This window comes from Streptococcus sp. 27098_8_134, from assembly GCF_041431675.1.
GTDB classification, from domain to species: domain Bacteria; phylum Bacillota; class Bacilli; order Lactobacillales; family Streptococcaceae; genus Streptococcus; species Streptococcus sanguinis_R.
The window spans coordinates 115343-346028 of record NZ_JAPVYD010000001.1 but is presented as its reverse complement, the minus strand read 5'-3'; the positions used below and the strand labels follow the sequence as shown (position 1 = coordinate 346028).

General features: G+C 43.3%; 205 protein-coding genes, 1 tRNA gene, 1 other RNA gene, 4 pseudogenes and 1 riboswitch (2 of these 212 cut by a window edge). Of the genes and pseudogenes, 178 read left to right on the top strand and 33 right to left on the bottom strand.

From position 1 onward, the window contains the following. The 7 genes from O3620_RS01570 to O3620_RS01540 all read left to right on the top strand — a co-directional run. Positions 1 to 31 carry the 3' portion of a DUF1648 domain-containing protein gene (locus O3620_RS01570; RefSeq protein ID WP_371601351.1) on the top strand. It extends 467 nt beyond the left edge of the window, so 31 of the gene's 498 nt are visible here — the last part of the coding sequence; its start codon lies beyond the left edge, outside the window; its stop codon occupies positions 29 to 31. Positions 32 to 78: 47 nt separating this feature from the next. Beyond that, complete coding sequence (locus O3620_RS01565; protein WP_371601350.1) at positions 79 to 765, top strand: Crp/Fnr family transcriptional regulator; 687 nt, start codon at positions 79 to 81, stop codon at positions 763 to 765. 290 nt (positions 766 to 1055) lie between these two features. Then, positions 1056 to 2285: an arginine deiminase gene (arcA, locus tag O3620_RS01560; RefSeq protein WP_002919399.1), complete on the top strand. Its 1230-nt coding sequence runs from the start codon at positions 1056 to 1058 to the stop codon at positions 2283 to 2285. 50 nt (positions 2286 to 2335) lie between these two features. Beyond that, a complete protein-coding gene (argF, locus tag O3620_RS01555) occupies positions 2336 to 3352 on the top strand; it encodes an ornithine carbamoyltransferase (protein WP_002897953.1) in 1017 nt (338 codons plus the stop codon). A 166-nt stretch (positions 3353 to 3518) separates the two neighbouring features. Beyond that, positions 3519 to 4466, top strand: a complete 948-nt coding sequence (arcC, locus tag O3620_RS01550; RefSeq protein ID WP_371601349.1) for a carbamate kinase — start codon at positions 3519 to 3521, stop codon at positions 4464 to 4466. A gap of 204 nt (positions 4467 to 4670) precedes the next feature. Beyond that, complete coding sequence (locus O3620_RS01545) at positions 4671 to 6182, top strand: YfcC family protein (protein ID WP_223323362.1); 1512 nt, start codon at positions 4671 to 4673, stop codon at positions 6180 to 6182. A gap of 21 nt (positions 6183 to 6203) precedes the next feature. Further along, complete coding sequence (locus O3620_RS01540; protein WP_002919396.1) at positions 6204 to 7541, top strand: dipeptidase; 1338 nt, start codon at positions 6204 to 6206, stop codon at positions 7539 to 7541. Positions 7542 to 7679: 138 nt separating this feature from the next. Here the strand turns inward: O3620_RS01540 and O3620_RS01535 are convergent, their stop codons facing one another. The 3 genes from O3620_RS01535 to O3620_RS01525 are packed head-to-tail and all read right to left on the bottom strand — an operon-like array spanning position 7680 to position 9384. Beyond that, positions 7680 to 8150 carry an arginine repressor gene (locus O3620_RS01535; protein ID WP_002896068.1) on the bottom strand — a complete coding sequence of 157 codons (471 nt, stop codon included), beginning with the start codon at positions 8148 to 8150 and terminating at the stop codon, positions 7680 to 7682. Between the two features lie 16 nt (positions 8151 to 8166). Beyond that, on the bottom strand, positions 8167 to 9195 hold the full coding sequence (queA, locus tag O3620_RS01530; protein ID WP_002919395.1) for a tRNA preQ1(34) S-adenosylmethionine ribosyltransferase-isomerase QueA: 1029 nt from the start codon (positions 9193 to 9195) through the stop codon (positions 8167 to 8169). A 9-nt stretch (positions 9196 to 9204) separates the two neighbouring features. Further along, positions 9205 to 9384 (bottom strand): hypothetical protein, encoded by a 180-nt coding sequence (locus tag O3620_RS01525; RefSeq protein ID WP_002897949.1) that lies wholly within the window; start codon positions 9382 to 9384, stop codon positions 9205 to 9207. Positions 9385 to 9518: 134 nt separating this feature from the next. Between O3620_RS01525 and O3620_RS01520 the strand changes: the two genes are divergently transcribed. The 23 genes from O3620_RS01520 to O3620_RS01410 all read left to right on the top strand — a co-directional run bounded on the left by O3620_RS01520 (position 9519) and on the right by O3620_RS01410 (position 32776). Further along, on the top strand, positions 9519 to 10226 hold the full coding sequence (locus tag O3620_RS01520) for a glucosamine-6-phosphate deaminase (RefSeq protein WP_371601348.1): 708 nt from the start codon (positions 9519 to 9521) through the stop codon (positions 10224 to 10226). A gap of 150 nt (positions 10227 to 10376) precedes the next feature. Beyond that, positions 10377 to 11732: a DUF1958 domain-containing protein gene (locus tag O3620_RS01515; RefSeq protein ID WP_002919393.1), complete on the top strand. Its 1356-nt coding sequence runs from the start codon at positions 10377 to 10379 to the stop codon at positions 11730 to 11732. Between the two features lie 94 nt (positions 11733 to 11826). Continuing rightward, positions 11827 to 12996 carry an MFS transporter gene (locus O3620_RS01510; protein ID WP_002919392.1) on the top strand — a complete coding sequence of 390 codons (1170 nt, stop codon included), beginning with the start codon at positions 11827 to 11829 and terminating at the stop codon, positions 12994 to 12996. A 115-nt stretch (positions 12997 to 13111) separates the two neighbouring features. Further along, positions 13112 to 14062, top strand: a complete 951-nt coding sequence (locus tag O3620_RS01505; protein ID WP_125376569.1) for a competence protein CoiA — start codon at positions 13112 to 13114, stop codon at positions 14060 to 14062. Positions 14063 to 14232: 170 nt separating this feature from the next. Next, positions 14233 to 14619 (top strand): DUF1310 family protein, encoded by a 387-nt coding sequence (locus O3620_RS01500; protein ID WP_032912045.1) that lies wholly within the window; start codon positions 14233 to 14235, stop codon positions 14617 to 14619. A 190-nt stretch (positions 14620 to 14809) separates the two neighbouring features. Further along, positions 14810 to 16612 carry an oligoendopeptidase F gene (pepF, locus tag O3620_RS01495; protein ID WP_032912971.1) on the top strand — a complete coding sequence of 601 codons (1803 nt, stop codon included), beginning with the start codon at positions 14810 to 14812 and terminating at the stop codon, positions 16610 to 16612. 1 nt (position 16613) lies between these two features. Beyond that, positions 16614 to 17297 carry an O-methyltransferase gene (locus O3620_RS01490; RefSeq protein ID WP_002919388.1) on the top strand — a complete coding sequence of 228 codons (684 nt, stop codon included), beginning with the start codon at positions 16614 to 16616 and terminating at the stop codon, positions 17295 to 17297. A gap of 113 nt (positions 17298 to 17410) precedes the next feature. Then, positions 17411 to 18418, top strand: coding sequence for a peptidylprolyl isomerase PrsA (gene prsA, locus O3620_RS01485; protein ID WP_002919386.1), 1008 nt, complete (start codon positions 17411 to 17413; stop codon positions 18416 to 18418). 140 nt (positions 18419 to 18558) lie between these two features. Further along, the gene (locus O3620_RS01480; RefSeq protein ID WP_002919385.1) at positions 18559 to 19140 is read left to right on the top strand and encodes an LURP-one-related/scramblase family protein; all 582 of its coding nucleotides are present in this window, start codon (positions 18559 to 18561) and stop codon (positions 19138 to 19140) included. A 38-nt stretch (positions 19141 to 19178) separates the two neighbouring features. After that, positions 19179 to 21797 carry an alanine--tRNA ligase gene (gene alaS, locus O3620_RS01475; protein ID WP_002919384.1) on the top strand — a complete coding sequence of 873 codons (2619 nt, stop codon included), beginning with the start codon at positions 19179 to 19181 and terminating at the stop codon, positions 21795 to 21797. Between the two features lie 241 nt (positions 21798 to 22038). Then, the gene (gene argC, locus O3620_RS01470; RefSeq protein ID WP_002919383.1) at positions 22039 to 23061 is read left to right on the top strand and encodes an N-acetyl-gamma-glutamyl-phosphate reductase; all 1023 of its coding nucleotides are present in this window, start codon (positions 22039 to 22041) and stop codon (positions 23059 to 23061) included. Between the two features lie 17 nt (positions 23062 to 23078). Then, on the top strand, positions 23079 to 24272 hold the full coding sequence (gene argJ, locus O3620_RS01465) for a bifunctional glutamate N-acetyltransferase/amino-acid acetyltransferase ArgJ (protein ID WP_002919382.1): 1194 nt from the start codon (positions 23079 to 23081) through the stop codon (positions 24270 to 24272). Between the two features lie 11 nt (positions 24273 to 24283). Next, a complete protein-coding gene (gene argB / locus O3620_RS01460; protein ID WP_002919381.1) occupies positions 24284 to 25021 on the top strand; it encodes an acetylglutamate kinase in 738 nt (245 codons plus the stop codon). A gap of 2 nt (positions 25022 to 25023) precedes the next feature. Then, complete coding sequence (locus O3620_RS01455) at positions 25024 to 26166, top strand: acetylornithine transaminase (RefSeq protein WP_002919380.1); 1143 nt, start codon at positions 25024 to 25026, stop codon at positions 26164 to 26166. 156 nt (positions 26167 to 26322) lie between these two features. Next, positions 26323 to 26532 (top strand): helix-turn-helix transcriptional regulator, encoded by a 210-nt coding sequence (locus O3620_RS01450; RefSeq protein ID WP_009659847.1) that lies wholly within the window; start codon positions 26323 to 26325, stop codon positions 26530 to 26532. A gap of 97 nt (positions 26533 to 26629) precedes the next feature. Then, the gene (locus O3620_RS01445; RefSeq protein ID WP_002919378.1) at positions 26630 to 27394 is read left to right on the top strand and encodes a DUF3169 family protein; all 765 of its coding nucleotides are present in this window, start codon (positions 26630 to 26632) and stop codon (positions 27392 to 27394) included. Positions 27395 to 27422: 28 nt separating this feature from the next. Further along, positions 27423 to 27965: a DUF3267 domain-containing protein gene (locus O3620_RS01440; protein WP_002919377.1), complete on the top strand. Its 543-nt coding sequence runs from the start codon at positions 27423 to 27425 to the stop codon at positions 27963 to 27965. Beyond that, positions 27962 to 28663 carry a CPBP family intramembrane glutamic endopeptidase gene (locus tag O3620_RS01435; RefSeq protein ID WP_002919376.1) on the top strand — a complete coding sequence of 234 codons (702 nt, stop codon included), beginning with the start codon at positions 27962 to 27964 and terminating at the stop codon, positions 28661 to 28663. The genes O3620_RS01440 and O3620_RS01435 overlap by 4 nt, the downstream gene beginning before the upstream one ends. Before the next feature lie 21 nt (positions 28664 to 28684). Then, a complete protein-coding gene (locus tag O3620_RS01430; RefSeq protein ID WP_002919375.1) occupies positions 28685 to 29338 on the top strand; it encodes a CPBP family intramembrane glutamic endopeptidase in 654 nt (217 codons plus the stop codon). 161 nt (positions 29339 to 29499) lie between these two features. Then, entirely contained in the window at positions 29500 to 30417 is a 918-nt protein-coding gene (locus O3620_RS01425) for a diacylglycerol kinase family protein (RefSeq protein ID WP_002919374.1), read from the top strand. 354 nt (positions 30418 to 30771) lie between these two features. Continuing rightward, the gene (locus tag O3620_RS01420; RefSeq protein WP_002919373.1) at positions 30772 to 31707 is read left to right on the top strand and encodes an XRE family transcriptional regulator; all 936 of its coding nucleotides are present in this window, start codon (positions 30772 to 30774) and stop codon (positions 31705 to 31707) included. Positions 31708 to 31778: 71 nt separating this feature from the next. Continuing rightward, complete coding sequence (locus tag O3620_RS01415; protein WP_002904134.1) at positions 31779 to 32393, top strand: DUF6287 domain-containing protein; 615 nt, start codon at positions 31779 to 31781, stop codon at positions 32391 to 32393. A 77-nt stretch (positions 32394 to 32470) separates the two neighbouring features. Then, the gene (locus O3620_RS01410) at positions 32471 to 32776 is read left to right on the top strand and encodes a hypothetical protein (RefSeq protein WP_002900763.1); all 306 of its coding nucleotides are present in this window, start codon (positions 32471 to 32473) and stop codon (positions 32774 to 32776) included. Between the two features lie 58 nt (positions 32777 to 32834). On the opposite strand, the gene nrdF is transcribed toward O3620_RS01410, so the two are convergent. The 3 genes from nrdF to nrdH all read right to left on the bottom strand — a co-directional run bounded on the left by nrdF (position 32835) and on the right by nrdH (position 36488). After that, positions 32835 to 33794: a class 1b ribonucleoside-diphosphate reductase subunit beta gene (nrdF, locus tag O3620_RS01405; RefSeq protein ID WP_002919372.1), complete on the bottom strand. Its 960-nt coding sequence runs from the start codon at positions 33792 to 33794 to the stop codon at positions 32835 to 32837. Positions 33795 to 33950: 156 nt separating this feature from the next. Beyond that, positions 33951 to 36110 carry a class 1b ribonucleoside-diphosphate reductase subunit alpha gene (nrdE, locus tag O3620_RS01400; RefSeq protein WP_002919371.1) on the bottom strand — a complete coding sequence of 720 codons (2160 nt, stop codon included), beginning with the start codon at positions 36108 to 36110 and terminating at the stop codon, positions 33951 to 33953. 159 nt (positions 36111 to 36269) lie between these two features. Beyond that, entirely contained in the window at positions 36270 to 36488 is a 219-nt protein-coding gene (nrdH, locus tag O3620_RS01395; RefSeq protein ID WP_002897920.1) for a glutaredoxin-like protein NrdH, read from the bottom strand. 598 nt (positions 36489 to 37086) lie between these two features. Between nrdH and O3620_RS01390 the strand changes: the two genes are divergently transcribed. The 32 genes from O3620_RS01390 to O3620_RS01235 all read left to right on the top strand — a co-directional run bounded on the left by O3620_RS01390 (position 37087) and on the right by O3620_RS01235 (position 69885). Continuing rightward, a complete protein-coding gene (locus tag O3620_RS01390; RefSeq protein ID WP_002896017.1) occupies positions 37087 to 37350 on the top strand; it encodes a phosphocarrier protein HPr in 264 nt (87 codons plus the stop codon). A 1-nt stretch (position 37351) separates the two neighbouring features. Next, entirely contained in the window at positions 37352 to 39085 is a 1734-nt protein-coding gene (ptsP, locus tag O3620_RS01385; protein WP_002919368.1) for a phosphoenolpyruvate--protein phosphotransferase, read from the top strand. A gap of 230 nt (positions 39086 to 39315) precedes the next feature. Beyond that, positions 39316 to 40740 carry an NADP-dependent glyceraldehyde-3-phosphate dehydrogenase gene (locus tag O3620_RS01380; protein WP_002910196.1) on the top strand — a complete coding sequence of 475 codons (1425 nt, stop codon included), beginning with the start codon at positions 39316 to 39318 and terminating at the stop codon, positions 40738 to 40740. A gap of 385 nt (positions 40741 to 41125) precedes the next feature. Next, positions 41126 to 43036, top strand: a complete 1911-nt coding sequence (gene glgB, locus O3620_RS01375) for a 1,4-alpha-glucan branching protein GlgB (protein ID WP_002900750.1) — start codon at positions 41126 to 41128, stop codon at positions 43034 to 43036. Between the two features lie 6 nt (positions 43037 to 43042). Beyond that, positions 43043 to 44185 carry a glucose-1-phosphate adenylyltransferase gene (locus O3620_RS01370; RefSeq protein ID WP_268681769.1) on the top strand — a complete coding sequence of 381 codons (1143 nt, stop codon included), beginning with the start codon at positions 43043 to 43045 and terminating at the stop codon, positions 44183 to 44185. Then, a complete protein-coding gene (gene glgD, locus O3620_RS01365) occupies positions 44175 to 45314 on the top strand; it encodes a glucose-1-phosphate adenylyltransferase subunit GlgD (RefSeq protein ID WP_125401433.1) in 1140 nt (379 codons plus the stop codon). The genes O3620_RS01370 and glgD overlap by 11 nt, the downstream gene beginning before the upstream one ends. Continuing rightward, positions 45311 to 46741, top strand: a complete 1431-nt coding sequence (glgA, locus tag O3620_RS01360; RefSeq protein ID WP_002915590.1) for a glycogen synthase GlgA — start codon at positions 45311 to 45313, stop codon at positions 46739 to 46741. The genes glgD and glgA overlap by 4 nt, the downstream gene beginning before the upstream one ends. Before the next feature lie 213 nt (positions 46742 to 46954). Continuing rightward, entirely contained in the window at positions 46955 to 49351 is a 2397-nt protein-coding gene (locus O3620_RS01355; RefSeq protein WP_371601347.1) for a glycogen/starch/alpha-glucan phosphorylase, read from the top strand. 142 nt (positions 49352 to 49493) lie between these two features. Next, complete coding sequence (locus O3620_RS01350; protein ID WP_002902700.1) at positions 49494 to 49994, top strand: phosphatase PAP2 family protein; 501 nt, start codon at positions 49494 to 49496, stop codon at positions 49992 to 49994. A gap of 137 nt (positions 49995 to 50131) precedes the next feature. After that, positions 50132 to 51073: a mannose-6-phosphate isomerase, class I gene (gene manA, locus O3620_RS01345; protein WP_371601346.1), complete on the top strand. Its 942-nt coding sequence runs from the start codon at positions 50132 to 50134 to the stop codon at positions 51071 to 51073. A 264-nt stretch (positions 51074 to 51337) separates the two neighbouring features. Beyond that, complete coding sequence (locus O3620_RS01340; RefSeq protein ID WP_002896005.1) at positions 51338 to 51538, top strand: F0F1 ATP synthase subunit C; 201 nt, start codon at positions 51338 to 51340, stop codon at positions 51536 to 51538. Between the two features lie 35 nt (positions 51539 to 51573). Further along, a complete protein-coding gene (atpB, locus tag O3620_RS01335; RefSeq protein WP_002896002.1) occupies positions 51574 to 52290 on the top strand; it encodes a F0F1 ATP synthase subunit A in 717 nt (238 codons plus the stop codon). Between the two features lie 18 nt (positions 52291 to 52308). Further along, a complete protein-coding gene (atpF, locus tag O3620_RS01330) occupies positions 52309 to 52803 on the top strand; it encodes a F0F1 ATP synthase subunit B (RefSeq protein WP_002902705.1) in 495 nt (164 codons plus the stop codon). After that, positions 52803 to 53339 carry a F0F1 ATP synthase subunit delta gene (locus tag O3620_RS01325; protein ID WP_002902707.1) on the top strand — a complete coding sequence of 179 codons (537 nt, stop codon included), beginning with the start codon at positions 52803 to 52805 and terminating at the stop codon, positions 53337 to 53339. The genes atpF and O3620_RS01325 overlap by 1 nt, the downstream gene beginning before the upstream one ends. A 15-nt stretch (positions 53340 to 53354) precedes the next feature. Next, the gene (gene atpA, locus O3620_RS01320; RefSeq protein WP_125348472.1) at positions 53355 to 54860 is read left to right on the top strand and encodes a F0F1 ATP synthase subunit alpha; all 1506 of its coding nucleotides are present in this window, start codon (positions 53355 to 53357) and stop codon (positions 54858 to 54860) included. A gap of 15 nt (positions 54861 to 54875) precedes the next feature. Continuing rightward, on the top strand, positions 54876 to 55757 hold the full coding sequence (locus O3620_RS01315; RefSeq protein WP_002895995.1) for a F0F1 ATP synthase subunit gamma: 882 nt from the start codon (positions 54876 to 54878) through the stop codon (positions 55755 to 55757). 38 nt (positions 55758 to 55795) lie between these two features. Next, positions 55796 to 57202, top strand: a complete 1407-nt coding sequence (gene atpD / locus O3620_RS01310) for a F0F1 ATP synthase subunit beta (protein WP_002902710.1) — start codon at positions 55796 to 55798, stop codon at positions 57200 to 57202. A gap of 7 nt (positions 57203 to 57209) precedes the next feature. Further along, positions 57210 to 57632, top strand: a complete 423-nt coding sequence (locus O3620_RS01305; protein ID WP_002895991.1) for a F0F1 ATP synthase subunit epsilon — start codon at positions 57210 to 57212, stop codon at positions 57630 to 57632. A 175-nt stretch (positions 57633 to 57807) separates the two neighbouring features. Continuing rightward, positions 57808 to 58038, top strand: a complete 231-nt coding sequence (locus O3620_RS01300) for a DUF1146 family protein (protein ID WP_002895990.1) — start codon at positions 57808 to 57810, stop codon at positions 58036 to 58038. A 67-nt stretch (positions 58039 to 58105) separates the two neighbouring features. Then, positions 58106 to 59386, top strand: coding sequence for a UDP-N-acetylglucosamine 1-carboxyvinyltransferase (murA, locus tag O3620_RS01295; protein WP_002897900.1), 1281 nt, complete (start codon positions 58106 to 58108; stop codon positions 59384 to 59386). Continuing rightward, positions 59379 to 59561, top strand: coding sequence for a DNA-directed RNA polymerase subunit beta (locus O3620_RS01290; RefSeq protein WP_002910183.1), 183 nt, complete (start codon positions 59379 to 59381; stop codon positions 59559 to 59561). The genes murA and O3620_RS01290 overlap by 8 nt, the downstream gene beginning before the upstream one ends. A gap of 58 nt (positions 59562 to 59619) precedes the next feature. After that, entirely contained in the window at positions 59620 to 60480 is an 861-nt protein-coding gene (locus O3620_RS01285) for a DNA/RNA non-specific endonuclease (protein ID WP_002919358.1), read from the top strand. A 176-nt stretch (positions 60481 to 60656) separates the two neighbouring features. Then, positions 60657 to 61376, top strand: coding sequence for a matrixin family metalloprotease (locus O3620_RS01280; protein ID WP_032912968.1), 720 nt, complete (start codon positions 60657 to 60659; stop codon positions 61374 to 61376). 4 nt (positions 61377 to 61380) lie between these two features. Beyond that, positions 61381 to 61746: a hypothetical protein gene (locus O3620_RS01275; protein ID WP_002910181.1), complete on the top strand. Its 366-nt coding sequence runs from the start codon at positions 61381 to 61383 to the stop codon at positions 61744 to 61746. 252 nt (positions 61747 to 61998) lie between these two features. Next, positions 61999 to 63894, top strand: coding sequence for an ABC-F family ATP-binding cassette domain-containing protein (locus O3620_RS01270; RefSeq protein WP_371601345.1), 1896 nt, complete (start codon positions 61999 to 62001; stop codon positions 63892 to 63894). 173 nt (positions 63895 to 64067) lie between these two features. After that, positions 64068 to 64625: a hypothetical protein gene (locus tag O3620_RS01265; protein WP_002919352.1), complete on the top strand. Its 558-nt coding sequence runs from the start codon at positions 64068 to 64070 to the stop codon at positions 64623 to 64625. An 88-nt stretch (positions 64626 to 64713) separates the two neighbouring features. After that, a complete protein-coding gene (locus O3620_RS01260) occupies positions 64714 to 65445 on the top strand; it encodes a hypothetical protein (RefSeq protein WP_002919351.1) in 732 nt (243 codons plus the stop codon). Between the two features lie 90 nt (positions 65446 to 65535). After that, complete coding sequence (locus O3620_RS01255) at positions 65536 to 66207, top strand: hypothetical protein (protein ID WP_002919350.1); 672 nt, start codon at positions 65536 to 65538, stop codon at positions 66205 to 66207. A 168-nt stretch (positions 66208 to 66375) separates the two neighbouring features. Further along, positions 66376 to 67281, top strand: coding sequence for a hypothetical protein (locus O3620_RS01250; RefSeq protein WP_002919348.1), 906 nt, complete (start codon positions 66376 to 66378; stop codon positions 67279 to 67281). Positions 67282 to 67350: 69 nt separating this feature from the next. Then, a complete protein-coding gene (locus O3620_RS01245; RefSeq protein WP_371601344.1) occupies positions 67351 to 68055 on the top strand; it encodes a hypothetical protein in 705 nt (234 codons plus the stop codon). A gap of 215 nt (positions 68056 to 68270) precedes the next feature. Further along, on the top strand, positions 68271 to 69167 hold the full coding sequence (locus O3620_RS01240; RefSeq protein WP_002919346.1) for a hypothetical protein: 897 nt from the start codon (positions 68271 to 68273) through the stop codon (positions 69165 to 69167). 58 nt (positions 69168 to 69225) lie between these two features. Further along, positions 69226 to 69885 (top strand): hypothetical protein, encoded by a 660-nt coding sequence (locus O3620_RS01235; protein WP_002902718.1) that lies wholly within the window; start codon positions 69226 to 69228, stop codon positions 69883 to 69885. A gap of 40 nt (positions 69886 to 69925) precedes the next feature. Here the strand turns inward: O3620_RS01235 and O3620_RS01230 are convergent, their stop codons facing one another. Genes O3620_RS01230 through murT form a run of 3 tightly spaced genes read right to left on the bottom strand, consistent with a single transcriptional unit; the run spans position 69926 to position 72330 of the window. Beyond that, positions 69926 to 70183 (bottom strand): LapA family protein, encoded by a 258-nt coding sequence (locus O3620_RS01230; RefSeq protein ID WP_002902722.1) that lies wholly within the window; start codon positions 70181 to 70183, stop codon positions 69926 to 69928. 18 nt (positions 70184 to 70201) lie between these two features. Next, positions 70202 to 70987: a lipid II isoglutaminyl synthase subunit GatD gene (gatD, locus tag O3620_RS01225; protein WP_002902723.1), complete on the bottom strand. Its 786-nt coding sequence runs from the start codon at positions 70985 to 70987 to the stop codon at positions 70202 to 70204. Beyond that, positions 70987 to 72330, bottom strand: a complete 1344-nt coding sequence (gene murT, locus O3620_RS01220; RefSeq protein ID WP_002902724.1) for a lipid II isoglutaminyl synthase subunit MurT — start codon at positions 72328 to 72330, stop codon at positions 70987 to 70989. Before murT ends, gatD begins: the two co-directional genes overlap by 1 nt. 232 nt (positions 72331 to 72562) lie before the next feature. Between murT and cdaA the strand changes: the two genes are divergently transcribed. The 7 genes from cdaA (at position 72563) to O3620_RS01185 (ending at position 79195) form a co-directional block, all read left to right on the top strand. Further along, positions 72563 to 73411, top strand: a complete 849-nt coding sequence (gene cdaA, locus O3620_RS01215) for a diadenylate cyclase CdaA (RefSeq protein WP_002902726.1) — start codon at positions 72563 to 72565, stop codon at positions 73409 to 73411. Next, positions 73399 to 74163, top strand: a complete 765-nt coding sequence (locus O3620_RS01210; protein ID WP_002902728.1) for a YbbR-like domain-containing protein — start codon at positions 73399 to 73401, stop codon at positions 74161 to 74163. The genes cdaA and O3620_RS01210 overlap by 13 nt, the downstream gene beginning before the upstream one ends. A 94-nt stretch (positions 74164 to 74257) precedes the next feature. Further along, positions 74258 to 75610: a phosphoglucosamine mutase gene (gene glmM / locus O3620_RS01205; RefSeq protein ID WP_002902729.1), complete on the top strand. Its 1353-nt coding sequence runs from the start codon at positions 74258 to 74260 to the stop codon at positions 75608 to 75610. Positions 75611 to 75675: 65 nt separating this feature from the next. Then, a complete protein-coding gene (locus O3620_RS01200) occupies positions 75676 to 77415 on the top strand; it encodes an Ig-like domain-containing protein (RefSeq protein WP_371601343.1) in 1740 nt (579 codons plus the stop codon). Positions 77416 to 77532: 117 nt separating this feature from the next. Beyond that, complete coding sequence (locus O3620_RS01195) at positions 77533 to 77661, top strand: DUF4044 domain-containing protein (RefSeq protein WP_002895969.1); 129 nt, start codon at positions 77533 to 77535, stop codon at positions 77659 to 77661. A gap of 50 nt (positions 77662 to 77711) precedes the next feature. Continuing rightward, positions 77712 to 79022: a GTPase ObgE gene (gene obgE / locus O3620_RS01190; RefSeq protein WP_002906917.1), complete on the top strand. Its 1311-nt coding sequence runs from the start codon at positions 77712 to 77714 to the stop codon at positions 79020 to 79022. 11 nt (positions 79023 to 79033) lie between these two features. Beyond that, the gene (locus tag O3620_RS01185) at positions 79034 to 79195 is read left to right on the top strand and encodes a hypothetical protein (protein WP_002895966.1); all 162 of its coding nucleotides are present in this window, start codon (positions 79034 to 79036) and stop codon (positions 79193 to 79195) included. Between the two features lie 86 nt (positions 79196 to 79281). Here O3620_RS01185 and O3620_RS01180 read toward each other — a convergent pair whose 3' ends face one another. Beyond that, positions 79282 to 79833, bottom strand: a complete 552-nt coding sequence (locus O3620_RS01180; protein ID WP_004187607.1) for an ECF transporter S component — start codon at positions 79831 to 79833, stop codon at positions 79282 to 79284. A 13-nt stretch (positions 79834 to 79846) separates the two neighbouring features. Beyond that, positions 79847 to 80818 (bottom strand): nucleoside hydrolase, encoded by a 972-nt coding sequence (locus O3620_RS01175; RefSeq protein WP_371601342.1) that lies wholly within the window; start codon positions 80816 to 80818, stop codon positions 79847 to 79849. Positions 80819 to 80938: 120 nt separating this feature from the next. Next, a riboswitch (PreQ1 riboswitch) is annotated at positions 80939 to 80983 on the bottom strand. 132 nt (positions 80984 to 81115) lie between these two features. Here O3620_RS01175 and O3620_RS01170 point away from each other — a divergent pair. Genes O3620_RS01170 through whiA form a run of 4 tightly spaced genes read left to right on the top strand, consistent with a single transcriptional unit; the run spans position 81116 to position 84324 of the window. Next, on the top strand, positions 81116 to 81496 hold the full coding sequence (locus O3620_RS01170; RefSeq protein WP_002895964.1) for a RidA family protein: 381 nt from the start codon (positions 81116 to 81118) through the stop codon (positions 81494 to 81496). A 55-nt stretch (positions 81497 to 81551) separates the two neighbouring features. Next, positions 81552 to 82442 carry an RNase adapter RapZ gene (gene rapZ / locus O3620_RS01165; protein ID WP_060976261.1) on the top strand — a complete coding sequence of 297 codons (891 nt, stop codon included), beginning with the start codon at positions 81552 to 81554 and terminating at the stop codon, positions 82440 to 82442. Beyond that, positions 82439 to 83416 carry a YvcK family protein gene (locus O3620_RS01160; protein WP_060976260.1) on the top strand — a complete coding sequence of 326 codons (978 nt, stop codon included), beginning with the start codon at positions 82439 to 82441 and terminating at the stop codon, positions 83414 to 83416. Before rapZ ends, O3620_RS01160 begins: the two co-directional genes overlap by 4 nt. After that, a complete protein-coding gene (gene whiA, locus O3620_RS01155) occupies positions 83413 to 84324 on the top strand; it encodes a DNA-binding protein WhiA (RefSeq protein ID WP_060976259.1) in 912 nt (303 codons plus the stop codon). The genes O3620_RS01160 and whiA overlap by 4 nt, the downstream gene beginning before the upstream one ends. A gap of 33 nt (positions 84325 to 84357) precedes the next feature. Here the strand turns inward: whiA and O3620_RS01150 are convergent, their stop codons facing one another. Both O3620_RS01150 and O3620_RS01145 read right to left on the bottom strand, forming a co-directional pair. Further along, positions 84358 to 85326 (bottom strand): NAD(P)/FAD-dependent oxidoreductase, encoded by a 969-nt coding sequence (locus tag O3620_RS01150; RefSeq protein WP_060976258.1) that lies wholly within the window; start codon positions 85324 to 85326, stop codon positions 84358 to 84360. 111 nt (positions 85327 to 85437) lie between these two features. Beyond that, the gene (locus O3620_RS01145) at positions 85438 to 86754 is read right to left on the bottom strand and encodes an FAD-containing oxidoreductase (protein WP_371601341.1); all 1317 of its coding nucleotides are present in this window, start codon (positions 86752 to 86754) and stop codon (positions 85438 to 85440) included. 189 nt (positions 86755 to 86943) lie between these two features. On the opposite strand from O3620_RS01145, the pseudogene O3620_RS01140 reads away from it, so the two are divergent. The 6 genes and pseudogenes from O3620_RS01140 to rpsU all read left to right on the top strand — a co-directional run bounded on the left by O3620_RS01140 (position 86944) and on the right by rpsU (position 91405). Then, positions 86944 to 87300, top strand: a pseudogene (locus O3620_RS01140) (DUF1304 domain-containing protein). Between the two features lie 114 nt (positions 87301 to 87414). Continuing rightward, positions 87415 to 87792 (top strand): BlaI/MecI/CopY family transcriptional regulator, encoded by a 378-nt coding sequence (locus O3620_RS01135; RefSeq protein WP_002895954.1) that lies wholly within the window; start codon positions 87415 to 87417, stop codon positions 87790 to 87792. 15 nt (positions 87793 to 87807) lie between these two features. Beyond that, on the top strand, positions 87808 to 89277 hold the full coding sequence (locus O3620_RS01130; RefSeq protein WP_371601340.1) for a M56 family metallopeptidase: 1470 nt from the start codon (positions 87808 to 87810) through the stop codon (positions 89275 to 89277). A gap of 377 nt (positions 89278 to 89654) precedes the next feature. After that, on the top strand, positions 89655 to 90386 hold the full coding sequence (locus O3620_RS01125) for a polyphosphate polymerase domain-containing protein (RefSeq protein WP_371601339.1): 732 nt from the start codon (positions 89655 to 89657) through the stop codon (positions 90384 to 90386). A gap of 11 nt (positions 90387 to 90397) precedes the next feature. After that, positions 90398 to 91081 carry a DUF4956 domain-containing protein gene (locus tag O3620_RS01120; RefSeq protein WP_371601338.1) on the top strand — a complete coding sequence of 228 codons (684 nt, stop codon included), beginning with the start codon at positions 90398 to 90400 and terminating at the stop codon, positions 91079 to 91081. Between the two features lie 147 nt (positions 91082 to 91228). Then, on the top strand, positions 91229 to 91405 hold the full coding sequence (rpsU, locus tag O3620_RS01115) for a 30S ribosomal protein S21 (RefSeq protein ID WP_000048054.1): 177 nt from the start codon (positions 91229 to 91231) through the stop codon (positions 91403 to 91405). Between the two features lie 113 nt (positions 91406 to 91518). Here the strand turns inward: rpsU and mscL are convergent, their stop codons facing one another. Further along, positions 91519 to 91902 carry a large conductance mechanosensitive channel protein MscL gene (gene mscL / locus O3620_RS01110; RefSeq protein ID WP_002913711.1) on the bottom strand — a complete coding sequence of 128 codons (384 nt, stop codon included), beginning with the start codon at positions 91900 to 91902 and terminating at the stop codon, positions 91519 to 91521. Between the two features lie 154 nt (positions 91903 to 92056). On the opposite strand from mscL, the gene dnaG reads away from it, so the two are divergent. The 49 genes from dnaG to O3620_RS00865 all read left to right on the top strand — a co-directional run bounded on the left by dnaG (position 92057) and on the right by O3620_RS00865 (position 144589). Continuing rightward, positions 92057 to 93841: a DNA primase gene (dnaG, locus tag O3620_RS01105; RefSeq protein ID WP_371601337.1), complete on the top strand. Its 1785-nt coding sequence runs from the start codon at positions 92057 to 92059 to the stop codon at positions 93839 to 93841. Positions 93842 to 93843: 2 nt separating this feature from the next. Next, positions 93844 to 94956 carry an RNA polymerase sigma factor RpoD gene (rpoD, locus tag O3620_RS01100; protein ID WP_371601336.1) on the top strand — a complete coding sequence of 371 codons (1113 nt, stop codon included), beginning with the start codon at positions 93844 to 93846 and terminating at the stop codon, positions 94954 to 94956. Positions 94957 to 95082: 126 nt separating this feature from the next. Beyond that, positions 95083 to 95421, top strand: a complete 339-nt coding sequence (locus O3620_RS01095) for a metal-sulfur cluster assembly factor (protein ID WP_002895943.1) — start codon at positions 95083 to 95085, stop codon at positions 95419 to 95421. Between the two features lie 142 nt (positions 95422 to 95563). After that, positions 95564 to 95725 carry a hypothetical protein gene (locus O3620_RS01090; protein ID WP_004192262.1) on the top strand — a complete coding sequence of 54 codons (162 nt, stop codon included), beginning with the start codon at positions 95564 to 95566 and terminating at the stop codon, positions 95723 to 95725. Positions 95726 to 95728: 3 nt separating this feature from the next. Further along, positions 95729 to 96589, top strand: a complete 861-nt coding sequence (locus tag O3620_RS01085) for a replication initiator protein A (RefSeq protein WP_371601335.1) — start codon at positions 95729 to 95731, stop codon at positions 96587 to 96589. A 68-nt stretch (positions 96590 to 96657) separates the two neighbouring features. Continuing rightward, on the top strand, positions 96658 to 96867 hold the full coding sequence (locus tag O3620_RS01080; RefSeq protein WP_371601334.1) for a hypothetical protein: 210 nt from the start codon (positions 96658 to 96660) through the stop codon (positions 96865 to 96867). A gap of 257 nt (positions 96868 to 97124) precedes the next feature. After that, positions 97125 to 97460, top strand: coding sequence for a hypothetical protein (locus O3620_RS01075; RefSeq protein WP_004192253.1), 336 nt, complete (start codon positions 97125 to 97127; stop codon positions 97458 to 97460). Then, positions 97457 to 97786, top strand: coding sequence for a YdbC family protein (locus tag O3620_RS01070; RefSeq protein ID WP_371601333.1), 330 nt, complete (start codon positions 97457 to 97459; stop codon positions 97784 to 97786). Before O3620_RS01075 ends, O3620_RS01070 begins: the two co-directional genes overlap by 4 nt. A 5-nt stretch (positions 97787 to 97791) precedes the next feature. After that, positions 97792 to 98019, top strand: coding sequence for a hypothetical protein (locus O3620_RS01065; protein WP_125336601.1), 228 nt, complete (start codon positions 97792 to 97794; stop codon positions 98017 to 98019). 22 nt (positions 98020 to 98041) lie between these two features. Beyond that, on the top strand, positions 98042 to 98773 hold the full coding sequence (locus O3620_RS01060) for a type IV secretion system protein (RefSeq protein ID WP_371601332.1): 732 nt from the start codon (positions 98042 to 98044) through the stop codon (positions 98771 to 98773). A 51-nt stretch (positions 98774 to 98824) separates the two neighbouring features. Continuing rightward, positions 98825 to 99235 (top strand): lactose transporter, encoded by a 411-nt coding sequence (locus tag O3620_RS01055; protein WP_371601331.1) that lies wholly within the window; start codon positions 98825 to 98827, stop codon positions 99233 to 99235. Between the two features lie 71 nt (positions 99236 to 99306). Next, positions 99307 to 99666 (top strand): PrgI family protein, encoded by a 360-nt coding sequence (locus O3620_RS01050; RefSeq protein ID WP_232011378.1) that lies wholly within the window; start codon positions 99307 to 99309, stop codon positions 99664 to 99666. Beyond that, positions 99620 to 101986: a VirB4-like conjugal transfer ATPase, CD1110 family gene (locus O3620_RS01045; protein ID WP_371601330.1), complete on the top strand. Its 2367-nt coding sequence runs from the start codon at positions 99620 to 99622 to the stop codon at positions 101984 to 101986. The genes O3620_RS01050 and O3620_RS01045 overlap by 47 nt, the downstream gene beginning before the upstream one ends. A gap of 14 nt (positions 101987 to 102000) precedes the next feature. After that, the gene (locus O3620_RS01040) at positions 102001 to 104664 is read left to right on the top strand and encodes a phage tail tip lysozyme (RefSeq protein ID WP_371601329.1); all 2664 of its coding nucleotides are present in this window, start codon (positions 102001 to 102003) and stop codon (positions 104662 to 104664) included. Between the two features lie 11 nt (positions 104665 to 104675). Further along, positions 104676 to 105266: a hypothetical protein gene (locus tag O3620_RS01035; protein WP_371601328.1), complete on the top strand. Its 591-nt coding sequence runs from the start codon at positions 104676 to 104678 to the stop codon at positions 105264 to 105266. Next, positions 105263 to 105904 (top strand): hypothetical protein, encoded by a 642-nt coding sequence (locus O3620_RS01030; protein WP_371601327.1) that lies wholly within the window; start codon positions 105263 to 105265, stop codon positions 105902 to 105904. The genes O3620_RS01035 and O3620_RS01030 overlap by 4 nt, the downstream gene beginning before the upstream one ends. 21 nt (positions 105905 to 105925) lie before the next feature. Further along, on the top strand, positions 105926 to 106183 hold the full coding sequence (locus O3620_RS01025) for a hypothetical protein (RefSeq protein ID WP_126435552.1): 258 nt from the start codon (positions 105926 to 105928) through the stop codon (positions 106181 to 106183). Continuing rightward, positions 106167 to 107123 (top strand): hypothetical protein, encoded by a 957-nt coding sequence (locus O3620_RS01020; protein WP_371601326.1) that lies wholly within the window; start codon positions 106167 to 106169, stop codon positions 107121 to 107123. The genes O3620_RS01025 and O3620_RS01020 overlap by 17 nt, the downstream gene beginning before the upstream one ends. 47 nt (positions 107124 to 107170) lie before the next feature. After that, positions 107171 to 108076, top strand: coding sequence for an LPXTG cell wall anchor domain-containing protein (locus tag O3620_RS01015; RefSeq protein ID WP_371601325.1), 906 nt, complete (start codon positions 107171 to 107173; stop codon positions 108074 to 108076). A gap of 58 nt (positions 108077 to 108134) precedes the next feature. Next, the gene (locus O3620_RS01010; RefSeq protein ID WP_371601324.1) at positions 108135 to 108674 is read left to right on the top strand and encodes a DUF3801 domain-containing protein; all 540 of its coding nucleotides are present in this window, start codon (positions 108135 to 108137) and stop codon (positions 108672 to 108674) included. Then, positions 108675 to 110516, top strand: a complete 1842-nt coding sequence (locus O3620_RS01005) for a VirD4-like conjugal transfer protein, CD1115 family (protein WP_371601323.1) — start codon at positions 108675 to 108677, stop codon at positions 110514 to 110516. A gap of 57 nt (positions 110517 to 110573) precedes the next feature. Further along, entirely contained in the window at positions 110574 to 110930 is a 357-nt protein-coding gene (locus tag O3620_RS01000; protein WP_371601322.1) for a hypothetical protein, read from the top strand. Beyond that, positions 110923 to 114126 (top strand): PBECR4 domain-containing protein, encoded by a 3204-nt coding sequence (locus O3620_RS00995; RefSeq protein ID WP_371601321.1) that lies wholly within the window; start codon positions 110923 to 110925, stop codon positions 114124 to 114126. Before O3620_RS01000 ends, O3620_RS00995 begins: the two co-directional genes overlap by 8 nt. Before the next feature lie 66 nt (positions 114127 to 114192). Continuing rightward, positions 114193 to 114453: a transcriptional regulator gene (locus O3620_RS00990; RefSeq protein ID WP_223311447.1), complete on the top strand. Its 261-nt coding sequence runs from the start codon at positions 114193 to 114195 to the stop codon at positions 114451 to 114453. A 203-nt stretch (positions 114454 to 114656) separates the two neighbouring features. Then, positions 114657 to 115031, top strand: a complete 375-nt coding sequence (gene mobC / locus O3620_RS00985) for a plasmid mobilization relaxosome protein MobC (protein WP_149565525.1) — start codon at positions 114657 to 114659, stop codon at positions 115029 to 115031. Positions 115032 to 115038: 7 nt separating this feature from the next. Continuing rightward, positions 115039 to 116679, top strand: a complete 1641-nt coding sequence (locus O3620_RS00980) for a helical hairpin domain-containing protein (protein WP_371601320.1) — start codon at positions 115039 to 115041, stop codon at positions 116677 to 116679. A gap of 473 nt (positions 116680 to 117152) precedes the next feature. Next, complete coding sequence (locus O3620_RS00975) at positions 117153 to 117740, top strand: recombinase family protein (protein WP_126435564.1); 588 nt, start codon at positions 117153 to 117155, stop codon at positions 117738 to 117740. 169 nt (positions 117741 to 117909) lie between these two features. After that, positions 117910 to 118701 carry a DNA adenine methylase gene (locus O3620_RS00970; RefSeq protein ID WP_371601319.1) on the top strand — a complete coding sequence of 264 codons (792 nt, stop codon included), beginning with the start codon at positions 117910 to 117912 and terminating at the stop codon, positions 118699 to 118701. Between the two features lie 125 nt (positions 118702 to 118826). Beyond that, complete coding sequence (locus O3620_RS00965; RefSeq protein ID WP_371601318.1) at positions 118827 to 119648, top strand: ParA family protein; 822 nt, start codon at positions 118827 to 118829, stop codon at positions 119646 to 119648. Between the two features lie 80 nt (positions 119649 to 119728). Continuing rightward, positions 119729 to 119962 carry a hypothetical protein gene (locus O3620_RS00960; protein WP_371601317.1) on the top strand — a complete coding sequence of 78 codons (234 nt, stop codon included), beginning with the start codon at positions 119729 to 119731 and terminating at the stop codon, positions 119960 to 119962. 100 nt (positions 119963 to 120062) lie between these two features. Next, complete coding sequence (locus tag O3620_RS00955) at positions 120063 to 120260, top strand: hypothetical protein (RefSeq protein WP_371601316.1); 198 nt, start codon at positions 120063 to 120065, stop codon at positions 120258 to 120260. Between the two features lie 146 nt (positions 120261 to 120406). Then, positions 120407 to 121762 carry an ISLre2 family transposase gene (locus O3620_RS00950; RefSeq protein WP_371601315.1) on the top strand — a complete coding sequence of 452 codons (1356 nt, stop codon included), beginning with the start codon at positions 120407 to 120409 and terminating at the stop codon, positions 121760 to 121762. A 396-nt stretch (positions 121763 to 122158) separates the two neighbouring features. Beyond that, positions 122159 to 122507, top strand: a transfer-messenger RNA (tmRNA) gene (gene ssrA / locus O3620_RS00945). 166 nt (positions 122508 to 122673) lie between these two features. After that, on the top strand, positions 122674 to 123522 hold the full coding sequence (locus O3620_RS00940; RefSeq protein WP_371601314.1) for a DUF695 domain-containing protein: 849 nt from the start codon (positions 122674 to 122676) through the stop codon (positions 123520 to 123522). Positions 123523 to 123560: 38 nt separating this feature from the next. Then, a tRNA-Ser gene (locus O3620_RS00935) sits at positions 123561 to 123648 on the top strand. Positions 123649 to 123846: 198 nt separating this feature from the next. After that, on the top strand, positions 123847 to 128277 hold the full coding sequence (locus tag O3620_RS00930) for an accessory Sec-dependent serine-rich glycoprotein adhesin (protein ID WP_371601475.1): 4431 nt from the start codon (positions 123847 to 123849) through the stop codon (positions 128275 to 128277). A 344-nt stretch (positions 128278 to 128621) separates the two neighbouring features. Further along, positions 128622 to 131846 carry an SP_1767 family glycosyltransferase gene (locus O3620_RS00925; protein WP_002919327.1) on the top strand — a complete coding sequence of 1075 codons (3225 nt, stop codon included), beginning with the start codon at positions 128622 to 128624 and terminating at the stop codon, positions 131844 to 131846. A gap of 16 nt (positions 131847 to 131862) precedes the next feature. Further along, positions 131863 to 132867, top strand: coding sequence for a sugar transferase (locus tag O3620_RS00920; RefSeq protein WP_002919326.1), 1005 nt, complete (start codon positions 131863 to 131865; stop codon positions 132865 to 132867). A 32-nt stretch (positions 132868 to 132899) separates the two neighbouring features. Continuing rightward, positions 132900 to 134123 (top strand): accessory Sec system protein translocase subunit SecY2, encoded by a 1224-nt coding sequence (gene secY2 / locus O3620_RS00915; RefSeq protein ID WP_371601313.1) that lies wholly within the window; start codon positions 132900 to 132902, stop codon positions 134121 to 134123. Positions 134124 to 134131: 8 nt separating this feature from the next. Next, the gene (gene asp1 / locus O3620_RS00910; RefSeq protein WP_371601312.1) at positions 134132 to 135712 is read left to right on the top strand and encodes an accessory Sec system protein Asp1; all 1581 of its coding nucleotides are present in this window, start codon (positions 134132 to 134134) and stop codon (positions 135710 to 135712) included. Beyond that, complete coding sequence (gene asp2 / locus O3620_RS00905) at positions 135702 to 137231, top strand: accessory Sec system protein Asp2 (protein ID WP_268688422.1); 1530 nt, start codon at positions 135702 to 135704, stop codon at positions 137229 to 137231. Before asp1 ends, asp2 begins: the two co-directional genes overlap by 11 nt. Further along, positions 137228 to 137707, top strand: a complete 480-nt coding sequence (gene asp3 / locus O3620_RS00900; protein WP_268688421.1) for an accessory Sec system protein Asp3 — start codon at positions 137228 to 137230, stop codon at positions 137705 to 137707. The genes asp2 and asp3 overlap by 4 nt, the downstream gene beginning before the upstream one ends. Beyond that, a complete protein-coding gene (gene secA2 / locus O3620_RS00895) occupies positions 137700 to 140081 on the top strand; it encodes an accessory Sec system translocase SecA2 (protein WP_371601311.1) in 2382 nt (793 codons plus the stop codon). The genes asp3 and secA2 overlap by 8 nt, the downstream gene beginning before the upstream one ends. Before the next feature lie 12 nt (positions 140082 to 140093). Then, positions 140094 to 141614, top strand: coding sequence for an accessory Sec system glycosyltransferase GtfA (gene gtfA, locus O3620_RS00890; protein ID WP_002921691.1), 1521 nt, complete (start codon positions 140094 to 140096; stop codon positions 141612 to 141614). Next, positions 141598 to 142950 (top strand): accessory Sec system glycosylation chaperone GtfB, encoded by a 1353-nt coding sequence (gene gtfB / locus O3620_RS00885; protein ID WP_002919319.1) that lies wholly within the window; start codon positions 141598 to 141600, stop codon positions 142948 to 142950. The genes gtfA and gtfB overlap by 17 nt, the downstream gene beginning before the upstream one ends. Further along, positions 142943 to 143125: an accessory secretory system protein Asp4 gene (gene asp4 / locus O3620_RS00880; RefSeq protein WP_002910118.1), complete on the top strand. Its 183-nt coding sequence runs from the start codon at positions 142943 to 142945 to the stop codon at positions 143123 to 143125. The genes gtfB and asp4 overlap by 8 nt, the downstream gene beginning before the upstream one ends. Position 143126: 1 nt before the next feature. After that, a complete protein-coding gene (locus tag O3620_RS00875; protein ID WP_002919318.1) occupies positions 143127 to 143348 on the top strand; it encodes an accessory secretory protein Asp5 in 222 nt (73 codons plus the stop codon). 172 nt (positions 143349 to 143520) lie between these two features. After that, positions 143521 to 143901, top strand: a complete 381-nt coding sequence (locus O3620_RS00870) for a CidA/LrgA family protein (RefSeq protein ID WP_371601310.1) — start codon at positions 143521 to 143523, stop codon at positions 143899 to 143901. Then, the gene (locus tag O3620_RS00865; RefSeq protein ID WP_002919316.1) at positions 143894 to 144589 is read left to right on the top strand and encodes an LrgB family protein; all 696 of its coding nucleotides are present in this window, start codon (positions 143894 to 143896) and stop codon (positions 144587 to 144589) included. Before O3620_RS00870 ends, O3620_RS00865 begins: the two co-directional genes overlap by 8 nt. 42 nt (positions 144590 to 144631) lie before the next feature. Here the strand turns inward: O3620_RS00865 and O3620_RS00860 are convergent, their stop codons facing one another. Then, positions 144632 to 145465, bottom strand: coding sequence for a hypothetical protein (locus O3620_RS00860; protein ID WP_002919315.1), 834 nt, complete (start codon positions 145463 to 145465; stop codon positions 144632 to 144634). A 14-nt stretch (positions 145466 to 145479) separates the two neighbouring features. Next, complete coding sequence (locus O3620_RS00855) at positions 145480 to 146187, bottom strand: ABC transporter ATP-binding protein (protein ID WP_002919314.1); 708 nt, start codon at positions 146185 to 146187, stop codon at positions 145480 to 145482. 180 nt (positions 146188 to 146367) lie between these two features. Between O3620_RS00855 and O3620_RS00850 the strand changes: the two genes are divergently transcribed. From O3620_RS00850 to pyk, 3 genes are all read left to right on the top strand, one after another. Continuing rightward, entirely contained in the window at positions 146368 to 149478 is a 3111-nt protein-coding gene (locus O3620_RS00850) for a DNA polymerase III subunit alpha (RefSeq protein WP_371601309.1), read from the top strand. An 84-nt stretch (positions 149479 to 149562) separates the two neighbouring features. Continuing rightward, positions 149563 to 150573, top strand: coding sequence for a 6-phosphofructokinase (gene pfkA / locus O3620_RS00845; RefSeq protein ID WP_002906871.1), 1011 nt, complete (start codon positions 149563 to 149565; stop codon positions 150571 to 150573). A 56-nt stretch (positions 150574 to 150629) separates the two neighbouring features. Next, a complete protein-coding gene (gene pyk, locus O3620_RS00840; protein ID WP_002919310.1) occupies positions 150630 to 152135 on the top strand; it encodes a pyruvate kinase in 1506 nt (501 codons plus the stop codon). 88 nt (positions 152136 to 152223) lie between these two features. On the opposite strand, the pseudogene O3620_RS00835 reads toward pyk, so the two are convergent. The 4 genes and pseudogenes from O3620_RS00835 to O3620_RS00820 form a co-directional block, all read right to left on the bottom strand. Further along, positions 152224 to 153375: pseudogene (locus O3620_RS00835) on the bottom strand (tyrosine-type recombinase/integrase). Between the two features lie 121 nt (positions 153376 to 153496). Continuing rightward, positions 153497 to 153865 carry an ImmA/IrrE family metallo-endopeptidase gene (locus O3620_RS00830; protein WP_080558660.1) on the bottom strand — a complete coding sequence of 123 codons (369 nt, stop codon included), beginning with the start codon at positions 153863 to 153865 and terminating at the stop codon, positions 153497 to 153499. A gap of 168 nt (positions 153866 to 154033) precedes the next feature. After that, positions 154034 to 154924, bottom strand: a complete 891-nt coding sequence (locus tag O3620_RS00825) for an Abi family protein (RefSeq protein WP_002919306.1) — start codon at positions 154922 to 154924, stop codon at positions 154034 to 154036. Next, the gene (locus O3620_RS00820) at positions 154924 to 155280 is read right to left on the bottom strand and encodes a helix-turn-helix domain-containing protein (RefSeq protein ID WP_002919305.1); all 357 of its coding nucleotides are present in this window, start codon (positions 155278 to 155280) and stop codon (positions 154924 to 154926) included. Before O3620_RS00820 ends, O3620_RS00825 begins: the two co-directional genes overlap by 1 nt. Before the next feature lie 303 nt (positions 155281 to 155583). Here O3620_RS00820 and O3620_RS00815 point away from each other — a divergent pair, with 303 nt between their 5' ends. Genes O3620_RS00815 through O3620_RS00800 form a run of 4 tightly spaced genes read left to right on the top strand, consistent with a single transcriptional unit; the run spans position 155584 to position 156643 of the window. Beyond that, positions 155584 to 155844, top strand: a complete 261-nt coding sequence (locus O3620_RS00815) for a hypothetical protein (RefSeq protein ID WP_004187508.1) — start codon at positions 155584 to 155586, stop codon at positions 155842 to 155844. Between the two features lie 16 nt (positions 155845 to 155860). Further along, positions 155861 to 156073, top strand: a complete 213-nt coding sequence (locus O3620_RS00810; RefSeq protein WP_032912960.1) for a helix-turn-helix transcriptional regulator — start codon at positions 155861 to 155863, stop codon at positions 156071 to 156073. An 8-nt stretch (positions 156074 to 156081) separates the two neighbouring features. Further along, positions 156082 to 156402 (top strand): hypothetical protein, encoded by a 321-nt coding sequence (locus O3620_RS00805; protein WP_002919302.1) that lies wholly within the window; start codon positions 156082 to 156084, stop codon positions 156400 to 156402. Between the two features lie 58 nt (positions 156403 to 156460). Continuing rightward, the gene (locus O3620_RS00800) at positions 156461 to 156643 is read left to right on the top strand and encodes a hypothetical protein (RefSeq protein ID WP_002919301.1); all 183 of its coding nucleotides are present in this window, start codon (positions 156461 to 156463) and stop codon (positions 156641 to 156643) included. Here O3620_RS00800 and O3620_RS00795 read toward each other — a convergent pair. Continuing rightward, on the bottom strand, positions 156603 to 157370 hold the full coding sequence (locus tag O3620_RS00795) for a DUF4393 domain-containing protein (protein WP_002919300.1): 768 nt from the start codon (positions 157368 to 157370) through the stop codon (positions 156603 to 156605). The two genes, O3620_RS00800 and O3620_RS00795, sit on opposite strands and share 41 nt — an antisense overlap. Positions 157371 to 157534: 164 nt before the next feature. On the opposite strand from O3620_RS00795, the gene O3620_RS00790 reads away from it, so the two are divergent. After that, positions 157535 to 157723 carry a helix-turn-helix transcriptional regulator gene (locus O3620_RS00790; protein WP_004187503.1) on the top strand — a complete coding sequence of 63 codons (189 nt, stop codon included), beginning with the start codon at positions 157535 to 157537 and terminating at the stop codon, positions 157721 to 157723. A 170-nt stretch (positions 157724 to 157893) separates the two neighbouring features. Here the strand turns inward: O3620_RS00790 and O3620_RS00785 are convergent, their stop codons facing one another. Next, positions 157894 to 158577, bottom strand: a complete 684-nt coding sequence (locus O3620_RS00785) for a DUF4145 domain-containing protein (RefSeq protein ID WP_032912023.1) — start codon at positions 158575 to 158577, stop codon at positions 157894 to 157896. A gap of 56 nt (positions 158578 to 158633) precedes the next feature. Here O3620_RS00785 and O3620_RS00780 point away from each other — a divergent pair. From O3620_RS00780 to O3620_RS00770, 3 genes and pseudogenes are all read left to right on the top strand, one after another. Then, positions 158634 to 159140 (top strand): annotated as a pseudogene (locus O3620_RS00780) (DUF3102 domain-containing protein); the annotation flags it as partial. Positions 159141 to 159498: 358 nt separating this feature from the next. Beyond that, positions 159499 to 160056 carry a signal peptidase I gene (gene lepB, locus O3620_RS00775; protein ID WP_002902761.1) on the top strand — a complete coding sequence of 186 codons (558 nt, stop codon included), beginning with the start codon at positions 159499 to 159501 and terminating at the stop codon, positions 160054 to 160056. A gap of 140 nt (positions 160057 to 160196) precedes the next feature. After that, positions 160197 to 160934, top strand: a complete 738-nt coding sequence (locus O3620_RS00770; protein ID WP_371601308.1) for a hydrolase — start codon at positions 160197 to 160199, stop codon at positions 160932 to 160934. 32 nt (positions 160935 to 160966) lie between these two features. Here O3620_RS00770 and O3620_RS00765 read toward each other — a convergent pair whose 3' ends face one another. Beyond that, positions 160967 to 162163 carry a cation diffusion facilitator family transporter gene (locus O3620_RS00765; protein ID WP_371601307.1) on the bottom strand — a complete coding sequence of 399 codons (1197 nt, stop codon included), beginning with the start codon at positions 162161 to 162163 and terminating at the stop codon, positions 160967 to 160969. A gap of 260 nt (positions 162164 to 162423) precedes the next feature. On the opposite strand from O3620_RS00765, the gene pcrA reads away from it, so the two are divergent. The 8 genes from pcrA (at position 162424) to O3620_RS00725 (ending at position 175457) form a co-directional block, all read left to right on the top strand. Further along, entirely contained in the window at positions 162424 to 164712 is a 2289-nt protein-coding gene (pcrA, locus tag O3620_RS00760; RefSeq protein WP_002919294.1) for a DNA helicase PcrA, read from the top strand. After that, the gene (locus tag O3620_RS00755) at positions 164709 to 165107 is read left to right on the top strand and encodes an NUDIX pyrophosphatase (protein ID WP_002919293.1); all 399 of its coding nucleotides are present in this window, start codon (positions 164709 to 164711) and stop codon (positions 165105 to 165107) included. Before pcrA ends, O3620_RS00755 begins: the two co-directional genes overlap by 4 nt. A gap of 98 nt (positions 165108 to 165205) precedes the next feature. After that, positions 165206 to 166486, top strand: coding sequence for an O-acetylhomoserine aminocarboxypropyltransferase/cysteine synthase family protein (locus tag O3620_RS00750; protein WP_002919292.1), 1281 nt, complete (start codon positions 165206 to 165208; stop codon positions 166484 to 166486). 162 nt (positions 166487 to 166648) lie between these two features. Next, positions 166649 to 167575, top strand: a complete 927-nt coding sequence (locus tag O3620_RS00745; RefSeq protein ID WP_002919291.1) for a glycosyltransferase family 2 protein — start codon at positions 166649 to 166651, stop codon at positions 167573 to 167575. Then, the gene (locus O3620_RS00740) at positions 167572 to 169056 is read left to right on the top strand and encodes a glucosyltransferase domain-containing protein (RefSeq protein ID WP_002917442.1); all 1485 of its coding nucleotides are present in this window, start codon (positions 167572 to 167574) and stop codon (positions 169054 to 169056) included. Before O3620_RS00745 ends, O3620_RS00740 begins: the two co-directional genes overlap by 4 nt. Before the next feature lie 261 nt (positions 169057 to 169317). Then, the gene (gene rfbD / locus O3620_RS00735; RefSeq protein WP_002919290.1) at positions 169318 to 170172 is read left to right on the top strand and encodes a dTDP-4-dehydrorhamnose reductase; all 855 of its coding nucleotides are present in this window, start codon (positions 169318 to 169320) and stop codon (positions 170170 to 170172) included. A 280-nt stretch (positions 170173 to 170452) separates the two neighbouring features. Then, positions 170453 to 171211: a triose-phosphate isomerase gene (tpiA, locus tag O3620_RS00730; RefSeq protein ID WP_002917440.1), complete on the top strand. Its 759-nt coding sequence runs from the start codon at positions 170453 to 170455 to the stop codon at positions 171209 to 171211. 64 nt (positions 171212 to 171275) lie between these two features. Then, positions 171276 to 175457 carry a GBS Bsp-like repeat-containing protein gene (locus O3620_RS00725; protein WP_002919289.1) on the top strand — a complete coding sequence of 1394 codons (4182 nt, stop codon included), beginning with the start codon at positions 171276 to 171278 and terminating at the stop codon, positions 175455 to 175457. A gap of 33 nt (positions 175458 to 175490) precedes the next feature. On the opposite strand, the gene O3620_RS00720 is transcribed toward O3620_RS00725, so the two are convergent. Genes O3620_RS00720 through O3620_RS00705 form a run of 4 tightly spaced genes read right to left on the bottom strand, consistent with a single transcriptional unit; the run spans position 175491 to position 180067 of the window. Further along, on the bottom strand, positions 175491 to 176726 hold the full coding sequence (locus O3620_RS00720; protein WP_002919288.1) for an aminoacyltransferase: 1236 nt from the start codon (positions 176724 to 176726) through the stop codon (positions 175491 to 175493). A gap of 14 nt (positions 176727 to 176740) precedes the next feature. After that, positions 176741 to 177955 (bottom strand): aminoacyltransferase, encoded by a 1215-nt coding sequence (locus O3620_RS00715; RefSeq protein ID WP_002919287.1) that lies wholly within the window; start codon positions 177953 to 177955, stop codon positions 176741 to 176743. Beyond that, complete coding sequence (yidA, locus tag O3620_RS00710; protein ID WP_002919285.1) at positions 177955 to 178764, bottom strand: sugar-phosphatase; 810 nt, start codon at positions 178762 to 178764, stop codon at positions 177955 to 177957. Before yidA ends, O3620_RS00715 begins: the two co-directional genes overlap by 1 nt. A 1-nt stretch (position 178765) precedes the next feature. Beyond that, a complete protein-coding gene (locus tag O3620_RS00705) occupies positions 178766 to 180067 on the bottom strand; it encodes an HD domain-containing protein (protein WP_002919284.1) in 1302 nt (433 codons plus the stop codon). A 115-nt stretch (positions 180068 to 180182) separates the two neighbouring features. Here O3620_RS00705 and O3620_RS00700 point away from each other — a divergent pair, with 115 nt between their 5' ends. From O3620_RS00700 to O3620_RS00690, 3 genes are all read left to right on the top strand, one after another. Next, complete coding sequence (locus O3620_RS00700) at positions 180183 to 180569, top strand: DUF1934 domain-containing protein (RefSeq protein WP_032913111.1); 387 nt, start codon at positions 180183 to 180185, stop codon at positions 180567 to 180569. 284 nt (positions 180570 to 180853) lie between these two features. Continuing rightward, positions 180854 to 183550: a cation-translocating P-type ATPase gene (locus tag O3620_RS00695; protein WP_032912955.1), complete on the top strand. Its 2697-nt coding sequence runs from the start codon at positions 180854 to 180856 to the stop codon at positions 183548 to 183550. Positions 183551 to 183638: 88 nt separating this feature from the next. After that, positions 183639 to 184430 carry a DUF2785 domain-containing protein gene (locus tag O3620_RS00690; RefSeq protein ID WP_002919282.1) on the top strand — a complete coding sequence of 264 codons (792 nt, stop codon included), beginning with the start codon at positions 183639 to 183641 and terminating at the stop codon, positions 184428 to 184430. Here O3620_RS00690 and O3620_RS00685 read toward each other — a convergent pair. After that, entirely contained in the window at positions 184424 to 185284 is an 861-nt protein-coding gene (locus tag O3620_RS00685; protein WP_002919281.1) for a metallophosphoesterase, read from the bottom strand. The genes O3620_RS00690 and O3620_RS00685 overlap by 7 nt on opposite strands. 310 nt (positions 185285 to 185594) lie before the next feature. Between O3620_RS00685 and prfB the strand changes: the two genes are divergently transcribed. The 3 genes from prfB (at position 185595) to ftsX (ending at position 188346) form a co-directional block, all read left to right on the top strand. Further along, a protein-coding gene (gene prfB / locus O3620_RS00680) for a peptide chain release factor 2 (protein WP_125409201.1) occupies positions 185595 to 186690 on the top strand; the annotation gives its coding sequence in 2 pieces (ribosomal slippage) (positions 185595 to 185666 and positions 185668 to 186690; 1095 coding nt in all). A 44-nt stretch (positions 186691 to 186734) separates the two neighbouring features. After that, positions 186735 to 187427 (top strand): cell division ATP-binding protein FtsE, encoded by a 693-nt coding sequence (ftsE, locus tag O3620_RS00675; protein ID WP_002895890.1) that lies wholly within the window; start codon positions 186735 to 186737, stop codon positions 187425 to 187427. Further along, positions 187420 to 188346, top strand: a complete 927-nt coding sequence (gene ftsX, locus O3620_RS00670; RefSeq protein ID WP_125377527.1) for a permease-like cell division protein FtsX — start codon at positions 187420 to 187422, stop codon at positions 188344 to 188346. The genes ftsE and ftsX overlap by 8 nt, the downstream gene beginning before the upstream one ends. Before the next feature lie 68 nt (positions 188347 to 188414). On the opposite strand, the gene O3620_RS00665 is transcribed toward ftsX, so the two are convergent. Continuing rightward, a complete protein-coding gene (locus tag O3620_RS00665; RefSeq protein WP_002919276.1) occupies positions 188415 to 189053 on the bottom strand; it encodes an MBL fold metallo-hydrolase in 639 nt (212 codons plus the stop codon). 135 nt (positions 189054 to 189188) lie between these two features. Between O3620_RS00665 and O3620_RS00660 the strand changes: the two genes are divergently transcribed. The 9 genes from O3620_RS00660 (at position 189189) to O3620_RS00620 (ending at position 201080) form a co-directional block, all read left to right on the top strand. Next, entirely contained in the window at positions 189189 to 191633 is a 2445-nt protein-coding gene (locus O3620_RS00660; RefSeq protein ID WP_125337832.1) for a bifunctional DnaQ family exonuclease/ATP-dependent helicase, read from the top strand. Between the two features lie 99 nt (positions 191634 to 191732). Next, complete coding sequence (locus tag O3620_RS00655; RefSeq protein WP_125337831.1) at positions 191733 to 192713, top strand: YeiH family protein; 981 nt, start codon at positions 191733 to 191735, stop codon at positions 192711 to 192713. Between the two features lie 12 nt (positions 192714 to 192725). Beyond that, positions 192726 to 193958 carry an FtsW/RodA/SpoVE family cell cycle protein gene (locus O3620_RS00650; protein WP_371601306.1) on the top strand — a complete coding sequence of 411 codons (1233 nt, stop codon included), beginning with the start codon at positions 192726 to 192728 and terminating at the stop codon, positions 193956 to 193958. Between the two features lie 72 nt (positions 193959 to 194030). Then, a complete protein-coding gene (locus O3620_RS00645; RefSeq protein ID WP_371601305.1) occupies positions 194031 to 194579 on the top strand; it encodes a DJ-1 family glyoxalase III in 549 nt (182 codons plus the stop codon). Positions 194580 to 194814: 235 nt separating this feature from the next. Continuing rightward, positions 194815 to 195381 carry an HAD-IA family hydrolase gene (locus O3620_RS00640; protein WP_326845556.1) on the top strand — a complete coding sequence of 189 codons (567 nt, stop codon included), beginning with the start codon at positions 194815 to 194817 and terminating at the stop codon, positions 195379 to 195381. Between the two features lie 12 nt (positions 195382 to 195393). Next, the gene (gyrB, locus tag O3620_RS00635) at positions 195394 to 197343 is read left to right on the top strand and encodes a DNA topoisomerase (ATP-hydrolyzing) subunit B (protein ID WP_002895870.1); all 1950 of its coding nucleotides are present in this window, start codon (positions 195394 to 195396) and stop codon (positions 197341 to 197343) included. Between the two features lie 86 nt (positions 197344 to 197429). Then, positions 197430 to 199154 carry a septation ring formation regulator EzrA gene (gene ezrA, locus O3620_RS00630; RefSeq protein WP_002917428.1) on the top strand — a complete coding sequence of 575 codons (1725 nt, stop codon included), beginning with the start codon at positions 197430 to 197432 and terminating at the stop codon, positions 199152 to 199154. 150 nt (positions 199155 to 199304) lie between these two features. Further along, complete coding sequence (gene serB, locus O3620_RS00625; RefSeq protein WP_032908843.1) at positions 199305 to 199952, top strand: phosphoserine phosphatase SerB; 648 nt, start codon at positions 199305 to 199307, stop codon at positions 199950 to 199952. A gap of 9 nt (positions 199953 to 199961) precedes the next feature. Continuing rightward, positions 199962 to 201080, top strand: a complete 1119-nt coding sequence (locus O3620_RS00620) for a glycerate kinase (RefSeq protein WP_002919268.1) — start codon at positions 199962 to 199964, stop codon at positions 201078 to 201080. Here the strand turns inward: O3620_RS00620 and O3620_RS00615 are convergent. Next, positions 201077 to 201415 carry a nuclear transport factor 2 family protein gene (locus O3620_RS00615; RefSeq protein ID WP_002919267.1) on the bottom strand — a complete coding sequence of 113 codons (339 nt, stop codon included), beginning with the start codon at positions 201413 to 201415 and terminating at the stop codon, positions 201077 to 201079. The genes O3620_RS00620 and O3620_RS00615 overlap by 4 nt on opposite strands. Position 201416: 1 nt before the next feature. Beyond that, positions 201417 to 201866 carry a YueI family protein gene (locus tag O3620_RS00610; RefSeq protein WP_002915485.1) on the bottom strand — a complete coding sequence of 150 codons (450 nt, stop codon included), beginning with the start codon at positions 201864 to 201866 and terminating at the stop codon, positions 201417 to 201419. Positions 201867 to 202074: 208 nt separating this feature from the next. Between O3620_RS00610 and eno the strand changes: the two genes are divergently transcribed. Next, the gene (gene eno, locus O3620_RS00605) at positions 202075 to 203379 is read left to right on the top strand and encodes a surface-displayed alpha-enolase (protein ID WP_002897814.1); all 1305 of its coding nucleotides are present in this window, start codon (positions 202075 to 202077) and stop codon (positions 203377 to 203379) included. A 351-nt stretch (positions 203380 to 203730) separates the two neighbouring features. Then, positions 203731 to 205071 carry a magnesium transporter gene (gene mgtE / locus O3620_RS00600; RefSeq protein ID WP_002904249.1) on the top strand — a complete coding sequence of 447 codons (1341 nt, stop codon included), beginning with the start codon at positions 203731 to 203733 and terminating at the stop codon, positions 205069 to 205071. A gap of 48 nt (positions 205072 to 205119) precedes the next feature. Here the strand turns inward: mgtE and O3620_RS00595 are convergent, their stop codons facing one another. Next, positions 205120 to 205305: a hypothetical protein gene (locus O3620_RS00595; protein ID WP_002895857.1), complete on the bottom strand. Its 186-nt coding sequence runs from the start codon at positions 205303 to 205305 to the stop codon at positions 205120 to 205122. A 68-nt stretch (positions 205306 to 205373) separates the two neighbouring features. Beyond that, entirely contained in the window at positions 205374 to 206384 is a 1011-nt protein-coding gene (locus tag O3620_RS00590) for a lactonase family protein (protein ID WP_002919266.1), read from the bottom strand. Between the two features lie 78 nt (positions 206385 to 206462). Here O3620_RS00590 and O3620_RS00585 point away from each other — a divergent pair. From O3620_RS00585 to O3620_RS00520, 14 genes and pseudogenes are all read left to right on the top strand, one after another. Continuing rightward, positions 206463 to 206631: pseudogene (locus O3620_RS00585) on the top strand (preprotein translocase). Continuing rightward, positions 206628 to 206900, top strand: a complete 273-nt coding sequence (locus O3620_RS00580) for a hypothetical protein (RefSeq protein ID WP_002895853.1) — start codon at positions 206628 to 206630, stop codon at positions 206898 to 206900. The pseudogene O3620_RS00585 and the gene O3620_RS00580 overlap by 4 nt, the downstream one beginning before the upstream one ends. A 28-nt stretch (positions 206901 to 206928) precedes the next feature. After that, the gene (locus O3620_RS00575; protein WP_002919264.1) at positions 206929 to 208194 is read left to right on the top strand and encodes an efflux RND transporter periplasmic adaptor subunit; all 1266 of its coding nucleotides are present in this window, start codon (positions 206929 to 206931) and stop codon (positions 208192 to 208194) included. Next, on the top strand, positions 208181 to 208855 hold the full coding sequence (locus tag O3620_RS00570) for an ABC transporter ATP-binding protein (protein WP_002895848.1): 675 nt from the start codon (positions 208181 to 208183) through the stop codon (positions 208853 to 208855). Before O3620_RS00575 ends, O3620_RS00570 begins: the two co-directional genes overlap by 14 nt. 12 nt (positions 208856 to 208867) lie before the next feature. Continuing rightward, the gene (locus tag O3620_RS00565; RefSeq protein ID WP_002897806.1) at positions 208868 to 210085 is read left to right on the top strand and encodes an ABC transporter permease; all 1218 of its coding nucleotides are present in this window, start codon (positions 208868 to 208870) and stop codon (positions 210083 to 210085) included. A gap of 21 nt (positions 210086 to 210106) precedes the next feature. Beyond that, positions 210107 to 210763, top strand: a complete 657-nt coding sequence (locus O3620_RS00560) for a response regulator transcription factor (protein WP_002897805.1) — start codon at positions 210107 to 210109, stop codon at positions 210761 to 210763. After that, positions 210760 to 212133, top strand: a complete 1374-nt coding sequence (locus tag O3620_RS00555; protein ID WP_002919263.1) for a cell wall metabolism sensor histidine kinase WalK — start codon at positions 210760 to 210762, stop codon at positions 212131 to 212133. The genes O3620_RS00560 and O3620_RS00555 overlap by 4 nt, the downstream gene beginning before the upstream one ends. Positions 212134 to 212303: 170 nt before the next feature. Then, positions 212304 to 213482, top strand: coding sequence for an AI-2E family transporter (locus O3620_RS00550; RefSeq protein ID WP_002906828.1), 1179 nt, complete (start codon positions 212304 to 212306; stop codon positions 213480 to 213482). Beyond that, a complete protein-coding gene (locus O3620_RS00545) occupies positions 213469 to 214698 on the top strand; it encodes a tetratricopeptide repeat protein (RefSeq protein ID WP_080558656.1) in 1230 nt (409 codons plus the stop codon). The genes O3620_RS00550 and O3620_RS00545 overlap by 14 nt, the downstream gene beginning before the upstream one ends. Before the next feature lie 141 nt (positions 214699 to 214839). Next, positions 214840 to 215559, top strand: a complete 720-nt coding sequence (gene budA, locus O3620_RS00540; RefSeq protein WP_002919260.1) for an acetolactate decarboxylase — start codon at positions 214840 to 214842, stop codon at positions 215557 to 215559. Between the two features lie 74 nt (positions 215560 to 215633). Next, complete coding sequence (locus O3620_RS00535; protein ID WP_002919258.1) at positions 215634 to 216125, top strand: flavodoxin family protein; 492 nt, start codon at positions 215634 to 215636, stop codon at positions 216123 to 216125. A 170-nt stretch (positions 216126 to 216295) separates the two neighbouring features. Continuing rightward, complete coding sequence (locus O3620_RS00530; RefSeq protein ID WP_371601304.1) at positions 216296 to 217429, top strand: CshA/CshB family fibrillar adhesin-related protein; 1134 nt, start codon at positions 216296 to 216298, stop codon at positions 217427 to 217429. Next, positions 217414 to 226767, top strand: a complete 9354-nt coding sequence (locus O3620_RS00525) for a GEVED domain-containing protein (protein ID WP_371601303.1) — start codon at positions 217414 to 217416, stop codon at positions 226765 to 226767. Before O3620_RS00530 ends, O3620_RS00525 begins: the two co-directional genes overlap by 16 nt. Before the next feature lie 209 nt (positions 226768 to 226976). Then, positions 226977 to 230686: the 5' portion of a CshA/CshB family fibrillar adhesin-related protein gene (locus O3620_RS00520; RefSeq protein ID WP_371601302.1), read on the top strand. 2191 nt of this gene lie beyond the right edge of the window; only the first 3710 of its 5901 coding nucleotides appear in the window; it begins with the start codon at positions 226977 to 226979; its stop codon lies off the right edge, out of view.

Below are 230686 nucleotides of genomic sequence, written 5' to 3'. Positions count from 1 at the left end.
TACTTTTACAGCCAGCATTTTCTATTTGTAAGCGGATTTATGCTATAATGGTATCAAGTATCAAATAAAAGGGTTATCATGATTACCAAGGAGCATTATCAATTTATCCGGCAGCACCCTGCCTTTGTCAATCTGCCAGTGGAGCTTTTCGATAAATTGGCTGTAGAGATTCAGTATCGTAAGATTCCTAAAGGACAAATTATCTTTTTTGCGGGGGATCGTCGTGAGCGTCTTTTCCTCTTGTCTCAAGGCTATGTGCGGATTGAGCAGTATGATTCGACAGACACATTTTCTTATATGGATTATGTCAAGAAAAACAGTGTTTTCCCATATGGAGGAATGTTTTTTGATGAACGCTATCATTACTCTGCCAGCGCTGTCACCAATGTCGAATATTTCTCTATTCCTATCGATTTGTTTGAAGAATATTCTAAGAAGAGTGTGGACCAGCTGTTGTTCATTACCAAGCGGCTATCGCAAATCTTGGAATTTCAGGAATTGAGATTGCGAAATGTCGTAGCGGCCAGTGCCAGTGAGCGTGTTATCCAGTCTCTATCACTGCTCTGCATGGATTTGTGCAAGGAGAGAGACGGCCTGCCATTTCCTATCAGTATGAAAGAGTTGGCAAAGCTAGGAGCCACGACCCGGGAAACGGTCAATCAAGTTCTGAAAAAGCTCTTGGATGAAGGTCGGATTGAATATGAGCATAAAAAATTAACTTTTAAGGATAAAGAATATTTCATGAAATACCTTGCTGGAAGCTGATCTATTTTGATTGGCTTCTTTTTTGGACAGATAAGTTCAAAATATTCTAATATTAACCATTTACTGATTTTCTTTGAAAAAATAAATATTCACAAAAGTAATATAACCCATAAAATACCCAAAGAAAACGCTTTAAAAAAGAATATTATAAACATATCTACGAAAAAAAGCAAAGGATTTGGCATTTGCAATGTAAGTTTTTTATTGAAAGCGGTAACATTAAATGCTAGAATAGTACATGTAAACGGGCTTAGGAAAACCTAAACCGCAAAGAAAAAGGAGGATAGTAGATGTCTACACATCCAATTCATGTTTTCTCAGAAATTGGAAAACTGAAAAAAGTTATGTTGCACCGTCCTGGCAAGGAGTTGGAAAACTTGCAGCCGGACTATTTGGAACGTCTTCTTTTTGACGACATTCCTTTCTTGGAAGATGCACAAAAAGAACATGACAACTTTGCTCAAGCGCTTCGCAATGAAGGAGTTGAGGTTCTCTATCTTGAGCAGTTGGCTGCTGAGTCACTGACTTCTCCAGAAATTCGTGAGCAATTCATCGAAGAATATCTGGAAGAAGCGAATATTCGCGGCCGTGAAACCAAGAAGGCTATTCGCGAACTGCTCCATGGTATCAAAGACAACCAAGAGTTGGTTGAAAAAACAATGGCAGGGGTTCAAAAAGTTGAATTACCAGAAATTCCTGAAGAAGCAAAAGGCTTGACGGACTTGGTAGAATCTGATTATCCATTCGCTATTGATCCAATGCCAAACCTTTACTTCACACGTGACCCGTTTGCTACGATTGGTAATGCAGTATCGCTTAACCACATGTATGCGGATACTCGTAATCGTGAAACTCTCTACGGTAAATACATCTTCAAATACCACCCAGTATATGGTGGAAAAGTAGATTTGGTATACAATCGTGAAGAAGATACACGTATCGAAGGTGGGGACGAACTGGTTCTTTCAAAAGATGTGCTGGCGGTTGGTATTTCACAACGTACAGACGCAGCTTCTATCGAAAAACTCTTGGTCAATATCTTCAAGAAAAATGTTGGCTTCAAGAAAGTTTTGGCCTTTGAATTTGCCAACAACCGTAAGTTCATGCACTTAGACACTGTCTTCACTATGGTTGACTACGACAAATTTACGATTCACCCAGAAATCGAAGGCGATCTTCGCGTTTACTCTGTAACTTATGTTGATGACAAACTTAAGATTGTTGAAGAAAAAGGTGAGTTGGCAGAAATCTTGGCAGAAAACCTTGGTGTAGAAAAAGTTCACCTGATTCGCTGTGGCGGTGGCAATATCGTAGCTGCTGCGCGTGAGCAGTGGAATGACGGTTCTAACACCTTGACCATCGCACCTGGTGTGGTAGTGGTTTATGACCGCAATACAGTTACTAACAAGATTTTGGAAGAATACGGCTTGCGTTTGATTAAGATCCGCGGAAGTGAATTGGTTCGCGGTCGTGGTGGACCACGCTGTATGTCTATGCCATTTGAACGTGAAGAAATTTAGGAATCCAGTATTTTACTGATACTCAAAGAATAGAAAGAGGAAATAATAGAATGACACATTCAGTATTCCAAGGACGTAGCTTCTTAGCAGAAAAAGATTTTAGCCGTGCTGAGTTAGAATACCTTATCGGTCTTTCAGCTCACTTGAAAGATTTGAAAAAACGCAATATTCAACACCACTATCTTGCTGGCAAGAATATCGCTCTCTTGTTTGAAAAAACATCTACTCGTACTCGTGCAGCGTTTACAACAGCAGCTATTGACCTAGGAGCACATCCAGAATACCTTGGTGCTAACGATATCCAGCTTGGCAAGAAAGAATCTACAGAAGATACTGCTAAAGTTTTGGGCCGTATGTTTGACGGGATTGAATTCCGTGGCTTCAGCCAACGCATGGTAGAAGAATTAGCAGAATTCTCAGGTGTTCCAGTTTGGAATGGTCTGACTGACGAATGGCATCCAACTCAAATGTTGGCTGACTACTTGACAGTTCAAGAAAATTTTGGCCGCCTGGAAGGTTTGACATTGGTATACTGTGGTGATGGACGTAACAATGTTGCCAACAGCTTGCTGGTAACAGGAGCTATACTTGGCGTCAACGTTCACATCTTCTCACCAAAAGAACTCTTCCCAGAAAAAGAAATCGTTGAATTGGCAGAAGGCTTTGCGAAAGAAAGCGGCGCACATATCCTCATCACAGAAGATGCTGACGAAGCAGTTAAAGGTGCAGACGTACTTTACACAGACGTTTGGGTATCTATGGGTGAAGAAGATAAGTTTGCAGAACGCGTTGCCCTCCTCAAACCTTACCAAGTTAATATGGATTTGGTGAAGAAAGCTGATAATGAAAACTTGATTTTCTTGCACTGCTTACCAGCATTCCACGATACAAATACTGTTTACGGTAAAGATGTCGCTGAAAAATTCGGCGTAGAGGAAATGGAAGTAACAGACGAAGTCTTCCGCAGCAAATATGCTCGTCATTTTGACCAAGCAGAAAACCGTATGCACACAATCAAAGCGGTTATGGCTGCAACTCTTGGGAACCTCTACATTCCAAAAGTATAATCTTACCTAAGAAACCGTCTACCAACAGCTATGAGGGCTGCGACTAATAGCTTTAGTCTGGCCCTCTTTTATATGATAAGGAAAGCTCATTTTCTTATTGAAAATTAAAAAATCTACTAAAATAAATTGGAAGCGCATTCATTAGAGCGCATTTAAGGAGAATTTAATGTCAAATCGTAAAATCGTTGTAGCCTTGGGAGGAAATGCCATCCTTTCATCTGACCCATCAGCGAAAGCACAGCAGGAAGCCTTGATGGAAACTGCTAAACATTTGGTAAAATTGATAAAAAACGGGGATGATCTTATCATTACCCATGGAAATGGTCCACAGGTAGGGAATTTGCTGCTGCAACAGTTGGCAGCGAACTCTGAGAAGAATCCTGCTTTCCCACTAGACTCTCTTGTGGCTATGACAGAAGGCAGTATCGGCTTCTGGCTGCAAAATGCCTTGCAAAATGCTCTCTTGGATGAAGGTATCGAAAAGAATGTTGTTTCTGTTGTGACGCAAGTAGTGGTGGATAAGAACGATCCAGCCTTTGTCAACCTCAGCAAGCCAATCGGTCCTTTCTACTCAGAGGAAGAAGCAAAAGCGGAAGCTGAAAAGAGCGGAGCGACTTTCAAAGAGGATGCTGGCCGTGGTTGGCGCAAGGTTGTTGCTTCACCAAAACCAGTGGATATCAAGGAAATTGAAACGATCCGTACGCTTTTGAATCAAGGTCAAGTAGTAGTGGCTGCGGGCGGCGGCGGGATTCCTGTCGTCAAGGAAGACAATGGCCATCTTACTGGTATTGAAGCTGTTATTGACAAGGACTTTGCTTCTCAACGCTTAGCGGAGTTGGTTGATGCAGACCTCTTCATCGTCTTGACTGGTGTGGACTATGTCTTTGTTAACTACAACAAACCAGACCAAGCAAAATTGGAGCATGTGAATGTTGCTCAATTGGAAGAATACATCAAGCAAGAACAATTTGCACCAGGCAGCATGCTTCCAAAAGTAGAAGCAGCTATTGCCTTTGTCAATGGCCGTCCAGAAGGTAAAGCAGTTATCACATCTCTGGAAAATCTTGGTGCTCTGATTGAGTCTGAGAGCGGCACGATTATTGAAAAAGGCTAGGCATAGAATTGACTGAAAAGCGATAGTAAGTAATCTCTATTGCCGATGGAAATCTTTTCTTGAAAATCTTTGATTATTTTCAAAAATACTGGCTTTTTCAATGTTAATATGGTAAAATAAAAACAAAGTAAGCGTTTTCTTGTTTACTCATGCAGGGAAATGCAGGTTTGTAACCTCGTAAAAAACGTTTAGGAGGAAAAACAAATGAGTGAAAAAACAAAAAAAGGGTTTAAGATGCCTTCATCTTACACCGTATTGTTGATAATCATTGCCATTATGGCAGTGCTGACTTGGATTATCCCAGCTGGGGCTTTTGTAAAAGGTGTTTATCAGCCTCAGCCACAAAATCCACAAGGAATTTGGGATGTCCTGATGGCACCGATTCGTGCTATGCTGGGCACGCATCCTGAGGAAGGATCCTTGATTAAGGAGACAAGCGCAGCCATTGATGTTGCCTTCTTCATCCTCATGGTGGGTGGTTTCCTTGGTGTTGTTAACGAAACTGGTGCTTTGGATGTGGGAATTGCCTCTATCGTTAAGAAGTATAAGGGCCGCGAAAAGATGCTGATTGTTGTCTTGATGCCTCTCTTTGCCCTTGGTGGTACTACCTATGGTATGGGTGAGGAAACCATGGCCTTCTATCCGCTTTTGGTACCAGTGATGATGGCGGTTGGTTTTGACAGTCTGACTGGGGTGGCTATCATATTGCTTGGTTCGCAAATCGGATGTTTGGCTTCTACGCTAAATCCATTTGCAACTGTTATCGCTTCAGAGACTGCTGGTGTTGGAACTGGTGAAGGGATTGTCCTTCGTCTCATCTTCTTGGTTATTCTGACTGCTCTCAGCACTTGGTTTGTTTACCGCTATGCAGATAAGATTCAAAAGGATCCGACCAAGTCATTGGTTTACAGCACTCGCGAAGAAGATCTGAAACACTTTAACGTTGAAACTTCTTCATCTGTTGAGTCAACTCTGAGCAAAAAACAAAGAACAGTTCTATTCCTGTTCATCATGACATTTGTCATTATGGTATTGAGTTTCATTCCTTGGACAGATCTCGGTATTACTATCTTTAAGGATGTCAATACCTGGCTGACAGGTCTTCCAGTACTCGGTAAGATTATTGGTTCATCTACTTCTGCACTGGGTACTTGGTACTTCCCAGAAGGAGCGATGCTCTTTGCCTTCATGGGAATCCTGATTGGTGTTGTGTACGGTCTCAAGGAAGACAAGATTATCTCTGCCTTTATGAACGGTGCAGCTGATCTGCTTAGCGTAGCTCTAATCGTAGCAATCGCCCGTGGTATCCAAGTTATCATGAATGATGGTATGATTACAGACACTATCCTCAATTGGGGTAAACAAGGACTCAGCGGTCTATCATCACAAGTATTTATCGTCTTGACTTACATTTTCTACCTGCCGATGTCCTTCCTTATCCCATCATCATCAGGTCTGGCCAGTGCGACTATGGGAATCATGGCTCCTTTGGGAGAATTTGTCAATGTCAAGGCTAGCTTGATCATCACAGCTTATCAATCTGCTTCAGGTGTGCTGAATCTGGTTGCACCAACTTCTGGTATCGTTATGGGAGCTTTGGCACTCGGACGTATCAATATCGGTACTTGGTGGAAATTTATCGGCAAGCTGATTGTAGCTATCATTGCTATCAGTATTGGTCTCTTACTCCTAGGAACTTTCTTACCGTTCCTATAAGCTAGAAGCTGAGGTGATTCCATGAAAAATTTTATAACGGAAGAGATTAAAGAAGATTTTCTTGAATCTTTGAAAACAATCGTTTCTTATCCTTCAGTGCTAAATGAAGGTCAAAATGGAACACCTTTTGGACAAGCTATCCAAGATGTCCTAGAAAAAACTTTAGAAATCTGTCGAGGGCTAGGTTTTACAACCTACCTCGACCCTAAAGGTTATTACGGATATGCAGAAATCGGTCATGGAGCTCAGCTCCTGGCCGTTCTCTGTCATTTGGATGTTGTTCCATCAGGTGATGAGTCGGACTGGCAGACGCCTCCCTTTGAAGCCACTATCAAGAATGGCTGGATTTTTGGTCGTGGGGTGCAGGATGACAAGGGACCTTCTATGGCTGCTCTTTATGCTGTAAAGGCATTGCTAGACAGCGGAGTGGAATTTAAAAAGCGGGTTCGCTTTATCTTTGGTACAGATGAGGAGACGCTTTGGCGCTGTATAGGCAGGTATAACCAACTAGAAGAGCAGGCTACACTTGGCTTTGCGCCAGACTCTTCCTTCCCTTTGACCTATGCTGAGAAGGGGCTTCTGCAGCTCAAGCTGGAAGGGCCGGGCTCTGATACTATAGAGCTCGAAGCTGGTCAAGCTTTTAATGTCGTTCCTGCCAAGGCTTCCTATTCGGGCAGCCTACTGGAATCGGTCGTCACTGGACTGGAAGATTTAGGCTATGAATATGAGCGAACGTCAGAAGAAGTGACGGTTATCGGCTTGCCCAAGCACGCCAAGGATGCCGCCCAAGGAGTCAATGCCATTATTCGCCTAGCCAAGGTCTTGCAGCCCTTGGATTCTCATCCAGCTCTTGCCTTTCTGGCTCAGGCGGTTGGTGAAGATGCGACAGGCAGCCATCTCTTCGGGCCTGTGTCTGATGAACCGACAGGCTTTCTTTCCTTTAATGTTGCCGGTCTGACGTTAACCTCTGACCGCTCTGAGATTCGGATTGACATGCGAATTCCGGTCTTGGCAGACAAGGACAAGTTGGTTGAAAAGCTGGCAGAAATAGCCAGTCAATACGGGCTGACCTATCAGGAGTTTGATTACTTGGCTCCGCTATACGTACCTTTGGACAGCGAGTTGGTCAGCACTCTGATGGCAATTTATCAGGAAAAAACAGGAGACGACAGTCCAGCTATGTCTTCGGGTGGAGCGACCTTTGCTCGTACTATGCCTAACTGTGTTGCTTTCGGCGCTCTCTTTCCGGGAGCTGATCAGACAGAGCATCAGGTCAATGAACGATTGCGCTTAGATGATCTGTATCGGGCAATGGATATTTACGCGGAAGCCGTTTATCGTTTGGCTACAACACCTTAAATGCTGACTTTTTGAAAAAACTTTAAAATCTTATCGGTCTTGCTCTACTCTAGTCAAGTATGGCTTTCTGATTTGCTAATGGGTTTCATTGAGGAAAAATGGTAAATAGAAAAAGCTGAGGCAATGTTGTCTCAGCTTTTATTTACTAAAGAAGAATGGTGGGGTGAATTCTTTGAGCTTCTCAAAGCAGTCAAGGGCCCCTTGATCATCCTCGCAGATAATCAGACAGACGTCATCACCACAGACAGTAGCAACAATCTGCGGCAGCTCTAAGGCGTCTAAGATTGCACCGAAAGACTGGGCCAACCCAGGCAGGGTTTTCATGACGACTTGATTTTGAACTGGTCGCAGCATGACTAAAGCATCCTCCATATAGAAACGGAGGCGTTTTTCCCAACGGGATGGTGCAATGCTGTTGATGATATAGTAGGAAGTATCGTTTTCACTAACCTTGACCAGATTGAGTGCTTTCATATCTCGTGAAAGAGTGGACTGGGTTACAATGACGCCGTTGGCTTCCAGATGCTCCTGGAGTTCTTGCTGGGTATGGATTTTCTTTTCCATGATTAAGGAGCGGATGAGACGATGTCTGCTTTCAATTTTATTCATAAATTTTCACCTATAGTTATTTGATAAACATGGCATCACCAAAGCTGAAGAAGCGATAGCGCTCAGCAATGGCATGCTCATAAGCTTCAAGTGTTAAGGAACGTCCGGCAAAGGCAGAGACTAACATGACCAGAGTTGACTTGGGCAGGTGGAAGTTGGTTGAAAAAGCATCAACGACCTTCCAATCGTATCCCGGCTTGATAAAAATATTGGTCCAGCCAGAGTCAGCCTGAATCTGACCCTGAAATTTACTGCCAATTGTCTCCAAGGTGCGGATAGATGTCGTTCCGACTGCAATGACACGTCCGCCATTAGCCTTAACCTGACGAAGTGTCTGGGCAGCTTCCTCGGACAGACTGTAAAACTCGGAGTGCATCTCGTGATCATCTAAACTGTCCACTGAAACCGGTCGGAAAGTTCCCAGTCCGACATGAAGGGTGAGATAGACCAGCTTGACTCCCTTGGCTGCAATCTGCTCCAGCAGCTCTTCTGTGAAATGAAGTCCAGCAGTTGGCGCAGCAGCAGAGCCGTTTTCTTTAGCATAGACAGTCTGGTAGCGTTCGCGGTCTGCCAGTTTTTCGTGGATATAAGGCGGAAGCGGCATTTCTCCCAAACTTTCCAAGACTTCTAAGAAAATCCCTTCGTAGGCAAAGCGCACAATTCGGCCGCCATGGTCAAGCTCCTCTACCACAGTAGCAGTTAAGCGTCCATCACCAAAGGAAATCTGAGCACCTACTCTGAGGCGCTTGGCTGGCTTGGCTAGCACTTCCCAGTCATCTCCTTGAGTATTTTTCAGCAGCAGCAGCTCGACATGGCCCCCTGTCTCAGGCTTGATACCATAAAGGCGGGCAGGCAGGACACGCGTATTATTCATCACTAGGGCATCGCCGGGCTGGAGCTGATCAATAATCTGGTCAAAGTGCTGGTCGGAGAAGGCTCCCGTTTCTTTATCAACCACTAGCAAGCGGGAAGCATCCCTTTTCTCTAAAGGCGTCTGTGCAATCAGCTCTTCGGGCAAGTCAAAATCAAAATCAGCGGTATTCATCGTATCTCCTTATATTGTTTTCATCAGCCAGAGTAGATAGGCAGCGAGTAGGAAGGGACTAGCTGTAAGCAAGCCGCCCAAAATCAAACTTACAATCTGCCAGCCTGGTTGTTTTTTCATGAGGAAACTCAAGCTGCAGAGTAAGACTCCGACTAAAAATAAAATCAATAAAACAATCAGTAAAAACATGTTTCTATTATAACACGATTTGCTGCAAAAGGAAGCGAGCATGACTAAAAAGTATGTCTATTTTGCATACTTTTTCTTGACAAAAATTGGTCTATACCATATAATAAAATTAAGAACAGAAGTGGAGGTAGAAAATGAAAATTATTCAAGTGGAAAACCAAGTAGAGGGTGGCAAAGTGGCTTTCGAACTGCTCAAAGAAAAGCTAGCTCAGGGGGCGAAAACTTTAGGCTTAGCTACAGGTAGCAGCCCAGAAGGATTTTACAAGCAGATTGTTGAGAGCGACCTTGATTTCTCAGAGATGTTCAGTGTTAATCTGGATGAATATGTCGGTTTGCAGGAGGACGATCCTCAGTCTTATCGCTATTTCATGAACCAGCACCTCTTTAAACAAAAGCCTTTTAAGGAAAGCTTCCTGCCTAATGGCGCAGCGAAAGATTTAGAAGCAGAAGTGGCGCGGTACAATCAGCTTCTTACAGAGCATCCAGCTGATTTGCAGATTTTGGGAATTGGTACGAATGGCCATATCGGCTTTAATGAGCCGGGAACTAGTTTTGACAGCCAGACTCACTTAGTGGATTTGACACCGTCCACCATTCAGTCCAATGCTCGATTCTTCGACAAGATGGAAGATGTTCCGACTCAGGCCATTTCCATGGGGATTGGCAACATTCTCAATGCTAAGTCCATCATTCTCTTTGCTTACGGTTCAGCTAAGGCCAAGGCTATAGCAGGGACTGTTGAGGGTGAGGTGACGGAGGAGCTGCCTGGCAGTGCTCTCCAGAAGCATCCAGATGTTGTGATTATTGCTGATAAGGAAGCGCTTAGCTTGTTAAATCACTAAGATTTTAATGCTATTGCTATAAAACTGGTTTTGCCAGATAAAAGTCTCTTAATTTCCTATCTATTTTTTAGGTAGGATTTTTAGATTTATGGTTAACTTTGCGTAAAATATGATATACTAGATAGGTATAATTGTTCTTTGGAGGATCCTGTGAAGAAAAAGCTTTTGTTATTGGGAATTGCGTTCCTGACCTCTTTAGCGCCACTAGCTGCTAGGGCTGATGAATTGGTGGATATGGCTAAAAAGATGTATCCGCATGATAATGTTCAGGCGATTAATCGTCCCAAGTCTTCTCTCGTTATTGATGGCAGTACAGGTGATGTTGTCTGGGAGGATAATGTTGATGAGGTGCGTGACCCAGCCAGCATGAGTAAGCTCATGACGCTTTACTTGGTCTTTGAAGCGATTAAAGAAGGAAAAATCAGCGAAAAGACGGTCATTACAGCTACACCTCAGGATCAGGCTACCGCTAATATTTATGAAATTTCTAATAATAAAATTGTTGCTGGTGTGGACTATACCGTATCTGAGCTGATTACCATGACAATCGTGCCGTCATCCAATGCGACAACCGTCATGCTGGCCAATTATTTATCGGATAATGATCCAGATGCTTTCTTGGATCGGATGAATGCCAAGGCTCAAGAGCTGGGCATGACGAATACCAAGTGGTTCAATGCCAGCGGTGCAGCAGCGGTTTCTTTTAAGGGCTATTATAACCCCCAAAACTACGATAATTATGCCAGCAATCAGACAACAGCCCGTGATTTGGCGATTCTGGCTTACAATTTTGTCAATCACCATCCTGAGATTCTAAACTATACTAATAAAGCCAAGGTTACGGTTAAAGCTGGAACTCCTTACGAGGAGACCTTTGAAACCTATAATTACTCCCTGCCGGGTGCTAAATACGCACTCAAGGGCGTAGATGGTATGAAGACAGGCTCTAGTCCTAACGGTGCTTTCAACTATATCGCGACCATTAAGCGTGGCGATCAGCGCATGATTGCTGTGATTATGGGAGTCGGTGACTGGTCTGACCAAGACGGTGAGTATTATCGCCATCCTTTTGGTAATGCTTTGATTGAGAAGGCTTATGCGGATTATGAGTACAAAAAACTCTTATCCAAGGGTGAGCAGGAGATTGATGGACAGAAGTATAAGCTGCCTGAGGATTTCTACGCTACTGTTAAAAAGGGAACCGAGCCTAAAGTCAAGGTTGAAAACAATGTTCTCAAGGCTGAAAATGGCTTGAAGACCTTGTCTAGCAAGATCTCTGATGAAATGAAAGTCGAGAAAGTTGAGAATCCAGTTGCTCAGGCTATTGAAAATGTGACTGGCAGCAAGTCGGAAAGCAAGCCTTGGTATGGTGTGTTCTTCAGCGATAAGATGTTAATTCTGTTGCCTGTTGGCATCCTGTTGATTATTCTGTACTTTGAATACCACAGTCGCCAAAAACGCAAGGCTGCAAAGCAGGAACGTCGTAGAAATACAGATGTTGAATAAAGGGAATGTCCTCTGTCACATACGAACGGAATGACTTTCCAAGCTAAAACTCAGTTCTTTTGCTGAGTTTTCTTTCTGTTTTAAGGAGATTTTCATGCTAAAAAAGTTTCACAACAGCTATCTAGCTCATTTTTTACTCTTTAATTTTTTCTTTCTAGCCTATTCTCTTTTTTCGACTCTGATATCAGTCTATATGCAGGACTTAGGCTATTCTAATGCCCAAGTATCTATGGTAGTGTCAGCTTCCTTCTTTGCTTCCATGTTGGCTCAGCCGCTGTTTGGGATTCTCAGCGATGCTTTGGGGATTAAAAAGATCTTCCTTTTTAGCTTTCTAGTTATGATGGTTGGGGCTGTATTTTTCATGAAAGCGACTCAGCTTTGGCAGTTACTGGTCTGGTATAGTCTGGTCCTCATGCTGGTTAACGGGGTCAATCCAGTCATGGATGTTCTGGCAGCTCAAAGTCCTTATACTTATGGTAAGATTCGGATTTGGGGAACCATTGGCTATGCTTTAGGCTCTCAGCTGGCAGGATTGATCTATCAAAGAGTCGCACCGCAGGCTATTTTCCCAGTCTTTATTGGCATGATGCTTATCAGCAGCATAGGACTTTTGGGAATCCAGCCCAAGCACGACCGAGCAGCCCTAGAAAGCAGGAATACCCGCAAGCAGACAGGTCTGGGGAAGCTCTTGACCAACAAAACCTATCTCTTTTACCTGCTTTTGGTCGCCCTTTACTCTGGAGTGGGGAATACTGGTCATACCTATATCCCTGCCATGCTACAGCATAGTGGCTTAGAGGTGGATATGGCTTCGACTGTTGTTGCCCTATCAGTTCTGGTTGAAGCGCCTTTTATCTTTTATTCCTATCTCTTTATGGACAAGATTTCGATGAAGAAGCTTCTTTATATCTGTTTGGGAATCATCTTTCTCCAGTACAGCGTTTATGCCTTGGATCTAGGTTTGATTTCGAAAATCGGGATGACTCTTTTTTCCAAGCACGTGACGGGCATGGTTTTGATTATGGTGACCTTGAAAATCGTAGCCAGTCTGGTTGATGAAAAATATCTGGTAACTGCCATTGCTCTGGTCCAGACAGCCCGCAGTCTGGGCACTATTCTCATTCAAAATCTGGCCGGCCATTTTCTGGACAGTTGGGGTTACGAAGGAATGAACCTATTTCTAGCAGCAGTTATCTGTCTAGTCTGCCTGCTGGCCCTCTTTCTAAAATTGCCAGAACGAAAAGGAAATCAATTATTTGGATAATGAAAAACGAGTCGGAGAGATGTTCTCTCGACTCGTTTTTTGATGATGTAGATCTTTTCTCTTTTCTTTTTGCGAATATTTTAGTAAATGAGAGAAATTTTAGAGGGGGCTGGATATGTTTGTGGCGCGAAATCATAAGGGGCTTTTGTGTAATGCTCTGGAGGAGAAGATTGAGAAGGGGGCCGATTTCGTCTGCCCCGCTTGTTCAGGGGCAGTTCGTTTTAAAAAAGGGAAGGTTATGCAGCCGCATTTTGCGCATATTTCGCTAGAAGAGTGTCGTTTTTACAGGGAAAATGAGAGCGCTGAGCACCTGAACCTTAAGGCGGAGCTTTTTCGCTGGGCTGTCCAGACAGAAGAAGTTGAGGTGGAGGCTTTTTTGCCTGCTCTGCAGCAGATTGCTGATCTACTGGTTGATGAAAAACTGGCGCTTGAAGTCCAGTGCAGTCCCCTAAGTATAGAACGGCTGCAGGAACGGACGCTTTCTTACCGCCAGCATGGTTATCAGGTTCTCTGGCTTTTGGGGCGAAAACTTTGGCTCAAGGATTCCCTAACCCGCCTGCAGAAGGATTTTCTCTATTTTAGTAAAAATATGGGCTTTCATCTTTGGGAGCTGGATCAAGAAAAGCAAGTTCTGCGTCTCCAATACCTGATTCACGAAGATCTGCATGGAAAAGTCCAGCACAAGACTAAGAACTTTCCCTTTGGTCACGGCCAGCTTTTGGACATTTTGCGTTTGCCCTTTCAAAAGCAGGAGATGAACAGCTTTCTGGCCCAGCAAGATCCGCAGATCTGCAACTATATCCGCCGTCAGCTTTATTACCAGCAACCTAGATGGATGCGGCTGCAGGCCAAGCTCTATCAAGCTGGAGATAATCTCCTGACTAAGACTGCAGAGGATTTCTATCCGCAGGTTCGGCCAATACAAGCTACCTCCTTCAGTCAGATAACTACTGACCTGACTGGCTATTACCAGCAGTTTGAGAACTATTATGCCAATCTCCAGCAAAAAAATCTGCAAATTGTTTATTCACCGGCTTTTTATGAGATGATAAGAGAAAAATGCTAAGTATCGTTAGTTTCTCATTGATGAAGCCATAAATTTTTAGCTATCCTTTCAGTTTTAGAATATTTGAGAATCCTGTATAATATAATAAAGTAATAAGTTAGATAGTTAAAAATTCTAAATCGTGCTAATTCAGCTAGCTTTAGAAAATATGAGAAGTGAAAGGTGGTATCATGAAGAAAATAGTTATTATTTTTCTGAGTATCATTATGCTCAGTTCAGCTATGTTTTTAGGAGGATGCAGCATGCTAAATAGTCGGTCAGAAAAAGAAGAAATGATTCAGATTGCGGAGAGTCAGAAATCTAAAAAGTTAATTGAGGAAATGTTAAGGAAGAAAGATCCTGAAGCACTGACAGAAAAGGGGATAATAAAAAAATATACAATAAATGAAAAAAATCTTAAATATAATCCAATGGGTGGCTTAATAGTTGAGCTTATAATAAACGATGACCCGGAATTAACAATTACCACAACATTGATGGAAGAGTCTGATGGGAAGCTAGAACATACTGGCTATGTAATTTCTGGTGAGCTTGCAAAGAAGTTGAGGGGAGAATGACATATGATAAAGCAGTAAGTGATAAGAAAAAACGAACTCTTTGGAATCTAATTTTTCTTTGGTCAGGAATTAGGTCCAAAGATTTTTTTATTAATTAAGTCTGTCTGCCTAGCTACTATGTGATTTTGGTACTTGAGTTTTATAAAAAGTGGAATTTTGTGATAGAATAGGGGAGTCGGAGGATTTTTTTATGGCAAAACAAAGAAATGAAATTGAAGAAAAATATACTTGGGATTTGAGTACCATTTTCCCAACAGATGAAGCTTTTGAAGCGGAGTTGGCGCAGGTTTCAGAAGAAGTGAAGAAAGCAGCTGGTCTGGCTGGGCATTTGCTGGATTCAGCGGACAGTCTCTTAACAACGACTGAAGTGCAACTGGACTTGATGCGTCGTATTGAAAAGCTTTATTCTTATGCTCATATGAAGAATGACCAGGATACACGTGTGGCTAAGTACCAAGAGTATCAGGCTAGAGGCATGACTCTTTACAGCGATTTTGGTCAAAGCTTTGCCTTCTACGAGCCCGAATTTATGGCGATTACAGAAGTGCAGTACCAAGCTTTCTTGTCTGAGCAGCCAGCCTTGCAACTTTACCAGCATTATTTTGACAAGCTTTTGAAAAAGAAAGCCCACATCCTGACACAGCGCGAAGAGGAGCTACTGGCTGGTGCTGGTGAAATTTTTGGTGCAGCGGGCGAAACCTTTGCTATCTTGGATAATGCAGATATCGTCTTTCCCATGGTGCATGACGAAGATGGAAATGAAGTTCAGCTTAGCCACGGTAACTATATCACCTTAGTCGAGTCTAAAAATCGAGAAGTCCGTAAGGAAGCTTACGAGGCTCTCTACAGCGTATACGAGCAGTATCAGCATACCTATGCTAAGACTTTGCAGACCAATGTCAAGGTTCACAATTACAATGCGAAAGTCCGTAAGTTCTCATCTGCCCGTGAAGCGGCTTTGTCAGCTGACTTTATTCCAGAAAGTGTTTATGACAGCCTAGTTTCAGCTGTCAATAAGCATTTGCCTCTTTTGCAGCGTTATATTGCTTTGCGAGCGAAGATTTTAGGCATTTCTGACTTGAAGATGTATGATATGTACACACCTTTGTCAGAGACAGACTACAAGTTCACTTATGAGGAAGCCTTGGCTAAGTCTGAGGAAGTTTTGGCTATTCTGGGTGAGGATTATTTGAGCCGAGTGAAGACAGCTTTTTCAGAGCGCTGGATTGATGTTCATGAAAATCAAGGCAAGCGCTCAGGAGCATACTCAGGCGGTTCTTATGATACCAATGCTTTTATGTTGCTCAACTGGCAGGACACGCTGGATAATCTCTTTACCTTGGTGCATGAGACAGGCCACAGTATGCACTCCAGCTATACTCGTGAGACCCAGCCTTATGTCTATGGAGACTACTCTATCTTCCTAGCTGAGATTGCTTCAACGACTAATGAAAATATCCTGACAGAGAAGCTCTTGGAGGAAGTAGAGGACGATGCTACCCGCTTTGCTATTCTCAATCACTTCTTAGATGGCTTCCGAGGAACCGTCTTCCGTCAAACCCAGTTTGCTGAGTTTGAGCATGCTATCCACAAGGCTGACCAAGAAGGTCAAGTTTTGACCAGCGAGTTTCTCAATGAGCTCTACGCTGACTTGAACGAGAAATACTATGGACTGAAAAAAGAAGATAATCCACAGATTCAGTACGAGTGGGCTCGGATTCCGCATTTCTACTATGATTACTATGTTTTCCAATATTCGACAGGATTTTCAGCGGCTTCTGCCTTGGCTGAAAAGATTGTCCATGGCAGTCAGGAAGACAAGGATAAGTATCTGGACTATCTCAAAGCTGGGAACTCTGACTACCCACTCAATGTCATCAAAAAAGCAGGTGTGGATATGGAGAAAGAAGACTACCTAAATGCTGCTTTTGCTGTTTTTGAGCGTCGCTTGGACGAATTCGAAGTCTTGGTCAAGAAGTTGGGACTGGCATAAGATGGTTGAGACTTATAATCAAAACTCTAATCCCAATATGCGTCGGCCAGTGGTCAAAGAAGAGATTGTGGACTTTATGAGACAGCGTCTCCAGCCGGTCACTGGTGGCCTCAAGGAATTGGAGGATTTTGCCAGAGCTGAAAATGTGCCCGTGATTCCCCATGAGACAGTGGCTTACTTCCGCCTGCTACTCGAAAGCCTGCAGCCTGAGAAGATTTTAGAAATCGGGACGGCTATTGGATTTTCGGCCCTTTTGATGGCAGAACATGCTCCTCAGGCCCAGATTACGACTATTGATCGCAATCCAGAGATGATTGAGCTTGCCAAGGCTAATTTTGCCAAGTATGACAGCCGTCAGCAGATTACCCTGCTGGAAGGCGATGCGGTGGATTTACTTGAGACGTTAGAGGATTCTTACGACTTTGTCTTTATGGACTCTGCCAAGTCCAAGTATGTAGTCTTTCTGCCCCAAGTCCTCAAGCGCCTCAATCCTGGTGGGCTGATTCTCATTGATGATGTTTTTCAAGGCGGCGATGTTGCCAAGCCTTTTGAGGACATTAAGCGTGGCCAACGGGCTATTTACCGAGGACTGCATAGCCTTTTTGACGCAACTCTGGACAATCCAGATTTGACTGCGAGTCTGCTTCCCTTAGGAGATGGGCTGCTTATGATTAGAAAAAAATGACATCTCTGATTTTTTCCTAATTTCCAAAAATTTTTAGTAAAATTTAAGATATCAATTCAAATTTGTGCTACAATAGAAAAAGTGAACTTTTAAGAATAAGGAGTCAATATAAAATGAAGAAAAAAATATTTGCAGGAGCTGTGACACTCTTGTCAGTCGCTGTATTAGCAGCATGTTCTAACTCAGAAGGCAAGGATATCGTGACCATGAAAGGAAACACGATTACTGTCAATGAATTCTACGATCAAGTGAAAAACAATGGTGCTGCTCAGCAGGTCTTGCTGCAGATGGCTATCAAAGACATCTTTGAAGAAAAATACGGCAAAGATGTCAAAGACAAGGATGTTAAGGATGCTTTTGAAAAGTCTAAAACTGCTTACGGTACAGCTTTTGCCCAAGTCTTGGCTCAAAACGGATTGACCGAAGATGCCTACAAGGAGCAAATCCGCACCAATATGCTGGTAGAGCATGCTGTTAAGAAGGCTGCTGAAAAAGAGCTGACTGACGAAAACTACAAGGCCGCCTTTGAAAACTACACGCCAGAAGTAACGGCTCAAATCATCAAGGTTGACAGCGAAGACAAAGGTAAGGAAGTTCTCGAAAAAGCTAAAGCAGAAGGAGCAGACTTCAGTCAAATCGCTAAGGAAAACTCTACCGATGCTACCACTAAGGAAAAAGGCGGAGAAATCAAGTTTGACTCTGGCTCTACTGATGTTCCAGATGCTGTCAAAAAAGCTGCCTTTGCTTTGGAAGAAAATGGCGTTTCAGACCTTGTGACAGTGCCAGATTCACAGTACTCAGCAAGCTACTATATTGTTAAGCTGGTCAAGAAGTCTGAGAAATCTTCTAACTGGAAAGACTACAAAGACAAGCTGAAAAAGATTATCATTGCGCAAAAAGAAAAAGATACTAGCTTTATCCAAAGCGTTGTGGCGAAAGAGCTGAAAGATGCCAACATCAAGGTTAAGGATAGTGCATTCCAATCTGTCTTTGCTCAGTATATCGAAACGACAGGCTCTTCAACTTCTTCATCAAGTGCTGCCAGCAGCTCAAAGACATCTGAGTCTAGCTCAGCAGCTGAAAGCAGTTCAGCAGAAGCTTCATCCTCAGCCGCAGAATAAGGTTGACGAAAAGAGAATAAGCAAGTATAATAAGACTGGTGAGAATTGATTTTTCAAGTTCTTAGTTCAGAGAATTGGCGGTGCTGCGAGCCATCTGAGACGGAGAATCATGCTACTCATCTTGAAAAATAGAATACGAAATGAGAATGACAAGTTCATTGAATGAAGGTGGTACCGCGGTTTTTCGCCCTTCAGACAAGGAGCTTGTCTTTTATGTTGACTGTGGAGGTAATATAATGAAAACCTATCTTGTCAAACAGAAATTTCGCTTAGGCGGCGAACGCTTTGATATCAAGGACGATCGAGGAAATGTGGATTACCAAGTGGAAGGCTCTTTCTTCCAGATTCCTAAGACCTTTACTATCTATGATAGTCAGGGTCAAATCGTCAGTCAGATTACCAAGACCCTTATAACCCTCCTGCCCCAGTTTGAAATCAAACTCAGCAGCGGGCATAGCTTTTATATCCGTAAGAAATTCTCTTTTTTGCGTGATAAGTATAAATTTGATAATTTGGGTCTTCGAGTTGAAGGGAATATCTGGGATTTAAACTTTCGTCTGCTGGATGACAGCAATCAAGTCGTTGCAGAGATTACCAAGGAACTCTTCCATCTAACCTCTACTTATCAGGTGAGTGTCTATGAGGAGACTTATTCAGATTTGGTGATTTCCCTCTGTGTCGCTATTGATTATGTCGAAATGCTGGAAAGTTCGTCGTCATAATGCAATTATTTTTAGAAAAAAATTAAGGAGAAAAATAAATGAAACAAATGTCAAGTGCTCAGGTTCGTCAAATGTGGCTAGATTTTTGGGCAACTAAAGGTCATGCAGTAGAACCATCTGTCAGCTTGGTGCCGGTCAACGATCCAACCTTGCTCTGGATTAACTCTGGTGTAGCAACCCTCAAGAAATACTTTGACGGAACCATTATTCCAGAGAATCCTCGGATTACCAATGCTCAAAAGGCCATTCGGACCAACGATATTGAAAATGTTGGAAAGACTGCCCGCCACCATACCATGTTTGAAATGCTGGGCAACTTCTCTATCGGTGATTACTTCCGTGATGAAGCGATTGAGTGGGCTTACGAGCTTTTGACTAGCCCTGAGTGGTTTGATTTCCCTAAAGATAAGCTCTACATGACCTACTATCCAGATGACAAGGACTCTTACAACCGCTGGATTGCTATGGGCGTTGAGCCTAGTCATTTGATTCCGATTGAAGATAATTTCTGGGAAATCGGTGCGGGACCTTCTGGGCCGGATACAGAGATTTTCTTTGACCGGGGTGAGGCTTTTGATCCAGAAAATATTGGGGTCCGTCTCTTAGAAGAAGATATTGAAAACGATCGCTATATCGAAATCTGGAATATCGTTTTGTCACAATTTAACGCAGACCCTGCTATACCTCGTAGCGAGTACAAGGAATTGCCACATAAGAACATTGATACGGGCGCTGGTTTGGAGCGTTTGGTCGCTGTTATCCAAGGAGCTAAGACCAACTTTGAGACCGACCTCTTTATGCCAATCATTCGCGAAGTAGAAAAACTGTCTGGCAAGGTCTATGACCAAGATGGCGACAATATGAGTTTCAAGGTTATCGCAGACCATATCCGCTCGCTCTCCTTTGCCATTGGTGATGGGGCTCTTCCTGGAAATGAAGGCCGTGGCTATGTCCTTCGTCGTCTACTCCGTCGTGCTTCAATGCATGGTCAAAAGCTGGGGATCAATGAGCCTTTCCTTTACAAACTGGTTCCAACAGTGGGCAAGATTATGGAAAGCTACTACCCAGAAGTTCTTGAAAAGCAAGACTTTATCGAAAAGATTATCAAGAGTGAGGAAGAATCTTTTGCTCGTACTCTGCACTCTGGTCAACACTTTGCAGAAACAATTGTGGCAGATTTGAAAGCTAAGGGACAAACTGTTATTGCTGGTCAAGATGCCTTCAAACTCTACGATACTTACGGTTTCCCGCTGGAGTTGACTGAAGAAATTGCTGAAGAAGCAGGCATGACTGTGGACCGTGCTGGCTTTGAAGCGGCTATGAAAGAGCAGCAGGATCGGGCGCGTGCTTCTGTCATCAAGGGCGGCTCAATGGGCATGCAAAATGAAACCCTGCAGGCCATCACCGTAGAGAGTGCCTTTAACTACGAAAAAGAAGAGTTGACAGCTGAACTCCTTGCTATCGTGGCGGATGATGCGGCAGTAGAGTCTGTTGAGACAGGAACAGCTGCCCTCATCTTTGCTGAAACGCCATTCTATGCAGAAATGGGTGGTCAGGTAGCCGACCACGGTCAAATCTTTGATGGAGCAGGCAATTTGGTAGCGCAAGTTACGGATGTGCAAAAGGCACCAAATGGTCAGCCACTGCATACTGTAGAAGTCTTGGATCCTCTGGCTCTGGGTCAAAGCTATAAACTGGAAATTGACCACAGCCGTCGCCACCGTGTTATGAAGAACCATACGGCGACTCACCTCTTACATGCAGCCCTGCATAATGTTCTTGGTAACCATGCAACCCAAGCAGGCTCTCTGAACGAAGTAGAATTCCTGCGCTTTGACTTTACGCATTTCCAAGCAGTGACAGCAGAAGAGCTGCGTGCTATTGAGCAAGAAGTCAATGAGAAAATCTGGGAAGCCCTTGCCATTGAGACAGTAGAGACAGATATTGACACAGCTAAGAAAATGGGTGCCATGGCGCTCTTTGGCGAAAAGTATGGTAAAGAAGTTCGCGTCGTAACCATCGGTGACTACTCTGTCGAGCTTTGCGGAGGAACGCACGTAGGCAACACTTCTGAAATCGGTATTTTCAAGATTGTCAAAGAAGAGGGGATCGGATCCGGAACTCGTCGTATCTTGGCGGTCACCAGCAAGGAAGCTTTCACAGCCTATCGTGAGGAAGAGGAGGCGCTCAAGGCTATCGCAGCAACCCTTAAGGCACCGCAAATCAAGGAAGTGCCTCACAAGGTAGAAGCGTTGCAAGAGCAGCTACGTCAACTCCAAAAAGAGAATGCAGAGCTCAAGGAAAAGGCAGCAGCAGCGGCCTCTGGTGAAGTCTTCAAGAATGTTCAAGAAGCAAATGGACATAGCTTTATTGCTAGTCAGGTCTCTGTTTCTGATGCAGGTGCCCTGCGTACCTTTGCGGACACTTGGAAGCAGAAGGACTATTCAGATGTTCTTATACTGGTCGCAGCAATTGGTGACAAGGTCAATGTTCTTGCAGCCAGCAAGACCAAGGACATCCATGCTGGTAATCTGATTAAGGAATTGGCACCGATTGTAGATGGTCGAGGCGGCGGTAAGCCAGACATGGCTATGGCCGGCGGCAGCAAGCAATCAGCTATTCCAGACCTGCTAGCAGCAGTTGCTGAGAAGTTGTAATATTAGATAACAGATAGATGAAAAGGTCTGCTCTTTGGGCAGATCTTTTTTTGTACTCTTAGCTCTCTTACTTCTCTATATGAGAAGCAAATAGGCTACTTTTCGGCAAGAAATTATGAATTGTTTTAGAATAAATAATGATATTTTCAAAAATATTGCATAAAAATACAGAAAATACTTGACAAAGGGAAAATATACGAGTAAAATAAAACGCATATTTATACGGAGGTGTTTTAAAAATATGCGAATTTCGATTGTAGGAATTACTGGTTACTCAGGAATGGAACTCCTCCGTATTTTACTGCAACATCCGAAGGCAGAAGTCGTTTCCCTTCATGCCAGCCAAGATATGGAGGCTCCTGTGTCAGAGTTTTATCCTCATTTGAAGGGGATTTGCGACCTGAAAATAGAAGCTTTTGACAGTCAAGAAATTATGCGACGAGCAGATCTTGTTTTCTTTGCAACGTCAAGCGGAGTGGCTAAAGATTTGTCAAAAGACTTTGTAGAAGCAGGATTTCCAGTCATTGACCTATCTGGCGATCATCGTTTGCCAGGGAATATTTATAAAAAATGGTATCAGAAAGAGCCAACTGAAGACCATGTTCAAAAAGAGTTTATTTATGGACTGTCTGAGTTTACAGATGTCAGAGGGAAGCGATTTATTGCCAATCCTGGTTGTTATGCGACGGCTACAGAGTTGGCCTTGATTCCCTTGCTGCAGGCTCAGGCTATTGAGCTGGACTCTATTATTGTCGATGCTAAAAGTGGCTTGACAGGGGCGGGGAAAAATCCAGCTGCATCCAGTCATTTTGTTCATGTGCACGATAACTATGTGACTTACAAGCTGAATCAGCATCAGCATATTCCGGAGATTGTGCAGCAGTTACAGCGTTTTGATGAGGGATTGCAGCAGATTCAGTTTTCAACTTCCCTTATTCCACTCAATCGTGGCATCGTAGCGACGGTTTACAGCAAGTTAAAAGAGCCTCTGACTCGGGAAGAACTGACTGCTATTTACCAAGAATGCTATCAGGAAAAGCCTTTTGTCCGTATCCAAGCTGCTCTGCCGAATCTGCACCAGATTGTCGGTACTAATTATACAGATATTGGTTTCGACTATAATCCTGTGACAAATATTTTAACTGTAGTAGCTGTGCTGGATAACCTGATCAAAGGGGCTGCTGGTCAGGCGGTTCAAAATATGAATCTGATGCTGGGCTTTCCTGAAACAGATGGTCTGCTCAGTCAACCGTCCTATGTCTAGATGAGAAAGGGTTAGATATGAAAACTATTGATGGAACGATTGCCAGTCCGCTAGGCTTTTCGGCTGACGGTTTACACGCTGGCTTTAAGAAAAAGAAGTTGGATTTTGGCTGGATTGTATCAGAAGTGCCGGCCAGTGTGGCAGGAGTCTATACAACTAATAAGGTCATTGCTGCTCCGCTTCTAGTGACTAAAGCATCAATCCAAAAGAGCCAGAAATTGCAGGCAATAGTTGTAAATTCTGGTGTTGCCAATTCCTGTACAGGCCAGCAGGGACTGGACGCCGCCTGTGAGATGCAGCGATTGACTGCTCAAAAGCTGAAGATTGAGCCCGACTTGGTAGGTCTGGCTTCTACAGGAGTCATCGGCGAGCAGCTTCCAATGGATGCTCTGAAAAATGGTCTGTCACAAATTCTGGTGAGTGGCAAGTCAGAAGATTTTGCTGAGGCTATCTTGACGACAGATACTTGCACCAAGACCTGTGTAGTCACAGAAGAGTTTGGAACAGACCTGGTGACGATGGCAGGGGTGGCTAAGGGATCGGGCATGATTCATCCGAATATGGCGACCATGCTGGCCTTTATCACCTGTGACGCTAATATTTCTAGTGATACTCTACAAGCGGCTCTCAGCCAGCATGTGGAGACAACTTTCAACCAAATCACGGTGGATGGAGATACATCAACCAATGACATGGTGCTAGTCATGGCAAACGGCTGCCGACAAAACGAAGAAATTCTGCCGGATACGGAAGAATTTGAAAAGTTTTCCAAAATGCTCCGCTATCTTATGGCTGACTTGGCTAAGAAAATTGCCAAGGATGGCGAGGGAGCGACCAAGCTGATTGAAGTCAATGTTCGGCATGCCAAGGATGAACAGAGTGGCCGTATGATTGCCAAGAGTGTTGTTGGCTCTAGCTTGGTTAAAACCGCCATTTTTGGTCAAGATCCCAATTGGGGTCGTATCTTAGCAGCTATCGGCTATGCGAGAGCAGATGTCTCAGTGGACAATATTGATATTTGGATTGAGGGGATTCCAGTCATGCAGGCTTCTAGCCCTGTGGCTTTTGACCCCGAGGAGACAAGTGATGCCATGGCTGGGGAACTGCTGACCTTGACCATTGACCTGCACGATGGGGCCGCTGAAGCTCAGGCCTGGGGCTGCGATTTGTCCTATGATTATGTGAAAATCAATGCCCTCTATAGAACCTAAGGAGAAATGCAATGAAAGATGTGATTGTTATAAAAATTGGCGGTGTTGCTGCGCAAAAGCTGTCTACTAAGTTTATCAAGCAAATGCAAGCGTGGGTAGCAGCTGGTAAGAAAATCGTGGTCGTTCACGGGGGCGGTCTGGTCATAAACCAACTCATGAAAGAGCGCCAGCTGCCTACTCGTAAGGTTAAGGGGTTACGGGTGACAGCTAAGTCTGACTTACCCATTATTGAGCAGGCCTTGCTTGATCAAGTTGGCCGAACGCTGACACAAGAACTGAACGACTCAGATATTGAAAGCCTTCAGCTGGTTTCACATTTGGGGAAGACAGTTTCGGCAGATTTTATCGATAAAGACCTCTATGGCTATGTCGGTCAGGTGAAGGAGATTCAAACTGCCTATCTAGAGCAGCTGCTGGCTGCGGACATAGTCCCGGTGCTGGCTTCGCTGGGGGAAAATGCAACTGGCGATCTCTTAAATATCAATGCAGACTATCTAGCTGCGGCAGTTGCTAGCAGCTTGCAGGCAGAGAAGCTAATCCTAATGACAGATATAGAAGGGGTTCTGGAGGACAAAAAGGTCCTGCCTCAACTTCTGACCAGTCAGGTTTCCAAGAAGATTCAGACAGGTGTCATCAAGGGTGGCATGATTCCCAAGATTGAGAGTGCTGTTCAGACTGTGCTTTCCGGTGTCGGGCAGGTTTTGATTGGCGATAATCTTTTGACGGGCACCTTGATAGCAGAGGGATAACGATGACTTATTTATTTGAAAACTACAAGCGGGCGCCTATTGAGTTTGTTAAAGCAGAGGGCTCCTATCTGATTGACAGTGAGGGAAAGGCTTATTTGGACTTTTCATCGGGTATTGGTGTAACCAATCTTGGCTTTCACCCGCAGGTCCAGCAGGCTTTGATCCAGCAAGCAGGGCGCATCTGGCACAGTCCTAATCTCTATCTTAGCTCTCTGCAAGAGCAGGTGGCACAAGAGTTGGCAGGTTCTTATGATTATTTGGCTTTTTTCTGTAATAGCGGAGCAGAAGCCAATGAAGCAGCTATTAAGCTAGCCCGCAAAGCTACTGGCAAGCAAGGCATTATAACTTTTCAGCAATCCTTTCATGGTCGGACCTTTGGCGCTATGGCCGCAACAGGACAGGATAAGATTAAGGAAGGATTTGGTGATGGGGTTCCCCATTTCAGCTATGCGGTTTACAATGATTTGGCCAGCGTAGAAGACTTGGTCAATCAGGATACGGCAGCTGTCATGCTGGAATTGGTCCAAGGAGAATCAGGAGTTCGTCCAGCAGAAGCAGCTTTTGTCAAAGACTTGGCTGATTTTTGCCAACAAGAGGGGCTTTTGCTAATTGTTGATGAGGTACAGACAGGTATGGGGCGCACGGGTCAGCTTTATTCCTTTGAGCATTATGGGATTATACCGGATATTGTGACTCTAGCTAAGGGCCTGGCCAATGGCCTGCCCGCAGGAGCTCTATTAGGAAAATCCAGCTTGGCTCCCGCTTTTGGACCTGGCAGTCATGGTTCTACCTTTGGTGGCAATAAATTATCCATGGCAACTGCCTTGGAGACCTTGAATATCATGAAAGAGACGGGATTTATGGAAGAAGTCAGGTCTAAGAGTGCCATCTTACTGGAGCAGCTGCAGCTTGCTTTTAAGGACCATCCAAAGATTTCTGCTGTTCGCGGTCTGGGCATGATGATTGGGATTGAAACAAGCGCCAGTCTGTCAAGGATTGTTGAAGCCGCTCGTCAAAAGGGCTTGATTATCCTGACAGCCGGAGAAAATGTTATCCGTCTCCTGCCGCCTTTGACTATCAGCAGGGAAGAAATTCAGCAGGGTATTGCTATTTTAAAAGAAGTATTTTCAGAATTAGATGAATAAAGGAAAAGGATTCAGTTTGAGCTGGATTCTTTTTTGTCTATGATAATAGCAAATTTGACAACTATTATTATTTTTTTGACAAATATACTTGTCAAAAAGAAAAAAATCTGTTACAATAATTTTATCCAAGGGAGAATAATAAATAAGGAGTTTATGATGCAGCTTAGAAATCGACTCAAGGAGTTGAGGGCGCGTGACGGTCTCAACCAGACAGAACTGGCTAAGCTGGCCGGTGTTTCCAGGCAGACAATCAGCCTTATAGAGAGAGGCGAATATACCCCGTCGATTGTGATTGCCCTTAAGATTGCCCATATTTTCAATGAAAACGTTGAGAATGTCTTTCGGCTGGTGGAGGAAGCAGAATGAAGAACCAATTAAGATTCATTTCAACAGGAGCTAAAACAGTCCTTCAGCCTCAGCATTCTTGTATCATCTATTGTAAAAAAATAAAGGAGAAGAAGTCGTGAAAGAGCAAAAACGTATATCTACACAGAAAAGAGTTTTATATAATGTCCTTATATTTCTAGCTGGAGCTTTAATAGGTGGTCTGTCTATTTTGTTTTCTGAAACTGGTCTGCTAAAAAACATCAGTTGGTCGACTATTTTTTCTGTTCAACTGCTGCGCCAGCTAGGTAGGGCCAGCCTTATCATCCTCTATCCCTTGGTCTTTTTCTTGATTTATCGGACTCGTAAATACAATGAAGCCTATGAAAAAGAAGCAGATGAGGATAAGAATTATGAATGGTACCGGCTAACCTTTAAAAATCTGGAATATGCGACTATTGTCTTTAATATCAGCAGTGCTATCGTTCTTTTTACGATTTTAGTTGGAGTTGTTTTTATTGGAAATATTACTAATCATAAGAGCCCTCTTCAGTGGAGTTTTATAGATTATGCGATTGCCTTTCTTTATATTATTTTGCAAGTTGTCTTTTTAAAGACAGTTCAGAAGGTGCGGCACTATAAGCTATCAGCCTTTCCGACTACTGAGGAAATAAAAGAATTTGTGCTCTCTTATGATGAGTCAGAGCTGCAAGCCAATTATGAACAGTGCTATCTTATTCTCTTCAATGTAAATCAGAGACTTCTGCCAATCCTCTATATTGTTTTAGGGATAGTGGGAACTTTCACCCCCTTCAATGTCGTTTCCGGTTTTGTCATCCTAGTGGTAATCCATATCTATATCAATCTTATGTATTATCCAATGGTAAGAAAATATTTCAAATAAGCTTATTTCCCGATGAAAGGCGGAAATTATGAAACTATTGAAAGAACTTGATTTTATCCATAATAAAAAGGTCAATCTGGCTCTGAATATAACGGCAGTGTTGCTGATCTTCCCTTTTCTAGCTCTCTTTACCTGGATTGCCATTCTGATGTATGGCAAGGGCAGCGAAGTTTTTCATTTTTTTGACTTACTCTACCTCCTTGTTCTAATGGTCATCCATGAGCTGATCCATGGCTTTTTCTTCAAGGTCTTGGGAGATGAAAATACCAAGGTCAAGTTTGGTTTTAAGAGCGGCATGGCCTATGCGACCAGCCCAGGCAGTCGTTACAGTCGGAAAAGGATGCTCGTCATTATCCTGGCACCTTTCTTTCTGATTAGCCTAGCCCTGACTTTGATCTATGGCTTGCATATTCTGACTGCGGCTTCTTATATCGTCCTTGCTAGCTTCCATGCAGCCGGCTGTGCAGGAGATTTTTTCCTCGCTGTCGCTATTCTTCGGCAGAAGGGAGATATTGCTGTTGAGGATACGGAAGTCGGTATCAATATTTATCAAAAGGAGAATACAAAATGAACAACTTCAAATCAACTGCTTTAGGACTTGTAAAATGGATAGGCTTAATTGCTCTTAGCCTCCTTATAAATGTTGCTCCGATGCTATTCTTAAGGCTCGGGAAGAGTTTACCTATATATGCAGAAATCTTATTGGTAGCCTTGTATCTGATTTTAGTTTTCCTGATTTTTCGTAGCTTATGGCAGCGTTATCAGAAGCGTGTGCCTGAAGAAAAGAAGAAATTCAAACTGTCTGGCAAGGACATCGGTTTTGCTTTTCTATTCTTTTTCCTTGCCAGAGTGGCTGCTATTGTCGGTGTTTATCTCAATCTCATCCTGAGCGGCAATTCCCAGACCAGTAATGACAGTGCCATACAAGGGCTAGGGGGAATGATGTCTTCGCAGCATATCTTTTTTGCCTTGCTCTTTGTTGCAACGATTGCCTTTATCGCTCCTATCATGGAAGAATTAATTTTCCGTGGTTTTGGTACTGCCTTCTTTTTCAAAAATAATCAAAAGGTTTTGCCTGCTATTGTGACTTCTGTGGTCTTCACTCTGCCTCATATCACCCAATTGACAGAGTTCCCAATTTATTTTGCACTTGGACTGGTTCTTTATTTATCCTATGCTCGTCGGGGGAATATAAAAGATTCCATGTTGGTTCATATCCTGAACAATCTCCCCATGGCTATAATACTGCTGCTAGCCATGTTTAAGTAAATCAATCTATAAGGAATCACTATGAAATTAAAAACTTTCTTTACTAATTTTGGTCTTTATATACTTGTTCTCTTGGCCTATTTCTATATTTTTTCGACTATAGTTGTTTTCACTATAGGTTCTCTGACAGGGGGATCTTCTCAACTATTGATTTTGCCGATTTTTGTCATACTTGCAAGTCTCTATTCTTTTGCCATGTGGAAATGGTACCAGCAAGATTTGAAACTGGAAATCAAAAGCACCAAGCTGACTAGTTCTATCTGGCTTCCCACTGTCCTCTTGCTTGCTTTTATCATCTTCCAGCAGCTCGTTCCTATTGAATCTTCTGCCAATCAGAACACTGCTGTACAGTTGATTCAGCAGCAGCCAGCTTTTGCCTTCCTATACATGGTAATCTTTGCTCCTATTCTTGAAGAGTTGCTAACACGAGGATTTTTGGCTAAGTTTCTCTTTCCCGACCAAAATAGCTTGGCGAAAATCCTGCTCTATTTAACTGTATCTGCCAGCTTTTTCTCTCTGCTGCACATGCCGGGCAATCTAGTCCAGTTTCTGGTCTACTTCATCTTGGGAGCTATCTTTGGCCTAGGCTATCTAGCTAAGAAGGACCTACGTTACTCAATGGGGCTACATTTGGCCAATAACCTCATTGCCTTTGTTCTCATTGTCTTCTTTTAATAGAAAAACTAAATATAAGACAGCACTTCTAAAGTTAGACAGAAAAATCTAACGCAAGAAGTGTTTTTCTGTGGAATCAATTCGAAATACCAAGTTGATTTTCTTCTGCATAGAAAAGTCATAGTTTCAAATATTTGTGAAAGTGTTTTCCAGATGGTATAATGAGCTATCAAATGAAAAGAGGTTTCCTTATGTCTAAAGTCCTATTAATTGTCAATCCTAGCTCGGGAGGCGAAAAAGCCAAGTCCTATGAAGACTTGGCAAGGGAAAAGCTGGCTGAATGTTTCGATGAGGTAGTAGTCAAGCATACTGAAAAAGGCGGAGACGCAACAGCTTTTGCTAAGCAAGCCGCAGAAGACCATTATGATAGCGTCTTTGTCATGGGCGGCGATGGAACAGTCAATGAAGGGATCAGTGGTCTGGCTGAACTAGACTATCGTCCGACCTTTGGTTTCTTTCCACTTGGTACGGTCAATGACTTGGCGCGTGCTCTCGGCATTCCTCTAGACGCTGAAGAAGCCATCCAAAATCTGGATATCAACAAAGTCAAGCCACTTGATATCGGCAAGATTAATGACCAGTACTTTATGAATGTGGTTGCTATTGGAACCATTCCAGAGTCGATCAATAATGTAGATTCTGAAGACAAGACCAAGTGGGGTAAGTTTGCCTACTTTATCTCTGGCTTCAAGCAGTTGATGGATACTAGTTTTTACGAATTTCACTTGAACATTGATGGAGAAGAGCGTACAATAAAGAGCAGCACACTCTTGATTGGCTCTACCAACTCAATCGGAGGTTTCGAGAGCATTCTCCCTGAAGCCACTGTCAATGACGGCTTGCTGCATCTCTTGTACCTTAAGGATAAAAATCTCTTGGACACCTTGGTTTCTGTGCCGGATTTGATTTCTGGCAATGGAGAAGAAAGTGATAATATCGAGTACTTGACCTTTAAGGAAATCACAGTTGAGTTGGCTGATGCTGATGCTGAGCTTAGTGTCAACGTTGACGGAGATGAGGGCGACCAATTGCCAGTGACGATTCGTGTCCTGCCATCTCATTTGAATGTGTATTGCTAGTTTTTTGTGTTTAGGTTTAAAAAAAAGAATATGGTAGAAGGACTCCAAACTTTTAAGTTTGGGGTCCTTTAATACTTGTAATATACTAATTTTTAGATTTACATCCTTTTCTCAAGTGATGGCGGACGTCAGCGACCTCCTGCAGAGTTCCATGACTAGCTATTGAGCCTAAGGTCTCAATAGCTCCGCTCTACCTAACTGTTGCATCAGTTAGGTAGATTTCATCACTGAGAAAAGGAAGTAATCTTTTTGGAATTTTATTAGTAAAATCTCTCCAGTTATGCTATAATAAATCTAGAATAACATGATAACATAATCAAAAGTTTCCTGATTTATTTGGGAGGGGAATTGGCGATGCAAGGAAAAGAATTTGGACAGCATTTGAAACAGCTTCGATTAAATAAGGGCTGGACTAAGGAACATCTGTGTGGTGATGAGTCAAAGCTTTCTATACGGCAGTTAACGCGTTTGGAGTCAGGCATTTCCCAGCCGACTCTCTCTACTTTAGAATATCTGGCTTCCTGTCTAGAGGTCGATTTGGCAACCTTGATAGGAAACAAAAAAGAAGATGTAGCTCTACCTGCTGATTACCAGCGTTTGAAGTATAAGCTGATTCGGACGACCACTTATGGCAATCCCGAAGTCTTATCTGAATTGGAGCATATCATAGATGAGATCTTTGAAGTTTATTATGATGATTTGCCAGAAGCTGAGCAGAATATAATGGTTATTTTGCAGTCAAAGATTTATACCTATACTTCTGAGAATTTCCAGAAATATGGAATGACTCTCTTTGCCCAACATTTGGATGATTTACAGAGTAAAAAGCATTATGATGTAAATGATTTGCTCTATATTCAGCTCTATCAGATCTATGTGGGAGATGAAGAGGAGATTAGGTCAGCTAAGTTTGATAAGGAATTATATGCAAGAATCGCTCAGCGATTACTGCAGTCAGTTGACTATATTCCAAATGAATATCTCTTTCTCATGCGGGATGCTTTACTGACAATCCCAGGTATTGAGTGCGAGCGAAAAGAGTTCATTTATACAAAAGATACACTCAACAAACTTAATGTAATTATGGAATTGACAGAGGATTATCAAAAGAAACCGCTGATAAGAATGTTAGAGGGAGAATATGAGCTTTTTGTACACAAGGACGAGAAAAAGGCACAACAATACTATGAAGAGGGACTGACGCTGGCAAAATTGTTAGGTCATACTTTCCTATCTAAAAAAATGGCTGAGGAATGGAATAAAGAACTTCGGCTCTATCATCAAGGCTAGCAGGACATGGATGTCCTGTATTGGCAAAATCTTTCGTGTTATAATTAGGCAAACCTAAAGGAGGTCCTTTTATGAAAAACGCAAAATTAATGTTTCTTGCGACTGCACTCACTTCTTCCATTATCTTGCTTGGTGCTTGCAGTAAACAGCAGGACAAGCAAACATCTCAAAGTAGTAGCTCTAGCCAAACAGTTCAAACTTCTAAATCAGATTCTAAGTCTGAAGCGAAAGCTGTTCCATCAGCTAGCCCAGATGAAACTGATGCAGCGTCAGTATCTTCTGAAGCTCAGCCTAAAAATGAAACAAAGTCTGACACGAAAGACCCAGCCACTCCAGCAGCGGGTATCGATGTCAATGCTTTGGCAGCAGGAGATTTTTCGACTGTAGCCGGTACTTGGCAAAATGATTTGGGGGATGCGATAGTATTGAATAATCAAGGGGTCGTTTCTCATACTCTGAATGGAAAAGAATCCAGCGATTATACTTTACTAAAAGGTCAAGTAAGCGATGGTAGTTATGTATCTACTCTTGCTTATACTGCTGGTAGCAGTAGCGCAACCTTTTTAGTAATTCCAGAAGGAGCTGTTTTGCCTGATACTGGAAACGAGAATCCTAAAGCACAGATTCGAGTTGGACAAGATGCTATCACTGCTTCCCAGCATCCGTATTATCGCGTATCTAATTAGTGACTGCATAAGTGGAGTTAGGGATGATGTTCCTAGCTCCACCTTTATTTGGATAAAAAACATGAAGGGAGGAAAAGATGGCTACTTTAATGATGAAAAAAATAGCTGAGGATTTAAATAAGACTAGAGTATTGGATGAAAATGGAGCTTTGGTAGCTTATTATGCCCTTCTGCCAGCTGACTTTTCTGGTGGTGACAGCAAGCTTTATCTTGAAAATCCAACGAGTCAAAGGCGGATGTATAGAATTTATCAAAATATGAAGCCCTTTTTATTTCCTATTGTCCCAGCTCATGACTGTACCGTGATTTATCTAACATCTGATGTTGGAGTTGAGATTACAGTCGCAGAACATCTGGAAGAATATATCTATGATAGTCAATAGATTAATAGTCAGTCAAAGACCCCCTCTTTCCGTATTTTGGAAAGAGGGGGTCTTTGTCTTATAAACCGTAATTATAGTCGTCATCCTGCATGGCTTCAACTTCGCCTAGCAGGTAGCCGTTACCTACTTGGGAGAAGAAATCATGGTTGGAAGTGCCGGTTGAGATACCGTTCATGACGATAGGGTTGACATCGTCCGCTGAGTCTGGGAAGAGGGGATCCTGTCCCAGATTCATCAGAGCCTTGTTGGCATTGTAGCGCAGGAAGGTCTTGACTTCTTCGGTCCAGCCGACTGTGTCATACAGGCTTTCAGTATAGCCTTCTTCATTTTCATAGAGGGTGTAGAGCAGGTCGTACATCCATTCTTTGAGTTTTTCTTGCTCGTCTTCTGGCAATTCGTTAAAACCTAGCTGGAACTTGTAGCCGATATAGGTTCCATGGACAGACTCGTCACGGATAATTAGCTTGATAATTTCAGCAACGTTGGCCAGTTTGTTATTACCCAGATAGTAGAGCGGAGTGAAGAAACCAGAGTAGAAGAGGAAGGTTTCCAAGAAAACGCTGGCTATTTTCTTTTCCAGAGCTGTACCGTTCAGGTAAATCTCATTGATAATCTCAGCTTTCTTTTGCAGGTATGGATTGGTGTTGGTCCAGTCAAAGATTTCATCGATTTCTGACTTGGTGTTGAGCGTAGAAAAGATAGAAGAGTAGGACTTGGCGTGAACGGACTCCATAAATTGGATGTTGTTGAAGACAGCTTCTTCGTGGGCTGTGCGGACATCCTTGCGCAGGGCATCCACACCAGACTCAGACTGGAGGGTATCCAGCAGGGTCAGGCCACCGAAGACCTTGCCGACTAGGTCTTTTTCCTTGTGGGACAGCTTTCTCCAGTCATCCAGGTCATTGGATAAGGGAATCCGCGTATCCAGCCAAAATTGCTCAGTCAGTTTTTCCCAGGTGGACTTATCGATGACATCTTCGATAGCGTTCCAGTTAATGGCTTTGTAGTAAGTTTGCATTCTTTCTCCTTTAGTAGATGGTACGACCTGATGGGGTATCAGCTATCACTTCTTGGATACTACCCCAATACTCCACGATTTTACCTTCCTGTCAATGATGGGGAAGGTAAAATTGTGACATGGTCGAATTTCCTTTTCTTTTTCTAAAATCTCTTGTTAGATCACACAGCTTTCACAATGGTTGGCACCTACTTCGCCACCATCATCGGTGAAGGTGCGGACGTAGTAGATGGACTTGATACCCTTGTTGAAGGCGTAGTTACGTAGGATAGAAAGGTCGCGGGTTGTTTGCTTGCTTTCTTTTTTCCATTCGTAGAGACCTTTAGGGATATCGCTGCGCATAAAGAGAGTCAGGGAAAGTCCTTGGTCCACGTGCTCAGTTGCGGCTGCATAGACATCGATAACCTTGCGCATGTCCATGTCATAAGCACTGGTGTAGTAAGGGATAGTCTCAGTTGACAGACCAGCAGCGGGATAGTAGATCTTACCGATTTTCTTTTCTTGACGTTCTTCGATCCGTTGAGTAATTGGATGGATTGAAGCAGAAACGTCATTGATGTAGCTGATAGAGCCATTTGGTGCAACAGCCAGGCGGTTTTGGTGGTAGAGACCATCAGCCTTGATCTTGTCACGCAACTCTGCCCAATCCTCTGCAGATGGGACAAAGATGCCTGCGAAGAGTTCTTTGACACGGTCAGACTTAGGTACAAATTCACCTGTCAGGTACTTGTCAAAGTAAGTGCCGTTAGCATAGTCAGATTTTTCAAAGTTATGGAAGGTCACGCCACGCTCGCGAGCGATATTGTTAGACTCAACCAAGGTCCAGTAGTTCATAAGCATGAAGTAGATGCTGGTGAACTCTACAGCTTCCGCAGATCCATAATCGATCAACTGCTGAGCTAAGTAGCTGTGCAGTCCCATAGCTCCCAGACCAAAGGTGTGCGCCAGACTGTTACCATTGTCGATAGAAGGCACAGCTGTGATGTGCGAGCTGTCTGTGACAAAGGTCAGGGCGCGTGTCATGGTCCGGATGGATTTTCCAAAGTCAGGCGATGTCATCATGTTGACAACGTTGGTAGAGCCTAAGTTACATGACACATCTGTTCCCAAGTGGAGATACTCTTGCGCATCATTCAAAAGGCTAGGCTCTTGTACCTGCAGGATTTCAGAGCAGAGGTTGCTCATGATGATTTTACCGTCGATTGGATTTGAACGGTTGGCTGTATCAATGTTTACAACATAAGGATAGCCAGATTCTTGTTGGAGTTTGGAAATTTCTGTTTCCAAATCACGGGCCTTGATCTTGGTCTTAGTGATATTTGGATTAGCGACCAACTCATCATACTTTTCAGTAATGTCAAGGTAGGCAAATGGCACGCCGTACTCGCGTTCAACAGAATATGGGCTGAAGAGGTACATTTCTTCATTCTTGCGCGCCAACTCGTAGAACTTATCCGGAATCACGACACCAAGTGAGAGGGTCTTAACCCGAACTTTTTCGTCAGCATTTTCTTTCTTGGTAGAAAGGAAGGCGATGATATCTGGGTGGAAGACATTGAGGTAAACAACCCCAGCTCCCTGACGTTGGCCCAGCTGGTTAGAATAGGAGAAGCTGTCCTCAAAGAGTTTCATAACAGGTACAACGCCAGACGCAGCTCCTTCATAACCCTTGATAGGTGCTCCAGCTTCCCGCAGATTGCTGAGGGAAATACCGACCCCGCCTCCGATACGAGACAACTGCAGGGCAGAGTTAATGGAGCGGCCGATTGAGTTCATATCATCTGTTACTTGGATGAGGAAGCAGGAAACCAATTCGCCGCGACGAGCCCGACCAGCGTTGAGGAAGCTTGGTGTAGCCGGTTGGTAGCGCTGGTGGATGATTTCATTAGCAATATCCTTGGCAATAGCTTCATCTCCGTTGGCAAAGTAGAGGGCGTTGAAGAGCACCCGGTCTTCCATACTTTCCAGATAGTATTCACCATCATTGGTCTTCAATGCATACTGGTTGTAGAACTTATAAGCAGCCATGAAAGATTTAAACTTGAAATCTTGAGCATGGATAAAAGCAGTCAGCTCCTCGATGTATTCAGGAGAGTAGAGCTGGATAAATTCCTTCTCCAAATAGTTTTCTTCTATTAAATATTCAATCTTTTCTGTAATAGAAGAAAATTGCTTGGTGTTTGGCTCAACGTTTTCTTTAAAGAAAGCTTCCAGGGCTTCTTTGTCCTTATGGAGCATAATCTGTCCGTTAATCGGACGGTTGATTTCGTTGTTGAGTCGGAAGTATGTCACATCCTCTAAATGTTTGAGTCCCATGTTTTCCCTTTTCTATATAAATAAGATAATTAGCTAGCGGAAAAAGTTCCGCCTTACAAAAGAAACGGCTCCTATGAGCATAGGAGCTGCAGTTTGCCCTGATAATATGTCCTTAGTTTATCTCCCAATCAAGGCACGCCGCCCTCAAAATAAACTACATTAAGACAGTTTTTTCAATTTACCAGGTTGGAAACCAGAAAATGCCTCAGTTGCTGTCTGAATCACAGGAGCAGCATTGAAACCAAGATCTTTGACATGGTCAATAAATTCTGGCTGTTCATCCAAGTTGATTTCGCGGTATTCTACATGATTAGTATCTAAGAAGCGCTTGGTCATTTTGCACTGAACGCAGTTGTTTTTTGAGTAAATAGTTACCATTAAAAATTCCTCTAAACTTTCGTTTTTTCTTTTAAATAATACGAAACTAGTATATCTAAAAGAAAATAGAATGTCAATAGTTTTGAACTAAATATTGTGTGATATTTTGTTATAGGATAGATTGCAATACAATATATAGTGTTTATATAAGCGGTGAAAAGAAGTGAAAAATTGCAGAAAAGGAGCAAAATGCTGTTGCGGCAATGCTTAAACAAGTCTTAAAATGTTAGATAAATGACTGGTAGCTTTTCCTCCCAAAAACCAAAATCCAATATCTTGTGTTACAGAATTTAGGGAATCACTAGGAGGAGTGGAGGGAGGAGTTTATATTCTTATTTTATAACAATTAGTTTCTATAAAATAAGAAATTTATGATTAAAAACTTAGTGGCAGTCATTTTTGAATAAAGCTTGGGAAATGTGGGATTTAGCTCGAAAATTCTCTCTTCAATATAATAAGAAGAGTTTTCATTTCCCAAGAAATATTTTGTAAGCGGGCCATAAAATTCTTGAAAAAGATTTCAAAAGGTGATATAATATCAACTTGTAAGGGTTATCACAATAACTCAAAAAGAATTATTTAAAAGGAGAGTCTAACTATGGCTTCTAAAGATTTCCACATTGTAGCAGAAACAGGTATTCACGCACGTCCAGCAACTTTGTTGGTTCAAACTGCTAGCAAATTCGCTTCAGACATTACGCTTGAATACAAAGGTAAATCAGTAAACTTGAAATCTATCATGGGTGTTATGAGTCTCGGTGTTGGCCAAGGAGCTGATGTTAAGATCTCAGCTGAAGGTGCAGATGCAGACGATGCCATCGCTGCAATCTCTGAAACAATGGAAAAAGAAGGATTGGCTTAATATGACAGAAATGCTTAAAGGAATTGCAGCATCTGACGGTGTTGCCGTTGCTAAGGCATATCTATTAGTTCAACCGGATTTATCATTTGAGACTGTTTCAGTCGAAGATACGAATGCAGAAGAGGCTCGTTTGGATGCAGCTCTTGAAGCTTCACAGAACGAGCTTTCTGTTATCCGTGAGAAAGCAGTAGATAGCCTTGGTGAGGAAGCCGCTCAGGTATTTGACGCTCACTTAATGGTACTTGCTGACCCTGAAATGGTTGGGCAAATCAAAGAAACAATCCGTGCGAAAAAGACCAATGCAGAAGCTGGTCTGAAAGAAGTAACGGACATGTTTATCACTCTCTTTGAAAACATGGACGACAATCCATACATGCAGGAACGTGCGGCAGATATCCGCGACGTGACAAAACGTGTTCTTGCTAACCTTTTGGGCAAGAAATTGCCAAACCCAGCGTCTATCAATGAAGAATCAGTTGTGATTGCTCATGACTTGACTCCATCTGATACAGCACAGCTGGATAAGAAATTTGTTAAAGCTTTTGTAACCAATATCGGCGGCCGGACAAGCCACTCTGCTATCATGGCGCGTACGCTTGAAATCGCAGCAGTATTGGGAACTAATAACATTACTGAGCTTGTAAAAGATGGCGATGTGATTGCAGCTAACGGTATCACTGGTGAAGTGATTATCAACCCAACTGAAGATCAAATCGCAGCATTCAAAGCAGCTGGTGAGGCTTATGCTAAGCAAAAAGCTGAATGGGAATTGCTTAAGGATGCTCAGACTGTGACTGCAGATGGCAAGCACTTCGAATTGGCTGCCAATATCGGTACGCCAAAAGACGTTGAAGGTGTCAATGCCAATGGTGCAGAGGCAGTTGGTCTTTACCGGACTGAGTTCCTTTACATGGATTCTCAAGACTTCCCGACAGAAGATGAGCAGTATGAAGCATACAAGGCTGTGCTTGAAGGCATGAATGGAAAACCAGTGGTTGTTCGGACCATGGACATCGGTGGAGATAAGGAGCTTCCTTACTTTGATATGCCGCATGAAATGAACCCATTCCTTGGTTTCCGTGCTTTGCGTATCTCTATCTCTGAAACTGGCGATGCTATGTTCCGTACACAAATCCGCGCTCTCTTGCGTGCTTCTGTACATGGACAATTGCGCATCATGTTCCCAATGGTAGCCCTTCTGACAGAATTCCGCAAAGCTAAAGCGGTTTATGACGAAGAGAAAGCTAAGCTGCAAGCTGAAGGCGTTGCAGTAGCAGACAATATCCAAGTGGGTATCATGATTGAAATCCCAGCAGCAGCTATGCTGGCGGATCAATTTGCCAAGGAAGTAGACTTCTTCTCAATTGGTACCAACGACTTGATCCAATACACTATGGCAGCTGACCGGATGAATGAGCAAGTCTCTTACCTCTATCAACCTTACAACCCATCTATCCTTCGCTTGATCAACAATGTTATCAAGGCAGCTCATGCTGAAGGCAAGTGGGCAGGTATGTGTGGAGAAATGGCCGGCGACCAAACAGCGGTGCCATTGCTCGTAGGTATGGGCTTGGATGAATTCTCTATGAGTGCGACTTCTGTCCTTCGGACTCGTAGCCTCATGAAGAAGCTGGATACGAAGAAGATGCAAGAATTGGCTCAGCGTGCATTGACTGAATGTGCAACGATGGAAGAAGTTCTTGAGCTTGAAAAAGAATATCTGGACTTCAATTAATCTGAAAAATTAAGATCAGGAAAATTTTCCTGGTCTTTTTTTGTTGCAGCCTCATAGTAAGAGGGAGCAAAAAGTGGAAATCAAAGAAAACAGAAAATAAGCAGTTCTAATATGAACAAAATTTAATAATCTATCTTAATTGTGAAAAAATTCTTTAAATTTATAACTTTTGGTTGAAATTTTCAGAAAATTTGGTAAAATAATATTTAATAACATTTTGGAGGGGACAAGTGACACAATATAAAAATTATATAAATGGAGAGTGGAAAGTTTCTGAAAATGAAATTACCATCTCATCTCCTATCAACAATGAGATTTTAGGAACTGTGCCTGCCATGACTCAGGCAGAGGTTGACTATGCGATGGCGAGCGCTCGTGCGGCTTTGCCAGCTTGGCGAGCTCTTTCAGCAGTTGAACGTGCAGCTTATTTGCATAAGGTTGCGGATATTTTGGAGCGCGATCAGGAGAAGATTGGTGAAATCCTTGCAAAGGAAGTTGCCAAGGGTATCAAAGCGGCAGTAGGAGAGGTAGTCCGGACAGCAGACTTGATTCGCTATGCGGCTGAAGAAGGGATTCGTATTCACGGACAGGTTATGGAAGGTGGCGGCTTTGAAGCTGCCAGCAAGAAAAAACTGGCTGTGGTCCGTCGTGAACCTGTAGGAGTTGTATTGGCTATTGCGCCATTTAACTACCCAGTCAACCTGTCTGGTTCTAAGATTGCTCCTGCCCTTATCGGCGGAAATGTCGTGATGTTTAAGCCACCTACTCAAGGTTCAATCTCTGGTTTGCTCTTGGCTCAGGCTTTTGCTGAGGCTGGTCTGCCTGCTGGTGTTTTCAATACCATCACAGGACGTGGTTCAGAAATCGGGGATTACATCATTGAGCATAAGGAAGTAAACTACATTAACTTTACTGGCTCCACTCCAATTGGTGAACGCATCGGTAAGTTGGCTGGTATGCGTCCAATTATGCTTGAATTGGGTGGTAAGGATGCTGCAGTTGTACTGGAAGATGCTGACTTGGAGCATGCAGCTAAGCAGATTGTTGGTGGAGCATACAGTTATTCTGGCCAGCGCTGTACGGCTATTAAACGTGTCATTGTTATGGAGAGCGTAGCAGATAAATTAGCGGCGCTGATTAAGGCAGAGGTAGAGAAACTGACGGTTGGTGATCCCTTTGATAATGCGGATATCACACCAGTCATTGATAATGCATCAGCAGATTTCATCTGGGGCTTGATTGAAGATGCTCAAGAAAAAGGAGCGTCAGCCTTGACAGAAATCAAACGTGAAGCAAATCTCATCTGGCCTGCCTTGTTTGACCATGTGACACTGGATATGAAATTAGCTTGGGAAGAGCCATTTGGTCCTGTTCTTCCGATTATTCGTGTGACTTCCGTTGAAGAGGCTATTCAGATCTGTAACCAGTCAGAGTTTGGTCTTCAATCTTCAGTCTTTACAAATGATTTCCCGAAAGCATTTGAAATTGCTGAGAAACTGGAAGTGGGTACTGTACACATCAATAATAAGACCCAACGTGGTCCAGATAACTTCCCATTCCTTGGAGTTAAGGGATCTGGAGCCGGAGTGCAAGGGATTCGTTACAGTATCGAAGCGATGACACAAGTGAAATCCATCGTGTTTGATGTGAAATAATGAGAAAGGCGGCTTTGTGCGGCCTTTTTTCTTACATTGATGAACTTGTAAATCTAATATGATTACCTCATGATTTGAAAAGAATCAAGCATTTATATGTTTAATTGCTTATTATTTTAAAATGTAAATTTACATATTGGTCTATATCTTTATGAAAATTTTCATCTTTTTCTTGTTTTGGATAGCTCCTATATTTAGTGAAAAAGGAATTAAAACATATTGAGAGACACAAAATGCAGTGCTTTCTCTCTCATTTATTACTAATTTCAGCTAATGTTCGGTTTTAGTAATTTTCCGTAAGGATATTTGAAATTTACTTGAAAAAGAGATAAAAATAATGTAGAATAGTATTATAGAAAACGCTTACAAATAGAAAGGTGATTGCATGGATAAGAACGAAGCATTAAGAACCTTTACAACAGGTGAAAACTTTCATTTGCAGCATTATCTAGGGGCGCATCAGGATGAAGTAGACGGCAAGTCTGGCTACTCTTTCCGTGTTTGGGCGCCTAATGCTCAGAGTGTCCATTTGATTGGAGATTTCACCAATTGGTATGAAGAGCAGATTCCTATGGTCCGAAATGAAGCGGGCGTTTGGGAAGTCTTCACGGAGCTGCCTAAGGAAGGAGATATTTACAAGTACAATATCAAGCGCAGCAGTGGTCAGGAAATTTTGAAAATTGATCCGCTGGCTATCTATCTGGAAGAGCGTCCGGGCACGGGAGCAGTCATTCGCACTATTCCTGAGAAGAAGTGGAAGGACGGTCTTTGGCTGGCACGCCGGAAGCGCTGGGGCTTCTTCTCTCGGCCAGTCAATATCTATGAAGTGCATGCTGGATCTTGGAAACGCAATGAAGACGGCAGCCCTTATAGCTTTGCCCAGTTAAAAGAAGACTTGATTCCTTATCTGGTGGAGATGAACTACACACATGTGGAATTCATGCCGCTTATGGCTCATCCGCTGGGACTTAGCTGGGGCTATCAACTCATGGGCTACTTTGCCTTTGAGCACACCTATGGCACGCCTGAGGAGTTTCAGGACTTCGTAGAAGAATGCCACTTGAACAATATCGGGGTCATTGTGGACTGGGTACCAGGTCACTTCACTATTAATGATGATGCTTTGGCCTACTATGATGGGACACCGACTTTCGAGTATCAGGACCACGATCGCGCCCATAACTATGGCTGGGGTGCTCTCAACTTTGATTTGGGTAAGAATCAGGTTCAGTCTTTCTTGATTTCCAGTATAAAATTTTGGATTGATTTTTATCATCTGGACGGAATTCGGGTTGATGCTGTCAGCAATATGCTCTATCTGGACTATGACAGCGGTCCTTGGCAGCCAAATAAAGATGGCGGCAATCGCAACTATGAAGGTTATTACTTCCTGCAACGCCTCAATACGGTTATCAAATTAGCTCATCCTGATGTCATGATGATTGCAGAGGAAAGTTCCTCAGAGACCAAGATTACTGGTATGAGAGAGCTGGGTGGTCTTGGATTTGACTACAAGTGGAATATGGGCTGGATGAATGATATCCTTCGTTTCTACGAAGAAGATCCGATTTATCGTAAGTACGATTTTAATCTAGTGACATTCAGCTTTATGTACGTTTTCTCTGAAAACTTCCTCCTGCCATTCTCGCATGATGAAGTGGTTCACGGCAAGAAGAGTCTCATGCACAAGATGTGGGGTGACCGTTACAATCAATTCGCAGGGCTCCGCAACTTGCTGACCTACCAAATCTGCCATCCGGGCAAGAAACTGCTCTTTATGGGCTCAGAATTTGGTCAGTTCCTAGAATGGAAGTCAGAAGAGCAGCTAGAATGGTCTAATCTGGACGATCAGATGAACAAGAAGATGCAGGGCTTCACTGCTGCACTCAATGCCTTCTATAAAGACAATCGTCCGCTTTGGGAAATTGATCTGAGCTATGATGGTATCGAAATCATAGATGCAGATAATACTGATCAAAGTGTCCTCTCCTTCATCCGTAAGACAGAAAAAGGAGATATGTTAGTTTGTGTATTCAATATGGCGCCGGTAGAGCGGAAGAACTTTACCATTGGTGTTCCAGTGGAAGCAATTTATGAAGAAGTATGGAACACTGAATTAGAAGAATGGGGAGGTGTTTGGAAGGAACATAACGAAACAGTTCAGTCTCAAGAAGGACTTTGGAAAGATTATCCACAGACCTTGACCTTTACGCTGCCGGCTCTTGGAGCCAGCATCTGGAAGATCAAGCGTCGGATTGCTCGTAAAAATGTTAAAAAAGATTCCACAAAGGAGTAATAGTCTATGAAGAATGAAATGCTAGCTTTGATTCTTGCCGGCGGGCAAGGAACTCGTCTTGGAAAGCTCACACAGAGTATCGCAAAACCTGCGGTACAGTTTGGCGGCCGCTATCGTATTATTGACTTCGCCTTGTCTAACTGTGCCAACTCCGGTATTCACAATGTCGGTGTCATTACTCAATACCAACCACTAGCTCTGAACAGTCATATCGGAAATGGTTCTAGCTGGGGTCTCGATGGTATTAACTCAGGCGTGTCCATTCTTCAGCCTTATTCTGCGAGCGAAGGAAATCGTTGGTTTGAAGGTACCAGCCATGCGATTTATCAAAATATCGACTATATCGACAGCATCAATCCTGAGTATGTCCTGATTTTGTCTGGGGACCATATCTATAAGATGGACTATGATGACATGCTTCAGTCTCACAAGGACAACAATGCCAGCCTGACAGTTGCCGTTCTGGATGTGCCTCTCAAAGAAGCCAGCCGTTTTGGTATCATGAATACAGATGCTAATAATCGGATTGTTGAATTTGAAGAAAAACCAGAACATCCTAAGTCAACCAAGGCTTCTATGGGGATTTACATCTTTGACTGGCAGCGTTTGCGCAATATGCTGGTAGCTGCTGAAAAGAGTAATGTGGATATGTCTGACTTTGGTAAGAATGTTATCCCTAACTACCTTGAATCTGGCGAAAGCGTTTATGCTTATGATTTTGAAGGCTATTGGAAAGACGTTGGTACAGTAGAGTCTCTCTGGGAAGCCAACATGGAATACATCAGCCCAGAAAATGCTCTGGATAGCCGCAATCGTCGCTGGAAGATTTATTCTCGCAACTTGATTTCTCCGCCAAACTTCATCAGTGAAAATTCCCATGTAGAAGATTCGCTGGTCGTTGATGGATGTTTCGTTGACGGTACAGTAAAACACTCTATCCTTTCTACTGGTGCTCGGGTCAAGAAGGGCGCAGTCATTGAAGACTCTGTTATCATGAGTGGAGCTGTTATTGGCAAAGACGCTAAGATTAAGCGGGCCATTATCGGCGAAGGTGCGATCATCTCTGATGGTGTAGAGATTGATGGTACAGAGGAAGTATATGTTGTCGGATACAACGAGAAAGTGGGGGTACCAAAAGATGAAGATTGATAAATACTCAGCAATTTTAGGAAACACAGTCGGCTTCCATGATATGTCAACTCTGACAAATCATCGTCCAGTAGCCAGCTTGCCATTTGGTGGGAAATATCGCTTGATTGACTTCCCGCTTTCAAGTCTTGCCAATGCTGGTATCCGCAGTGTCTTTGGTATCTTCCAGCAGGACAATATCAGCTCTGTTTTTGACCATATTCGCTCAGGCCGCGAGTGGGGATTGTCTACTTTGCTTAGCCACTATTACCTGGGAATCTACAATACCCGTGTAGAAAGCTCTACAGTCGGTGAGGAATACTATGATCAGCTTTTGACCTACCTGAAACGTTCCGGTTCCAACCAAACTGTTGCACTTAACTGTGATATCTTGGTTAATATTGACCTCAATCAAGTTTTCCACTTGCACAATACAACAGAGCAGCCGATTACAGTTGTCTATAAGAAATTGCACAAGGAAAATATCTCAGATGTGAATGCTGTCCTGGATATTGACGAAACGGACCATGTCAGAGGGCATAAACTCTTTGATGGCCGAGAAGATGCTGAGCTCTTTAATATGTCTACAGACATCTTTGTGGTGGATACTCCATGGCTGATTGAAAAGTTGGAAGAAGAAGCTAAGAAAGAGCATCCGCAAAAGCTGCGCTATGTCCTGCGTGATTTAGCAACTCAGGAAGGGGCATTTGCCTACGAATATACAGGCTATCTGGCGAATATCTATTCTGTAGAGACCTACTACCGTTCCAACATCGATATGCTTGAAAGTAAGAAATTCTACTCTCTCTTCAGTCCGAACCAAAAGATTTACACCAAGGTTAAGAATGAAGAGCCAACTTACTATGCTGAGTCTTCAAAAGTATCTCGCTCCCAGTTTGCGTCAGGAAGCATTGTGGAAGGTGAGGTCATCAATTCTGTGATTTCACGGAATACCAAGATTAAGACTGGAAGCAGTGTTAAATCCAGTGTTCTCTTCCCTCGAGTGAAAGTTGGAGAAAATGCAACTGTCGAGTACGCGATTGTGGATAAGGGTGTTGAAATTGGCGAAGGAGTGGTGATTCGCGGAACAGCAGAAGACCCAATCGTAGTCAAGAAGAGCCAAAAAGTTACAGAGGACATAATTCGATGAAGATTTTATTTGCAGCAGCAGAAGGAGCCCCATTTTCTAAGACAGGTGGTTTGGGAGACGTTATCGGCGCTCTCCCCAAATCACTGGTCAAGGCTGGCCATGAAGTTGGTGTCATTCTGCCTTACTATGACATGACCCATGCCAAATTTGGCGACCAGGTGGAAGACCTTTTCTACTTTGAAGTCAGTGTTGGCTGGCGCCGCCAGTATGTTGGGGTCAAGCGACTGGTCTTGAACGGTGTGTCCTTCTATTTTATTGACAATCAGCATTATTTCTTCCGCGGTCATGTTTATGGAGACTTTGATGATGGTGAGCGCTTTGCTTACTTCCAGTTAGCAGCCGTAGAGTTGATGGAGCGGATTGATTTCATTCCGGATGTTCTGCATGTTCACGATTATCATACAGCTATGATTCCTTTCTTGGTTAAGGAAAAATACCATTGGATTCAAGCATATCAGAATATCAAAACTGTCTTGACCATCCATAATCTGGAGTTCCAAGGTCAATTCCCTGACAGTATGCTTTGGGAACTATTTGGAGTGGGCTATGAGCGCTATGCAGACGGTACCCTGCGTTGGAATGACTGTCTCAACTGGATGAAAGCTGGCATTCTCTATGCGGACCGAGTGACAACTGTATCACCAAGCTATGCAGGTGAAATCCGTACACCAGAATTTGGCTGTAATTTGGATCAAATCCTGCGGATGGAGTCTGGTAAGCTGGTCGGAATTGTCAACGGTATAGATACAGATATCTATAACCCAGAAACGGATCCGCTCTTAGCTCATCACTTTGACAAATCTGACTTATCTGGTAAACTAGAAAACAAGCGAGCTTTGCAAGAGCGAGTTGGTCTGCCTGTGCGTGACGATGTGCCGGTGGTTGGGATTGTTTCCCGTCTGACCCGTCAGAAAGGCTTTGACTTGGTAGTGGAAGAGCTGCATAATCTCCTCCAGGAAGATGTGCAGATTATCCTCTTGGGAACAGGCGATCCAGCTTTTGAGCAGGCTTTCGCTTGGTTTGGTCATGCCTATCCTGATAAGCTTTCAGCTAATATTCTCTTTGATGTAACCTTGGCTCAGGAAATCTACGCTGCCAGCGATATTTTCCTCATGCCAAGCCGCTTCGAACCTTGTGGCCTGTCACAAATGATGGCTATGCGCTATGGAACCTTGCCTTTGGTGCATGAAGTGGGCGGTCTGCGTGATACTGTAGAGCCTTACAATGTCTATACAGGACAGGGAACTGGCTTTAGCTTTAATAACTTTTCTGGCTACTGGCTGACTTGGACCTTTAAGGAAGCGCTCAAGCTCTATACCGATGACAAGGAAGCTTGGAAATCTCTGCAAGAGCAGGCGATGGAGAGAGACTTCTCTTGGGATACAGCCAGCAAGGCATATAGTGATTTATATCAATCACTTCTATAACATTTACTTTGGAATCAGTATAAGCAAATCCTCTCTTGCCCATTGGACAAGGGAGGATTTCCGTGAGAATTACATTTTTATATATTATCATGCTGTATTGGAGTCCTATTTTTAGCTTGTGGCTGAAGTGAGCGATTCCCATCTTGATTGAAAAAAGTATTTCTACGTTTAAATCTGTTTCCCGCTATTAAGAAAGGGAGATAACCACCCACCATGGAACTGACAAAAGAACGTTTTATTAGAGATTTTAAGGACATTCTACATGAAAGACAGCTGATTAAGGTTGCCGATGCGACTTCAGTGGAGCTTTTTCAGGCTTTGGCCAGCACTGTCCGCAAGTATATCACGCCCCTGTGGCTAGAGCGCCGCAATCAGTTGATTGAGCAGCAGCAAAAGACAGCTTATTACTTTTCTATCGAGTTTCTTCCAGGACGCATGCTGGAAACAAATCTGCTCAACTTAGGTATCCTTGATACGGTTAAGGAAGGCTTTGCCGATTTGGGCGTTGACTTTGAAGATGTCAAGAATGCTGAGTATGATATGGCCTTGGGCAATGGCGGTCTGGGCCGCTTGGCGGCTGCCTTCATGGACTCGCTGGCAACCACTGGCTATCCAGGATTTGGAAATGGAATTCGCTATCGCTATGGACTCTTTAAGCAACGCATCGTTGATGGCTATCAGGTAGAAATTCCTGATGCTTGGTTTGGCAGTCTGGGCAATGTCTGGGAAACCCGTAAGGATCATGATATTGTTGATGTTAAAATCTTCGGAAATGTTTCCCTCCATGCCAATGAAAAGGGCCGGATTGTGCCTCTTTATGAGAATTCCAAAATCTTGCAGGCCGTTCCTTACGATGTGCCGCAGATTGGCTTTGGCAATGACAATGTCAACAATCTCCGGCTTTGGGATGTTGAAATTCCAGAGGAGTATGAACTGGACTATCCGACCATTGAAGCTCGTCGCCGGGTGCAAGACATCACTGCTATTCTCTATCCAGACGACTCTAGCTACGAAGGAAAAGAGCTGCGCTTGATCCAGGAATACTTTATGACCAGCGCAGGTCTGCAGACCATTATCAAATCCTACCTCAAGCAAGGTCGTCCGCTCAAGGATATTCATGAGAAGGTCTCTGTCCATATCAACGATACTCACCCAGCCGTCGCACCGGCTGAGTTTATGCGTCTCTTGGTGGATGAGTACGACCTGGAATGGGCAGATGCTTGGAATGCTACGGTTAAAACCATGAGCTATACCAACCATACCATTTTGTCAGAAGCCTTGGAAAAATGGGATGCGGAGCTCTTTAAGAATGTCCTGCCGCGGGTTTATCAGATTATCCTAGAAATCGACAACCGCTATGTGGCTGGAATGGCTGGACGCAGCCTTGATCCGCAAGTCATCGAAAACACTCGGATCGTCAAGGACAATCAAATCCACATGGCCCACTTGGCTATCATTGGCGGTCATTCAATCAATGGTGTTGCCAAACTCCACACAGAATTGCTCAAAGAAGACACTTTGCGTGATTTCTACAGTATTTACCCAGAGAAGTTTAACAACAAGACCAATGGCATTATCCAGCGCCGCTGGCTGCAGATTGCGGATGAACCTTTATCGGCTGAGATTGATAAGCTGATTGGTAAGGGCTGGAGAAGTGATATCCATGAGTTGCGTAAGCTTCTGGAATTCAAGGATGACAAGCAAGTGCTGGGCGATTTCTATCGGGTTAAGCAAGAAGCCAAGGCTCGTCTGGCTGACTTCATCAAGGAATCAACAGGAGTAAAAGTTTCTACAGAAGCCATCTTTGATGTGCAGGTGAAACGCCTCCACGCCTACAAGCGTCAGCTGCTCAACCTGCTTCATATCATCAAGCTTTACTGGGACCTCAAGGACAATCCTGATAAGGACATGGTACCGCGCGTCTTTATCTTTGGTGCCAAGGCTGCTCCGGGCTATCACTTTGCCAAGTCGGTCATCAAGCTGATCAATGAAGTAGCCAATCTAGTCAACAAGGATGAAAGCCTGCAAGGCAAACTCAAGGTTGTTTTCCTAGAAAACTACCGGGTCAGCCTGGCTGAGCTCATCATTCCAGCGGCAGATGTATCCGAGCAGATTTCTCTGGCTTCCAAGGAGGCTTCTGGCACTTCCAACATGAAGTTCATGATGACAGGTGCCATTACCTTGGCTACTCTGGACGGAGCCAATATCGAAATCAAGGATGAAGTCGGTGACGACAACATTGTTATCTTCGGGATGGACAAGGACGAGGTTTACGAGCACTATGCCCGCCACGATTACTACTCACGCGGTGTCTATGAGAGCAATCCAGACATTCGCCGGGTGGTCGATACCTTTGTCAACGGTACTATTCCAAACGTTCGTGAAGAAGGCTCTGAGATCTACGAAGCCCTCATCACCCACAATGATGAATACTTCCTCTTGGAAGACTTCCATGCCTATGTAGAAGCTCAAGAGAAGATTGATGCTCTCTATCGTGACAAAGAAAAATGGGCCCGTATGAGCTTGATCAACATCGCTACATCTGACAAGTTTACCTCAGATGATACCATTGAGCAATATGCCAAGGAAATCTGGAACTTGGAGAAATAATACTCTTCAGAAAACATGAATACTGAGAGATTGGGGCCTGGGTCTCAGTCTCTTTTGCTATCTATCTACCATCTTGTCGAGAAATATGCTATAGTATAGAAAGTATGAGAGTCCAACTTTTAGAAAAGCAGGGTAAGCAAGCATGAGAGACTACACGATTTTTTATCAACAATTAACAGCTCCCTTTCGCAGTCGCCCTCAGTGGCTGAAAGGGTTGGCTTACTTCAATCGGGGAATGACCCTCTTCATACCTATTGTTTATGGTCTCGTTCTAAGCAGTGCCTTTCTGACGGAAGGTTGGAAAGGGCTGCTTGCTTCTTTCTTCCTGCCAGCTATTGGATTTGGTTTGTTGTCAGCGATTCGTAAACGGCTGAATCAAGCACGCCCTTACGAGAAATGGGCTATTCAACCCTTGCTGGCTAAGGATACATCAGGCAAGTCCATGCCCAGCCGCCATGTCTTTTCGGCTACAGTGATTTCCATGTGCCTGCTCTACTTTTTCTGGCTGCCGGGGCTTATCTGCCTCTTGCTTTCAGCAGGGCTGGCCGTAGTGCGTGTGATTGGCGGTGTGCACTATCCAAAGGATGTGCTGGTCGGCTATCTTTGCGGCATTTTCTGGGGAGCTTTACTCTTTTTATTATAAAGGATCTGTTTTCAGCAGAGAGTAGACAAAGGACTTCCAGCTATATTATAATAGAAGCAGTAACAACCGTTTCGACACCAAGGATTATTCCTTGGATTATTCCTTGGTGGATCTAAAAAATATTTAAGGAGAAAACTATGTCAGAACCATTATTTCTACAGTCTGTGATGCAGGAGAAGATCTGGGGCGGAACCAAGCTGCGCGATGTCTTTGGCTATGAGATTCCCAGCAACCATGTAGGGGAGTACTGGGCTATCTCGGCTCATCCCAATGGTGTGTCAACCGTCAAGAACGGACGATTTGCCGGCCAGAAGTTAGATGTTCTCTATGCCGAGCACCGTGAGCTTTTTGGCAATCGTCCGGAACCAGTCTTTCCACTTTTGACGAAGATTTTAGATGCCAATGACTGGCTTAGTGTTCAGGTCCATCCTGATGATGCCTATGGACTAGAGCACGAAGGGGAGCTTGGTAAGACTGAATGCTGGTATGTCATTGCTGCAGACGAAGGAGCAGAGATTATTTATGGTCACAATGCCAGGAGCAAGGAAGAGCTGCGCCAGCAGATTGAGAGCAAGGACTGGGACCATCTCCTGACCAAAATCCCAGTCAAGGCTGGCGATTTCTTCTATGTACCAAGCGGTACCATGCATGCCATTGGCTCAGGTATTCTGATTTTGGAAACTCAGCAGTCCAGTGACACGACCTACCGTGTCTATGACTTTGATCGCAAGGACGATGCTGGCAATCTTCGTGAGCTGCATTTGGAGCAGTCGATTGATGTTTTAACTATCGGTGAGCCAGCCAATAGCCGTCCTGTTACCATTCAGGCAGATAGTTTGACTTCTACTCTTTTTGTGGCCAATGACTTCTTTGCTGTTTACAAGTGGGATATTGCCGGTTCAGTCAATTTTAAAAAGACAGCAGACTATAGTTTGGTCAGTGTCTTGGAAGGTGTCGGTGAGCTAGAAGTTGGTGGGGCAGTTTATCCTCTTGAAAAAGGGGAGCATTTCATCCTGCCAAGCGACGTCACTGAATGGACCTTGTCTGGGGATTTGCAGCTGATTGTCAGCCATCCATAATCGTAGAAAAATCAAGAGCAAATAACCATTTTGCTCTTTTTTCTTTTAAAAATATAGGAAATAAGTGAAATTTTAATCACTTTCTTCTTATTTATATAGCAGAATAGTTTGTATATCAATAATAATTCAATTGTTTTGACAGGAAAATTTATAAATCAAAAGAATGAAACAAAAAACGCTTACAATGGTGGCAAAAGATTGACTATTTGATATTTTAGGAGTAAACTAAGGAAGTAAATTTTAAAATATAAAGGAGAAGTCATCATGAATTTAACATATTTAGGACTTTGTTTGGCCTGCTTGGGCGTATCAATTGCTGAAGGTATGATTATGAGTAATCTATTTAAGGCGGCAGCTCGTCAGCCAGAAATTATCGGTCAATTACGAAGCCTCCTAATCTTGGGAGTAGCCTTTGTTGAAGGTACTTTCTTTGTAACGCTGGCTATGTCCTTTGTTATCAAATAAGAAAGGATTCTCTTTAGAAAAGGGGGTGTCATCTGTTGGAAGAAAGTATTAATCCAACTATCAATATAGGTCCTGTGACCTTTGATTTGACCCTGCTGGCCATGACTCTGCTGACGGTGTTTGTAACTTTTGGACTTGTTTATTGGGCAAGTCGAAAGATGACGATTAAGCCGTCAAGAAAGCAGAATGCTTTGGAATATATCTATGACTTTGTCATAGATTTTACCAAGGGAAACGTTGGCGAGCATTATATGAAGAATTACTCGCTTTTTCTATTCTCCCTCTTTCTTTTCGTTGCTGTGGCGAATAACTTGGGATTAATGGCTAAGGTCCAGACAACCAATGGTTTTAATCTTTGGACATCGCCGACAGCCAATCTCGCTTTTGACTTGGGCTTCTCTCTTTTAGTGACGGTATTCTGTCATGTAGAAGGAATCCGTCGTCAAGGTATAAAAGGATATCTAAAAGGTTTTGTGACTCCAGGTATCATGACACCCATGAATATCTTGGAAGAATTTACCAATTTTGCTTCGCTAGCCTTGCGGATTTATGGGAATATTTTTGCAGGTGAAGTATTGGCTGGTTTGCTCTTGACTTGGGCACATCAAGCAGCGTATTGGTATCCGATTGCCTTTATTATGAACATGGTTTGGACTGGTTTTTCCATCTTTATTTCCTGTATCCAAGCCTATGTTTTTACCATGCTAACATCTATGTATCTTGGTAAAAAGATTAATGGTGAGGTAGAATAAAAAGAAAGGATAGATAAAATGAATATAACCGTAGGTGAAATTATTGGCAACTTTATCTTTATTGCCGGCTCCTTTCTTCTTTTAGTATTTCTCATTAAGAAGTTTGCTTGGGGCAATATTATTGGGATTTTAGATCAGCGTGCTCAAAAGATTTCAGACGATATTGACGGTGCAGAAGCGGCCCGCCAGAAAGCTGAAGACTTGGCGCAAAAGCGTGAGGAAGCTCTGGCAGGCAGTCGGGTCGAAGCAGTTTCTATCGTTGAGACTGCTAAGGAGACAGCTGAGAAGAATAAGGCTGGAATCCTAGCTAATGCAGCAGAAGAAGCAGGGCGCTTGAAGGCTAAAGCCAATCAGGAAATTGCCCAAAACAAGGCAGAGGCTATGAGCAGCATCAAAGGAGAAGTAGCCGACTTGACAGTAACTCTGGCTAGTAAGATTTTGAGTCAGGAGCTGGATAAGGAAGCTCAGAGCGAGCTCATTGACCGCTATATCAAACAGTTAGGAGATGCCTGATGGATAAGAAGCAATATGCAATCATTGAGAAATATGCTTTGCCTTTTGTTCAGACGGTCTTTGAAAAAGGTCAGCAAGAAGATGTTTTTGAAAAACTGAGTCAGATTAAGGCTGTTTTCGCGGAGACCGGCCTTGCTGACTTTTTGTCACATATCGGCATCAGTGACCACGAGAAAGAAAAGAGTCTGCGGCTCTTTCAAAACTCAGGCTCCCAGCTGCTTGATAATCTGATTGAAATCGTCATTCTCAATCATCGCGAGAACCTCTTTTATGAGATTGTGCTGGAGAGTCAGCACCAGCTCGAAAAGATTAGCAATGAGTTTGAGGTGACGCTGCGCTCTGTTCAGCCTTTGACAGCCAGTCAGAAGGAGAAGATTCGACCGATTATTGAGCAGAAGATGGGCCTAAAAGTCCGCTCGCTCAAGGAAGAATTGGACAGCAGCTTGATTGGCGGCTTTGTCATCTCTGCTAATAACAAAACAATTGATGCAAGCATAAAACGTCAATTGCAAGTCGTAAAAGAAAAATTGAAATAGAAAGTGGTGTGAATTTTGGCGATTAACGCACAAGAAATCAGCGCTTTAATTAAGCAACAAATTGAAAATTTCCAGCCAAATTTTGACGTCACAGAAACAGGGGTCGTCACTTATATTGGTGATGGAATCGCGCGTGCTCATGGTCTGGATAAGGCTATGAGCGGAGAGCTCTTAATCTTTGAAAATGGCTCTTATGGTATGGCGCAAAATCTAGAGTCGACCGATGTTGGGATTATCATCTTGGGAGACTTTACAGACATTCGTGAGGGAGATACCATTCGCCGGACTGGTAAAATCATGGAAGTTCCTGTGGGAGATGCCTTGATTGGGCGGGTTGTTGATCCGCTGGGTCGTCCTGTTGATGGACTTGGTGACATTGTCACGGACAAGACACGTCCGGTTGAAACACCGGCTCCGGGTGTCATGCAGCGTAAGTCAGTATCTGAGCCTTTGCAGACAGGTCTCAAGGCTATTGATGCCTTGGTTCCGATTGGCCGCGGCCAGCGGGAGCTGATTATCGGGGACCGTCAGACTGGGAAGACAACCATTGCCATTGATGCCATCCTGAACCAGAAAGGTCAGGATATGATTTGTATCTATGTGGCGATTGGTCAGAAAGAATCCACAGTCCGTACGCAGGTAGAAACGCTGCGTCAGTATGGTGCTTTGGACTATACGATTGTCGTGACAGCCTCTGCTTCACAGCCGTCGCCCTTGCTTTTCCTAGCGCCTTATGCTGGTGTAGCGATGGCAGAAGAGTTCATGTATAATGGCAAGCATGTTTTGATTGTCTATGATGACTTGTCTAAGCAGGCGGTGGCCTATCGTGAACTGTCCCTCTTGCTCCGTCGTCCGCCAGGCCGTGAGGCCTTTCCAGGAGATGTTTTCTATCTACATAGCCGTCTCTTGGAACGTTCAGCCAAGGTTTCTGATGAGCTGGGCGGTGGTTCAATTACAGCTCTGCCATTTATTGAAACGCAGGCAGGAGATATTTCGGCCTATATCGCGACCAACGTGATTTCAATCACTGACGGACAAATTTTCCTCAGCGACAGCTTGTTCAATGCTGGGGTACGTCCGGCCATTGACGCAGGTTCTTCTGTATCACGGGTTGGGGGTTCTGCCCAAATCAAGGCTATGAAGAAAGTAGCTGGAACCCTGCGTATCGACCTGGCTTCTTATCGGGAGCTGGAGGCCTTTACTAAGTTTGGTAGTGATTTGGATGCAGCAACGCAGGCCAAGCTCAATCGTGGCCGCAGGACTGTAGAAGTCTTGAAACAGCCAATTCATGAGCCGCTGCCGGTTGAAAAGCAGGTCGTGATTCTCTATGCTTTGACCCATGGTTTCTTAGACAGTGTGCCAGTAGATGATATTCTGCGCTTTGAGTCAGAATTATTCGCCTACTTTGATGCACATCAAGAAAGCATTTATGAAACCATTCGGACAACGAAAGACCTTCCAAGTGAGGAAGTCTTGGATGCTGCCATTACTGAGTTTATTGACCAGTCTAGCTTCAAATAAGGATCGAGGTGTCAGATGGCAGTTTCATTAAATGATATTAAAAATAAAATTGCATCCACGAAAAACACCAGTCAAATCACCAATGCCATGCAGATGGTTTCTGCAGCTAAGCTGGGAAAGTCTGAGGAAGCAGCTAAGAACTTTCAGGTCTATGCCCAGAAAGTGCGTAAGTTAGTTACGGATATGCTGCATGGCCACGAGGCAGAAAATGCCCGTCATCACTCAATGTTAATCAGTCGGCCAGTCAAGAAATCAGCCTATATTGTCATTACTTCTGACCGCGGTCTGGTAGGAGGTTATAACGCAACCATTCTCAAGGCTTTGATGGAGCTGAAAGCTGAGTACCATCCGACAGGAGAGGACTTTGAAGTCATCTGTATCGGAAGTGTCGGTGCTGATTTCTTCCGAGCTCGGGGGATTCAGCCAGTTTATGAGCTGCGTGGTCTAGCCGATCAACCTAGCTTTGATGAAGTCCGTAAAATCATTAGCAAGACCATTGAGATGTATCAGAATGAGCTCTTTGATGAGCTCTATGTCTGCTATAACCACCATGTCAACAGTCTGACCAGTCAGATGCGGGTGGAGCAGATGCTGCCAATCATTGACTTGGATCCTAATGAAGCTGATGAAGATTATACGCTGAATCTGGAACTGGAGTCCAGTCGGGATTCTATCTTGGATCAACTGCTGCCTCAGTTTGCAGAGAGCATGATTTACGGTGCCATTATTGATGCCAAGACGGCTGAAAATGCTGCCGGTATGACTGCTATGCAGACAGCGACAGACAATGCTAAAAAGGTCATCAGTGATTTGACTATTCAGTACAACCGCGCTCGGCAGGCTGCCATTACGCAGGAAATTACTGAAATCGTGGCGGGTGCAAGTGCCCTAGAATAAGGCCACAAATGAATTAGAAATTAAACGAGGGAAAAAACATGAGCTCAGGCAAAATTGCTCAGGTTATCGGGCCGGTCGTAGACGTTGCGTTTGCTGCCGGAGACAAACTACCTGAGATAAATAATGCACTTGTAGTCTATAAAAATGATGAGAAAAAATCAAAAATCGTCCTTGAAGTAGCTCTTGAGCTTGGTGACGGTGTGGTGCGGACCATTGCCATGGAGTCGACCGATGGTTTGACACGTGGTTTGGAGGTCTTGGATACTGGTCGTCCGATTTCTGTGCCGGTCGGCAAGGAAACTCTGGGCCGGGTCTTCAATGTCCTAGGAGACACTATCGACTTGGATACGCCATTTCCTGCTGATGCAGAGCGCCAGCCGATTCATAAGAAGGCACCAACCTTTGATGAACTATCAACTTCATCAGAAATCCTGGAAACAGGGATCAAGGTTATCGACCTCCTAGCTCCTTATCTGAAAGGTGGGAAAGTTGGTCTCTTTGGTGGTGCCGGAGTTGGGAAGACTGTCCTGATTCAGGAATTGATCCACAACATTGCCCAAGAGCACGGTGGGATTTCTGTCTTTACAGGTGTTGGTGAACGGACGCGTGAAGGGAATGACCTCTACTGGGAAATGAAAGAGTCTGGCGTTATCGAAAAGACGGCTATGGTCTTTGGTCAGATGAATGAACCGCCAGGAGCTCGGATGCGGGTTGCTCTTACCGGACTGACCATCGCGGAATATTTCCGTGATGTGGAGGGTCAGGACGTGTTGCTCTTTATTGATAACATCTTCCGCTTTACGCAGGCTGGTTCGGAAGTGTCTGCCCTTTTGGGACGCATGCCATCAGCCGTTGGTTACCAACCAACACTTGCTACAGAAATGGGACAGTTACAAGAACGTATTACCTCAACCAAGAAAGGTTCCGTTACTTCCATCCAAGCTATCTATGTTCCAGCCGATGACTATACTGACCCAGCACCAGCGACAGCTTTTGCTCACTTGGACTCTACAACTAACCTAGAACGGAAATTGGTTCAGCTAGGGATTTATCCAGCCGTGGATCCACTCGCTTCCAGCTCTCGTGCCCTTTCACCAGAGATTGTCGGAGAAGAGCACTATGCAGTGGCAGCAGAGGTTAAGCGGGTCTTGCAACGTTATCATGAATTGCAGGACATCATTGCTATCCTTGGTATGGACGAGTTGTCAGATGATGAGAAGACTTTGGTTGCACGTGCGCGGCGGATTCAGTTCTTCCTGTCACAGAACTTCAACGTGGCGGAGCAATTTACCGGCCAGCCAGGTTCCTATGTGCCAGTAGCTGAAACGGTTCGTGGCTTCAAGGAAATCCTAGAAGGTAAACACGATAAGTTGCCAGAAGATGCCTTCCGTGGTGTGGGCTCCATCGAGGATGTATTGGCCAAGGCTGAGAAAATGGGATTCTAAGAGGTGAATGATGGCTCAAATGACAGTACAAATCGTGACACCGGATGGTCTTATTTATGATCACCATGCTGCATTTGTTTCCGTAAAGACCATTGAGGGTGAGCTGGGGATTTTGCCCCGCCACATCAATACCATCGCTGTTTTAGAAGTGGATCAGGTTAAGGTGCGCCGGGTTGATGATGACAAGCATATCGACTGGATTGCGGTTAATGGCGGAATCATTGAAATTGCAGATAATGTCATTACCATTGTGGCAGACTCAGCTGAGCGTGAGCGAGATATCGACATTAGTCGGGCTGAGCGAGCTAAGCTCCGAGCTGAGCAAGAAATCGAAGAAGCACATGATAAGCATTTGATTGATCAAGAACGCCGGGCTAAGATCGCCCTGCAGCGGGCAATCAACCGGATCAATGTCGGAACAAGATTATAAGAAGCTATTTTGTCTAGATTGATGGAAGTCATCTTTCATCTGACGAGATTTGGTTTCTTGAATACAAACTGAATACGAAAAACTGAGGCAGATCTGTCTCAGTTTTCTTTTCCAAAGAAAAAGGGGGGACTATTTAGTTCGTCCCTGACTGGAGTCTTGTGGTATAATAAAAGTTATGGTAGAAGTTGTTTTTAAATTATGCAGTCATTTGCTCTTTATTTTCTTTGCCTTTCATCTGCTGTCAACGGTTGTTGAGTGGGAGAGATTTTTCAAGGTTAATGCCGATAATGCGATGAAAATTCGCTTTTTGATTCTCTTGTTTAGCATTGCCTTGGGCTATTTAGTCAGCCTTTTCTTCATTGGTATTTACGATATGAGCCGGGCGATTTTTAATGGTACTTTATAAGGTCATATTTTTGATTTTATGGTATGATAGTATGGATGATTTTAAAAATTTAGAGTAAGGAATCGGTATGGAAAAAATTATTATTCAAGGTGGAGATAATCGCTTGGTCGGAAAGGTCAAGATTGAAGGAGCAAAAAATGCGGTCCTGCCTCTCTTAGCAGCGACAGTCTTGGCTAGCGAGGGTCAGTCTGTTTTGAAAAATGTTCCGGTCTTGTCTGATGTCTTTACCATGAACAATGTGGTCCGCGGTTTAAACACTCAGGTGGATTTTAATCAGGAAGAAAATACAGTTGTTGTGGATGCCACTCAGCCTTTGTCTGAGGAAGCGCCTTACAAATACGTCAGCAAAATGCGAGCGTCTATCGTTGTTTTGGGGCCAGTTCTAGCTCGTAATGGTCATGCTAAGGTTTCCATGCCAGGCGGCTGTACGATTGGCAGTCGGCCCATTGACTTGCACCTGAAGGGCTTAGAAGCCATGGGCGCTCAGATTACCCAAACAGCGGGTTATATCGAAGCGAAGGCAGAGAGACTCAAGGGTGCCCACATTTACATGGACTTTCCTAGTGTGGGAGCAACGCAAAACATCATGATGGCTGCTACGCTGGCTCAAGGCACCACAGTGATTGAAAATGCTGCTCGGGAGCCTGAAATCGTTGATCTAGCCCTATTTTTGAATGAAATGGGAGCCAAAGTCAGAGGAGCGGGTACAGAGACTCTGACGATTGTCGGAGTGGACCAGCTGCGAGGTGCCAAGCATAATGTGGTTCAAGACCGTATCGAAGCAGGAACTTTTATGGTTGCTGCAGCTATGACCAGCGGTGACTTGCTGATTGAGGATGCCATTTGGGAGCACAATCGTCCCCTGCTTTCCAAAATGCAGGAAATGGGAGTGGAAGTGACAGAGGAAGATGAAGGGATTCGGATTCGTTCCGATGTTTCGAAACTTAGACCGGTTGCGGTCAAGACCCTTCCTTATCCAGGCTTCCCAACGGACATGCAGGCTCAGTTTACGGCGCTGATGGCCATGGCAAAGGGCGAGTCTACGATGATTGAGACCGTCTTTGAGAACCGCTTCCAGCATCTGGAGGAAATGCGTCGGATGGGGCTGCACTCTGATATCATGCGTGACACAGCTCGTATCTGGGGCGGAGGCAGCTTGCAGGGTGCTGAAGTCATGTCAACAGACCTTCGGGCCAGTGCGACTTTGATTCTGATGGGCTTGATTGCTGAAGGCGAGACTAAGGTCAGCAAGCTGGTACACTTAGACCGAGGCTACTATAAATTCCATGAGAAATTGGCAGCCTTGGGAGCCAAAGTGAAGCGTGTAAAGGAAGAAGACGATGAGTGAAAATCTTAAATATTTAGGCCGGCAGATTGGCCTTGTTCTACTGGTTCTCCTGGTAGCCGTGATTCTCTTTCTCGTGTCTCTGATGATTGGCTATAACATTATCGGAAACGGTAAGGGCTCAGTTTTTTCACCAGAAACCTGGCAAGAATTAATCGGGAAGTTTACTGGAAACTAGCTCCTAGTCGAAAAGACTGGCTGAAATGAATCCAGTTTGCTAAGTTGAAAGAAAGAAGATGAAAAGAAAGACTAGTCAGAAAAGGAATTCTAAGAGCCTGCAAGGCTGGGCTGGGCTGACTCTGGCCTTTATTTTGGCTCTGGCTGGCTATTTCTGGGGACAGGATGGTCAGCAGCCACTTCAGAGTCCAAATTCAGAAATCAGAGTTGGGCAAGTTCAAGATCAGGGCACCCCTAGTCGGAAACTGGCTGAGAGCGTTCTGACGGATGCTGTCCGAGCTCAACTCAAAGGCAGCATTGAATGGAATGGAGCTGGTGCCTTTATCGTGAATGGGAATAAGACAGACTTGGATGCGGGGATTTCTAGCAAACCCTACGCTGACAATAAGACCAAGCTTGTACAAGGGCAAACCCTTCCGACAGTGGCGAATGCCTTTTTATCCAAGTCTACCCGTCAGTACAAAAAACGGGAAGAAACTGGAAATGCCAACACTTCATGGGTACCGGCAGGCTGGCATCAACTCAAGAACCTCCCTGGTGAGTACAACCACGCTGTGGACCGAGGACATCTCTTGGCCTATTCGCTGATAGGTGGTTTGAAGGGCTTTGATGCCTCCACCAGCAATCCTGCTAATATCGCTGTGCAGACGGCCTGGTCCAACCAAGCCAATGAAGCAGACTCGACAGGGCAGAATTACTACGAGACAAAGATCCGTAAGGCCCTTGATAAGAACAAGCGGGTGCGCTACCGGGTAACCTTGATTTATGCCACGGAGACTGATTTAGTGCCAGTTGGTTCTCATCTAGAGGCCAAGTCCAGCGATGGCAGTCTGGAATTCAATGTCTTTATCCCGAATGTGCAAAAAGGGATTCGTTTGGACTATAATAGTGGCAAGGTCAGTCAGGAGACGGGTTCTTAATTTTATACTCAAAAATGGATTTGCAAAGAGTATTCAATAGTATGAAAAGAAATGGTTGCAGATTTGTAGTCATTTTCTTTTATACTAATAGATGAAAGAAGGCGAATTTTTCAGTCTTCTTTAAGAAAGCGGTGGTAAAATCAACGTTCTCTTACAATCTAGTAAAGGAGGTTGCGATGAGACTTATTTTTAAAAGCATCCGGTTCCTCATGCGTCTGATTGGGCGCGTGGTTTGGGGACTTGCCTGGTCCTTTGTCCTGAGCTTTATGGTTATTGTCGGAATTTTCTATTTTACCACTTCGACAAAACCGGGTACAGAGGGACTGACGCAGGCTGTTCAGACAGCTGTTGGCAGAGTGGATCAATTTTTAAATCACCAAGGCATTTCCACGGGACTTCACAGCAGTGAGGAGACGCAGACGGATCAGCTGACAGATGAGCATGCAACAACAGGGGCTCGTTGGGATCAGCCAAGCGCCACGATTTATATCGATACAAATAATGATACCTTCCGTTCAGCCTATAAGGAGGCCATTGATTCTTGGAATCAAACAGGTGCCTTCACCTTTCAAATCATCAATGACAAAGACAAGGCGGACATTGTTGCGACGGAGATGAACGATGGTAACGTCAGTGCAGCTGGTGAAGCTGAGTCGCAGACCAATCTCCTAACCAAGCGGTTTACCCATGTCACGGTTCGCCTTAATAGTTACTACCTGCTGGACAGTCGCTATGCTTATTCTCATGATCGGATTGTCAATACAGCAGCGCACGAATTGGGCCATGCTATCGGATTAGACCATAATGAGGAGGAATCAGTGATGCAGTCAGCGGGCTCATTTTACAGTATCCAGCCGACAGATATCCAGGCTGTAAAAGACTTGTATCAATCGTAAGCCTATGTTAAAATCTATTTTTTACTTGATTCGACACTTTCCAGAGCAAGTTTTTCTCTTTGTTTTTAACTCAGGAATCTTTGTCTGGCTATGGAAAAGCGGCAATGAGATTGCCAACCAGCTAGGAGTGACAGCGGCTTGGGAAAATCATGTTCCGGCGCCCATTCAGGTCTTCTTCGGCCAGAATATTGAGGCAGTTCAGGGATTTTTTCACAATTCCGCCTTTATGTGGCTAGTCGGGTCCATGATTATCCTTCTGGTTATTCGTCTAATCAAGGGAATGATTAAATTTGTTGTCTTTGCGCTTCTGATTTTGCTGGGAATTTATCTGATTTTGCAGAATCAATCTATTCTCAATAGTTTTATGTAGAGGCTGGGACATAAGTCCTAGCCTCTCAATTGTCTTTGGATTGTCGAGCAAGACGCAGTGGTTGAGTGGGCTCTACTACGCTGATTTCATCAGCTTTTACAGCCCTACTCAACTGTGCGGAGGTGGGACGACGAAATCGAATTCTAACGAATTACCGATTTCTGTCCCACTCTCTTTTTCTTTTGGGGAGCTGAGTTCGCTTTCTCTTGAATTCTGATAGCTGTGCTTCTGGAAATCTGCTATAATGGTCTTATGATTATTTTACAAGCAAGCAAGATTGAGCGCTCTTTTGCAGGGGAGCTTCTTTTTGACAATATTAACCTGCAGGTGGATGAGGGTGATCGGATTGCTCTCGTCGGTAAAAATGGAGCTGGGAAGTCAACCCTACTCAAGATTTTGGTGGGCGAGGAAGAGCCTACTTCTGGTCAGATCAATAAAAAACGAGACCTTTCCCTGTCCTATCTGGCTCAGGATAGCCGCTTTGAGTCGGAGAATACTATCTACGACGAGATGCTGCTGGTCTTTGATAGTCTGCGTCAGCAGGAGAAGCGCTTGCGGCAGATGGAGCTGCAAATGGGAGAATTGTCAGGGGAAGACCTGACTGCTCTCATGACCCAGTACGATCAGCTGTCAGAGGACTTTCGCCAGAAAGGTGGTTTTACCTACGAGGCCGATATTCGAGCGATTTTGAATGGCTTCAAGTTTGACCAGTCCATGTGGCAGATGAAGATTTCTGAACTGTCAGGCGGGCAGAATACCCGTCTGGCGCTGGCTAAGATGCTGTTGGAAAAACCAGAGTTGCTGGTACTGGACGAGCCGACCAACCACTTGGATATCGAGACCATTGCCTGGCTGGAGACTTACTTAATCAACTACAGCGGTGCCCTGATCATCGTCAGCCACGACCGCTATTTCCTAGACAAGGTTGCGACCATCACGCTGGATTTGACCAAGCATTCCTTGGATCGCTATGTGGGTAATTACTCTAGCTTTGTGGTCCAAAAGGAGCAGAAGCTAGCCACTGAAGCCAAGAACTATGAAAAGCAACAGAAAGAAATCGCTGCGCTGGAGGACTTTGTCAATCGCAATCTAGTTCGAGCCTCCACTACCAAGCGAGCTCAGTCCCGTCGCAAGCAGCTGGAAAAGATGGAGCGTTTGGACAGGCCGGAGACCGGCAGTCGCTCGGCTAATATGACCTTCCAATCCGATAAAGTTTCAGGCAATGTTGTGCTGACCTTGGAAGATGCAGCTATTGGCTATGGCGAGGAAGTCCTGTCGGAGCCAATTAACCTTGATATTCGCAAGTTTAATGCGGTAGCTATTGTCGGGCCAAATGGGATTGGAAAGACGACCTTGATTAAATCACTAATCGGTCAAGTGCCCTTCATCAGAGGCAAGGAGCAGCTGGGAGCTAATGTGGAAGTGGGCTACTATGACCAGACCCAGAGCAAGCTGACTCCCAGCAATACGGTTCTTGATGAGCTATGGAATGACTTCAAGCTGACGCCAGAGGTCGAGATTCGCAATCGCTTAGGCGCTTTCCTCTTCTCGGGAGACGATGTCAAGAAGTCTGTCGGCATGCTATCAGGTGGAGAGCGGGCGCGTCTGCTCCTAGCCAAGCTGTCTATGGAAAACAACAACTTCCTCATCCTCGACGAGCCGACCAACCACCTGGACATTGACAGCAAGGAAGTGCTGGAAAATGCCCTGATTGACTTTGACGGTACCCTGCTCTTTGTCAGCCATGACCGTTACTTTATCAATCGCGTGGCCACCCAGATTATCGAGCTCTCTGAGACAGGCTCTACCCTTTATCTGGGTGATTATGACTACTATCTGGAGAAAAAGGCAGAGCAGGAAGCCTTGCGTGAGGAGACGGAGCAGGTCGATTCTGATAAGCCTGCCCCAGCCAATGACTATCAGCTTCAAAAGGAAAACCAGAAAGAACAGCGCCGACTGGCCCGCCGCTTAGAACAACTGGAAGCGCAAATTGAGGATTTGGATAGTCAGATCAGTCAGCTTCAGGAAGCCATGCAGGCTACCAACGACGCCAGTGAACTCATGGAGAGCCAGCAGCAAATCGACCAGCTGACTGCCGCCCAAGAAGAAGCCATGCAAGAGTGGGAAGAACTTGCGGAGAAGGTGTAGGAAAAGAATAGAATCAGACGAGCAACCTGCAGGAGTGAGCAGTTTCCATGAGGAATGAGCTTTATAGAGTCTGTAGTAAACATCAGGAAAAGATCGTACTCAGTGTGCTTCAGTTATTATGCTCGTTAGGATTTTGATAACTGAAGCACTTTATTAAGGAAAAAAAGGAGATAATGATGGATTTTCTAGTAATATTTATGATTGCAATGCTAGCAATTTTTGCTTTTGTCGGTTGGATAGTTTATTGGGCGATTAGTCGTTCTGCTAAAAAGAACAAAGAATATCAAGCCTTTGCTTCCGAGCACGGCTATCAATTTGACAAAGCACAAGGTAATGACTATTACAGAGATTATTCCAAGCAAAAAACAAGTAATGATCTCACACTAAAACTTTCCCAGAATCCGTATGTAGAAAAATATGCTCATTTTAGTCATTATCCATTTGGTCGTGGAAATATGGTAAAAGTTGCCTATGTAATTTCAGGTAGCTACAATGGTTCTCAATTTCGGGCTTTCACCTATCATTTTGAGGGGAATTCAATTGAGAATTCTGGTCCCGGTGGTGTATTCAGTATTGTTATGATTCAGTGCCCCGATGCACCAAAAGGTCAGCTTTTAGAGCAAATGTTTTATGAAAATGGAGTGCTCTGTGAATACCTTCGAGAAAACTTGAATGTAGAAACGATTCATGAGAGAATTGAGAAATTGGCTTATATTGCAAACGCAAAATGAGTCTTCCCGGTTTTCAATTCAGAGATTTGGTAATAGGAAGTATATAGTTAATTAGAAAGAGCTTAGAATGTTTTTTAGAAGACGGCGTATGTATTTAAATCAATATTATGACAAAGCTATTTATTTTGATCGTAAGACCCACGAAGTATTAGAAGCGCCAAAAAGCAAATTATTAGACACAGAGAAATCAAGTAAAATGAACAGGCATATTCCTTTATTAGTTGTTCTCTTTATAGCTAGTGGAAGTGGCATTTCTTCCTTCTTTAGTCTATTTTTACAAGGAACTTATAGCATGACTACTTTTTGGAGTGTTATTCTTATTTGGCTAGGAGAGTTTACTTTTATCACTATCCTCGTAGAACGGGCCTTGTATCGAAATGTCAATAGAGCGCAAGTGACTACTCAAACGGTCAGCCTTTTTACTATTTGTGATTCAGAGGATTTAAAAGAAAAGAACTTGAGCGAAAAAGAGAAGCGCAATAATACTTATTTATTTAACGCTTTGTTGTTCACTATTCCTGCAGTAGGTTTCTACTATGTCTATGATTTTATTTTTCATTTCAAAGATTTTTTGGGGCAACCAATTGGAGGTGAGATTTTTAAGATTATATTTGCAGGGCTTTTGTTAGGAATTGCTTTTGTTATATATAATCAGAATAATATTTCTGGTATTTTAGACATAACAGAAAAATTTGAGTCTGGAAAATTAAGAGTAGTATGTAGAGACGATGAAAACTCTGATGTATATTTAGAAGTGAGCGTTGGAACAGATGGAGCTATTTTGACAAAAGAGCTACATGATTATAAAGCTGGGGCTTAGCTGATTTGAAATTAAATAAAAGTGAGTGAAGCAGTAGAGATTATAAAGTTTAGTAACAGAACTTCAATAAGTAATTAGAAAGAGGTTAGTATGTTTTTTCTTAGACGTCGTCGAGTATTTATTGGCGAATGTGATGGTCAGGCGGTCTACTATGACCAGCAGACTAGAGAGGCTTTAGCAGCTCCCAAAAGTTTTCTGCTCAATACGGAAGGTGCTTATAAGACCAATGCCTACATTCCTGAAATGGTTATTTTTCTGATGGCAGGTGGGTCAGGGGTTTTTGGATTCTTTTCAGCCTTGTCCATTGGTGTCTATAATTGGACCAGTTTGACCTATATCCTGCTATTTTGGTTGGCTGAGTTTCTGTTAATGGTCGCTATTCTTGAGCGAGGGCTTTATAAAAATGTTCGCAAGGCTCAGCCGACAACAGAGAAGGTGTTTTATTATGCGGCTTCCCATAATTTGATGGTGGGTGACGAGAATTTTGACCCAGCTAAATCATCTTCAACAATCTATCGAATTGCTCGCTACATAATAATTGCTGCTGTTATATATTTAGTATGTGTTTTTTACGGCTATACTCAAAAGTTTGGTCAGCCTATTGAGACCAATTACGATTTTTGGATAGCTGGATTTATGTTCTATATACCCTTTTTGTTTTATAACCAAAACAACCCTGTTCGTTTTGTAAAGATTATGAAGCTGTACAGTCAAGGGAAAATCTTGTTCAAGAAAGAACCGGAGAGCGAAACTTGTAACTAAGTGTTAGATAAAACAGTCGATCGCAGAAGGTAAGTGTTATATCTTTAACAAAGCGAGGAGTAGCTGCTGCGACAGTTGCTGTTTTGTGACACAATTTGTTGCCTATCCTCAAATGGAAGATTCTCAAGGATATGAGCCTTTCTGCCAGATGAAATTTGGAGATTAAAAATGAAAAAAATCAGTATTTTCGGTGCAGACTTTGAACGAAGTAAGAAAATCGTAACGAACGGAAAGTTTGCCTTAACCGCCGGTATGCCAAATCCTATTCATATGGGGATGATCAATCGGCTGTTTACGGTCGTGTTTTGCATATTTATCTTTTTTGGAATTATGGTTTACTTTCTATTAATTGCTTTGCCAAGTAGTGTAGGTCAAAGTGGAGAAGTACACTATCTTTCTCATCAATCGGTTTCTTTGTTTCACACAATTGGGCAAATAATGCGACCAATCAGTATAGTTTTCTATCTAACTTTCCTTTTTGGATCTATCCCTGTTTTTTGGCCCAAGAAACGCTTGAACAGTCAGCTTTGGACTTACTTTCCTTTTTATTTTTCAATGTCAGTTTGTGCTTTTATATCAGGGTTTTATTTTGCCAGTGCGGTAGCTTACGATGCTTATACAGTGGTGGGATTCTGGTTTCAGTTCTTCTTAGGAATCGTTCTCTTTTTCTGGATTATTACTAATAGTATCCAGAATCTGAAAAGGAGACTGAACGATGAAGAAGAAAAGTCAATCCTTAAGAACGTGATGATGATTACAGTCGGAACGATGGTAGTTCTCTTTCCGGTATCACTGGTCTATCATCTAATGAATCAACTACCGGTCCTTTGGTATTTTTATATTTTTGGATTATTTTTGGTGGTTTGGTTTGTCATTGGCGCCTATTTTATAGCTTTTATGATGAATGTGCATATTTTTCAAGCCTACTATATCTACAAGTACCCGGAAGAGTATAAAACCTATTTAAAAATTTCAGATAGAGAATGGTATAGCAAAGGATATTATAAAAAGCTGGTCAAAAGCGGCAAGCTAGAAGAAGAAACAACACAAGAGAATGGAGAAGAAAATGAGTAAAAAATTATTAGCTTTAGGAAGTGCTATAAATAAAGAACTAGATCGGAATATTAAACCTAAAAAGCAAGGATGGAGCTGGCCATGGTAAAAAAAATAAGATTGTTATTTGCTGTGGATAATGGTATGGGCACTAATTTAAAAGGAACAGGTTTAGCTGCAGAGTACTATCCTTTTTCAAGAGATATTGTTTGGAGAAAGCTAGATAAGGAAAGCATACGGAATCACCAAAACATAGCTAAGAAAATAAGCAGATTAACTTGGATGTCTTCGCCATTTTTGATTGTCCCGATTATGGCTTTTATCGCTGGTTATTCTGATAATTACATTGTTCCTCAAAAAGAGTTCGGCCTTTTTTCTTTTCTATTACCAATGATCTTAGGAATTTGGTTTTTTATACTTTTTGAACTATGGATGGTTTCAATTAGAAATACTTATCCTTTGATTGAAGCTCCTAGTAGTACTGTCCAGAAAGAATATTTTGAAGTTATACACGATATAACTTTAAAACATAATGATGTTTTGAAACAGATAAAAACACCTTATCTTGCAAACATTTTAGTAGTTTTGTTTATTGTCTTTGCAGTTATTCCTTTTGTTTATTGGTTTTATTTTATGCCAAGTACAATCATAGAGTTTATAATAAAATTAGTTGTGCTTGCTATATTACTTTCTTTGGTTCCAAATATTATATGGAATGGCATAGTTAAAACTGTTATAAATAATAAAATTTTAGATAAATTAAATTATGAATTGGAGAATGAAAATGGAAAATAATAACCCTATTTTACCAATTGGTTCGGTTGTCATAAACCAGTTGAGATCAAACCATGTAATGTCTGTATGTCTAGCAGAATTAAAAAAATGCTTTTAGAGATACAAAGGCCAAATTTTTTGAGGTAGAAAATGAGTGAAAAAATATAGTTTTAGGACCAGAAGAATTAAACAAGAACTACTTTCAATCACTAGGTGCGACACGAGCTTCTGTTGGGATGCTTGGTTTGGCCTGGTCCGGTATATTTGCCTTAAGTATTGCCTTGTCGCATGTGTATTATTTTATAAAAGATCAACTCAAATTGAATCCCTTTTCTAATCTTATATTCCTATTTTTTTGCGTATACCTTCTTTTTATGCTGATATGTCAAGTTATTTCTTTCAATCAAAAATTGATTTATAGACATCAATTTTTTGGTACAGCCATGCTTTTTGCAATGATTAATGGATTACTTCTGTCATTAGTTTTGACCGATTATGTTATTGTTGTACTCACTAATAATTTATTGAGAAATTCTTTTATATATACCATTATTTTTGGGCTTAGTTCTCTGATTCTATTTTGGGGTTTAATCCTTTATAATGTAAGATGGCTAAAGAAACAATTAGAAACAGGCTTTTCCGAGCAACGGACTAATGCCAACTATGTTGCTGCTTCGAGTGTCTATAGTAAACCCTCTATTTGGATAATTCTAGGAGCTACCTTGCTTGGGGGAATGATGGTTGGTTTGATAACCGGCTATTATAAGCAAATATTAGGTATTTTTGGTAATCTAGTGTTTATATCAGCTTTCTCGAGACTCATTGTTGAAGTCGGATATTTACTTAAATTGAGAGCGAAAGATAAGACTTACTGGGAAGAAGTACCAGAAGAATTATATAATCAGAGTTTTTTAAAAACTTTAGATTTCAAAAAGACTAAGCCTCGTTTGATTACAGAGGTAATTCTATTTCTTGGTATTATTGTTTGTTTGCAATTATTGCATATAGATGCTGAAAATAGTCCGATTTGGCTAATATGGTTTATAAGAATTTTTGGCTATACGATTGTCTTGGATGCTACGGGGAGTTTTATTTATTATCAGTTTAAAAAGAGGAAGAAAAGAAAGTGCTGAGAACTATATCAACCTGACTTGTTTTAATTGTTGGTATATAGAGAGGAAAGGATGAAGGATGTTTTTTAGGAAAGTTATTTATATAGGGGAAAGTGATGGTCAGGCTATTTATGTAAATGTAGAAAAGCCAAGAGACCCCTTAGCAGCTCCTAAAAGTAAACTATTGAATACAGAGGCATCGCGTGGCAATCGGAAACAAATCATTTTAATTACATCATTTCTGATTGCTTTTAGTGGTGTGATGCAGCTTTTTCCTGAGACACGATTGTTTGGTGGTGTCTATGGCTATGGTACTTTGGTTTATTTTCTAATTGTTTGGTTTCTGGAAGGTACTCTTTTGCTGGTCATAGTAGAGCGAGCCCTTTATAAGAATGTTAAGTTGGCACAGCCAACCAGTAAAGAAAATTTTAGACGGGCAGTTGATACTAATCTTATTTGGGGTAATTTTGGCGATAAGAAGGTTACTCTTGGCAAGAAGATATTCGCTTGGATTTTCACAGTATTTATGGCTTTAATGGGACTGATTGGTCCAATTTTAGTCATATCTATTCTAGTTTTTAATATGATAGGGACACCTATCGGCAGTGAGATTATCACTTTAAGCTTTATGGGTATTTTACCAGCTGCAGCAGTTCTGTTATTATGGCAAAACAATATGGTTAGATGGTTTATGGCTGTTGAAAGATATAGAAAGAATAGATACAATAAAATTTCATAAAAAGAAAATACAAAAAAACTAGGCTGGAATAATTTCCAACCTAGTTTTCTGTATGGGAATTTTTAAGTGCTTCTTTGGTTTTCTTAAGCTCTTTTTTCAGCGAGAAGTTTTTTAGCATGCTGATGAGAAAGGTCGTGACAGAGCCTAGGAGCACTGAGACTAAAATCAATATGATTAAGGGAAGTTTGAAGCTGAACAGGATAAAGCTGACGTTGACACTCTGCATATTGGCCAAGGAAATACCAGCAACCAATAGAATGGTAATTAAAAGCAGAATATAATGCAATTTTTCTTTCATAGTGATTCTCCTGTTTATCTATTCAAACTCAGCCTTGCTCTTGATATCTCCATATTCTTCTGGGATTTCTTGGGCAAGGATATCTTCATAAGCGGCTAGTTGAATATCTGAGCCATATTTGTTTTTCAGAGCGGTGGTCACCAGACGGTAGGCCAAGTTCGCATTGCGGGACAAGATAGGGCCATGGAAGTAGGAGCCAAAGACATTTTTATAATGAACACCCTCGCAACCATCCTCTTGGTTGTTGCCATTTCCATAGACGACTTTGCCCAGAGGTTTTTCATCGTCCGAGAGGAAAGTCCGTCCTTGGTGATTTTCAAAGCCGTAGTAGGTCTCATTGAATTCTTCGTTATGAATCTTGATGTCACCGATATAGCGATTATTGGTTTGATTAAGGGTGTAATGTCCCATAATACCTAGGCCTTCGATACGTCGGCCAGAAGCTTCGATATAGTATTGGCCTAAGAGTTGGAAACCACCGCAGATAGCTAGCACTACGCCGTTTTCATTGATAAAGCTTTCCAAAGCTTCTTTTTTAGCTGGCATGTCACGAGCCACGATCGTTTGCTCATAGTCTTGACCTCCGCCAAAGAAGACGATGTCGTAGCTGTCCTTGTCAAAGTCATCTTCTAGAGAGACGATATCGACTTCAACTCTAGCGCCTAGCTTTTCAGCCACATACTTGAGCATGAGGACATTGCCGTTGTCACCGTAGGTATTCATGAGATTGCCATAGAGGTGGGCAATCTTTACATTGTAGCGATAGTCCTGGTTTTCGGGAGAAGTGAGGGATCTGTATACCATTAGTTCATCTCCTTTCTGACCACTTGCCGTTCTGCTAGTAACTCGCGGAATTCCAGCATGGCAGTATAAGTTGCTAAGATATAGGCATGCTTGGTTTCTTGCTGTTCAATGGTCTTGAACACTGCTTCCAAGTCCTTAACTTCGGTAATCTGATCTGCTGGATAGCCCGTTACCCGCAGTCGACGAGCAATCTCGGAGTGGCGCACACCGCCTGCAATGACATGAGGAATCTCCATCTCTAGAATTTTCTCAAAGTCAGCATCCCAGATCCAGCTGGTATCAATGCCGTCCGCATAGTTAGCATTGAGCAGGATAGACAAGCTAAAGTCAAAGGGCGCCAGTCCAATCATATCCAAAGCTTGGGTGGCACCGACTGGATTTTTAATCAAGACTAAGGTACATTCCTTATCGCCGATTTTGAAAGTTTCCTGACGGCCAAAGACAGCTCGGCTCTTGTCAAAGCCAGCCTTAATAGTAGCCGGCTCAACACCAAAGAACTGAGCCACTGATACAGCGGCCAAGGCATTGTAGATATTATAAAGACCGCCGATATTGATTTGATAGTCTTGACCATCAATGGTAAAGGCCGAGCGGTTATGCTCAAGTGTTTTGAGAGCGGTCAGGCTGTAGTCAAGCTTAGGACGCTTGAAGCCGCAGTCCTCACAGATATAAGCCCCCAGATTGGCATAAGTGTTGAGCTCGTATTTGAGGATATGCTCGCACTTGGGACAGAGAATGCCCTCTGTATTGTAGTGAGCCAGCTGAGCTTGGCCTTTCTCGGTATCAAATCCATAGTAGCGTACAGGATTCTTCAGGCTTACGGAGTTAAAGAGGGGGCTGTCACCATTCATCAGTACAGTTGCTTCAGGCACTTTAGCTGCAGCATCCAGAATCATCTGGTAGGTCGTGTAGATTTCCCCATAGCGGTCCATCTGGTCACGGAAAATATTGGTAAAGACGAAGAGGCTAGGCTTGATATAATCACAAATCCGAGATAGGCTGGCTTCATCTATTTCCAGCACAGCGATATTTTTGCCAGATTTGCCTTTTTTAGCAGTCAGGAAGGTTGTCGTGATTCCGGTAATCATATTGGCACCGCTGGGATTGGTCACCACTTCTCCAAAGGCTTCCTTGAGAATGCCTACTGTCAGAGCTGTAGTCAGTGTTTTACCATTGGTTCCGGTAATAACCACGACCTCATAGTTTTTTGCTAGGTTTTGCAAAATATTTTTATCAAATGTCAGGGCAACTTTCCCTGGCAGAGTCGATCCACGCCCCATTTTGTTGAGAACAAAGTGGGAGGACTTGCCCGCCAAGAGGCCCAAGGCTGTATTTATCTTCATAAGAAATATTTTATCATAAAAAAGTAAAGAAGGTTACAGAAAAATATTGACAAACGTGATATAATGGGTTGGTAAGTCTTTAAGCGTTAAGACCCACTGTAAAATAAAAAGAGAGAAGTTAATTGAGTAAACTCTGACTACAAGACAAAATCAGGCTGTTACTAGATTTAATAAGTTCGATTTGTTGCTACAGCTGTTTGATTTTGCTTGTAGAGGAGTAGGAAGTCTAAGTATGAATTTTCAACAACTAACCAATCTCCAATATTGGGCCAGTTTGTTTTCTGACCCTTGGAGGATTGTAATTAATATTATTGACGTCGCTATCGTCGCATGGATTCTATATTATCTAATCAAGGCCATTGCCGGTACCAAGATTATGATTCTGGTCCGCGGGGTGCTCTTCTTTATCTTGGCACAGTTTTTTGCCAATATCATCGGCTTGACCACCATTTCTTGGTTGATCAATCAGGTCATCACATACGGGGTCATTGCGACCGTGGTGATTTTCTCGCCAGAGATTCGGGCAGGATTGGAAAAGCTCGGCCGAGCAACAGATATTTTTTCTACAACGCCCATCAGTAACGAAGAAAAAATGGTTCAGGCCTTTGTCAAGTCTGTTGCCTATATGAGTCCGCGGAAAATCGGGGCTTTGGTGGCCATTCAGGGAACCCGCACCTTGCAGGAGTACATTGCAACAGGGATTCCTTTGGATGCAGATGTGTCTGGAGAGCTGCTAATCAACATTTTTATCCCCAATACGCCATTGCATGATGGAGCTGTCATCATAAAAAACAATAAGATTGCGGCTTCCTGTGCCTACCTGCCTCTGACAGAAAGCAGCGGCATCTCTAAGGAGTTTGGAACCCGGCACCGCGCAGCTATTGGCCTGTCTGAAGTATCCGATGCGTTTACTTTTGTTGTTTCAGAAGAAACAGGTGGGATTTCCACTACGCACAATGGAATTTTCAAGCATGATCTGACTTTGGATGAGTTTGAGATAGAGCTGAGAAAGGTCTTCTTATCAGAGCAGGACAAGCCAGCAGGTTTGAAAAAACGCTTCATGGGAGGATGGAAGAAATGAAAAAACGTAAAAAAATTCTTTATATCATCTCTTCGTTTTTCTTTGCCCTAGTGCTGTTTGTCTATGCAACCTCTAGCAGTTATCAAAACAATACTGGAGTTCGACAGGTCACATCCGAAACTTATACCAATACGGTTTCCAATGTGCCAATTGACATCAAATATGACAGCGAGAATTACTTTATCAGCGGCTTCACTTCTGAAGTCTCCGTCGCCCTGACAGGCTCCAACCGAGTCAATCTAGCCAGTGAAATGCAGGAAAGTACTCGGAAGTTTCGAGTCGTTGCTGATCTTTCCAAGGCTACAGAAGGCACAGTAGAAATTCCGCTAAAGGTTGAAAACCTGCCAAGCGGTCTGACTGCTACAGTGACTCCGCAGAAGATTTCGGTTAAGATTGGTAAAAAGGCTAGCAAGAAGGTTGAAGTCCGCTACCTCATCACAGACAGCCAGGTGGCTGAAAATGTGTCTATCAGTGGTGTGACCTTGGAAAATAAGGAAGCTACTGTAACCAGTGACGAGGAGACCCTGTCTAAGATAGAGTCTGTCGTAGCTATTCTTCCGACCAATGTCATTATCACTGGCAACTACAGCGGAACAGCACCGCTGCAGGCTGTTGATGGGCAGGGAAATGTCATGCCAAGCGTGGTGACACCATTTGAAACGACTATGCGTGTCAACACTAAAACAGCAGACAGTTCAGGCTCGTCCTCCTCTAACAGTAGCTCAAATACGAGCTCATCAAATAAAAACTAAATAAAATTTTGAAAATAAACTTGGATTAAAGCGGTCTGCCTTGCTTGCAGCCTAAATCTTTACATCCAGGTCTTATGAAAGGAAACTATTTATAATGGGTAAATACTTTGGAACCGATGGTGTTCGCGGAGAAGCAAATGTGGAATTAACGCCGGAATTGGCCTTTAAACTCGGTCGCTTTGGTGGTTATGTTCTGAGCCAGCACGAAAGTGAAGTTCCTCGGGTCTTTGTTGGCCGGGATACTCGAATTTCAGGAGAAATGCTGGAAAGCGCCTTGGTTGCAGGACTTTTGTCCGTTGGGATTCATGTCTATAAATTGGGTGTCATTGCAACGCCTGGTGTGGCTTATCTGGTCAAGTCAGAGAAAGCCAGCGCCGGAGTCATGATTTCTGCCAGCCACAATCCAGCTTTGGATAATGGTATCAAATTCTTTGGTGGTGACGGTTATAAACTGGATGATGAGCGTGAATTGGAAATCGAAGCTTTGCTGGACGCAGCAGAAGATACCTTGCCACGTCCAAGTGCCGAAGGTTTAGGTGACTTGGTGGATTATCCAGAAGGACTGCGCAAGTACCAACAATACTTGGTTTCAACTGGCTTAGAACTAGAAGGAATGCATGTGGCCTTAGATACGGCTAACGGTGCGGCTTCTACCAGCGCTCGTCAGATTTTTGCAGACCTCGGCGCTCAGTTGACGATTATTGGAGAAAATCCAGACGGCCTCAATATCAATCTGAATGTCGGCTCTACACATCCAGAAGCTTTGCAGGAAGTTGTCCGTGAGTCTGGTGCAGCAATTGGTCTGGCCTTTGATGGAGATAGCGACCGCTTGATTGCTGTGGATGAAAATGGTGAGCTGGTAGATGGTGACAAGATTATGTACATTATCGGTAAATACCTGTCTGAAAAAGGCGAGCTGGCGCAGAATACCATTGTTACGACCGTCATGTCCAATCTTGGCTTCCATAAGGCTTTGGATCGCGAAGGTATCCAAAAGGCTGTGACAGCAGTTGGTGACCGCTATGTAGTAGAGGAAATGCGCAAGAATGGCTATAATCTAGGTGGCGAGCAGTCTGGACATGTTATCATCATGGACTACAATACGACAGGTGACGGTCAGCTTTCAGCTGTGCAATTGACCAAGGTCATGCAGGAAACAGGTAAAAAACTATCCGAATTGGCTGCTGAAGTAACCATCTATCCGCAGAAACTGGTCAATATCCGTGTGGAAAACAGCATGAAGGATAAGGCGATGGAAGTTCCAGCTATCAAGACAGTGATTGAGAGAATGGAAGCTGAAATGGCTGGCAATGGCCGGATTTTGGTTCGTCCGAGCGGAACTGAGCCTCTGCTGAGGGTCATGGCTGAAGCACCAACTGACGAAGAAGTAAATTATTATGTAGATACCATTGCTAATGTTGTTCGAGATGAAATTGGGATAGACTAATAAATGTAAAGAAACTGAGACATAATGTCTTGGTTTTTTTATATTCGTATGAATTTTTAAACACTTTGAATAAAAATGTTGATAAATTGCAATACTCTTGGTATAATAAGCTACGAAAGGAGTATAAGATGAAAAATAAGAAAACACTTATTCTTAAAATTTTAATCTTGTTAACGGCTATTGTTACAGGTCTTGGTTTGGCTGCTAGGACACAGGCTGCTGAGGTAACAGATTATACCCAGCAAACAAGCATTACCAAAGATGGTGTGCCATTAACAAGTGACTCAACAGTTATGACCAATGAAACCTTGTCTGTAACAACTAGTTTCACATTCCCGTCATCTCAAACTATCGCTGAAGGCGACACCCTTACTTTCTCACTGCCGCAGGAATTAACCCTGATTACTCCCTTAAACTTCCAAGTATCTGATGTTGTCAATCACAAGGGAGAAGTAGTCGGAAAAGCTCAAGCGAATCCAGCAAGTCAGACTGTTACGGTAACCTTTAGTAATTACTTTACTAACTACACCGAACAAAAAGAAATGTCCCTGACTTTTAATGTACGAGTTAATAACGACAAGGTACAAAATTCAGAGCCGGTTTCCTTCAAATTTGGCCAGACAGATTTTTCTTTCCAATACGAAAAGGTAGAAGGAACTGCTGGTGAATATGAAATGAAATATGGTTACCAAGACAGTAGCGATCCAAAGATTGTCAAGTGGCGCATTATCCTGAATGCAAGACAGGACATGCTTCGTAACATGGTGATTTCAGACAACTTTGGCGATGGTCTGACATTGGTACCAGGTACACTGCGCGCAGTTCGTTATGCTCCTGTAGAAGGTGGCATCCGCAATGAAGCGCACTTGCTGACTCTGCCTGTTTTGGATAACTTCACTAACAAGGCAGTTCTTACGCAAAATGCTAATGGTGATGCCAATGGATTTACCATTAACTTTGGTGATAACTACAACTGGCCAATGTACATCGAGTACTCTACTCGTGTACCAGATGGTGTTCAAGTAGGCGATGTGGTTAACAACACCTTGTCTTGGACAGCTAAAGGCTTCCCAGAGCGTACTATTACTAAGTCAGTCCGCTTAGAAGATGGTTCTGGTAAAGGAAGCGCTCTGCTAGCAAAAGACGTAATGATTAAGGCTCAGAAGAAGCTTGTTAATAAAGAGTTAGAAAAAGGTCAATTTACCTTTGGTCTCTTTGACGAAAGTGGTAACTTGCTTCAAACAGTTACCAATGAAGCAGACGGCTCTATCAACTTCAAGGCTTTAAACTACAGTGCTGCTGGTACTTACCGCTACAGCATCAAGGAAATCCCAGGAAATGATCCTAACTACGTCTATGATGACAAGGAAGCACAGCTGACAGTTACTGTAACAGACGTTAATGGTGAGCTTTTAGGCTCTGTCAAGTATGACTTGGATCCAGTCTTTACAAATACTTATAGAGGTAATGATCCAGGCAAGTCAGTTCAGCCGCCAACTCCTGGCAATAACAACAATCCAAACAACAACCCAAATAATAATCCAAACAATAATCCAAATAATACCCCAGGCAATGGTAACAATACCCCTGGTAACAGTTCCGACAATCCAAAGGGTGGAACAGACAATCCAGGGAATGGAAATAACAATTCAAACAACGGTACCAATGATCCAGGTGCTGCAGGAGGCAACAAAAAGGTTCTGCCTAAGACTGGTCAAGAAACGACACTTTGGCTGTCACTTGCAGGTTTGGCAATCTTAGTTGGCTTTGGAAGCTATGTCTTTCTTCAAAAAAAGACTAGATAATATTCAAAGGTTTTAAGAGTTTTCTCTTAAAGCCTTTTTACATACTTTTCCATTTGAAAAAACGGAGTAATCATGTTAGAATAGACCTAGTAATTTTTAAAGGATAGAGGTGTTATCGTGGCTTTTGGAGATAACGGACAACGTAAAAAAACAGGATTTGAAAAATTGACGATGCTGGTCGTGATTATCATGCTCATCGTGACAGTTGGAGCTATCTTTGCTTCCGCTCTCAGCGCAATCTTTTAATCCAAACGCTTCAGGGCGTTTTTTTAGACTAGAAAAAGAGAATAGAAAAAATGAGTATGTTTTTAGATACGGCCAAGATTCAAGTTAAGGCTGGCAATGGTGGCGATGGCATGGTGGCCTTTCGCCGTGAAAAATATGTTCCTAATGGCGGTCCTTGGGGCGGTGATGGCGGTCGTGGCGGCAATGTTGTTTTTGTTGTAGACGAGGGCCTGCGCACCCTGATGGATTTTCGCTACAATCGCCACTTCAAGGCTCAGTCTGGTGAAAAGGGTATGACCAAGGGTATGCATGGCCGTGGAGCTGAGGACTTGATTGTTCGTGTACCGCAGGGGACGACGGTTCGTGATGCTGAGACGGGCAAGGTGCTGACGGACTTGGTAGAAAATGGCCAAGAATTTATCGTAGCGCGTGGTGGCCGAGGTGGTCGTGGAAATATCCGCTTTGCAACGCCTAAAAATCCTGCTCCAGAGATTTCTGAGAACGGAGAACCAGGTCAAGAACGGGAGCTTCTGCTTGAGCTTAAGGTCCTAGCAGATGTTGGTCTGGTTGGCTTCCCATCTGTCGGAAAATCAACTCTGCTTAGTGTTATCACAGCAGCTAAGCCTAAGATTGGTGCCTATCATTTTACGACAATCGTGCCCAATCTAGGAATGGTTCGTACTCACTCTGGAGAGTCCTTTGCAGTAGCAGATCTACCAGGTTTGATTGAGGGAGCCAGCCAAGGGGTCGGACTGGGAACTCAGTTTCTCCGTCATATTGAGCGGACACGGGTCATCCTGCATGTCATCGATATGTCAGCTAGTGAGGGGCGTGATCCTTATGAGGACTATCTAGCTATCAATAAAGAGTTGGAATCCTATAATCTTCGTCTTATGGAGCGCCCGCAGATTATTGTTGCTAACAAGATGGATATGCCAGATAGTGCTGAAAATCTCAAGGTATTCAAAGAGAAATTAGCGGCTAATTATGATGAGTTTGCGGAGCTGCCACAAATCTTCCCAATTTCCAGTCTGACTAAGCAAGGACTTGCGACTCTCTTGGATGCGACTGCAGAGTTACTGGATAAGACACCAGAGTTCTTGCTTTATGATGAGTCTGAAATGGAAGAAGAAGCTTACTATGGCTTTGACGAAGAAGCACCAGCCTTTGAAATTTCTCGTGATGATGATGCGACTTGGGTGCTGTCTGGTGATAAACTTGAGAAACTTTTTAATATGACTAACTTTGACCGCGATGAGGCAGTCATGAAATTTGCCCGTCAGCTGCGTGGTATGGGCGTTGATGAAGCCCTTCGTGATCGCGGAGCCAAGGATGGGGATTTGGTTCGCATCGGCAAGTTTGAGTTTGAATTCGTTGACTAAGGAGGCTTGCAATGGGTGATAAACCAATATCCTTCCGCGATGAAAATGGAAATTTTGTCTCTGCAGCCGACGTCTGGAATGCAGAAAAACTAGAAGAGCTCTTTAATAAACTCAACCCCAAACGCAAGCTGCGTCTGGAAAGAGAAGCATTAGCGAAAGCAGAAGAGGAATAAGATAAAAAGCAGCTGAGCAGGAAATAATCCTACTCAGCTGCTTTTTTGCGCCAAAGATGTATTCGTTAAGGTAATTAACCTTTGTTTTAAGCAAAGATTTTAGGGCTGACTGCTTTTATTCGAGGGAGAGCAGCTAGGCAGACACCTAGAACGATAAGCTTGTCTGCATAGTCAGTTAGTATTTGTACGAGGACGATACTAAGGACGGGGTTGACTCCCATTCCCCGCAGGGCTTGGACGATGAGGCTGGATCCGCTGGATGTTATGCCCCCGAAGAGCAGGACAGTGATTGCAGAGGCTACTAGGGTACCCGGAAGGGCTACCAATAGGGTTTTCCAGAGAAGACTGAGCTTTAAGCTTCCTTTTTCTTTAAAAAACCAAGCTGCTGAAAGAGCAATGATGATAGCGGCTGGCGAGTAGTAGAGAGAAAAGATATCGGTTGTCATCCAGCCAATGAGGGCGCTGAGAAAGGCAACGCCAGCCCCAGCAAGAGGCCCTAAGGTCAAGCTAGCTAGAATCGTTCCAAAGGTATCTAGATAGATAGGTAATTTCAGAAATAGTGCAATATTAGCTCCCACGTAGTTGAGAGCGATACAGATAGACAAGAAGCTTAGGATAAGGGGTGTCGATTTTTTCATGATAAAATTTTCCTCATAAAAGTGATGATAGGTCTCGAGCAATCGTTTCCTTAGGCTGATTCAGGAGGATAGCTAAGAAGTCTTGGAAGAAGAGTGAGGGACTGACTTGAGTTGCAATATAGGCATTGGCTGGTTTATGATAGAAGTTATAAGCATCAACCACGGTCTGTCCAAGAGCAATGCCTTCGGTCACGATTTCAACATAGGAGTCGAAGCCCATACAAAGATCTTCATGCAGAAAATGAGCAATAGCCAGCGGATCGTTGATGACACAGCCGGTGATGTGTTCATATTCCCAGTGAAAGTCCCAGTAGAAACGCGTGATACGACCGACAAACTCAGCTACTTCTGGCTGTAGAAAACGCATGTACTCTAATAGATTGGGGGTGAGGACGATGGCGCGTGTGACATCTAGTCCAACCATCTCGATTTTTCGGCCTAACTTTTGATAGACAAATTGAGCGGCGTGTGGGTCACACCAGTAGTTATACTCGGCTACAGGTGAGCAGTTGCCATGAGATTTGTAGCTGCCGCCCATACTGACAAAGCGTTTGATATGTTTTCCAATTTGGGGATTTTGCTTTATTGCCATTGCTAGATTAGTCAATGGTCCCAAGGCGATTAGTGAAGTGTCCTGAGCCTTCTGGAAATAGGTAGCCAGAAATTCAGATGCTTTCTGAGGCTGGGGCTGACAATTGCTTGTTCGATTGATTCTGCTCTCGCCTAAACCATCCATACCGTGGGTATCTTGAGCTGAAACAAAATCGCGGACTAGAGGTTTTTCTGCCCCTGCATAGACTGGTATATCTAGCCGGTTCAGTTTTTCTAATATTTTAAAGGCATTTTCAACACCAAGGTCTACTGGGACATTTCCAGCGACGATGGTCAGTGCTACTACTTCTAGATTGGGATGTTGAATTGCATAGATTAGGGCTAGACTATCATCTATACCAGGGTCGCAGTCGATAATGACTTTTCTTTTCATGAGTTCTCCTTTGCTTATATAAAAATGAGGTTGAGACAATCGGTCCCAACCTCTTAACTGTCTGACTAATCGAGGAGACAGCAAAAAAACTATGCGCAAGACATTTTATATACAATATAAAGGCACTTAGTTTTTTATTCTGGGAAGTTTTCGAACCAGTCCAAAACCGAGGTTTTGATTTCTCTATTTTTCTATCATAAATAAAAATAAGGAAAAAGTCAATGGGAGTAAGCCTAACATGGTCACCCCCATCTTTTTATGGTATAATGAAAAAAATAAGTAGGAGAAGTGATAATTATGGCAAAAACGATTCATACAGATAAAGCACCAGCAGCGATTGGACCTTATGTTCAAGGAAAAATTGTCGGCAATCTTTTGTTCGCGAGCGGGCAAATTCCCCTGTCTCCTGAAACTGGAGAAATCATTGGGACGACTATTGAAGAGCAGACCCAGCAGGTGCTGAAAAATGTTTCAGCCATTTTGGAAGCCGCTGGAACAGATTTTGACCATGTAGTCAAGGCTACTTGCTTCTTGAGTGATATCAATGATTTTGTGGCCTTTAATGAAGTTTACAAAACGGCCTTTACAGAAGCATTTCCAGCTCGTTCAGCAGTCGAAGTGGCTCGCCTGCCTAAGGATGTGAAGATTGAGATTGAGGTTATTGCCGAGATTCTCTAAAAAAGAGCGGGGGAAAACCACTCTTTGACAGATTCTATCTGATGAAAGGATTATTATGTCTGAGAAGAAAATTCAGCTTGTCATTGTGACTGGAATGAGCGGGGCGGGGAAAACCGTAGCCATCCAGTCCTTTGAAGACTTAGGTTATTTTACCATCGACAATATGCCGCCAACTCTGGTGCCGAAGTTCTTGCAGCTGGTCGAAGGGACTACTGACAATGATAAATTGGCTCTGGTTGTCGATATGCGCAGCCGTTCCTTCTTTTTGCAAATCCAGAACGTTTTGGATGATTTAGAGCAAAATGAGAATATAGATTTCAAGATTCTTTTTCTAGATGCGGCGGATAAGGAGTTAGTGGCTCGTTACAAGGAAACGCGTCGCAGCCATCCGTTGGCAGCTGATGGACGGATTTTAGATGGGATTAAACTGGAGCGTGAACTCTTAGCCCCTCTGAAGAATCTCAGCCAAAATGTTGTGGACACAACAGATTTGACACCACGGGAGCTCAGAAAGACCATCTCTGAGCAATTTTCAAATCAGGCTGACATGCATAGTTTCCGCATTGAGGTTATGAGTTTTGGTTTCAAATACGGTCTGCCCTTGGATGCTGACTTGGTTTTTGATGTGCGCTTTCTGCCTAATCCCTACTATAAGCCTGAGCTACGCAATCAGACAGGCTTGGACAAGGATGTCTTTGACTATGTCATGAACCATGCCGAGTCAGAAGAATTTTACCAGCATCTGCTGGGCTTGATCGAGCCCATTTTGCCAGGCTATCAGAAGGAAGGAAAGTCTATCCTGACGATTGCTGTTGGCTGTACAGGTGGTCAGCACCGCAGTGTAGCCTTTGCTCAGCGCTTAGCAGATGATTTGGCTAAAAATTGGCCGGTCAATGCCAGTCACCGCGACAAAAACCGTCGGAAAGAAACGGTGAACCGCTCATGAGAAAGCCACGAATTACAGTCATTGGCGGTGGAACAGGAATTTCAGTTATTTTAGACAGCCTGCGTAAAAAGGACGTAGAGATTACAGCCATTGTTACAGTAGCAGATGATGGCGGCAGTTCTGGTGAGCTGCGGAAAAACATCCAGCAGTTAACTCCGCCAGGTGACTTGCGAAATGTCCTGGTAGCTATGTCCGACATGCCAAAGTTTTATGAGAAGGTCTTCCAGTATCGCTTTGCGGAAGGAGACGGTGTTCTAGCGGGGCATCCCTTGGGCAATCTGATTATTGCCGGCATTTCCGAAATGCAGGGCTCAACTTATAATGCCATGCAGCTTCTGACCAAATTTTTCCATACGACAGGAAAAATTTACCCTTCTAGCGACAATCCACTAACTCTGCATGCTGTGTTTGCAGATGGGACGGAAGTTGTAGGTGAGAGCAATCTGACCAGCAAGAGCGGGATGATTGAGCGGGTCTATGTTACCAATACCTATGATGACAAGAAGCCTGCTGCTAGCAAAAAGGTGGTTGAAAGTATCCTGGAAAGCGATATGGTGGTTCTGGGACCAGGTTCGCTATTTACCTCAATCTTGCCTAATCTCGTTATCGAGGAAATTGGTCAAGCTCTTTTGGATACCAAGGCAGAAGTGGCCTATGTCTGCAATATCATGACCCAGCGCGGCGAAACAGAGCATTTTTCAGACAGCGATCACGTCCAAGTCCTGCACCGTCATTTAGGCAGGAAGTTTGTAGATACAGTCTTGGTTAATATCGAACCTGTCCCTCATGAGTACATGGACAGCAACCAGTTTGACGAATATCTGGTACAGGTGGAGCATGATTTTCAAGGATTACAAGAGCAGGTTCCGCGCGTTATTTCTTCGAACTTTCTTCGTTTGGAAAATGGCGGAGCGTTCCATGATGGTGAGTTGGTCGTTGACGAATTGATGCAGATTATACAGGTACGCAAATGAGCTTTACAGTAAAAGTAAAAGAAGAACTGTTGAGTCTGGCAAGCAGAGATAAAAATGAGCTGTCAGCCATGATCAAGATGTCTGGCAGTTTGGGCTTGGCCAGCAGTGGTTTGACCCTGTCTGTCACAACAGAAAATGCTAAGATTGCCCGCCATCTCTATGAGTTACTGTCGGACCTTTATCAGGTCAAGTCAGAAATCCGCCATCATCAGAAGACCAACTTGCGCAAGAATCGAGTTTATACAGTATTTCTAGATCAGAAAGTAGAAGAAATCCTTTCTGATCTGCACTTGGCTGACTCCTTTTTTGGTATCGAGGCCGGGATTGACCAGGCCATTTTGTCAGATGACGAAGCTAGCAGATCCTACCTCCGGGGAGCCTTTCTCTCAAATGGCAGTATGAGGGAGCCAGATTCAGGTAAGTACCAGCTGGAAATCCTGTCCGTTTATCTGGATCATGCTGAGGATTTGGCTGCCTTGATGCGCCGTTTTCTGCTGGATGCCAAGACCATTGAGCGCAAGAAGGGGGCTGTCACTTATCTGCAGCGGGCTGAAGACATCATGGATTTTCTCATTGTCATCGGTGCTATGGAAGCCATGGCTGAGTTTGAGTCTCTTAAGCTCATGCGGGAAGCGCGCAATGACCTCAACCGCGCTAATAATGCGGAGACAGCGAACATCGCTCGTACGGTCACAGCCAGTATGAAAACCATCAACAATATTGCTAAAATCAGCGATAATATCGGCATTGAGAGTTTACCTGTAGACCTGCAGGAGGTAGCCCAGCTTCGTATCCAACATCCAGACTACTCCATCCAGCAGCTAGCTGATAGTCTGAGACAGCCACTGACTAAGAGCGGTGTCAATCATCGCTTGAGAAAGATTAATAAAATCGCAGATGAATTATAAAAGCTGCTGAGCTCGAGCTCAGCAGCTGTTTTTTTATAGGCTTGTAGAATGTTTGGGTTGGACTTTTTGCTCAGGATAGATATGGTTAATGGCATTGTTGACAGCAGTAGGTGCCTCACCCAGCCCAGTCGCAATCAGGTCAATCTTCCCCTCGTAGCTACAGCAGTCTCCAGCCGCATAGATACCTGGCATGGAAGTTTCTTGCTTGCTGTTGACTAAAATCTTGTGACGGTTAAGTTCCAAGCCCCAATCTTTGAGATTGCCGACAGAGGATTTAAAACCGTAGTTGACAAAGAGGTGATCCAGAGGCAGAAGCTGACTTTCCTCTCCTTTGACTTGGCTGATTTCCAAGTGGGTTATCTTGCCATTTTCACCAACCAATCGACTGGGTACAAATGGTGTCTTAATCTCAACACTAGAAGCCTTGAGTTCTTCCACACTATGCTCTAAAGCCCGGAAGTTATCCCGACGGTGAACCAGGCTGGTTTTTGCGATTTTTTCAAAAGCTAGTGCCCAGTCAACAGCCGAGTCACCACCTCCCAGAATAACAACCTTTTTGCCAGCATACTGACTGATGTTTGAAACGTGATAGTGGAGGTTGCTGAAAGATTCAGCATCGTCTAACTCCAAAGCCCTCGGTTTGAAGGCGCCGCCTCCCATGGCAATGATGATGGTTTTGGTTTGATGCTGGGCTTGAGAAGTCGTGATGGTGAAGCCATCATCAGATTTAACGATATCCAGCACCGTTTCATTGAGGCAAATCTCAGTCTGGAAAGTTTCCAACTGCTCAATCAGACGCTGTGTCAGTTCTTCGCCACTTAGATTGGTAAAGCCCGGTACATCCAGAATCTTCTTCTCTGGATAGAGAATGGCCGGCTGACCGCCCAGCTGAGGCAGGGAATCAATGATTTTAACCTTGGCTTGGCGCAGATGAGCGTAAAAAGCTGCGAATAGGCCAACTGGACCGCCACCGACAATCGTAATATCATACAGTTCAGACATAATTTTCCTCAATCTTTTTAAAATAAACTAGCATTATTGTACCACAAAAAGGGGTTGAGATGTAAGCAAATGTTTTGAAGCCATCTTAAAAGCCCCATCTGGGGCTTAAAATTAGATAACAAATAAATCATTGAGGTTTTCAGCCAACGTTGGGTGGGTGAAGATTTGCTTGCTCAAGTAGGTGTAAGGAATCTTATTATCCATGGCTACAGTCAGGATATTGATAATTTCCTGAGCCCCAGCTGAGAAGATAGTCGCTCCGACGATTTCCTTGGTTTCAGTGTTGACAACAGCCTTGAAGGCACCGCGTAAGTCAGCATTGACATGTCCACGAGGCATTGCTGCGACTGGAATCTCCTTAACTGCAATCGGCAGGCCTTGCTCTTTGGCTTCCTTTTCAGTCAATCCGATTTGAGCCAAAGGTGGTGTGATGAACATGCTGGTAGGGACGTTTTTACGGTCTTCCAGTGTGTAGCTGCCATCGCCAGCCAGATAGCTATAAAGGATACGGAAGTCATCCAATGAGATATAAGTAAACTGCAGACCGCCATTGACATCGCCCGCTGCAAATACACCAGGTACAGATGTTTCCAAGTGCTTATCGACCTTAATCGCTCCGCGCTCTGTCAGCTCGATATCTGTATTTTCCAACTGTAGTGGTTCAACATTCGGCTTACGACCGGTAGCATAGAGTAGGGCATCAAAGCGGAATTCTCCAGATTCTGTCACAACTACAACTTCGTCACCATCATTTTTGACCTGTGTGGTACGTACATTTTGTAAGAGTTGGATTCCGTCTTCTTCCATGTATTGCTTAGCTAGAGCAGCGATAGAAGGCTCTACTCGAGGGAGAAAGACAGGTGCAGCATCCAGCACAGTCACCTGACTGCCCAATTTGTTGTAGAGTCCAGCGAATTCTAGTCCGATGTTACCGCCGCCCAGAACTCCCAAGCGTTTAGGAAGTTCCTTCAGATTTTGAATGCCAGTTGAGTCATAGACATGCTCGGTTTCAGTCAGTCCAGGAATTGGCAGGACATTGGAAACGGCACCGGTATTGATAACAATAGTTTCAGCCGTCAGTTCCTCTTTTTCATCGCCAACTGTGATTTCGATGACCTTATTTGAAAGAAAATGAGCTTCCGCATCAATGATGTCGACACCAGCGCCACTGATTGCTGCGTAGTTCTTCCCGTTGAGACGGCTGGTAACAGCATTCTTTTCAGCCATGACTTGGTCGAAAGCCAGGCCTTTTTCAGCTGCGACAAGCAGGGTCTTGGTTGGGATGCAGGCGATATTGATACAGGTTCCCCCGTACATAGCCTTGCTTCGCTCAATCAAAGCAACTTTTTTTCCTTGAGCCGCCATTTTGGCTGCCAATGTTTTACCGGCCTTCCCAAAGCCGATGACAATTAAATCATAGGTTAACATAATTTACCTCCATTTTTCAAAAAAGATTGTATCATATCTAGTCAGAAATTGCTGATTTCTGCTACGCTTTTTTTCTTCAGTATTTTTAGTGTTTATTTTTATACAGAATGTCCATTTTTGAGCAATGTTTTCGCAGTTCCAGTCAGTCTGTGTTATACTAAGTTTCGTTATTTATTTTAGGAGGTCAAAATGTCTATTGTTACACTTATTTTGGCAAGCTTGGTTGCCTTGGAATTTTTCTATATCCTGTACTTGGAGACCATCGCGACGACTTCGGTAGCGACAGCTCGGGTTTTCGGCATGTTACAAGAGGAGTTGGAGCAGCAGTCGGTCAATACTCTTTTCAAAAACCAATGAGTATACAACGGTCTGATAGCTGTTTTGGTCTTGATTGCGGCCTTTGTACAGCCTAGTCCGGTTTGGCTGGGAATTTTTATGGTTTATATCATCTTGGTGGCAGCATACGGTGCAGTGACCAGTGACCCCAAAATCCTGTTCAAGCAGGGAGGGCTGGTTATGCTGACCCTACTTAGTTTATTTTTCTAAATAGAGTGAGGAAAATTGATTTCTCGCTCTTTTTTATATAATGATTGACTTTTTTGTTAGACAAGTGTAGAATAAAATTAGAAATAGCATTAATTTAGAAAGCGCGTGGGAACGATGAAAAGATCTATTAAACGTTTGCCAGACGGGGAATTTACTATTTTAAAGGTAATTTGGCAGCTGCCTACACCGACGACCTCTGCCCGTATCATGGAAAAGCTGGGACCAGACAATCACTGGAAGCCTCAGACTTTGCTGACAGTCTTGGCTCGCTTGACAGAAAAGGGCTTTTTAGAAAGTGTCCGCAAGGGGCGTGAAAGGCAGTATACAGCCTTAATCTCAGAAGATGAGTATCTGGAAGTTGAGGCTTCGGATTTCTTGAAGCGTCATAGTGGTCGTTCTATGGGCGGTTTTGTCAAAACACTCTTTTCTTCTAACTCCTTTTCAGAAAATGAATTGGATGAGCTGCGTAGTTTGCTCAACCAAGGAAAGTAGGATGGAGGGATAAGCATGAAACAGTTCCTTCTTTCTTTTCTGCTGACCAGTTTGTCGACATCCATTTTGGTGCTTTTGCTTAGTCTGCTTTTTACGGCCTTTAAGACTAAGATTTCGGTCAGAGTGAAGTATTTTATTTGGTTTCTGATATTGCTAAGTTTTCTGTTTCCGTTCCGTCCTCAGTTCGGCTCAGGCCTGATTCGGCTGAATACAGGATCGGTAGTTCAGACAGCAGTGACTGCTACCCAGACAGGTGGAGCTCAGGGCGCTTCTCCAGCAGTTGAAAAAGCTGCCCAGCCAAATCTGTGGGAGGCTTTTCTAAACCTGCCTTGGTTTGAAATTCTCTTTGCCATCTGGCTGATTGGCTTTTTCTTTAGTGTAGGAAGATACGCTTATTCTTATATTCGCTTCAGAAAGATGCTGAAGCGCTGGGGCACGGAGTTTCAGGACGAAGAAGCGATGGCTCAGTTGCGGGCTGTTCAGCAGGAGATGGGAGTTAAGGGCCAGATTCGTCTGCTCCACTATCCTATGTCCCAAAGTCCTATGCTGCTAGGTTTCAGAGATATTTTAATCGTGCTTCCAGAACTTGACTACACGGAAGAAGAGCTGCAGCTGATTTTCAAGCATGAGCTGACTCACTATAAGCATCGCGATGTTTTAATCAATCTCTTAGGGATTTTTGCCAAGAGTCTGCACTGGTTTAATCCGGTTGTCCGCTTTGCCTGCCGTGAAACCCAAGAAGCAGGAGAAATGTACTGTGACTACGATGTTCTGAGCTGTAGAGATACAGAGTATCGGACGTTCTACGGTGAAACGATTTTGACCATGATAGACCGCAGTAAGAAGACCCCAATTGCTCTGACGACCTGCTTTTACTCTGACAAGTTTAATCTCAAGCGTCGGATTGTCGGTATTATGGATAACCGGCTGCCTAAGAGGTTTCTGTCTGCTGCCTTTGTAGTGGCAGTTCCTCTCCTTTTGCTCTTGACTAGCTCGGTCTTTGCTCTAGAAAGCCCAGCTGCTCAACAAAGCCAACCTGTAGCGGGTCAAAAACAGCCCCAGGGACTCAGTCAGCGTCAGGCACTAGCATCCGTCTTAAAAGAGCTGTCTCTTTCTGAAAAAGATATTAAAGATTTACAAATTTCGCGTGAGAAAGACACTTATAAGATTCTTTTCTCTCACGAGCAAACAGCCCATGAAACCATTGTCAATGCTAGGGATGGAAAACTGATCCAATCCAAGCAGCATACCATTGTCGAAAAGACGGTAACGGTCGAAAAAGAAGTCAGCCCATCCTCGTCAGCTGCATCAACTCCAGCTGACAACAGCGCTACTGCAGGCGCAGGGAATACGGGAGCAGCGGGCTCGACCGGAGCAAATACTGGAGCTAGTACAGCGACAGTTCAAACTCCGTCTCAGAACAGTTCCTCTCATACGACAGACACTGATGATCCAGATGATGATGATGACCATGATGATGATTAAATAGAGGATTCTGCCAGTTTAAGTTTCTTAAAAGCTTAGACTGGTAGAATTTTATTATCTTCTCAAAGGGGGATTTGGCAATCCTCCAAGAGCAGTTAGTCATCAGTTTATCTTTTATTTTAGGTCGATTTTGCTTACAGTTTGCATTTCGTTTCCTAATGCTAAAAAAACTGAAAGATTATTTATCTTTTTTCTTGACATTTATAAACGACAAGTGTAGAATATACTCATAAACTACATTTGTAGAATGATTTCAAAAAATACTCTTGGAAAGGAGAAGAAAGCAAAGCTTATCCATACGCTTGTAGGATGCAGAGCGGAAGCTCTATTTCTTTTAAAAGCACAAACTACATTTGTAGAATCAAAGGAGAATTCAAATGAAACAAAAGCAAATCCAAACAAACTTCCAACGAATCGAAACGAAGTATATTCTTGACCGAGCAATGCTAGCTCGTCTTGAAGCTGATATGAGACCTTACCTCACCGCAGATGATTATGCGACATCCACCATTTCTAATGTGTATTTTGATAATGATGAGTTCCAGATGATTCAAGATTCCATTGCCAGAAAAGGCGGTTGTGAAAAGATGCGGATGCGGACTTATGCTGAGCAGCCGAATGATGATAGTCAAGTTTTCTTGGAAATCAAGAAGAAACGCGATGAAGTAGGTTTCAAATACCGTTTGGTTTCGAATCCTCTCTCTGTGACCAACTATATTGTGAACGGTGTGGCAGACCATACTATTTTTGATGATCGGGTCAAGGCAGAAGTGGAGCAGTTGCAGGAGCGCTATATAGATTTGAAGCCAAAAATGGTGATTAGCTATGACCGCTACTCTATGAGAGGATTGGAAGATAAAAAGGTACGTGTGACAGTTGATTCCAACATCCGCTACCGAGATTATGATGTAGACTTGGCTTTAGGCCGCTATGGACTGCCCTTGCTGGAAGACGACAAGGTGATTATGGAAATCAAGGTTCCTGGTCAATATCCTCAGTGGCTGGCTGATATTCTGAATAAATACGGTCTTGAAGACCAGTCCTTTTCAAAATACGGCAATGCCTACCTGAAAACTAAAGAAAGGCTGACTCAAACAGTCAAGGCCTAAGGAGGTAGTTTATGCTCAATCAGTTATTTAACAGTATCTACTCCTCTACGGAAATCAAGATAAATCCTTTAGCATTGATTTTTTCACTAGCAACTAGTGTGGTTTTAGGAATTATCTTGGCCAAGGTCTATAAGCGCCAAACCATTTATACCAAGGAATTTGTCGTCACCCTCTCCCTTTTGCCAGCCATTATTTCCATTATCATCTTCTTGGTTAATGGAAATCTGGGTACCAGTGTCGCCGTAGCAGGGACTTTCAGCTTGATTCGCTTCCGGTCGGCCGCAGGTGGCTCCAAGGAGCTTCTAGCCATCTTTATGGCGACAGCTATCGGGATTACAACGGGGATGGGCTTTGTAGCATTGGGAATTGTCTTTACTCTAGCTATTTCAGGCATCTGGATGCTCTTTGAAAAGATGAGCTTTACTTCAGTCAGTCCGACCAGACGTTATGTCCAGGTTCAGGTTCCAGCTGATTTTGACTACGAAGTACTCTTTGATGCTATCTTTGAAACGACTTGTAAATCAGCCGAACTGACATCTCTCAAGTCGGCTGAAAAGAAGTCTATCAAGCTGGACTATGTTGTTGACTTGAATCCTGACATGAGCGACAGAGAGCTCATTCAGCAGTTCCTGTTCTATGATAAGGTGCAGGACATTTCCCTTTCCAAAGCTGCTAAGAAGCGTAAAACCCTCTAAGCAAAAGAAGACCAGCTGCAGCAGAGCAGTTGGTCTTCTTGTTTGTATCATAAAAAGGGGATACATCATACTTACAGAAAATACTTGACACTCTTTTCTATATGTGGTATGATTATATAGATTTTGGACTTGAAGGGAGTGAAAAAAATGTCAAAAACAGTAGTACGCAAGAATGAATCACTTGATGATGCACTTCGTCGTTTCAAACGTGCGGTTACTAAAGCTGGTACTCTTCAAGAAACACGCAAACGTGAATTCTATGAAAAACCTTCTGTAAAACGCAAACGCAAATCAGAAGCAGCTCGTAAACGTAAAAAATTCTAATTGAACAAAAAAGCAGACTCCGGTCTGTTTTTTGTTTTCACTCTTTGGAGAGAAGGGGATGATTGTGAGCAATAGGCAAGAAAAAAACACTGATTTTCATCAGTGAATTCTCTTTATTTTTTCTCAGCCAACAAAGCTTTGATTTCTTGCAGGACTTCCAATTCAGTTGGTCCAGCTGGCGCTTCTTCAGCTTCTTCCTTCTTCTTAGCAAGGCTTTGTGCTTTTTCAGCAGACTTAACGATGAAGAAGAGAACAGTACCGATTACCAAGAAGTTAATTACAGCGCTCAAGAAGTTACCATAGGCAATCCCGTTCCATTTCAGATCAGCAATTTGATTCAAGTGTGCAGCATCCAAAATTGGTTTGAGGAAGAGAGGAGTGATTACGTCAGTAATCAATGAAGTGACGATTGCTCCAAAAGCGTTGGCGATGATCACACCGACTGCCAAATCAATCACGTTCCCGCGCAGCAAGAATTCTTTAAGATCCTTTAACATTCTTTCTTTCCTTTCAAGAATTTATTAATGAGATTATATTATAGCTTATTTATATGACATCTACAAGATATTTGTTTGTCAAATATTTTACATTTGCTTCATTTTAGTATAAAATATAGAATGATATTCTATGATAAATTGGAGGTATTGTCTCTTGATTGATAAAGAAATCATTTCTGAAATTAAAAACAGCGTCAATATCGTCGATGTCATAGGAGAAACGGTGGCCTTGACCAAGGCTGGGCGGAATTTCCTGGGACTCTGTCCCTTTCATGGCGAAAAGACGCCCTCTTTTAACGTTGTAGAGGACAAGCAGTTTTATCACTGTTTTGGCTGCGGCAAGTCGGGCGATGTCTTCAAATTCATTGAGGATTATCGAGGCGTTTCCTTTATGGATGCTGTGCAGATTGTAGCAGATCGGGCAGGGATTCCCTTGGCTGTAGAGACAGCGGGCAATGACCGACTGAGACAAAGCCATCCGCACCAGGCTCTCTACGATATCCATACCGAGGCAGCGAAATTTTATCATGCGGTTCTGATGACGACCAAGATGGGAGAGGAAGCGCGGGCTTATCTCTACCAGCGGGGTCTGACAGATGATGTTCTTAAGCATTTTCAAATCGGCCTGGCTCCAAATGAAGGCAATTATCTTCATAAGAGTATGGCTGGAAAGTTTGATGAGAATACCATCATGAACTCGGGCCTCTTCAATCTGGCGGAGAATAATCTGGTCTATGATGCTTTTCAGAACCGGATTATGTTTCCCCTGACCAATGACAGCGGGCAGGTTGTGGCCTTTTCCGGACGGATTTGGCAAGCGGCGGCTTCAGACGGCCATCAGGCCAAGTACAAAAACAGTCGCAGCACCGCTATTTTCAATAAAAGCTACGAGCTCTATCATCTGGATAAGGCCAAGCCGGTTATCAAGAAGAGCCATGAGGTCTATCTGATGGAAGGTTTCATGGATGTGATTGCGGCTTATCGGGCCGGGATTGAAAATGCGGTTGCCTCGATGGGAACAGCTCTGACGCCTGAGCATGTCCAGCATCTGAGCAAGTATTGCAAGAAGATTATCCTATCCTATGATGGAGATAGGGCAGGGCAGGCAGCGACTGCAAAGGCTTTGGATGAGCTGAAAGATATGACGGTGGAAATTGTTCGGATTCCGGATAATTTGGATCCGGATGAGTTTCTCGCTAAAAATTCTGAGGAAGATTTGCAGCATTTACTGAGCAAAACGCGAATAAGTAATGTGGAGTTTCTGCTGCATCATCTGAAACCAGATAATATTGAAAATCTACAGGCTCAGATTGAGTTTGTAGAGAAGATGGCACCGATTATTGCGAAGACCAAGTCCATCACAGCGCAGAACTCCTATATTTACATGCTGGCTGAGTTGCTGCCGGACTTTGACTATCAGCAGGTGGAGCAGACGGTGAATAACAGCCGGCTGGCTGAGCGCTCTAGTCGCAGTCAGGAGGCGCCCACTCAGCAGTCTCAACCAGTCGTCATGCAGTTTTCGCCTTCGAACCGGCTGAGTCGTCTCATGAGGGCGGAAAATCATATCTTCCACCGCATGATACATCATCCTTTGATATTGAACCAATATCGGCTGAGAGAAGATTTTGTCTTTGACTCGGAAGAATTGCAGATCTTGTATGAGATTTTACTGGCAAATGGCGAGGTGACACCGCAGGATTTGTCCCAGCTGCCGGATCATGTCCAGCAGGCTTGGTACCGCGTCTTGGAAGAAGACTTGCCGGATGAGGTTTTGGAAGATGAGTTGAAAGAAGTGGAAGAAACCAGAGAGCGGGAGATTTTGCGCAAGCATAATCAGTTTATTAGTAAGAAGATTCGAGAAGCCTCTCACAGCGGAGATACGGATACAGCCTTATCCGAGCTGGAGCGCTTGATTGAGCAAAAAAGAAGAATGGAGTAGGAATGGCTACAAAACAAAGAGAAGTAACAACATTAGACGTTCAAATTGCAGAATTTATCCGCAACCACAAGCAGACAGGGGTTGCGACAGATGATGAAATCAATGACCAGCTGGTTATTCCTTTCACTTTGGATGCTGATGGGATTGAGGATTTGCTGCAGCGTATCCAGGATGCTGGCATCTCAATTACAGATAAGGAAGGAAATCCCAGCGCGCGCGTCTTGAATAACGAAGAGGAAGAAGCAGAGCTGACGGATGAAGAGCTCCTAGGCAGCAATTCAGCCAAGGTCAATGACCCAGTCCGCATGTATCTGAAAGAAATCGGGGTTGTGCCCCTTCTCAGCAATGAAGAAGAGCAGGAGCTGGCTATCTTGGTAGAACAGGGAGACTTGGAAGCCAAGCAGCGTCTGGCTGAGGCCAATCTTCGTCTGGTTGTTTCCATTGCTAAGCGCTATGTCGGCCGTGGCATGCAGTTCCTTGACTTGATTCAAGAAGGGAATATGGGGCTGATGAAGGCTGTTGATAAGTTTGACTACACCAAAGGATTTAAGTTTTCAACGTATGCGACTTGGTGGATTCGTCAGGCCATTACCCGTGCGATTGCTGACCAAGCTCGGACTATTCGGATTCCGGTCCACATGGTGGAAACCATTAACAAGCTAGTCCGCGAGCAACGTAATCTCTTGCAGGAATTAGGTCAAGATCCTACGCCTGAGCAAATCGCTGAGCGGATGGATATGACACCTGACAAGGTTCGTGAGATTCTCAAGATTGCTCAAGAGCCGGTGTCGCTGGAGACGCCTATCGGTGAGGAAGATGACAGCCATCTTGGGGACTTTATCGAAGATGAAGTGATCGAAAATCCAGTCGACTATACTACTCGTGTTGTCCTTCGTGAGCAGCTGGATGAGGTCTTGGATACGCTGACAGACCGCGAGGAAAACGTCTTGCGTCTGCGCTTTGGTCTGGACGATGGAAAAATGCGGACGCTGGAAGATGTCGGTAAGGTCTTCAATGTCACCCGCGAGCGGATTCGCCAGATTGAAGCCAAGGCTCTGCGTAAACTTCGCCATCCAAGCCGCAGCAAACCACTCAGAGACTTTATCGAAGATTAAGAAGTGAAGAGTAAGAAGGGGCAGAAATTTTTCAGCAGGAAGCATAAAGTCGGCAACCTTAGCTGAAAGCAAAAGCCCCCTCGAGCTAACTTGAAATTTCTGCTATATCTATAAGGAGGATATTGCATGTCAGAAAAAAAATACAGCCCTGAAGAAGTTGAAAAGATTAAAACACGTATTTTGGAGAGCTTGGAGCAGGTCATTGACCCAGAGCTGGGGATTGATATTGTTAATCTAGGTCTAATCTATGAAATCCGTTTTGATGAGACCAATGGAGAGACGGAAATCGATATGACCCTAACAACCATGGGATGCCCTCTGGCGGATCTTCTGACTGACCAGATCTATGATGCCATGTCTGATGTTCCAGAGGTTACCAAGACGGATGTTAAGTTGGTTTGGTACCCAGCTTGGACAGTGGAAAAGATGAGCCGCTATGCTCGGATTGCTTTGGGGATTCGCTAAGAACTGATAGTGAGTGCTGGCCTGCTGTGTGGTAAGTGTCTAGAGTTTTGAGAAAGTGAAAAATTGAATAAGAAATTGACGAGGAAATGAGAAATCATTTCCTCGTTTTTTGTTTGTTTAAGATAACTAAGGAGGGGCTAATATGTCACCTAAAGAAAAAGAATCCAGAGAGGCTATTATTTCATTCTTGATGAAAGAGACTGGTGCTACTCGAAAAGAAACGCTAGAAAATTTGAAAGAGCTAGAAGCTTTTGGATTGATTAGATTTAACTCAAAAGGTGCTTTTAGACTGAGGGAGGTTTAATCAATGCGAGATATAAAATTTATTAGTGCAAGTCATTATCAAACATCAGAACGATTTTATGCATTACCCAAAATTCTGTTTGAAAGCCCTTTGTACGAGAACATGAGATTAGACTCCAAAGTAGCTTATTCTATGCTGAAAGACAGATTGGATTTATCTTTCAAGAACAATTGGATTGATGAAGATGGAAATATCTATTTGGTATATTCTAACTCTAATCTAATGAAGATCCTAAATTGTTCAAAATCTACTCTTTTAAGAATTAAGAAGCAGCTTACAGAATATGGTTTAATTCGTGAAATTCAACAATCTACTAGTAAATCAGGAAACCTTGCTAACCGGATTTACCTTGGTCTACTACAAGATGATACACCTGCTAGAAATGCTGATAAACCAGGTGATTTCAAATCTGACACTAGGGGGGTGTCAAATTTAGACCAGGGGGGTGTCAAAAAAACACCAGGGGGGTGTCAATTTGATACTACCCCGGTATCAAATTTATCCCCTAACGATACTGATATTAGTGATACTGATATTAGTGATACTGAATTAATTCTTTCTGAGGAGGATGAGGAAAAGGCTACTCAAAATTCAAAAAATAAAAATCCAAATTCTCTTTTCCGGAAAGTTGATAAAGCTACCAAGTATGATAAAGATTATATCTGTGATTTGGTCTATGCTCAGCTTTTGGAAGATAGCTATTCAGAAACAGTAATTAGTGTTATCATGCTGCCATTTGAGGATCGTTACAAGTATGCTCTAGAGAACATGCGCTTTGCTCGTTCGTCTGAAATGGTTGCTGAGTACATCTACAATGGGCTACTAGCCACTTACAACAGCAATGCCAGAAAGCAGTTGGAATAAGATTTTGTTCTCTAGGAACAATGAAATAGATTTTACTAGAAAGAAATGTTTGAACGGAGAGGAAATTGATGACACTTTTTGCATATATTTTTATATTTATCACTGTAGTTTTTCTTATAAATCAACTGTATGAATGGTTCTGTATTTCTTGGCAGTTGATTATTGATGAAGGTGCTAAGATAGTTGTTTGGTTTTTAGTTGCTGCTATTTTAACTTTCTTTTTGGGAATAGCTTTTGGATTGCCTCATTTTGAGATTAAATTGATTCCACATTTTTAAAAACTTGACCTCAGTAAGTCGCTAAACTGCTGAAGCACTTTGACAACTGCATATAGCCTCTGCCCTGATACAGCGTGACTATGAGATACAGAATGGGGGGCGGAGTGTACAGCTGAAAACAGCCTCAGTCACATATTGCATTGTTGCAGGTTTGCCGTTATGACCATAAACGGTGCGTAGGAAGTACGGATATAACCTTGATGGTTATACAGCATGGGTGTAAATTAACCTAAATTTATTCGAGAAGGAGAAAAAGAATGAATAAATTTAAAGACCTTGCAGACAATGAAGTCTGCATCAGAGATTTAAAACAGTTAGGACGTGAAGGTGGAGCCTCTGCCTATCTGGAAACTGGTGAGATTTTGGTTTTAAAGCCAAAGTATGGAACCATTTCAAGACGTGGCTACGTTGCCGGAAAGTCTACAGTCGTTGAGTTGAAAGTCGAGTATAAAGACATTTTTTCTGCAATTCGCACAATTACCAGAAATAATATTTTAATTGCAAGAAGATGTCGATTTGGAACGACCAGCGTATTGAGACTGACCGGAACAGGTTATCACCGAACTAGAAGAAAAACAGGAGGAACTACATGACGGATTGGAAAGACGGAAATGATTGGAGTTTTGAAAAACCTCAGGAACAGAACCAGTCCAACCGTCACCCCAGAAAAGATAATAATGAGCCAGTTCATTTTAAAGTGGTTGAGCATATAGCAACGCTATCAACTACTGAAAAAGGCTGGCGAAAAGAACTAAATAAAGTATCTTGGAACGATACAGTTCCAAGATATGATATTCGATCTTGGAAGGACGATTATTCACGAGTTGGCAAAGGAGTCACACTTTTTGAGGATGAAATGATTGTCCTGGGGAAAGTGTTACAACAATTAAATCTAACAGAAGATAGAAAAGAGGAATGAAATAAATGGAAACGGCAGTTAAAGTATTTCAAATGTTACAGATCATTGTAGGTATTACAGGTTTGGTCTGGGTGTTAGTTGGTGTTATTGAATTTTTCGGAGGACGAAACAATAATGACTCTATGCGTCAGGAAAAAGGCGCAAATTCAATGATCAATGGTGGTGCTGTTGGTGTAATTGCAGTTTCAGTCTGCCAAGCAATCATTACAGCGCTCAATTCAATTCCAAAATAAGTAGTGAAAGGAGCTAGAGGGAATGGATAGCATTAGTAAATCTCTAGCTAGCTATAGTTCAACCGTTAATCAGTATGCGGACAAAATCAATAATGCCTTGTTGCCTATTGCAGCAGTCATTATTTTAACTTTCTTTCTTTTTGACATGATGTCCTGGAATAGAAGATTAGGTCAAGAGGGAGGGAGTTTAACCATACAGCTTTGGATGGAGGTAGCCTTGGGCTATATTCTAGCCTTTATGTTGGTTTATTACAGTTCAGAAATTTTCGATGTTATAGTCTACTTTTTCAATAAAGGCATTACCTTAGTCAACAGTGTCCTGCCAAAGACAGGTTTCAAATCTGATGTAGATACTTCAGGAGTGAGCGGCTGGATCATGAAACAAATAGTTGGCTTAGTTGGTTCAGCAACCGATTTTGTTGGGAACGTTTGTGCTGGAATTATTGCCTTTCTAAGATTTTTCCAGATGTATATTCTCAAGGCTGTGGCACCAATTTTGACAGCTTTATTCATGTCAGAAAAGACAAGAAATATCACTATTAATTTTCTAAAGCTCTTTGCAGCTTATGCTTTTCAAGGATTGTTGTTGGTCATTGTTATTAAACTTTATCCAGCTTTAGTTTCAGATGATATGTTTAAGGCAGGTAAGGGCGATTGGGTAACTGCTTTTGCTTCTATTGGTAAAAGCGTTGTTTACATCATGTGTCTCTTTGGTAGTCAAAAACAAGCGAAAACACTCTTAAATGCTATGTAAAAATCATAAAAAATATGGTAAAATAATTCTAATATATTAGGAGGTGAGGTCATGGCAGAAATGAAGTATCAAATCAGGCGAGAAGGCAGTCATTTCAAATTATCTTTTCCCAAAGAAGAGCCAGCTACTGTACCATTCCAACCATCAAAGACGAAGAAGTATAAGCCATCCATTTGGTCTAAGATTGGTACTTTTTTTGATATTGCATTCAACATCATTGTCATGGTGTTTGGATTTCTGATTGCGACCCCATTCTTTATCCTAAATGTTCTGTTGAATTGGGTAGTTATGTTTCTTGGATTGTCTCTCTTCTGGATATTTGCTTATTTTGCTTATAGAGTCTTTATCTTGAATGTCGTTGAAGGAGGAAATCCATTTGAGACTGGTTGGTCAGTATTAGCTATTTTACTTATTTCTTTTATCGGAGCTATTATGGCTACCATTAGCAAAATCAGAGAATAAAACTGAATTGAATAGGTTGAACTAACACTTTGCAAGGCAAGGTGTTTTTTAATTGGCTAGAAGGAGGCAGAATGAACAATAAACTAGGGAGTGAATTTATAAAAACGTTTGATGATTATGAACGCCCGATAGCGTTTGGAATGACCAAACGAATTCTAATCTTGGTGTTGGGGATTGTGCTAGTTTCGGCTATTACAATCACCATTTCACTGATGGGACTCTCGGATATTTTAATGTACCTAACGGCTTTTATCGTTGCCCCGCCTTTTGTAATTTATGGGCTAGGCTTTGATGAACTCGTTAAGGATAGAGTGATGTTTAATTTAAAAGTCCAAAAAAGGGGCTATTTAACAGAATTTGAGGAAGGAGAGGAGTTTACAAAAGATGATTTTAAACTTTGGAGGAAAGTCAAAGAATTTGACGAAAGCTGAAAAGGAACGTCGCAATCGTCTAAGACGGACACTGAAGGCATCTACACAGAATACTATCAAGTACAATAGCCTGTATGAAAACGGACTATTGCACGTCGCTAAAGATAAATGGTCTAGAACCTATCGCCTGGGTGACGTAGCCTATTTATCGGCTAATCAGGAAGAGAAAATCGATGTGATAGATACTCATGCCGAAGCGCTCAATTCTTTGGACTCAGGAACAACCTTTCAGCTTCTGGTTATCAATAGAAAAATTGAAGATAACACAGTCGAACGGATCAAGTATGAAGAGGTTGGAGATGGTTTCGACAAGTTCCGAAAAGAATACAATGATATGATTGAAAGCCGTTTTTCTAGTGATTCAAAGAATTTTCAGGTTGAGAAATATGTCACGATTGGAACAGAAGCCTATAATCGGGAGCAGGCGGATGCCAATTTGAAAGAAATTGGCAGTTCGCTTGAAAATCAGTATGCTCAGATGGATATTGGTTTTCAAGAACTAGACGGGAAAGAGCGCTTGGATGTCTTTGCGGAGTTGCTGCTGGGTAAACACAGACTACCTTACACTTACCGGGATATTGCTCTCTCTGAATTGCATAGTAAGGACTTTATCGCTCCTAACCAACTGCATTTCCTAGAAAATCGCTTCCGGATCAATGATGAAGTGGCTAAAGTTATGTATGCTCGAAACTTTCCAACCTTTCTAACTGACCGGATGATTAAAAATCTGACGGATATTGGAGAGGAGTTGGCAATTACGGTTCAGGCTGTACCTTATGAACCAGCAGAGTTCTTGAAGAAGATTAACAATGCTGACACCACTATCAAGACTGAAATGATTAAGGCTCAACGTTCTGGTGCGCAAGAAGGAGTAGACCAGGAGCTGGCAGTCAGTGGTCGAGCAAAGGAAATTTCTGAGTCTACCAAACGCTGGAAAGAAGAAATTGACGACAACGATCAAAAAGCTTTTTCAGGGCTGATTGCTCTTTACTTTAAGGCTAAAGATGAAGACGAATTAGCCAATATTACTGACAAGGTTTTGACGGCTGCTCGTAAGGTTGGGGTGAACTTTCAAGAGTGTTTCTACTACCAAGAAGAGGGGCTAAATACCATTCTTCCTATCGGTCACACATTCTTAAATGTGAAGCGTCGTTTTATCCGTGATATGACAACAGCAAATTTAGCGACACAAATTCCATTTACTAATGTTGACTTGAAATCTGAAAGCGACCGTGCTTTATATTATGGTCAAAATCAGCTTTCAAACAATGTTATTACAGTTGATCGGAAAGCAGATTTGAATACCGGTTCAGGAGTTGTACTTGGTTCTTCTGGCTCCGGAAAATCAGTAACAGTAAAAAGTATGGAAATTATTCCAACTTATTTGAAAAATCCAGAAGACAGAATTATCATTGTTGACCCGGAAGATGAATACTCTGATATTGGTCGAGAATTTGGGGCGCAGTTGGTGGATATTTTCATCGGCTCCAAGTCTCACCTTAATTTACTTGATTTACCGGATGTGAGCCAACTCAAGGATGAAGATAATGATCCAATCGGTGACAAGTCAAATCTGCTTATGGGGCTATTTGAGTCTATTCTGGACGAGGTTGGGGATGTTGAGTACACGATCATTGATCGTGTTACCAGGGAGACTTACCGTCGATTTGAAAAGAGTGATCAGACTCCAACCCTGAAAGATTGGCATGATGTCTTGGAAGAGCAGGAAGAACCAGAGGCTCAGGAGCTGGCTCTTAAATCTGAAATCTATGCGAAAGGATCACAGAATATCTTTGCTCATGAAACCAATGTCGATATTACAGACCGCTTTGTTATCTTTAATCTGAAGCGGTTGACTGGTAAGTTGAAGCCTTTTGCGATGATGGTTATTCAGGACTATATCTGGAACCAGGTTGTCGCCTCTCAAGGACAACTGACTACTCGCATTTACTTTGACGAAGTACAGCTGTACTTCAAGGAAGAAGCTCAAGCTATCTTCTTTACTGAGTTGTATTCTCGGGTGCGGAAATATGGGGCAATCGCAACAGCCATTACCCAAAATATTGAAACCCTGATGAACAAAGAAGAAGGACGGAAGTTGGTTTCCAACAGTGAATTTATGATTTTACTAAAGCATAAGAAATCAGATTTGCTGGCTTTATCAAGAGCTATAACCCTTACCCCAACCTTAACTCGATATATTGAAAAGCCAAAAGCCAAGGGAACAGGCTTAATTGTGGCTGGTCAAGTGGTAGTACCATTTGAAAACCCAATACCAAAACACACTCGATTATTTGAATTGATTGCGACAGATGCTTAATAGGAGGTGAAACGTTGTCAAGAAAATCAAGACGAGAAGTGAGAGAAGCCAAAGCGGAGTATAGAGAAATCAATTCTCAGATTAAGACAACGAAAGCCTCTTATCAGGCAGCCAATAAAAGAGAAAGAGAGCTTCTCAATCCGCAAACCGCTGCAGAAAAGCATTACGTCACTAGAAAGGCGGAAGCTAGGAATGCGGTGGCAAAAGGCGAACTCAAAGTCTTAAAAGAAAAGAAACAAGTTGCTAAAGATAAGAAGAAGGGAGCAATAGAAAGAAATGGTGGCAGCAATTTTCAAAAAGCTGGCCATTTAGTGCATCAACAGGCTTCTCAATTTATAGATGATGTATTTTCGGATAACAATATTTTGGAAGATGTAGCTTCTGCACGTCGCACAATCCGTCGTACACATGCAGAAGTAAGACAAGCTAAGAAAGCTGGCCGATATACTTTGAAAATTGGGAAAAGGACGACTAGAGCAGTTTATGGAGCTAGCAATCGGACTTATAACCTAGTCCGTGGTCGTAGTTTCACTCGCACCCCAGTTGCTAATCGCTGGGAAACCAAGTTTAGAAATAAATACCAGCGCTTACGTGCAAGGCTCAGAACATCAAAATTCGGAAAAGCAGCCAAAGCAACTCGGAAGGTATTTGCTAAATTTAGTAAGCCAATTCTTGCGGTTCTCAAAAATCCCTTATCGGCTAAAGCCTATCTGATTATATTTTTAGCCTTGCTAGCTATTGTCCTTTTAGGAGCATTATTTGGAGGTGGAAGCTCTACGGTCTCACAGAATGAGTTTGACCTGACGGATGCCTGGACGCACCTCAGCAAACTCGATAGGGAAAAGTCAACTGATGAAGTTGATTACTGGAGCGATATAGACTCAGTCATGATGTTTATGGGCTATAAATACAGTGATTATAAACTGGATAAGCCCTATAACAAAAAGAAAGGGATGCTGGAGTTCGATAAACCTTATCGAGACTTGCTGACGGATATTTGGAATGAAATGAATGGAGATAAGGACAATCTCCAAACAATGGAAGAATTGACTAAATCCAGCAAGCATGACTATATCAAACTTTCTAAAAAGGATCAGGAAGAATTTGGGGAAGTAGTTGAGCAAGCTAAACAAGTTGGCTTTTACATTAACTATAATGACTTAGAGCATCCGTTCTCGAAGGAAACATCTGACGAAACTGTCGAAGGAGTCACTATCACAAAGCGCTTTGGTTACGAAAGTAAGGATAAACTTTATGAGGGTTCTGTCTTACAGGCTTCTAAAGGTTCTCCAATATACGCAACCATGCCAGGTACAGTAGAAATCAAAGACGGAGACTTTATCATCAAGGATAAAAAGCGGGAATTCACCTACAAAAAAGTAGATAAAGCCCGCTTTAAATCCGGTGATAAAATTCTGCCTGGGGATGAAATCGGAGCGGTTGGTTCGGAAGATGGCCAAGAGGTCTTTTATAAGAAACTAAAGGATCGGAAGAAAAAAGAATGGGTCTATGTCAATCCAGGCTTTTATCTTCCAAATGCCAGCTATACACAAACAACGTCGGTTCTAACGAACATTGAATTTTCAGGGGATGTTGCTCAACGAGTGCAACAAACCTACAAACTCCTGAAGAAATACAAGCCTAATATTACAAAAAAAGCTGCATCCGCTATTATGGGTAACTTTCTGACAGAAAGTAACATTACAGCCAAAAGAGCTGAGGGAGATTATCTAAATCCCCCTATTGGAGCTTCTGCAAATTCTTGGGATGATCCTAATTGGCTTTCTTTAAACGGGCCAGCTATCTATAATGGCCGATATAGAAATATCGTTCATCGAGGGCTTGGACTTGGCCAGTGGACGGACACTGAAGACGGTTCTCTCCGTCATACCATGTTACTTGATTATGCAAAGAGTAAAAACAAAAAATGGTATGACTTAGAGCTGCAAATCGAATTTATGTTCAAGGGTGATAGCCCTTATTACATTGAGATAGTCAATCGTATCAGCGAGAGTAACGATGACATCTCCCAATTGACAAAAGAATTTCTTGTCAATTGGGAGGGAAATCCTGGAGATAAACTACTCCAACGACAGGATAGCGCTAAGCAAGTTCTTTCTTATTTGGAAAATGGCGGTGGTAGCGGAGGAGCTTCCTTTATTAAGCCAAACGGCAAATATGCCCCTATCTTCAACCAGGACTATTGGGTCATGCAGCCTTACGGCTACACTCCTTGGTCTTCTGGGGCCGGTGGTGGCCTTTATGGCCCGTCCGGTGGGAAGCATACCGGAGTAGACCTGGCACCAGTAAACGTCCAATACGGAACTGCTGCATTGCCTGCAGATGTGCCAGTTTATTCAATTACCAATGGTAAAGTATATAATACTGGTTTCTCTGCTGTCGGTGGATATCAAATCACCATTATTCCAGAAGGAACTGATCAGTATTTATATTACGGTCATTTGAAGGAGCAGCCAAATCTTGCTCCTGGTACCGAGGTCAAAGCTGGCCAACAAATAGCTCTATTGGGAAATTCAGGTGCTACAACAATCTATCACGTTCATCTAGAAATTAGCCCGACTCCAGCGATTGGTACAGCGGCTAGTCCGGATCCATCTTTCCTCATTACAGGTGGCCCCGCACTAGTACAAAGCCAACAAATCAAAGTTAAACAATAAAAGGAGTACACATGATTGATGAAAGAAAGGTCAAAATCTTCAAACTCATAGGATTAGGAGGCGGCATCATTCTGATTCTCCTCCTGATGTTCTTCTGGCAAGGCGGCCAGAATAAAAGCTCAACAGATAGCAGCACCCAGGTTGCCAGCCGTCAGATCACGGATTTTCTAAAAACCTACTTTACCAAAGACAAAGTAGGGTCAAACCGTAAGGACTACCGGCCTTACCTGACAGAACAAGCCTATCAGGAAGAGATGGCTAATGAAGAGGAGCCAGGCTTTAAAGTACGAACATCTCTCATGCAAAATTTCCGCTACAAGTCAGCTAAAATCTATGTAGGTACGGAGGAACCGGTTGTCTTTGCGACTGTGACCTATGATTATGATAGTGTGAGCCAGAAGAAACGGGAGGAAGACCAACAAAAGACAGTCCGAACAACCAATAGCTACAGCCTGAAACTGACTTATAAGGATGTAAACGGAAAGCAGTTGATTGATAAAATTGAGATTGTCAATCTCAATCCGGTTGGGGAAGCTGGCCAGCAAACAGATGAATATGCGCCAGGAGTCATCAACCTAGAAGATATGAATAAGGAGGAGTGAAATCATTGCTAGACCTTAAAAAAATTAAGATTTTGAAAATCGTTGGTTGGATTTTACTAGTCATTCTGGCAGCCTTAATCGGTTTTTCAGCCGGTCAAGGTTCCACTAAGACCAAGACACAAGAAAAGCCAAAGCAAAAAACAACCGTTGCCAGCAGTTCTTTTAATGTGAAACAGAAAGATGTTGAGGAATTTCTGCTCAACTATTACACAAAAAAGGATCTAGGGGAAAACCGCAAGCGCTACAAGGAATACATGACAGAAGGCATGTATTCCCAGGAGGTCGCTAAAGAAAATGAACCTCAAAATCAGACTTATAAAGGCTTTGTCGTAGATTTTGAATATCAAGGTTCAGAAATCTATATCGATGAAAAAAATCATCAGGTGCTTGCTCAAGTACGTTACACTAACACGTTACTAGACGAGAAGAAGAACTATGACTCAGCTGTTAAAGACGTTCAAAACGAAACTGTCTTAAAATTGAGCTACTCTGAAGATAATGAAAAATTCAAAATCAATAAAATTGAAACAATGGCTCTAATGGAGTTGCCTTCTTCTACTGGGATAGCCTCCCAGTCAGAAACAAGCCATCCAGAAGAAGAAACTACAACGACTGCATCAAGCAGCTCAAGCAACTAGAAACCGAAAAGGAGAGAAAGAATGGTCACTAGAAAATCACAACAACTGAAAGCAAAATTGGAGAAGCTAGAAAAGGATTTAGCAAAAATCAAGAGTCAAAAGGCTCAACTTGCTGAAAAAGAGAAAGATTTGCTGAAGCAGCAAAAGGCTGCAGATGCTGAGTATATTCTCGCTTTGATGGCCGAGTCCAATAGAACAAGAGAAGAGTTTGAACAATTTGCACAAGTCAAGGCTGCTAATGCTGAGAATGGCGGTGATGCTCATGTTCCGACTCACTAATATTCAGACTAGACAACAAGAAACATACACCAATCGGGATGAACTCCTGGCCAATGTCAATGAAAAGTCTGTCTGGGCAGAAGACAGAAGAGAGTCCTTCATGTTATTTCTGGAGCAGGTCGCTGAAGATGGCTCTATCCTAGACACGATGAATTTGATGCTTCCTTTGCATGCGATAGTAGAAGAAGCTCTAGCCGGCTTTGGACTGAAGCGAGAGAAAAAAGGCTTTTCTTTGCTTCAACGGAACAAGTCGCAGACGGCATCGTTCCAGGAAGAACCCAAGAAAGAGTTGAAACAAGAGCCTACAAAGCCAATCTCAGCACCTCCATCTAGCAATAACCCTTTTCAGGTTCCTCAGGAACCGGCTAAAACAATTCAGCCGACTATTCCTGTTGAACCCCAGAAAGTTGAGCAGCAACCAAAAGTGAATAATAAAAAAATTTCCCCTCAATCAAAAGAAAAACAAAAATCTATTGGCTTAATTTGGAAAATTGTTGCTATTGGAGCGCTGGGCTTATCTATTGGCGCTCTCGTTATATCACCGGCTCAAATAGCAATCAGTAATCAAAAGCTGACAAGGCAGATAAATCAACTGGAGAAGCGGCTAGCCGATGAAGAAGCCCAGGGGCAGGTGGAAGCGGTAGGACGCTTCTTCATTGCGAACTACTACTCAGGAAATCAAGAAAACATAACAAATTTTCTGAGTAAGAAGATGAAATCGGAAGGAGTAGAAGTCAAGTCAGAACAGCTACAGTCAACCATCTATGAAAAGCAGAAAGTCACAAAAGATATTATTTCAGTAACTTTTGTAGTGACTACCAAGGGAGCAGATGACAGCATAAAAACAAGTCGCTTAACTCTCCCTTTCAAAATCGATAAAAAATCCGTTTATGGCTATGTCCTAGACGGTCAGCCAAAATCATCAAAATTTGGCAGATAACGGAATATCACTATAAATATAATTATAAACATAATGAGGTATAAAAAATGAAAAAATGGACTAAACTTATCACACTATCATCTGTTGCAGTATTGACTTCAGCAAGCTCTCTGACTGCTTTTGCGAATGACAGCTCTGGAACTGTTCCAGCTTCTACTGACGTGCCAGCAGTTGTAACAGTTCCATCAACTGGAGAGACTACACCAACAACCCCTCCAGTTTCTGACACAACAGCACCATCTGTTCCAAGTCAACCCACTCAACCAACTACTGGAAATTCAAGTACACCAAGTACGGATGTTCCTGTACCTTCCAATCCGACTCCAGACACAAGCGTACCAGCAACAAGCAATGACAATGTAAAACCTACTCAGCCGGCAACAAATAACGACAATGCAAAACCCACTCAACCAACAACCAGCAATCCAACTGATAGCACGACCACTCAACCTGCTTCAACAGACACTGCCGCTGGTTCTGGTGTCACTGTTCCAACAGTTGACGGGGGATCTGCGGTCTTGAACCCAAATATTAGCGTTCCAACTAACAATCCCAACGTTTCAGCTCAAACAGCTGTAGACGCTGGAGCAAGTCAGGTCGGAACTACTTCTCAAGTAACTGGTCAGGTTGTGGCGAATGTCAATTCTGCATCACCAATCCAAACAAACACGGGCTATCAGGTAATCTCTACAAAGGATAGTCAAGTTGTGGTTGCTTATGCAGACGGAACAACTGATACAGTATCAGCTGAAGTCATTGGGGCTACAGTCAATGCCGATAAGACAATCAGTCTTACTAACCAAACAGGAGAAAAGACAACCTTGCCAAGTACCTCTCTGCAGCTACCATACACTGGCGAAAAAGAAGAAGCGATGATGTCTTGGGCTGGAGCTGGTCTTCTAGCTGTAGTTGGTGCCTATTTTCTCAAGAAGAAATCAGTCAAAATCAAATAATCAGATGGAGCGGTCAATTAAGAAATAATGGCCGCTCTTTTTAGAAAGGAGCGTAGGAATGGATCAGGAAAGAGTTGCAACAAAGGTAGTTGATGTCTATAAATTGACTGGTGAGTTGTTTTTAAAGACTATGTACCAAATGCTTGAGGGAAGCTACCAAAAAGTAAAGGATCGAGCTGAGAGCAAGGTTTTCACTGATAAGGCTAACTGGAATAAATTCATGGCTACCAGTGAGACGAAGCACTTTCAAACATTCATGGTTAGTGAGGTTAATTCTGATCGGCTAGAGGAGTATCTGAAAGGCTATGAGGTTGGTTTTGCTGTCAAGGACAACAAAGACGGCACATGTACCATTGCTATCGATGCCAAAAACGTGAAGGCACTAGAGGCCAGTTTCAAGGGTGTTATAAATGACTTAACCGATCCTGGAAAAGCTGAAAAGGTCACAAATAACCTGGTTAAGAACTCCAAAAATATGAACCTTCAGGAGAAATTGGCTTATCACAAGCAACAAGTAAAAGTCGAAATTCAAGCTAAGTCTGTTGAAAAAGCAGTTATACCTAAGAAGACTCTAGCTAAAGATGATAGGGGGTTATAAATGATTACAGAGCAAAAGAAGCGGAAATTTTTACCTTATCTGATAGCTGGACTAATCTTTTCTTATTTGGCTCATTGGCTGGTCAAGCTATATGATCTTGCACCAGCAACAGAAGGAGCTATTATCTTTGATAATGCTCGCTTAGACTGGATGTTGGAAAACTGGAGTAATAAATCTTTAATCGATTTTAGCTTCACTGCCGTTAGTTTGTACGGAGCAGGAATTGCTTTATTTATCGTTCTAATGTTCTATCTACGGATAGGTGACAGAGGACGCTATCGATACGGTGAAGAATATGGTTCAGCTCGTTATGCAACGGTCAAGGAGCTGGCCAGCTTTCGGGATAAAGAACCGGAAAATGATATGATTTTCACTCAAAATGCCAGAATGGGGCTATTTAACAAACGGCTGCCTTTCAATCGTCAGCTTAACAAGAATACACTCACAGTAGGCTTGCCTGGGGATGGTAAGACCTATACTTTTGTAAAACCTAATTTGATGCAGATGAACGGCTCTTTTGTGGTTACAGATCCCAAAGGGCTTTTAGTTCGAGAGTGCGGAAAAATGCTGGAAGATAATGGCTATACAATCAAGATTTTTGACCTGGTAAACTTCATCAATTCCAACCAATTCAACGTGTTCCACTATATGCATGATGAAATGGATATTGACCGAGTTGCAACGGCTCTAAAAGAAGGTACAAAGGTTTCAAATAACCTGGGAGAAGATTTTTGGAATAAAGCAGAAATGCTCCTTACCAGGGCATTGATTGGCTTTCTTTATTTTGACGGTAAGGTTTTAGGAAAGTATGAACCTAATCTCCCTCAGGTGACCGATCTTCTGAGAAATATTCAACGAGAGCATGAGGACGTTCCTAGCCCGGTTGAGCGAATGTTTGAAGAGCTAGAAGAAGAACTACCTGGAAACTATGCTTGTAGACAATGGCAGCTCTTCATAGATAATGCAAAAGGTCGGACAGCTACATCTGTGCGTATCATGGCGACAACTGTTTTTGCAGCCTTTGACCATGATGTCGTTAGAAATTTAATCTCTCGTGACTCAATGGAAATGGAAAAATGGCAAACAGAGAAAACAGCAGTCTTTATTGCCATTCCTGAAACAGATAAGTCTTTCAACTTCATTGCAACGGTTATGTTTACCATGATGTTTAGAGAGTTACCAAAAACAGCAGACAAAATTCTCCAGGGGCTACATCCGACTTGCCAGCCAGAGGACTTACTTCATATTCGCTTAATTTTAGATGAATTTGTCAATTTTGGCCGCTTTCCATTTTTTACGGAAGTTCAGTCTTCTGTACGTTCCCGTGAAATATCGATAGATATTATTATTCAAGCGATTAGCCAGCTAAAAACAGTGTATAAAGACCAGTGGGAAACAATTTTCAATAATTGTGCTACACTGCTTTATCTGGGAACGAATGACGAGGCTACCATGAAATACTTCTCAATGAGGAGTGGGAAACAAACGATCAATGTAAAAAGTCAGTCGATCACTCGAGGAGCGCAAGGCTCAAGCAGTCAATCCATTCAAACCATCCAACGGGATTTATTAACTCCAGACGAGGTGGCCAGAATAGGAGTAGATGAGGCTTTAGTCTTTATCTCTAAGCAGCATGTATTCAAGGATAAAAAGACCAACGTGCAGCAGCATCCACGTGCTAAAGAACTAGCTAATAGCCCTAGTGATAAAAATTGGTATCGCTACATTCGGTCAATGTCAGATATGGATGATTGGGATGTTAACGTCAATCATACTTTCGTGACCGAAAAAACCGAAAAAGAAGTATTAGAAACAGAATTACCGCTAGAGGTAGAATTTTAGAACAATAAAACCTGTTGTAGATTTTCAGCAGGTTTTTATTAGTGGAGGAAAATCAATATGCTCGAAACAACAAAATACACAAGGGGGATTGGTTATTTTGAAACGATTTTTTCAGCCGTTGAATTGTCAACGATGGCAGAAGCATTAAAACAATTTGCATTAAAAGGGGATATTACACCTACTGATGAACCTGGGGAAGTTTTAAATGCTTTTGTTTCAACTCTGGTTCAAACAGTAGATTTTGAAGATTTTCAGACGGTTGCAACTCAATTATTCAGCTACCCTCTAAAATATCAAGGAAATCTGGAGGTTGAGCAAGTTCAACCATCTAAAAAAGAATGGGAATACCTGCAGGAAAACATCAATCTACTCCTCCAGGTTCAGCCAGAGAAAGAAGGTGGCTTGAATGGCTAGTGTCGAAGAATTAAAAAGACTTTCAATCCTTGATGTTGCTGCAAGTCTTGGAATACAACTCAAAAGAACTGGTTCTCATACTTACTCTTGGGATGAACACGACTCTTTTACCATCAATACCCAAGAAAACTATTTCAACTGGTTTGCTCGGTCTAAAGGCGGCGATGTATTTGATATGGTGAGAGTCGTCCAGGAAGAATTGACTGGCCAGCAAGTTTCTTTCAAAGAGGCTAAACATTTTTTAGAAGAGGGGAATTTTGAGGTATTTGATAGCAGCAAGATACCAGAAAAGGAACCTTTTAAATATTACTTAGAACCCTATGAAACAGAATTTACTGAAGCAAGAAGCTATCTAAAGGATGTTCGGGGCTTGAGTGATGAAACGATTGATTATTTCGGTGAAAAAGGAGTCTTAGCTCAAGCTACAAAAAAGACAGGCAATTACTATGAGCCTATCATTGTCTTTAAGAGTTTAAATAGCCAAAATGAGGTCATAGGAGCCTCTTTACAGGGGATAAGGGAAAATCATGACCTCTACGAAAGAGGGCGCTTAAAACAGATTATGAGAGCTTCTGACGGCCTAACAGGAATGCACATCGACATTGGCCAGCCAAAGCGGCTTGTATTTGCGGAAGCTCCTATTGATTTAATGAGTTACTACGAGCTGCACAAAGGCGAATTATCTGACGTGCGTCTGGTAGCAATGGATGGCTTGAAAGAGTCAACCATCAGCCGGCACGTTGCTGAACTCTTGTATGAACTAGGAGAAATCAAAGCTCAAGTCAAACCTGAGAACTATTCAACTTTTCTATCTCAAACGGCAGAGGTCACAGATTTTTTCAAAGATGGTAAACACCAGGAACTAATCACTCTAGCAGTAGATAATGATACAGCAGGTCATACTTTCATAGACCGCTTGGCCGATAAAGGAATTTCTTTCAGTTCAGATTTGCCATCAATGCCAGCTGATAGGGATAAAATGGACTGGAACGATGCCTTGAAGGAGAGCAAAGTAAAAGCTCTTGACCGAAGCCAAGAGCCAAATAATAACATTGGGGGCGAACTAATCAATCGCAATTCCGGTTATTTAGAAGGCGAACCTTCAAGGACAGCACCACAGCCTGAAGAGCCAAAGGCCCAACCTGATTTTCCTGCCAATGTTCAATTATATTTTAACATTGAACGGCCTAAAAAGTCAAGTGTGCGCCTTAGAAAAGGCTATCACTATGCGACGAATAAAGATATTCGTTTTCTAAATCGTTATGCGGATGATATTCAAAAATCAGCTTCCTGGTATCTGCAGGAATTAGCAAATAGTAAGGTGACTTATTTCTACCAGGACAAGGAAGATGTTCAGATGCTTCAGGTGAATTTTGAAAAACATCACTGGATGCACTTGACGGGAATTGCTCCGGTGTATTCTAATTGGGTGGATAATCTTTCTGAGCAATTTATAGAAGACGTAGCAGCAGGAAAAGGGAACTTCGCAAACTTGAGCTTGGGGCTAGGGTTTAGAGATAAAGTGAAATTGATGCCATTGTTGCCTGAAATTTTTGAGACAGACTCCTTTGTCTTCGATGATTTGTCTTCCGTTGAGAAGATGGGGCGCTTGGATGTAGCTAATGCCATCCGATCAGATGATCGGGATGTGATGCTGGCTTTCAGGACGGATGATAGCTCTTCTTTTCCAGCAACTTTACTGAAGCCTAATCAAACACTTAATGTTGAGTTAGACGCTTTAAATCAAGAAAAAACGATTTTGGGAGTCTTTGTTGAGAAGAACAACGAAATCAAAACTCTATCAGTAAATAAAGAGTTTGTTGTTGATGGTGGCCAGCAAATGCTTGAAACCTTGAAGCAACATCAAGGAATAGAAATTTTAAAGGAGAATTTATCAATGCCAGAAAATCAAGCCCAAAGTTTAAGAGAGCGTGTTGAACAAATTCAGCGAGAAGACCAGGAAAGAAAACAAGCTCTAGCCAAGAAAGAAGAGCTAGAGCGTGATACTGACGGTGATGGAATTCCAGACGCTGTAGAGCGCAACATGGGAACCAATCCTTATAGTCCAGATACTGACGGAGACGGAAAGTCTGATCAGGAAGAAATTTCTTACGGCTCAAATCCTTTGGCAGCTGATAACTCTAAAAATGAAAATCTTTCTTCTTCCGGTCAGCAAAAAACAGTTGCTGAATTGATTGCTGCAAAAGATAGTAAAGGTCTTGCCCAAGTTCTAAAAGAAGGAGTAAAAGATTATTTCAAGTCTGACACGTACAAGCAATATTTATTAGCTATGAGTAAGTTTCACAATTACTCACCGCTGAATATTCAAATGATTTTGAGACAAAATCCAAACGCTTCTTATGTGGCATCTTTCAAAAAATGGAAGGATGAATTTAGCAGAAGTGTTAATAAGGGAGAAAAAGCTTTGCGAATTTTTGCTCCTATAACAGTGAAAAAAAGAGATCCAAAAACGAATGAACCACTGCTCGATAAAGATGGAAAAGAAATTACTTATACCTCTTTTAAGCTCGTTCCAGTTTTCGATGTTTCGCAGACAGACGGTAAAGAATTGCCTAAACCAATCTATGAACTGAAAGGCTCTTATCAAGATTATGGCAATCTTTATAAGTCCGCTAAAGAGGTATCAGAAGCTAACGGAGTTCCAATTTCTTTTAGCGAAGATACAAAGGGAGCCAAGGGATATTACTCACCTGTTAGCAACAAAATTGTTATCAAAAAGGGCTTGTCTGAGCAGCATACGTTAAAAACAATCTTCCACGAAATGGCACATTCGGATTTACACAATTTGGAAAAAAGAGCGGAGACTCCATTTAATTTAAGCACTGCAGAATTGCAAGCGGAGTCAGTAGCCTTTGTTGTATCTAGTCATTATGGACTTGATACAAGCGAATATAGTTTTGGATATTTGGCTAATTGGACGCAAGATCCAAAAGGTCTTAGTGACTTAGAAGGACAAATCAAAATTGTTCAAAAAGAAGCTGATAGTTTGATTTCTAGAATTGACCAAGCTCTTGAAAAGTATCAGAGCAAAGAATTGACTAAGGACGCTTTTCAACAAAAACTAGACCGATTGAAAGAGCAATCCAAAGAACAAACTTTAGAGTCAAAAGAGAAAGAGACGGCGAAAGATGAAATAAAAAAAGCCGAGAAGAGCAACAATCAGCTGAACCTGTAAAGGATATTGTTGCTCAATTATCTGACGGCTTTATGCAACGAAGAAAAACAACGGAGGAAACATGAAATGACAGAAAATGTTGAAACAACTCTACTGCTAAATCTATTCTATTTTGAGAATGGACGTTACAGCAGAAATGAAGATTTTATCGCTGCGAAACGCAGAAAGGCTATTGCTTTACTGGACGAGGACGCAGAAGATTTGAAAGAGATTGATCCAGAATTGGCTCTAGAATATACAGAGACGATTGACTATCTGGACTCTATTTCAGATGAAGCCTATCAGGCTGTTAAGGTCGATTTGCTTTCAAGAATTGAAAGCAACTAACGTCCAAAGGACGGACAAGGGGCTTGGGGATTTCCCCAAAACTTTGAAAGGTTTTCCTGCTCCTAAATTGGCAAAATGCCAGTTTTTGGAGTTTGGAAAATCTTTTAAAATGCGTAAGGTGGTACCACCTTGCTATGCTTGCCAGTTTGAAAAGTATAATCGGCAGGGGTGAAGATGTCAAGAAAAACTGAAGAGGTATTTTTATGAGTGATGAAAATAAATTATATCGGAAACACCAACTGAAAATGCGGGTGACTCCAGAAGAAAGAGATTTAATTAAGCGCCGAATGGAAAATCATAATTTCACTAACTTTAACACCTACGCTCGCTATATGCTGCTGACTGGTGAGGTAGTGACTGTAGATTATTCAGAACTAATTAAACTGAGAACAGAAATAAATAGGATTGGTACGAACATCAACCAGCTAGCAAGATATGTCAACACGAACGAGGAAATCAGCTTAGAAAATTATCAAAACTTGCAGCACTCACTCGCTGAAGTAAAGCGCTTGATGGAAGAAAATTTCAATCATGAAATTTCTCAGATTGATAAGCTGCTAAAAGAAAGACGGGGGTAAAAATGTCTTGGTCGTAACAAAAGTAAAACAAATAAAATCGGTCAATAAATTAGCTGAAGGTCTGAAATATATCAAAGATGGAGCTAAAACGATTGGAACAGAATTGCTAGACCCTGACTTGAATTTTCCTATCAAAATTGTTAATGGTCAGCCCGTTTCTCAACTGGTTTCTGGAAATTTACTGGTTGATGTGGACTCGGCCTTTTCTGAAATTATGCAGCTAAAGCAACTGGCCAATATTGAAAAAGGTCGGCCTATCAACAATGAAGAACTTTCAAAAAATGATGTTTTAGCTCACCATGTTATCCAGTCCTTTTCTCCAGAAGATAATCTGACACCAGAGCAAGTCCATGAAATTGGACGGAAGACAGCACTTGAGCTGACAGGTGGAAGTCATCAGTTTGTCATTGCTACTCATTTAGATAAAGGCCATCTGCACAATCACATTTATATCAATTCGACTAATTCGATTACACTTAATAAATTTCGTTGGCAGAAAAAAACCAAGAGTGCCTTAGAGAAAATTTCTGATAAACATGCGGACGTTGCTGGTGCTAGTATTATAGCTGTAAAAAATCCTTTTGGTCATAAAGAATACGCAGCTTATCGCAGAGAAAATTCATTCAAGTTAGAAATTAAATCTAGGCTTGAGTTCTTGCTCAAACACTCAACCAGCTTGGATGATTTTCAGGATAAAGCAAAAGCCTTAAATTTAGCGGTTGACTTTTCTGGGAAGTATGCAAAATACAAATTGCTAGATCAAGAGCAGAAGAGGAATACTAGAGACAGTACCTTATCCAAAAAAGGGCGGTACTCTCAAGAACAAATTAGGGAGCGCCTGGCAAAGAATGAAATTGTTCATCCATTAGAGAAAATCAAAACTGAATATGATAAGCAGCAAGCGGAAAAAGCTGAGGACTTTGAAAAGAGGGTCAAGATTGAACCGTGGCAAGTCGAGTACGAGACAGACTCAGGTATCTATCTACAAATTCAATACGGGATAGCAAACCAGGGAACTGTAAAAATTCCTAACCGGCTTATTGATAAACAAGAAGATGGCAGCTTTGATATTTTTATCAAAAAATCTGACTTTTTCTATTTCATCAATCCTGATAATTCTACTAGCAATAAGTTTATGAAAGGTTCAACTTTAATCAATCAACTAGCTTATGAGAGCGGCGAATATGTGCTGACTAAAAATCCTAATATTTCAAAATTGGAACAGCTAGTCAAGGAATATAATTATCTTGTCAGTCACAATGTCTCTGACTCAGACCAGTTTCATGATTTAAGAGATCGTTTCATTGAACAGATTGAAGAAACGCAACAATCTCTCAAACGTTTAGATGATAAGATTGAACGACTTAATAAGATAGCCTCTGCCCTGGAAGATATTCACTTGGAAAACCCTATCGATGCAAAAGCTGCTTATCAGGTTTTAGAGCAGTACTCAATATCTTCTGAAGTAGAACCAAAAGATATTGAAAAACAAGTGATTGAGTTCTCCGTCGAACGTAAAGGTCTGAAAGATAAGTTTGATAGTATTGTCAAAGACTTTACTCAGTATGAGAGACTTGAAAAAAATGCTCAAGCAAGAAGAAGTACGCAGACACTTGAGCAAACTCAAAAGGATGAAATTGAAAAATAGGGAAAAACCTTTATATTTGTTTGAAGTATAAACCAAAAAATAGTATAATGATTCTACTAATATAGACCTTAGTAGAAGATTTATTTTCTGTTGAGGTGTGTATTAGTATATAGCATTTTAAGGGTAAACTTGGACATCTCACTTCTATGTGATTTAATTCAGACAAGCATTGCAATTCTTAGCTTGGAAAGAGGTACATCTATGAAGTTGTCTATTTCAAATTTGGTGGTTAACGGTGTTGTTGGAGTGACCGTTTATGAAATGTTTTCCTGGCTATAGAAAGTACCAAACAGCACCTAGAGGGTTCGAGTCCCTCACACTCCATAATGAACCACTTAAAAAGTGGTTTTTTGTTTTTACTAATGTTAAATAAACTGGCCAATTAGGTATGCCCTATTGGCCTTGCACGTGCAACTTGATTTTACTGGCCTGAAGAAACGGCCAATAGAGTTAGGCAAAAAGGAGGTAAGAAAATGTCGAAAATCGGTTATGCCAGAATCAGCTCGGCCGATCAAAATCTATCTCGGCAACTGGAGCAGCTGAAGGGATGTGAGAAGATTTTTCAAGAAGCGGCCAGCGGAGCCAGCAAGGAGCGGCCCCAGCTGCAGGCTCTCCTGGGGTATGTCCGAGAGGGTGATGTAGTCACCGTAACAGAGCTAGAGCGTCTGGGTCGAAACAATCAGGAGCTGACAGAGATAATGGCTGCCTTACAAACAAAGGGAGCAACTTTGGAGGTGCTAAATCTTCCAACCCTGAGAGGAATTGAGGATGACAATCTCAGGCGGCTTCTGAATAGTCTAATTTTAGAAATATATAAGTATCAAGCGCAGGCTGAACGAGAGCGCATCAAGGAGCGCCAACGTCAGGGGATTGTTCTTGCCAAGGCTCAGGGTAAGTACCAGGGCAGGAAGGCTCTCTATACTGAAGATGATGAGCGTCTGCAGCATGCCTTTGATTTGTATCTTCAGGGATATACAGATAGAGACGTTAGTAAGCTGACTGGAATATCAGAAAGGACTTTTAGGCGGTATCGAGATAAATTTCATATCAAGCGAAAATAAAAAAATATTATTTTTATAATATTTTTTTATTTACTTTTAATTATTTTTGTAGTATAATTATATTATAAAAATAATATTAAAATAATTGATAGAAAGCTGATGCGAAATAAATCCTAGAAATTCTCTCGCAGAAACAGCAATCTTGGGAATATAAAATGAGGTTAGTAAAATGAAAAGTATTTTGAGGTACCCAGGGAGTAAATGGAATCTGGCCAGTAAAATTGTTGACTTGATGCCAGATCATAAGAGTTATCTAGAGCCATTCTTTGGCAGCGGAGCTGTTCTCTTTACAAAAACTTTAAGTAGCATTGAGACGGTTAATGATTTAAATGATGATGTTGTTAATCTCTTTCAAGTTATCCAACAAGACCCAGAGACTTTAATAGACAAATTATTTTTGACTCCTTATAGCCGGAAAATCTATGACAATGCTTGGGAAATACAGCCAAAGAATGAGGTAGACAAAGCCCTCAATTTCATTATTCGGTCACTGATGTCTCACGGTTTTAGGAATTTTGAAAAGTCTGGTTGGAAACGTGATGTGAACGGACGTGAAAGAGCCTATGCAGTCAAGCATTGGAACGAGCTGCCAGAACTTATTCAAGAAATTTCTCTGCGGCTAAAGCAGGTTCAGATTGAATGTCGTCCAGCATTTGATTTGATTTCTGAGTATGACCGTGAAAATGTATGCATGTATGTAGATCCGCCTTATGTCCTTAGTACAAGGACAAGGAAACAGTATACTGTTGAGATGGAAGACCAGGAACACGAGGAATTGCTGGATATCCTGAACCAATCTAAGGCAAAAATTCTCTTAAGCGGTTATGACAGTGAGCTTTATAACAAGCAACTGAGAAACTGGGAAAGAGTTGAGTTTGCGGCTACTGCAGAGCATGGTTTACCTAGAACAGAAGTTCTTTGGATGAATTTTCAGTCAAAGAAACAGCTTGAATTGTTTTAAAACTAAGTTACTTTGCTAGAAAATTCTAGGTGAGTTTTTCTGAATATGAGTTATTGATAAATCATAAAATCAAGGCTTCTAGCGACCAATTAAGGTATAATAGACTATAGAAAAGAGGATTTAAAATGAAGATTATCACATTTGCAGCTATAAAAGGTGGGGTTGGTAAAACAACCCTAGCATTCAATTTCAGTGAGTGGTTAGCTCGACAAGGAAAAAAGGTTTTAGTGATAGACTTGGATCATCAGTGTAATCTTACACAGACCTATGATATTTACGATGACACTGACACAGTTGCTAATGTCTTCCAGGGTGAGGGCGAGGTGAAACTTATTCCTGTTAAGTCCAATATAACTCTCATTCCTGGTTATATGCAGCTAGACACAATCGAAAAGCACCTTGAAAACAAGGTCAATAAAGATATGTTGCTGTATATGTGGTTGGAAGATCATTACGATGAAAAAAATCTTGAACAGTTTGATTATGTGATTATTGACTGCCATCCAGACTTTTCAACGGCTACTAGGAATGCTATAGCCGTCAGTCACTCAATTATCAGTCCGATTATCCCAAGCGAACATGGTTACAATGCCAAGTTTAACCTGGAGGATAGGTTGGAGAATTTCAGAAACGAAGTTATCAATTATCGAACCAGAGAGAGCTATATCACCGCTCAGCTCTACTTCGTACCAAACATGATTAAGCATAATACTAACTCTTCTAGAAGCCTATTAGATACTTTAAATAAGGCTGAGGATGACAATACTATCTTTTTACCGGGAACGCAGGAAGTTGTCTATATTCCTCAAAAAGAATTGTTTAACAAATCAACGATGGATAAGCAGTCTATTTTTGAAATGGCTGAGGATGCTGCTGTTCTTCAAAGAAATCGAAAATTCTTTGAAGAAATGGATCAGACTTTTCAAGTTATTTGTGATATAATATAAAAATAATAGTTTCATCATATTATAAAATGATTAAACTAATTGATAAATATTATAAAAATAATTTAAAAAGGAGAAACAAGATGGCATTTGAAGCAAAGAGAGATAAAATCAAAAAGGCTCTTGGAGAGCCAATAGATAAAAAAACAATTCCTGGTGTTAGTTTACCGAGCAGAGAGGAGCCTGATTTAGTTCCCTCTACCTATACACTGGAGAGAAGGAATAAGGAAAAGCTGGCTCGTTTAGCAAAAGCTAACGGCTATGAGAAATCTACTGCAGCATTCCTTAATGATTTAATCGCTGGTATTCAGGAATAGAATTGCAATATTATTGTATTTTAAAAATCATATAAAGATATTATAAAAATATGACCTTTCTATTTGAGAGGTCTTTTTTTGGTCGTTTCCGGGATAAAAAATGACATTTCAGAAGAGAGCTACTGCAAATTATTTAATACATGTTAAATTTTTTTTATCACTTGAAGGAGGAAAGGAAATGCTAAGAAAATTGAAAAGCTGGCATAAAAAATATTTTGGAGTTGGTAGTACCTTTTATCGTAAAATAGCCCACTTTGAAAGCTGGCTATATGATGCGATTGTTTCCAAACTATTCTAAAGTTTGTGTTATACTGGTTGTGAGGTGGTAACCCTAACAACTATCTCTTGCCTGGCCTGTTGGTCAGGCTCTTTTTTTATCATGGACTTGAAAATTTTACCAAAAAACAATAATATAATACCTAAGTTTTAGAAAGGGGTTAGCTTATGGGTGTGACTGTCCTGGATGAAAGAAAATTTTTAGCAGATTTGAGAAAGCAGAATGAAGAAGCCTTCCTGAAGGCTGTAACTCGATATGATGATCAGGTTGCCCCGTCTATGCGTGCCAGGGGCTACAAATTGAAAAATAGATCAGCCCGTACAGTTGCTTTTATCTTTGGGGAAATTTGCTTTGAAAGAAACCGCTGGTACAAAAAGGGAACGTGCAAGGTGCCAGTAGATGAATGGCTTGGCTTGGAGAAACACAGCCGTTTCAGCATGGAGCTGATTTATCAAATTAACCAGATTTCAACGTGTACCACTTACCGCAAAACAGCGGATTTGATAGAGTTCATGACTGGTATCAATCTAACAAAAGATACTGTCCTGAAAGCTGTTAAGCGAGCTGCAGCGCTCAAGAAGGAGCAAGAAGAATATGACCTCTTATCTCTTCCTGAAGCGAAAGAGAAAAACAAAAAAAGCCCTGAGAGGCTTTACATCGAGGGAGATGGAGTCTGGATCAAAACAAGATCTAAACAAGGAGAGGAAGCCAAATTTAGCAATATCTCTCATTATGTCATCCATACAGGAAGCGAGCAAGTAGGCCAGTCCAAACGCAGGCAGTTAAAAAATAAGAAGAATGTGCTATCTCTCAAGGTATCCAAGGCTAAAGAGCAAGTTCTAGATTATGTCTATCAGACATTTAAAACTGACCAGAAAACCATTCTAATCACGAACTCAGATGGTGGTTCTGGCTATGGGGATAGTGTTTTCAAAGAGTTTGCGGCCGCCTTACAGGTTCAACAGCATGAGCATTTCTGGGATCCCTACCACATCAAGCAGGAGATTGAAAGAAATTACAGACAGAGGCCAAGGGAATTGAGGGAACTCTTATGGCAAGCCATCAAAAAGCATGACAAACCGCTTCTTCATACAGCTCTTGATACAACAGAGAGCCTCATTGAGGACGAGGAGGAGACAGTCACTTTCCAAGATTTTGCCAAACGACTAATCAGGGACTTTCAATATACAAAACCTTCCTCACTTCGCAATCTCCCAAAGAAAGGAATTGGTGTGATGGAGTCACAGCACCGGCGACTTACTTACAGAATGAAAAATCAAGGAATGATCTGGAGCATAGAGGGTGCTGAGATTATGGCTAATATGATATTGGCGGTAGAAGAAGGCAGTCTTAGAGATCTGTTTTTTGGTGATTGGCGCCAGGCAGCCAAGAAGTTGAAAGAGCTAGACAAACTTTCAGGTGGAAAAATTAAAAAGAAAGTGAATCGCCTGAAACGTCTTAAACGAAATGTCAAAATTGAAGCAGGAAGAAAAGTACATAGAGGACGCCGCCAAAAATCATAATATAGATGTTACTATCCTAAGATAATCAAACAGTCCTGTGTAGTTCTTCTGGGGTTGAAAACTCTAGGGTTTATTTGACATGCCGTCATCATTTTTCTGTTGACATCGCTTGAAATTAGTTGTATAATTATAGCAATAAGAAACAAAAAAAGAGGCAAGGTGTTAGCGCACCCGCCTCCACCGAGTAAACAAGTACAGTTGTGTTACTCAGTCTTTAATCTAGTTTACAGCATAAAGTAGAGAATGTCAAGGCTGAAGTGAACGATTGTATACGTTTGCATCTCATTTCCTTGAATTTCTGCTATTTTTTTATCTTCTCAAAAATTGAGACACATACTGCTGTGTGCAGGCTTTTGCTTTTTTTAGCAGATTCTGTTATAATGTTCCTATTGTCTTGGGGTCGTTACGGATTCGACAGGCATTATGCGGCACATTTTGCAACCCATCTAGCGGATGTAAAACGCCAGTTAAATATAACTGCAAAAAATAACAATTCTTACGCTTTAGCTGCCTAAAAACCAGCCAGCGTGACCTGATTCGGATTGCTTGTGTCTGATGACAGGTCTTATTATGAGCAAGCTACGGCAAAGTCTGGTCTAGGGATTTTGCAAGAGATTGATAGACTCGCTTGACTTGGGCTTGAGCTATGTGTCAAAGTGAAGTTAAACCAATACATAGCCTATGGTTGTAGACAAATGTGTTAGCAGGTGTTTGGACGTGGGTTCGACTCCCACCGGCTCCATTATTTTAAAATCTTTCTAAAGCGTTGAGAAATCAGCGTTTTTTGCTTTTACAATGTCCAGGAAATCTTGATTTCTGTTTGAAAAAGTAATACAATGATGTTAGTGATGACAAAGGAAATATTTGTATTTCTATTGGGTTGATTTCATAAGTATTAAGGGAAGTTGGATATGAGTTTTTTTAAGAATCTGTTTGGTAAGAAACAAGAGCAAGAGGAAGAGAAAGTAGAAAAGGTGGAAGAATCAGCAGTGCTTGATATGCCTGCTGAGGATCCTTTTCCGAGTGAGTGGGGATCTTTCTCAACCTATATTGATGACAAGTTGGCTAGTATCCGTCTGAATTTAGCTCTTGCTGATGAGGCACCCTATCCTCTCTATGCCTATGCTATGAGGCTTAAGATATCGCTCCTCCAGTATGATGGAGAGACAGGTTTTCCATCTAGTGATGAGTTTAAAGAGCTGAATGTGATTGAGGATAGGCTTTCTGAGGCTTTAGGCCAGGTCGGTGGCATTCATGTTGGTGTGATTACGACAGATGGAAATATTGAGTTTTACTACTATCTGCAAGATAAGAAAAGCCATCTGGAGCCAATTACAAACGTGATGCGCGACTTTCCAGACCGCCGCTATGACTCGGCGACCTTAGAAGATGAGGAGTGGAATCAGTACTTTGACTTTCTCTATCCCAATGAATACGAGTATCAGACCATTCTCAACCAGCGGGTCTGGTACCAGCTGGAGCAGGACGGCGATGACCATAGTCAGGAGCGCGAGATTGACCATTGGGTCTATTTTGCGTCTGAGGAAGACCGAGATGGTTTCCTAAAGGAAGTTGAAGAGTTGGGCTATAGCCTCGTATCTGCTGAAAAGATAGAAGATGCGGACAAACCATATCAGCTGCATGTGATTCGTATGGATACGACGGAAATTTTTGATTTGAACCAGAACGTTTGGACCTTGGTCGAATTTGTTAAAAAATTTAACGGAAAGTATGGCGGTTGGGGCTGTAATGTGGTATAATGGTTAAAGTTTTGAGAAAGCTGGACTTTCTCTTTTGTGGAAGATTACTCAAGAGGCTTAAGAGGCTGTGTTGGAAACGCAGTAGGCGTGTAAAAGCGTGCGTGGGTTCGAATCCCATGTCTTCCGTCATCATATGCAAGAAACGCTGTTTAGCGTTTTTTTATTTGTTAAAAGAGATGAAAGTTGCTTTAATATGAATATTTTTGGAAATGCTTGAAAACAATTTCAACAAAAAAATGAGTAAATTATTGTTCACTTTATCAAATAGTGTGGTAAAATGGGATTAATGGATTTTTAAAAAGGATATAAATTAAAGGGAGAATTATGTTTTTTAAACGTCAAAAAGGTAAGTACCACGAAGTAGAGCGTGTGACTCGTTTTAAGCTGATTAAATCGGGTAAGCATTGGCTGCGTGCTGCGACATCACAGTTCGGCCTTTTTAGATCAATGAGAGGGGGAGGCCTTTCATCGATCGAGCTCAAGGTAACGGAAGAACAAGTTACCGATAAGAAGAGCGGCATAGACTTTTTGAGGGGCATTGTCGCCACGGGAGCCGTGCTGGGCGGAGCTCTTGTGACAAACACAATCGTCCATGCGGAAGAAGAGCAGGCTCTGGAAAAAGTCATTGACACGACAGACGTTTTAGCGACACGTGGTGAAACAGTTTTAGGAGAAGAAAGCAGTGCTGCTGAAGCAGCGACCGCAACGGCAAGCTCACATACTGAGTCAGAGTCTGTATCAGATACATCCTCAGCCAGTGCCAGTGCTTCTGTCAGTGCATCTATCTCTACCAGCGTCTCAGCTTCAGAGTCAGTGTCACAGTCTAGCTCTGCTTCTATCAGTGCCAGCACATCTCAGTCAGTCTCAGATTCCTTAAGTGTATCTGAGTCTCTTTCGGTGTCTTCAAGTGCATCTGATTCAGTGAGTGCATCTCAGCCAGCATCGACCTCAGCTAGCTCCAAGTCAGAATCCACTGTAAACAGTCAAAACGCATCATCTGAAACCAATAGGTCTTCGACTAATAATGGCTCAGCCAGTACCTCAAGAGAAACTGCTCGTGTTCGGAAACGTCGTGATGTAGCAAATGCTGTTGATACAGAGAGACCTGTCGTTGATTTTCCAGGGGAAATAACTGTTTATCGTGGTGAAAGTTTCGAATTTATTGCGACAGCGACAGATAATTCTAATGCTTTCGATATCGATAAGACGTATGTTCGTTGGTATAACGGTACTGATTCTGGTAGGGGAACTGAGTGGATTCAAAAAACTGTTACTCAAGAAGGTAATTTACTAAAGATTAAGGTTCATGGGAATGTGCCAGTTGATACAGTAATTGGTGACTATACTCGTTATGTTATGGTTACTGATGCAGCGGGAAATCAGAATGTATCTAATGAGGAATTTTCAGCTGCTCTTGCAAACAAGCAAAAAATCCTTAATGGTCAGTTTAGAATTGTCATTCGATACAGACCAAATCTTCCGGAGAATACTGTATTAGTCAACAATCCAAATCAATTATCAGAAACTGAAAAAAATCAGGTCAGAGAAGCGATTAAGCAGAGTAATCCAAACTTAAGACCACAAGATGTTGCAGGTAATAATTTAAATACTGCTATTTCAGTTTCTAATAATGGTATGACTACTATAACATTCAGAGATAACAGGAAGGCTACTGTTGAGGGTAGCAAGTTAGTAGATACAAGGGAAGGAAGTACTTCTAAATCTGCAAGCACCTCCGCATCCGTCAGTGCCTCTACCTCAACAATCGAATCTATTGCGGAAAGTAAGTCAGCCTCTGCTAGTGCCTCAACTTCAGCAAGCAGTTCCGCGTCTACAAGTGCTTCTGTGTCAATTAAGAGCTCAGCGTCCACAAGTGCGTCCACAAGTGCAAGTACGTCCGCGTCGACGAGTGCATCCGTAAGTGCAAGTACCTCTGCGTCCACTAGCGCATCAGTTTCAGCAAGCACCTCAGCGTCCACTAGCGCGTCAGTAAGTGCAAGCACCTCAGCGTCAACGAGTGCGTCTGTAAGCGCAAGTACATCAGCGTCCACAAGTGCATCAGTTTCAGCAAGTACGTCTGCTTCAACCAGTGCATCTGTGTCTGCCAGCACCTCAGCATCAACAAGTGCATCTGTGTCAGCAAGTACGTCCGCGTCAACGAGCGCATCAGTGTCAGCAAGTACCTCAGCATCGACCAGCGCGTCAGTAAGCGCAAGCACGTCCGCTTCCACGAGTGCCTCTGTAAGCGCAAGTACCTCAGCATCAACAAGTGCCTCCGTGAGTGCAAGTACGTCCGCGTCAACGAGCGCTTCAGTATCAGCAAGTACGTCGGCCTCCACGAGTGCCTCAGTTTCTGCCAGTGCGTCAGCATCGACGAGTGCGTCCGTATCAGCAAGTACGTCTGCTTCAACGAGTGCATCAGTCAGCGCAAGTACCTCAGCATCGACGAGTGCCTCAGTGTCAGCAAGTACGTCAGCGTCCACGAGTTCCTCAGTTTCTGCCAGCACGTCAGCATCGACGAGTGCGTCAGTGAGTGCAAGCACGTCAGCGTCGACTAGCGCGTCAGTATCTGCAAGTGAATCTGCGTCAACCAGTGCGTCAGTATCTGCAAGTGAATCTGCGTCAACCAGTGCGTCGGTAAGTGCAAGTACGTCAGCGTCCACGAGTGCGTCAGTGAGCGCAAGTACGTCTGCTTCAACGAGCGCGTCAGTAAGTGCAAGTACGTCAGCGTCCACGAGTGCCTCCGTATCAGCAAGTACATCAGCGTCAACCAGCGCATCGGTGAGCGCAAGTACGTCTGCATCGACTAGCGCATCTGTATCTGCAAGTACGTCCGCGTCCACAAGTGCGTCCGTAAGTGCAAGCACGTCTGCGTCGACTAGCGCGTCAGTATCTGCAAGTACGTCCGCATCGACTAGCGCATCTGTATCTGCAAGTACGTCCGCGTCCACGAGCGCGTCAGTGAGCGCAAGCACGTCCGCATCGACTAGCGCATCTGTATCTGCAAGTACATCTGCCTCAACGAGTGCGTCAGTATCTGCAAGCACATCTGCGTCGACTAGCGCGTCAGTATCTGCAAGTGAATCTGCGTCAACCAGTGCGTCAGTATCTGCAAGTACGTCAGCTTCAACGAGCGCGTCTACAAGTGCAAGCACATCAGCGTCTACCAGCGCATCTGTATCTGCAAGTACATCTGCCTCAACGAGCGCTTCCGTAAGTGCAAGTACGTCAGCTTCAACGAGCGCGTCTACAAGTGCAAGCACGTCAGCTTCAACGAGTGCATCCGTTTCAGCAAGTACATCAGCTTCAACGAGCGCGTCTACAAGTGCAAGCACGTCTGCGTCGACTAGCGCGTCAGTATCTGCAAGTGAATCTGCGTCAACCAGTGCGTCAGTATCTGCAAGCACGTCTGCGTTGACGAGCGCATCTGTATCTGCAAGTACATCTGCCTCAACGAGTGCGTCGGTAAGTGCAAGTACGTCCGCATCGACAAGTGCCTCTGTCTCAGCAAGTACTTCCGCGTCCACGAGCGCGTCTGTAAGTGCAAGTACGTCAGCGTCGACAAGTGCGTCTGTCTCAGCAAGTACGTCCGCTTCAACGAGCGCGTCTGTAAGTGCAAGTACGTCCGCGTCGACGAGTGCGTCAGTGAGTGCAAGTACGTCAGCGTCTACCAGCGCATCAGTATCTGCAAGCACGTCTGCATCAACCAGCGCATCAGTAAGCGCAAGCACCTCAGCGTCAATGAGCGCATCTGTATCTGCAAGTACGTCAGCATCAACGAGTGTGTCAGTGAGTGCAAGCACATCGGCCTCCACGAGCGCGTCAGTGAGTGCAAGTGAATCTGCTTCAACTAGCTCATCTGCAAAAGCGAGTGAATCAGCTTCTACGAGTGCATCTGTATCTGCCAGCACATCCGCGTCAACCAGCGCATCAGTAAGCGCAAGTACGTCAGCATCGACAAGTGCGTCCGTAAGTGCAAGTACCTCAGCCTCAACGAGTGCATCCGTAAGCGCAAGTACGTCTGCTTCAACGAGCGCATCTGTGTCTGCAAGCACATCCGCCTCAACCAGTGCGTCAGCTTCGGCAAGTACGTCAGCTTCAACAAGTGCCTCAGTAAGCGCAAGTACGTCTGCCTTAACCAGCGCATCAGTATCAGCAAGTACATCCGCTTCAACGAGTGCGTCCGTCTCCGCAAGCACGTCAGCATCGACAAGTGCGTCCGTGAGCGCAAGTGAGTCAGCATCAATCAGCGAATCCGCTTCAGTAAGTGCATCTGCTTTAGCGTTGGCAAGTATATCCGCTTCAGTAAGTGCCTCAGAATCAGCCAGCACTTCGGCTAGTCTATCTGGTTCAGAAAGTGCTTCGATTAGCGATTCTCAGTCAATCAGTGAGTCTACCTCAGTAAGCACCAGCACCTCAGTCTTGCATAGTCAGCTGGATCTGGTTCATGAGAAGGAATTCTACTCACTCAGCCTTTCTACAAGCGAGTCACTGTCAGCAGCAGTCAGTCTCAGCGAGCTTGCCCGTGTCAGTCAGTCTGTATCGGAAAGCCTGTCTACGAGCCTGTCAGCTAGTCAGAGCACATCTGAAAGCCTGTCCGCTTCAGCAAGACAGTCTGAGCTGGATCTGATTTCCAGAGGTCGTCTGCCACAGACAGGGGAAACGGAGAGCAAGGCTTCCATCCTGGCTCTGGGCTTAGGAGCATTGGGCTTGGCCTTCAAGAGACGTAAAAAGAAAAGCGACTCTGAGGAGTAGCAGTAAATAGAGCCGATCAGTTTATCTTTTAGTCCGTCGAAATTTCACTCAGCTAGTGAGCTGTGGAAGTGATGGACAAAGCAAGCTATAAGGAAATAACTTGGTTATTTCTGGTGCTTGCTTCCTAAAATCCTAGATTAGGAATTAGTAAAAAGAGACCGAGAGGCAATAGAAACAGGAAGTTTTGACAACTTCCTGTTTTTTTGACAATTTAGTAGAAAAAAAGTGTTCTTTATTCTGCAGGAAAGTCCTTGAGAATATAGATTTTTTGGACAATATTTTATATAATATCAAGTATAGAAATGATGTTTTAGAGTTTATGAAATGAAAGAGTAAGGGAAAAAATGAAAACGATTGTTTTGGTTGGGGATCAGGCCTATCAAGAGCAAGTTTCGACTGCAATTAAGTCGATTTTGTATTACAATAAAAATGCAAAAATCTATGTTTTCAATCAAGGATTAAGTGACGAATGGTTTCATGAATTTAATGAGCTGGCCGAGCAGCTGGATAGTGAACTAATTAATATCAGCTTGGACCAAGTGATGATCAGTCCAGAGTGGCTGACTCAGGACCATATCAGCTCAGCAGCCTATGCTCGCTATTTCATTCCGCAGTTTGTAGCAGAGGACCGTGTCCTTTACTTGGACAGCGATTTGGTGGTCAATGGGGACTTGCAGACTTTATGTGATATTCCTCTGGAAGGCAAGCTTGTGGCAGCGGTTGGAGATGCCGGCGGTTATGGTTTTAACTCTGGCGTTCTGCTAATTGATAATCGAGCATGGAAAGAAAAGCAGCTGCAGGAGACCTTTATCAAGGAAACGGACCGCATCATGGGTTTGGTCCAGTCTGGCCAGATGGAGGATTTCAACGGCGATCAGACAGTTTTAAATCATGTGCTGGCTCAGGACTGGCTGCCCTTGGATAAGATTTACAATCTGCAGGTAGGCCATGACTTGGTGGCCTTTTACAGCGGCTGGAATGGTCATTTTGAGCTAGATCAGGAACCTCTGATTATCCACTATACGACCTTCCGCAAGCCATGGAACTCGGAAGTTAGCTATCGGTACCGTCAGCTTTGGTGGGACTTTCAGGCCTTGAGCTTGGCGGAGATTTCAGCCCATCATCGGGGAGAGTTTGAGCTGCAAGACCGATGGGAGAAGGCGGCTCTGAATTGCATGCTCCTGACAGATGTACAGGAGCTGGAGCAGATTGAATTTTTAGCCCAGTCCCTGCCTAGCGTTCATTTTTATATAGCCTGTTACACAGATATGGGAGATTATCTGCGTTCTTTGGATCGCTATGAAAATATCCATCTCTATCCGCAGGTTATCCATGCAGTTCTGGATGAGCTCATTGATAAGTGCCAGGTCTATTTGGATATTCACCATGGGAACGAGCACTATGAACTGAGCAGTCGTTTCAAGGCGCTTGAAAAGCCAGTTCTGGCTTTTGACAATACTAAGAAAAATGAAAAGGAAGAGCTAGTCTATCCGCATGAAAATCCTCAGGAGATGGTGATAAAGCTGCGCAGTCTGATGAAAAAAGAGAAGCCGCAAGCCTTTCGAGCTGTGGTGTTGGCGGCTAATGCTGCCTATAGTGAGCAGGTCTTAACAACCATTAAGTCCATCGTCTGCCACAATCGCTTTATCAAGTTTTATGTCATCAATAGTGACTTTCCGACAGAGTGGTTTGTCAGCATGCAAAAAAAACTGGCCAAGCTGGACTGCCAGATTGTCAATGCTCGGGTGGATGGCAGTCATATTAGTCAATATAAGACAAATATCCATTATTCAGTTTTTTTGAGATATTTTACGGCTACTTTTGTAGAGGAAGATAAAGCTCTTTATTTGGACTGCGATATTGTAGTAACACGTGATTTATCGGAAATTTTTGCAGTCGATTTAGGTTCCTATCCGCTTGGAGCGGTAAGAGATCTGGGTGGAGAAGTTTACTTTGGCGAACAGATTTTTAATTCAGGTGTTTTACTGATTAATGTGAACTACTGGAGAGAAAACGATATTGCAGGTCAATTGATTGAGATGACTGATAACCTACATGATAAAGTTACTCAGGATGATCAAAGCATTCTCAATATGCTCTTTGAAAACCGCTGGATGGAGCTGCCTTTTGCTTATAACTGCATTACGCTGCACACGACCTTTTCGGACTATGAGCCAGAAAAAGGGCTCTATCCGCCTGTGATTCACTATCTGACCGAGCGCAAGCCTTGGAAAGAGTACACTCAGTCCATCTATCGTGAGGTCTGGTGGTTCTATCAGGGGCTGGATTGGTCGGATATGCAGGAGCCAGTCGGAGCCCTGACTCAAAAGATGGTGGAAGGTGAAGATGGACCAAGTCTGTCCTGCCTAGTCTACACCTACTCTTGTGACCTGATGCATATCAACTATCTGATTCAAGCCCTGTCTGCCTGCCATTTCTACATCGCTGCACCGGTAGTGGTAGCAGAGCCAATCACGCGTCTGCTCCAGTATCCTAATGTCAGCGTCAGTTCAGATATTGCGGGCATTCCGGCTCTCTTGGAGTCGCTGGAAGCCAAGTCTCAGCTGCTGTTGGATATCAATGCTGGTGATGAGGTAGGGGACATTATTGCTCGCTTTAAGTCTGCTGGCAAGCCAGTCTTTGCTTTTGATAGTACAGCCCATGGCCAGCAGGGGCAGGAAGTCTTTCCAGCCGATAACCCTGAAGTCATGGTGCAGGCTATTGAGAAGCTAGGCTTGGCCGAGCCTGAGGAGCAGCAGATTTCTGTACTCTCTATCGACCAATCACTGGATTATCTCTTGGAGAAAGGTGCTTCAGTGGTTCGCTTTGGAGATGGGGAGATGGATTTGATTGCGGGCCGTAGTATCGTCTATCAGGATTTTAATCCAGAACTGTCAGCGCGCTTGAGAGAGATTATGTCTATGGAGAGCGATGAGCATTTGATGATCTGTCTGCCCGATGTTTTTACAGGGCTAGAGCGCTATTCCATTGATGCCCAGAATTTCTGGAGTCTAAATCATTTGCCACATTTTCTTGAGAAATATAAAAATATTTGCCGAGCGCCTTGGTACGGATCGACCTTTATTTCCCGTCCTTATATTGACTTGGAAGATAAGACGCCGTCTGCGGGCTATTTTGTCAAGCTCAAGCAGCTATGGCAGGACAAGGACCTCTTGATCGTAGAGGGCTTGACTTCCCGCTCTGGTGTGGGCAATGACCTCTTTGACGGGGCTAAATCCATCAAGCGGATTATCTGTCCTTCGCGCAATGCCTACAGCAAACTGGAGGCGATTAAGCAAGCAGTTCGTGAGCATGCGGATAATCGTCTGATTTTGACCATGCTGGGTCCGACGGCCAAGGTCTTGGTCTATGATCTAGTACAGGAAGGTTATCGAGCGCTAGATATTGGGCATATTGACTCAGAGTATGAGTGGTTCCAGATGGGGGCTACGCACAAGGTCAAGTTGTCGCACAAGCATACGGCTGAGCACAACTTTGATCAGGATATTGAGTTTAGAGACGACCAAGCTTATGACAGTCAGATTGTTGCCAATCTGGCTCAGGAATGAAGATTAGAAAAAGAATATGAAAGTTAATATTACCAATCTATACGGTATGTCTGGCCAGAGTACGGCCTTGATTGCCCAGAATGATGTGACCAAGCTAGCCAAGCAGTTGGGCTTCAATGAACTGAGTTTTTACTTTTACGATATTTACAGCGACAGCCAGTCGGAGCTCAGTCGGCGTCTGGACGGCATCATGGCCAGTGTGGGCTATGGCGATGTGGTTATCTATCAGTCGCCCACTTGGAATGGTCGGGAGTTTGACCAGGCCTTTATCAGCAAGCTGAAGATTTTGCAGGCCAAGCTGGTGACCTTTATCCATGATGTACCGCCGCTGATGTTCCCGTCAAACTACTATCTGATGCCGGAGTATATCGATATGTACAATCAGTCAGATGCGGTCATCGTGCCTTCTGAGCAGATGCGGGATAAGCTAGTGGCAGAGGGGCTGACGGTGGACAAGATTTTGGTCCAACGCATGTGGGATCATCCCTATGATTTGCCCCTGCACCAGCCTCAGTTTGCCCGCAAGCTCTATTTTGCCGGAAGTGTGGAGCGTTTTCCACATCTGAGTAACTGGTCTTATGCTACGCCGCTGGAGATTTTTTCGCCTGAGGAGGAGTCAAATCCAGAGGCCAATGTCAGCTATCGCGGCTGGGTCAGCCGGCCAGAGTTGCTCTTGGAGCTGTCCAAGGGCGGTCTGGGGCTGGTCTGGGGTGTTGAGGAAAATCCAGCAGACGAGCCGGAATACTACGGTCTCAATATCTCTCATAAGTCTGCCACCTATCTGGCAGCTGGGATTCCGGTCATCGTCCCTTCTTACCTGTCCAATGCAGAGCTGATTCGCGAGCGCGGTCTGGGTTTTGTAGTAGACAGTCTGGAAGAGGCCAGTCGGATCGTTGAAAATTTGACTGCAGAGGAATATCAGGCTATGGTCGAGCGGGTTAGAAAATTCTCTTTCCTGCTCAAGGAAGGTTATTTTAGCAAGAAAGTCTTAGTAGATGCGGTGATGGAAGTCTTATCTTAGAGCCTTTCCAGCCATCGTCATGAGGAGTCAGTGTGAAGTCATTTTTAAAACCGGTCATTATCAAGAAGTTTCTGTGGACCTTATTTTTCTTATTTATCTATGTCTTGGGAACCAAGCTGACCCTGCCCTTCATCGATATGAGTAAGGCAGCTGCCATGGACGGAACCTCTACGACCTTGAACTATGCGACAGCCCTGATGGGTGGAAATCTGCGCAGTATGTCTCTCTTTTCTGTCGGCCTGTCTCCTTGGATGTCCTCTATGCTGATCTGGCAGATGTTTGCTGTATCCAAGCGTCTAGGCTTGAGTAAGCTCCCTCTGGAAGTGCAGGAAAGGCGGCGGATGCTGCTGACTTTGGTCATTGCCTTGATACAGTCTGTGGCACTGGTCCTAAACCTGCCACTGCAAGAAGCAGGTGGGGTGGATATGACTACGATTATGGTCTTAGATACCTTGGTCTTGATGGCTGGGACCTACTTTCTCATTTGGCTGACGGATTTGAATGCTGCCATGGGATTGGGCGGCTCCATCATGATTGTCATGGCCAGCATGATTGCCTACATTCCGCAGGATATTTGGAACTCTATTCAGGAACTGAAGATTTCTTCACTTTGGCTGGCCTTGATGCTGGTTTTCAGCCTGGTCTTTCTCTATCTGGCTGTTACAGTGGAGCGGTCCAAGTACCGAATTCCAGTCAATAAGATCAATATCCATAACCGTTTCAAGAAATACTCTTATCTGGATATTCGTCTGAATCCTGCTGGTGGGATGCCGATTATGTACGCTATGACCTTGGTCAGCATTCCCCAGTATTTCCTTTTGATTATCCACTTTCTCCAGCCGGAAAACCAGTTGATTGAGCAGTGGATAGAAGCGCTGTCTATGGGAAGTCCAGCTTGGTTTATCCTCTATCTGCTGACCATTTTCATCCTGGCACTGGCCTTCGCCTTTATCAATATCAGTGGTGACCAGATTGCTGAGCGGATGCAAAAGAGTGGAGAGTATATTGAAAATGTTTATCCGGGAGGAGCAACCCGCCGCTATATCAATGGTTTAGTGACCTATTTTGCACTAGTGGGGGCTTTCTATCTTATCCTGATTTCTGGCCTGCCTATGTTGGTGGTGCTTCTGGACATTCGCTATCTGCGGCTCAGTATGATTCCGGGGATTTTTATGATTTTTATCGGGATGGTCTTTTCTATTAAGGACGAGGTGGATGCCTTGACGCTTAATGACCGTTATCGTTCATTGTTGTAGGAGAAACTATGTATTACTTTATTCCTTCATGGAGTGGCAGTGGGGATCGGGTTTGGCACCGGGATATTGTCCCTTGGTATCGCTCCATGCAACGACTGGAGTTTGATGACTCGATTCATCAGATTCGGATTTTTCAAAGTGAAAATCTGCCAGTCCAGCTGCTTTTGCCAGCCTATATGCCGCATGCCCGCTACCTTTTGCATCGGCAGGATATTTTTGAGACGGACTATTACTCGGTCTTTGATGAGATTCAGGGAATCCAGTCTAAAGAAATGCAGGTTCTGCAAATCAAGGATCTGGACTGGGAGCCAGACTGCGAGTTTGTCTATACGCCCTTTCTAATCATGGTCCGCAGGCAGGGACAGCTCTATGCCCATGTCGAGTTTGGAGTAGAAGGCTTTATCAGCTTCATCAAGTTTTTCAAGGATGACCAGCTGGAGAAGTTTTATATCTTTGATGATCGGGGCTTTGTCTCCAGTATCACCTATTATGAAGCAGGTCAGCCCCTTTATCAGGACTACCTGCAGCCGGATGGTGATTGGCGGATTCGTGAGCATCTCAAGCCTAACGACAGTCGGGTAGAGGTCAACCCTGCTTACTTACTGGACTTTGATAAGCTGGAGTATGAGCGGATGCCGGACTTGATCTTGGAGAAATTGGGCCACTATATCGAGCGTAATGCAAGAGCGGACAGCCGGTTTGTCCTAGCAACGCATCCCTTATACACTCAAGCCATTTTGCGCTTATTGCCCCAGCAGGTTCAAGTCATTCTCAGCTTTTTCCACGAGCGCAATCATACAGTGGATTGGTCAGCTCTAGAAGCAGATTTGAAGCAGGCAGATTTAGTCTTGACTGATCGTATGGACTTTAAGAAGGCTATTCAGCGTTACCTGCCTGGGCAGGCTCAGAAGGTGCATTACCTGTCGCCTTTTGATACTCGTCTGCAACTGGGCAAGAGCCAACGCCGCCGCGAATCCAAGATTTTTTATCAGATTAATCTGGAAGAAGGGCTTAATGACTATGCTATCTTCAAGGTTCTCCACTATGTGGCCAAGCATCCGGATACGGAGCTGACTATCGGTGTTTACAATGCTTGGCAGGAAGGAATCCAAAAGGTGGAGACCAAGGTGCGGGAGGTTATTGATGAGTATCTGAATCAATATGAATTTGTCAAGAACTACCGGCGCAGTGAGCAGGCTGAGAATGCCCTGCTGGAAAATCAGGAGCAGGACCTTCGTTTCACCATTAAAAATATCACGGACGAGCTTAGCTTGATTCAGGAGCTGGATGATACGCGGTTAATCATTGACCTGAGTGAGCAGCCCAATCTCTATACACAGATTGCTGGGATTTCTGCCGGGATTCCGCAGATTAATCTGGTGGGCTCGGACTATGTGACCCATCTGCAAAATGGCTATATCTTAAACTCTATCTCTGAACTACCGACTGCTGCAGACTATTACTTGGAAGGTTTGAAAAATTGGAATCAGGCCCTGATTTATTCCATTGAAAAAATCCATCATAATACTGGTCTGGAGCTGATTGGCCGGTGGGAGCAGTGGCTCAAGGAGGCTGAGAATGCAAAATAAGCTGAAAATCTTACAGATTGGCTCAAGCGACTGGAGCAAAGAGCTTGCCATTCCAGACAATATGGCCTGGTATTATTTCTTTCCTAACTCCAATCTAGCTATCAAAAAGGTCATGGAAATGGATAAGATTGTCAAGTTTGATGCGATTCTGGTGGACGATTTGCGTCGGATCCCAGATTTGTTTATGATTGAGCCCAAGATTATCCCTTATACGGTCTTCTATGATCAGGAACATGAAACCCAGGAAGCGGATATTGAGTACTTTCTCAAGCGTCACTGCGCTCAGCCAACGGATATGAGCGATCGAGCTGACCTGATCCGCAAGCTGTCCAAGGCTCTCTTTTCCGGCCAGTATGGGGACAAGATGACTCCGCTTGATATGGTGGTTAGCCCCGGATTTCGGGGCAAGATTTGCTACAATGGCTATGAAAATCTAGATCTGGAAGGTGACTTTGGTCAGGACTTTCAGCCAATCGTGTCATGGAAATACAATATTATAGCCAACAAGTTTAATCCAGTTGAACTCTGGCTTGAATATGAAAAGTCAGGCAGCTGTGAGCTGCGGCTGCGCCTCTATAACATCCAGGAAGGATCGACTGCGGACATTGCTCGAGAGACTGTTTTCGCAGAAGAGGATATGCGAGAATCCATGGTTCTGGACAATGACTTTACTTCCTATCTGGGCGTCAGTCTGGAGGCTAGAGGCGAGGGACGGATTCAGGTCGGCGCTCTGCATCAGCGTCTGACCCGCTTTGAGTTTGGTAAGTATGTTCTGGGTGGAAAGATTTTTCGCGATAGCCACCGTCAGGAGATTAATTATTTCTTTTATCCGGGTGATTTGAAGCCGCCTTTGGCTGTTTATTTTTCTGGTTACCGTCGGGCGGAAGGCTTCGAGGGCTTCGGAATGATGCGGAGTCTGGGCTGCCCTTTTCTCTTGTTTTCAGATCCGCGCGTGGATGGTGGTATGTTTTATCTGGGCAGCCATGAGCTGGAGAGCAGTATTCATAAGATTATCCAAGAACATTTGGACTTTCTGGGCTTTACCGAGCGGGATCTAATCCTGTCAGGTATGTCTATGGGGACCTACGGTGCGGTTTATTACGGTTCAGAGTTTCGTCCGCGGGCTATCGTTTTGTCCAAGCCTTTGGGAAATCTAGGCACTATTGCCCAACGTGGTCGTTTACGTCTGCCCAAGGTTTTTCCGACGGCGTTAGATGTCCTTCACCGTCACACGGGTGGCAAAGATAAGGAGCATGTAGAGGAGCTGAATCGCCGCTACTGGCGTAAGTTTGAGAAGGCTGATTTCAGCCGGACGACCTTTGGTATCGCCTATATGAGAGAAGAGGACTATGATCCGACGGCCTATGAGGACCTGGTTGCGGCTCTTCATCTGACTGAGGCCAAGCTGATTAGCAGAGGTGTCCCTGGTCGGCATAATGATGACTCTACTATAGCTATATCTTGGTTTATGAATTATTATCGAATGATATTGGAAAAGGAATTTGGGAGAAAGAAATGAACATTCAAAAAAGAAAGGGCATTTACTGGGGAGAGCTGAGAGGGGTTTCAGCGGCTAGTACTATGATTGATTTTACCTATCTCTACGGCACTACCCTTATCATTCATTCCCCTTCACATATATTTTTTGAAAATAAACTGATGGCATCTGGCCAGACCATCCATGAATGGTCTTCCAAATGGAACTATCAGCGAGACCGGCAGGTGCCTGCTCTCCCCTTGCTCAAAAAGGGAGCTCGCTATTGCCTGTCTAGAGATATGACCACCTATCCTGAATCCAGCGTCTTTCTGAAAATCATCTTCTTTGACCGCTATGAGAAAGAAATCAGCAATCAAGTGGAGCGCTCGGAGAGTATGATCTTTACCTACCCAAACGAAGCCTATAGCTATAAGGTTCAGCTGCTGAGTGCAGGAGTTGAGTCCTTAGAGTTTCATTGCCTAAACATTGACCAAATCATAGAGGAGTCTGATGATTAAAAATCATTTTCAAATTCAGCGCTTAAAGAAAATCTTAGCCAAAGTCAAAAGCTTTGAGTCAGAAATGGCAGGCTTGTCAGACGCTGAACTGCGAAAGAAAACACAGGAATTTAAGGAAAGACTGACCGCAGGTGAGACCTTAGACGACTTACTGCCGGAGGCTTATGCTGTGGTGCGGGAAGCGGACAAGCGCGTGCTGGGCATGTTCCCCTACGATGTGCAGGTCATGGGGGCGATTGTTCTCCATGAAGGCAATGTCGCTGAGATGGCTACGGGAGAGGGCAAGACTCTGACGGCTACCATGCCGCTCTATCTCAATGCCCTGTCTGGACAAGGAGCTATGCTGGTGACCACCAATACCTATCTGGCTCTGCGGGATGCTCAGGAAATGGGGCAGGTCTATCGTTTTCTTGGGTTGACTATTGAGGCAGCGGTGGTAGCTGATGAGACTGAAAATTTGACTCCAAAGCAGAAGCGGCTGATTTACCAGGCGGATATTGTCTATACGACCAATAGTGCCTTGGGCTTTGACTATCTGATTGAAAATCTAGCTGAGAACAAGGATAGCCAATATCTTAGTCCTTTCAACTATGTCATCATAGACGAGATTGACTCTATCCTCTTGGACAGCGCTCAGGTGCCTTTGGTTATCTCTGGTGCGCCTCGAGTCCAGTCAAACTTCTATGGTATCATGGATACCTTCATTACGACTTTGAAAGAAGAAGAGGATTATCACTACGATGACGAGAAAAATGAAGTCTGGCTGACATCCAAAGGTATTCTGGCGGCGGAGTCTTTCCTTGACTTGGAGCATCTTTTCTCCAAGGAAAATCAAGAGTTGGTCCGCCACCTCAATCTAGCCTTGCGAGCCCACAATCTCTACAAGAAGGACAAGGACTATGTTGTTCGTCAGGGTGACAAAGAGGCAGAAGTTGTGCTTCTGGATCGCTCAACCGGCCGTTTGCTGGAAATGACCCGACTTCAGGGAGGTCAACACCAGGCCATTGAGGCCAAGGAGCATGTCAAGCTGACGGAGGAAACGCGGGCCATGGCTTCCATCACCTATCAGAACCTCTTCCGGCTCTTCCAGAAAATCTCTGGTATGACTGGGACCGGCAAGGTGGTGGAGAGCGAGTTTATGGAAACTTACTCCATGTCTGTCATCAAGATCCCGACCAACCAGCCAGTTATTCGGCAGGATTTACCAGACCAGCTTTACCAGACCCTGCCAGAAAAAGTCTTTGCTTCACTAGACGAGGTCAAGCACTACCATGCCCAAGGCAATCCGCTCTTGATTTTCACCGGCTCAGTGGAGATGTCAGAGATTTACTCATCCCTACTGCTGAGAGAAGGAATCGCCCACAATCTGCTCAATGCCAACAATGCGGCGCGTGAGGCACAAATCATCGCTGAGTCTGGACAGAAAGGTGCTGTGACGGTGGCTACATCCATGGCCGGTCGCGGTACGGATATAAAGCTAGGACCAGGTGTCGCAGATTTGGGTGGTCTCGTGGTGATTGGTACTGAGCGGATGGAGAACCAACGGATTGACCTACAGATTCGTGGCCGTTCAGGCCGCCAAGGTAATCCGGGGATTAGTAAGTTTTTCATCTCGCTAGAGGATGATCTGCTCAGGAAGTGGGGGCCAGATTGGCTCAAGAAGTTCTACAAGGACTACTCAACTGAAGAAGTTCAGCAGCATCCAGTCCAGCTGGGACAGCGCCGCTTTAGACGCTTAGTAGCTAAGGCCCAGAGAGCCAGCGAAAGCAGTGCCAAGATGTCCCGTCGGATGACGCTGGAATATGCCCAGTGTATGAAGATTCAGCGGGAGATTACCTATGCTGAGCGCAATCGCTTGATTCAAGCTGAAGAGCGGATTGATGAAGAAATCAGCCGTGTCCTCAGTCAGGTCATTCATCAGGCGGCCTATGAGCAGTCCTATGAGACGCGAGCTGACCTCTATCGCTTTATTTTAGACCATTTCAGCTATCATGCTGAGCGTATTCCTTATGATTTCGATATTTATTCGCCAGAGAAAATTGCAGAGTTCTTGCAGGATATTGCCGAGCAGGAATTGCAGGCAAAGAAAGCCTATCTCAAGTCTGACAAGCTATTCACCCATTTTCAGCGGGTGTCCGTTCTCAAGGCTATTGATGAGAACTGGGTCGAGCAGGTGGACTATCTGCAGCAGCTCAAGACAGCCTTGAGCGGTCAGCATTTCTCTATGAAAAATCCTCTGGTAGAATACTACCAAGAGGCTTACGATGGCTTTGAATATATGAAGGAGCGCATGAAACAGCAGATTGTCAAGAATCTTTTGATGAGTGAATTGGCACTCAACCCTAAAGGAGAAGTCATCATGTACTTCCCGTAAGACGAGGAGAATATGACAGTATATAACATCAACTTAGGCATTGGCTGGGCCAGCAGCGGTGTAGAATACGCCCAAGCTTATCGGGCCCAGCTTCTGCGCAGGATCCAGCAGCCGGCTAAGTTTATCTTTATGGATATGATTTTAGCGGATAATATTCAGCATCTGACGGAAAATATTGGTTTTCTGGATGAGGAAGTTATCTGGCTTTATAACTATTTTACTGATATCAAGATTGCACCGACGACGGTGACGCTGGATCAGGTGCTGGCTCAAGTAGCTGGTCAGCCGGAGCGCTCGGAGAGAGAGGGCAAGATTGTCCGCTATTTCTATCCGCAGGATGATCAGTTTATCACTTGCTATCTGCGGCAGGAAGACCAAGACTTTGTGGAGCATGTGGAATATGTCTCGAGGGGGAGATTGATTCGCAAGGATTATTTCTCCTATGTCCGCTATGCCAGCGAGTACTTCGCACCTCACAATGATGCTGCAACCCTATACCAGCGCCGTTTTTACCACGAAGACGGCAGTGTGGCCTATGACATGCTGATAGAGGATGGTCAGGAAGAGCTCTATCGCTTTCCAGACCGGATTTTCTATTCCAAGGCTGAGCTAGTTCGTTATTTTCTTCAGAGCTTGGAGTTGAAATCTGATGATGTGGTCATCTTAGATAGAGAGACAGGGATTGGTCAGGTTGTCTTTGAGGAGAGTCAGAAGGCTAAGCTGGGAGTGGTGGTCCATGCAGAGCATTTTAGTGAAAATGCCAGCAGTGACGACTACATTCTCTGGAATAATTTCTATGACTACCAGTTTACCAATGCTGATAAGGTGGACTTTTTCATCGTTGCAACAGAGGCTCAGAAAACGATTCTAGAGCAGCAGTTTCAGCATTACTCGGACAAGCAGCCCAAGATTGTCACCATACCGGTAGGGAGTCTGGACCAGCTGACTTATCCCAAAGAGCCTCGCAAGCCTTACTCCATGATCACGGCTTCGCGTCTCGCTACGGAAAAGCATATCGATTGGCTAGTGGCAGCGACTGTCCAAGCCCATGCCCAGCTACCTGAGCTGACTCTGGATATTTACGGTAAGGGGGGCGAAGAGGACAAGCTGCGCCGCAGGATTGAGGAAGCAGGAGCTCAGGACTACATTCGGCTTAAAGGGCATGCAGATTTGAGCCAGATTTATGCAGGCTATGAGCTTTATCTGACGGCTTCAACCAGTGAAGGCTTTGGTCTAACGCTCATGGAAGCGGTTGGATCAGGTCTGCCCCTTATTGGCTTTGATGTCCGCTATGGCAATCAGACTTTTATCGATGATGGTAAAAATGGCTATCTGCTGCCGGTCAGTTCCAATCAGGTCGAGGACCAGATTATTGCTGCTTTTGTGGAGAAAATAGTTGCTCTCTTTAGTCAAGGACGCCAGCAGGAGATGAGCCAACACTCTTATCAAGTGGCCGAGAATTATTTGACCAGCCGGGTTGAAGCGGCTTGGTCCCAGCTTTTAAAGGAGGTCAGAGATGATTCAGCTCTTTGATTATTACAATCAGGAAACTCAGGATCTGCATGATTCCCTCCTTGCAGCTGGCTATGACTGTCCGACCATTGTCATTGAGGCCAATGGCTTTCTCCCGGACGATATGATTTCCCCCTATACTTATTTTTTAGGGGATGAAGAGGGAGTAGACCACCCGCTCTTTTTCAATCAAGTGCCAGTGCCACCTTTCTGGGAAATCACAGGCGACCATCAGGCGGCGCGTGTCAGTGACATGGGGGAAGAAAGAGCACGGATTCACTATGCCAGTCAGGCCAAGGGCCGGCTGGTCAAGCAGGTGGACTGGCTAGATAAAAAAGGCCAGCTCCGACTGAGTGAGCGCTATAATAAGCAAAGCCGCTGCTTTGCAAAAACAGCTTATAAATCAGGCCAGGAGGCTTTCAACACAACCTATTACAGCACTGATGGTCAGGAACGTATCGTGGAAAATCATGCCACTGGTGACATCATCCTGACACTGGACCAAGAGCCCTTGCGGATTTTTAAAAGCCGAGTGGATTTTATCCGTTTCTTTTTAGAGCGGCTAGAATTTGACTTGGATCACATTCTCTTTAATTCGCTGGCTTATTCTTTCCTAGTTTCCCACAGCTTGACAGGGCGTGCTGGCCAGGATATTCTCTTTTGGCAGGAACCTCTGTATGATGAGCTTCCGGGCAATATGCAGCTGATTCTGGAAAATAGTCAGCTGCGGACGCAGACCATTGTCATTCCAGATTTAGCGACCTATGAAAAGGCCATGAGTCTGGCTGCAGCTGACCAGCAGCAGAAGTTCCTGCATCTGGGCTATCATTATGACTTCAAGCGGGATAACTTCCTACGAAAAGATGCTTTAATCCTGACCCACTCAGATCAGATTGAAGGCTTAGAGACCTTGGTTCAGGCCTTGCCACAGGTGGTCTTTCGCATTGCAGCACTTACGGAAATGTCGCCTAAACTCTTATCTATGCTGTCCTATAAGAATGTCGTCCTTTATCAAAATGCCAGTCTCAAGCAAATTGAGCAGCTCTACTTGGAATCAGACATCTATCTGGATATCAATCACGGCGGCCAGGTCCTGCAGGCAGTGCGCAAGGCTTTTGAGAACAATCTCTTGATCCTAGGCTTTAAGCAGACCCTGCATGACAGACACTACATTGCCCAGCAGCATATTTTCGACAGCAGCCAGCCAGCTCAATTGGCATCAACTTTGGAAGAAGCCTTATCTGGTGTCGAGCAGATGCGGTCAGCCTTGCAAGCTCAAGGTCGGCATGCCAACGATGTACCAGTTAGTCTTTATCAGGAGACTCTCCAAAGCTTGTTAGGAGGTCAGCATGGCTAAAAAAGATTTATTTCATAAGGATATTGAGGGGCGGTTAGATGAGCTCAAGCATGGCAAGCCCAAGAAAGAAAAGGCCAGCTTGGGTGAAAATCTCAACAAGGCCTTTGTCATCGCCTTGGGCTTGATGATCTTGATTGGCTTGATTTTTACATTGATTGGAGTCTTGAGGAAATAAAATGCAAACAATATTGATTACACTTACCATTGTAGCAGCCCTTGTCTTGATTTTGCTGGTTAGTCTTCTTCCCAGAGAGAGCCAGCAATTTTACAGAGACACCAATACATCAATCGGCAAGTCAGGCTACTGGGAAACTCACTTTGCAAAGAAAATCCTAGTTCTTTTGGCAAGCCTTGCCCTGATTGTGCTCATGATTTTCTTTATGATTCAATCCTTCTAGCATCTGTTTAGGAAGTTACTCAGACGACTGCTAAATAAGAAAGACCCTCTATTGCAGACAATGGAGGGAATTTTATAAGCAAATTTTGGATGTAAAGGTTTTAATTTCTGAAAGCACCTTGATATTTTTTTGAAAAGGAGTAAACTGGATATACAAGTGATGGAGGTTTGGTATGAAATTATACGTTCAGTTGATGATTATTTTTATGATTTCCCTCGTTGGAGAAGGAATTTCAAGTGTTTTCCACCTGTCTGTTCCAGGCAGTATCATTGGTTTAGTCTTGCTGTTTTTGGCTCTGCAGTTCAAGCTCCTGCGCCTACGTCATATCAGTATGGTTGGCAATTTTCTCTTGGCAAATATGACCATCCTTTTTCTGCCTCCTGCAGTTGGTATCATGGATAAATTTCAGGTCATTGCACCTTATCTGCTGCCGATTATTTTGATTGTTTTAGGAGCAATTGTGCTTAATGTCTGCGTGATTGCAGTTGTGGTGCAGCTGATTAAGACTCGTTTTGAAGGAGATTATGAGGAAGGAGACGCCAGCAATGTCTGATTTATGGAGCAACCCTCTCTTTGGCCTTGCCTTGTCTATCTTGGCCTATCTGTTCGGCCTATTGATTTTTCGTAGATTTCCTCATCCCTTGACAACTCCTTTGCTGATTGCAGCAGTTTTGGTCATTGCTTTTTTGAAACTATCTGGTATTTCCTACAAGGATTACTATGTCGGCGGCTCCTATTTAAACAATCTAATTGTGCCATCTACGGTTGCTTTGGGGATTCCGCTTTACAAGACTTTTCATTTGATGAAGCACCATGCGCGCAGTATTTTGATTGGGACCTTTGCGGCGGTTGTAGTCAATACCAGCTTTACTGCTCTGTTGGCTAAGTTTTTCGGCATGAATTTCTTTCTGGCTGTTTCTCTTTTTCCGAAATCTGTCACAACGGCCATGGCTGTCGGTATCACAGACAAGCTGCAAGGGCTTGCTACTGTGACATTAGTTGTGGTGGTTGCGACGGGCATTCTGACCAGTGTTTTAGGGCCAACGCTTCTTAAGCTCTTAAAAATCACAGACCCAGTAGCTATCGGTCTAGCTCTAGGGGGAACCGGCCATGCGGTAGGAACGGGAACCGCCTTTAAATACGGTCAGGTCGCAGGAGCTATGGCAGGACTGGCGATTGGCGTGACTGGGCTCATGTACGTTCTGGTCAGCCCCATCGTGGCAGCCATTATTCTGAAGTAAAAATAAACGAGGTTGAAACATTTTGTTTCAACCTTGTTTTGCTTATTGCAGATTTAGTTTGTTTTTTACGATGGCATAGATTGTAAAATAGAAACCGAAAATTTTGACGAGTTCAAAGACGATTCGGATAATAATGAAACCATCTAGCATCTGTTCAAAGTCCGAAGAGGAGTAACTATAATCATATAAACTAAGTAGTCCATATGAATCAAAAGAACTTGGCAAGAGGAGTGACAAGACTGCCAGAACAGTCCAAATCAAAAATCCGAAAAGCACAGCCATCATAATCCGATTCTTCTTAAATAGCTGTCCGACTGAGATTGCTAGATAAAAGAAGAGGATACCAGAAAGGATTTGGAGGAGATTAAGGAAGCCGTATTTGACAATCCAAAGCCATAAATCTGGGATTTCGCCAATATATTTAAAAATCTCATCGAATGAATAGCCTACAAGGGGAAGCGCAATGCCAAAGATGACTAAACCACTAATAAACATGGTCAGCATACACAAGAGGGTCCAAACAAATGCGGAAAGAAGCTTGGACAGAAGAATCTGATGCGGGGTGACCGGCAAGGTCCAAGTCAGGTAGCCTTCTCTCCCAAAGACATTTTTATAAAATCGACGGATAATAATGATGGTATTGGACAGAAAGACAGCGCAAGATGCAGAAAACAGCAAGAGAAATAGTAGATAGAAAGTGATAATAACACCACTAATAGACAATGGATGTTCACTATAGCGATTCATCGCCTCAGGTCTTAGGATGCTGCCAGCTATGATTCCCATAAAGACTGATAGAGTGAGAAGAATGGCAAAGGTGATACAATACCATTTGTAATTAGACTTAAAGTCGTATTTAAACAGTTTTCCAAACATATAATGAAGACCTCCTAATAAAAGCGAAACTGGATGCGGAAGAGATTATCAATGGATTGATTGTACTGTTGACGCAGCTGATTAGCATTTTCATGCAAAAAGATCTGACCTTGGTTAATCAGGATTACTTCATCCAAGATTGGCTCGATATCTGCGATCAAGTGGGTGGAAATGATGACAGATGACTGAGGTGTGCGGTTTTGAATGATGGTCTGCAGGATATAGTCGCGAGCAGCCGGATCAACACCGCCGATAGGCTCGTCTAGGATATACAGTTCTGCATGGCGGCTCATGACCAGAATGAGCTGCATTTTTTCTTTATTTCCTTTTGAAAGGCTTCCGATGCGCGCTTGAGGATCGATATGAAGATCCTTTAGAAGCTGCATGGCTTTCGCGCTGTCAAAATTATCATAAAAATCTTGAAAATATTTTACAGCTTCGATTACTTTGGAGCTGTCGCTTAGATAAGTCGTATCTGGTAGATAGGAAACGATTCTTTTGGTATCAGGAGAAGGTTTGACGCCTTTGAGATAAATATGGCCAGAGGTAGGCTGCAAGAGACCATTGATAAGCTTGATAATAGTTGTCTTGCCGCTGCCATTAGGACCTAGAAGTCCGATGATTCTGCCAGGTTGGATGTTTAAACTCACATCATACAGGGCGGGTGCGTCGCCATAATTTTTATGGACATGGTCAAGATAGACCAGAGGATACTGATTCATACATGTCTCCTTTGTTTTCTTCAATTTACAATTATTATACCTTTTCCTTAGGAAAATGGCAAAGAAAGCCGGAAAGAGGGAATGGAATCTTTCTGTTCAGTCAAACTCCTATTTCCCTCATTCAGTGAATTGCGGTATAATAGTTGTAAGAAGAAGCAAAGCGTGTTCAAGGAGAATAATGTGCTAATACAACTTGATACCAAGACTGTTTACAGTTTTATGGATAGCTTGGTCCCGATAAAGAAATATGTGCAAAAAGCCAAGGACTTAGGATACAGTCATCTAGGCATGATGGATGTGGACAATCTCTATGGTGCCTATCATTTTTTAGAGGAAGCTGAATCTGCGGGACTGCAGCCGCTTTTAGGCTTGGATCTGAGTCTGATTAAGGCAGATCAGGAGCTTCATCTCCGTCTGCTGGCCTTGGACAGTCAGGGCTATCGCAATCTGATGAAAGTCTCGACTCTCAAGATGATGGGACAAAAAAATTGGGAGGATTTTCAGCATCTATTTAAGGGATTAGCTTTGATTGTTCCTGCTTTTGACGGAGTAGCAGATTTAGATTTGGGGATGGATTTTTACATTGGAGTTTTTCCAGCAACACCTAAGCAGGAGTTCGGTCGGCCAACCCTGCCCCTGCATACTGTCCGATATTTTGACACGGGGGATTTGGAAACCTTGCAGATGCTCCGGGCTATTCGAGAAAATGCCAGCCTGCGGGAGATTGGCAGCCTTCCCAATCATGAGTTTTTGCTGACACCAGATGCTCTGGCAGGAGCTTTTAAGGAAACTTTCCCAGAGAGTTTGGCTAATCTTGAGAAGCTAGTCCGTTATGTTCACTATGATATCAATAGGGAGTTGAAACTGCCCCGCTTTAATCGGGAACGTCCTGCCGTGGAAGAGCTGCGGGAGCGATCAGAAGCTGGCTTAAAAAAACGCGGTTTAACAGGTAAACTTTATCAGGAACGGCTGAACCAGGAGCTGGCTGTCATTCATCAGATGGGCTTTGATGATTATTTTCTCATTGTCTGGGATTTGCTGCGCTTTGGTCGCAGTCAGGGCTACTATATGGGCATGGGTCGAGGATCTGCTGTTGGCAGTCTGGTGGCCTATGCTTTGGAGATTACTGGGATCGATCCAGTCAAGAATAACCTGCTTTTTGAGCGCTTTCTAAATCTAGAGCGCTATACCATGCCCGATATTGATATCGATATTCCTGATGTTTACCGGCCGGAGTTTATCCGCTATGTTCGGGACCGCTATGGCAGCATGCATGCGGCTCAGATTGTGACCTACTCGACCTTTGGAGCCAAGCAGGCCATTCGCGATGTTTTCAAGCGCTTCGGTCTGCCAGAGTATGAGCTAACCAATATCACCAAGAAAATCCGCTTCGGGGATAGTCTGACCTCTGCTTATGAGAAAAATATGGGCTTTCGTCAGATTATCAACAGTAAGCTAGAATATCAAAAGGCCTTTGATATTGCTAAAAAAATTGAAGGTCATCCCCGTCAGACTTCTATCCATGCAGCCGGCGTTGTGATGAGTGACAATGACCTGACAGACCAGATACCGCTCAAATACGGTGAGGACATGTATATCACTCAATATGATGCCCACGGTGTGGAGAGCAACGGTCTGCTCAAGATGGACTTTCTGGGCTTGCGCAATCTGACCTTTGTTCAGCGGATGAAAGAAGCAACCCTGAAAAAATATGAGGTAGATATTGAAATTGCAGACATTGACTTGGAGGATGCAGAAACTCTGAAACTCTTTGCGGCTGGCCAGACCAAGGGCATTTTCCAGTTTGAGCAGCCGGGTGCAATCAGCCTGCTTAAGCGAGTTCAGCCAGTTTGCTTTGAGGAAGTAGTGGCCACAACCTCTCTCAACCGTCCTGGAGCCAGTGATTATATCGACAATTTTGTCAAAAGAAAGCATGGACTGGAGCAGGTGGAGTTGATTGATGAAAGTTTGGCTGATATTCTAGCTCCGACTTATGGTATCATGCTCTACCAAGAGCAGGTTATGCAGGTAGCCCAGCGCTTTGGTGGCTTTAGTCTGGGGAAAGCCGATATTTTACGAAGAGCAATGGGTAAGAAAAATGCTGCTGAAATGCATCGCATGCAGGAGGACTTTGTTGCAGGTGCTCTCAAGCTAGGGCATTCGGAATCCAAAGCCAAGGAAGTCTTTGCTATTATGGAGAAGTTTGCTGGTTATGGCTTTAACCGCAGCCACGCCTATGCCTACTCAGCTCTGGCCTTTCAGTTGGCTTTCTTCAAGGCTCACTATCCAGATGTTTTCTTTGATGTCATGCTTAATTATTCTAGCAGTGACTATATCACCGATGCCCTGAGTTTTGACTTTGAAACAGCACCCCTCAGCATCAATAATATTCCCTACCATGATAAGTTTCAGGATAAAAAGATTTTTTTGGGTCTGAAAAATATCAAAGGCTTGCCTAAGGATTTGGCTTACTGGATTATCGAAGAGCGTCAAAATGCTGCCTTTACTGGAGTAGAAGACTTTATTCTGCGCCTGCCTCAGAATTACCATAAGATTCCACTGCTGACTCCTCTGATCCAGCTGGGGCTCTTTGACAGTTTTGAGAAAAATCGGCAAAAAATTCTAGTCAATCTGCCTAATCTATTTGTATTTGCGGATGAGCTGGGCAGCCTCTTTGCGGATACGACTTATTCTTGGACAGAGGCTCAGGATTTTAGCGATGCTGAAAAGTTTGTGCTGGAACAGAGCATTATCGGTGTGGGGCTTAGCGATCACCCCTTGGTTAAATTGGCCAAAGAAGCGGATCAGCCCTTTAGCTGGATTAGTGAGCTGACAGAAAATAGCCGAGCTAGGATTCTGGCTGAAGTTCAGACTATCAAGACTATCCGGACCAAAAAGGGCGAGAATATGGCCTTCTTGCAGGTTTCAGATACGAAGAAAAAACTGGATGTCACCCTTTTTCCTGATACCTATCGTCAGTTGGCCGAGCGTATTAAGGAAAAGGGGGGTTACTACTTGACCGGCAAGGTGCAGGAACGGGATGGACGTTTACAGTTGGTCTTGTCAGATATAGAAGAAGCCACTACAGAACGGTTCTGGATAAAACTTGCTGGACATGAGCATGATCGGGCAATATCTCAGATTTTGCAGAAATACCCCGGCAATATTCCAGTTGTCCTGCGCTATGAAGATGAGAAGCGAACCATATCTGCACCTCATTTCCGAGTGGAGAAATCGGAGCAGCTACAAGAGGAATTGAAGAATTATACTATGAAAACGATTTTTCGTTAAAAAATATGGAAAATAAGAGAATTTTCATGATGATTGTGGTATAATCTATAAGAATGTTAAAAAGAAAAAGGAGCAAAAAGCGAAATGAAACGTATTGCTGTTTTGACTAGTGGTGGTGATGCCCCTGGTATGAATGCTGCCATCCGTGCGGTTGTTCGTAAAGCAATTTCCGAAGGAATGGAAGTTTACGGTATTTATGATGGTTACGCTGGAATGGTAGCTGGCGAGATTTACCCACTTGATGCAACATCAGTTGGTGACATTATTTCTCGTGGTGGAACTTTCCTTCACTCTGCTCGTTACCCTGAGTTTGCCCAAGTTGAAGGGCAGCTGAAAGGGATTGAGCAACTTAAAAAACATGGAATCGAAGGTGTCGTTGTTATCGGTGGAGATGGATCTTACCATGGTGCGATGCGCTTGACAGAGCACGGTTTCCCAGCTGTTGGTGTTCCAGGAACAATTGACAATGATATCGTTGGAACAGACTTCACTATCGGTTTTGATACAGCTGTTACTACAGCTATGGATGCGATTGACAAGATTCGGGATACCTCATCCAGTCACCGCCGTACTTTCGTTATCGAAGTAATGGGACGAAATGCTGGTGATATTGCTCTTTGGGCAGGTATTGCATCTGGTGCGGACGAAATCATCGTTCCTGAAGAAGGTTTCAAGATCGAAGAAGTTGTTGAAAGCATTAAGAGTGGCTATGCTAAGGGTAAGAAGCACAACATCATCGTCTTGGCTGAGGGTGTCATGTCAGCGGATGAATTTGCTGAAAAGCTGAAAGAAGCTGGAGATATGAGCGATTTGCGTGTCACAGAGCTCGGACATATCCAGCGTGGAGGCTCACCGACTGCGCGTGACCGTGTTCTTGCATCTCGTATGGGAGCCCATGCTGTTAAACTGCTTAAAGAAGGAATCGGCGGAGTTGCTGTTGGAATCCGCAATGAGCAGATGGTTGAAAGCCCAATTCTGGGAACTGCTGAAGAAGGAGCACTCTTTAGCTTGACTGCTGAAGGCAAAATTGTCGTTAACAATCCGCACAAGGCTGATTTGGACTTGGCTGATTTGAACCGCAGCATCAATATTTAATTATTATTTGTTATTCAGGCCAAGAGGCCAAATAGAAGAAGGAGTTTCATACAATCATGAATAAACGTGTAAAAATCGTTGCAACATTAGGTCCTGCGGTAGAAATCCGCGGTGGTAAAAAATTCGGTGATGACGGATATTGGGGAGAAAAGCTGGATGTTGAAGCATCAGCTCAAAACATTGCTAAGCTGATTGAAGCTGGCGCAAACACATTCCGTTTCAACTTCTCACACGGTGACCATGCTGAGCAAGGAGAACGCATGGCAACTGTTAAGCGTGCAGAAGAAATTGCCGGCCAAAAAGTTGGTTTCCTTCTTGATACAAAAGGACCAGAAATTCGTACAGAATTGTTTGAAGGCGATGCAAAAGAGTATTCATACAAGACTGGTGAAAAAATCCGTGTTGCTACTAAGCAAGGTATCAAATCTACTCGTGAAGTAATTGCTTTGAACGTTGCTGGTGGATTGGACATCTACGATGATGTTGAAGTTGGCCGTCAAGTATTGGTTGATGATGGTAAACTTGGTCTTCGTGTTATCGCTAAAGACGATGCTACTCGTGAATTTGAAGTAGAAGTTGAAAATGACGGCATCATTGCTAAGCAAAAAGGTGTGAACATTCCTAACACTAAGATTCCTTTCCCAGCACTTGCTGAGCGTGACAATGACGATATCCGCTTCGGTCTTGAGCAAGGAATCAACTTCATCGCGATTTCATTTGTACGTACTGCAAAAGACGTCAACGAAGTTCGTGCAATCTGTGAAGAAACTGGTAATGGACACGTTCAATTGTTCGCGAAAATCGAAAACCAACAAGGTATCGATAACTTGGACGAAATCATTGAAGCTGCTGACGGTATCATGATTGCCCGTGGTGACATGGGTATCGAAGTACCATTTGAAATGGTTCCAGTTTACCAAAAAATGATCATCACGAAGGTAAATGCAGCTGGTAAAGTGGTTATCACAGCAACTAACATGCTTGAAACCATGACAGAAAAACCACGTGCAACTCGTTCAGAAGTATCAGACGTATTTAACGCTGTTATCGACGGAACTGACGCAACTATGCTTTCAGGTGAGTCTGCAAATGGTAAATACCCACTTGAGTCAGTAACAACAATGGCGACTATCGATAAGAATGCTCAAACCCTTCTTAACGAATATGGTCGCTTGACAACTGACAACTTTGAGCGTAACTCTAAGACTGAAGTTATGGCTTCAGCAGTTAAAGATGCTACAAACTCAATGGATATCAAGTTGGTAGTTACCCTTACTAAGACTGGTCACACAGCTCGCTTGATTTCTAAATACCGTCCAAATGCTGATATCTTGGCTATCACTTTTGACGAATTGACTCAACGCGGTCTTATGCTGAACTGGGGTGTAATTCCAGTGACTACAAACACTCCATCTAACACAGATGATATGTTTGACATCGCTGAAAAGATTGCGGTTGAGCAAGGCTTGGTTGAATCTGGTGATGATATCGTTATCGTTGCTGGTGTGCCGCTTGGTGAAGCAGTTCGTACCAACACAATGCGTATCCGTACAGTACGTTAATAGGAATTAAAAAACCTTGCTATATCAACGTTTTAGCGTTGTTAGCAAGGTTTTTATTTGTTATAAGGGGCAAGCAAGGGGCAAAAATCTATTTTCGGTCATTGGCAATTGTGTCTAGAATATTCTCTATATTGGATTTCATGCTCTTTGTTACATGTGTATAGATTTGTATGGTAGTATTAGAGTCTTTATGTCCGACTCTTGCCATGATAGCTTTTATAGGTACATTTCTTTCAGCAAGCATGCTGATTAGTGTGTGCCTAAAGATGTGGGAGCTGAGGGGCTTATTAATCGGCTTATCCAACCTCTGATTTGCTTTCTGCAGGGTGATGTTAAAAGCGTTTCTTTGGATTGGCTTCCCATGGTTGTTGAGGAATATATAATCTGTATCAGAGAGTTCCGGGTTCGTACTAGTGATTAGTTCATTTAGTTTGATAAACTCGTCGATGATCTCGATTTCACGGTTAGTCAAGTTAGTCGTTCGGTAGCTTGATATAGTTTTCGTTAGTTCTTTCTTGGCGTTTCTATCAATGCTATCTAATGTGCCATGTATATCCAGCTTTCTGCTTTCTTTGCGGTAATTGTGTCTTTCGATAGCTACAGCTTCACCAATGCGGTAGCCATTCAAAGACATAAATTCAGCCAATAGCCCAGCTCTGTATGTCCTAGTGCTTTTGTATAGCTCTTTCAAGAGCAAATTTAGTTCTTCTAGCTCCAGGTATTTCTCGGTGACTGATTGCATCTTTTCCAGCGTTATTACACATTTAGGAAGAGTAGTAGCCCTGGCAGGATTGTCAGTTATGATTCTTAGCTCTTGAGCATAATCAAACACTCCGTTTAAGACAACTTTGATATGATTTAGTTGAGAAGCTGTGTAGTCAGAATTAGCAATATATCTCTTAATATAAGCGACATCTATATTGCGGATCGGAACATTGGCAGCAAAGTTATTAGATAGTCTTTTGTATGCTGGTTTACGAGCACGGACGCTAGACCGCCTGACTTCCTTTTGGTAAAATGTCCACCATTCTTCCAGGACATCGGCAAACAGCCTGTCTGATGTCGTAAGCTTCTAGAGAACATTCTCAATCTTTTCATCTAAAGTCTTCTGAGCTTCTTTTTTGGCTCTACTAGAGCCGCTATCTAGTGTCACTGAGACTCTGCGCCATTTCTCTGTATATGGATCTTTGTATCTTTCGAAAAATTTATATTTTCCGTTTTCTAATTTCTCTATCCACATTGTTTTTTCTCCTCATTTTTGGTAAAATGAGTACAAGAAAACGACCTTTTGAATGGTTGTTTCTTATACAGGATTTCCCTACATTCAAGCTTGCCGGCCGAGAATGTGGGTTTTTTTTATTTTAAAGACCGCTAGCGAATTTCAAATACTCATCTTGTATCATGATTTCATCTGCAGTGGTTCTTAAATTATATTTATTAGCGAAAGTCGCCCAATTAAAGGCTGCTGGATCATCATAGCGGGCCAGTTCTTCCTGGACCAGGTGGCGGATCATGAAACGGTTAGCTTCATTCTCGCAACGTATAGAGGCATAGTTATAAACAGCCTTGATATGTTCCAGATGACCAAGCTCGTGTAGCAGCACTTTGTGACGCTCCTCTGATGATAAGGCGCTATTCAAGTAAATTGTCTGTGTCTCTGAATCGTAGAAACCTAGACCATCCCATTGATCCGGACTAAAAAATTGAGCTGTACATGGTACTGGCGCGATAATTCTTTTTCTGTCATAATCTCAAAAATCCTAACTTTAAAATAAAGAAAAAGCCGACTAGTGACTAGCCGACTTCCTTTTGGTATGGATTCCCTTCGCAATGCACGCATTGTGAATAGGGCGCTGAACTTAATCAGTCTTACACTATAACCATTCTAACACAAAAAATTATAAGATGTCAACGATTTTCTGAAAGATTACCATCATTTTTGTCAATTCAGGGTTGCGCAGGTATGATGATTCGTACCGCTTGCATCGTTTTAAAAATTCTTCGATGAATTGTTTTTGAAAGCTTAATACTGCAGGCGAGCAATAGGCTTTCGCAAGTACAAAAAGCGAAATCAAATCATTTACTTTCTTATAATTTTTGTATTTAAGGACGTCAGCTTGTTTAGCAAAGGTAGAAACAGTAGCGTTTACGTTTGATAACTTACCATTTTTTTCGAATACATTTATCAATAATACGCTGTTATGAGCGCAGGCGTTTCGTATATGTCTGGCACCATCTCCTAATTCATAGGCTTTTTTTAATGACTTGGGCTTGTATTTATCGTAGTAGAATGTAACGAACTTGATAAGGCAACCGTAGTCCATATGTTCAAGTAAAGCCCAGTATGGATAGTCGCGCTTCCTTTTTTCGTACATTGCACTTTGGTATCGTGACTGTTTAAATTTCCTCTTGGTGATTTCGTAATAGTTTCCGTATTTCGAACGCTTGAAATCAACTAGAATACTATACCCATCTTCGGAAGGGTTGTTATTAATTTGACGGGACAGCTCTACTTTTATGAAATGTTCGACATTGACAGCCATATTTAGCAAGATGTTTCTAATCTTCATATCAAGAGAAGCAAGGTCTTTCAGATAGGCAAAATCTAGATCTAAATATTTCCCATCTTTCTTTTTGAAATTTTTTCTAAAAGAAGCGAGCTTATAGTAATAATTATTCTTATCCAGGAAGGTAATAGCTTGACCTTGTGATACCGTTTTGAAAGTAACACCCTTCGAAACCAAGTGAGTGACAAGTTCTCTATTATTTAGCTTTCGTTGTCTTGTCATCACTTATCCCTCTTGCTATTCATAAAACCCTCTATAATGCCCTTAATAGCTCGCTTGTCATCATCGGACAAGGGCTTGCCATCAAACAGCATGATGCGGCCGTCCAAGTCATCAAGTTCTATTTCATGCTCTGGAGCTTTTTCTCCTGCAATAGCTGGGTTATCTGTCCTACCTAGTAAGTAGTCAGTAGATACTCCGAAATAATCTGCGATTTCTTGAAGACGGTCAGAACTTACCTTTTGCCGTTTTAAAGAATATAATGTATTTTTGCTATATCCGAGTTTTTCTTCCACTTGATTTAAAGACAAACCACGTTTTTTAGCAAGTTCTTTGATTCTTTCAAATGTTAAGAACATTGATTTATCAACCTTTCTCAGAGATTGACAAAAAATATTCAAATTATTTATATAAAAGTATTGACAAAATTAAACAAATAATTTAAAATAGTTTTTGTAAGTTAAAGATTTAGTAAAAAACCTTGTAAAAACTTATCTAAAAATTAAATAGCTTTGGCGAGCGCATTGAATTGATAGATATAACGTTTTATCAAGTCTTTTAATTATGGTTTCATTTTAAATTATTTGTTTAAAACTGTCAAGCATTTTTATAAAATAATTTACTATTTCTTTAACTTTCTAATTAAGAAAGGAGAATCAAAAATGAGATACAGGTACGAAAAGACCGTTTTGGGTTGGAATTACCACGTTGTAAACGAAAAGGATAATCGGACAATGTTTCATCCGAATGCAAAAGAATTAAAAAATCTTAAAAGATTTTGCGCTGCCAACAAAGATATCTTAGAGGAAAAAATGGAAAGCGAAAGCAATTATGGTCTAGCATTCTTTGCCTGCGGTTATGACGGACAAGGCCAACAAGATTTCATTGAGTATTGGGATAAACGTGGTGTGTCAGTTTTTTAAAAAGAAAGGAGAAAACATGAGTCAACAGCACCAAAAATGGGTCGAATTGGTTAAATGCCGAATCAACGAAAAAGGTTGGAGTCAGTCAGACTTGGCAACAGTTACCAGTGTCACACCGGCTGCTATTACCCGACTTCTCAAGGAGGGGCATGGAAGTGATAGCCTGAAGCTTGAGATCACTAAAAAGCTATCTATCTCTGATAGTTGGACTGTCTTTGAAGAAAGGTAGGGGAGAAGATGCCACAGGTAAAGATAAAAGAAATTATCTATACGCCAACTGGCGGAACGGAAGAACCGACAGGCGGAGATTATGAACATCTAATGCAAAGGTGGCAAGGGCTGACACTTCCAACGGCAAAGCAATTTGTCAAAGAAATGCGAGAAAATGCAGAATTCGAGCAATATGTCTTCAATCCGACGCACAAGCTGATGTTTGTAGACTATGAGGGTTTCCGCAAGTTCTGGAAATGGAAGCAACTCAACCGCTACCGTGCTAAAAAAATAAGCCTTGCCGAGATAGAGTCGGACAAGGCATTAGCGAAGCGATTAGGCTTTTAGAAAGGAAAAACAAATGAATTATACCAGAGAGGTAAATACTTAAAAATAAGGAGATATTATGGAAACATTAATCATTTCAATATTAACATCTTTTATCGTTTCAACAACCATGATGCACTACCATATACACAGAGTGAATATTTTATATAAAAAATATATGGATTTTGAAAAATCAAGTGTAGAAGAATTTGCCAAATCGATTACAAGCAGACTTCCAAAAAATTCTTCCCAAGAGGAGTGATGGAAAAACACATTTTTTCAATGCTAACTTCTGGATAATCTTCAAGAACATGTTGAACAAGAGAGTTATTTCTAATGAAATCATAGTTCGAATCGTTCGCAGAATATGTGTCACTTTTAATTCTTACCAAACCTAGACGCTCTAAGTTTGTTAAAGAAGGAGCGAGTTGATCAATCCCCTCAGTTCCCTCTATGAAGTAGATGATTGGAAATATTATTCTAGTTCCTTCGTCAGACTTTACTACAGCTTTCATGCAAGGAATTGGGGAGTCTGTTACGTAGCCATGTTCTTTTAGGAATTGGAGAATACGTGCATCTGTGACATCTAGTTGCTTAATGATCTCAACGAAGGAGGGGTGGATAACCGAGTTTTTCCGATTATCAAATGAACTAGATAATATTTTTGCGAACATAGAGCGTAGCTCTTCTTCTTCAATATAATACTTAGATGCTTCCAAAGCAGGGCCTAATATTTTTAAGGGTGGTTCTTGAATATTCTCTGGTGGGATAGTTGCCACTTCTTGAAGCGTGCTATTTCTGAGATTCTCAACATCAATTTCATTTTTTGCACGCAATAATGCTGCTTGATTAGAAACGTTATGGCCATAATTGATATACCACCAATCTTGTAATGTTTGAATAGGCCCAGCGAACACACCGGCTGAAGTAGCTCCTCCTAAAAATCCTGTAACAAGAGGAAGGAAGTCTTGAAATTGATTAGGATCCATAATTATTATTTCGTTCTTTCTGTTGAATTTTGACTAAAACAGTGAGAGGTCTTTGTCAATACATATTATATGATTTCAAACATATATTGTCAATATATTGTGTAGAAAGTGAACGCTTTATTTATTAAATACAATATATAGTATTTTTTGAAAGGAGAAAATAAATGCTTTGGGAAAAAATATCCAAAAAACTTTCGGAGAAAAATTGGACAATTTATAAACTTTGCTTGAAAGCGGGCATCGGGCCCTCAGGTATCTATCGTTTAAGAGATGGAGAAGTGAAAGATTTATATTTTGACACAGTTAAGAAAATTGCTGATGCATTGGAAATCAGCATAGATGATCTAAGATGACATAAAAAGCACCTAACAAAAGTCAGGCGCTTACAAAAAAATCTAAACAAATTATATCACAAAAGAAAGGCAAAGTAAATGAACGAATTAGAAAGAACAGCCCTCAATGAGATATTGAGGACCGTAACACATATAGCCGAGAAGTTGGATGAACTAGATTCTAAGATTTCTCAATCAGAAGAAGTAAAAGATAATGCTTCATCTGCATCATAATCAGCAGCAATAAATTGAGCTGCTGAGAGAATGAACTTCTTTAAATCTTGAATATCTTTACCGTCATGTCTGCGGACATAATGAGTTTCATCATTTCCAATCCAAGCGACGGATTTTGCTAAAGCTTGAATTTTTGGAAAATCATTCAAGTAGTCAGCGATTACTTTTCCAAGCATGATTGATTTGATGTGTTCTTCGTCAGATGAATTTTTAGAAATTGCGTAGTCCTTTATGAGGAATTCGGCTGCTTTACGATAGCCTACACCCGCTATCTGATCTAATTTCTCTTTTTCTGCAACCGTTGCTTGAGAATAGATTTCAACAAAAATAGGAGAAACTTTCTCTATATTTTCAGGGAGTTTTACCTTGATAGGTGGACGGTATGTATAGTCTACCATTGATGCATTGTCGTAATCATCGTGGATGTATTCTATTACAAAATATTTCAAGCAGTCCTCAAAAGAACATCGAAAAATAACAGAAAATCTTCCTTCTTCTGAAACGCTTGTGCTTTCAGAGCTTGTACTTTGTCCAACGTGTTGAGGGGACATGGTTCTGCCACAGTGTGGGCATTTCGAAGGAGTATCAATCGTAATGGTTTTGGTGGCATCTCTGAAACAAATACGCACATCAAGTTTCATAAGTAATTCTCCAATCATTTTATTATCTCTATTATACCAAATTAGAAAGGAAATTTATGAACGAAATAGCATTATCTGACAATTTAGCGCAGATTGAGCTTGAAATCAATCACCACAAGCAACTTGCCGGTCAGTCAATTTGGGAAATCGGCAGACGGCTTAATCATGTTAAGGAGCATGACTTAGTGCATGGGCAGTTTATGAACTGGCTAAGAAAGGTTGAAATAGACCACACATCAGCTAAACGAATGATGAAGATTGCAAACGAATTGCCAAATAGTGCAACGTTGCACCATTTAGGAACAACAGCATTACATCTTATCGCAACCTTGCCAGAGGAAAGCAGGCAAGAGCAGATTGAACGGATTGAGAAAGGCGACAATCCAACAGTCAGAGAACTGCAAGAAGTCAAGCGCCAACTCAACCTTGCACGAAGTGCAAATGAAAGCTTGCGAGAGAAGAACGAGCGACTAGCAGAACAAGCCTTGAAAGGTCTTGAAACCAAGACGATTGAAAAGGAAGTTGTCAAAGAAATCGAAGTCGCACCAGCAGACTATGACGCTGTATCATTCATTCGTCGCTGGTCTATCAGCCCAGAGCTGAAAGATGAAATTTTCAACGCAAATCAGCAAGTATCGCTGTTTAACTAGAGGAGTAACACATGGAACCAACATTAACAAGCCAACTTTTAGGCGTTTGCCTAGTCGCAACAATCGCATTTGTAGCCGTACAGTACGTTAATCTAAGACAATAAAAAGAACCGTTGATTGAAAAATCATCGGTTTTTTCTTGTCAAAGTGATGACCATTATCTTGCTTGAGAAGGAGGACACGTCAGCGTTTTGATTTTTGAAATAAGATTGTCCCTTTGTCTATTTCATCTAAAAATGATATAATGGTATAAAAGAGATGGGAGAGACAGATGTTAAAGAGAGATTTATTAAGAAATGTCATTATTTTTTCAGTTCTAGCAGCCATCATTATAGGGCTGAGAGTTTTTATTTATACGCCTTATCGAGTGACTGAGCAAGACAGTAATGCTTATTTGGCAAAGAATGACTTGGTCTTGGCGACGAGAAAGCAAGACATCAAGCGTGGAGACTTTGTTCTCTATGAAGTGGACGGCAAAGACTATGTCGGCCGGGTTATTGCCCTGGAAAAGGATCAAGTGACCTATATGGATGACCTCCTTTACCTGAACGGTCAGGTCATGTCGGAAGAATACATTGAGAAAATGCGCGAGAAATATTTGGCTTCAGCAGGAAGTTCAGGTTATTATACTCATGATTTCTCTATTATGGATTTGAAGGGCTCAAAGTCAGATAAAATTACTAAAGATACTTATCTGATTCTTAATGACCGACGGGAAAATACGAAGGACAGCCGAGAATTTGGGCTCATCAAAGCCAGTCAAATCAAGGGAGTGGTGGAGTTCCGACTCTCACCGCTTAATGAATTTGGTTTTATTAAGAATAAGTAAATTAAAGTCTATTTTGAACCAAGGCAGGGCAAACCTTGCTTTTTTTCTTTGAAAATCAACTTTAAAGTTACAAGTAAACATAAAGATACTTGTTCTGATGTGGTATACTAATATCAAAAGACTATTAAAGGAGACTGCTCTTGAAGTCAGGAAAGAAAAAATTACTATTTTGGGCTATACTTGCACTGATTTTTCTGACTGCATGTAGCAGCATAGTAAATAGAGATGGTGAAAAAATATGGATGTCAGAAACTGAAATGTCGGAGCTTCATAAGAAAGAGGAAAAGATCGCACTTTATATCATTAATCATTATGAAGATGTTCAAAAAATTGAATTTGATGAATTTTCCAAGGGAAAGTTCTGGGAAGCAGGTTCTGTTAGTGTGATTGTAAATGACACCAGCTATATACCACACATTTCTTTGGACTCAAAGGATAAAAACTATAATATAAATGATAGTTCTCGCACTGATTCGACAGAATTGACTTTTCGTCTGAAAAAGAAAAAGAAGGTCACAAATTTTAAAGATACGGGTGAGACGGATGTTATTTACTCTGGAGAAAATGCTTGGCTGACGACTGAGGAAAAAGTAAAGGTGCGCAACCAGGAAGAGGGACTGGCTTTATTTTTACTGAATCACTATGAAAATGTTGAAAAAATTGAATTTACAAAGATTTCAAGAAAGCCTTTTGGACAGGCAAGATATGCTGCTTTACTTGTTAATGATAAGATAAAGATTTATACCGACCTAGATGATAGCTATGACAACTATTATTTGTCTGACAATCCTGAAAAAGACGGCCTGAAAGCTAAAGAGAAACCAACAAATTTGCAAAGTCTAGATAGTATTACTGTTATTTATTATACAGGGAAATGAAGGATGTGTTGAAATGAAAAAGCCAGACTGACTTAATCATCAGACTGGTTTTTTCGTGTCTCTTGGTGAAAGATATTTTGCCATACTTCGTGACGGCGCCAGAGGCTGGTATGGATAACACCGTCCATTTCATAGCGGATGAGCTTGGTTTTCTGGCTGACAGAGAGCAGTTCAAAGTTTTTGATAGGTGTTTTTGAGGCTCTTTCTGCCTGAAACTCAGCCTTGTTCAGCTGTCGGCCATCTTGGGAAATATAGAGAAATTCAGCAGACAGAAGCGTATCCAGTTGGCTGCCTTGCTCCACGAGCTGCTCACGCATGAGTAGATTTGGGTAAAGAGTGTCCAGCGTCTCATCTTCGGGAATAGGAGCAGGCTCAATATGAATGTCAATGTCAAAGACTCCGAAGCGCTCCATAAGCATATCCTCAACTTGGTCCGCAATCTCATGGCTTTCAAAAACAGATAAATCTGGATTCATTTCCAAGATAATATCCAGATAGATATTACTGCCATAGGTCCGGCCACGCTGCGACTTGACCTGAGTGATTTTAGGAATTTCTAAGATAGCTTGCTTATAGTCCTGCAGCAAGCTTTCATCAAATCCGTCGGACAGGCTGAAGGAAGATTCTATAAAGATATCATAGGCCGTCTTGAGAATGAAGAAGGTAATGATAATGGCTGCCAGCTTATCAACGATTGGAAAGTTAAAGGTGCTGGCAATGATAGCAACTGAAGTTCCGATAGAAGTGACAGCGTCTGACAAGTTGTCCTTGGCTGCAGCATCCAGAGCCTTGGAGTGAGCTTTTTTAGCCAGTGTTTTATTGTAAAAATAAACACCCAGCATAATGATTGCCGAGATGATTCCGACCACGGCACCAACTGGGTCAATTTTAGTCTCTTGGTTGGAGATGATTTTCTGAATGGTCTCAATCAGGACATCAAATCCAACGAAAAACATGATAAAAGATGTGATGAGACTGGCCAAATCTTCTATCTTCCAATGGCCGAAGCGATGGTCACGGTCGGCTGGTTTTCTGGCCATACGCAGGCCGATTAGAACGGCGATATTAGCCACGATATCAGAGACATTGTTGAAGCCATCGGCCGTCAGACTGGAGGACTGGAGGGTCGAGCCTGCGATAATCTTGACCGCGGAGAGAATCAGATAGGTAGCGATGGACAGGATGGCTCCTCTCTCCGCTAGCTTCAGATTGTTACTAGGATTTTTCATGACAGCCTTTCTTTCTAAGTGGGGCAGCAAAATGGAAAAGAGACTTGAGAAGAAATGTCATCTCTGGACAGATGTTCTAAGTCTCATATGGGCATATTATAGCAAAAATAGGGTTGATTTTCAATTTGCGTCGGGCTTAGGGTGACTTAAATGACTTTGCCTAAAATCTAATCTAAAATCAGAAATTCCTCTTCTTTCTGGTTTAGCTTCATCAGGATTTTTGTTATAATAGTAGCATTGACTTTGAAAGAGGAAGAAAAATGCATCCTTTATTAAACGGTATGAATGACCGTCAGGCTGAGGCGGTTCAGACAACAGAAGGGCCTTTGCTGATAATGGCGGGAGCTGGTTCGGGTAAGACCCGTGTCCTGACCCACCGTATTGCCTATTTGATTGATGAGAAGATGGTTAATCCTTGGAATATCCTTGCCATTACCTTTACTAATAAGGCGGCGCGGGAGATGAGAGAACGGGCTGAAAAACTTAAAACGGAGGCCCAAGACTGCTTAATCGCTACTTTCCACTCCATGTGTGTGCGCATCCTGCGGCGAGAGGCAGATCATATTGGCTACAACCGTAACTTCACCATCGTTGATCCAGGTGAGCAGCGGACTCTGATGAAGCGAATTCTTAAAAATCTCAATCTAGATCCTAAAAAGTGGAACGAGCGCGCCATTCTGGGTACTATTTCCAATGCTAAGAACGACCTGATTGATGAGGTGGCCTATGCGAATCTAGCTGGTGATATGTATACAGAGATTGTGGCCAAGTGCTACAAAGCTTATCAAAAGGAATTGCGCCAGTCCGAAGCTATGGACTTTGATGACTTAATCATGCTGACCCTGCGCCTTTTTGATCAAAATCCTGATGTTCTGATCTACTACCAGCAACGTTACCAGTATATCCATGTGGACGAGTATCAGGATACCAACCATGCCCAGTACCAGCTGGTCAAGCTCTTGGCTTCTCGCTTTAAGAATATCTGCGTGGTCGGAGACGCTGACCAGTCTATCTATGGCTGGCGGGGAGCCGATATGCAGAATATCCTGGACTTTGAAAAGGATTATCCTGAAGCTAAGGTAGTCTTGCTTGAGGAAAACTATCGTTCCACCAAAACCATTCTTCAGGCAGCTAATGAAGTCATCCGAAACAACCGCAACCGCCGTCCTAAAAATCTCTGGACTCAAAATGAAGACGGTGAAGAGATTGTCTACTATCGGGCTAATGACGAGCAGGACGAGGCTCTTTTTGTCGCCCGAACTATTGATCAGCTGAGCCGAGAAGGCTACAGTCATAAGGATTTTGCAGTCCTTTACCGGACCAATGCCCAGTCACGTACGGTGGAGGAAGCCTTGCTCAAGTCCAATATTCCCTATACCATGGTTGGTGGCACCAAGTTCTACAGCCGTAAGGAAATACGCGATGTCATTTCTTATCTCAATCTCATCGCCAATCCTAGCGATAATATTAGCTATGAGCGCGTGGTCAATGAGCCTAAGCGTGGTGTCGGACCAGGAACGGTGGAGAAAATTCGGGATTTTGCGTCCAGTCAGGAAATGTCTTTACTGGATGCGTCAGCCAATATCCTGCTGTCGCCAGTCAAGGGTAAGGCGGCTCAGGCGGTCTATGATTTTGCCAATATGCTTCTGGATTTGCGGGAGCGCTTGGATGATTATACAGTAACGGATCTGGTAGAGGCTGTATTGGAAAAGACAGGCTATGCTGCATCCTTGGCAGCCCAGGCAACCTTGGAAAGCCAAGCACGGATTGAAAATATCGAAGAATTCCTGTCTGTAACTAAGAACTTTGATGAAAGTCCAGATAATCCTAGTGATGAGTCTGGCCTTGATAAGCTTAGCCGTTTTCTCAATGATTTAGCCTTGATTGCAGACACAGATGACGGAGATACGGAGAGTTCTGAAGTGACTTTGATGACCCTCCACGCAGCCAAGGGATTGGAATTTCCGGTCGTCTTTCTGGTTGGTATGGAGGAAAATGTCTTCCCTCTAAGTCGGGCATCTGAAGATGAGGATGAGCTGGAGGAGGAGCGGCGTCTGGCCTATGTCGGTATCACTCGAGCAGAGAAGATTCTTTATCTGACCAATGCTAATTCCCGTATGCTTTATGGTAAAACCAACTATAATCATCCTACTCGCTTCTTGAGAGAAATCAGCTCAGACCTGCTAAACTATCAAGGACTGGCTCGACCGGCAAACAGCTCCTTTAAAGTCAGTTATACTAATAGCGATACAAGCAAATTCGGTCAGGGCATGAGCCTGGCCCAGGCTCTACAAGAGCGGAAACGTCAAGCGGCACCTAGTTCCATTTCTACAGGCAGTCTGCCTTTTGGAAAGAGTGGTCAAAGCCAGCCAACTAAGCCGGAAGTTGCTTGGGCTATCGGAGATATTGCCCACCATAAGAAATGGGGCGATGGGACAGTTCTAGCAGTCTCTGGCAGCGGCAACAGTCAAGAGCTCAAGATTAATTTCCCAGAAGTCGGTCTGAAGAAAGTGCTGGCCAGCATAGCACCGATTGAGAAAAAATCATGATGAGGCAGTCGATTGAAGCCTGGCTCTTTCATCCAGAGGATGGAGAAATCTTGCTCTTGAAAGTGGAAGCTGAGAAAGTTTCCTTTTGGCAGCCCATTACTGGTGGGATTGAGAGTGGTGAGAGCCCAGAAGAAGCCTGCCTTCGTGAAATAAAAGAGGAGACTGGCATGCTCTTAGCTTGTTCAAATCTGACTAGTCTTGGAGATTTTACGGTAAAGATTGATGAAAATCTGACCATCCACAAAAATCTCTTTCTAGTTCTGACAGAGCAGAAAGAAATCCAGATTTCTGATGAGCATGTGGGAGCTCAGTGGATAGCTTTAGAAGAAGTTTCGTCTCAGCTGTACTGGCCCAGCAATCAAGCGACTTTTGAGATTATATCTGAGAAGCTATAAGATATAGCTTCTCTTTATTTCTTTTGATAAGGAAATTCTATTAGTCAAGCGAGCCGTTTAGTGGTAGACTTATCACATAACTATAGTGAGGTGACCTTATGACACGTGAATTTAAATTTGAAACTCTGCAGCTTCATGCCGGACAGACAGTTGACCCGACAACCAAGTCACGGGCTCTGCCTATTTACCAGACAACTTCTTATGTGTTTGATGATACTCAGGAAGGAGAAGATCTCTTTGCTCTACGCAAACCTGGCAATATCTACACTCGGATTACCAATCCGACCCTGTCTGCTTTTGAGGAGCGGATTGCGGCTTTGGAAGGTGGAGTCGGAGCTTTAGCAACAGCTTCTGGTATGGCAGCTGTTACCTACACCATTCTAGCTTTAGCCCATGCTGGCGACCATGTAGTAGCAGCCTCTACCATTTACGGCGGTACCTTTAATCTGCTCAAGGAAACCCTGCCTCGCTATGGCATTACCACGACTTTTGTTGATATTGAAAATCTGGCTGAAGTAGAAGCGGCTATTCAGGACAATACCAAGCTGGTTCTGATTGAAAGCTTGGGTAATCCACTGATTAATATCCCTGACTTTGATGCTTTGGCAGAGCTGGTTCATGCTCATAAAATTCCGCTGATTTCCGACAATACCTTTGCCACTCCTTATCTGATCAATGTCTTTTCTCATGGAGTGGACATCGCGGTGCATTCTGCGACCAAGTTTATCGGCGGTCACGGAACTAGCATCGGTGGTGTGATTGTGGACAGCGGTCGTTTCGACTGGGAAGCTTCTGGCAAGTTTCCGCAGTTTGTTGATCCAGATCCGAGCTATCATGATATTAGTTATACGCGCGATGTCGGAGCAGCAGCTTTTGTCACTGCTGTGCGGACCCAGCTCTTGCGCGATACCGGCGCAGCCATGTCACCCTTCAATGCCTTTCTCTTCCTGCAGGGGTTGGAAACTCTCTCTTTGCGTGTAGAGCGCCATGTGTCCAATGCAGAGAAGATTGTGGAATTCTTAGCGGAGCATCCTAAGGTTGAGCAGGTTAATTATCCCAAGCTTGCTGCCAGTCCTTATCATACTTTGGCAGAAAAATATTTCCCTAAGGGTGTAGGCTCTATCTTTACCTTTAATGTCAATGGCGGAGAGAAAGAAGCTCGTAAGGTTATTGACAGCCTGGAGATTTTCTCTGACTTGGCCAATGTAGCTGATGCTAAGTCCTTGGTTGTCCATCCAGCTACGACAACTCACGGTCAGATGTCGCCAGAAGCTCAGCTGGCAGCATGCATTACACCAAATCAAATTCGTCTCTCTATCGGCTTGGAAAATGTGGATGACTTGATAGAGGATTTGAAAATCGCCTTGGAATCTATCTAATTTTCAAGGTCTCTAGACTAAGCAATAAGAATAAAACTAGGTTGGAAATAAGCTGCACCCCCAAAAGCTAGATTTTTTTGTGTCTAACTTTTGGGGTGCAGTGCATTTCGCCTAGTTTTTTGTTATAATAGGATGAAATATATAAAATAGTAGGAGATTAAAATGACAATTTCGGTGATTGTTCCGTGTTTCAATGAAGAAGAGTCTATTCCTCTGTTTCATGAAGCCATGGAAGCGGTCAAATATCAAATCCGTGACCAGTTCGAATATATTTTTGTCAATGACGGATCGACGGACCGGACCTTGGCTGCTTTGCGAGAGCTCAGTAGTCGCTGTCCAGATGTGCACTATCTGTCCTTTTCTCGTAATTTCGGGAAAGAAGCAGCCCTCTATGCTGGTTTGCAAGAGGCGAGTGGGGATTTTGTGACGGTCATGGATGTGGACTTGCAGGATCCGCCAGAGCTCCTGATTGAGATGAAGGCTTTGCTGGACTCGAATCCTGAGTTGGACTGTGTGGGTACCCGTCGCACTAGTCGCGAGGGAGAGCCGCCTATCCGAAGCTTTTTTGCCAATTTGTTCTATAAGCTGATTAACAAGATTAGTCAGGTAGAGATGGTAGATGGTGCGCGTGACTTTCGACTGATGCGACGCCAGATGGTAGAAGCCATTCTGGAAGTTTCAGAGTACAATCGCTTTTCCAAGGGAATTTTTGCCTGGGTTGGCTTCAATACCGAGTACTTGGAATACAAAAATGTCGAACGAGTAGCTGGCAAGACCTCTTGGAATTTCTGGTCTCTTTTCAACTATTCTTTGGAAGGCATCGTCAATTTCTCTGATGCGCCGCTCAATATCGCCTTTTTAGGAGGTATCCTGTCTTGGATTTTAGCCTTCATCCTGATGGCAGTGATTATTATTCGCACCTTGGTTTTTGGTGACCCGACATCGGGTTGGCCGTCCCTTATGACTGTCATTCTCCTTATCGGCGGCTTCCAGCTGCTGACCATCGGTATCCTAGGCAAATACATTGGCAAAATCTTTATGGAAACCAAGCATCGGCCGATTTATGTGATTAAGGAGAAGAGTAAATGATTTTCCAGAAACGTTTTTCTGATTTTAAAAACTATCTTCTTTTAAATAAATCGTCTGCCCTAGTTATTTTTATTATTTATTCAGTAGTCAATATTAATATCGGTTTAGCTGAGTATCCCTATATTGATGATATTGGAAGACAATTACAAGGCTATTCAAAATTCTCTGAACATTATTCAAGATATTTAAGTGAGTATGCCGCTCGATTAATACAAGGTGGGGATCATCTGACAGAACTAGGCTTGACTTCAAATATTCTGTCAGCTTGTTTTTTAACTTTAGCGAGCTTAATTTTATTGTTTGTCTTATATCCCAATAAGAAGATTTCTTTTATAACAGCATCTGTTTCAACTATTATAGGGATTAATCCGTGGTTTTTAGAGCCATTAAGTTTTAGATTTGACAATCCTTTTATGACTTTAAGTATATTAGTTTCCATCATTCCATTTATTTTCTGGGATAATAAAAGAATATTTGGAGTTATGTCAGTTGTTGGTATATTCTTAATGTGCAATTCATACCAAGCTTCTTCTGGAGTGTACATTATGATAACCATGACGCTAATATTTTTAGAATTATTGCAAGGAAGTTATTTTAAAGAAAGAATCCCTAAAATTTTCATCTCAATGTTGTCATATGTAATTGGTTTGGTTTTATATCGTATACAAATTTTTATAAAGCCTCCTATTTTTGCTGATCAAGCTGATATTCCAAAGGGATTAGAGATGATTAAAATAATCGGGGTGAATGCTGCAGGATATTTGAACAATATATTTTTTCAAAGTTCAACTATCTGGGTTTTATTAACGATAATTGCTATATTTCTCTTAACTATCAGTGTGATTCGCTTATCCAGTACTAAATTCCTTTTAAACTTTATTTATATGCTGATTTGGCTAAGTTTAGGAAGTGTGTTTAGCTATGGAACCTATTTGATTTTGTCTAATCCTTATTATCTTATGAGACCAAGATATGAATATGGTTTCGGAATTTTTTTAGCGATAATCTTAATTGTTAGCTTAGAGTGCGTTGAAAAGAGTAAAATTCTACGTAGAGGGAAGTCCTTCGTCTCGGGATTATTAGTTTTTTATTTCTTATCTTTCTCTTTTACTTATGTGAGCAGTTTAAAACAACAAAATGAAATGTTCAAAGCACAGAGCATATTGCTAGCTTCCTCTCTAAACAAGTACATTACACCCGAAAAAACAGTTATTAATGTGAATCGCTTTCTTTCTGATTCGCCAGTATTTAGCAATACAGCTTCTGTTTATCCAATGTTAAAAAGTTTGATTATGCCAAATACGAATGTTTCTTGGGATATGACATTGAGATTTAATAGCATAACGAACTTAAATGTCGATTTCAAATTAATCGATATTGCTAATATAGATTTTAGTAGTGAAAACTATACATTACTTGAAGAAACAAAGTTATATAATATTTATCTTGAAAATAATGAATTATTTGTTATCATGAAGTAGAATCTTTCTAAGAGAGAAATAAAGAAAAGATTCATTTTAATGTGATTATGCATTGTTAAAGTTTATACTGTCAATTTGAAATGATGCTAAGTTTTCTGATTATCACTTGCATAATATTGCATCATTTATATATGGAGTGTAAAAAGTATGAGATTTTATTTTCTAAAAATGACTAGAGGTCTGATTCAACCAAGCAGATTTTTTCTGCTTTTTTTGTTATAATAAACTCATTGAATGTTTATGATGTGAAAGGAAAGACAAATGATTTTAATTACAGGTGCGAATGGACAGCTAGGTACAGAGCTTCGCTATCTTTTGGATGAGCGCAATGAGGAGTATGTGGCTGTTGATGTGGCAGAAATGGACATTACCAATGCCCAAATGGTGGACAAGGTCTTTGCGGAAGTCAAGCCAAGCTTGGTCTATCACTGCGCAGCTTATACTGCAGTTGATGCGGCTGAGGACGAAGGAAAAGAGCTGGACTATGCCATCAATGTGACCGGTACCGAAAATGTGGCAAAAGCTGCTGAAGCACACGGAGCGACCTTGGTCTACATCTCAACAGACTATGTCTTTGACGGACAAAAGCCTGTCGGTGAGGAGTGGGAAGTAGATGATCGGCCAGATCCGCAGACTGAGTATGGTCGTACCAAGCGTATGGGTGAGGAGCTAGTTGAGAAATATTCCAGCCGTTTCTATATAATCCGTACTGCCTGGGTCTTTGGTAACTACGGTAAAAACTTTGTCTTTACCATGCAAAATCTTGCTAAGACGCACAAAACTCTGACTGTAGTCAATGACCAACATGGTCGTCCGACATGGACTCGTACGCTGGCTGAGTTTATGACTCATCTGGCTGAAAACCAAAAGGAATTTGGTTATTACCATCTGTCTAATGATGCGGCAGAGGACACCACTTGGTATGATTTCGCAGTGGAAATTCTCAAAGATACGGATGTGGAAGTCCAGCCGGTTGATTCCAGCAAATTCCCAGCTAAGGCAAAGCGGCCTTTCAACTCAACTATGAGCTTGACCAAGGCCAAGGCTACAGGCTTTGTCATTCCGACTTGGCAGGATGCCTTAAAAGAGTTTTACAAGCAAGAGAAGAAACAGTGATTTTCTTTGACGTTTATAACAGCGACAGAACTTAGTCTCAGACTAGGTTCTGTTTTTTCTTCTGGCAGACTGAAGAGGTGATTTTGAGGTGCGTGCTCTGGTGGAGAAAGAGCTGGCTTGAAGATGCGGGTGGGAAATGATAATGAGAAGAATTTTCCACAGATCTTATCCCCTTAAAATAAAGATGTTTCAATTTGATGAAATTCTGTGGATAACCTTTATTATTTCATTCAACTGTGTTACAATGTTACTATAAATAAAATAGAAGAGGTGTGTGAATATGTCACGTAAACCATTTATTGCTGGTAACTGGAAAATGAACAAAAATCCTGAAGAAGCAAAGGTTTTTGTAGAAGCGGTTGCTGCTAAGCTACCTTCTTCAGATTTGGTAGAAGCTGGTATCGCTGTTCCAGCACTTGATTTGACAACTGTTTTGGCAGCAGCTAAAGGAAGTAATCTTAAGGTAGCAGCCCAAAACGCTTACTTTGAAGATGCAGGTGCCTTCACTGGTGAAAACAGCCCTAAAGTTCTTGCAGAAGTTGGAGTTGACTACATCGTTATCGGTCACTCAGAACGCCGCGATTATTTCCATGAAACAGACCAAGACATCAACAAAAAAGCGCATGCTATCTTCCGCAATGGTCTGGTGCCAATCATCTGCTGTGGTGAATCACTGGAAACTTACGAAGCTGGTAAAGCAGTAGATTTCGTTGGTGCTCAAGTATCAGCTGCTTTGAAAGACTTGACTGCTGAGCAAGTTGCATCATTGGTTATCGCTTATGAGCCAATCTGGGCTATCGGTACTGGTAAGTCAGCAACTCAAGACGACGCTCAAAAGATGTGTAAAGCAGTTCGTGACGTTGTAGCAGCTGACTTTGGTCAAGAAGTAGCGGACAAGGTTCGCGTTCAGTACGGCGGTTCTGTAAAACCTGAAAATGTTGCGTCTTACATGGCTTGTCCAGATGTTGACGGTGCTCTTGTTGGTGGTGCATCACTTGAAGCTGAAAGCTTCTTGGCATTGCTTGATTTTGTAAAATAAAAAATGTTGAAAAAAGACTTGTCCTCCCAAAGGTGACAAGTTTTTTAAAAGTTGGAGAGAAAAGTTGAAATCGAAAGAATTAGTTTATTTAGCGAGTACGGCTATTTTGTTGGCAGCGACTGCCAATGTTGCAAAAGCCGAGGAACATACTGTCGCTGAGTCAGGAGTTTTAAAAACAGAAAGGTCTGTTAGTTCCGAGAATCAGACAGTGAATGCGGCCGCATCACAAACGTCTAATCAGCTGACTGTAGCAGTATCATCTGCAGAACAGTCAGTTCAAGCTGTTAAGCAAGAGGAGGAAGCAACGAACGCTACAGGAACAGCTATTGAGTCTGGAGGAGCAGCTCAATCAGTTCCTGTAGAAACTCAGGTAGCTTCTGCTAAGCCAGAAGGGCAAAGTCAGCCAGATGCAAATGCTTCTAATCAGAATGAAACTGCAGCTAATCAGTCAGCAAAAGCAAGTTCTTCTGTTGTAGATTCTGCTATTGCCTCAGAGCCCAAGGCTAGTCCTGCAGTAGCATCAGCACCAAAAGCTAATAATGCTGGAAAAACTGTATTTTATAATGCGGGGTCAAAGGCTCAGGCAGCCCGCGGGAATTCCCAAGCGGAGATTAAAGGCACATCCTTTGTAGATGTCAGCAGCCACAATGGCCATATCAGCGTAGACGACTATCGTAAATTAGCCCAGCAAGGGGTTGGCGGTGTCGTTGTCAAACTGACAGAAGGAACCCATTACACTAATCCATTTGCTGAGTCTCAGGTGAGAAATGCGCAGGGAGCTGGTTTACAAGTATCGACCTATGCCTTCTCGCACTATACCAGTGATGAAGAAGCGAGAGCAGAAGCTCGTTATTACGTTGCCTTTGCTAATAGACTAGGCCTGCCTAAAAACACAGTCATGGTCAATGACATGGAAGATCCTAAAATGCAAAATGGGATTAACCAGCATACCCAGGCTTGGGCGGATGAGATGCGCAGACTGGGTTATTCAAACCTGATGTACTATACCAGTGCCAGCTGGCTGGATCAAAATAATCTTCGCAGCAAGGGACCGGTTAATACGTCGCAATTTGGATATAGCAACTTCTGGGTGGCCCAGTATCCGTCCTCTAATTTAAATCTTGATGGAGCTAAATCTCTCAAATACAATAGTGGCGCTGGAGCATGGCAGTTTACAGCCCAGGCTCAGCTGTTAGCTGGTAAGCATGTATTTGATCATAGCGTTGATTACACTGGGAGATTTACCCAGCAGTCCGCTCTTGCTAAGCAGCCTTTGAAGGGTAACATCAGTATTCAGAATAAGAATAATGTCAACGGCAGCTTTGATGTTGTGATTTCGAACGTTTCTGCTCCTTATGGAGTGTCTGTCGTTAGTGTTCCAGTGTGGTCTGAAGCTAATGGTCAAGACGATATTATCTGGTACACAGCCACTCAGCAGGCCAATGGTACTTATAAAGTTTCTGTTGATTCTAGCAGACATAAGGATTCAGTTGGCAAGTACAATGTCCATCTCTACTATGTCCGCAACGACGGTCAATTAGTCGGTGTTGGTGGTACTACAACCAATGTATCTGTCATCAAGCCACAGGGAAAAATCAGCATTCAGAATCTCAACAGCGAAACTGGAGATTTCGATATTGTAGTTTCAGGTATCTCATCCCCAGGTGGTCTTAAGACTGTCTCTCTGCCAACTTGGTCAGAGGCCAACGGTCAGGATGATATCAAGTGGTACAACGCGGAACGTCAGCCGGACGGCACCTATCGTAAGCGAGTACGTATAAGCGACCACAATAATGTGCAGGGCGAGTACAACGTCCATCTCTACTATGTCCAAAATGACGGCCGATTGGTTGGTGTAAGCGGAACTAAAACGACCGTTTCTCTTGGCAAGCCTAAGGGCACTATCAGTATTCAAAATCGAAACAAAGAAACCGGCGATTTTGATATTGTGGTTTCAGGTATTTCATCTCCGGGCGGTCTGAAGGAAGTTTCCCTGCCAACTTGGTCTGAGGCTAACGGCCAAGATGATATCAAGTGGTACAACGCTGAGCGTCAAGCTGATGGCACCTATCGTAAGCGTGTCCGTCTGAGCGATCACAAAAATGTTGAGGGTGAGTACAATGTGCATCTCTACTATGTGCAAAATGATGGCAGCTTGGTAGGTGTAAATGGCACTAAAACGACTATTTCTATAGAAAAACCAAAAGTTCAAGGCAAAATCAGTATTCAGAATCGCAACAGCGAAACTGGCGATTTTGATATTGTGGTTTCAGATATCGTATCGCCAGGCGGTCTCAAGACTGTTTCCCTACCAACTTGGTCAGAGGCCAATGGCCAAGATGATATCAAGTGGTACAATGCTGAGCGTCAGGCTGACGGTACTTATCGGAAACGAGTTCGACTGAGCGATCATAACAATGTCCAAGGCGAATATAATGTGCATCTCTACTATGTGCAAAATGATGGCAAGCTAGTAGGAGCAGGTGGCATCAAGACCAACGTTTCTATCAGCAAGCCGCAGGGCAAAATCAGCATCCAGAATCGCAACAGCGAAACCGGCGATTTTGATATTGTAGTTTCAGGTATCGTATCTCCAGGCGGTCTGAAGGAAGTTTCCCTGCCAACCTGGTCAGAGGCCAACGGTCAAGATGATATCAAGTGGTACAACGCAGAACGTCAGCCGGATGGTACCTATCGTAAGCGAGTCCGTGTGAGTGATCACAAAAATGTTGAGGGCGAGTACAATATTCATCTCTACTATGTGCAAAATGATGGCAAGCTGGTTGGTGCTGGTGGCATCAAGACTAATGTTTCTCTAGGTAAGCCAAAGGGCAACATCAGTATCCAAAATAAGAATAATGTCAACGGCAGTTTTGATGTTGTGATTTCAAACGTTTCTGCCCCTTATGAAGTGTCTGCTGTCAGTGTTCCGGTTTGGTCTGAAGCTAACGGTCAAGACGATATTATCTGGTATACAGCTACTCAGCAGGCTAATGGTACCTATAAAGTTACTGTTGAATCTAGTAAACATAAAGACTCAGTTGGTAAGTATCATATCCATCTTTACTATGTCCGTAACGACGGGCAGTTAGTCGGTGTTGGTGGTACTACAACCAATGTGTCAGCAGTTAAACCACAGGGCAAAATCAGTATCCAAAATCGTAACAGCGAAAATGGCGATTTTGATATTGTGGTTTCAGATATTGTATCGCCAGGCGGTCTCAAGACTGTTTCCCTGCCAACCTGGTCAGAGGCCAACGGTCAGGATGATATCAAGTGGTACAACGCGGAACGTCAGCCGGATGGAACTTATCGGAAACGAGTTCGTGCTAGTGACCATAACAACGTTCAGGGCGAGTATAATGTGCATCTCTACTATGTCCAAAATGATGGTAAGCTGGTAGGAGCAGGTGGCATCAAGACAAATGTTTCTATCAGTAAGCCGCAAGGTAAAATCAGTATTCAAAATAAGAACAACGATACTGGAGAGTTTGACATTGTAGTATCAGGCATTGTGGCACCAGAAGGTCTCAAGACAGTTTACCTGCCGACTTGGTCAGAAGCGAATGGCCAAGATGATGTCCAATGGTACACAGCGGATCGTCAGGCTGATGGTACTTATCGTAAGCATGTATATGCGCGTGACCATAAGAATAATGCAGGCGAGTACAATGTTCACTTGTATTACTTAAATAATCAAAATCAGCTGCAAGGAGCTGGTGGAGAAAAGACCTCTATCTCTGTGAACCGTCCTCAGGCAGCTAGTCAGCGAGATCGAGTTCTTGCGGCGGCAGCTGCTATGGTAGGTGTCAGGGGAGGAAGTGCTGAGCATCAGCGCTTGGTCAACGATTATAACAGTGTCAGACCGCTGCCAGTTGGCTATGCTGTGAAAAACACAGATGACTGGTGCGACATTTTCACGACGGTTATTTTCCAAAGAGAAGGCTTGAGCGATCTTATCGGCCGTGAGTGCGGTGTAGAGCGCCATATTCATATTTTCCAAAGACTAGGTATCTGGAATGAAGATGGCAATTCGACTCCTAGCGCAGGTGATATCATCACCTTTAACTGGGACAAAGATACCCAGCAAAACGATGGCTGGGCTGATCATATCGGTATTGTCGAAAAAGTCGAAAATGGGATCATTCACACGATTGAAGGTAACAGCAATAACGTAGTTAAACGCAATACTTACCACATCGGTCATGGAAATATCCGTGGTTTTGCGACACCTCGTTATAGATAAACATACAAAAAAACCAAGGGAAACCTTGGTTTTTTAACGTCTTAGAATTTTCTTTATGAGCTGAAGCAGCTTAAACTTGAGAGGGTTAGGATAATAACGGAAAGTTCCCATTTTTCGAACGATGAAGCCGTTGAAGTTTTGTTTGAAGCGCAGAACACCGTCAGAACCGTCGAAAATTCCCATAATGCCGAGGAAATTATAAAATGGAATGCCTCTCTTGATGCTTTCGGTCATAACATATTCCTGCAGCAGGGCAGGGGCGTAGAATTTGTTAAACTCAGGATAGGAGCCGCTGAAGAGATAGGTTGCTTCCTGGGGGGTGTAGATAAAGAGGCTGGCAGCCAGGATCTGGTCTTGGTCGCCGTACTTATCAATCAGTTCTTGGGCTTCAGCTTTGCGGGTTTCAAAGCTGTCAAACTGGCTGGAAAGCTCTCGTAGCTGATTTTGTTTCTTTTCAGATTGAGGATTCTTTTCCAAGTCCGCCTGCAGTTTCTGGATTTTTTGGCCCAGTTTCTCTTGATCCTTTTGTAAGTTCTGAAGATAGTCCTTGAAGTTGAGACTAGCAGTCATAAAGTCTGCCTGCTGACCAAAGCTATCATAAAAATCTTGATAGTAGTCTAGTGGCTTGTCATCATATTCCCGCCGGTCAGAAGTGGCAGCTGTGATGTCTTTAAAAATGCTGAGTTGGTCACGTTCCAGCCTTTTTAGCTTAATACCAAAGGTGTTAGCTTTTTTGACGGTCGCCTTGCCGTTTTTACTGAAGGACTTGAGCAAGTCTTTCTCCGTCAGATCAGCTAGGTCTTTGACATAATGCCAATCAGGCTCCCCGCCTGGATAGCCTGTCTGTAGGCCATCAAAGGCAAAGCCTAAGTCAGTCAGCTGCTGGATAAGCTCGCCTTTTTCTTCAGATGTGGGTTGGCCATTGCTGTCAAAAGTCTGATAAGTCTCATAGGGCTTGATAATGAGCTCTAGGGCGCCTTCTTTTTTAGCATAGGCTTGCAAAGCTTGATAGAAGGGGGTCAGGTATTGAGCATCGGTAGAGACAGGACCGCAGTTGATTTCCATATGAAGGCCGCCAGTCATAGGCATGCTGTAGAGGACAGCTGACACCACTACCTGTCCCTGTGGGTCAGTGTAGCCGACATACTGGGTATTGAAGCCCCTCTTGCTCAGCAGCTCTGTCATTTCCACGGTCTGCATAAAGGAGCGTTGGGAGCTAGCTGAGGTATGCTGGATGAATTCTTCTTGACTGAGAAGTTTAAAGGTCATAGGCTTCCTTTCTTTTAATGCTTGCTACGCAGTTTCTTTCTGATAGTGTAGGCCAGATTGGAGAGGTGGTAAAGAGGATTGGTTGGCAGGTTAAACTCACCAGCGAATTCCTCAATGGTAGGATTGAACTTGGATTTAAAGCTGTAGAGACCGCCCTTGAGGTCGTTTTCGATTCCACCCATATTTTGCCAATCTGCTCCGCGCTCAAAAGCATGTTTGGCGGTTTCGTACCAAGTGATGATAGCAGGCTGATAACGACGGTATTCCTCGTCCATTCCAGCATAGATATTTTCAGAGGTCTTGCCGTATTCTAAGACCAAGGTGCCAGACAGGGGAACAATAGCAGCCCCTTGGCTGATTTTGGCCTGTAAAAAGTCAATCTCTTCCTGAAGTCGTTTCTGTTCTTGCTGGTTATTCTCAATCTTGCCAGGCTTGGTTTTCTCGGTAAATTTCTCTGCTTCCTTGAGTGTCTTAGTCAGCTGAGCCTGCAAGTCTTCCAATCGTGCCTTTAGATCAATAGTGGACAAGGTGACATAGGAGTGCTCAGGATAAGTTTCCAAGAGTTTTTGGTAATAGTCTTTGCCGCGTAGGTGGATGTTTTTTCTGTTTTCTGTCTTCTTCATCAGGCCTGAAAAGTCGTCCAGTAATTCTGCTCCACCAAATTGGATTTGAATGCCTTTGTTACGGGCTGTACGAATAGCCTGGCGAGTACTTTTAGAAAGCAACTCTTCGCTGAAATCTTCTTTATGAATATTGGCCTGCAAGCGAGGCTGAATGGTTTCGTCCAGAGACTCAGTCCGTCCGACCCAGACAGCGCCTGCTTCCTGTAACTGTTGAATCAGCTCAATCGTTTCTGCCTTGTCTTGCAATTCACCGCCCATCTTGCTTTCTGCCAGAAAGAGGCTAGGGTCAAACTTGATAAAGAGCGCTTTTTTCTCCTTGGCAAATTTCTTGAGCGAGGCCAAAACAAAGGTCAGCAGCTCCTTGTCACCATAGTCCATTATGGGACCGCGCGGAATATAAAGCATGGTCATCCCCAAGGGAAGTGGTTTGATCAAGACACTGGCTGCAGCAACCAAGTGGTCGTCTTTATAGAAGCCCAAGCGTTCGTTTTCCCAGTTGTCCTTGATTTGAGCCCAGGCTGAACTCTGCAGAAGATTGGCCTGCGGATGAGCAGTGACAAAATCGTCGTGTTCCTGAGCTGAAATTCCAATTTTGTAACTAAACATTATTTTAAAACCCACTCTCTAATAGCGTGCGCTACGCCAGATTCGTCGTTCGATTTGGTGATATATTTGGCGATTTTCTTGAGTTCTTCCTTGCCGTTTTCCATGACAACAGGAGAGCCAACAGCTTCCAGCATGGCGCGGTCGTTTTCTTCATCACCGATAGCCATGGTCTGCTCCTTGCTCAAGCCAAGCTTTTCAGCCAGATGAAGGATAGCAGCTCCTTTATTGACAGTCTTTTTGACAATTTCCAGATAGAAAGGAGCTGATTTAACCAGTGTATATTTTTCGGCTAATTCCGGTGGTAGCTTAGCAATGGCCGCATCCAGAATTTCTGGCTCATCAATATACATGCACTTAACGATTTCTTTATTGACCATTTCTTCAGGTGTGCGGTAGAAGATAGGCATGCTGACCAGATTGGACTCGTAAACAGTGTACTTGCCGATGTTGCGATTGGCTGTATAAATGCCGTCCTTGGTGATGGCATGCATGTGAACACCTAATTTTCGCCCGAGCAGTTCGATATCTAGATAGTCGTCATAGGTCAGTGTTTCTTTGATTAATTCTTGACTTGTGACAGTATCCTGCACCAGTCCGCCGTTGAAAGTAACGACATAGTTGTCTGGCTGATTAAGCTCTAGATCCTCGAGAAGCTTTTGAACGCCTGCAATAGGACGGCCGGTTGCAATGACGATTTTGACACCAGCAGCTTTGGCATCCTGAACAGCACTGAAGACTTCAGGAGTGATTTCTTTTTGGTTATTTAAAAGGGTACCGTCAATGTCAACGGCAACTAATTTGATAGACATATTATTCTCCGTAGGTAAATTGGTCGTTTTTGATATAGTGCATAAAGGTCTGGTTTTTTTCGCTGAAAAGTCCGGTCTCTGCTAGCATTTCCTTGGGGAAGTAGAAGCGATTATCACCCTGTCTGGTCCCGGCTAGCGAATGGACGATAGGAGACAGGCTGGACAGTTCTGCTAAGCTGCCATCTTTTTGTAGGATTTCAATCTGAGTCCGGGGTTTTTCAACGTCAGGCCGGTAGAAATCGTAAGGTAAATCAAAATTACGATGGATAGCAGTATAGTAATCAGGGTCAAAACCAACCTGTCCAACTAGGTCTCGCATGATATCCAAATGCCCTTCGTTTTCCTGAGAGAAGACGATAGACTTAAAGACCTTGCGGTTGATAAAACGCTGAGCCAAGTCAGATAAAATCTTGTCTGGACTAGTCATCCAGACTTGGAAATAGGTATTCATAACACCATCATCCAAGGCCAGATAATCCTGCAGGGTCACTCTGTTTTCAAAGAATGGAATGAGATTGGGCGATGACAGCGCAAAATAATCTTTCTGGGCCGGATAGAGGAACTTAGCTCGCTTGAGCAGATTTTGCAGCAGAACTTCCATCGCTCGGCTGGCCGGGTGGAAATAGACCTGCATGTACATCTGGTAGCGGCTGACTACGTAGTCTTCCACCGCATGCATGCCATTGCGCTTGAAGGCGATGCCGTTTTCTACTGGACAAATCACTCGTAAAATTCTGGTTAAGTCAAATTGCCCATAGGAAGCGCCAGTAAAGAAGGAATCGCGCAAGAGATAATCCATCCGGTCCACATCAATCTGGCTGGAAATCAGCTGGACCACCTGCTTATTGGGATAGGTATGGTTAATAACGCTAGCTACCTTTTCTGGAAAATCTGGTGAAACCTGCACCAGTACCTGATGAATCTCTGTTTCAGGGCTGGTGATGATTTGCCGCGTAATGTCCTCGTGATTAGTATCAAAAAGGCGCTCGAAAGTGTGTGAATAAGCTCCGTGTCCCAAGTCATGCAGGAGAGCGGCTGTCATGGTCAGTAGGCTTTCATGGCTGTCCCAGTTGGCTTGGTATTTTTCGTTGAAAATCTTGGTGATGCGCCGAGCAATCTCATAAGCTCCCAGACAATGCGAAAAACGGCTGTGCTCCCCGCCGTGGAAAGTATAGCCGGAAGTACCCAGCTGTTTGATGCGGCGCAGCCGTTGAAATTCTTTAGTATTGATTAAATCATAGATAACCTGATGGTCCACATGAACATAATTATGAACTGGATCCCGAAATACTTTTTCAATCATGTTACCATTATACCACAAATCATAGTAGGAAAAAAATCAAAGCTGCAACTGAAAGAAGAGCAATTTTATCCTTTTTTTGATAAAATAGGGAAAGAAAAAGAGAAACGAGATGAAGATGCAAATCAGAATAAAAAATCACATCCAGCTGGACGGGCATACCGAGCTAATCGATCAGGTCTACGATACGGACTGGACGCAAAAAGGAGACTTTCATTATCTGCTGTACAAGAATGAAGAAGGAGAGAAAGTAGTTCTGAAGTTTCACGATAAAGAGCTGGTTATGACGCGTTTTTCTGAGCCTAAGTCCATCATGCGCTTCATCAGTCAAGGGCAGGCGTTGGTTGGTATCCATACACCTGTGGGCTTGCAGCAGTTTGTGACCGATACTTCTTTCTATAAGGTTGATTTTACTCAGCAGGTTCTGCAACTTCATTATCAGCTGAAAACTGTTGACAGAGAGCAGATTTTTGCTAGCTATGAAATGGAGATTAGCTGGGGTTAATTGCTATTCTCAAAGAAAACTCTTGAAAATCATAATGTTTCCCCTTGCAAAAGCTTGAAAATTTGGTATAATAGTTTTTACTCAAGGGAGTAGCTAACGGAATAACCGTTACAAGGTCGTCAATACGAAAGAAATTTCCGGCCTTGTATGAAATAGCGAGACTTGTTAATAAACAGGTCTCTTTTTTGTTTCTGACTTTTTGGATATGACTGATGCGGCTCGAGATGATAAGTCGTAGTGGTCAGAAAAGTTCAGAAATAAAAGAGGCCAAGAGGAGGAATACATTGTCAAAAGAACAAAAGCGCCAAGCTTTTTACACCCAGAGTCCTGAGGAAATTTTCAAAACTTTGGACGCTTCAGAGCAAGGTTTGTCCAGTCAAGAAGCAGCCAAGCGTTTAGCTGATTATGGCCGCAATGAACTGGATGAAGGAGAGAAAAAATCTCTCTTAATGAAGTTTTTGGAGCAGTTCAAGGATTTGATGATTATCATCTTGTTGGTAGCAGCTGTCTTGTCTGTTGTCACATCAGGTGGTGAAGACATCGCAGATGCTTTAATCATCTTAGCGGTCGTAATCATCAATGCCATTTTCGGTGTCTATCAGGAAGGCAAGGCTGAAGAAGCGATTGCGGCTCTCAAATCAATGTCCAGCCCGGCTGCGCGTGTCTTGCGTGATGGCCATGTCACAGAAGTAGATTCTAAGGACTTGGTACCTGGCGATATCGTTAGACTGGAAGCCGGTGATGTTGTCCCAGCTGATATGCGACTTTTAGAAGCTAATTCACTGAAAATCGAAGAAGCGGCTCTGACAGGTGAGTCTGTTCCGGTTGAGAAAGATTTGACTGTTGAGGTGGCTGCAGATGCTGGTATTGGCGACCGTGTGAATATGGCCTTCCAAAACTCAAATGTGACCTATGGTCGTGGGGTTGGATTGGTTGTCAATACAGGAATGTATACGGAAGTCGGACATATCGCAGGTATGTTGCAGGATGCGGATGAAACGGACACACCGCTCAAGCAAAATCTTAATAGTCTGTCTAAGGTTCTGACCTATGCTATCTTGGTGATTGCTGCAGTGACTTTTGTAGTTGGTGTCTTCATTCAAGGGAAAAATCCACTGGATGAGCTGATGACCTCTGTAGCCTTGGCAGTTGCGGCTATCCCTGAAGGTCTGCCAGCTATCGTTACCATTGTGCTGGCCTTGGGAACTCAGGTTCTGGCTAAGCGGAATTCAATTGTCCGTAAGCTTCCGGCTGTTGAGACTTTGGGATCAACTGAGATTATCGCTTCAGATAAGACTGGTACCCTGACCATGAATAAGATGACGGTCGAAAAAGTCTTTTACGACGGAGTCCTGAATGAAGCTGGACAAGATATTGAACTTGGACTGGAGCTGCCGCTCTTACGTTCGGTTGTTTTGGCCAATGATACCAAGATTGACCAAGAAGGGAAGCTGATTGGTGACCCAACAGAAACAGCCTTTATCCAATATGCTCTGGACAAGGGATATGATGTGAAGGCCTTTTTAGAGAAATATCCTCGAGTAGCTGAGCTGCCCTTTGATTCAGATCGTAAGCTCATGTCTACTGTCCATCCATTGCCAGATGGGAAATTCCTTGTGGCAGTAAAGGGAGCACCAGATCAACTCTTGAAACGCTGTGTTGCCCGTGATAAGGCTGGAGATGTTGCAGCGATTGATGACGCTACTTCACAGCTGATTAAGTCTAACAACTCAGACATGGCTCACCAAGCTCTGCGTGTGCTGGCTGGTGCCTACAAGATTATTGATGCGGTTCCGACTGACTTGACATCTGAAAATCTAGAAAACGATTTAATCTTTACTGGTTTAATCGGTATGATTGACCCAGAACGTGCAGAAGCAGCAGAAGCTGTTCGCGTAGCCAAGGAAGCTGGTATTCGTCCGATTATGATTACCGGTGACCATCAGGATACAGCTGAAGCTATCGCTAAGCGCTTGGGTATCATCGAAGAAGGAGATACTGAAGACCATGTCCTGACTGGTGCAGAGCTCAATGAGCTTTCTGATTCAGAATTCGAAAAGGTTGTTGGCCAATACTCTGTCTATGCACGGGTTTCTCCTGAGCATAAGGTACGGATTGTCAAAGCTTGGCAAAACCAAGGTAAGGTCGTAGCCATGACAGGTGATGGTGTCAATGACGCACCAGCTCTGAAGACAGCTGATATCGGTATCGGTATGGGAATTACCGGTACAGAAGTATCTAAGGGTGCCTCTGACATGATTCTGGCAGATGATAACTTTGCGACCATCATTGTAGCCGTGGAAGAAGGACGTAAGGTCTTCTCTAATATTCAAAAGACTATCCAGTATCTCCTTTCAGCTAATACAGCTGAGGTACTGACTATTTTCTTGGCAACCCTCTTTGGCTGGGATGTGTTGCAGCCAGTTCATCTGCTTTGGATTAACCTAGTAACAGATACCTTCCCAGCAATTGCTCTGGGGGTTGAGCCTGCTGAGCCAGGTGTCATGAGTCATAAGCCTCGTGGCCGTAAGTCTAGCTTCTTCTCAGGTGGAGTTATGAGCTCTATCATCTATCAGGGTGTCCTGCAAGGGGCTTTGGTTCTGGCAGTTTATGGTTATGCTATCTCTAATCCCGTCCATGTCGGTGATATCAAGGCTATCCATGCCGACGCTCTTACAATGGCCTTTGCAACTCTTGGCCTCATCCAGCTCTTCCATGCTTATAATGTGAAATCTGTTTACCAATCTATCTTTACAGTTGGACCATTTAAGTCTAAGACCTTTAACTGGTCTATCCTGGTTTCTTTCATCCTATTGATTTCAACTATTGTAATTGATCCACTGGAAAAGATTTTCCATGTGACCAAGCTGGACTTGTCACAATGGACAGTTGTTCTGATTGGTAGCTTTGCCATGATTGTCATTGTTGAAATTGTTAAGTTCATCCAACGTAAATTAGGTATGGACAAAAATGCTATTTAACAGCAAAAAGTCATCTACGGATGGCTTTTTTGCGTACAAGGCGATATAATCAAATTCAAAGAAAGCAACTCGAAAGGACGGTGAAAGTATGTATCAAAACTTACGAAAGAAGTTGGAAGAAGCTTCTCCTTTATATTATGAGGAAGAAATCTTATGGTTACTGGATCATATTGGTCATCCAGAAGCGAAAATCCGTGATGAGTTAGTCTTTTCGTCCTTAGCAAGGGGACTTCAGGATGATCTGTTTTCAGCTGAACAGTTTCGTTTCTTAGCTCAAGAAGCAGTCAAAAGACAAGGACTTTTATACAAGAGTGACGAAAATGGTCAAGCCACCTTAACACGTTCTTTCACAGCTTTACTTTATGCCAATCTCTTAAACTGCGATGGTAATCCAAACTCTTCGTATTATCAGGCTTTATCAGTGCAAGAAAGAAAATATTTACTAGATAAGGGGCTAACCTACTTGTCAGTAGAAAGAGACACAAGGGGTTACTCCAGGAAATACGGTTGGGTTCATGCCTTCGCTCATGGAGCAGACTTATTGACAGAAGTGGCTTGTCATCCGGACTTTCCCTCCAGTAGGATGCCAGTGGTTTTAGAGGTCATTCATCAAGTTTTTAAAAGAGTTCCAGTCCGTTTCAGAAATGATGAGGACTGGCGCTTAGCCCAGGTGCTCTATCAAGCTGTCTTAAAGAAAAAACTGTCGCAGCATGAATTTAGATTGTGGCTTCAATCACAGAGTTTTCCATTGGAAAGTAACCAAGACTTCATTGCTTTTTCCAATTTTCGTTCCTGTTTATTAGAAGTCTATGTGCAGTTGGACAACAAAAAACAGCTCTCAGATGAGCTGAGAACTGCTATTCAACATTTCCATTACTGAACTTCAATCACTGTTAAAGCATCTCGCAGTTCAGCTGCCAGGTGTTTTTTCTTATAGTCTCGAAATTCGGCTAAATCTTTAACAGCATTATAACGCTTGTGCAGGCGGTACATCTGGGGAATCTTATACTGAGGAAAATCATTAAAAAAGTTCCGAGTCAGTTCCCATTCACGAATGTAGCCTAGAGGACGCATATGATAGCGAACCCCTTCGATGACACGGCTTTGGTGGCGGTGATGGAGATGACCAAAAACCACCTCTTTTACCCTGTATTTAACAAAAAGCTGATGAAAAGCTTGGCTTCCTAGGAAGGCATTGAAGCGCTGGAAGTAGGGATGGTCGTATAGAAAGTCTTGATGGGGGACAAAATGCAGAGCAACAATAATGGGACCATCTAAAGTCGCCAGCAGTTTTTCTAACTCTTGCAGTATCTGAGCTGTAATGCTAGGGTCGTCGAGTTGACGCTCCAATCTGCGGTCAAACCAGAAATTGGTCTTGGTTCTCAGATGCTCTTCCTTGCTTTTTTCTGGAACAAAGCTGTAGTCATACCAGCCAGAAAAGCTGACGAGCTTGGTCTGGCCGAACTGCTGAACCTGAAAATCATAGTTTGAAATTTCTTGCTCAGAAAGTCCCAGCATATCGTGATTTCCCAGATTAAAAGAAAGGGGAATCTCTTGCTTCAAAGTTTCAAGAAAGGGCAAACTGATTTTGGCCAGATCGTTGGACAAATCTCCTGCAATGTGTAGGTGGTCAATCCCTTCCTCTTTTAAAAGATGGCGAAGAGTTTGCTGCTCAAAATCTCCAAACTGGTTGGAGTCCAGATGGAGGTCGCTCATAAATCCGATTCTTGTCATGGTTTTAGTCTAGCATATTTTTCAAAACTTGAAAATGCTTAAGCACCTATGGAGAGTCTCCCTTTTATCTGAACACCTCATAAATTATTGTAATTTTGTATTTCGTTTATCCATGAATGAAGTCTAGGAAGGCTTGAAATAATTCTTCCAACCCCATGTCATTATATTACTTTTCTAACAATTAGGTGACAAGGAGTCGCTTGTCTTGCCTAGCTAGGGAAAATCCGATAAAATGTAAGCTGCTGAATGTGAGATTAGGCAAACTGTTTAATTTATGTTATAATTAAACGATATGTGAAAAGAGGTATTTATGGACATTTCAGAAATTCGTCAAAAGATTGACGCAAATCGTGAAAAATTAGATTCTTTCAGGGGGTCTCTTTGACTTAGAAGGTCTGGAAGAAGAAATTGCCATTTTAGAAAATAAGATGACAGAACCCGACTTTTGGGATGACAACATTGCAGCCCAGAAGACATCTCAAGAGCTGAATGAACTCAAGCAAACCTATGAAAATTTCCATCAGATGACGGAGCTTTTTGATGAATCGGAAATCTTGCTTGATTTTATGGCTGAAGATGAGTCGGTTCAGGGAGAGTTGGAAGAAAAGCTGGCAGAACTCGAGAAAATGATGACCAGCTATGAAATGACCCTGCTCCTTTCTGAGCCTTACGACAATAACAATGCTATCCTTGAAATTCACCCGGGATCGGGTGGTACAGAGGCCCAGGATTGGGGAGATATGCTGTTGCGTATGTATACACGCTTTGGCAATGCCAAGGGCTTCAAAGTAGAGGTCTTGGACTATCAAGCTGGTGATGAAGCGGGAATTAAGTCAGTGACTCTTTCATTTGAAGGGCCGCACGCTTATGGTCTGCTTAAGTCAGAAATGGGAGTCCACCGTTTGGTTCGGATTTCGCCATTTGACTCAGCTAAACGTCGCCATACTTCCTTTACCTCAGTAGAGGTCATGCCAGAGTTGGATGACACCATTGAGGTGGAAATTCGCGATGACGATATTAAGATGGACACTTTCCGCTCGGGAGGAGCCGGCGGGCAGAACGTCAATAAAGTTTCTACTGGTGTGCGGCTGACGCATATTCCTACAGGAATTGTGGTGCAGTCTACCGTTGACCGGACCCAGTATGGAAACCGTGATCGGGCGATGAAGATGCTACAAGCTAAGCTTTATCAGCTAGAGCAAGAGAAACAAGCAGCCGAAGTCGATTCACTCAAGGGAGATAAGAAGGAGATTTCCTGGGGCAGCCAAATCCGCTCCTATGTCTTTACGCCTTATACCATGGTCAAAGACCATCGGACCAGTTACGAAGTAGCACAGGTGGACAAGGTGATGGATGGTGATTTGGATGGTTTCATCGACGCTTATTTGAAATGGCGTTTGAACTAGGAAATGTAAGAGATTAGAATTAGATTGAAAGGAAATTTCAATAGATGTCAATAATTGAAATGAAAGATGTTGTCAAGAAGTATGGCAACGGGACCACTGCCCTGCGTAGTGTGTCTATTAATGTAGAACCTGGGGAGTTTGCCTATATTGTTGGCCCTTCAGGAGCAGGAAAGTCAACCTTTATTCGTTTGCTTTACAGGGAGATAAAGCTGGATAAGGGAAGTCTGAAAGTAGCTGATTTTGACTTAGCCAAGATTAAGAAGCGCGATGTTCCAATGCTGCGCCGTCAGGTCGGGGTCGTCTTCCAAGACTACAAACTTCTTCCTAAAAAGACAGTGTATGAGAATATTGCCTACGCCATGGAAGTTATCGGTGAACGCCGCCGCAATATTAAAAAGCGAGTTATGGAAGTGCTGGACCTAGTTGGTCTTAAGCACAAGGTTCGCTCATTCCCTAATGAGCTTTCCGGTGGTGAGCAGCAGCGGATTGCCATTGCGCGTGCGATTGCCAACAACCCTAAAGTCCTGATTGCGGATGAGCCGACAGGAAACTTGGACCCAGATAATTCTTGGGAGATTATGAACCTGCTGGAGCGGATTAACCTTCAGGGAACAACTGTCCTGATGGCAACCCACAACAGCCAGATTGTAAATACTCTGCGTCACCGCGTTATTGCTATTGAAAATGGCCGTGTGGTACGTGATGAAGCGGAAGGAGAATACGGATACGATGATTAGAAGATTTTTTCGTCATTTGATTGAGTCGCTTAAGAGTCTTACGCGGAATGGTTGGATGACTGTAGCGGCTGTCAGCTCGGTTATGATTACCTTGAGTTTAGTGGCTGTCTTTGCTTCAGTAATTTTAAATACAGCCAAGCTGGCAAATGATATTTCCAATAATGTCCGCGTCATGGTCTATATGCGTAAGGATGTTGCCGACAATAGCGAAACGATTGTAAAAGAAGGCCAAACAGTTCAGAATGAGGACTACCACAAGGTCTATGATGCTCTAACTTCTATGAAAAATGTAGAGAAGGTTACTTTTTCTAGCAAGCAAGAGCAGTATAATAAGCTAACAGAGACCATGGGTAGTGAGTGGGATGTTTTTGATGAAGAAAATAATCCTCTTTACGATGCTTATATTGTTGAGACCAAGGCACCTAAATATGTAGAATCTGTTACAAAAGATGCTCGTAAGATTGATGGTGTTTCAGAGGTTCAAAATGGTGGTACCAATACCAAAAATCTCTTTGCGTTTTCTAATTTCATCCAAACATGGGGATTGATTGGGACAGCGCTTCTGATTTTCATTGCTATCCTTCTCATTTCCAATACTATCCGGATTACCATTATTTCCCGAAGTCGCGAGATTCAAATCATGCGCTTGGTTGGTGCTAAGAATAGCTATATCCGCGGACCATTCCTGTTTGAAGGAGCATGGATTGGCTTGCTAGGAGCAACAGTTCCGTCACTTGTAGTGTATTTGACATATGGTATAGCCTACCAGACTATGAATAAGAGCTTAGTAGGTCAAGGACTTTCTATGATTGATCCAAAACTCTTTAGTCCGATTATGATAGCAGCACTCTTTGTGTTGGGAATTCTTATCGGATCATTGGGATCTATCATCTCTATGAGACGCTTCTTGAAGATTTAACAAATCATAAAAAACAGAGTTTGAAGAATTTCAAACTCTGTTTTTGTTATAGGTAATTGCTTAAATGGCTACTGAGCTAAAAATGGGTTAAAGATTTTTTCATGTGAAATAGTGGTATCATGACCATGACCAGGATAAACAGCATAGTCTTTAGGTAATACCAGAAGTTTCTCGCGAATGGATGTCAGCAATTGCTCCATGTTTCCTGTCGGCAGATCCGTTCGTCCGATGCTTTCTCGAAAGAGGGCATCGCCCGTCAAAACAAGGCAGTCATTAGGAAAGACTAGAGAGACACCTCCGATGGAGTGGCCAGGTGTTGCAAGCACATAGAAGTGAAAGCCTCCAATATCATAGTCTGTTTCGTAGGAGAAAAACTCTTCTGCTGGTCGACAGATAATATCATCCAGATCAGCATGGCGCGCCAGACCAGATAGGTTATCTGTCGGTGTGTAGAGCCAGCTGCTTTCACTCTCAGCCACATAGACAGGTGGGGCAGCATAGTGCTCCCGGACCTTTTCTAAACTCATAATGTGGTCATAATGGGTATGGGTCAAGAGTATAGCAATCACAGGCTTGGCTAGTTCCTCCAGCTTGCGCTCAATCTTTTTCCAGTCACTGCCAGGATCGACGACTAGGAGACCCTGATCGTTCTCTAAGATATAGGTGTTTTCAAAAGCTACAAGGTTGGTAATTTTATGAATCTTCATTTGATTTCCTCGGAAAATGTATTCTGCTATTGAGTGTAACAGAAAAGAGAATTTTTTGCACAGAATTGCTTCATAGACTATGGCTGAAAATTTTCAGATGTCTCAGAATGGCTTTTATGATATAATCATAGCAGTATGACACAAAATGATTATAAGTATGCCGTTGTGGACTTGGAGGCTACAGGAACGGGCAGTAGTGCAAAGATTATCCAGATTGGCATTGTTCTGATTGAGAATGGAATCATTACCAAGACTTATGAAACAGATGTCAATCCTCATGAGGAACTGGATGAGCATATCAAAGAGCTGACAGGTTTGGATGATGAGCGGCTTGGCCGAGCACCGGAGTTTTCTCAGGTAGCAGCTGAGGTATATGAGTTGATTCAGGATGCGATTTTTGTCGCTCATAATGTCAAGTTTGACGCTAATCTACTAGCAGAGGCCCTTTTCTGGGAAGGGTTTGACTTGCTGACACCACGTGTGGACACGGTAGAGTTGGCTCAGGTCTTCTACCCGACCTTTGATAAATATTCCTTGGGCAATCTCTGTAATTTACTGGATATTTCTTTGGAAAACGCCCATACTGCTCTGGCAGATGCTCAAGCAACGGCTCAGCTATTTTTAAAAATACAAGACAAAATCAAGAGCCTGCCCAAGGCCTTGGTTGAGAAAATGCTAACTTTGGCGGATAGCATTATCTATGAGTCGCGTCTGGCTATCGAGGAAGTTTATCAGACAATGCCGGATCAGCAAGATAAGGAACTGCAATCCTGCCATGGTATTTTCCTGCGACGTCCCCAAAAGCTGACTTCGGAAAAGAAACTGTCGCAGGATTTCCTGACCAATCTATACCTGCTGGGCTTAGAAGAGCGGCCAGAACAGCTCAAGTTTGCTCGCTTTATGGAGGAAGCTCTAGACCAGCAGGAGCCTAGTTTTTTAGAAGCCCAGACAGGCTTAGGTAAGACCTTTGGCTACTTGCTGCCCATTCTATCTAGAGGCCGGGAAAAAGTACTAGTGACGGTTCCGACTAAGATCCTGCAGGACCAGCTGCTGCAAAAGGAAGGGCGATTGTTGGAGGAAGTATTTGGTATTTCCTTTCACAGTCTCAAGAGTCCGGAGAATTATCTCAAACTGGACCATTTCTATCAGACATTGGATAGGGAATATGACAACCGTCTGGTGAATCGCTGCAAGCTACAACTCTTGGTTTGGCTGGCAGAAACTAAAACAGGTGATTTGAACGAAATTGGGCAAGCTCATCGCTTCTCAAGCTACTTCAATGAAATCCGTCATGATGGCAAGCTAAGCAAACATTCTCTTTTTTATGAGGAAGATTTTTGGCGGTTGGGACAGGTCAAGTCAGCTACCAGTCGAGTCGTGATTACCAATCATGCTTATCTACTGACGCGTTTAGAGGATGACCAGTCTTTGCTGGACAATCGTATTCTGGTAGTTGATGAAGCTCAGAAGATGTTTTTTGCCTTGGAAAGTTTCTCTCAAGCCAGTATAAATCTGACTAAAACGCTGCAGCAGATAAATCATCTCCTTCAAGAAGAAGGGGAACTTCTGCAGCAACGGCTTTTGCAAAGCATTCAGTTTGAGCTGGCTGATGCCGCAGAGAAGCATCGCAAGAAAACGTCTGAGCTAAGTCGGGAAAAGATTGTCCGGCTGTTTCAGGATGTGTCTGAGTTAAAGACTAGTGCACTGCCTGAGCTGCAGCACTTATTCAGTGGCAAATACCAGTATTATTGGTTGGTTGATGAAGATTTGGCAGACCATCGCTTGATGACTCTGCATGCTGGCCGTTCAGAATTGCTGCATTTTACAGACTTTTTGCCTGAAAGGGCCAAGGTTATCTTGGTTTCGTCAACTCTGGAAATCAGCTCTAATGTCAATCTGGCGCAGTTGCTAGGCTTTGAAAGTTATCACTTTTACAAGCTGAAGAGCAAGAAGAAGCCACTGCAAAAGCTCTTTTTAGATGAAAGTTTTCCAGCAGTAGTGGATTTGTCAACTGAGGATTTTGCGCAAGAGATTGTTGCTTGCCTGCAGAAAGTGGCAGAACTTGGTCTGCCTATCGTCGTCCTCTTCACCTCTAAAGACTTGCTTTTGGCTGTTTCGGACTTGCTGGCTCTGCCGCATTTAGCCCAATATAAAAATGGAGATGCCGGTAATATCAAGCGGCGTTTCGATAGAGGAGAAGCAAGTATTCTGTTAGGCTCTGGCAGCTTCTGGGAGGGGGCGGATTTTGCTGAGCAAGACCAGATTATTCAGCTGATTACTCGGATTCCATTTGACAATCCCAAGGATTTCTTTGTGCAGAAGATTAACAGCCGCCTGAAAGCAGAAGGTAAGAATGCCTTTTATGATTATCAACTGCCTCTTGCCATCTTACGGCTTAAGCAGGCTATTGGCCGGACTCGGCGCAATGAGCATCAGAAATCAGCTGTTATTCTTTTGGACAATCGCATTTCTAGTAAACGCTATGGAAAGCAGATTCAGCATCATCTATCACAATTGGCTTCTTTAGATATCCTACCAGAGGCAGCCATTATGCAGGAATTACAAGAATTTTTTGACTGAAACTATCTGAAATCAGCTGAGTTTTATTGGCTGATTTTTTAGTTCCATTCAGATTTTTGGGAAAGAATTTGTTATAATGAGAGGCATAAGAAAGAAGGAGTGCTCGTGAAAAAATATTTACCAGGAATTCTGTTATCCTTTGGCATAGCAGCTGTTTCTATCTTTTTAGGCGGTTTGCTTCCCTTGATAGGCTCTAGTGTTTTGGCTATTATCTTTGGGATTGTTTTGAACAACAGCATGAAGCTGCCGGCTGCTTTTCAGGAAGGACTCAGCTATTCAGGGAAGAAATTGCTGCAGTATTCCATCATCTTTTTGGGATTTTCCATGTCCATTGGTCAGGTTTCTGAGACAGGGATTTCTTCTCTTCGTATCAGTCTTATTACGATTCTGATAGCCTTTCTGGCGGCCTATCTGGCTGGCCGTTTCTTTAAGATGAATCGTGTCTTGACTATTTTAATTGGTTTTGGAACAGCCATCTGCGGTGGCTCTGCCATAGCGGCTGCTTCACCAATCTTGGAAGCTGATGAAGAGGAAATCGCTCTGTCTATCTCCACTATTTTCTTTTTCAATATTTTAGCAGTATTCATTTTCCCTTTTTTAGGGCATTTGCTGCAGATGTCGGATGCATTTTTCGGGACTTGGGCTGGAACAGCCATCAATGATACTTCGTCAGTAGTGGCGGCAGGTTATACATTTAGCCCGTCAGCTGGAGACTTGGCGACCATTGTCAAGCTTAGTCGGGCCCTGATGATTGTACCGGCTTGCTTAATCTTCGCAGCTTATCGCTATATCAAGTCTAAGAAGTCGTCGCAAAAGACAAACTTGAAACAGATTTTTCCTTGGTTTATAGCTTGGTTTGTCCTAGCTTCACTTATCAGCAGTCTTGGGTTTCTGCCGGCTGCTGTCATCCCCTATACAAAATTTATTTCTCAGTGGCTGATGGCTATGGCCTTGGCAGCTATTGGTGCCAAGGTTTCCTTTAAGCAGTTTAAGCAAGCAGGAGCAGCGCCTTTACTGACTGGTGCCTTCGCTTGGTTTTGCGTCGCTGTTTCTAGCTTGATTATCCAGTATTTTTTCTAAAAAGGAGGGACTATGCCCTATCAAAGACGGACGTTTGAGTCTCGGATTGATTATAGTTTAATTTTGCCCGTTTTGATGCTGCTCTCAATCGGAGTTGTAGCTATTTACATTGCTGTTAGTCATGATTATCCTGACAATGCCTGGCCCATGGTTGGTCAGCAGATTGCCTGGATTGTGGTGGGCTTCCTGCTCAGCTTTATCCTCATGTTCTTTAACACCAAGTTTCTCTGGAAAATTACGCCCTATCTCTATGTTTTTGGTCTTGGCCTCATGGTCTTGCCTCTCATTTTTTACAGCCAATCGCTGGTAGCCTCCACTGGTGCCAAAAACTGGATTGCTATTCGTGGTGTGACCCTCTTTCAGCCCTCGGAGTTCATGAAGATTTCATATATTCTCATGCTGTCGCGGCTGGTGGTTCATTTTCTCCAGCAGCACAAGCAGGATGAGCGAACCTTGGCTTTAGACTTTTTTCTGATTCTGAAGCTTGGGCTCTACACAGTGCCTGTTCTGGTTCTGTTAACCCTTCAGAGTGATTTGGGGACGGCTCTGGTTTTTGTTGCTATATACGGCGGCATCGTTCTACTGTCAGGTGTTTCTTGGAAGATTATCCTGCCGGTCTTTCTGACGGGAGTCCTGCTGTTGGGAGGATTTCTCTTTATCTTTATTTCTGATGGCGGTCGTGCCTTTCTGCATAATCTAGGCATGCCAACCTACCAAATCAATCGGATTTTGGCTTGGCTTCATCCCTTTGACTACGCTCAGACGACCACCTTCCAGCAAGCACAGGGACAAATCGCTGTCGGAAGTGGTGGTCTGACTGGCCAAGGCTTTAATGTTTCCAATCTCTTGGTTCCTGTTCGGGAAAGCGATATGATTTTCACCGTCATTGCAGAAGATTTTGGTTTCTTAGGTTCAACCTTGGTTATCATGCTCTATTTACTGCTGATTTATCGCATGCTCAAGATTACGATTAAATCCAACAACCAGTTTTATACCTATATCTCAACTGGCTTTATCATGATGCTGCTCTTCCATATCTTTGAAAATATTGGAGCGGTGACAGGGATTCTACCTTTAACAGGGATTCCGCTGCCCTTTATCTCACAGGGCGGCTCTTCCATTATCAGTAATCTTATCGGTGTTGGTCTCCTGCTGTCCGTCTCCTATCAGAACAGCTTGACGGATGAAAAGAAGGAGCGAATTCCAGCTGTCCGTAAAAAAGTCGTACTGAAGAAATTAAGATAAAAATAAAGCAAGTTTTTGACTCACAAATCAGATGGGATTTTGTGACTAGCTCATCTCAGAAAGGATATTTTCATGAAAAAAGCAGCTTTACTCTTAGCTCCCGGCTTTGAAGAAATCGAGGCCCTGACGGTTGTGGATGTCTTGCGCCGTGCAGGTCTTGTCTGTGATATGATTGGTTTTGATGAATCAGTGACTGGCTCTCACGCCATTACTGTTCAGGTGGATCAGGTCTGGAAGGGCAGACTGGATGACTATGATATGGTCATCTTGCCAGGGGGGATGCCAGGATCGGATAATCTCCGTGATGATGACCGCCTGATGCAGCTTTTGCAGTATTTTCAGCAGGCGGACAAATTCATCGCGGCCATTTGTGCCGCTCCCATTGCTCTTGACCGTGCAGGTATCTTGACTGGTAAGTATTTCACCTGCTATGATGGTGCGCAAGACAATATTAAAAATGGAACTTACCGTAAAGAAACAGTTCTTGTTGATGGGAAGCTGATTACTAGCCGTGGTCCATCAACTGCCTTGGCTTTTGCCTATGAGCTGGTTCGTCAGCTGGGCGGAGACGCTGACCAGTTGGCTGATGCTATGCTTTATACAGATGTATTTGGAAATTAAAAATAGGCTGGGATTCATAATGTTTCCCAGCTTTTTTGAACCCTTATGACTCTTTGCCGTCCTCTATATGGAACGAGTTTAGAGCTGTTGAAAAGGACGAAACCAGCAGCCATTTTTAAATTTTGGATTCTTTGAGATATTTTGTTTAGAAAAAGGCTTGAAAAAAGTCGGAAAAGTGCTAGATTCGGGCAAATATTAGCCCCTTTTTCATGAAAATTATGGTATAATGAAAGGTATGAATTATCAAGATTACATCTGGGATTTAGGTGGAACACTCTTGGATAATTATGAAACTTCGACAGCAGCTTTTGTTCAAACCTTGAAAGAGTTTGGTCTGCAAGCTGGTCACGACGAAGTTTATAAGGCCCTCAAGGTGTCTACGGACTATGCAGTCCAGCAGTTTGCTCCCCAAGAAAAAGACTTTTTAAAGTTTTATAAGGCCAATGAAGCAGAAGAGTTGACTCACCCTGTCTTATTTGACGGAGCGGCAGACTTGCTTAGGCGGATTGTGGCCAAGGGTGGGCGGAACTTTCTGGTCTCTCACCGGGACAACCAAGTACTGGAAATCTTGGAGAAAACTGCCATTTCATCAGCTTTTACAGAAGTGGTGACAGCTGCAAATGGTTTTCCAAGGAAACCCTCTCCAGACTCCATGCTCTATCTAAAAGACAAGTATCAGATTGCCTCTGGCTTGGTCATTGGTGACCGTCCGCTGGATATTGAAGCAGGGCAGGCAGCTGGCTTTGACACCTATCTCTTTGATAATATGCAGCATCTTGAAGAATTTATAGATATTGATTAGAAAAGGAACACTATGACAGAAGAAAAGCAACAAGATATACAGGCCCAAGAATATGATGCCAGTCAGATTCAGGTCTTAGAAGGCTTAGAAGCCGTTCGTATGCGTCCGGGGATGTATATCGGTTCGACCTCCAAGGAAGGTCTTCACCATTTAGTATGGGAAATTGTTGACAACTCAATTGATGAGGCGTTGGCTGGTTTTGCCAGTCACATTCAGGTCTTTATCGAAAAAGACAATTCCATCACAGTAGTAGATAACGGTCGGGGAATTCCTGTTGATATTCAAGAGAAAACAGGCCGTCCGGCCGTGGAAACCGTCTTTACTGTGCTCCATGCCGGAGGAAAATTCGGCGGTGGGGGATACAAGGTATCAGGAGGTCTGCACGGTGTGGGTTCTTCCGTTGTAAATGCCCTGTCCACTCAGCTGGATGTCCGCGTTTATAAGAACGGTCAGATTCATTACCAAGAATACCGTCGCGGTCATGTAGTCGCTGATTTAGAAATCATCGGTGAGACAGACCGTACTGGTACGACAGTTCACTTTACACCAGATCCAGAGATTTTCACTGAAACAGTAGAATTTGACTTTGAAAAGCTCAATAAGCGGGTACAAGAACTGGCCTTCCTCAATCGTGGTCTCAGAATTTCCATCACCGATAAGCGAGATGGAATGGAGCAGGTCAAGGATTACCACTATGAAGGTGGGATTGCCAGCTATGTCCAATACATCAATGAAAACAAGGATGTAATCTTTGAAACGCCGATTTATACCGACGGCGAAATGGACGACATTACGGTTGAAGTAGCTATGCAGTATACGACTGGCTACCATGAAACAGTCATGAGCTTTGCTAATAACATCCACACCCACGAGGGTGGAACGCATGAGCAAGGCTTCCGGACTGCCCTGACTCGGGTTATCAATGACTATGCCAAGAAAAACAAGCTTCTCAAAGAAAACGAGGACAATCTGACTGGAGAAGATGTTCGTGAAGGCTTGACAGCGGTCATCTCTGTCAAGCATCCTAACCCTCAGTTTGAAGGTCAAACCAAGACCAAGCTGGGCAATAGCGAAGTGGTCAAGATTACCAATCGTCTCTTCAGTGAAGCTTTCTCAGATTTCCTTTTGGAAAATCCTGCGGTAGCTCGAAAAATCGTTGAAAAAGGAATTTTGGCTTCTAAGGCCAGAATTGCTGCCAAGCGAGCTCGGGAAGTAACCCGCAAAAAATCTGGCTTGGAAATCTCCAATCTGCCAGGTAAATTGGCTGACTGCTCGTCCAACGACCCACAGGAAACAGAACTCTTCATCGTGGAGGGGGATTCAGCGGGTGGTTCAGCTAAGTCCGGCCGTAACCGTGAATTTCAGGCTATTTTGCCAATTCGCGGTAAGATTCTCAACGTTGAAAAAGCCAGCATGGATAAGATTTTGGCCAATGAAGAAATCCGCAGTCTCTTTACTGCTATGGGAACTGGCTTTGGAGCTGACTTTGATGTCAGCAAGGCTCGTTACCAAAAATTAGTCATCATGACCGATGCCGATGTAGATGGAGCCCATATTCGGACCTTGCTCTTGACTTTGATTTACCGCTATATGAAGCCGGTTCTGGAAGCTGGATTTGTCTATATCGCTCAGCCGCCAATCTATGGTGTCAAGGTCGGAAGTGAAGTCAAAGAATACATCCAGCCAGGTGCCAACCAAGAAGAAGAGCTTCAAGCTGCTTTGGCTCGCTACAGTGAAGGTCGATCCAAGCCAACCATTCAGCGCTATAAAGGGCTCGGAGAGATGGATGACCATCAGCTGTGGGAGACAACTATGAATCCTGAACATCGCTTGATGGCACGGGTTTCAGTGGATGATGCAGCGGAAGCTGACAAGATTTTTGACATGCTGATGGGGGATCGCGTTGAACCTCGTCGTGAATTTATCGAAGAAAATGCTGTATACAGTACGCTCGACGTCTAAAAAAATCAGAAAAATCAACCATTATGGGCAAAAATATGATATAATCATTATGTTTGCTTTATAGTAACAATGTGAAGGAGTTCTATATGTCTATTGGACTAGTTATTCTCGTTGCTGTGGTAGCTCTGCTTTTGGTTGTCGGCTATGGTACTGCAGTTCTGATGAGAAAGAGAAATGAAGCTTTACTTCAAAATTTAGAGGAGAGAAAAGAAGCACTCTATAATCTCCCGGTAAATGATGAAGTTGAAGAAGTAAAAAATATGCATTTGATTGGGCAGAGTCAGGTAGCCTTCCGTGAATGGAATCAAAAATGGGTAGACCTGTCCTTAAATTCATTTGCTGATATCGAAAATAATCTATTTGAAGCAGAAGGTTACAATAATTCTTTCCGTTTCATAAAAGCCAAGCATGCCATCGGCAATATTGAGAGTCAGATTGATTTGATTGAAGAAGATATCAAGATGATTCGTGCTGCCTTGGAAGATCTTAAAGAGCAAGAGTCTAAAAACAGCGGTCGTGTGCTCCATGCCTTGGATTTGTTTGAAAAACTGCAAACCCAGGTCGCAGAGAATGCAGATTCGTATGGGCAAGCCCTTGCTGAGATTGAGAAGCAACTGGAAAATATCCAGTCAGAGTTTTCTCAGTTTGTGACCCTTAATTCTTCAGGTGACCCGGTTGAGGCGGCTGAAATCTTGGATAAAGCTGAGGATCATATCCTTGCTCTGACACATATCGTTGAGAAAGTTCCTGCCATTGTCGAAGAGTTGACTGTTAAACTGCCAGATCAGTTGGAAGACTTAGAATCTGGTCATCGTAAGCTCTTGGAATCTGGTTATCACTTTATCGAAACAGATATAGAGTCTCGTTTCCAGCAGCTTCATGCAAGTCTCAAACGCAACGAAGCCAATATTTCAGCCCTAGAGCTGGATAATGCTGAGTATGAAAATGAGCAGGCGCAAGAAGAGATTAACGCTCTTTATGAAATTTTTACGCGGGAAATTGAAGCCCACAAAGTAGTGGAGAAGCTGATTAAAAATTTACCAAGCTATTTGGCTCATACAAAGGAAAACAACCAGCAACTCCAAAAAGAGATAGAACGTTTATCTCAAACCTTCCTTATCTCTGATACGGAAACTTCTCATGTCAAGGAGTTGCAGGCTGAACTTTCTGCCCAGGAAGATGTGGTTCTTAGCGCGGTAGAAGATTCTTCTGAAACCAAGCAAGCTTATTCAGTGGTTCAGGAAGAGTTGGAAGATATCCAAGAGCGTTTGAAAGAAATCGAAGATGAGCAGATTTCTCTTGGTGAAGCACTTGCAGAGATTGAAAAAGATGATGCTAATGCTCGCCAAAAAGTCAATATCTATGCCAACAAATTGCATACCATTAAGAGATATATGGAAAAACGCAATTTGCCAGGTATTCCAGACTCTTTCTTAGAAATTTTCTTCTCAACCAGCAACAATATTGAAGAGTTGGTGAAGGAATTGGAAGCTACACGAGTCAATATCGAATCAGTTAACCGTTGGCTGGAAATTCTAGGAAATGATATGGAGCAATTGGAAGAAGAAACTTATCGTATCGTCCAAGATGCTACCTTGACTGAGCAGCTGCTGCAGTATTCAAACCGCTATCGTTCCTTTGATGATAACGTACAGGCAGCCTTCAACAAGTCCTTGTATGTCTTTGAACATGACTACGACTATGCTCAATCCTTGGAAATCATTTCAAAAGCTTTGGATCTTGTCGAGCCAGGTGTGACAGAGCGTTTTGTGACATCCTACGAAAAAACACGCGAGAATATTCGTTTTTAAAAGAAGTTCCTTCGGGAACTTTTTTCTTTTACAAAGAGAACGCTAGAGAACAGTCAGTAACAAGGATTCTGAGACTTCAATTTTTCCCAGCTTGTTTTGAAATAGAATTTCCTGTATAATACAAAAAAATAGAAAGAATGAGGTCGGATGATGAAAACAGTCAAAGGATTGTTAGTCATGGATGTAGACAGCACCTTAATCATGGAAGAAGGGATTGACCTGCTAGGAGAGGAAGCGGGTGTAGGAGCTCAGGTTGCGGCTATTACCGAGCGTGCCATGCGAGGAGAGTTGGACTTTGAAGCTGCCTTACGTGAGCGAGTCGCCCTTTTAAAAGGTCTGCCAGAGGATATTTTTGCTCGAATTGCTGAAAGGATCCACTTCACGCCAGGAGCCGAGGACTTGGTCAAGGAGCTGCATAAACGTGGTTATAAAGTAGGCTTAGTGTCAGGTGGTTTTCATGAGACGGTGGACAGACTGGCTGAGCAGCTTGGAATTAACTACGTCAAGGCAAATCGTTTGGAGATCCAGCAGGGGTTTTTGACAGGCCAAGTCTTAGGAGAGATTGTCACTAAGGATACCAAGCTTGCCATGCTAAAAGCATGGGCGGCTGAAAATAAATTGGAATTAAATCGAACAATTGCTATGGGGGACGGCGCCAATGATCTGCCTATGATTCAGACAGCTGGGATGGGAATTGCCTTTATGGCCAAGCCGATCGTGCGAGAGCAGGCTCCTTACCAGATTCAAGAATGCAATCTCTATCGGGTCATTGATCTTTTAGACAATAGAAAAGCATAGGAGAGTAATATGCATATTCTAATTGCACCGGATTCTTTCAAGGAAAGTTTGTCAGCGGCTCAGGTTGCTCAAGCTCTGCAGACAGGATTTTCTCAGGTCTTGCCAGATGCCAGTTTTGACTTGCTGCCGGTTGGTGACGGGGGCGAGGGGACAATGGCTGCGCTGACAGCAGCCTTGGGCTGGGCTGTATTTCATCACACTGTGACCGGACCCTTTGGCCAGCCGGTAAAAATGCCTTACGCTAGAAATGGTCAGCAAGCGCTTTTTGAAATGGCTGATTTGGTCGGACTTGCCTCTATTCCTCAGGAAAAACGAAATCCCTTGGCCATAGAGACCAAAGGATTGGGAGAATTAATTTTGCGCCTGGCTGAAGACGGTGTCAGAAAGATTTTAGTTGGTGTTGGAGGTTCGGCCAGCAATGACGGTGGAATTGGACTTGCAGCGGGCCTAGGATATGAATTTTTCGATGCGGATAATCATAGACTGCGCCCAATTGGATCGTCTTTGGGAAAGGTCGCTCGAATATCAGCAGAGCAGGTTCCTGCTTTCTTGAAAGAAGTTGAGATTGAGATTTTGACGGATGTTGACAATCCTCTCTGCGGAGAGCGCGGTGCGACAACTGTTTTCGGAGGTCAGAAAGGTCTATCTCCCTTATTATTTTCTCAAGTGGATCAAGCTATGGCTGATTTCTATCAGCTGGTCGATCCTCAGGTGATTGATATGGATGGAACTGGAGCCGGAGGGGGAATGGCAGCAGGACTGGTTGCTTTTGCTGGAGGAACAATCGTTTCGGGTATTGAAACCTGTCTAGATTTACTGGATTTTGATGACAGAGTCAAAAAAGCGGACTTGGTCGTAGTGGGCGAAGGACGGATGGACCGTCAGTCTTTGGCGGGCAAGGCACCGATTGGGGTCGCAAGACGAACACCAGAAGGCATCCCTGTACTGGCGATTTGCGGCAGTCTGGCAGATGATTTACCGGATTTCCCAGTTGAGAATATCCAGGCAGCTTTTCCGATTATTGCGCGAGCAGATAGTTTAGATAGGATGCTAGAGCAGGCGGAGCAAAATTTGATTCGCACAGCCAGAAATATTGGCAATGTACTAAAAATGAAAAAAAGCGGTTAGTCCGCTTTTTTTAGTAGGTATTCAATTTCTTTGACTATCATTCCCTTTTCAAAGAAGAAGATGTCACAAGACAGGTCACCAAAGTCATTTTCTAAAATGGTCACAATCCGATTCTGGTCGGGACTAAGCTGATAATAAGTACAACGAAACTGAACGGGGTTGTTATGGTAGACTTTTTGAATATTAGTCAAGTAGTCTGCTTTACCTTTGATGATTTCGATTGTGTCACCCTCTAATTCCCAGCTAACATGATCAGAAAGAAAGGTCTGATAGGTTTGCCAATCACGCTGGTTTTCAGCTTCAAAAAAGGCAAAAAGTTTTTCTAAATTTGTCATTTTATCCAAACCATTTTTTCCAGAGGGAGCGCTTTTCTTTTGCTGGTTTTTCTGCTGGCTGAAGGAGATTAGCAAACTGTTGGCTCATGTCCTTATCATCTACTTGGACCAGATGGTCGCTATGGACAATTAGGCCAAAAGGAGAAGAATGGTAATCGCTAGAGACAATAGTTGCCTCGCAGCCCAGCTCCTTGGAGGTTTTTAGATAAAAGATTTGATTGCCTGACTCGACTTCTGGGGAAATTTTGACAATTACAGGTTGGCAGTTTTTCATGATGCTACTGATCATTTCCTTGAAATGACTGCGAATGAGGGTCTCGTTGGCTTGCTCAATAGAGCAGGAGGCCAGCACTCGCTCCTCAAAAGTCCCTAAAAATCTACGCTGTTCATCAGGGTTGAGCTTGACTCCGCCCTGGGCTTTTTCCATGATTACTTTATTAATATCAGTCATAATAAAATTGTACCATAAAAGGAGAAATTCTAAAAGCTCGAATGTCTGTTCTGATTTGCTGGAAAAGCATTTATATAGTAAATTTGGAATCGTTTTCTTGTGCAAAATTTCTCAAATTTGCTTAGATTCTCTATTTTTCCTTGAAAAAAAAGCGTTTTTGAGGTATCATAGACTAGTAAATAATTTTAAATAATAAGGAGAGTAAGAAATGTCAATTATTACTGATGTTTACGCTCGCGAAGTCCTAGACTCACGCGGTAACCCAACACTTGAAGTAGAAGTTTATACTGAATCAGGTGCTTTCGGACGTGGTATGGTTCCTTCAGGAGCTTCTACAGGTGAGCACGAAGCAGTTGAACTTCGTGATGGCGACAAATCTCGTTACGGTGGTCTTGGTACACAAAAAGCAGTTGATAATGTAAACAACGTTATCGCTGAAGCTATTATCGGTTACGATGTTCGTGACCAACAAGCCATTGACCGTGCAATGATCGCTTTGGACGGTACTCCTAACAAAGGTAAATTGGGTGCGAACGCAATCCTTGGTGTGTCTATCGCTGTAGCTCGTGCTGCTGCTGATTACCTTGAAGTGCCACTTTACAGCTACCTTGGCGGATTCAACACTAAAGTTCTTCCAACTCCAATGATGAACATCATCAACGGTGGATCTCACTCAGATGCTCCAATTGCATTCCAAGAGTTCATGATTTTGCCAGTTGGTGCTCCAACATTCAAAGAAGCTCTTCGTTACGGTGCTGAAATCTTCCACGCTCTTAAGAAAATCCTTAAATCTCGTGGTTTGGAAACTGCCGTTGGTGATGAAGGTGGATTCGCTCCTCGCTTTGAAGGAACTGAAGATGGTGTAGAAACTATCATCGCTGCTATCGAAGCTGCTGGCTATGTTCCAGGTAAAGATGTATTTATCGGATTTGACTGTGCATCATCAGAATTCTACGATAAAGAACGTAAAGTATACGACTACACTAAATTTGAAGGTGAAGGCGCTGCTGTTCGTACATCTGCAGAACAAATCGACTACCTTGAAGAGTTGGTTAACAAATACCCAATCATCACTATCGAAGATGGTATGGATGAAAATGACTGGGATGGTTGGAAAGCTCTTACTGAACGTCTTGGTAAGAAAGTACAACTTGTTGGTGATGACTTCTTCGTAACAAACACTGACTATCTTGCTCGTGGTATCAAAGAAGGTGCTGCTAACTCAATCCTTATCAAAGTTAACCAAATCGGTACTCTTACTGAAACTTTTGAAGCGATTGAAATGGCTAAAGAAGCTGGTTACACTGCAGTTGTATCACACCGTTCAGGTGAAACTGAAGATTCAACAATCGCTGACATCGCAGTTGCAACTAATGCAGGTCAAATCAAGACTGGTTCACTTTCACGTACAGACCGTATTGCTAAATACAACCAATTGCTTCGTATCGAAGATCAACTTGGTGAAGTTGCTCAATACAAAGGTCTTCAAGCTTTCTATAACTTGAAAAAATAATCTAACAACCTTTAAGAGGAGCTAGGACTTAGTCCTAGCTTTTTTGATGTGTAAAGATGTAACAATGGATATTTTTTGATTTAGGAACCACCCTAATTGATGAGAGGGAGATTTATCATCTTTTCCGAGAAAATTGCCTAGAAGTACTGTGTGGGTCTGGTCATGCTCTTTCCCTTGAAAAATTAGAGGACAAGATGACAGTTTTTCTTTCGGAAAATATAATCAAGTAATCCCTGCGTTTCCTTGTGACTACATACTTGAAAAAGTGAGTGATTTATTGAAGATTTTATAGCTTTCTTGTATCAAAATCAGTCTTTTATGGTATACTAGCAAAGTGGAAGGAGGAGTACAATGGAAGAATTATTAAATCAGGTCTTACTATCACAGGATAGTGAAGTTTTCAATCAGATATTCGACGATTACTATCCCATTGATATTGCTCTTTCTTTGGAGGCCTTGGAGGATGAGGAAGGGAATCTTCTCAAAACCTTTACAGAAATGGCTAGTGATGATCAATTGGTAGAGATTTTAAAAGAAGCCGAGCCGGAGTTGCAACGACAGATTATCCAATCGATTTCTTTCAAACGTACCAGCACTCTTTTTCATCTTATGCCAGATGATGATGTGGTAGATATTTTGGGTTACTTGAGTGTGGACTTGCGTAAGCAATACTTAAGTATGATGAAAAATACCAGTCAAGAGAATTTGAAAGCTATGTTGGCTTACGATCCTCAGACAGCTGGTGGTCTGATGACGACAGAATTCATTACCTTAAATGAAAATCTGACCGTCTCAGCAACTCTCAATAAATTGAGGGAGATTTCGCCCAATACGGAAGTTATTGATACCTTATTTATTAGAAATGTGCATCATTCGCTAGTTGGCTGGATTGATATCCGTGATTTGTTTATTCATGATGCGGAGATGAAACTCAGTGAATTTATGAATACTCAGATAGTGAGTGTAACGCCAGAGGTTGACCAAGAGGAAGTGGCACAGCTTTCTGCCAAATATAATTTATCTGTCGTACCGGTCGTCAATCATCGGCAGGTATTGCTAGGAATCATCACAATTGATGATATCGTCGATGTTTTGCAAGAAGAGTATCAAGAAGATATCTTGCGGATGGGTGGTGTCCAAGAAAGTGAAGAAATTGGAGGACCTTTCAAAGAATCACTCAAGAAACGCTTACCTTGGTTGATGATTAACCTAGTGACAGCCTTCCTAGCTTCTGCGACAGTAGCACTTTTTGATGATACGATTTCAAAAGTTGTAGCATTGGCAGCGATTAGTCCTATTATCACGGGAATGGGAGGAAATTCTGCCTCTCAGACACTTGCTTTGGTTATACAGGGAATTGCCTTGGGGAAACTGGATCTGAAAGAAGATCAGAATTTAGTATTCAAAGAAATCGTGCTAGCTTTAGTTAATGGTTTCTTTACTGGCTTGATTGCAGCTATTGTCATGTTTGTCTTCTATCAAAATTTCTATCTGTCTGTTATTGTGGTATTGGCTATGATGATCAATCTAGCATGTGGTGCTCTATTTGGTTACTTTGTACCGTTGATTATCAAGACCCTGCATCAGGATCCGGCTCTAGCCTCGACCATTTTCATTACCACAGCAACAGATGTGTTAGGTTATCTAGCTTTTCTAGGCTTAGCACAAATTTTCTTACCATTGATTTTATAAAAAAGAATAAAAAACGCTTGATTTTTCAAGCGTTTTTGTTATGTTTACTTAGAACAAACCTTTAATTTTATCAATTGCGCCGCTGGCCATTTCATTTCCAGCTACTAATTTTTTGGCTTGATCTAGGTATTCACCGAGTTTGTCTTTGTTTTCTTCGATAAACTTTTTGGCGCCATCAAAGTCTTTCTTTTCAATCATTTCTTTTACTTGGTTAAATAAATCTACTGGATTCATAGTTGTTGCTCCTTAGTAATTTTTTATACTATTTAATCAAATTTTTAATAGAAAGACAAGAATTCTGCTTATTTAAAAGTCACACAAACAGCTTCGGGAACGTAGAAATCGTGGGAGATTTCTGTTAATTTTCCACTCTCTGCATCGCGTTTGAAGATGGTTGCATTGTCTGAGTCTTGATGGACAGCAATGATATGGTTTTGATCTGGTGTGATGTTGAAATCCCGCGGATTTTGACCATTGGTAGGTGCAATCTGGATTAAGTCCAAACTGCCGTCGGCTAAGATTTTGTAAACGGCAAGAGAGTCATGACCGCGGTTGGAACCGTAGAGGAACTTGCCATCAGCAGACAGACGGATAGCAGCTGTTCCGTTTGCACCTTCAAAGTCCTCTGGCAAGGTGGAGACGGTTTGCAGGTGTTCAAAATGGCCGACTCCATCGTAAATCAGGACTTCAATAGTAGAATTAAGCTCACAGATTAAATAGGCGATTTTATAATGATGGTGGAAAACGATATGGCGGGCACCAGCTCCAGCGGCACACTTGTAGGTATCCAGAGGAGCGATCTTTCCATCTTCAGTAACATCATAAGTGGTGACTTCATCAGTTCCCAAGTCGCAGGTAATCAGGTATTGATCTGGTGTAAGGTCAGCATAGTGGACATGAGCAGACGCTTGGTTAGCATGTGGTCCTTGACCTTGATGGCTTGCTGAGTCAGCCAGTTCCAGTTTGCCATCAGCTAGGCGTCTGTAGACCAAGACTTGTCCCTTATGATAATTGGCACCGTAAACCAAGTCGCGTTCTTCGTCAACTGCCACATAGCAGAGCGGAGCTCCTTCTTCAACGACATGGTTGAGGAGCTGACCTGCCTGGTCAAAGGCTGCAATCCCCCCCTGTCCGTCCTTTGCTCCAACAGAATAGAGATGCCCAGCCTTATCAAAGGCTAGGTAGGTTGGACTGGGCTCTTCAGCAAGCAAGGTCAAGTTTTCTAAAGTTCCTTTGTTAGAATTAAAATCTGCTTTGTAAATTCCCTTGGAATCTCTGCGAGTATAGGTTCCAAAGTAAACCGTTTGTGTCATGACATTACCTCTTATATATTTAGATTACTTGCTACTATTATATCATAAAAGCAGAAGATAGGGCTTAGAGCAGAGGATTTGCCTGATTTTCAACAGAAAAGTATTGTTTTTGAAAAAATAGATAAAAAACAGATAGTGGGTAGGAAGGGGATAGATGGCTTTGTTAGAATAGAATTGTTCAAAAAAACAATTACTGTCAGGAAACAACAAACTTCCTGCTTGCTAAAACAAAGGAGAAATCAAATGAACGTTAAAAAAATTGCTATGCTAGTTGCTCTTATCGGAATGTCAGGATTCTTTTTAGCCGCGTGCGGAAATAAAGAAGCAGATAATTCAGAAATTAAGGATGGGAAACAGGTGGACTTCCAGAAGGATGCTGTTGACAAGAAGACCAAGACAGTCGATGGCAAAGAAGTGACAGAATATACAATGCCTGATGGAAATGTTATCCAAATCCCAGCAGATGGTGAGGAAATCCCAGAAGATGGATCAGGATCTAGCTCAGAAGCTGAATAAAGATTAAAACATGTAGGTTGGAGGCAATATGTTTCGAAGAAAAAAAATGAATCGTAAGACCATTCTATTGGGCAGCACGGTCATTCTCGCTTGTGCTGGGCTGGGAGGCTATCTGTATTTTAGACAGATCAATCAACAACAGGCCATGAAAATGGTAGATAAGACGATTGATTCGCTGACAGTCCAAGAAGCTGTCAATAACAGCAAAAAAACAAGCCTGGTTTTATCTGGGGAAGTAGTTGCCAACAATAGCAGTAAGGTCAAGATTGACCCGTCTAAAGGGGAAGTCAAGGAAGTATTTGTCAAAAATGGTGATACCGTTACACAAGGACAGCCGCTCTTTTCCTATGCGACAGAGCAGCAATTGACAGCCCAGTCGGCTCAATATGATGCCCAGTCCAAAGCTAATGGCATTACAGCCGCTCAAAACAGCGCTGCGATTAAATGGGAAACCTATAATCGCAAGTTGGCCAGCTTAAACTCACTCAAGGACAAATACAATTCCAGTCAGGATGAGTCATTGCTGGAGCAGATTAAGTCTGCTGAAGACGAGCTGGCTCAGGCACTGAGCGATGCTAAGACTGCGGATAGTGAAGTGACGACAGCTCAGATTGAGGCTGAAAAGGCTCAGGTGACAGCTCAGACTGAATCAGACCGGATGAAGTATGATACTGTGACTGCCGATACAGCAGGAACAATTACCTCTATGAATGAAGATTTGCCTAATCAGTCCAAGGCCAAAAAAGAAGAAGAAAACTTTATTGAGATTATGGACAAGTCCAAAACTCTGGTCAAAGGTACTGTCAGTGAATTTGACCGTGAGAAGCTGAGTGTCGGCCAGAAAGTGGAAGTGGTGGATCGCAAGGATCCTAAGAAACGCTGGAGTGGTACGGTAACTCAGGTCGGCAGTCTGACTGCAGAAAATACTTCCAATAATAATGGTGGGAATAAGCAACAGGAAAATCCCAACCAAGGTAAGTATCCTTATACAGTTGAGCTGGATCAGGGTGGTGAAATGCCGCTGGTGGGCTCCCATTCCTATGTTAATATCGTGGAGAATGCTCCTGAGGCAGGAAAGGTAGTTGTCAATAAGGCTTATACTTTCAATAAAAATGGCAAGACCTATGTCTGGAAGGTAGAGGGCAAGACTCTGAAAATGCATGAAGTCAAGACCAAGAAAGTTTCTGACCGTTTGGTAGAGATTACAGAAGGTCTGACTATGCAGGATACCATTTCAACACCGAGAGCAGGTATGGAAGAAGGGATGGAGGTAGGACAGCATGTTAAAGCTTAAGGACATCCACAAATCTTATCAGCAGGGCAGTCAGGAATTTCCAATTTTAAAAGGAATTGATCTGCATGTGAAAGAGGGGGATTTTCTAGCTATCATGGGACCGTCTGGATCTGGTAAGTCCACTCTGATGAACATTATCGGCTGTCTGGATAAGGCAAGTTCAGGGACTTATCATATTGAAGGGACCGATGTGTCTGAGCTGTCTGACAATCAGCTGTCCGATCTGCGTAATCAGAAGATTGGCTTTGTTTTTCAAAATTTTAATCTCATGCCCAAGCTGACGGCTTGTCAAAATGTGGAACTGCCTCTGACTTACATGAAAATTCCTAAAAAAGAGAGACGGGAGCGGGCTCTGGAAATGCTGCGGTTGGTCGGTCTGGAAGAAAGAAGTGATTTCAAACCTATGGAGCTGTCCGGTGGTCAGAAGCAGAGGGTAGCCATTGCACGAGCCTTGGTAACCAATCCCAGCTTCATCCTTGGGGACGAACCAACGGGGGCCCTGGATACCAAGACCAGTGTGCAGATTATGGATCTTTTCAAGCAGTTTAATGATGAGGGCAAGACCATTGTCATCATTACCCATGAGCCGGAAGTAGCCCAACTCTGCAAGCAGACGGTTATCCTGCGGGACGGTAATATAGAGAGCAAAGCGATAGGATAGAAAGGAAGCTGTATGGAAGATATTTTTGTAGCTCTGAATTCAATCTTGTCGCATAAAATGCGCTCTATGCTGACCATGTTGGGGATTATCATCGGGATAGGCGCTATCATCGCTATCTTTTCTATCATTGAGGGAAATACGGAAAATACCAAGCGTCAGCTCATCGGCGGCAACAATAACACAATCAAGGTCGTTTATGACAAGAAAAGCGCCATCGATCCAACCATTCCAGAGAAATCTCAAGCTCAGAAGCCTTCTTATATTCCCTTTATGGGAGAGGATGTGCTGAGCAAGATTAAGGAAATCTCTGGGGTCAAGAATGCTCTGCTGACCTATGGTACAGATGAGAAGATTTACTACCTGAGCCAAAAGTCATCTGGGAAGATTCAGGCTGTTTCGCAGACAGCCGCTGACATCAAGCAGCAACGTCTGCTAGAAGGTGAAGGATTTGACTCAGAAGCCTTTAAAAATCAAGAGCAGGTGACCTATCTGGAAAAGTCCCTTTATGACAGTCTTTTTCCAAAGGGTGATGGTATCGGCAAATATGTTGAAGTCTTAGGCAATCCCTTTAAGGTCATTGGCGTGTTTGAGTCGACTGAGCAGAGTGGTTTAACAGCTGGTGCGGAAAAGGTGGCCTATATTCCCCTGCAGCAGTGGCATCGGATTTTTGATACCATTAATGTCAGTCCAGAAGTGACTGTCCAAACCCATAAGGCCGATGATTTGAAGAAGGTGGCCAAGAAGGTCAGTGATTATCTCAATCAGCAAATGCCACCGTCAGACTATATGTTTGGTGTGCTCAACCTGCAGGAATTTGAACGGCAGCTGGACAATCTCAACAAGTCTAACTTCGTCTTGCTAGCAGGTATTGCCAGTATCTCCCTCCTAGTCGGAGGTATCGGTGTTATGAATATCATGCTAGTTTCAGTGACAGAGCGGACTCGTGAAATCGGGATTAAAAAGGCCCTGGGAGCTCGGCGGAAGATTATTCTCAAGCAGTTCCTGATTGAGGCAGTTATCCTGACTCTGATGGGAGGGATTATTGGCGTGGTGGCTGGTATCGCCTCGGGCTTTGCCATCACCCAGTCTCTAGCCTATCCGTATATTTTATCCCTCTTTTCTGTCTTTGTAAGTTTGCTCTTTTGTTGTATAATAGGAGTAGTATTTGGGCTCCTGCCAGCTGTGAAAGCATCCAAGTTGGATCCAATCGAAGCCCTGAGATTTGAATAGGTAAAGGAGAAAGATCTAAGTATGCACAAGATTCTAGTGGTGGAAGATGATACGACGATTAATCAAGTGATTTGCGAGTTTTTAAAGGAAAGTCAGTATGAGGTAAGGCCAGTCTTTGACGGAGGCGATGCTTTGCAGGCTTTTGAAGAAGAGCCCTTTGATCTGGTCATCTTAGATATGATGTTGCCAACCAAGAGCGGACTGGAAGTACTGAAGGAAATCCGCAAGACTTCTCAGATTCCGGTCATGATTTTGACAGCACTGGATGACGAGTATACACAGCTGGTCAGCTTTAACCATCTCATCAGTGATTATGTAACCAAGCCTTTTTCACCGCTAATCTTGGTCAAACGGATTGAGAATATTCTGCGCAGAAATACGGTTGCTTCAGAGATTGCTGTTGGCGACCTGACGGTTTCTATTGATGACTGCACGGTTTACTGGCAGGGTGAGAAGATGCCTCTGACCAAGAAAGAATATGAAATCTTGCAGACTCTGGCTAAGAGGAAAGGCCATTTGGTGACCCGAGATCAGCTGATGAATACCATTTGGGGCTACAGCGAGCTGGATAGTCGGGTACTGGATAATCATATCAAGAATATCCGCAAAAAGATTCCTGGTGTGCCGCTGAAAACCATTACAGGTATGGGCTACCAGCTTGGAGGAGAAGACAAGTGAAAATTGTCAAAAAGAACTTTCTCTTGACCTCGTCCATCATTTTCGTGGTAGTGACTATCGTTCTAGCCAGTCTTTACTTTGCCATGCCGGTGTATTATCAGCAGGTTAAGAGTGGAGAAGCTAAGAGAGAATTTGACCAAGTTTCCAAGCAAGTCAAAGGAAAGTCCAGTCAGCAAATCGGCGAGCTCTTGAGCGATTATAGTAAAAAGAGCAATCTGATTTGGTTTACCTTGCTGGCCAAAGACAATACGATTCTCTATCCTTCACTCGAAGCTGGCGATGAAAGCTCTTTGCAGTTGACCATCGTTCCAACGATTGCCAACAGCGACTATGAGAGCAAGAGTTTATCAGAAAGCTTTCGAACTTCAGATGGTAAAGAAGTTGTCCTGAGAGGGGAATATTCCTTACAGCCGGTTTCTGATGCTAGTCGGATTTTGCTCAATCTCTATCCATTTGTCTTGATCATATCTCTGAGTCTAGGCGGTCTGGCTGCCTATCTCTACAGCCGGACTTCCAGTCAGCGGATTAAAGCCATCTCTAAGAGCACCCGTCAAATGACGAGTCTGGCTCCAGATGTGACCTGTCAGGTCAAGGGTCGGGATGAGATTGCTGAGTTGGCCCAAGACATCAATCATCTTTATGCTAATCTACTGACCAGTATCGAGGCTCTGCGCCTAGAAAATGAAAAGGTAGCAGAAAGCGAGCGGGAAAAAGCTGAGTTTCTGCGGATGACATCGCATGAGCTCAAGACACCCATTACCAGCATGATGGGGATGGTTGATGGCATGATTTATGGTGTTGGAGAGTTCAAGGATCGCGACAAGTACTTGCAGAAGTGCCGAGAAATCCTAGAGGAGCAGTCGGAGTTAGTCCAGTCTATCTTAGCCATTTCTAAACTGGAGATGAAGACTGAAACTGAACAGGAAGTCTTTTCACTCAAGCAGGTCTTGGAGGAAAATCTGAGTACCTATCGAGTTTTAGCAGATGTCAGACACTACCATTTTCAGGTGGAACTGGCAGAAGTATCGGTCAAAGGAAATAGGACCTACCTGCTCAAGGCTATCAAGAATCTTCTGGACAATGCCTTTCATTATACAGTAGAAGGCGGACAGATTCTACTCAGGCTGGAAGAGCGTAAGCTAGTCATCGAAAATGAGGCAGAACGAGTCTTAAACAAAGACCAAATCCAGCAGATTTTTCAGCCTTTCTACCGGCCAGACTACAGTCGCAATCGTAAGGATGGTGGAACTGGTCTGGGACTCTTTATCGTTCAGCAGATTTTGGAAAAGCATGGTCTGCGATATCAGTTTGAAGCCGTTGATGGACGGAAGATGCGCTTTAGCATTTCTCTGCCGGTTGTCGAGAAATAGCCTTGCATTCTAGCTGGCCCTGCTGAAGCAGAAGAGAGAAGTCAGAAGCTGTATTTTGTGAAAAATACAAGTCTTCTGGCACCTCTCTTTTTTTGCTTTTCCCTATAGCTGAGCTGAGAATTTTTCTTTGAAAAATGTTACAATGAAATGACGAGTTAAAGGAGGAGAATATGGAGCACAAAGAAAAAGATTTTAGCCTATCTTGGTTTTTTAAATGGTTTTTGGATAACAAGGCCATTACAGTATTTCTAGTAACCCTTTTGATGGGACTGAATATTTTTATACTTAGTAAAATCAGTTTTATTTTTAGCCCAGTCATTGAGTTTTTGGGAGTAATCATGCTGCCGGTTATTTTAGCTGGTCTGCTTTATTATCTGTTAAATCCGATTGTTGACTGGATGGAAAAGCATAAGATTAATAGACTGGTTGCTATTACTATTGTCTTTGTTTTAATTGCTTTTTTGATTATCTGGGGCTTGGCTGTTGCTATTCCTAGCTTGCAGCATCAGGTCATGGCCTTTGTCAGAAATGTTCCAGCTTATCTGAAGCAGGCTGACAAGTTCATCGATGATGTCGTAACTAAGTATATTTCGGCAGATTTTAAGCCGCAGATTGAGGAATATACTAGCAATCTGTCAAGCCAGATTACAGATTGGGCCAGCAATTTTTCATCGCGGGCAGTTAATTGGGCAGGGAACTTGATTAGTACAACTTCGCAGATTGTCGTGGCTATTATCATCATGCCGTTTATCCTTTTTTACCTGCTGAGAGATGGAAAAAATCTGAAAGGCTATGTGACCCAGTTTCTGCCAACTAAATTCCGCGCTTCCTTTGGTCAAGTGATGACGGATATCAACAGCCAGCTGGCCAACTATGTGCGCGGTCAGGTGACGGTCGCTATCATTGTAGCTCTGATGTTTATTGTTTTCTTCAAGATTATTGGCCTGCGCTATGGTGTCACTCTTGGAGTAATTGCGGGCGTTCTCAATCTGGTGCCTTATCTGGGCAGTTTTTTGGCTATGCTTCCGGCTCTGGCAATCGGTTTGATTGCTGGCGGTCCAGTGATGCTGGCTAAAGTTATTGTCGTTTTCATCGTTGAGCAGACAATCGAGGGGCGTTTTGTTTCTCCTTTGGTCTTGGGCAGTCAGCTCAGTATTCATCCAATTACGATTTTATTCGTATTATTGACTTCTGGTACCATGTTTGGGATTTGGGGCGTTTTCCTGGGAATTCCCGCCTATGCTTCAGCCAAGGTTGCCATTGCGGCCATCTTTAAGTGGTATCAGAAAGTAAGTGGCCTCTATGAAGCCGATTTTGAACAAGAAGGAGAAATCAGTGAGCAAGAGTGAGCAAATGTTGGCAGCTTTACAGGAGCAGGACCTAGCTCTGGCTGACCGCTATTTCGAGCAAGCCCTGACTACAGACAGCGAAGAAGAATTATTGGATTTGGCCGATTACTTAGAGAGTATCGGCTTTTTCCCTCAGGCCAAGCGTATTTTTGAAAAGTTGGCCCCTGACTATCCAGCTTCTTATATCAGTCTGGCAGCTATTGCCAGTGACGATGGGGACTTGGAGCAGGCTTTTGCCTATCTGGAGGAGATTCAGCCAAGCAGTGACTGGTATGTCGCTGCTCTCTTGGCTAAGGCTGACCTCTATCAGCTAGAGGGGCTTCCTGATGTGGCTCGTGAAAAATTAGCTCAGGCAGCAGAGCTGACTGATGAGGCTTTAGTAACCTTTGGTCTGGCTGAGATAGATTTGGAGTTGGGGGATTTTTCTCAGGCGATTAAGGAATATGCCCAGCTAGACAATCGCTCAATCTTTGAACAGACAGGCGTCTCAACCTATCAGCGGATTGGGGTCTGCTATGCCAGTCTTGGAAAATTTGCAGCGGCTATTGAGTTTTTGGAGAAAGCTGTTGAGCTGGAGTATGACGATGCTGCGGTTTATGAGCTGGCAACTATATTAGCAGACCAGGAAGAATATCAGAAAGCTAATCTTTATTTCAAGCAGCTGGATACTCTGTCGCCGGATTTTGAAGGCTACGAGTATGGCTATGCCCTATCTCTTCATGGAGAGCATCGGACGGCTGAAGCTCTGACGCTCGCCCAGCAGGGCTTGGCTAAGAATCCTTTTGAGACTCGGCTCTTGCTCCTAGCCTCACAGCTTTCTTATGAACTTCATGATGAGAAAGCGGCTGAACATTATCTCTTGCAGGCTCAGGAAGATGCGGATGATATGGAAGAGATTGCCTTGCGACTGACTACTCTTTACTTGGAGCAGGAGCGCTATGAGGATATTTTAGAATTTGCAGGGCAAGAAGTCGATAATGCCTTGACCCGCTGGAATCTGGCGCGTGCTTATCAGGCCTTGGAAAATCTGGAAAAAGCAGAGGAACTCTATAATCAACTGGCTCGTGAACTGCAAGATAATCCAGAGTTTCTAGAGCAGTATGTCTATCTTTTGCGAGAACTAGGCAGATTCGAAGAAGCTAAAAGGGCTGCAGTTTCTTACTTGAGACTAGTACCTGATGATGCTAGTATGCAGGAACTTTATGAAAGCCTATAAGAGCACTCGCTCAGCCCTTTCCCGCGATTTATGGTATAATGATTGGCGGTAGAAATTCAGTAAGCACATGTAATAAGGATGAATAAAGCTTAGCTGGATAGGCGATAATATTTTTAAGAAGAGAAAGATTAAGGAAAAAGAATGGCAGAACCAATCAAATTATTTCAATATAATACTTTGGGAGCTTTGATGGCTGGTCTTTACGACGGTAGTATGACTGTTGGGGAGCTGCTGCAGTATGGAGATTTGGGTTTGGGAACGTTGGACTCTATTGATGGTGAGCTCATTATTCTCGATGGTAAGGCTTATCAGGCAAAGGGATCTGGAGAAGTGCCAGAAGTCGTTGAGGTGTCACCGGATATGACAGTGCCTTATGCGGCAGTGGTTCCCCATCAGGCGGAGGTCATTTTCCGTCAGCGCTTTGAGATGGATGACAAGGAGCTGGAGAAGAGAATTGAGTCTTACTATGATGGGGAAAATCTTTTCCGCTCTATCAAGATTCATGGCGATTTCGCCCGCATGCACGTCCGGATGATTCCCAAGTCTACAACGGAGCGGAAGTTTGCAGAAGTAGCGGTTAATCAGCCTGAGTATCGTAAGGAAAATGTCACAGGTACCATCGTCGGTATCTGGACGCCAGAGATTTTCCACGGGGTCAGTCTGGCAGGCTATCATCTGCATTTTGTATCGGATGATCTGACTTTTGGCGGACATGTTATGGACTTTGTCATCAGGGAAGGTGTCGTCGAGTTGGGTGCTGTAGACCAGCTGGATCAGCGTTTCCCGGTACAAGATCGCAAGTATCTCTTTGCTAAGTTTAATATGGATGAGATGAAAGAAGATATGGAAAAGTCGGAATAAATAGCAGGGGCTAGCATTGTTTGCTGCCTCTTTTTTTGATATAATTGGAAAAAGAATAGAGGAGAAGTGAAGCTATGATTTATTTGGTAAACGCCAGCCCAAATAGGAATGGCAATAGTTTTAAGCTGGGGCACTTTTTTCTGCGAGATAGAGATTATGAGGCTCTTCAATTAGTAGACTACCATATTGAGCAATATGGCCAGTCGGCAGAAAACGATCAGTTCTTTCAAGTCTATGAGCAGCTGAGCCAAGCCGATGTTTTGGTGTTTACCAGTCCTATTTATTGGTGGTCTTTTTCAGGCTTGCTAAAAACTCTGTTGGACCGAGTGGCTGATGTGCATGAGCCGCAGGAAGCACTTAAGGGCAAAAAGGTATTCTTGCTCTTGCAAGGTTCTCAGCCTAGCAAAGAAATTGAAATGCTGGACTACGTCATGAACCGCTTTTGCCGGAACTGCGGACTCAAATATGAGGGGCTGGCAGTGACCAATCATAAGCTAAAAGAAATCGAAGGTTGGGAATTAGCAGCCTTGCAGGAAAAGTTAGATAAGGTTTTATCAGAAGGTTAAAAGTGAGAAGATTCGTTTGCGGATCTTCTTTTTTACTATAAAAATGGAGCCTTTTTTTTATGTGTCCATTTTTGGACACAATAGCCCTCAACTACAGTCATATCCATGGCTAACTAAATATAAATGTTGTATAATACCAGTTGCTATTAAATATTAATATAGGAGATTCTATGGGAAAAGAATTATTTAATCCCCATTTAAACAAGTTTTCAATTCGAAAATTAAATGTCGGAGTTTGCTCGGTATTATTATCTACCGTTTTCCTTTTAGGTACTGCGGCTACAGTCAATGCAGATGAAACTGCCAACGGATCTGTAGATGATAATATCTCACTGCCAGAAAAACCGACGGACTCTGCTGTCAGTCAGCCTGCTCTTGAGAATACAGCAACATCTGCTGTTTCAGAAACAGCTAGCTCAGAAGCAAGTGCTGATCAAAATCAGTTGGTAAGTCCAGCTGCAGCTCCAGAGCAAGCGACACCTGAAAAGGCGAAAGAAGCTAATCAGACAGCTGAGACCCCTAATGAAGCAAGACCAGCTGAAGCTAGTCGGACTCGCTCTTATTCAGTACAATATACGCCAAAACCAAGTTCTGCAGCTATGCCGAGGTCCGAGCGTAATGGCCAGCCAATGGAGACAGGAACATCATTTCGTACTACCAGTCCTGCTGGTCAATCTAGCTCTGCTTTAAGAGATGCGACCGCTAATCCTACAGTTTCTAAGCCTACGCTGGAAGAGTCAGTAAGAAAACGCTCTGATGAGTTGATGAAGCAGGTAAACTGGCTGGATTTTGGTGATACTAAATCACTGAGAAATCTAGATAAAGATGGATCCTTTAAAGTTGGAACAGTATATGAAAAAGAGATTTCGCCGGGCTATGTGGTCAAACTGACCGTGACGGAATTGAAACCTTTCTATGCGACAGAGATCTATCGTGATCGAGTTAAGGGAACTGAGTACGAAAGCAGTTATGATCCCAATGCAAAAAATACTTGGCTTCAGTATAACAATAGTAATAATTATGCTTATCAGTATTGGTATGGTGATGATTACCGTCCTAAAATTACTGGTGCAGCTCAAAATCAATATTCAGCAATTAAGTCAGAAGGAATTGATACCAAGGGGCGTAAGACTCAACTGCAGGTTCCTAAAGATGAAGCCAACTATGGTGTGAAGTTCAAAGTTGAAGCTAGATATCGTGGGAAGCCAGTTAAAGCAACAGTTGTCATGGCTGATGGTGAAGAAGCCAATCCGGGTGAGTACGCTATCTTTACAACCAATGGTAAGGGTTGGGAACATATTTAGCCGAGTGGAAGCGTACAGTTACAGACGCAAATGGTGTGACTACTGAGATTACAGAAACCTATAAGCCGATGAAGCCTACTACAGAAGGCCAATTTATTGGAGATGACGGTACTGGTGTTCATTGGCAGGCCTATGTCAGTCCTGACCAAAAGACTGGCGGACTGGGAAGTCAAGTATTTGGACCGAACATTTCTAGAAATAATACGATTCCACTTGTGATGACTCGTGGTGCATCAGAGGTTGGTATTTACATAGCTTCTTCTGGTCAGCAGGCTGCGATGATTGGTTTTATGGCAATCGATGAAGGTGATGCACCGGATTCTTATGGAAAAGCTATCCATGCTATTTCAAGATACAATGCAGAAACTGGCGGTCAAAATCCACAGCCATTCTTGGGCCGTGTTGCGGCTGATATTGATACCACATCTGGAAACAACTGGAAGCATGACGATCAGAATGATTTAGCCGATGAAGGTATTAATCAGCTCTTGTCTGATGATTTAGTCGGGAAAACCAATGGTCTTTTTCCAGTAAACCGTCTGCGTGACGGAGATTATTCTCTCCGCATCCATGCTTCGGCTAACGGATATGAAAAAGCCTATGTTCGTGCCTGGATTGACTTCAATAATAATGGTGTCTTTGACGAAGACGAAGCCAGTGAATTTACCGAAGTAACAACTGCGGGAGATTATACTGTCAACTTTAAGAAGAATCCAGCCATGACCAATCCTGAACTTAGCAAGCTGGGAATGCGGGTTCGTATTGCCTTGAACAAGGGAGATATTGAAAAACCTACCGGAACTGCATTTAGTGGTGAGGTGGAAGACCTAGAAGTTGAACTGACCTATCCACCAAAAGGCGAGAAGAAGGAAAGTACTGGAATCCGTGATCAGAGACAGACAGCCACTCTTCATTTCACTCCGCAGGGGATTGCTCAAAATACTGAAAATAAGAGAGTAGCGATTGATACTACTAAAGCTCCGATTGTATTGGATGCGAGAGGAAATGCCCTGACTGCTGATGCAGCAGGCTGGTATAACACTGCTGAAGGCCGTTATAAAGTAACTGCAAACGTTGCTGATGTAGATGTGGTATATGAGCCTAAAGCTGGCTTTATCGGCACAGCTCAGGGGATTAACATCCGTCGTTTTGATACTAACGGGGCAAGTACGGATTGGATTGCCAAAAATCAGGCTGAAGCAGTCATCAATGACCAGCTCAACACCATGGACGGACGCTATGTACCAACCGTGCTGAATGTGTCTAAGTATGAAACAAGGGATGCTCAAGGACTGACGCAAGAAAAGACGCCTGTCTTTAATGATGGAGATGCTAGCAAAACTCCAGCAAGTCCAAGTACAGCAAATCCTGTAAAATTTGTGAAAGCAGATGGAACGACTACAGATGATACAAGAGTTCCAGCTTTATCAAATGGTCAGGAAGTTGGTCGTTTTCAAGTTGAGCCTGCAACTGGTAAGATTACTTTCAAACCAAACAAAAACTTTGTTGGTACTGTTGACCCTGTGTCTGTTCAAATGCTTGATGGCAAAGGTATTCCGCACCAAGCTGTTTATCAGCCAAAGGTGACTCCTGTTAGACCGACTGCTCAAGGTGCCAGCAGCGAGGGCATTCAAGGTGCAGTTCAGACAGGGCAATTGACCTTTAATCCAGGCCATAATCGTGTGCCTATTGATAGCAAGAAGTTGCCAATCTTTGATAATGGCAGCCAAACTAAAACAGTTGCTGGTGTCGGCACTTATCAGGTGGATAATCAAGGCTTAGTTACCTTCACTCCACTGCCGACTTATACTGGACGGCCAGCGGCAGAGACTGTCAAGCGAGTAGATGTCAATGGAACAGAAGTAACAGCTACCTATCAGGCTGATGTGAAAGCAGCAGCACCAAGTGCGACGAATGCTGAAACCAGTGGTATACAAGGCCAAGTTCAGCGAGGAAAAGTCAGCTTCACAGAAGGTTCTGCGCAAGTCAACGGTCAAACACAAACGGTGGCCTTTCCAGCTGGCTCAACTCCGCTCTTTGACAACGGTTCGACTGTTAAAGAAGTGCCTACTGTTGGTAAGTTTGAAGTGGATGGGGATGGAAATGTAACCTTTACTCCAGAGAAACAATTTAAAGGCCTTACGCCAGACATCAGGATTACTCGTACAGATAGGAATGGCAGCACAGCTACAGCTATCTACAAAGCGACAGTCACTGCTGTAACTCCAACAGGGACAAACATCACCAGCACTGGTAAACAAGGCCGTCCACAGACAGGTAAGCCAAACTTTGTCAGTGGCAACCCAGATGTACCACTTGATAATGACACTCCTGCGACTTTCGACGACGGAAGCAAGCGCAAGGTGGTTCCAAATGTTGGTATCTTTGAAGTGGCACCAGATGGATCTGTCACTTTCACACCAGACAAGCAATATGTTGGGACACCAGACCCGGTTGTTGTTAAGCGTGTAGATAAGAATGGCACTCCTGTGACGGCTAAGTACACGCCTACTGTTGAGAAGGTGACCCCAAAAGCAACAGGCGCTCAGACGAAAGGCCCTCAAGGCCAAGTTCAAAAAGGAAAAGTTACTTTTGAACCAGGAAGTCCTCAAGTTGGTTTCCCAGAAAACAGCACCCCAGTCTTTGACACCGGCACGAATGTGAAAGAAATTGCCAAAGTCGGTAAGTTCGAGGTTGATACGGAGGGTAATGTCACCTTTACTCCAGTCAAAACCTTTGTAGGCAAAACTCCAGAAGTCGAACTCAGCCGTACAGATGTTAATGGTACAGTAGCCAAGGCCAAATATCGGGCGACTGTGACCGCTGTGACTCCGACGGGAACTGGAGATCAGACAGAAGGTCCGCAAGGCCAAGTCCAAAAGGGCCGTGTAACTTTTAAAGCTGGCGATCCAAAAGTAGAATTCCCAGCCAATAGCACGCCAGTCTTTGACACGGGTACGAATGTGAAAGAAATTGCCAAAGTCGGTAAGTTCGAAGTAGATGCTGAGGGCAATGTCACCTTCATGCCAGACAAGCGCTTTGTAGGTGAAACGCCAGAAATTAGCATTTCTCGCAAAGATGCAAATGGTATTGCAGCAAAAGTCACTTATATCGCGACAGTTACATCAGTAACTCCAACAGGAACTAATGTGACTAGCACTGGTCCTCAGGGTATCCCGCAAACAGGTACCCCAACTTTCCAAGGTGGTGATCCGCTAGTTCCGATTGATGAAGCAGTCGAGCCTACCTTCAAAGATGGCAGCAAGGAAAAGACTATTCCAAGCCAGGGAACTTACACCATCACTCCAGATGGCGCAGTGACCTTCACACCGGAGAAGCAGTTTGTAGGCAAACCTGATCCAGTTACCGTTAAGCGAGTGGATAAGAATGGCACTCCAGTGACAGCGACCTACAGTCCAGAATTCACCAAGGTAACTCCAACAGGTACTAATGTGACTAGCACCGGTCCTCAGGGTATCCCGCAAACTGGTACCCCAACTTTCCAAGGTGGTGATCCGCAAGTTCCGATTGATGAAGCAGTCACGCCAACCTTCGCAGATGGCAGCAAGGAAAAGACTATTCCAGGTCAAGGAACTTACACCATTACTTCAGATGGCGCAGTGACCTTCATGCCAGAGAAGCAGTTTGTAGGAAAGCCAGATTCAATTACTGTAAAACGTGTCGATAAGAACGGAACGTCAGTAACTGCGACTTATAGTCCAGAGTTCATGAAAGTCACTCCGACTGGTACTGGTGATAAGACAGAAGGATTGCAAGGTCAGGTTCAAGAAGGTCATGTTACCTTCACCCCAGGTCATGCCTCTGTACCATTCCCAGCTGAAACAACTCCGCTCTTTGACAATGGTTTGACTGTAAAAGAGATTCCAACCGTTGGTAAATTTGAAGTGGATGATAATGGTAAGGTGACCTTCACGCCAGACAAGCAGTTTAAGGGGACCACTCCTGAGCTGACATTGATTCGAGCAGATGTGAATGGCACTCCTGTTACAGTCAAATATCAAGCAGTAGTGAAAGAAGTGACTCCAACAGGAACAAATATTACCAGCACTGGTGAGCAAGGCCGTCCACAAACAGGCAAGCCAAACTTAGTAAGCGGCACTCCGGGAGTTCCACTGGATAATGACACTCCGGCTACTTTCGACGACGGAAGCAAGCGCAAGGTTGTTCCAAATGTCGGTATCTTCGAAGTGGCACCAGACGGTTCTGTTACCTTTACCCCAGAGAAGCAATATGTTGGCACACCAGATCCAGTTGTTGTTAAGCGAGTGGACAAAAATGGCACTCCTGTGACAGCCAAGTATACGCCAACTGTTGAGAAAGTGACTCCAAGAGCGACAGGTGCTCAGACAGAGGGGCTTCAAGGCCAAGTTCAAAAAGGCAAGGTTACTTTTGAAGCCGGAAGTCCGCAAGTCGGCTTCCCAACCGACAGCACACCGGTCTTTGATACCGGCACAAATGTCAAAGAAATTGCCAAAGTTGGTAAGTTCGAGGTTGATGCGGAGGGGAATGTTACCTTCACACCAGTCAAATCGTTTGTCGGTAAGACACCAGAAGTTGAACTTAGCCGTACAGATGTCAACGGTACAGCAGCAAAAGCTAATTACCAAGCAAGTGTGACAGCTGTTACCCCGACAGGTACTGGTGATAAGACAGAAGGTCTTCAAGGTCAGGTTCAAAAAGGTCATGTCACCTTCACGCCAGGCCATGAATTAGTTCCATTCCCAGCAGGTTCGACTCCGCTATTTGGTAACGGAAAAAATATTAAAGAAGTACCGAATATCGGTAAGTTCGAAGTGGATGCAGATGGTATTGTGACCTTCACTCCAGACAAACAGTTCAAGGGTGAAACACCAGAACTAGGAATCATTCGTGTGGACGCCAATGGCACTCCTGTTACAGTTAAGTACCAAGCGGTAGTGAAAGAAGTAACTCCGACAGGTACCACCGTTACGAGCACCGGTCCGCAGGGTATCCCGCAAACAGGAACCCCAACCTTCAAAGCTGCGGATCCACTAGTTCCAATCGATGAAACAGTCGAGCCAACTTTTGACGATGGCAGCAAGGAAAAAACCATTCCAGGTCAAGGAACGTACACCATCACTCCAGATGGCGTAGTGACCTTCACCCCAAACAAGCAATTTGTAGGTAAACCAGATCCAATTACTGTGAAACGTGTTGATAAGAATGGAACACCAGTAACGGCTACCTACAGCCCAGAGTTTACTAAGGTAACGCCAACCAGCACTAACGCAACAAGTACAGGACCTCAAGGTGTTCCACAAACGGGCACTCCGACTTTTGCGGGTGGCGACCCACTAGTTCCGATTGATGAAACCGTAGAGCCAAACTTCGAAGATGGCAGCAAGAAGAAGACCATTCCAGGCCAGGGAACATACACCGTCACTCCAAATGGTGCAGTGACCTTTACTCCAGACAAGCAGTTTGTAGGCAAACCAGATCCAATCACTGTTAAACGTGTCGATAAGAACGGCACACCAGTGACTGCGACCTACAGTCCAGAGTTTACCAAGGTAACTCCGACAGGTACTGGAACTAAGACAGAAGGCCTACAAGGTCAAGTCCAGGAAGGCAAAGTGACCTTTACGCCTGGTCATGACTCAGTTCCATTCCCAGCCGGTTCAACTCCGCTGTTCGATAACAATTCAACAGTTAAAGAAGTGCCGAATGTTGGTAAGTTCGAAGTGGATGCAGACGGTAAGGTAACCTTCACACCAGACAAACAATTCAAGGGTGAAACGCCAGAACTTGAATTGACTCGCACTGATGCTAATGGAACATCAGTAACCGTCAAGTATCAAGCGGTAGTGAAAGAGGTAACTCCAACAGCTACCACCTCAACCAGTACTGGCCCACAAGGCCGTCCACAAACGGGTAAACCAAATTTTGTCGGTGGCGACCCAGATGTACCACTGGATAATGACACTCCAGCGACTTTTGATGATGGAAGCAAACGCAAGGAAGTTCCAAATGTCGGTACCTTTGAAGTAGCACCAGATGGATCTGTCACCTTTACACCTGACAAGCAATTTGTAGGTACACCAGACCCAGTTGTTGTTAAGCGTGTAGATAAGAATGGTACGCCAGTGACAGCTAAGTACGCACCAACTGTTGAGAAAGTCACTCCGACGGCGAAAGGTGCTCAGACAGAGGGGCTTCAAGGCCAAGTTCAAAAAGGTAAGATTACTTTTGAAGCAGGAAGTCCACAAGTAGGTTTCCCTGAGAATAGCACGCCAGTCTTTGATACCGGTACTAATCTGAAAGAAATTGCCAAAGTCGGTAAGTTCGAAGTAGACGGAGTGGGTAATGTCACCTTTACTCCAGTCAAAACGTTTGTCGGTAAGACACCAGAAATCGAACTCAGTCGCGCAGATGTCAATGGTACAGTAGCTAAGGCTAACTACCAAGCGACAGTGACTGCTGTTACTCCGACTGGTACTGGAGCCAAGACAGAAGGTCTGCAAGGTCAAGTCCAAGAAGGTAAAGTAAGCTTCACCCCAGGTCATGACTCTGTTCCATTCCCAGCTGGTTCGACGCCGTTATTTGACAATGGCTCTTCTGTCAAAGAAGTACCGAATGTTGGTAAGTTTGAAGTGGACGCAGACGGTAAGGTGATCTTCACACCAGACAAGCAGTTTAAAGGTGAAATACCAGAACTTGAATTGACTCGTGTGGATGTCAATGGAACACCAGTAACTGTCAAATATCAAGCGGTAGTGAGGGAAGTCACTCCGACAGGTACCACCTCAACTAGCACTGGTAAACAAGGCCGTCCACAGACGGGTAAGCCAAACTTTGTCAGTGGCAATCCAGATCTACCAATGGATAATGATGCTCCAGCTACTTTTGATGATGGAAGCAAACGCAAGGAAGTTCCAAATATCGGTACTTTTGAAGTGGCACCAGATGGTTCTGTTACTTTCACACCGGACAAGCAATTTGTTGGCACACCAGACCCAGTTGTTGTTAAGCGGGTAGATAAGAATGGTACACCAGTGACGGCTAAGTACACACCTACTGTTGAGAAAGTGACCCCAATAGGAACTACCGCAACTAGCACTGGCCCACAAGGCCTTCCTCAAACGGGCACCCCAACCTTTGCAGGTGGTGATCCATTGGTTCCGATTGACGAAACAGTTGAGCCAAGCTTCGACGATGGTAGCAAGGAAAAGACCATTCCAGGTCAGGGAACTTACACCATTACTCCAGATGGCTCAGTGACCTTTACTCCAGACAAGCAGTTTGTAGGCAAACCTGATCCAATCACTGTTAAACGTGTGGATAAGAATGGTACTCCAGTAACTGCGACTTACAGTCCAGAGTTTACCAAGGTGACTCCAACTGGTACTGGCGCCAAGACAGAAGGTCTTCAAGGCCAAGTCCAAGAAGGCAAAGTGACCTTCACGCCTGGTAATGATTCAGTTCCATTCCCAGCAGGTTCGACTCCGTTATTTGACAATGGTTCCACAGTTAAAGAAGTACCAAATGTTGGAAAGTTTGAAGTGGATGCAGACGGCAAGGTTACTTTCACGCCAGACAAACAATTCAAGGGCGAAACGCCAGAACTTGAATTGACTCGCACTGATATCAATGGTACCCCTGTTACAGTTAAGTACCAAGCGGTAGTGAAAGAAGTAACTCCAACAGGCACCACCGTGACGAGCACTGGCCCACAAGGTCTTCCGCAAACAGGCACTCCGACCTTCAAAGGTGCGGACCCACTAGTTCCGATTGATGAGACTGTTGAGCCAACCTTTGCAGATGGCAGCAAGAAGAAGACCATTCCAGGTCAAGGAACGTACACCATCACTCCGGATGGAGCAGTGACTTTCACCCCAGACAAGCAGTTTGTAGGCAAACCAGATCCAATCACTGTGAAGCGAGTGGATAAGAACGGTACACCAGTGACAGCGACCTATAGTCCAGAGTTCACCAAGGTAACTCCGACAGGTACTGGCACCAAGACAGAAGGTCTGCAAGGTCAGGTTCAAAAAGGTCAAGTGACTTTCACGCCAGGACATAAATTAGTTCCATTCCCAGCTGGTTCGACTCCACTCTTTGGTAACGGAAAGAATATTAAAGAAGTGCCAAATGTTGGTAAGTTCGAAGTGGATGCGGATAACAAGGTGACCTTCACCCCAATAAAACAATTCAAGGGTGAAACGTCAGAACTGGGATTGATTCGTTTAGACGCTAACGGAACTCCTGTTATTGTCAAATATCAAGCAATAGTGAAAGCAGTAGTCCCAACTGGTAAAAATGCGACCTCTACAAATATCAAAGGCCATGTTCAGACTGGCAAACCTATCTTCGAAGCAGGTGATCCATTGGTTCCAATTGATGAGTCAGTAGAGCCAACCTTCGAAGACGGAAGCAAGGAAAAGACTATTCCGGGTCAGGGAACATACACCATCGCACCAGACGGTACAGTGACCTTCACACCAGAAACTGATTTCCTTGGTCAGGGAAGCGGTGTGACCCTTGTCCGTCGTGATAAGAATGGCACCTCAGTGACGGCTCGCTATGTTCCGACCGTGGTTGAACCATCAACCAGTCAGGACAGTGTATCCAGTGGCCGCAAGGGCCAAGCTCAAACGGGCACGCCAACCTTTGAAGGGGCGATTGACCAGGCACTGGCACCGACCTTTGCGGACGGCAGCACGGAAAAGGTTGTCCCAGGTGAGGGAACTTATCGGTTCAATATGCTGGGGGCAGTGACCTTTGTGCCGGAAGCAGACTTTGTCGGAACTACTCGCGGAGTTGTCGTGAAGCGTTCAGATATTTATGGCAATGCCGTGACGGCAACCTATACCCCAACTGTTTTGGGAAGTACTGCTACAGAAGATACCAGCAGCACAGGTCTAAAAGGACAGCCGCAGACTGGCAAACCAATCTTTGAAGGCGACGTGGATCCAACTGTTCCGCCAACTTTCGAGGATGGAAGTACTGAAAAGGTTGTTCCAGGCCAAGGTACCTACACGATTGCGCCAGATGGCACTGTGACCTTTGTACCAGAAACGGGCTTTGTCGGTCAAGCTGATGGTGTGACAGTGATTCGCAAAGACCGCAATGGTCAAACTATTTCAGCGGTTTACGTTCCAACTGTGACAGAAAATCCTTTTCAGCCAGAGCGGACGATTACACCTGCACCGCCATCACTTTCTAAGAGTGCGGGTGCAAAATCCCTTCCTAAGACTGGTACAGAAGAAACCTCATACTTAGCAGCAAGCTTGCTTGCGGGAGTATCAGGTTTGGGACTGTTTGGCTTAGAGAAGAGGAAGAAAAAGTCTGAAGACTAAGAGGTGAGAACTTAGCTTCTAACCGCTAAATCAAAATAGGAAAGATTCGTTTATGGATCTTTCCTATTTTTTGTTGAAAATAGACTGTTTTTAATAAAGTGTCCAATTATAATCTTAGTTTCTTACAATTATAGTTATATATATGGATAACTAAAATAGAATAGTGTATAATAAAAGCTGCAATTTAAATGATTATTTAGGAGATTATTATGGGAAAAGATTTATTTAATCCTCACCTGCGTAAGTTTTCGATTCGAAAACTAAACGTCGGTGTTTGTTCTGTGCTCTTATCAACCCTGCTTCTTTTGGGAGCAGCAACACAGGTTAGCGCTGATGAAACTGTTGGTTCTGATACCCAAAGCGAGGTTTCGCAAACAGGTACAGCAGGTTCCGCAGGAAGTACTGCAGAATCAGTAAATTCACCAGCTGAGGAAAGTAAGCCTGACACTATTGCAGTTCAAGCAGAAGATGCGTCTGCGGTAGCGACTGCAAAGCCTGATTCAGTTGATAAGCCAACAAGTGAGCAGCCAGCTGCAGAAACTACCTCTTTGCAAACAACTGTTCCTGCAGAAGTTAAGTCTAAGGAAAACAGCCAACCAGCTCCTGCTCAACCGGCAGGAACTACAGAGACTCCTCAGCCTAGTCGCTCTCGTCGCGTAAGACGGGATGCGGCACCTACTGGTCTGCGAGATGGTGACCCTAACAACACCATTGAGAAGCCTACTTTGGCTGACTCTGAAAAAAAGAATCCCACAGACTTGATGAAGCAGATTAACTGGCTGGATCTTGGTGATAAAAGTGCCATCAGCAACTTAGATACGGACGATTCCTTTAAAGTTGGTACTGTCTATGAAAAAGAAATTTCACCAGGCTATCGTATCAAACTGACAGTGACGGAATTAAAACCTTTCCACTCAACAGAGATTTATCGTGACCGCGTCAAGGGTACTGCGTATGAAAATAGCTATGATCCGAATGCGAAAAACACTTGGTTCAGGTATGTAAATGAAGACTATAAAAAGCAAGAAGCTGAGGGAGATTCAGCTAGACCAAAAATTATAGGAACGGAGCAGAATCAATGGACATCTGTTCGAGACCAAGGGATTAACACCAATGGCCGAAAGACTCAATTACAAGTCCCTAAAAATGGTGCTAGCTACGGAATAAAATTCAAGGTAGAAGCGACTTACCTTGGGAAACCTGTAAAAGCAACAGTTATCATGGCAGATGGAGAAGAAGCCAACCCAGGGGAGTATGCTATCTTCACGACCAATGGCCAAGGATGGGAACACTTGGCAGAATGGAAACGTGTTCGGCCAGATGGGTCTGTAATTACCGACACTTATGCACCGATGAACCCTAACAGATATGGTCAATACATAGGGGATAATGCGACTATACCTGTAATCGACTGGACTGCTTTTACTAATCCAGATCAAAAAACAGGAGGCTTAGGTTCTCAGGTCTTTGGTCCTAATACTTCTAAAGATCGCACTGTTCCGATTGTGATGACACGAGGTGCTTCAGAAGTTGGGATTTATATTGCTTCTTCAGGTCAGCAAGCTGCTATGATTGGTTTTATGGTAGTTGATGAGGGGGATGCACCGGCTTCTTATGGAAATGCTGTTCATGCTATTTCTGGCTATGATGCCAATACGGGTGCAAGAACTCCTCAGCCATTCTTGGGTCGAGTTGAAGCTGATATTGATACTACTTCGGGGAATGACTGGAGGCATGATGACGATACTGATCACGCAGACGAAGGGGTTGATCAGCTTTTACCTTCTGATTTGACAGGTAAGACGAATAACCTTTTCCGAGTCAATCGTCTTCAAAATGGTGACTACTCAGTTCGCCTCCAAGCCTCTGCCAATGGTAATAGCAAGGCCTATGTCCGTGCTTGGATTGATTTCAATCAAAACGGTATTTTTGATGAAAATGAGGCCAGCGAATTTACTGAAGTAACAACGGCTGGTGACTATACTGTTAATTTTAAGAATAATCCAGCGATGACCAATCCTGCAGTTAGCAAGCTGGGAATGCGGGTCCGCATTGCCCTAAATAAGGGAGATATTGAAAAACCTACTGGAACAGCCTTTAGTGGGGAAGTTGAAGACTTAGAAGTCATCTTGACCTATCCGCCAAAAGGTGAAAAGAAGGAAAGTTCGGGAATAATCGGCCAGCCTCAGAAAGCTACTCTTCAGTTTACACCTCAAGGTATTGATCAAAATGATGAAAGCAAGAAAGCGGCTATTGATACAACTGTAGCACCTCTTGTTTTGGACAATGCTGGAAATACATTAACAGCAGATGGCGACGGTTGGTACAATACTGCTGAGGGACGATATAAAGTAACAGCCAAGGGTACAAATGTGGATGTGATATTTGAACCTAGCACTGGCTATATCGGTACTACTCAAGGAATTAATATCCGCCGTGTTGATACTAATGGCGCAAGTACAGATTGGATTGCGAAGAATAATGGAGAACCTGTTATCAACGATAAGTTGAATAACATGGATGCCCGCTATATTCCGACTGTTTTGAATTTCACGGAACATCGTTCGACGGACGCACAAGGTTTGCCTCAAGTACAAGATATTGTCTTTAATGATGGAAATCCTGCTAAGACACCTGCTCAACCATCTGCAACGAATCCTGTCTCTTTCTTGGATGCTGATGGCAATCGCATTGCTGGAACAAGCGTGAAAGCAAGCTCGCAAGGCCAAGAAGTGGGAACCTTTGAGTTAGATCCAGCTACTGGGCGTGTGACTTTCACTCCGAATAAGTCATTTGTGGGGACAGTTGACCCTGTTAACCTACAATTGTATGATACCGATGGAACAGAGCACCGTGCAACCTATCAACCGACAGTAACGCGTGTTGTTCCAACAGCACAAGGAGCAAACTCTGAGGGTATTCAAGGTGCTGAACAATTTGGTAATTTGATTTTTACACCAGGTGATAATCGTGTGCCAATTAATGAGGCAGTTGCTCCAACTTTTGATAACGGTCAAACAACTAAGGTTGTTCCGAATGTTGGAACTTATATGGTTGATAACGCAGGTCGCGTAACCTTCCAACCGGTTCCTAGCTACACTGGCCGTCCAAGTGCTGAATCTGTTAAACGTGTTGATATGAACGGGACAGAAGTAACCGCTGCTTATCAAGCCGAAGTTAAGGCCGCAACTCCAACAGGTCAAGATATGCAGACTACTGGCCTCCAAGGGAAACTTCAAACGAGTCACCTAAACTTTACTCCAGGTCAAGCAAGTATTAATGGACAGAATGCGACGGTGCCTTTAGCGCCAGAGGGACCACAATTCGTAGTTAATGGGCAAATTCAACAATCTAATAGTCTGCTTGTTCATGATGCAAGTGGCAAGCTACAAGGAACTTATACTGTTCAAACTAATGGAGATATTAGCTTCCAACCTGCACCAGATTTCCATGGGACGCCTACTCCTGCGCGTCTTCGTGTAAGGGATATGAATGGTTCTACAGCAGAAGCAGTTTACCAACCTACAGTGACTCAAGTAACCCCAACCAGCACCGATGCGACTAGTACAGGTCCTCAGGGTGTGCCTCAAATTGGTACCCCAACCTTTGCAGGCGGTGACCAAGCGGTTCCAATTGATATGGATTCTCCAATGACCTTCGAAGACGGTCAGTCTAAGAAGACTGTTCAGGGAGTAGGGGGATACACAATTAACTCAGATGGTTCTATCACCTTTATACCTGAGAAACAGTATGTGGGCACACCAACACCAGTTACAGTAAAACGTGTTGATAAAAATGGAACGGAAGTAACCGCAACTTACACGCCAACTGTTACTAAGGTTACACCGGTAGGTACTAATGCGACTAGCACTGGTCCTCAGGGTGTTCCACAAACTGGTACACCAACTTTCCAAGGTGG

Excerpts from the sequence above, each read along its gene's own strand:
- O3620_RS01565 (WP_371601350.1), top strand. The coding sequence starts at position 79 with ATGATTACCAAGGAGCATTATCAATTTATCCGGCAGCACCCTGCCTTT.
- arcA (WP_002919399.1), top strand. The coding sequence starts at position 1,056 with ATGTCTACACATCCAATTCATGTTTTCTCAGAAATTGGAAAACTGAAA.
- argF (WP_002897953.1), top strand. The coding sequence starts at position 2,336 with ATGACACATTCAGTATTCCAAGGACGTAGCTTCTTAGCAGAAAAAGAT.
- arcC (WP_371601349.1), top strand. The coding sequence starts at position 3,519 with ATGTCAAATCGTAAAATCGTTGTAGCCTTGGGAGGAAATGCCATCCTT.
- O3620_RS01545 (WP_223323362.1), top strand. The coding sequence starts at position 4,671 with ATGAGTGAAAAAACAAAAAAAGGGTTTAAGATGCCTTCATCTTACACC.
- O3620_RS01540 (WP_002919396.1), top strand. The coding sequence starts at position 6,204 with ATGAAAAATTTTATAACGGAAGAGATTAAAGAAGATTTTCTTGAATCT.
- O3620_RS01535 (WP_002896068.1), bottom strand. The coding sequence starts at position 8,150 with ATGAATAAAATTGAAAGCAGACATCGTCTCATCCGCTCCTTAATCATG.
- queA (WP_002919395.1), bottom strand. The coding sequence starts at position 9,195 with ATGAATACCGCTGATTTTGATTTTGACTTGCCCGAAGAGCTGATTGCA.
- O3620_RS01525 (WP_002897949.1), bottom strand. The coding sequence starts at position 9,384 with ATGTTTTTACTGATTGTTTTATTGATTTTATTTTTAGTCGGAGTCTTA.
- O3620_RS01520 (WP_371601348.1), top strand. The coding sequence starts at position 9,519 with ATGAAAATTATTCAAGTGGAAAACCAAGTAGAGGGTGGCAAAGTGGCT.
- O3620_RS01510 (WP_002919392.1), top strand. The coding sequence starts at position 11,827 with ATGCTAAAAAAGTTTCACAACAGCTATCTAGCTCATTTTTTACTCTTT.
- O3620_RS01505 (WP_125376569.1), top strand. The coding sequence starts at position 13,112 with ATGTTTGTGGCGCGAAATCATAAGGGGCTTTTGTGTAATGCTCTGGAG.
- O3620_RS01500 (WP_032912045.1), top strand. The coding sequence starts at position 14,233 with ATGAAGAAAATAGTTATTATTTTTCTGAGTATCATTATGCTCAGTTCA.
- pepF (WP_032912971.1), top strand. The coding sequence starts at position 14,810 with ATGGCAAAACAAAGAAATGAAATTGAAGAAAAATATACTTGGGATTTG.
- O3620_RS01490 (WP_002919388.1), top strand. The coding sequence starts at position 16,614 with ATGGTTGAGACTTATAATCAAAACTCTAATCCCAATATGCGTCGGCCA.
- prsA (WP_002919386.1), top strand. The coding sequence starts at position 17,411 with ATGAAGAAAAAAATATTTGCAGGAGCTGTGACACTCTTGTCAGTCGCT.
- O3620_RS01480 (WP_002919385.1), top strand. The coding sequence starts at position 18,559 with ATGAGAATGACAAGTTCATTGAATGAAGGTGGTACCGCGGTTTTTCGC.
- alaS (WP_002919384.1), top strand. The coding sequence starts at position 19,179 with ATGAAACAAATGTCAAGTGCTCAGGTTCGTCAAATGTGGCTAGATTTT.
- argC (WP_002919383.1), top strand. The coding sequence starts at position 22,039 with ATGCGAATTTCGATTGTAGGAATTACTGGTTACTCAGGAATGGAACTC.
- argJ (WP_002919382.1), top strand. The coding sequence starts at position 23,079 with ATGAAAACTATTGATGGAACGATTGCCAGTCCGCTAGGCTTTTCGGCT.
- argB (WP_002919381.1), top strand. The coding sequence starts at position 24,284 with ATGAAAGATGTGATTGTTATAAAAATTGGCGGTGTTGCTGCGCAAAAG.
- O3620_RS01455 (WP_002919380.1), top strand. The coding sequence starts at position 25,024 with ATGACTTATTTATTTGAAAACTACAAGCGGGCGCCTATTGAGTTTGTT.
- O3620_RS01450 (WP_009659847.1), top strand. The coding sequence starts at position 26,323 with ATGCAGCTTAGAAATCGACTCAAGGAGTTGAGGGCGCGTGACGGTCTC.
- O3620_RS01440 (WP_002919377.1), top strand. The coding sequence starts at position 27,423 with ATGAAACTATTGAAAGAACTTGATTTTATCCATAATAAAAAGGTCAAT.
- O3620_RS01435 (WP_002919376.1), top strand. The coding sequence starts at position 27,962 with ATGAACAACTTCAAATCAACTGCTTTAGGACTTGTAAAATGGATAGGC.
- O3620_RS01430 (WP_002919375.1), top strand. The coding sequence starts at position 28,685 with ATGAAATTAAAAACTTTCTTTACTAATTTTGGTCTTTATATACTTGTT.
- O3620_RS01425 (WP_002919374.1), top strand. The coding sequence starts at position 29,500 with ATGAGCTATCAAATGAAAAGAGGTTTCCTTATGTCTAAAGTCCTATTA.
- O3620_RS01420 (WP_002919373.1), top strand. The coding sequence starts at position 30,772 with ATGCAAGGAAAAGAATTTGGACAGCATTTGAAACAGCTTCGATTAAAT.
- O3620_RS01415 (WP_002904134.1), top strand. The coding sequence starts at position 31,779 with ATGAAAAACGCAAAATTAATGTTTCTTGCGACTGCACTCACTTCTTCC.
- O3620_RS01410 (WP_002900763.1), top strand. The coding sequence starts at position 32,471 with ATGGCTACTTTAATGATGAAAAAAATAGCTGAGGATTTAAATAAGACT.
- nrdF (WP_002919372.1), bottom strand. The coding sequence starts at position 33,794 with ATGCAAACTTACTACAAAGCCATTAACTGGAACGCTATCGAAGATGTC.
- nrdE (WP_002919371.1), bottom strand. The coding sequence starts at position 36,110 with ATGGGACTCAAACATTTAGAGGATGTGACATACTTCCGACTCAACAAC.
- nrdH (WP_002897920.1), bottom strand. The coding sequence starts at position 36,488 with ATGGTAACTATTTACTCAAAAAACAACTGCGTTCAGTGCAAAATGACC.
- O3620_RS01390 (WP_002896017.1), top strand. The coding sequence starts at position 37,087 with ATGGCTTCTAAAGATTTCCACATTGTAGCAGAAACAGGTATTCACGCA.
- ptsP (WP_002919368.1), top strand. The coding sequence starts at position 37,352 with ATGACAGAAATGCTTAAAGGAATTGCAGCATCTGACGGTGTTGCCGTT.
- glgB (WP_002900750.1), top strand. The coding sequence starts at position 41,126 with ATGGATAAGAACGAAGCATTAAGAACCTTTACAACAGGTGAAAACTTT.
- O3620_RS01370 (WP_268681769.1), top strand. The coding sequence starts at position 43,043 with ATGAAGAATGAAATGCTAGCTTTGATTCTTGCCGGCGGGCAAGGAACT.
- glgD (WP_125401433.1), top strand. The coding sequence starts at position 44,175 with ATGAAGATTGATAAATACTCAGCAATTTTAGGAAACACAGTCGGCTTC.
- glgA (WP_002915590.1), top strand. The coding sequence starts at position 45,311 with ATGAAGATTTTATTTGCAGCAGCAGAAGGAGCCCCATTTTCTAAGACA.
- O3620_RS01355 (WP_371601347.1), top strand. The coding sequence starts at position 46,955 with ATGGAACTGACAAAAGAACGTTTTATTAGAGATTTTAAGGACATTCTA.
- O3620_RS01350 (WP_002902700.1), top strand. The coding sequence starts at position 49,494 with ATGAGAGACTACACGATTTTTTATCAACAATTAACAGCTCCCTTTCGC.
- manA (WP_371601346.1), top strand. The coding sequence starts at position 50,132 with ATGTCAGAACCATTATTTCTACAGTCTGTGATGCAGGAGAAGATCTGG.
- O3620_RS01340 (WP_002896005.1), top strand. The coding sequence starts at position 51,338 with ATGAATTTAACATATTTAGGACTTTGTTTGGCCTGCTTGGGCGTATCA.
- atpF (WP_002902705.1), top strand. The coding sequence starts at position 52,309 with ATGAATATAACCGTAGGTGAAATTATTGGCAACTTTATCTTTATTGCC.
- O3620_RS01325 (WP_002902707.1), top strand. The coding sequence starts at position 52,803 with ATGGATAAGAAGCAATATGCAATCATTGAGAAATATGCTTTGCCTTTT.
- O3620_RS01315 (WP_002895995.1), top strand. The coding sequence starts at position 54,876 with ATGGCAGTTTCATTAAATGATATTAAAAATAAAATTGCATCCACGAAA.
- atpD (WP_002902710.1), top strand. The coding sequence starts at position 55,796 with ATGAGCTCAGGCAAAATTGCTCAGGTTATCGGGCCGGTCGTAGACGTT.
- O3620_RS01305 (WP_002895991.1), top strand. The coding sequence starts at position 57,210 with ATGATGGCTCAAATGACAGTACAAATCGTGACACCGGATGGTCTTATT.
- O3620_RS01300 (WP_002895990.1), top strand. The coding sequence starts at position 57,808 with ATGGTAGAAGTTGTTTTTAAATTATGCAGTCATTTGCTCTTTATTTTC.
- murA (WP_002897900.1), top strand. The coding sequence starts at position 58,106 with ATGGAAAAAATTATTATTCAAGGTGGAGATAATCGCTTGGTCGGAAAG.
- O3620_RS01290 (WP_002910183.1), top strand. The coding sequence starts at position 59,379 with ATGAGTGAAAATCTTAAATATTTAGGCCGGCAGATTGGCCTTGTTCTA.
- O3620_RS01285 (WP_002919358.1), top strand. The coding sequence starts at position 59,620 with ATGAAAAGAAAGACTAGTCAGAAAAGGAATTCTAAGAGCCTGCAAGGC.
- O3620_RS01280 (WP_032912968.1), top strand. The coding sequence starts at position 60,657 with ATGAGACTTATTTTTAAAAGCATCCGGTTCCTCATGCGTCTGATTGGG.
- O3620_RS01275 (WP_002910181.1), top strand. The coding sequence starts at position 61,381 with ATGTTAAAATCTATTTTTTACTTGATTCGACACTTTCCAGAGCAAGTT.
- O3620_RS01270 (WP_371601345.1), top strand. The coding sequence starts at position 61,999 with ATGATTATTTTACAAGCAAGCAAGATTGAGCGCTCTTTTGCAGGGGAG.
- O3620_RS01265 (WP_002919352.1), top strand. The coding sequence starts at position 64,068 with ATGATGGATTTTCTAGTAATATTTATGATTGCAATGCTAGCAATTTTT.
- O3620_RS01260 (WP_002919351.1), top strand. The coding sequence starts at position 64,714 with ATGTATTTAAATCAATATTATGACAAAGCTATTTATTTTGATCGTAAG.
- O3620_RS01255 (WP_002919350.1), top strand. The coding sequence starts at position 65,536 with ATGTTTTTTCTTAGACGTCGTCGAGTATTTATTGGCGAATGTGATGGT.
- O3620_RS01250 (WP_002919348.1), top strand. The coding sequence starts at position 66,376 with ATGAAAAAAATCAGTATTTTCGGTGCAGACTTTGAACGAAGTAAGAAA.
- O3620_RS01245 (WP_371601344.1), top strand. The coding sequence starts at position 67,351 with ATGGAGCTGGCCATGGTAAAAAAAATAAGATTGTTATTTGCTGTGGAT.
- O3620_RS01240 (WP_002919346.1), top strand. The coding sequence starts at position 68,271 with ATGCTTGGTTTGGCCTGGTCCGGTATATTTGCCTTAAGTATTGCCTTG.
- O3620_RS01235 (WP_002902718.1), top strand. The coding sequence starts at position 69,226 with ATGTTTTTTAGGAAAGTTATTTATATAGGGGAAAGTGATGGTCAGGCT.
- O3620_RS01230 (WP_002902722.1), bottom strand. The coding sequence starts at position 70,183 with ATGAAAGAAAAATTGCATTATATTCTGCTTTTAATTACCATTCTATTG.
- gatD (WP_002902723.1), bottom strand. The coding sequence starts at position 70,987 with ATGGTATACAGATCCCTCACTTCTCCCGAAAACCAGGACTATCGCTAC.
- murT (WP_002902724.1), bottom strand. The coding sequence starts at position 72,330 with ATGAAGATAAATACAGCCTTGGGCCTCTTGGCGGGCAAGTCCTCCCAC.
- cdaA (WP_002902726.1), top strand. The coding sequence starts at position 72,563 with ATGAATTTTCAACAACTAACCAATCTCCAATATTGGGCCAGTTTGTTT.
- O3620_RS01210 (WP_002902728.1), top strand. The coding sequence starts at position 73,399 with ATGGAAGAAATGAAAAAACGTAAAAAAATTCTTTATATCATCTCTTCG.
- glmM (WP_002902729.1), top strand. The coding sequence starts at position 74,258 with ATGGGTAAATACTTTGGAACCGATGGTGTTCGCGGAGAAGCAAATGTG.
- obgE (WP_002906917.1), top strand. The coding sequence starts at position 77,712 with ATGAGTATGTTTTTAGATACGGCCAAGATTCAAGTTAAGGCTGGCAAT.
- O3620_RS01185 (WP_002895966.1), top strand. The coding sequence starts at position 79,034 with ATGGGTGATAAACCAATATCCTTCCGCGATGAAAATGGAAATTTTGTC.
- O3620_RS01180 (WP_004187607.1), bottom strand. The coding sequence starts at position 79,833 with ATGAAAAAATCGACACCCCTTATCCTAAGCTTCTTGTCTATCTGTATC.
- O3620_RS01175 (WP_371601342.1), bottom strand. The coding sequence starts at position 80,818 with ATGAAAAGAAAAGTCATTATCGACTGCGACCCTGGTATAGATGATAGT.
- O3620_RS01170 (WP_002895964.1), top strand. The coding sequence starts at position 81,116 with ATGGCAAAAACGATTCATACAGATAAAGCACCAGCAGCGATTGGACCT.
- rapZ (WP_060976261.1), top strand. The coding sequence starts at position 81,552 with ATGTCTGAGAAGAAAATTCAGCTTGTCATTGTGACTGGAATGAGCGGG.
- O3620_RS01160 (WP_060976260.1), top strand. The coding sequence starts at position 82,439 with ATGAGAAAGCCACGAATTACAGTCATTGGCGGTGGAACAGGAATTTCA.
- whiA (WP_060976259.1), top strand. The coding sequence starts at position 83,413 with ATGAGCTTTACAGTAAAAGTAAAAGAAGAACTGTTGAGTCTGGCAAGC.
- O3620_RS01150 (WP_060976258.1), bottom strand. The coding sequence starts at position 85,326 with ATGTCTGAACTGTATGATATTACGATTGTCGGTGGCGGTCCAGTTGGC.
- O3620_RS01145 (WP_371601341.1), bottom strand. The coding sequence starts at position 86,754 with ATGTTAACCTATGATTTAATTGTCATCGGCTTTGGGAAGGCCGGTAAA.
- O3620_RS01135 (WP_002895954.1), top strand. The coding sequence starts at position 87,415 with ATGAAAAGATCTATTAAACGTTTGCCAGACGGGGAATTTACTATTTTA.
- O3620_RS01130 (WP_371601340.1), top strand. The coding sequence starts at position 87,808 with ATGAAACAGTTCCTTCTTTCTTTTCTGCTGACCAGTTTGTCGACATCC.
- O3620_RS01125 (WP_371601339.1), top strand. The coding sequence starts at position 89,655 with ATGAAACAAAAGCAAATCCAAACAAACTTCCAACGAATCGAAACGAAG.
- O3620_RS01120 (WP_371601338.1), top strand. The coding sequence starts at position 90,398 with ATGCTCAATCAGTTATTTAACAGTATCTACTCCTCTACGGAAATCAAG.
- rpsU (WP_000048054.1), top strand. The coding sequence starts at position 91,229 with ATGTCAAAAACAGTAGTACGCAAGAATGAATCACTTGATGATGCACTT.
- mscL (WP_002913711.1), bottom strand. The coding sequence starts at position 91,902 with ATGTTAAAGGATCTTAAAGAATTCTTGCTGCGCGGGAACGTGATTGAT.
- rpoD (WP_371601336.1), top strand. The coding sequence starts at position 93,844 with ATGGCTACAAAACAAAGAGAAGTAACAACATTAGACGTTCAAATTGCA.
- O3620_RS01095 (WP_002895943.1), top strand. The coding sequence starts at position 95,083 with ATGTCAGAAAAAAAATACAGCCCTGAAGAAGTTGAAAAGATTAAAACA.
- O3620_RS01090 (WP_004192262.1), top strand. The coding sequence starts at position 95,564 with ATGTCACCTAAAGAAAAAGAATCCAGAGAGGCTATTATTTCATTCTTG.
- O3620_RS01085 (WP_371601335.1), top strand. The coding sequence starts at position 95,729 with ATGCGAGATATAAAATTTATTAGTGCAAGTCATTATCAAACATCAGAA.
- O3620_RS01080 (WP_371601334.1), top strand. The coding sequence starts at position 96,658 with ATGACACTTTTTGCATATATTTTTATATTTATCACTGTAGTTTTTCTT.
- O3620_RS01075 (WP_004192253.1), top strand. The coding sequence starts at position 97,125 with ATGAATAAATTTAAAGACCTTGCAGACAATGAAGTCTGCATCAGAGAT.
- O3620_RS01070 (WP_371601333.1), top strand. The coding sequence starts at position 97,457 with ATGACGGATTGGAAAGACGGAAATGATTGGAGTTTTGAAAAACCTCAG.
- O3620_RS01065 (WP_125336601.1), top strand. The coding sequence starts at position 97,792 with ATGGAAACGGCAGTTAAAGTATTTCAAATGTTACAGATCATTGTAGGT.
- O3620_RS01060 (WP_371601332.1), top strand. The coding sequence starts at position 98,042 with ATGGATAGCATTAGTAAATCTCTAGCTAGCTATAGTTCAACCGTTAAT.
- O3620_RS01055 (WP_371601331.1), top strand. The coding sequence starts at position 98,825 with ATGGCAGAAATGAAGTATCAAATCAGGCGAGAAGGCAGTCATTTCAAA.
- O3620_RS01050 (WP_232011378.1), top strand. The coding sequence starts at position 99,307 with ATGAACAATAAACTAGGGAGTGAATTTATAAAAACGTTTGATGATTAT.
- O3620_RS01045 (WP_371601330.1), top strand. The coding sequence starts at position 99,620 with ATGATTTTAAACTTTGGAGGAAAGTCAAAGAATTTGACGAAAGCTGAA.
- O3620_RS01035 (WP_371601328.1), top strand. The coding sequence starts at position 104,676 with ATGATTGATGAAAGAAAGGTCAAAATCTTCAAACTCATAGGATTAGGA.
- O3620_RS01025 (WP_126435552.1), top strand. The coding sequence starts at position 105,926 with ATGGTCACTAGAAAATCACAACAACTGAAAGCAAAATTGGAGAAGCTA.
- O3620_RS01020 (WP_371601326.1), top strand. The coding sequence starts at position 106,167 with ATGTTCCGACTCACTAATATTCAGACTAGACAACAAGAAACATACACC.
- O3620_RS01015 (WP_371601325.1), top strand. The coding sequence starts at position 107,171 with ATGAAAAAATGGACTAAACTTATCACACTATCATCTGTTGCAGTATTG.
- O3620_RS01010 (WP_371601324.1), top strand. The coding sequence starts at position 108,135 with ATGGATCAGGAAAGAGTTGCAACAAAGGTAGTTGATGTCTATAAATTG.
- O3620_RS01005 (WP_371601323.1), top strand. The coding sequence starts at position 108,675 with ATGATTACAGAGCAAAAGAAGCGGAAATTTTTACCTTATCTGATAGCT.
- O3620_RS01000 (WP_371601322.1), top strand. The coding sequence starts at position 110,574 with ATGCTCGAAACAACAAAATACACAAGGGGGATTGGTTATTTTGAAACG.
- O3620_RS00995 (WP_371601321.1), top strand. The coding sequence starts at position 110,923 with ATGGCTAGTGTCGAAGAATTAAAAAGACTTTCAATCCTTGATGTTGCT.
- O3620_RS00990 (WP_223311447.1), top strand. The coding sequence starts at position 114,193 with ATGACAGAAAATGTTGAAACAACTCTACTGCTAAATCTATTCTATTTT.
- mobC (WP_149565525.1), top strand. The coding sequence starts at position 114,657 with ATGAGTGATGAAAATAAATTATATCGGAAACACCAACTGAAAATGCGG.
- O3620_RS00975 (WP_126435564.1), top strand. The coding sequence starts at position 117,153 with ATGTCGAAAATCGGTTATGCCAGAATCAGCTCGGCCGATCAAAATCTA.
- O3620_RS00970 (WP_371601319.1), top strand. The coding sequence starts at position 117,910 with ATGAAAAGTATTTTGAGGTACCCAGGGAGTAAATGGAATCTGGCCAGT.
- O3620_RS00965 (WP_371601318.1), top strand. The coding sequence starts at position 118,827 with ATGAAGATTATCACATTTGCAGCTATAAAAGGTGGGGTTGGTAAAACA.
- O3620_RS00960 (WP_371601317.1), top strand. The coding sequence starts at position 119,729 with ATGGCATTTGAAGCAAAGAGAGATAAAATCAAAAAGGCTCTTGGAGAG.
- O3620_RS00955 (WP_371601316.1), top strand. The coding sequence starts at position 120,063 with ATGACATTTCAGAAGAGAGCTACTGCAAATTATTTAATACATGTTAAA.
- O3620_RS00950 (WP_371601315.1), top strand. The coding sequence starts at position 120,407 with ATGGGTGTGACTGTCCTGGATGAAAGAAAATTTTTAGCAGATTTGAGA.
- O3620_RS00940 (WP_371601314.1), top strand. The coding sequence starts at position 122,674 with ATGAGTTTTTTTAAGAATCTGTTTGGTAAGAAACAAGAGCAAGAGGAA.
- O3620_RS00930 (WP_371601475.1), top strand. The coding sequence starts at position 123,847 with ATGTTTTTTAAACGTCAAAAAGGTAAGTACCACGAAGTAGAGCGTGTG.
- O3620_RS00925 (WP_002919327.1), top strand. The coding sequence starts at position 128,622 with ATGAAAACGATTGTTTTGGTTGGGGATCAGGCCTATCAAGAGCAAGTT.
- O3620_RS00920 (WP_002919326.1), top strand. The coding sequence starts at position 131,863 with ATGAAAGTTAATATTACCAATCTATACGGTATGTCTGGCCAGAGTACG.
- asp1 (WP_371601312.1), top strand. The coding sequence starts at position 134,132 with ATGTATTACTTTATTCCTTCATGGAGTGGCAGTGGGGATCGGGTTTGG.
- asp2 (WP_268688422.1), top strand. The coding sequence starts at position 135,702 with ATGCAAAATAAGCTGAAAATCTTACAGATTGGCTCAAGCGACTGGAGC.
- asp3 (WP_268688421.1), top strand. The coding sequence starts at position 137,228 with ATGAACATTCAAAAAAGAAAGGGCATTTACTGGGGAGAGCTGAGAGGG.
- secA2 (WP_371601311.1), top strand. The coding sequence starts at position 137,700 with ATGATTAAAAATCATTTTCAAATTCAGCGCTTAAAGAAAATCTTAGCC.
- gtfA (WP_002921691.1), top strand. The coding sequence starts at position 140,094 with ATGACAGTATATAACATCAACTTAGGCATTGGCTGGGCCAGCAGCGGT.
- gtfB (WP_002919319.1), top strand. The coding sequence starts at position 141,598 with ATGATTCAGCTCTTTGATTATTACAATCAGGAAACTCAGGATCTGCAT.
- asp4 (WP_002910118.1), top strand. The coding sequence starts at position 142,943 with ATGGCTAAAAAAGATTTATTTCATAAGGATATTGAGGGGCGGTTAGAT.
- O3620_RS00875 (WP_002919318.1), top strand. The coding sequence starts at position 143,127 with ATGCAAACAATATTGATTACACTTACCATTGTAGCAGCCCTTGTCTTG.
- O3620_RS00870 (WP_371601310.1), top strand. The coding sequence starts at position 143,521 with ATGAAATTATACGTTCAGTTGATGATTATTTTTATGATTTCCCTCGTT.
- O3620_RS00865 (WP_002919316.1), top strand. The coding sequence starts at position 143,894 with ATGTCTGATTTATGGAGCAACCCTCTCTTTGGCCTTGCCTTGTCTATC.
- O3620_RS00860 (WP_002919315.1), bottom strand. The coding sequence starts at position 145,465 with ATGTTTGGAAAACTGTTTAAATACGACTTTAAGTCTAATTACAAATGG.
- O3620_RS00855 (WP_002919314.1), bottom strand. The coding sequence starts at position 146,187 with ATGAATCAGTATCCTCTGGTCTATCTTGACCATGTCCATAAAAATTAT.
- pfkA (WP_002906871.1), top strand. The coding sequence starts at position 149,563 with ATGAAACGTATTGCTGTTTTGACTAGTGGTGGTGATGCCCCTGGTATG.
- pyk (WP_002919310.1), top strand. The coding sequence starts at position 150,630 with ATGAATAAACGTGTAAAAATCGTTGCAACATTAGGTCCTGCGGTAGAA.
- O3620_RS00825 (WP_002919306.1), bottom strand. The coding sequence starts at position 154,924 with ATGACAAGACAACGAAAGCTAAATAATAGAGAACTTGTCACTCACTTG.
- O3620_RS00820 (WP_002919305.1), bottom strand. The coding sequence starts at position 155,280 with ATGTTCTTAACATTTGAAAGAATCAAAGAACTTGCTAAAAAACGTGGT.
- O3620_RS00815 (WP_004187508.1), top strand. The coding sequence starts at position 155,584 with ATGAGATACAGGTACGAAAAGACCGTTTTGGGTTGGAATTACCACGTT.
- O3620_RS00810 (WP_032912960.1), top strand. The coding sequence starts at position 155,861 with ATGAGTCAACAGCACCAAAAATGGGTCGAATTGGTTAAATGCCGAATC.
- O3620_RS00805 (WP_002919302.1), top strand. The coding sequence starts at position 156,082 with ATGCCACAGGTAAAGATAAAAGAAATTATCTATACGCCAACTGGCGGA.
- O3620_RS00800 (WP_002919301.1), top strand. The coding sequence starts at position 156,461 with ATGGAAACATTAATCATTTCAATATTAACATCTTTTATCGTTTCAACA.
- O3620_RS00795 (WP_002919300.1), bottom strand. The coding sequence starts at position 157,370 with ATGGATCCTAATCAATTTCAAGACTTCCTTCCTCTTGTTACAGGATTT.
- O3620_RS00790 (WP_004187503.1), top strand. The coding sequence starts at position 157,535 with ATGCTTTGGGAAAAAATATCCAAAAAACTTTCGGAGAAAAATTGGACA.
- O3620_RS00785 (WP_032912023.1), bottom strand. The coding sequence starts at position 158,577 with ATGAAACTTGATGTGCGTATTTGTTTCAGAGATGCCACCAAAACCATT.
- lepB (WP_002902761.1), top strand. The coding sequence starts at position 159,499 with ATGTTAAAGAGAGATTTATTAAGAAATGTCATTATTTTTTCAGTTCTA.
- O3620_RS00765 (WP_371601307.1), bottom strand. The coding sequence starts at position 162,163 with ATGAAAAATCCTAGTAACAATCTGAAGCTAGCGGAGAGAGGAGCCATC.
- pcrA (WP_002919294.1), top strand. The coding sequence starts at position 162,424 with ATGCATCCTTTATTAAACGGTATGAATGACCGTCAGGCTGAGGCGGTT.
- O3620_RS00755 (WP_002919293.1), top strand. The coding sequence starts at position 164,709 with ATGATGAGGCAGTCGATTGAAGCCTGGCTCTTTCATCCAGAGGATGGA.
- O3620_RS00750 (WP_002919292.1), top strand. The coding sequence starts at position 165,206 with ATGACACGTGAATTTAAATTTGAAACTCTGCAGCTTCATGCCGGACAG.
- O3620_RS00745 (WP_002919291.1), top strand. The coding sequence starts at position 166,649 with ATGACAATTTCGGTGATTGTTCCGTGTTTCAATGAAGAAGAGTCTATT.
- O3620_RS00740 (WP_002917442.1), top strand. The coding sequence starts at position 167,572 with ATGATTTTCCAGAAACGTTTTTCTGATTTTAAAAACTATCTTCTTTTA.
- rfbD (WP_002919290.1), top strand. The coding sequence starts at position 169,318 with ATGATTTTAATTACAGGTGCGAATGGACAGCTAGGTACAGAGCTTCGC.
- tpiA (WP_002917440.1), top strand. The coding sequence starts at position 170,453 with ATGTCACGTAAACCATTTATTGCTGGTAACTGGAAAATGAACAAAAAT.
- O3620_RS00720 (WP_002919288.1), bottom strand. The coding sequence starts at position 176,726 with ATGACCTTTAAACTTCTCAGTCAAGAAGAATTCATCCAGCATACCTCA.
- O3620_RS00715 (WP_002919287.1), bottom strand. The coding sequence starts at position 177,955 with ATGTTTAGTTACAAAATTGGAATTTCAGCTCAGGAACACGACGATTTT.
- yidA (WP_002919285.1), bottom strand. The coding sequence starts at position 178,764 with ATGTCTATCAAATTAGTTGCCGTTGACATTGACGGTACCCTTTTAAAT.
- O3620_RS00705 (WP_002919284.1), bottom strand. The coding sequence starts at position 180,067 with ATGATTGAAAAAGTATTTCGGGATCCAGTTCATAATTATGTTCATGTG.
- O3620_RS00700 (WP_032913111.1), top strand. The coding sequence starts at position 180,183 with ATGCAAATCAGAATAAAAAATCACATCCAGCTGGACGGGCATACCGAG.
- O3620_RS00690 (WP_002919282.1), top strand. The coding sequence starts at position 183,639 with ATGTATCAAAACTTACGAAAGAAGTTGGAAGAAGCTTCTCCTTTATAT.
- O3620_RS00685 (WP_002919281.1), bottom strand. The coding sequence starts at position 185,284 with ATGACAAGAATCGGATTTATGAGCGACCTCCATCTGGACTCCAACCAG.
- ftsE (WP_002895890.1), top strand. The coding sequence starts at position 186,735 with ATGTCAATAATTGAAATGAAAGATGTTGTCAAGAAGTATGGCAACGGG.
- ftsX (WP_125377527.1), top strand. The coding sequence starts at position 187,420 with ATGATTAGAAGATTTTTTCGTCATTTGATTGAGTCGCTTAAGAGTCTT.
- O3620_RS00665 (WP_002919276.1), bottom strand. The coding sequence starts at position 189,053 with ATGAAGATTCATAAAATTACCAACCTTGTAGCTTTTGAAAACACCTAT.
- O3620_RS00660 (WP_125337832.1), top strand. The coding sequence starts at position 189,189 with ATGACACAAAATGATTATAAGTATGCCGTTGTGGACTTGGAGGCTACA.
- O3620_RS00650 (WP_371601306.1), top strand. The coding sequence starts at position 192,726 with ATGCCCTATCAAAGACGGACGTTTGAGTCTCGGATTGATTATAGTTTA.
- O3620_RS00645 (WP_371601305.1), top strand. The coding sequence starts at position 194,031 with ATGAAAAAAGCAGCTTTACTCTTAGCTCCCGGCTTTGAAGAAATCGAG.
- O3620_RS00640 (WP_326845556.1), top strand. The coding sequence starts at position 194,815 with ATGAATTATCAAGATTACATCTGGGATTTAGGTGGAACACTCTTGGAT.
- gyrB (WP_002895870.1), top strand. The coding sequence starts at position 195,394 with ATGACAGAAGAAAAGCAACAAGATATACAGGCCCAAGAATATGATGCC.
- ezrA (WP_002917428.1), top strand. The coding sequence starts at position 197,430 with ATGTCTATTGGACTAGTTATTCTCGTTGCTGTGGTAGCTCTGCTTTTG.
- serB (WP_032908843.1), top strand. The coding sequence starts at position 199,305 with ATGAAAACAGTCAAAGGATTGTTAGTCATGGATGTAGACAGCACCTTA.
- O3620_RS00620 (WP_002919268.1), top strand. The coding sequence starts at position 199,962 with ATGCATATTCTAATTGCACCGGATTCTTTCAAGGAAAGTTTGTCAGCG.
- O3620_RS00615 (WP_002919267.1), bottom strand. The coding sequence starts at position 201,415 with ATGACAAATTTAGAAAAACTTTTTGCCTTTTTTGAAGCTGAAAACCAG.
- O3620_RS00610 (WP_002915485.1), bottom strand. The coding sequence starts at position 201,866 with ATGACTGATATTAATAAAGTAATCATGGAAAAAGCCCAGGGCGGAGTC.
- eno (WP_002897814.1), top strand. The coding sequence starts at position 202,075 with ATGTCAATTATTACTGATGTTTACGCTCGCGAAGTCCTAGACTCACGC.
- mgtE (WP_002904249.1), top strand. The coding sequence starts at position 203,731 with ATGGAAGAATTATTAAATCAGGTCTTACTATCACAGGATAGTGAAGTT.
- O3620_RS00595 (WP_002895857.1), bottom strand. The coding sequence starts at position 205,305 with ATGAATCCAGTAGATTTATTTAACCAAGTAAAAGAAATGATTGAAAAG.
- O3620_RS00590 (WP_002919266.1), bottom strand. The coding sequence starts at position 206,384 with ATGACACAAACGGTTTACTTTGGAACCTATACTCGCAGAGATTCCAAG.
- O3620_RS00580 (WP_002895853.1), top strand. The coding sequence starts at position 206,628 with ATGAACGTTAAAAAAATTGCTATGCTAGTTGCTCTTATCGGAATGTCA.
- O3620_RS00575 (WP_002919264.1), top strand. The coding sequence starts at position 206,929 with ATGTTTCGAAGAAAAAAAATGAATCGTAAGACCATTCTATTGGGCAGC.
- O3620_RS00570 (WP_002895848.1), top strand. The coding sequence starts at position 208,181 with ATGTTAAAGCTTAAGGACATCCACAAATCTTATCAGCAGGGCAGTCAG.
- O3620_RS00565 (WP_002897806.1), top strand. The coding sequence starts at position 208,868 with ATGGAAGATATTTTTGTAGCTCTGAATTCAATCTTGTCGCATAAAATG.
- O3620_RS00560 (WP_002897805.1), top strand. The coding sequence starts at position 210,107 with ATGCACAAGATTCTAGTGGTGGAAGATGATACGACGATTAATCAAGTG.
- O3620_RS00550 (WP_002906828.1), top strand. The coding sequence starts at position 212,304 with ATGGAGCACAAAGAAAAAGATTTTAGCCTATCTTGGTTTTTTAAATGG.
- budA (WP_002919260.1), top strand. The coding sequence starts at position 214,840 with ATGGCAGAACCAATCAAATTATTTCAATATAATACTTTGGGAGCTTTG.
- O3620_RS00535 (WP_002919258.1), top strand. The coding sequence starts at position 215,634 with ATGATTTATTTGGTAAACGCCAGCCCAAATAGGAATGGCAATAGTTTT.
- O3620_RS00530 (WP_371601304.1), top strand. The coding sequence starts at position 216,296 with ATGGGAAAAGAATTATTTAATCCCCATTTAAACAAGTTTTCAATTCGA.